The organism is Marinobacter sp. CP1 (assembly GCF_001266795.1).
Lineage (GTDB): Bacteria > Pseudomonadota > Gammaproteobacteria > Pseudomonadales > Oleiphilaceae > Marinobacter > Marinobacter flavimaris.
Genome location: NZ_CP011929.1, coordinates 2282197 through 2509895, shown reverse-complemented (window position 1 = coordinate 2509895; position 227699 = coordinate 2282197). Strand labels below are relative to the sequence as shown.

The window sequence follows — 227699 nt, the reverse complement described above, 5'->3', positions numbered from 1 at the left end:
GAGAATTTGTTGGACAGACGCAATCGGAGTTTTAACGCTGTGGGATAGGTTTGCCAGCGCATTCCTCGAGCGCTCCAATCGTTGATCAAGTGAGTCAAGCAGCTGGTTCAACTGTTCGACGAGAGGGTGGAACTCCTCGGGGACAGTCATATCTATACGCGAGACGCTCCCATCCTGGAGTCTTTTCAGTGACGCCTTGAGTCGTGTGACAGAATGCATGGACAAATTGACGCCGAGCCAGATTGCACAAACCATTAGCGAGATAAGTAAAAGAGATGCGATTGCCGTCCATGCATGTAGCTCTGCCTGGCTATTCTTCAATGCGCCGAGGTCTTCTGCAACGATAACAACAAACGGTTTTTCGTTTGCGATGAAGGAACTCCGATATGCCAATATGTCCGTTGGGGCCCCTGCTATTTCAGAATTTTCGACCCGAATCGTGCCCTCTTTTTCCGATTTGATGAGCGGCGATAGTAGCGGTTTCCATGATTCTGGCGAAATGATGGTCCTGGAATCGGAGTGTTGAACAAAAGCATGGTGGAATACGCGCTGAAAGTAATCGCCCGTCTTGAGTCCGTCGAAGGCTCCGTCACTGTCCCGAATCTGATGCTCTAAAAACGAAACCTCCTCTTTCAGCCTGTCCGTGACAAATTCACGGGACATTCTTTCGAGCAGAGCACCATGTGCAAACCAGGCTATTGCCATCAAGGCAACACCTGCGGGCAGCAGTATTACAAGCAGGGTGCCTTTTACAGAGGCAGGTTTCTTAAACGTTGTCATTGAACATATAGCCTTGGCCACGTCGGGTTGAGATTGTGGAATTTCCCACCAGTCTTCGCAGCCTCCGAATATATGCCTCGATAACGTTCGCGCTTGGGCTATCTTCGAGACTGTAAAGCTGCTCTAGCAGTTGGTCTTTTGAAAAGACATGGCCCGGCTTACTCATCAGGCAGCGCAGAAGACGAAACTCTGTGCCGGTAAGTGGATGTTCAGTTCCATCGTCCACCGACAAGCATTGACGATTTTCATCCAGCACAAAGCGGCCTGCCTTAACCAATGAATGTGTTCTCCCTTCGCTCCTGCGAACAATAGCATTCAGCCGTGCAATTAACTCTTCGGTCTGGAAAGGTTTTGCGAGGTAGTCGTCTGCCCCTGCCTTTAGTCCAGCCACTTTATCATGCCAGTCATCTCGCGCTGTCAGGATTAGTACGGGAAAGGCAATGTTCTTTGCGCGCCACTTTTTTAAAACATCTAAACCGTTGCCGTCGGGCAGCCCCAGATCCAAGATGCTGACCCGATAATCTTCCTGTTCACCCAGAGTTATTGCTTCTTTTGCCGTATACGCAGGGTCCACGCTGAACCCCGATTTTTCAAGTTGATGCAAAAGGCTGTTTGAGAGCATCTGATCGTCTTCAACCAGTAGTAAACGCATTTTTTTTCCTTTTTGCTGAGCGGCGACTGTGAATTCAACGTAATGTCTTTAGTAGTCCTGAATTCAGCCTAAATAAATTTTTTTGAATTTTCAGTAAGAATTCAGGTTGGTAAGCGATCTTATGTAACGATTCTGGACATTGATCAAGTGTCCTGAAAATACAATTAATTGTTGCTGAACGATTTCACAGGAGAAGATGGTATGAATGTATCAAAGTTGTTGGTAGCGGGTGTGGCCTTTTCAATGTCAGCGGGTGCTTTTGCCGCAGGAGTCCACGGTGGCGGGCACGGGGCTAGCAGCGGAGAGCCCGGAAAGGCTTCCGAGGTCGCTCGCACCATCACCGTGGAAATGTACGACAACTACTATGAGCCGGAAGAAATAACCGTGAAGCCTGGTGAAACCGTTCGCTTCGTGGTGGAGAACAAAGGAAACCTCGTGCATGAGTTCAATGTTGGCACTCCCGACATGCACAAAGCTCACCAAGAGGAAATGATGATGATGGTTGAGCATGGCGTGATCCAGGGCGGCAAGCTCAACCAGGACATGATGAACATGGATATGGGCAATGGCAAAGCCATGAAGCATGACGACCCGAACAGCGTGTTGCTGGAGCCCGGCCAAAGCAAAGAAGTGGTTTGGAAGTTCTCTGATAGAGGCAACATCGAATTTGCGTGCAACGTGCCAGGCCACTATCAAGCCGGGATGTACGGTGAGATCAGTTTCGAGTAACTCGCTTGACTGAAGTCCGCGAGCGCGGGGCTGAGACACATTTCTCGGCCCGGCTTTAATGATGTGTAGTAGTTTGGAGAAAAAAGGTGAAAACACTTCTTTTTACAGGACTTTTGAGCCTGCTGATGCCAGCCATGGTTATGGCCGGTGAGTACGACCTGACGGTCGACCGGGTAAAAATTGATACCGGCGATTTCGTGAAAGAAGGTATCGGCTACAATGGTGCATCTCCGGGACCGGTGATGCGCTTCAAGGAAGGTGAAAATGTCAGGATCAACGTAACCAACAACCTGGACGAGATGACCTCGATCCACTGGCACGGACTGATCCTTCCCTTCGACCAGGATGGTGTGCCAGGTATCAGTTTTCCAGGTATCAAGCCGGGTGAAACATTCACCTATGAATTTCCTATCCAGCAAGCAGGCACCTATTGGTTCCACAGCCACTCTGGTTTTCAGGAGCCAGACGGAGCCTATGGCGCCATTGTCATTGAGCCCGAGGGCCGTGAACCGTTCCGCTACGATCGTGAATACGTGGTGCAGCTGACCGATAAACACCCCCATTCCGGTGACCGCATCATGCGCAACCTGAAAATGATGTCGGATTATTACAACCGTGAGCAGCAAACTGTGGGCGAGTTTTTCTCGGACGTGTCCGAAAACGGCCTGATGAGTACTGTCCGAGATCGGATGGCATGGGGCGATATGCGCATGATGAAAGCGGACGTTGAGGATCTGCAGGGCTTTACGGGCCTGATCAACGGTAAAGGACCGGACCAAAACTGGACCGGAATCTTTGAGCCCGGCGAACGCATCCGGCTGCGCTTCATCAACTCCTCGGCGATGGCCTATTTTGACGTCCGGATCCCTGGCCTGGATATGACGGTCGTGCAGGCGGACGGCAACAACGTTCAGCCGGTTAACGTGGACGAATTCCGTATTGGTGTGGCGGAAACCTACGATGTGATTGTGCGCCCCAAAGATGAGCAGGCTTACACCATTTTCGCCGAATCCATGGGGCGTTCCGGTTATGCGAGGGCAACACTGGCCCCCGAAGAGGGTATGGAAGCGGCCGTGCCGCAACTGCGTGAAGCTGCCCGACTGACCATGGCGGATATGGGCGGTATGCCCGGTATGGACCATGGCAGCATGGCAGGCATGGATCATGGAAACATGGATATGGGCAGCTCAGAAGGTGTGTCCGGAATGGACCACTCAAACATGGGCAGCATGGACCATTCGAATATGAAAGGAATGGATCACTCCAACATGAAGGGAATGGATCACTCTGACATGTCCGGCATGGACCATGGTTCCATGGCGATGGGAAAAGGCGGTCCCAGCGATCCCTTCTATGCCAAGGGCAGTGGCGTTGTGCCGACGGCGGCCAATGGTGGCAAGTTCCTGTCCTATGCTGATCTGAAGGCTCAGGACCCGTTGTACGAAGACCGCGAACCGACTCGGGAGATCGAGCTTCGTTTGACCGGCAATATGGAGCGCTACACGTGGAGTATCAACGGTGTTAAATACGAAGACGCGGATCCCATTCGTCTCAAATATGGTGAACGGGTCCGTTTCAAGTTTGTGAACGAAACCATGATGACTCATCCCATGCACCTGCACGGTATGTGGTCCATCCTTGATGTTGGCGCAGGTCAGTGGAACCCGATCAAACACACCGTTAGCGTGAACCCGGGCACTACGGTGTACATGGAAACCGAGGTTGACGAGCCAGGCCAATGGGCGTTCCATTGCCATCTTTCTTACCATGCGGCTGCCGGGATGTTCCGCAAGGTGATTGTTGAGGGTGGCCCTGAGTCCACGCAGGCCAAGACAGGCGTTGTTGCTGAAGATGGAGGTGAGGCATGAGCTGTATTCGATCACTTGCCGCAGTCAGTTTCCTTGCCTCTATTGGTTTCTCAACGACGGTGATAGCTCAGGAAATGATTTCCGATACCACCGCTCGTAAACAACCGCTCAAAGCCTGGGGTGTTCAATTTGAGGAGTTTGAGTACCGATACAGCGATGATGATGAGGAACTGGGCGTCTGGGATGCGGATGCCTTCTATGGCACCGACGAGTTCAAAGTCCGGCTGCTCACAACCGGGGAATACGAGATAGAAGAACAGGCCTACGAAACACTGGAAAACCAGTTGGTCGGCCAGATCCCCATCTCCAAGTTCTTCGACGCCAAAGCGGGTGTTCGCTTCGACACCCCTGAAGGGCCGGATCGCACTTATGCCGTGCTGGGTGTCGCTGGGCTTGCCCCACAATGGTTTGAAGTCGATGCCAACCTGTATGCCAGCAAGGATGGTGATACGTCTGCCGAAATCGACGCGGAATACGAGCTGCTTTTCACCAATTACTGGATCCTGTCTGCAACCCTGGATGCGACGGTAGCATTCAGCGAGGATGAGGAAATTGGCGTGGGCAAAGGCTTGGTTTCCACCGAAACTGGCCTCCGGTTAAGCTATGACCTGATCGATCGCGCATTCTCGCCTTACGTGGGCGTGGTGCATGAGCGCATGTACGGTGATACCGCAGATCTCGCTAAAGCCGAAGGCGGTGGCACAGAAGACTGGTTCGCAGTCGTCGGTGCCCGCATCTCGTTCTGATCGGAATGAATAAGGAGCCAGGGGTTGCCCTGGCTCTATTTTATGATGTACGTCAATTTCATCGAAAACCTTCACTGATTTTCAGTCGCAGTTCAGGTCCGCATGTTGTCATTGAGGGGAAATGATAAGGCGAAGAGGGGCCCGCCATGACTAAAGCACATAAAGCATCGAACCAGGAACAGTTCCTGCTGCGACGGAAACTTGTCGTGGAAGGTTTTGAAGAGAGTGAATGGTCTGACTTTATTCACGAACTCAATCATCACCCCTGTGTTGATTTTGCCGAACGCAAGGCAAATAACCAACTGCAAGTCACCTTCGATGGAACCCATTGGTCCACCGATGAGTTGCTGGAGGCGATTGAAGCACATGGCGGTCGGTTGAAGGGGGGGTGGTGGACTAAACGGAAACTGGCGTGGTACCGGTTTACAGATGATAACGTACGTGCCAATGCCAAACTTGATCCGTTTTGCTGTTCAAAGATCCCGCCCATGAAACGAAAATAGCTGGAGGTTAGATGAGCACGGAGCAGGACAGAACTACTCGCTACAAGGAAGGCAGTCTCACCCTCACGGGAACCGTTATGCTGGGTACCGGCGTCATGATCGGCGCCGGTATCTTTGCCCTTACCGGGCAAATGGCGCAGATGACGGGGGTTCTTTTCCCGTTGGCGTTTCTGGCGGCCGCGGTGATCGTCAGCTTCAGTTCTTATTCCTACGTCAAGATTTCCAATGCCTGGCCGTCAGCCGGGGGCATTGGCATGTACCTTTACAAAGCCTATGGCAATCGGCTGCCGACCGCGTTCAACGCCTTGCTGATGTATTTCTCGATGGTGATCGCCCAGAGCTTCCTCGCGCGTACTTTCGGTTCCTACACCATGCAACTGTTCGGTGGTGATGAAAGTGGTCGCATGGTGTCCATTCTGGGTGTGTCGCTGATCCTGGCGGCGTTTCTGACCAATCTGCTCGGTAACCGGATGATTCAGGGCGTGGCTTCCTTTATCGGGTTTCTGAAAATCGGCGGTATACTGGTTTTCGGGCTGGTGGGCGTCTGGATTGCCGACAGCCTGGCGGTGGATTTCTCAAGCCCGGGCGAGGCCGGAACCGCAGGCAATTTCCTGGGTGCGACGGCACTTGGAATACTTGCCTTCAAAGGCTTCACCACTATCACTAACAGTGGTTCCGAAGTCATAGATCCTAAGCGGAATGTGGGGCGAGCAATCATTATTTCCATCGCGGCCTGCGTGGTGATCTACACCCTGGTCGGTTTTGCCGTGGCCAGCAACCTGTCCCTGGCGGAAATCATCAAGACCCAGGATTACTCCCTTGCGGCTGCCGCGCGTCCGGCGCTGGGGGATTATGGCCTCTGGTTCACGGTCGCCATTGCCATGACGGCCACCGCGGGTGGCATTCTGGCCAGCATTTTTGCTGTCTCGCGCATGCTTGCCATGCTGACTGAAATGAAACTGGTCCCTCACCGTCATTTTGGTATGCCGGGCAGCATCCAGAAGCACACGCTGGTCTACACTGTGGTCCTGGGGCTGGCTCTGACAGCCTTCTTTGACCTCTCCCGGATTGCCGCCCTGGGTATCGTGTTCTACCTGGTTATGGACATTGCCATCCATTGGGGCGTGCTTCGCTACCTGCGCGACGATGTGAAGGCCAGGGCGTGGGTGCCGGCAACGGCCATCGGTCTGGATTTGCTCGTGCTGGGCGGCTTTGTCTGGGTCAAACTGAATACCGACCCGTTTGTCATTGGCGTGGCGGTTGTCACGATGATCGTGATCGCGGTATCCGGGCAGCTTTTCCTGAAAAGGGCTGCAGCAGCCGAAAAAAACGGCCACGAGGAATCCCATGCTCACGGTCACCAGTAATCGGAATTCAACATGGAGGGCAGTATCACGATGGGGGAAAACATGTTTGGCAACACCATGTGGGCCGGGCACTGGCTGTGGATGCTGGTGATTGCCATCGTAGTCGTCATCCCGGCCTGGCGTATTTGCCAGCGCACGGGCTATCCGGGTTGGATGGGGGTCTTGATACTTATCCCCATCGTCAATCTGGTTTTGCTCTACTTCATCGCTTTTAGTGACTGGCCAGTTGAGCGGAGTGGAAAATAAGTGGACTGTTGTAATGCAATTGATACATTGAGCTTTCTTCACAATCCTACGATACGACTTAAGGCTGTTGTTCGTGTGATCACAATAATTGAAAGAAACTGGGAGATAACCAGATGAAAGCAATAAATTTTAAACTCTTCGTATTTTTGACTTTTTTGCAAGCGCCATTTTTGCACGCTGAAGAAGTTCTTTCTGGCGGAGATGTCGCAGATGTTGTCGTCGGAAACACGGTGCAAATGGAATTCCGAGATGCTCAGGACAATTTTCGCACTCGAACTTTTCATGAGTACTATGATCCTGATGGTTCGATCTATGGAATGACCAAATATCGCGAACAACAGGGAAACCTTACCCACTATATCGGAAGATGGGAGGTCAAAGACGGTAAATTTTGCACATCTGTCTATGGTCGCGACTATTCCTGTAACAAGATAAAGCCTTTGTCTGGAAATGATTTCGAATTGCTCAATGAGGGAGGCAAGATAAGGAACGTCAAGGTATATGAAGGGAAGCATCATGGACTGGAGTAAGGATATCTGAGGGTGAGTTTTTAGCCTCTGTTTGCTCGGGAAGTACGGTTCGCCCATGCGGAACCAAGAAGCGAGTTAAGGGCATATTGATCTTGTCTCTGGAGAACGCTATCGGAGTGCAGACTCCGCTGCGCGACTTGAGGATTGGATGATGAGTATTTTGGAGCAGTACGGTCTGCTGCTTGCCTTGGTGCTTGGCATCGCAGCTACGGTTTTGGCCCTGTTTGGGATTGCCCGTGCCATGGGCCCGACGCGTCGGGAGCCGGGCAAGGACGTGCCAGCGAGTTCCGGAGTGTTGTCACGGGACCCGGTCTGGGGCCGCTATCACGCACGGTACTACGGCTACGCGCTGCTCTTTCTGGCCTTCGACATGGAAATGGCATTTATGTACCCCTGGGCAGTTGTATACAGGGAAGTAGGGCTGGTTGCTTTGTATGACATGGGGGTGTTCCTTGCCATTCTCTTTCTTGGTTTGCTCTACGGCTGGAGTCAGGGGGCATTGAGGCGGCAATGACTTCTGACCCGACAATGAGCATTACGGGCGCGCGCCAGCGGCAGGAGCGGTTCACGGTACTTCAGAAGTGGGTTTCCCGGGCCCTCGCGGGCAACCTGAGCTGCCTGATCGTCCCGGGGCCTGAAGTGGCACTGTCCCATGGCCTGGATGTGACAGCGGCAGGTATGCGCATCACCGCGACACCTCGCGATGCGAGCGTGCTCCTGATTATCGGCGAGCTTTCAGAGAAAATGAACGAGGCCGTGGCGGTGCTCTATGCGCAGATGCCGAGGCCGCGAGCCATTGTCAATTTGGGCGGACAGACGCCGTCAACGCTACCGGACGCTGATTTTTCCGCGGGTGTTTCGCAAGCCGGCCTGATCGACGCGGTTGACTGGTTGAAGCGCGCGCTGGCCAAGGGCGCATTCTCAGACTCCCCCGAGGATTTCGACGCCCCTGTTCTGCACGCCAGAATCGAGTATGTCTGCCCCATGCACCCGGAAGTTGTCCAGAACGAGCCGGGTAGTTGCCCCAAGTGTGGCATGGACCTGGTCGCCCGGGAGGCAGGGGAGCCGGCCCCCGAGCATGACCATGGGCACGATCATCGCGAGCACCGGCACCATGAGCACGAACACCAGCATCATGAGCACGAACACCAGCATCATGAGCACGAACACCAGCATCATGATCATGCGCAGCAGCACGAACACCATGAACACGAACACGATCATGGTCACTGCCATGACCATCATGATTCGCATGAGCACGATCATGAGCAGCACGAGGGTCATCAGCACTCGCACGAAAACCATCATGATCACGGACACAAGCACCAGCACGATGAGTCCGACGGCGACGCGGAGGAGAAAAATTCGGGGCATGATCACAGTGAGCACGGTCATGATAGCCACGAACATGGTGGCCATGATCATGTAGGTCACGGTCATAGTGGTCATGATCATGGTGGGCATGACCACGGCGCCTCGGGATTCATGTCCATGATTGAAGTGACCAAGGACCTGCCTCGTAGCGCCGACGGGTTGGCGATGGACTGGATGGAGGTGCCGTTCGGTCCGGTTTTCCCCGGTCTGCCTGGTGGGCTCAAGTTGACGCTGACTCTTGACGGTGACGGCGTAACAGAAGGACAGGCCACATCCTTGGTGGGCATGATCAATGAGAGTGAAGAAGGCAAGGAGATCGACGCCGAGACCTTTATCGAGCGCCTGGCGTCGGCCATGCCACTGGCCAGCGTGAGCTACCGACTGCTGGCCTGCCTGGCAATCGAGCGGGCGGCTGGTCTGGAGAACGATTCGGCAACCGATCAGGCCCGGGCTGTGGCGCTTGAATGTGAGCGCATCGCCAGTCACCTGGGTTGGCTGGCGCAAACGGGGCGCCAGCTCGGCTTCGCCTGGTTGACGGATCGTGCCGCAACCCTGCAACTGGAGATCCGCCGCGCCAGTGGAAAACGGCTTGTGGAACTGACGCCCGCTCTGCAGGCATTGGCGGCTCGTCTTGGGCGAACGCCTTTGCTCAAATCGCGATTGAAGGGGATCGGCGTACTGCCATCGGGCACTGCGGGCCTGAGTGGCCCCGTGGCGCGCGCTGCTGACGACGCCGGAGATGCCTGGGCGCGCCTGTGGCAGCGCCTGGACGAAATCATCACGAGCCTCGACTACATCAAGGCAACCGGGGAGCCGGGGCTACCTGTTTTGCGAAACATCGGGCGTGGATCAGGCACCGGTGAGGCCACCGTGGAAACCCCGCGCGGCGAGGCTCAACTGAGCCTGATTCTGGAACACGGCCAGGTGAAATCCTACAGGTTGGACACCGCCTGCAGTCACCATATCGGCCTGGTCGCAAAGCTTGTCGAGGGCCGGGAACTGGGCGACGCACTGGTGGCGGTCGGATCACTTGACCTTTCGCCCTGGGAGGTGATCTCGTGAACTTCGTCATCGTGTTGCTTGCGTTGCTTGGTAGCGTCTGGCTGCTCGCCGTGGTCGAGGGCTGGACGACAACGGGCCGCCTGCGTCCGGCCGCGCCCCTACTCAGCGGCCTGGCGCACCTCGGTCGTGAATCCATTGTACCGCGCACGCCGGACCGGGTCTTTTTCGAGACGGCGCCGGTGCTACTGCTGATCGTCGCGGTGCTTGGCGCGGCGGTTCTGCCTCTGGCGCCGACCCTGGTGATCGCGGATCTGGCTACCGGTGCGCTGTTCATCAACGCGGCGCTTGCCTATGTGCTGGTGGCGCTCATCATGGCCGGCTGGGGCCCGAATGGCGCCTACGCCATGATCGGCGGCTGGCGATTCCTTGGCCAGCTCATCGCCTACGCCATGCTCATTGTCATGCCCATCACTGCGGTGGCGATGCGCGCCGAATCCCTGGTGACCACGGTGATCGTTGGCTCCCAAGACGGCTTGTGGAACATTGTCTATCAGCCGCTTGGTTTCGTGCTGTTTTTCATTGCCGCCATGGCGCTGGCGTTTCGTGCGCCTTTTGATCTGCCAACCGCACCCGGGGAACTGGGCGGGGGTGTGGACGCGGAATACACCGGCGTGCGCCTGGGAGTGTTGCGCCTGGCCAGGCTGACGCTGGTGATCACGCTGGCTTCCGCGACCACGGTGTTCTACCTCGGCGGCTGGCATGGGCCGCTGCTGCCTCCCTGGGCCTGGAGCCTGATCAAGACCCTGGCCGTGGCCGTGTCGATGCTCCTGGCCGGTCGCTATCTGCCGCGCATTCGCGAGGCGGATCTGATGCGGTGGTGCTGGACCCTGGGGATTCCCCTGGCACTGCTCAATATCATTGTTGTCGGTTTACTGGTTCTGGTGGTTCCATAATGTACGCTCAGGCTTTTTTTGTTGCCGTTTTCGGGCTGGCCGCCATCGGCTTCGGCGTGGTGGTGTTTCGCACATCGTCCATGGTGCGTTCCGCGCTGGCGCTGTTGTTTTCTCAGACTGCCGTCGGCTGCATGTTCCTGGCGATGCAGACCGAATTCCTGGGCGTGCTGCAGATCATGATGATGGCCACGGAGATGAGCATCATGGCGATTTTCATGGTGATGTTCATGATGGACCCGGGCGGGATGGGGGGCATGGATATGACCCACCAGAAGCGCTTTTCAATTGGCGCTGGCGTGGTCGCTGCCGGTGTTGCGATAGTGGTCGCGTTTTGGGCCGATTGGGGACCTGTAACGGCCGAGGCGCCGGATGCGGCGATGCAGACACGGGCGCTGGGCATCGAGTTGCTGGGACGTTCCATGCTGATCTTCGAAACCGCCGGCGTTACTATCCTGACCGCAATGATCGCGGCCACGGCGGTGGCGATACCGGTGCAAACGACGGCCAATAGTGCTGACAAGGAGGATACGGAATGACTCTCGTCCTGATCGTGGCGCTTGTAACCGGTGCAATCCTGTTCGGTATTGGTGTTTATGGCGCGTTGTCCCAGACCAATCTGGTTATGATCATGATGGGGGTGGAGCTGATTCTTGCGGGCGCGTTGGTGAACCTGGTCGCCTTCTGGCGTTTTCTGCACCCCGAAAGCTACTCCGGCCAGATGTTCGTGCTGGTGGTGATGACCGTCATGGCGGTCGAAATGGCGGTTGGCTTCGGTGTCGCGATTGCGCGTTTCCGGGCCAAGGGCTCGGTTGAAATGGAAGAAGCCGGGGACCTGAAAGGATGAGTGCAGTGCTTCTACCGATAATGCCACCGCTGATCGCGGCCATGGCGTTGCTGGTCCTGCGCCGGGGCTCCACGGCGCTGGTTCTCGGCGGGGCGACGTTGAGTCTGGGCGGCAGTCTATGGTTACTGACCCGGGTCGCCGGCGGGCAGGCCGAAACCCTGCTTCTGCCGGGGCTGCCAGACATGCCGCTTCGAATGGTTGCCGGACCTCTGGAAGCGCTGTTGACGGTGGCGGTGGCCACCGTAGGCACGTTCGTGCTGATTTATGCAGTTGGTTATATGAAGCGGGAGTCCGGCCTGTGCCGCTTCTACGCCGTAATGTCCCTGTTCCTGGCTGCCATGCAGGCGTTGGTGCTGTCCGGCGACTGGGTTCTGTTGCTGGCGGCCTGGGAATTGATCGGTTTGTGCAGTTACCTGCTGATTGGCTTCTGGTTCCAGCGACCCGAGGCCGCGGATGCCGCCGGTCGCGCCTTCCTCTACACTCGTAGCGCCGATCTGGGTTTGTACGTGGCGGTATTTATGCTGATTGGGTCGGCCGGTACCAGCGAGATTGCCGCCTCCCTGGAGGCCGGCGGCAGTGCCTCGACTGCCGCGGGGCTTTTGTTGCTGCTGGCCGCCATGGGTAAGTCGGCCCAAGTCCCCTTGCAGGACTGGCTTATGCGCGCGATGGCGGGGCCGACACCGGTTTCGGCGCTGCTGCACTCGGCCACCCTGGTGGCGGCGGGTGCCATCCTGCTGATCCGTTCGGCCCCGCTGCTGACACCGGAGGTGTTGCTCGTCGTCGGACTTGTCGGCGGCGTTACCACGGTGGCGGCCGGAGTTATTGCACTTGCCGAGCGTGATCTCAAACGCCTGCTTGCCGCTTCCACTGCTAGTCAATATGGCTTGATGCTGGTTGCGGTTGGAGCCGGCGTTCCGCTGGCGGCCCTCCTGCATTTGCTCGCCCACGCCGCCATCAAGAGCACCCTGTTTCTTGCCGCCGGAGACTTCCAGCATGCCCGCGGGGGTACCGGGTTCGATCAGTTGGAGGGTGTTGGTCGTGACAGACCCTGGACTTTTGCCGGCTTTGTGCTGGCAGCGCTGGCACTGGCCGGTATCCCGCCACTGAGTGGGTTCTTTTCCAAGGACGCGGTAATCGCCGCCGCCCTGTCTGCGCAGGGCACCGCCTGGCTCGGCCCCCTGGCGCTGGCCGGTGCCCTGCTGACCGGCGGCTATATGGCCCGGGCCTTGTGCCTGCTATGGCGAGGCTCCGGAGAAACCCGCCCGGTTGCCGGTAGTGCCTGGATGCGCGTGGGCATTTGGGGGTTGGCGGTCCCTGCCACGATTCTCGGCCTGGCCTTCGGCCCCATCGAGGCCGTTCTTGATCTGCCCGCCGTCACCGCAGGCACATTGGCCGTGCTCCTTGGGCTTCTTGCTGCCGCGTGCGGCCTCGGCCTGGGCTGGCTCGTGCCGGCTCCCCGCCTGCTAGGGCCGGTTTATCCGTGGGCGCGACGCGGACTTTCCGTTGGCGGTGGGCTTACAGTCTGGGTCGGTAGGCCCGCAATGGCTGTGGCCCGAGGATGTGAGCGTTTGGAAGGGCGTCTGTATGAAGCTGTGCTTTCTCTTGGGCGCGCCGGTCTCTTCCTTGCCTCTGCGAGCGAGCGAGCGGAGCGGGGCTTGTTCAAGATTGTGCTTTGCGTGGGCAGGGTGAGCCTGAGGGTCGCGACCTATGTGCGGTTTGGAGATGAACGCCGTATCGACGGCCTGATTTTCGCCCTGGTGGCGGCTGTGCGTGCACTGGGTGCGCTAGCCCGAAACCTCCAAAGCGGCTTTATCCATCATAGCCTGGCGATCAGTGCGGTCGCAATCGCCGTCACATTGGCTGTTCTGCTTTTTGCTTCATCGACGAGCTTTTAGAGGAAACCCATACCTGAATCAGTGACTTTGCAGGCCAGTATACTCCGCAAAGCGCCATCGGCGCTAACGGGAGCCATCACTTGGTCAAAAGCAGGTTGATAATGCCGGAACGTGCAGTCTGACGTCGATCAGCGGCCAAATTTGGGCGCGTTTTGATCAACTTCTGGTCGTCAGGCAATAGCGGGTTGCCCCGGGCTGGTTTTCCGGGTGGCTTTAAGGTAGCGGCTGTTGTCGGACTTGCTTAACCGGAGGCGGCAAGGCTTCCATAGAGGTCGCGGTAAACGGCAAAGCCCGGACAGTGCCGACCAAAGCGCAGAATCCACTGCCGGCCGCTGTGCACCAGGCGGCAGGCCATGGTCATCAGTTCCTGCATCACCGTTCTCAGGCGGCGGCGCTTGGCCGGATGGCGCACTGGCGCATCTGGGGCGGTCAGTCTCAGGCCCATCCAGCGCAGCACGTTGTAACCCATGGTGGCGAAGGCCATGACCAGGTTGTTGGTGTCGAACTTGCCGGAGGGCAGGCGCTCCAGGTCCAGGTCGGTCTTGAACTCGCTGTGAAATTGTTCACTGGTGGCATGGTCGCTGTACAGCGCCATGATGTGTTGCTCACTGGCCACGTCAGCGGGCAAGGAGGTAATCCAGCCTTCGATGCTAACTTCTGGCTCCAGGTACAGCTGACCGGAGGCATCGCTGGTGCGAACGGTGACCTTGACGATGCGACGCAGGCCGGGTTCATCGGGAAGGTCTTCTGACAGAACCGCTTCCATCTTGCCGTCGCGGTCCAGCGACCAGACTTCCTTGGCCTGGGCCTTGTTTGCCCAAGCCAAGGGATCCTGCTTGCGAGGGTTCCACTTGATCAGGAAGTCGATCTGGTCCTGCTCGCGCAGGAAGTCGCGATTGTCACGGGCATCGTGTGCACTGTCCAGACGCAGCAGGATGGGCTTGTCCGTCAGTGACCGGGCCCGGGGCAAAACCCGTTTGAGGGTATCCAGAAAACCGTTATTGGCGTGCTGGCTGCCAGGGCGTAGCTCGCAACCCAGGCACCAGCCTTCCTGGCCCAGATACGCGGCAATGGGTGCATAGCCGTCGTAACCCTTGTAGGTGTAGCTGACACCCTCTTTATGGGTCTGGCTGTTGTCCATGGGAAAGACATCCATATCCAGGGCAACATGGCCCATCGCCAGTGGTGACACCGGCGCTTCGACGGACTGAAGAAATTCAACGCTGGCATCCTCCAGCAATGGCGTCAGGGCTTGGGCATCTTCATCAAATCGCTGGCGCAAACGGGCTGAAGATGGCGACTGCTTGATGCCCATCGCCGATTTGAAGAACGGATCTGTTCGTACCGGCTCGGCCGCCTCGAAATCGCTCTTGCCCAGCGTGATCAGGCCCAGGTAGGTGCGGATCAGCTCAATGTTCGGAATACCGTGCCGCTTGACGACTGTGCGAGCGGTTTTGATCAGCGACGTGTGCCGGTTCAGGCAGTGGCCCACCAGGGCCAGTCCGCCGTGGGGTGTATAGACTTCGGTTCGGGATTGCTGGAGAGTGAAAGTACGCATGAGCTAAATGCACTGACTGGGTGAATGGATGTCAGGTGCTATTATATCGCCCAAGGCTTTGTTATTGCAGGCTTTGGATACAGTTTCAGCCGGTTGAACTCACGGATTCAGGAGTTTGCTAATGGCGGCGACCCCGAAGTCAGCGACAAAGTGGCAGGCTTTATCACCTTCTACGCCAGCAGCCTTGCAGTTCCCGCCCGTCGCGCCATGGAAAACCCGGAAGTGCAGCAAGGCGCCAGACTCGTTAGCAACACGGGGTGTGCCGCCTGCCACACACCAAAGCACACGACCGGTCTGGTCGCTGACCGGCCAGACCTCAGCGACCAGACGATCTGGCCCAGCCATTTTGTGGCACGGGGGCGAAGCCGAGATATCCAGGGAACAGTTCAAGGCACGATTCAGGACTGAACGTGCGGTGCTGATTGCCTTCCTGAAAGTGCCTGAAGAGGCTCCCGGTTGCACTAAAGTCTAATGTTAATTGGCTTCTCAGTCATCGGGCTTGTGCTACGATCAGTGTGGTTAATATTGTTGCTGTGCCCAGCGCTGACGCAAGACCTGAAGCCACTTGAGTTTCGGGACAAGAGGGCGCAGCACTTTATGATAATGGACGTAGTACGCATGACACGTTCAGTAATAAATCAATAATAATTAGGGGTTTATGATGCTAATGACAAATAGAAAAGCGGCACTGAGTTCAGCGCTCGCACTGGTGATGGCGGGGTTATCTTCGCCGGGTCACGCCATGGAGTTCAAGGTGTCCGGCCAGCTGGATCGTGCGTTCACCGTCGCGGATAACGGGAATGAGACTGATTACGCGAGTGTCGACAACATCGGTTCCAACTCACGTTTCCGGTTCACTGGCAATGAGAAGATGGCCAACGGCATGAACGTCGGTTTTATCTATGAAATGTCAGTTGTTCAGTTCGGATCCACGGAGTTCGATATCGGCAAAAATTCCGGGGGGGTGACGTTAACCTGGATACCCGGAAAATTGACATCTATCTCGAGGGTGACTTTGGTAAGGTGAGCTTCGGCAAAGGCGATGGTGCTGGCTACTACGCCAACATGATGGATTACTCCGGAACGCTCTACTACGGTGGCGGTGCCTGGTATACCCTTTATTCTTCCGGCATCAGTTTTGTCGATGATAACGGCAACCAACTTTACAAAATTGGTCAAACCAACAGCGTCTTCAATGCCGTTGGTCGACAAGAGCGTATCCGCTACGACAGCCCGTCGATCGGCGGTCTGGTGCTGTCGACCAGTCTCGACAACGGCAATGCCTATGAACTGGCGGCCCGCTACCACGTAGATTTGCCGGGAGCCAAACTGGCCACGGGGCTGAGCTGGGTTGATACTAATGATCTGAATATTGAGGCCTCGCCCACCAATGGTCAGCCACTCACCCCCGGTTCGGAATTCAAAGCCAAGCAAGTCCTTAGTGCTTCGGCGTCTTTGTTGCTGGACGGTGGCCTGAACTTTACCGTCTCCTACGGTAATGATAAAACCGACGCAATGGCCAATGCGGGGCAGGCTAATCAAGAAGGCTTTGATGCGACCAACCTATTCGGTCAGGTAGGCTACTTGACTGGCGCCCATCACTTTGCAGTCAACTATGGCGAGACCAAAGATCTGATTGTTGAGGGAACCAAGGGAAGCCAGATTGGTCTGGCATACGTGTACGACTGGTCGAGCGCGGTCCGCTTGTTCTCCTCGTATCACCTGTATTCGCTTGACCTGCCTTCGTCGGTCAAGACCGCTGAAGGATGGGGCGATGCCAACGATATCAGCCAGCTCTATGCCGGTATCCGGGTCGCCTTTTAACCAACGGGTCTGACCTGAATAACGGACAGGAATAAAATATGCACAAACTGCGGTTATGGATAATTCCCGTGCTGGTAGTGGCTCTGTCGGGCTGCGGACTTAATGTGGTCCGACCCGCTGACACGACGACGATGCCGGGAGAAGACCGCCTGCCTGATGGACCAGGCCTGTTTGCCAGCAGTCCCGATGACAGCGCCCGGGAGGGATATTCTATCCTGTCGGGTCGTTGCTCGGATTGTGCGACCAGTCAACGCGCCGGAGGGAAGGCGGCCCCGGACTCTGACACCTACAGAAGCTTCGAAGCCTTCAGGCGGATGGATCCAGACTCACAAGAATACAGGGAATTTCAGAAATGGCTGGAATGGAAACAGTTTCGCCAGTGGAAATCCCGGCAGCAATGAGGCTCGGGGGTGAAAAACTCTACCGTGCCCCGTGCCGACTGTTATGACCAAGCCCCGCTCAACTTTCCTTTATCTGGTAGATGCTTGTCGCTTTTCTGCCATCTCTGCTATAACTACTTGTCGCTGGATTGGCTTGGTCGACGATACCTACAAAAAATCTCAAATCAGAGACGTCGGAGGAATAATGAAAACAATACCAAAGTGCATTGGTTAGGGATGCCTGGGAGCGCTGATCGCTGTAAACGGCGTACCCGCCGCCATGGCTGTTGAGGTTACCACGGCATCGGGAGTGAGACTGGACATAATCACCCAGGGCAAGTTTCAGCCCACATACTTCGGAAACTTCGATCTGGACAGCAGCAAAGAAGACGCTGCCACCGGCGAGACTTCGTTCGGTAGCTACGATGTTTACTGGATGCCAATTAACGATGGGTTGATTTCAAACTCTACCGACCCGAGCCGGCCGACTGCGAACGTGGCAAACGGGGAACCCGACAGGGACGTTTACGCATCGAAATTTGATACTGACCTTGGCAACGACAGCCGGGTTTCCCCATCCTGACCTATAGCGATAACCAACAGCAGACCGCGCAGGCGACCTATTTCGGTGTCGAGTACATTGGAAACATTGGAGTTATGAACGTCCGGGCCCTGGACGGAGCCGGTTATGGTCCGATCTCCAACGCCGGTACCGGTAACAACCCGGGGCAGATCATGCTTTCGGTCGGAAGCTCCGGCAACCTTGCGTCAATCTCGCCATCTCCATGAAATCCGCTGACTCCCGGAAATACCTGTTTTCAACACTGGTTGATAAGGCCGGAGAGGTCGAGCGGGTTGCTGATACGAAGCCCGCGTTCGATACTGCTACATCCCCGCGAAGGATTCTGCCTCTGCCATCGGGTTTCAATCCGTAGAGGGTGTCGTCCTTGCCTACATCAGCGCAGGACAACCCCGGCCGGCTGGTTTTTCTCTTCGATGCAAAACTGGTGCTGGGCTCAGTCACCTCTGAAAGCATAAAGCTGATTGATGAGCTGCAGTCCGACATCAAGGGCTCAAAAGCGATTTACCTTACAGTTGGCCAGTCTTGGTATAAATTACATGGACGGCGAAGACGCGAATAACAATGGCGGCGACGAACTTCGCGGAAGAGTCCAGTATGTCTTTTGATGGTTAACCAGAGGCGACGGCAGAACACTCTGCCCCTTTTTTTGTGCGCCCGGCAGGGGCGCACTCCTGGAGGTGCAAGTCCTCCCGTAAGCTGGCCACAGCGAACGAAGTGAAGCGCAACTGCGGAAGGGCGAGCAACTGTTGAGAGGAAGCGTGGAGCGTAAACCGTGAGCCGATGAACAAGAATCGGATATGAGGCACTGCCGAGCAGGGCGAGCGGGCCAGAAGCCGCGAAGCTCTTGTGGCCAAGGCGATGCGGCGTAAATCCGGCGGTTGTGCGGTGAAGGAGTGTGTTCTTACCCGGGGATATCTCGCCTTATGCCTGAAAGGGCAACGTGGCAACACGGAGCGGAAAGGTGAAGCCTTGCCAGATGTGACCAGCGATGAAACAGGACTCCCGCGACGAGAATCGGAGGGCGCAGGGCGAGGCCTGCTTGAGCAGGTATTCGCACGAGAGAATATGCAACGGGCATGGAAGCGCGTGAAGGCCAACAAGGGAGCGGCGGGTAGGCATCCCGAAACCGGACGGAAGTGAACGGGAACTGCTGCGCCTTGGCGCGAGTCCCTGGGTTGTGGAATCCGTGGCGGCCCTGAGCCGTCGCTGGTGGCATAACAGTCGGTCTGCCATTCACAACGTGCTGACGATTGCCTACTTTGATCGGTTGGGCGTGCCGCGTCTCTCGTGATACCTCAACGTCGCGAACCGCCCGGTGCGGACCCGCTTGCCGGGTGGTGTGGGAGGGGCGGAGCCTAGTGGCTCCCCCCTATCCCGATTAGGGCTTTATGGTGTTAAAACCACCACCGGACGCCCGCCACGAAGCTGGAGGACTCGACGTCTTCCCCTCGCGCTCACGAAGGTCCTCTGTGTTGCCCAGAAAGCGGGTGTAAGAAACACCCACGTAGGGCGCAAACTCCCTCGAAAAGTGGTATCTCAGGCGGAGCCCCAGGCCCACATTGTTGATGCCACTACCGACGCCCCATTCCTCGACATCGCTGAAGGCGACGAGCGTTTCGCCGCGGCCCTGCAAAATGAGCCTTTGGGTCAGCAGCCAGTCGTACTCGGCTTCAAGATCGTATGACACGTCACCGTCGTCGGTCACTCTGAAGTTGGTGTCTACCTCAAACCAGTACGGGGCAAGTCCCTGCAATCCAACGATGGCAGAATAGCGTTCCTTATTAGGGCTGGGGCCAAACGTTGTCTGGGCACCCAATCCTGTCTGTATATCCCAGAAGCGATCGAAGCGATAGCTGTACTGCACATCAAAATTTTCGATGTCGCCGCTGTCGCTGGATAGATCGGTCTCACCTTCCGTTTCGACCCAGAGCCGATTGCGATCTTTGCCAATCCATCCCTGGGCATCCCACAGGGCCATTTCGTTGTTGCCGTCACGCTGGTATTCCAGCCGGTCAAACAGAACCTGGCCAAACACCTGGTTGTCATGTATTGGCAGTGTCCAGTCCGGTTCGGCCTGAACGCCAGTACCAGCGGCGCCGGCTCCCGAGGCAAGCGTTAAGGCTGAGGCACCCACAACCCACTTGATGCGATTCATCATAATGTTCATCCCCTATCCCGTTAAACGACCGACACGACACGAAACATGCCTGCGTCCATGTGGTACAGAAGGTGGCAATGGAAAGCCCAGTCACCCGGTGCATCCGCTGTGATCAGCGCGGATACACGCTCGCCGGGTTTGACGGAAATCGTGTGTTTGCGTGGACGATATTCACCTGCACCGGTTTCCAGTTCCATCCACATGCCATGCAGGTGAATGGGGTGATCCATCATCGAGTCGTTGACGAGGATCAATCGCAGGCGCTCGCCATGGTAGAACTTGACCGGGCCATCGACTTCAGAGAACTTTTTGCCGTCGAACGACCACATGTAACGTTCCATATTGCCGGTAAGGTGCAGTTCCACCTCGCGTTCGGCCGGGCGCTTGTCGGGCCAGCCCTCAATGCTCTGCAACTGGGAATAAGTCAGCACCCGATGGTTGGCTGTTTCAAAGCCTACACCAGGGTCATCCAGACGCGATTGCGGGCTGGAAGCCACCATGGCCGCCCCGGGACCGTGATTATCAGGGCCATGGGATATCGGCCGACCCGCCGTCGGGACCTCATTCATCGTTGCTTTGTCCGAGCTCATCTTGTTCATTCCCGAGTCGGCGCCATTCATCATCATTTGGCCATGGGCTTTGTCGTTGCTGCCTGACATCATTTCCATCTTGCCACCCATGTCCATGCCGCTGTCCATGTTCATATCGCCGTCCTTGCCCATGGCGCCCATGCTCATCGCGCCCATGCCCATGGCGGCCATACCGCGCTCGGTTCGCGGATACATGGGCGGTACTGGCGCCTCCATTCCCTTGCGGGTGGCTAACGTTCCGCGCACATACCCCGACCGATCCTGTGACTGGGCAAACACGGTGTGAGCCGTGTCGGTTGGCTGTACAATCACGTCGTAGGTTTCCGCCACGCCAATGCGGAATTCATCCGTTTCAACGGGTTGCACTGGTTGGCCGTCAGCGGAAATAACCGTCATCGGGAGGCCCGGGACACGGACATCAAAGAAGGTCATCGCCGAGGCATTGATGAATCTCAGGCGAATTTTCTCGCCGGGACGGAACAGCCCGGTCCAGTTGCTGGCGGAAGGCGATCCATTCATCAGGTAGGTATATTCAGAAGCGGTTACATCCAGAATATCCCGGGGGCTCATTCGCATTCTGCCCCACATGCCGGCTTTGCTCCACGCAGCATCCCAGCCCATGGTTTCAACATCCTTGAAGAAGTCGCTAACGGTGCGCTGGTTGTAGTTATAGTAGCCCTCTGCCACTTTCAGGTTGCGGAATACGTCCTCGGGAGAGTCAAAGGTCCAGTCAGATAGAACCACAACGTATTCGCGATCATAGGCCACCGATTCGGGCTCGGCAGGATCAATGATAATCGGCCCATAGTGGCCTAGCTGTTCCTGAAGGCCAGAGTGGCTGTGGTACCAGTAGGTGCCATGCTGTTCGACCGGGAAACGGTACTCAAACGTTTCGCCGGGCATGATGCCGGGAAAGCTGACGCCAGGAACGCCATCCATCTGGTACGGCAGAATCAGACCGTGCCAGTGAATGGATGTTGCCTCCGGTAGCGTATTGGTGACACGCAAGATTGCCTCGCGCCCCTGTTTGAGGCGCACCAGAGGCGCTGGCAGAGTGCCGTTGATGGTGATGGGCTGTTCCGAGACTCTGCCCCCTATCTTGAGAGGTGTTCTCGCGACGGTCAGGTCGTAAATGTCAGCGCCATTACGCACGGTGTGAAATGCATTCGTGTTGTCCAGTTGTCCTCTAGCATAGGCCGGTAACAAACTGTCGAAACCGGCAAGAAGTCCCATTGTGGCAGCTCCTTGTATAAGGCGGCGCCTGGACACACCTGCATAGAAATGTCTATCGCTCATAGGTTGCTCCTAAAACCATGTATATACAGCTTCTCGCGTTCGTGGCTCGATTGTTGACTCTACCCGGTGCAACTGAAATCAAACTGAAAAGTCGACCGGTAACCCCCCATTTTTAACGGGTTGCTGTTTTTCTGGGGAGTTGCCGTTACTGGTACAATCCATGGCAGACTGGCGAAACTTTCCCACCACGAAAAACGGCGCTTACAAATGAAAATTCTGATTGTTGAAGACAATGCTGTACTTGCCAAAAAAATATCGGGCTGGCTTGCGCAGGCGCACTACACAGTAGATATCGCCAAAACCGGCAAAGAAGCGGACTCGTTGATTGAAACAAGCTCCTACCAGGCCGTTATTCTCGATATCGGACTGCCCGATGAAAATGGACTGTCTTTAATGCAAAGATGGAGAAAAAACGGGAAAAAAGAGGCCATCCTTATTCTGACCGCACGCTCCAACTGGACTGAGAGAGTAGAAGGGTTGAATGCGGGAGCTGATGATTACCTTCCCAAACCGTTTGAGTTTGATGAACTGAAAGCCCGGCTCAGTGCGATTATCCGAAGAAAGGACGGCAGAACGACAGACCAGATCAGTGTTGACGGATTCAGTCTCAACGCCACCTACCGAACGCTTACCACGCCCGACCAGAAAGAGTTCAGACTGACAGCTACGGAATTCCGCCTTTTACAGTGTTTCCTCCGTTCACCGGACCGAGTGTTTTCCCAGGACGAACTGGTTGAATCCCTCTACAACATAGAAAGATGCCCCACCAGAAATGTCGTTCAGGTTTACATAACCCGGCTTAGAAAAATAATAGGGGTCAATAAAATAAAAACATTGCGTGGCCAGGGCTACTACTTTGAAAAAGATGCTACCCGCTGAACGCCCGAGTGAACCAACCAGGTTAAAATATGTCTGCTCCAAAAAGTATCCGCAGAACAGCCATTCAGTATGGTGCTGTTTTCAGCCTCGTATATTTTACTCTGATATTCTTTTCACACACCTACGTGATAAAGCAACTATCGGACGAGTCCAGGAAGCAACACCTGAACAAAGAGCTGGGAAACTTTCAGGCAATCATTGAGGCTGAATCCCCCACAACCGACGACCTCAGCAACATGATCAATCAGTTTGAAATGCTTCTGGGGCATGCCATCGTCATCGAAACGGCTAGCGGAAGCGTCCTGGCGAGCCCGAACTTTGACCAGAGCCAACTGCAGGGCGCTGCAGAGAAGCCCGAGGGTTTCATCCACATAGCGCAGGGTGCGAACACGCTTTTCGGGCTTAGACGTACGTTCACTGCTACTGGAAAGCTGGCCTCAATCACCGTTCTTGAAACCGAGGGGGCGCTCTCTGAACGACCGCTGAAGGCCCACCTGACATTGCTCGGTGCCTCGGCCGTTCTTCTGGCGATACTGCTGGCACTGATTGGAACCACCACACATCTGACGTTAAAGCCCATCAGTAGGATAAAAGAGGACCTGAGACGGCTCCAATCCGGGAAACAAAGTCGTCTGAACCCTCACGTGCCGGAAGAGTTTCGTCCGCTGATCCGGCAGCTCAATGATTTGCTCGAGCTGTCAAACCGGCGGCTGGACCGCCACCGCCGCCTGAATTCCGATCTCTCTCACCTGGTCAAAACCTCTATTTCTGCCAATCTTGCCATTTTGTCGGATATCGATACCTTGCCTCCGTCCCGGGAGGATGTTGTGTTTATGGCCTCTAACTTGCGGGAGCTTGACAAATCCCTGAAATACCGGATGAGCAAAGCAGACATATCAGGCAGACAGATGGGACGGACGTGCATGCCGGTTGAAATCACGGCAAGTGTCATCACCGTTATGGAAAAAATCTTCCCTGACACGGTTTTTCGCCTCCACACCAACTTACCTGAAAACTTCAGCTGGCCAATGGAACGGCAGGATCTTTCAGAGCTACTTGGCAATTTACTCGAAAATGGCGGGAAGTGGTGCCAGACAACCGTCGACGTTACAATCGTCCGCACGTCATCAGGGCTCTCCATAGAAGTAGCGGACGATGGCCCCGGAATTTCTCCCGAGGCGGCAGCCACTGTCATGAACAGGGGTGCCAGGCTGGATGAAACGGTCGCGGGTTTTGGGCTCGGATTGTCCATCGTGTCCGAGATTGTCGAAGACAACCTCGGACACCTGGAAATCGGATCCTCGAAAAACGGAGGAGCCAGGATTCTGATTTTACTGCCATTTCCGGACTAGATCACTGCCAAAAGGCCAGCCATCTTGAAAATCCGGCCTTCAAAGACTCAGTTTTAGCAGTAATCAGCTGCGTCATTAATCATTCTTCGAGTTTAATTCAGAATCAACGGGGTCATTCTGGCTGTCTGTTGGCGGAAGATCGATCGAGAATAGCTGGTACCGTTCGTTCTCCCCCAACTTCTGAGCGTCAGTGGCCCGCGGACCAAGAACCTTATCTACCGCATCGTTTGGAATTGCGGCAAAGACCCTGGCGTACCCGTCAGCGTCCAGCAGACTGTCGAATTCTGTGGAGGTGATTTCGACAGCGTCGCCCAACGAATAAAAACGTGCGGAAAATGGCATCTCGCCAATGTAAAAGATTGGACCGTCTCCCGCTTGCTGAATGCTCTCATACCGGCCTATCAATTGCTTCTCGGTTTTTAGTGGTTTTACTCCGCTCACACCTATGAACACAAAAAGGGTAATGAGAACGGGTGCAAGTAATACAGCACCCGACCTGATTCTGGACCAGGGACGTAAATTGAGCTGCGACACCCATCCGGCAATCAGAATGGCCGAGAACGGCAGAGAAGGAAGTATGTAAGTCCAGAGCGTGTTGCCTGCCAGGGTAAAGAACAGCATTGGCGTTATCGCACAAAACAACAGATACAGCGTTGAGGCGTCTTGAACAGCACCAGTGAATATATCCTTTGTTTTGCCTCGCGCCGCCGCAAGGCCAAAGCCAACCAAGCCAATGATACCCCAGGGGAATGAAGCCCAAAGCCAGAATATCCAGATCATGCCCTTGGGCCGGTCATGGGCACTACCGTACAAATCGCCGGCCCACCCGGGGTCCAGAAACCGGCTAAAGTGTTCGCCAATGATGAAATAGTTGAGGAACCCTGGCGTTTTCAATTCAGCGAGCACGTACCATGGCACGGCAATCGCCAGTGTCAGAAGTGAGCCAAGAAGCCAGGGTAATTTTTTCAACGGCTGTAACCGCTGCCTGAAAATAGCAGCCCATAGCACCAGGGGGATAACGGTCAGTACAACAGCCAACGGTCCCTTTGACAACAAACCGATGGCCAGGCCCATGAAAAACCACCAGCGCCAATAGTCAGAGCGCCCTGAAAGCACAAACCACACGCTCACCAAGGAGAGGGTCGTTCCAAATACCAGGAACGTATCCGTCATGACTGCGCCGGCACTGATATAAGTGAGTGCCATCGTGGAAAGCACAAGAGTAGACCACCGAGCGACCGCAGCACCTCGCGCATGATTTGCAAGGCACCACGTCAGCCATACGATTCCAATCGTGGCGAACCATGCCGGTAGCCGCAATGAGAATTCAGACAGTCCAAATATCTTTAGAGAGGCCGCTTGAGCCCAGAATGACAGGGGAGGCTTCCCCCAGAACGGAACGCCGGGTTCAAACCAGGGCGTTATCCAGTCCCCGGATTCAGCCATTAACCGAGCGATTTCAGCGTATCGGGGCTCCGTTGTATCCACGAAGGGAAACAGCGTCATTCCGATAAAGCGACTGAACAATACGGCAGCCAGTACCCAGAACCAGGGCTCAAATCGCTTTAGCATTCTTGACGCCTCTGAAGTTGCTGATTTGGTCTCGGCTTGATACCTCTTTGTTCTCGACCACTTCTTCGGTCAGATACAGTGGTCGCTGTTTCGATTCGATGTAGGTTTTGCCCACATACTCACCAACGATACCAACGCTCACCAGTTGTATGCCGCCCAGAAAACTGATGAGGGCGATTAACGATGGGTAGCCGTCAGTCGGATCGCCGAGCATTATTGCCTTCGCTACAATCCAGACACCGAACAATCCACCAACGGAGGCGGCCAGCAAGCCGACAAGCGTTGCCCATCTGAGAGGTGACACTGAGAAGGAAGTCAGGCCTTCAAGGGCCAGGCCGACCAGGCCCGGGTAGTCCCACTTACTCTCGCCAGCCACTCTCAATGCCCGGTCGTATTCGATGATCGTCGTTGGCATACCAACCCAGGCAAAGAGTCCCTTCATGTAGCGGTTGCGCTCTCCTAACCGGAGAAGGGCATCAACTGCCCGCCTGCTCATCAATCGGAAATCACCCGTGTCGACCGGGATTTCAGTGCGACTGGTCTTATTCAGCAAGCGATAGAAAAGGTGCGCACTCCAGCGCTTGAGAAAACTCTCGCCTACACGTGATCGACGTTGCATCAGAACGACATCAAAGCCGGACTTCCAACTCCTGACCATCTCGGGAATGTATTCAGGTGGATCCTGAAGGTCCGCATCCAGAACGATCACCGCATCCCCCTTGGCATGCTCCAGCCCTGCTGTTACCGCTGCCTCTTTGCCAAAGTTGCGGCTTAGCTTGACGAGACGGATGCTCGATTTCCTTTTAATGAAAGTCCTAACAAATTCGGCACTGCCATCCTCGCTACCATCGTCCACAACCACGATCTCCGAGCGAATATCGAGGCTCGCAAGGATCGGCAATACATGCTCAAAGAATAGGGGAAGCATCGAACGCTCATTGAACACCGGAACCACCAGGGAAAGCAGCTCTGATTCATTCGGCGCACGGGAAGTCTCAAGAGGTTTGTTCATGAAACACCAGCCTTTGGTAGACAACATAGTTAAATACAGCGACAGCCGCAGTGGTTAGAAGCTGAGCAGGCACAACAGAGATTTCAAACAGTTGATGCAGGACTAAAAAGATCAGAACGTTCAGGAGAGCTGCGAGTGAACAGGAAAAGGCATATCGCCAGATGGCCTGGATGTGTGGGCGTGCGTTTGGAAAGGCCAAAGTTCGCTGCAACCAGTAGTTGGTAACCGCTCCTACAACGCTTCCAGAAAAGGTGGCTGCTACGGGGGCCATGCCAAGCAGAACCAGGCCGGACATGGCCGCCCAATGGAAAAGGGTTGCCATTCCTCCGGCGGCAATAAATCCACTTATTCTTTTAAAGGGAACCTTCTTCATCCTGGCCGACACACCCGTGGCTAACCATCGTGCCCGATGTTTCAACAACAATTCCGGAAATGGTGAACATTGACTCTTCAGAAACATCGGGCACCAGAATCACAGTCACAGCCTTCTTTCTAGGAGCAAAGTTCAACAGCAAGACCCTCGTCTCCGTTAAAACGGGCGGAATTACACTTCCATGCATGTAACCGCAACTATGCATTTCCGCCTCACATCTACCGCTGAATATCACCCACCTTGGCTCTCGAAAAGCGACCGAACAGAACCGGCAAAACAAAGAGTGTCAGGAAAGTTGCAGTCACGAGACCACCAACAATCACGCTGGCCAGTGGCTTCTGGATTTCAGCACCCACGCCCGTCGACAACAGCATCGGTATCAAACCGAGTGCCGAGGTTATTGCTGTCATCAAGACAGGACGTAAACGGGAGACGGCACCTTCAAACACCGCGGCATCCACGCTCAACCCATCCTGTATTCGCTGATTGATGCTTTCAACCATAACGACCCCATTGAGCACTGCCACACCGAACAGCGTGATGAAACCGACCGAACTGGGCACCGAAAGATACTGGCCGGAGAGCCAGAGTGAAAAGACGCCACCAATAACGGCAAGCGGCACGTTGACCAGAATCAACAGCGCTTGACCAACCGAACTGAAAGCAAAGTAGAGCAACAGCGCGATCAGCCCCAGAGATACAGGTACCACAATGGTCAATCGTTTCTGAGCTCGCTGCTGGTTTTCGAACTGACCACCAATATCCACCGAATAGCCGGGGGGAAGGTTCACTTCTGACGCGATGGTATCCTGAATATCGGCAACCACACTGCCCATGTCACGACCCTGCACATTGGACTGAATGACCACACGGCGCTGAACGTCGTCGCGGCGCACCTGGGGCGGGCCAGACTCAATAGACACATCGGCCACATCACCGAGTCTCACCCAGGCTCCGGAAGGCGCCTGCAACCTGAGATCAGCAATGGCATCCCGGTCTTCCCGGAAACGTTTGGCCAGGCGCACATAGATATCGTACCGCTCATTTCCGTTGATGATCTGGCCCGCGGCGGCACCACCCAGTCCGTCCCGGACGACACTCATCACATCAGACACGGCGAGTCCGTACCGGGAAAGTGCCTGACGGTCTGGCTGAACCACCAACTGCGCTTCACCGGCAATCTGCTCCATGGCCACATCCCGTGTTCCCTGAACTGTTCGGACCGCCGCTTCAATCTGCTGGCCTTTCTCCGCCAGTACGTCGAGATCCGGGCCAAAGAGTTTGATGGCCAACTGCGCACGAACACCTGACAACAATTCATCAACCCGAGTCGCGATAGGCTGAGAAAAGTTAAACAGTAGTCCCGGGTGCTGTTCGAGCTTCTCCTCAAACAGAGCCTGCAATTCATAGCGATTACTGGCGCTGGTCCACTCCGAAGTTGGTTTTAAGCCAATATAGATCTCTATATTGTTAACGGGCTCCGGGTCGCCACCTATTTCTGCTCGGCCAGCCCGGGAGAGAGCGTAAGTCACTTCTGGAAACTCCATCAACATGGCTTCCAGTTTTGGCGCAACTTCAATCGCCGTATCAAGGCTTGATGAAGGGGCCAGCGTCACCCGGAGGTTGATCGTCCCTTCTTCCAGTTCAGGGACAAACTCCGTACCGAGTCGCGGCACAACAAGAGCCGCCAGCACGACAAGAACAGCCGCCGCGCCAACAACCACGCGGCTATGCTTCAGTGACCAGGCAAGCCCCATGCGATAGAGCTTTTCCAGGGGTTTTAGAATGAAGCTTTCCCGCTCCCGGATACCCTTACGGAACATGTATGACGCCAGCGCGGGTACAACCACCAGAGCGACGATCACCGCCGACACGATAGCCAGCATGATGCTGATTGCCATTGGCTGGAACAGCTTGGCTTCCACACCTTCGAAGCTGAACAGAGGCATGAAAACGACCAGGATAATCGCCGTCGCGAAAAAAATCGGCCGCGCCACTTCCCGGCCGGCTTCCTGGAGACGAAGGGCAATGCCATGATCATCGTGTGACGCGTCCAATGGATCGGGGTCATCTCCAGCCAACTCATCCCGATGGGCGTCATGCTCAGCATCAGGATGGGTCAGATGCTTGAACATGTTCTCAACCATAACAACAGAGCCATCCACCAGCATGCCGATTGCCACAGCAATGCCGCCCAGAGACATCAGGTTGGCCGAGAGACCGAACCAGGCCATGATCATCAGGGCAATCCCGATGGAAATCGGTATTGAAAGCAGCACCAGCGTTGTTGCCCGCAGATTCATCAGGAACAGGGCAAGCACAATCGCAATAAACACAAAAGCCAACAAAAGCGCATTGGTCACCGTCTCTACGGCCTTGGTCACCAGATCCGCCTGGTTGTAATAGGGCTCAAAACGAACCCCACTCGGAAGCGCCTGATTTATGCGATCAATGCGGGCCTCGATGCCGTCGATGGTGGCTTTTGTGTTGGCCCCCATTCGTTTGAGTACAATGCCAGAAACCACTTCACCCAGTTGTTCAACCTGACCGGCTTCATCCTTCCGGGTCATGGTTACCGCACCCTGGCGAATTTCAGTGCCCAGCGCTACCTCGGCGACATCGTTCACTGTCACTGTAATGCCATCACTGGTTTTAACGGGCACCTGACGGATCTGCTCGAGCCCCTGCTCGCCATTACCCAGCCAGCCCATACCGCGAATAACCAACTGCTCCTGCCCGCGGCCCATATACCAGCCCCCAACATTGGAGTTGTTGTTCTCCAGGGCTTCCATGACATCGTTCTGTGATAAGTCATAGGACAGCATTCGCGCCGGGTTCAGGTTAACCTGGTACTGGCGGACCTCTCCGCCAAACGACAGGATTTCCGTAACCCCTTCAGCCGGTATCAGCAACAGTTTGACCAGCCAGTCGTGCAAGCTGCGCAATTCCATTGCGTCGTACCCCGAATCCGGGTCCGCTATCAGCAGGTACTGGTAGACCTGGCCAAGACCGGACGTATTCGGCCCCATTTCAGGCACCCCGACCCCGTCCGGAATCAGCTCCCGCGCGGCCTGCAACCGCTCGAAAACCAGTTGGCGCGCGAAATAGATATCCGTGCCCTCTTTAAAGACCACGGTGACACCAGACAACCCGGTTTTGGAGATGGACCGAACCTCCTCAACATCCGGCAACGCATACATCACCGCTTCAATGGGATAGGTGATCAGCTGCTCGACTTCCTCAGCCGCAAGTCCGGGCGCCTCTGTATTAACAGCGACCTGGACGTTTGTAACGTCGGGGAAAGCATCAAGATTCAGTTTTGGTATCTGAAACGCGGCCGTGGCGATAAGCACTGCAAGCGCAATAAGAACCAACAGGCGGTTCTGAACCGCCAAGTCGACTACTCGGTTGAACATAATGGCTCCCGGAATCAGTGGTTGTGCGGATCAAAGCCGCCTTTGGCAATCTCAGAGGCCACAAAAAATGCGCCCCGCAAAACGACTCGTTGGCCCGCAGCCAGGCCGGAAACCTCACGGAGCCCGCCAATTGAGCGGCCCAGTTCCACTTCCACGGGTTCATACTCGCCTTCGGCCTCTTCCACATAGACCGTCCAGTCGCCGTCCGCGCCACGCATCAATGCAGTCTCCGGCACGGCAAGCACCGGCTCGCTGGTCTTAAAACGAAAATACACATCTGCGAACATTCCTGGATGAAAACGATCTTCAGGATTGTCCAGCTCCAGCCTGACAATCCGCGTGCGGGTCACAGGATCAATGGTGTGGGCTTCCTGGGACACCGTTGCCACGCCCACACGACCCGCTGCCCTGACTTCGGCTTCCGCGCCCTTCTCTAGAACAATGTCGGAGCTTGCTGGCAGATGGGCTTCTACCCAAAGCTCACTCTCATCAGCAAGAGTCACCAGCGGCTGGCCAGCCTCAACTCTTTGTCCTTGCTCAAACTCATCGGTCAGTACTGCACCATCCACGCGAGCCCTGAGCATGTATTCACCGAGGCTACCCACACCACTGGCCTTCAACGCACCAATGTCATCATCGTTCAGCCCGTAAGCAAGCAGAGTCGCCCTTGCTGCTTCAATGTTGGCTTTCGCTGTATTGAACCGCTGATCGCCAACCACGGAACGACCCAGCCCGCTGATTCGCTTCCATTCAGGAAAAGCTTTCCTGTAATCCGCCTGCGCCTGTGCCACCGTCTCACTGAACAGGGTTACCAGCGGCTGGCCCTTGGTTACGTGCTCACCCAGTTCCACGTGACGCCGCAGCACCACTGAGGCAACCCGGGGGGACACGTGATAGCTGGTATAGCCGTTGGTCAGCAGCTCACCGGGAGCGTAGATTTCATAGTCAACGTGCTTGCTTTCGAGGGTTGCTACTTCAATGCCGGCGAGCTCTTTCTGTTTGGCATTGATGCTTGCGGTAGTTGCTTCTTCATGGCCACCGTTCTCGTCTTCGTGGCCGTGCCCCCCTTCCTCTTCATGATCACCTTCCTCCTCATGCTCACCTTCCTCCTCATGCTCACCTTCTTCACCATGATCTTCCTTATACTCGCCCTCCTCACCGGTGACTTCCTGATGATCGTCGCCACTGGCAGCATGATCATGACCGGCTTCCTGATGAGCATCTTCCTCTGCCTGTACAAAAGAAAGTGGGGCTGTAAGCAACGTCAATGCGAATACAGAAATCAGAGTTTTTTTCATAATGAATATCCAGTTTCCAGACTATTATTGGAAGAGGGTGATCAGTTCGCCAGACTGGCTCAAGAGCTCAATCAGACCCAACTGCGCCTGCTTTTCCAGTTCAATACCGGTTTTCAGGCTCTCTGCGCGCTGGCCCAGCGCCTGGAGATACTCGGAGGTGGAGAGGTCGCCGACCTGCCACTGCTTCTCAAGCAAATCAGCACTTCGCTGTACACGCCCCTGGGAGAGTTCTGTCCATCGACGAAGTTGGGTGTCGTATCGCTTCCAGGCAGCTCGGGCGCCCGCCAGATCATACTGCTGCTTCCGATAAAGTGCCTGAAACCGAGCTTCGGCCTCTAATGATCGTCGGTTGGCAGCCTGGATTTCGGCACGGTAGTTATTACGGACATTCAGAGGGATCGAGAACGTCAGGCCAACCAGGTTCTCACCGCCATCACGCCCTCCGCTCAGCCCGACCGTGGGAGATGCCGCCGCTCTGCGACTGACCACCTCGGCTTCGCTCCGCAACACCTGCCACCTCGCGCGGGCAGCAGCAATTGACGGATGATCCAGCAAATTGTCGTTATCGACCCTGGAAGCAAGAGCCGGCCAAATGTGCCCGGGGATCCCCCCATCCTGAGGCCGCCAATCCGGCAGAAGCTCTCTGACCCGGGCTTGCGCCTGATCAACCGCAGCCTTTGCCTGGGCGAGTTCACTGAGCTGCTGAGAAAGGCTTAAAAAAAGCAGCTCTGCATCGGTACTCCCCAGGTCGCCCGCCTGCTGGCGTTGCTCAACCTGCTCCAGCAAGGCATCCAGACGGTGTTGCTGGGATTCCGCAATTTCTTCGGCACGCGTCGCCGCGCGCCACTCGACAAGCGCAAACAGCGACTCGGACGTTTGTGCCAAAACCGCCTCGTTCAAATCAGCTTCAGCGGAAAGCCTGATCAGCTTTGCCTTGTCCTTTAGCGCACCCTGTTGATCAGACCAATCGATCGTTTGTGATAGCCCTGCCTCAAAGTTGTTTTCACTGCCCGTTCTGTCTGCTCCAACAGACAGCTCCGGGTTATACAGCGGTTGTTCGCTTGCCTCAGCATCCGCATCCCGGGCTGCCGCCTGCTCTGTCGCCGCCATGACATCCGGATGCTTGCTTATCTGGCCAGTGAGCCAATTTGTCCAATTCACAGTCTCCGCTTGACCGAACAGAGGAATAGACAATAGTACTGAACACAGCAACGCCCTGGGCGAGTGCTTGCTTGCCTTCATCGACTTTCTCCCGAAGGGGTTGTTAGCCACAATTCATGGGGGCGAGACGCCCATGACAAGGTAGGTAGAGGTGGAGATAGTAAGTGAAAAGGTTGAAATGAACTTGAATTTGGAAGGCATTAGCTCAGGGAACTTGAAAGTGCTCCTCAATAAGGGCGGGGAGAAGCGGCAACGCGACTCATGGCCACGATGCCGCCATCCAATCTAGGAAAAGCGCTGGTTTGATGCCGGTTGAAGTGCGCTCTCGTCGGTCGCACCATCGTCGATACGAACAGCCCGAACCAGGCGGGATACAAGCACCTTGCCGTCACCCGGGTGCCCTTCCTGGGTTCTGCCCGTTCTGACAATGAGTTCCACAACTTCACCAGCGACATCATCGGTCGCTACGTCTATTTCCAGCTTGACCATCTTCACTTTCTCCAGAGGCGACTCATCGCCGACCAGATGACCAAATTCGCCGAGAGACACGACAGCAATACTTGCCACCCCCTTAACTTTGGCCAGAGCATCAACCACATGCTCTGCCATCACTTCTCTGACATACGCTTTTATTTCATACATAAACCGTCTCCTGACTATCAGACTGAAACGTCACGACGTTCAGATGCAAACCACTGGTACACACTGGGCAACACCACCAGCGTCAGCAGCGTTGAAGTGATCAGACCGCCAACCACAACCGTTGCCAGTGGCCGTTGGACATTAGCCCGGATTTCTCATGAGGGGATAAAAGAAAGCGGCTGAAAGTGCTATAGTTTCAGGACCTTACACCGTTCACCAAGCACCAACAGCCGCTATCCAAAATGGTACCTGAAAAACTGACCTTCTCGCCACTGTCTCGCCGTCAAATTGAAGCCGATTTCTCCGGTGGTCATATCACCTCCGATGCCGGCCTGCTTTTGCTTCGCGAAGTCGACAACCAACACCAGCTCACTCAGCGCCTGGCTACGGTGCTGGACGATGCCCGTAATCCGGTACTGGTTCGCCACAAGCTTCAAACCATGATCCGGCAACGGGTCTTTGGCGTAGCCGCCGGATACGAAGATCTGAACGATCACGAAACGTTACGCGCTGACCAGGCACTTCAGACCGCGACTGGCGAAGCGGCCATTCTAGCGGGCAAATCAACACTGTGCCGAATGGAGCAGCGCGTGGACCGGCAGGCCGTGGTCAAGGCCCACGAACTGATGTGGCATCACTTCATTGAGCAGCACGACGCCCCACCCAAGGAAATCGTGCTGGACTTCGATGGCACCGACGTTCCGGTGCATGGCGACCAGCCCGGCAAGTTCTTTAACGCCTACTACGATCACCATTGTTACTTCCCGCTGTACGTGTTCTGCGGCCGTCACCTGTTGGTGAGCTACCTGCGCACCAGCAATCGAAGCGACAGCCGCCATAGCTGGGCCATTCTGGCCCTGCTGGTGAAGTTCATCCGGCAGTACTGGCCGGATACCCGCATCGTGTTCCGGGGTGACAGCGGCTTTTACCGTCCCCGATTGCTGAGCTGGTGCGACCGGAACAACGTGGACTATCTGGTCGGCATCAGCAAGAACAGCCGGCTGCTCAAGGAGGTAGACGTACCCTCGATGCTGGTTCGCAAGGCTCACAACGAACTGGGTGAAAAAGTCTCCGCCACCTACCGGTTCCAGTACCAGGCCCGAACCTGGAAACACCCCCGCTGGGTGATCGCGCGTCTGGAGGAGTGCGAACTGGGTGCCAACCCCAGGTTCATTATCAGTTCCCGTTACGACGACGGCGTTAAACTCTACTACGAGCAATACTGTGCCCGGGGTGACATGGAAAACCGGATCAAGGATCAGCAGTTGTGTCTGTTCGCAGATCGCACCTCCAGCACGCGGTGGTGGACCAATCAGTGGCGGTTGCTCCTGTCGGGCTTTGCCTACACGCTGTTCGAGCGATTACGGGCCCACTTGAAGAAGACGCCCTTCGAGAGAATGAGCGCCAGTAACCTGCGGCTGAAGCTGATCAAGGTGGGCGCGGTCATCATTCGCAACACTCGGCGCATACGGGTGTTGATGAGCGATGCCTATCCTTACAAAGACGAACTCTCTGACCTGGTGCGTCAACTGGTTCCGGGATAGAAGCCCGGGCTCCCCCGGCCCGACTCAATGGGGGAAAGGGGGCCGTGTGTCCGGACAACAGGAATTGATCGATTATTGATCAGTCACGGCCGCCAATGAGCGGTAATGGCGGTAACCCGCACAGTCTGCGAGACTTGCTGGGGACCTATGAGAAATCCGGGCTAGAGTATCCAACTCCGTTTTGACCCTGAGCATTTCACTTTGCGAGCCGATGCCATAGTCAAGCCTCTGTTCCGTTACGGTGGCCAGTTGCTCGACCAAAGCGCGTGTCTCATGATGGAGATTGATCGCTTCATTGGTATACCACCAATATGCATACGCCTCCTTAACGCGAGCTGTCAGCTGCCTTATTAGCCACTGAGTCTCCTGCTGGGCGGCAAGCATTCCGGCCTCCGCTGCCTTGCGAGACGCCGACAGATGATCCGGCCAGGGCAGCTGCTGGCTTACCTCAAAGCGATGCCCAACTGTATTAGGTCCCTCTAGAGTTTCAGGCGCAATGCCATACTTGATGACCGGGTCGGCCCAAGTATCTGAGCCCTCCACTTTGGCTTCTGACATTTCGGCGACAGATCTTTGCGCGCCCAGAGTCGCGTTATTGGTCAGAGCCTCTTGAACCCAATCGTCAACGACCTCAATAGGTTCGGCGTTTATCGGCAAGGCCATTGTGATCAGCAGGATCAGAACGGTTTGGATGCCAATGGGTCTAATCATCGGAATGTTCCTTTTTTGGCGATTTTTTTCAGCCGTGCGCGCTGCCAGAGATAGAAAATCACCGGAATCAGCAGCAGGGTCAGGATCAACGTGGTGACCATGCCACCGATCATCGGGCCGGCGATGCGTTGCATGACTTCTGAGCCGGTGCCACTGCCCAGCATGATGGGCACCAGGCCAGCTACAATGGCCGCGAAGGTCATCATGATCGGACGCACCCGTTGCGCAGCACCGTCACTGATCGCCTTGCGCAGGGCATCTGCCGACAGCTGGCCTGATTGATGATCCACGGTTTCCAAAGCGTTATGCAGAGACTGGTTCAGGTACACCAGCATCAGGACTCCGATCTCCACCGCCACCCCGGCCAGGGCAATAAAACCGACGGCCACGGCCACGGAGAGGTTGTAACCCAGCAGATACATCAGCCAGATGCCACCGATCATGCCGAATGGCAGGGTGCCGAGAATAATGCCCACCTCGGTCAGGTTGCGGAAGTTCAGGTACAGCAGAATGATGATGGCCAGGGTCAGCGGCACCACCAGCGTCAGGCGTTCCTTGGCCCGCTGCATATACTCATATTGGCCAGACCAAGTCAGGGAGTAGCCAGCAGGTAGATCCACCTGTTCTTGCACCACGGACTGCGCCTCCCTTACCCAACTGCCCAGATCCCGGCCCTCGATATCCACCAGAGTCCAGCCATTGATACGGGCGTTTTCCGACTTGATCATGGGCGGCCCCTGGTCGATCCGGATATCCGCCACATCGGCCAACGCGATACGCTGGCCATTGGGTGTCACCATCGGCAGCAGGCGCATCTGCTCCACCGAATCCCGGTAACCCTGGGGATAGCGCAGATTGATGGGATAGCGCTCCAGACCCTCCACCGTGTTGGCCACGTTCATGCCGCCAATCGCGGTACGTACGACCGATTGAATGTCTGCGATATTCAGCCCGAAACGAGCGGCAGCCTCGCGCTGTATATCCACCTTGATGTAGCGTCCGCCGGCCACCCGCTCGGAAAACGCAGAGGCTGTGCCGGGTATGTCAGTCAACACCCGCTCGAGCTCTTCCCCTATACCCTGGATCACCGCCAGGTCAGGACCGGCCACCTTGATGCCGACTGGGGTCTTGATGCCCGTGGAGAGCATGTCGATGCGGGTTTTGATCGGCATGACCCAGGCGTTAGTAAGGCCCGGAAGTCTGACGGTCCTGTCCAGTTCCCGGCGCAGAGATTCCGGCGTCATGCCGGGTCGCCACTGGTCCCGTGGTTTGAACTGGATAAAGGTCTCAATCATGGTCAGCGGGGCAGGATCGGTGGCCGTATCGGCGCGGCCAATTTTTCCGAACACGGTCTCCACTTCCGGAATACTGGCAATCAGCTTGTCGGTCTGTTGCAGAATCTATCGGGCCTTGCCAATGGAGATACCAGGATAGGTGGTGGGCATGTACATCAGATCCCCCTCGTCCAGAGGCGGCATGAATTCACTGCCCAGCTTGTTGGCCGGCCAGAAGCCGATGATCAGCACCACCAGGCCTCCGGCAAGCATCAATGCCGGCCGTCGCAAAGCCCAGCCGATAATCGGTCGGTACAGGGCGATCAGCAGTCGGTTGATGGGATTGCGATGTTCTGGCAATACCTTGCCACGGATGAAATAGCCCATCAGCACTGGAACGAGAGTGATGGCCAGCCCGGCTGCCGCCGCCATGGCGTAGGTTTTGGTGAACGCCAGGGGGGCGAAGAGCTTGCCCTCCTGAGCCTCCAGGGTGAAGACCGGCAGAAAGCTCACGGTGATGATCATCAGTGAGAAAAACAGCGCGGGCCCCACCTCACCCGCGGCCCGCGACATCACGGCCCATCGGTTTTCCGGTGTCAGCGGGGTTCGCTCCATGTGTTTATGGACGTTCTCCACCATCACGATGGCCCCGTCCACCATGGCGCCGATGGCAATGGCAATACCCCCGAGGGACATGATATTGGCGTTGATGCCCTGGGCGTGCATCACCACGAACGCCGCAAGGATACCTACGGGCAGACTGACGATGACCACCAGCGACGACCGTAGATGGAACAGGAATACTGCGCAAATAAGGACGACCACCAGGAACTCTTTCAATAACTTGCCATACAGGTTGTCCACGGCGTTATTAATGAGTGTGGAGCGATCGTAGGTAGGAACCACTTCTACACCATCGGGGAGGCTGGTTTTGATGTCCTCCAAGCGTTGCTTGACCCCTTCGATGGTTTTCAAGGCGTTCTCACCGAAACGCATCACCACAATGCCTCCGGCCACTTCCCCTTCCCCATTCAGTTCGGCGATACCGCGACGGACCTGTGGGCCAAGCTGCACATCGGCCACGTCTTTCAGTAACAGGGGCTTGCCGTTGTCGTTGACCCCCAGGGGGACCTGTCGCAGATCGTCTTCGTTCTGCAGGTAGCCGGTGACCCGTACCATGTATTCCGCCTCGGCCATCTCCACCACCGAGGCGCCGGTTTCCTGGTTGGCGCTGTTGATGGCGGAATGGATGCGCTGCAGGGTAATGTCGTGGGCCCGCAGTCTGTCCGGGTTCACCACGACCTGATACTGTTTCACCATGCCGCCAACGCTGGCGACCTCGGATACACCGGGCACGGTTTGCAGTTCAAACTTCAGGAACCAGTCCTGAATAGCCCGCAGTTCCGACAGGTCATGCTGACCGGTGCGGTCCACCAGGGCGTAGGAGTATACCCAGCCAACGCCGGTTGCATCCGGCCCCAGCTCTGGTTTGGCGGCATCGGGCAATTGCCCGGCCACCTGGCTCAGGTACTCCAGTACCCGGGAGCGGGCCCAGTACAGATCGGTGTTGTCATCGAAAATGACATAGACAAAGGAATCACCAAAAAAGGGGTATCCGGATTTTTTGGTTGATTGGCTCATATCATGATGACGGAACCAACCATCAGCTCAGCGGATTACCTGGTTGATGACGACTCTTCTTCACGGCCCCTGCAAGTTTGCAGCAACGCCCAGGTTCGCATGCCGAGATACGCAGTGAGGCTTCGCGATCAACACACCATGCATTCACAATGTCACTGCAAGGTCCGGCATGTCTCTGCTCAGTCCTTACGGCCTGAGCTAGCCCTATACAGCTGTTGTTTGCTCTCCTCGCTGATCCCCGTCAGGATGCCGCAGGCATTGATCTCCCGACCCTCGTTGCAACTCGCCCTCAGTGAAACGAGTTGTTGCTCAAGCGCTTGCAGAGCAGTTATCTGCGACCGCACATGAGAGATGTGGTCATCGAGCATGGCGTTGACGGCGGTACAAGGCTGGCGAGGGTCGTCCTGATAGCTCTGTAGCTCGCGAATCTCTGTCAGTGACAGGTCCAGAATTCGGCAGCGGCGGATAAAGGCAAGCCACTCGCCATGCTTCTCGGTATAGACACGGTAACCATTCTCCTGCCGTTCTGGCGGCGGCAACAGGCCCTGCTGCTCATAGAAGCGGATCGTCTGCGTGTCGATACCCGCTATCTGGGCTAACTGACCAATGCGCATCAGGCTTACTCCTCAACGGATCATCTGTCCCATTGACCTTATAGTAGCTATATAGTTTTTAATACTAGCAATCTATGTTGGTTAACTGGAGCCGTATCGTGAGTAAAGCCTGTGGTGGCCCATGTAGCTGCGATGCAACGCCTGCAGCGGATACCGATATGCCGGTCTCCTCCGAAGCGTCAGGGGAATGGGTCAGCGTGTATGCTGTGCCGAAGATGGATTGTCCCTCAGAAGAACGGATGATCCGCTTGGCGCTGAACGGCTTTGATGAGATTCGAACGCTGTCCTTCGACTTGTCGAACCGCCGATTGGAGGTCGTGCATGACGGCGAGGCTGAGCCCATTACCGCGAAACTGGCGACCTTGGGGCTAGGCGCCTCTCTTCAGGAAACCGTCATTGCCGACCCAGAGACGATCAAGGCCGCTGAGAGCTCGGCGGTCTCTGCTACGCAGGAGTCAGGCACTCTGCGCGTGTTGCTCGGTATCAATGCGATCATGTTCGTGGTGGAAATGACTGCTGGCCTGATCGCCCAGTCTACCGGCCTGATCGCTGATTCCCTGGATATGTTTGCCGATGCAGCCGTCTATGGCCTGGCTCTCTATGCCGTAGGGCGCAGTGCGAAAATGCAGGTACGTGCCGCGCATCTGGCAGGGGTACTGCAACTGATTTTGGCTATCGGCGTACTCGTCGAGGTGGTGCGACGCTTTGTTTTCGGTAGTGAGCCTGAATCGCTGATGATGATGGCGATCGCCTTCGTCGCGTTGATCGCCAATACCGGTTGCCTGCTGTTGATATCCAAGCACCGCGAAGGCGGCGCGCATATGAAGGCAAGCTGGATATTTTCGGCCAACGACGTGGTCATCAATCTGGGGGTTATCCTTGCAGGGCTTCTTGTTGCCTGGACCGGCTCCAACTACCCGGATCTGGTTATTGGCGGTATTGTGGGAGGCATTGTACTCATTGGTGCCAAGCGAATTCTTGCGCTAAAAGGATAATTCGATGTCTGAAGACCGTTCTCGCTTTTTTACGCTCACCTTTCTCGGCTTTTCGGCACTTATAGCACTGGCCGACCAGCTTATTAAATGGCTCGTCCAGCAATCCATGGCTTACGGGCAATCGGTTGAGATCACTCCTTTCTTTAATTGGGTGCACGTATGGAATAAAGGCGCTGCCTTCAGTCTCTTTGCCGATGGCGATGGCTGGCAGCGATATTTTTTTATTGCGATAGCCATTGTCGTCTCGGCTGTTCTGGTCAAATTGATTCGGGACAGCCATAAGCGAACCGAAGCCCTAGCCTATTCGATGGTACTTGGCGGTGCATTCGGAAATGTCATCGACCGAGTTTTTCGAGGCTATGTTGTCGATTACCTGGATTTTCATTGGCAATCCTGGCACTGGCCGGCATTCAATATTGCCGACGCCTTCATAGTCCTGGGCGTGATCATGATTTTTGTCACGGGCTTCAGGGCCGAAAAAGTGTGGGAAACAACATGGAAAATCGCCAGAATGGCTAGTTTGCGCGATGTCGCCAACGCATAACCCTCTTAGTCAGGCTTAGCGAGTATTGCGACTACATTTAGTTGAACAGTAACCGAACAAGGAGAAAATAATGGGCCACGAGCATGCTCACATGTCGCCGGATACCAAGGACAAGCGAGTTGCAGTAGCCATCTGGGCGAATGGCGTCCTGACTGTCGCCCAGATCGCGGGCGGGATCTTCGCTGGCAGCCTGGCGCTGATCGCCGACGCTATACATAACTTTTCAGACATGGCATCGCTGGTTATCGCTTTTGCCGCCCGGAAAATTGCACGCCGCCCGGCCGACTCAAAGATGACCTTTGGCTATGGGAGAATTGAGATCGTTGCGGCACTCATAAACTACACCACCTTGATCATGATAGGCCTTTACCTGATCTACGAAGGTACCATGCGATTCATTGAGCCGACGGAAATCAAGGGATGGTGGGTAATCTGGCTTGGCATTGTCGCACTGGTAGTGGACGCGCTGACCGCGCTGCTGACCTACTCGATGCAGAAGGGCAGCGTTAATATTCGTGCGTTGTTTTTACACAACTTGTCTGATGCGTTTGCCTCAATAGCAGTCGTTATAGGCGGTGCCCTGATTCTGCTCTACGACATGCGCTGGGTTGATCCAGCGATCACAATTGGTATCGCCAGCTACATTCTCTACCTGGGCCTGACGGAAATCGGCGGAACCATCCGAACACTCATGCTGGGCAGTCCTGTGGATATCGACACAGATTCGGTCATTGAGGCTGTATCAAACGTAGAGGGCGTTATCGACCTTCACCACGTACATTTCTGGCAGATGGGTGAGCATGATGCCTCCCTTGACGCCCATGTGGTGGTCGAGATAAGTGCCTGGAATGAACTTGAAAAAGTCAAGGGTGGGATAAAACGAACTTTGGAAAACGAGTTCGGCATCACTCATTCAACATTGGAGTTTGAACATCCTGATCACAGTCACAAAGATGCCCATACTTATGGCCATGGCTAGCAGGGCTGCTGAAATGGGTGCCGTGTGGCAGATATGCTGCGAATGGCCGACATGCCTCACGGTTACGAGCACGCCATGCGAGACGTAATTGAACGCCATCAGGTCTGGGCCTACCTCATCGCGGTTATCCTCGGTCTTGTTGTCGGTTGGACAGGATCTCTCGGCGACAATGTGCCGGAATACCTGATCTGGGCCTTGCTTGGGGTTTTGCTCTACGCCACGTTTACTCAAACACCGTTGACTCACCTGTCTGATGTGTTCCGGGATCGTCGGTTCATGAGTGCCTTGCTCACCGGCAACTTCCTGGTGATGCCAGCGATCACTGCCTTGCTGGTGTTGGCACTGCCGGATAATGACGCGCTGAAGCTGGGTGTGCTTCTGGTATTGCTGATGCCCTGTACCGACTGGTTTGTCACCTTCACTCACCTAGGCAAGGGGGACAGCACCCGAGCCATTGCGGCAACACCGGTTCTGCTGATTGCTCAACTGGGTCTTCTTCCACTTTACCTCTGGCTTTTCATGGGTAATCAGTTCGACGTGAATCTTGAGCTTGGGCGGCACCTCCTGCCGGCCTTTGGCGGGCTGATTATTGTCCCGCTTATCCTGGCATTTCTGACTGAAAAATGGGCCGAAAACTCCAGAAAAGCCATCGGGTTCATTCGCTTCATGGGTCTGATGCCGGTCCCTCTGCTGACAGTCGTACTGTTCATCATCTCAATGACACAGGTCAGCCAGATCGACAGTACCGGCTCACTTATCTGGCCCTTGATGATTCTGTTTCCGGCCTATCTTCTAGCTGCGGCTCTGGTTGGAAAGGCTCTGCGCCGGGTCTTTCGATTACCGGTAGAAACCGGTCGCACCGTCATCTTCAGCCTAGGAACACGCAACTCCTTCGTGGTTTTACCTTTGGCACTGTCAATGCCAGAGGCCTGGGCTGTGGCCGTCGTGGTGATTGTCGTCCAGTCTTTGTTGGAACTGTTTGGAATGATGCTTTATCTGCGGTGGGTGCCTAGTCGGCTGCTACCGGACACCTGAATAATCTGAAACCCGTAAACTCATTTAAAATAGGAAAATCTCCCGTGCAAACCCGAACCCTGGTCATCAGTCTCCTTCTTTTTTGTCTGGTTGTCTTTGCTGGTGCTTTTGTTATTTACGATCGCTCCCAGGGCACTAATGAACCCGCCGTTGTTGAAAAAACGCCACTGGTGAGGGATTACTCTCCCGTTATTGGCCCTGAGGACGCGCCGGTAACCATTGTCGAGTTCTTCGACCCATCCTGCGAAGGTTGTCGCGCCATGAATCCCTATGTGAAACAGATTCAGGCTGCCTACCCGGACAACGTGCGTCTGGTACTGCGCTACGTATTGTTTCACAAAGGCTCGGAAGAGGCCGTCAGAATCCTGGAAACCGCCCGTGAACAGGGGGTCTATGAGCCGGTACTGGACGCTGTTATGGAAGCACAACCGAAATGGCACGATGATCCAAAGGTCGCCGCAGCATGGGATGCGGCGGAGTCAGCCGGACTTGATGTCGAAGCCGCTCGGGCCGGTATGAACTCACCCGAGATTGACGGCATTATTCAACAGGATGCTGCGGACGTTAAGGCGGTTGGAATTTCCGGAACCCCAACATTCTACGTTAACGGAGACACCTTGAGCCGCCTGGGGCCTCAGGAACTGTACGACCTGGTGACATCCAAGGTAGGGTCACTGAAATAACAACAAAACAACCGGCAACGCTATGTCACTGCTTGACTACCTTTTACCCTACGATTTCTCGCCGCTGACCATACTCAGCTACATGCTCGTGATGGGATTCTATGGCGTCGGGCTAATTCGGATGCCGGAACAGGACCGGCCAGGCTCACTGCGGATCTTTGCGTTCACCCTGGGGGTACTGATCTGTTATGCGGTGATGCAGACCCGCTTCGATTACTACGCACAATACATGTTCTTCGTCCATCGGGGCCAGCACCTGATTCTTCATCACATCGGGCCTATCCTGATCGCGCTTTCCAATCCCTTGCCAGTCATGCGGTTCTGGTTTGAAAAAATCAGCCCAGGCTGGAGGCGCACGCTCCGGCCTCTGAGTTGGGTTTATCAAGTCCTGCAACAACCCTTCATCGCCCTATTCCTGTTTGTCGGGCTCATTTATTTCTGGCTGTGGCCATCAATCCATTTCGACGCCATGCTCAGTCGAGATCTGTACTGGGTCATGAACTGGAGCATGTTACTGGATGGCCTGCTGTTCTGGTGGTTGATCTTCGACCCGCGACCGCCTGCGATCACCTCATCGTTGGGGTATGGCAGACGCATGTTGGTTCTGGCTGCCGCAGGTGTGCTTCAGATGTTTCTTGGGGCGTGGATCGTGTTCTCACGTGACATGGTCTATGACGTTTACGAAGTCTGTGGCAGGGCCTGGCCGCTGGACCCGGAAGTCGACCAGCTTCTGGGCGGCATGCTGACCTATATTCCTCCAGCCATGATGAGCATCCTTGGTATTCTTCTGATGCTCCGGCGAGCCATGCATCAGGACGGAAAATATACCAACCAATCCAAACAACTTGAGGAAACAGCGTCATGAGAACTCGCTTCTGGCGACAGCGCACCAAAATCATATCGGCGACCTTAACGCTGATAGCATCCCTATTGCTGACTGGTTGCTTTGGCAATGACGAGGAAGACTGGAACGGTAAAAACATCAGTGGCTTGATGCCTGAGCTGGAATTCGACCTGATCAATAGCCAGGGCAAGTCTGTATCTGGCGATGATTACAGTGGCCGCGTGAGAATGCTGTTTTTCGGGTTCACCTCGTGCCCCGATGTTTGCCCGACCGCCCTGCAAAAACTCAATCAGGCAACCAGTGGCCTGGACCCCGCGCTTCAGGATGAAGTACTCACTTTGTTCGTGAGTGTCGATCCGAAACGTGACACGCCTGAGCGTCTCGCAAAATACGTGGATTTCTTCGGCGACAATATTGTAGGACTCACTGGAAAAGAACCCCAGCTTCGTGAACTGGCAAAACGATATAGAACAACCTTCGGTTATGACGAACCTGCCGCTGATGGAAATTATGCGGTGTCACACAGCAGCGCGATTTATGTATTTGATCGCGAAGGTAACCCCCGCCTCTTAATGCGGCCCGATCTGAGTAGAGAAGAAATTCGGCATGACCTCGTTGCTCTTATTCAGGAGGATGCCTGACTGAATAGACTGTCCCAACTCGAATTGAGACAGTCCTGGTTGGCGGGCACATACAAAGTGGTTAAGCAGAGCCGGAGAGTGTCTCGATAATTCGGCAGTCCATAATAACTCCGCCGTCACAACACGCACTCAGTCTTTCCAACTCGTGTTCCATTGCATGTAGATCTTTCAGTCGAGAGCGCACTTGAACCAGTTGTTGTTCAACTTTGGCGTCCACACCCGCACAGGACTCCTGCTGACGATCCGCCAGTGAAAGCAGTTCACGAATATCGTCAAGGCTAAATCCGAGCCCGCGGCTTCGTCGAATAAACAGCAGCCGCGAATGATCCTCTTCGGAGTAGAGACGATAGCCCGACTCCGAGCGGGTCGCTTTCGGCAACAGTCCAATTTTTTCGTAATAACGGATGGTCACGGGCTTAACGCCCGTATCATCAGCTAGCCGACCGACCGTGTTCCTTTTTTCGCTCATCGCTATTGACCTTATAGTTACTATAACCACCAGTGTATCGATGTATTGCACGTTTTAGGAGGGTTCGTCGTGGACAGCTGCTGTGAAAACAAGGCCGGTGAACTGGCACAATTGCGAGCGAGCCAAAGCCGGGTGCTTTACATTGCGCTTGCCATCAACGCAGTGATGTTTGTGGTGGAATTCAGCGCCGGCTGGATTGCAAGCTCTACCGCGTTGCTGGGCGATTCGCTGGATATGTTTGGCGACGCGTCTGTCTATGCACTGACACTGTTCGTGCTGGACCGAAGCCGTCGCGCGCGTGCCGGAGCGGCTTTGTTCAAAGGCGGCTTTATGCTGTTGTTCGGGCTTGTTGTTGTCGCCGATGCCATCCGCAAGCTGGTGATACAGGAAGTGCCCGCCGCCGAGTGGATGGGCGCTGTCGGCGCTCTTGCCCTGTTTGCAAACGGCGTTTGTTTTGTGTTGCTCTACCGTCATCGTGCGGACGATCTCAATATGCGTTCCACCTGGATGTGTTCCAGGAACGATCTGTTCGCCAATAGCAGTGTAATCATTGCGGCAGGATTGGTCGCCCTCACCAATACCCTCTGGCCGGACATCATTGTGGGCCTCGCCATTGCTGCGCTATTCCTGCACTCCGCTTGGCAGGTCATCCGTGAGGGTATGGAGGAATGGCGTGCCGGTGGGGCTGAAACCGCCGATAAATCGAGCAAAGATGAAGGCGATACCGCTGGAAACAGCTGCTGCTCTTCTTCGCAAAGCACTTGTGCCAATGAATCCAGAGAGCCATCCCGGTGACCACCAATAACCGGGTGATTCCATGGGGGCTGCTGCTGTCAGCCTGGCTACTGGCGGCGGGGTCCTCGCTTTCAGCCATCTACATCGGGGAAGTTCTCGGGCAGGCTCCGTGCGTTCTGTGCTGGTTTCAGCGCGCCTTCATGTTTCCGTTGGCGGTGATTCTCGCAGTCGCCTGCTACTACTCGGATTTTAACGTTTGGCGCTACGCTATGCCGCTGTCTGTCATTGGCTCCCTGTTCGCTCTAGCCCACTCACTGCTTTATGTGGGGCTCATTCCACAACCCATTCAGCCCTGCACGGCCACTGGCCCGTCCTGCTCGGGTGACGGAATGACGATATTTGGTGGGCTGCCGCTTCCGTTTCTATCGCTGGCCATTTTTGTTGCCATCATCATTCTGCTCTTGCTTATCCGTCGGAGAGTTCATACATGAATCGTCGTGCCATCTTTGTTGTCGTGTGTCTCGTGCTGATCGCAGCCTTTTCAGCCGCCGTCCTATTCAAGCCACAGCCCCAGCAGCCTCAAAAAACGGCCACCACCGGCGAAAAGTCTGTTGCCGCTGCCGAACCGATCGCGAACCAACAAGCATTGGTACGCTTCCATTCGCCCACATTCGGGCCTGCCGACGCACCGGTGATCATCGTTGAGTTTTTCGACCCCTCCTGCGAAGCCTGCCGGGCGTTCTACCCGATCGTGAAACAGATACTTGCTGAGTATCCAGGCCAGGTGCGGCTTGTTTTGCGGTACACAATGTTCCATCAGGGTTCCGAGGAAGTCTCCAGAATTCTGGAAGCAGCTCGCCTGCAAGATGTCTATGAACCGGTGCTGGAAGCTGTGTTGGAGGTGCAGCCGGCCTGGCACGACGACCCGAAGGTTGCCAAGGCATGGGGAGCGGCCGAGGCAGCCGGTCTGGACCTGTCCCAAGCCCGTGAGGATATGCAATCCGAACGGATAAGCGCCATCCTTGATCAGGACATGCAGGACGTCAAAACCATCGGTGTTCGGGGCACCCCGACTTTTTTCGTGAATGGCCGCCAACTCACGGAGTTTGGTCCCAAACCGCTACTTCGTCTTGTTCAGGAGTCGCTCCCAGACGCACAGAAATAGTCGACCGGTGTCGAACAAAACACGGATGGGCTTGATGCCCTCCACCGTCAACTGAACTCAGAAAATTGAGGACTCACGGAAATGCCAGATCTTGCGACATGGGGAATGCTGGCTGCTTTTTTTGGCGGCCTGGTGTCATTTTTCTCACCCTGCACTCTGCCGCTGGTTCCGGGGTATCTATCGGTCGTTACGGGCGGCACTGTCACAGACCGTTCGAGTCGACTGCAATCTCTGTGGCTCAGTATCTGTTTTGTCCTTGGGTTCAGTGTAGTGTTCATCGCTTTTGGTGCCAGCGCTAGTCTGCTCGGTCAGTGGCTGATGGCCTACCGGCAGGAAGCCAATCTGGTGGCGGGCATTCTGATTGTGCTGATGGGGCTATTTATGCTGGGCTGGTGGAGCATGCCCGCGTTACAGCGCGACTGGCGCTTTGGGCAAACCCTTGAGGGTGGACGGCCCACGGCAGCGTTCCTTCTCGGCTTGGCCTTTGCCGTCGGGTGGACACCGTGTATTGGCCCGATATTGGGCGCTATCCTGGCTCTCAGTTCCACCCATGCGAATGCTGAAACCGGCATGCTGTACCTGGCCGTTTATTCGCTGGGGTTGGCAATTCCATTTTTGGCAACGGCTTTATTTATTAAGCACTTTCGGGCGCGAGTGCGCTGGATGAGCCGCTGGAGTCAGTCACTGAGAATCCTGGCAGGGCTGGTTCTGGTTGTTATGGGGGTAATGGTGCTGACGGGACAGATGACCCGGTTTGCATCATGGATGTTATCCGCATTTCCGGTACTCGGAAGACTCGGTTGATCCCGGGCAAATCTTTGCCCACAACTTAGCTGGCCGATAAGGCAGGAGAACTGAGCAGTGAACAGTGAACTCAAGACGTTCTATCTGACAGAACCGGCAGCAGCCGCTGATGCTGACAATCAGGGCGATGTCGCTACAGCGTTCAGACATCTTGAACGGGCTCATATTCTGAGCCAGAAGTTCGCGTTAGCGCACACGACAACACATTTGCGCATGCTCCGGCTTGGCTGGCACGCGCGCGATGCTCGCGAGGTTCTCGGTCAGCTGGCTCGGGCCTTCGCTGCGTTGCTGGTTTCACGAATCCGGGTTCCTGTCGGCAATACGGGACGTGCCAACGTCAGCGCATTTGAACCGATGGCGGTGCCGGAAGACTTGGCGATTGTTCTGGGACACCAGAATCCTTCCAACACGTAATTGAAGGACACCACTTGATGATCAAACCCTGCTTCCAACACCACGCAAAGCGCTTTGCATCCATTGCATTGATGATGCTGGCAATCCTCCTTGTTGGCTGCATGGGCGATGATCCGCCGGATTGGCACGGGACAGACATCAGCGGCGTGATGCCCAAGCTTGAATTCGATTTGATCGACAGTCAGGGAACACGGGTTTCAGGCGATGATTACAGTGGTCAGGTACGAATGCTGTTTTTCGGATTTACCTCTTGCCCTGATGTTTGCCCCACTGCTCTGCAAAAACTCAGCCAGGCCGTCAGCGGGCTGAGCACGGAAAATCAGGAGGAAGTACTTACGTTGTTCGTCAGTGTCGATCCTCAGCGCGACACACCCGAACGCCTGGCGGAGTACGTCAATTTTTTTGGTGACAAAATCATCGGGCTGACCGGCAACGCCTCTGACCTCCGCACGCTTACCCAGCGATACCGGACGACGTTCGGGCATGAAGAACCGGACGCAGAAGGTGACTATGCCGTTACTCACAGCGGTGCAGTCTATGTGTTTGATCGTGAGGGTAATCCTCGCCTGCTTATCCGGCCGGAAGATTTAAGCGCTCAATCCATTCGGCAGGACCTTGTTGGCCTGCTTGAAGAGGATTACTGAATGACTGGAGGCTCTGGAGGAAAGCTCTGACTCGAATGTTCGCTTTTGTTTTAAGCTGACAATCAGATATCGCAGCCCTCCGCCTTTTCGAGAATCATGTCAGCAGCCTTTTCGGCAATGGCAATCGTAGGCGCGTTGGTATTGCCGCTAATCAGCCGTGGCATGATGGACGCGTCCACCACACGGAGGCCTTCGAGTCCGTGCACCCTGAGTTGTGGGTCCACGACCGCCATCCTGTCAGTTCCCATTTTGCAGGTGCCCACCGGGTGGTATACCAGGCCCACCTTTTCCTTCACCTTTTCGATGATCTGCTCATCGGACTGGCGATCTGCACCCGGGTGGAGTTCCTCACCCCGATAATCGTCAAAGGCCTTCGCCGCGAGAATCCGGCGGGCCTGGCGGATACCATCGACCATGGCTTTGCAGTCATCGGGATCGGCAAAGAAGTTGTAGTCGATTTCCGGCGCCGCAAACGGATCGGCCGACGTTATGGTTACGTTGCCTGAGCTCTTCGGCCGCAGCACACAGACATGCACTGAATAACCGGGGTTGGACATGAGTTTCAGGTCCCGACCGCTATCATCAAACAGCAGCGGCAGCATGTGGAGCTGAACATCCGGGCGATTAACGCTGTCACTGGATTTGATAAAACCGCCAGCCTCGGTGATGGATTTAGCGAGCTTGCCCCGTTTACTGAGGAAGTATCGGATGGTATCCGGGAGCATTTTCAGCAGGCCACCGAACGAGGCAGTGAAGCCACTGTTCTTCCTGCTTGAGACCAGGACGCAGGCGTCCACATGCTCCTGAAGATTCTTACCCACTCCCGGTAATTCGTGCAGGCACCGAATACCCAGGTTTTCCAGGGTGTCGCGGTCTCCGATGCCGGAAAGCTGAAGCAACTGGGGCGAGTTGATCGCTCCACCGCTTAGAATGATTTCCCGGTTTGCCCGCAACACCCGATCTCTGCCCTTGTGGCGGAGCTCTACCGCAACAGACCGTTTGCCCTCGAACACCACTTTTTTCGCCTGTGCGTCGGTGAATACAGTCAGGTTCTGGCGAGTCATGGCCGGCTTCAAATAGGCGTCGGCGGCACCGAATCGACGGCCATTCTTGATGTTCAGGTGGAAATAGCCCACGCCTTCCTGGTTGGCGCCGTTAAAATCGCTGTTGCAGGGAAAACCGGCCTGCCGTGCCGCATCTACGAAAGCTTCGGACATCGGGTACTCCGCTGTTTCCGGTGCACTGATGTGAAGGTTGCCACCTTTGCCGTGATAAGGGGTTCCGGAAAGCGTCTCGTGGTGTTCCGATTTTATGAAGTAAGGCAACATCTCCCGATAGCCCCAGCCTTCATTACCGAGTGCCTCCCACTCGTCGTAGTCCTCTTTCTGACCGCGCACGTAGAGCATGCCGTTTATTGACGAACTACCACCAAGCCCTTTTCCCCTGGGGGTAAACAAGGGCTCACCATCTCGCAGTTTCTGGTCGGGCCTGGCGTTGAATGCCCAGTTGTACTTCTTGAGAAACATGTGGGCGGCAAAGGCGCCCGGCGTCCGGATCGTGAACGAATCCCCACCCGGCCCCGCCTCCAGTATGCAGACCGAGTATCTGCCATCGGCTGAAAGCCGATCCGCCAGTACGCTACCGGCAGAGCCGGCACCGACCACGATGTAATCAAAATTCTCGTTCACGGTTTTTCCCCCACCGGTTCAATGATGGAGAAGTTTGCTGGTGGTTTTTCCAGCATTTGCAGCAGGCCAAAGAAGGCATCCACTGCCCCCTCGACCTGGATCTCGCCAGACTCCACCGCCTCCGGGAAGCTGGTTTTTTGAAGAAGGATATTATCCAGTACCGCTCGGTGCATACTCACACTGGCGTGGGCACGCTCGTCCAGCTCCCCCGACCGATGGGTCAGCGTGGCGTTCTGAAGGTTCAGCCGATAATCCTCACCCTGGTCGGTAATAGACCAGTTGATCACCAGATGCTCTCCGGCGGCTTTTTCCGGGTCAATCCTTACTGCCATCGAATCAAAAAACATACTGATTTGCAGTGCCTGCATCAGGTCTGGCTGCAGCCCCACATGTTTCGGTGTAATCACGCCGTGGCGCAATTCGTGCGCACCAACGAGGTAGGCGCTACGCCAGGTGCCCGCCTCGGCCTGGTAACCAAGCTGCTCCAGAGCGTCCGCGCCCAGTTCGCGCGCTTCACGGTTTTCAGGGTTGGCATACACGAGATCTCGCATCACTGATGCAACCCAGCGATAGTCGCCGTCCGCAAAATCTTCGCGGGCCTTTCGGAGCACTTCTGCCTCACCGCCCATGTAGTCGATGGTGCGTCTCGATTCTTCACGAGGTGGCAAAGGGTTAAGGTTGGCGGGATTGGCGTCATACCAACCCATGTAGCGCTGATATACACCGCGGGCATTGTGGCTGACGGTTCCGTAATAACCGCGCGCTGACCATTCCTGGTTCAGGCTTTCAGGTAACTGCAGGTTTTCAGCAATATCGCCTGGCAACATGCCACGGTTCATCATACGAACCGTCTGATCATGGATATACTTGTACAGGTCCCTTTGAACTTCCAGAAAATGCGTGATGTCTTCCGGGTTCCAGATCGGCCAGTGATGCTGGGCCACCAGAATGTCCGTGCGATCAGCGAAGCGAACCAGTACCTTGTCGATAAACCTGGACCAGGAACTGGCGTCGCGAATGGCGGCTCCGCGGATGGTGTAGATGTTATGCAGGTGCTGACTTGTGATCTCGGCGGTGTTGAGCACACGGAACTGAGGGAAATACATCATCATCTCAGATTCGGCTTCGGTGCCGTGCGCCATCTGGAAGTCAATCTCGATACCATCGATGGTCAGGTTGGCGTTGTCAGGCACGGTATCGGTGGGAGCAATAAGGCTGAGCCCACCGCTACCCAGTGCCTTGCCAAGCCCGGTGTCGACATGACCTCTCACGCCCGGAGTCAAACCAGCGCCGAACTGGTAGGTGGCGCGACGGGTCATGGCGTTGCCGGCAATCACATTCTCTGCAATTGCATGCTCCATAAACCCCTCTGGAGCATAGATCCGAACCTTCCCGGCTCGAACATCCTCCTCATTAACGACACCCTTCACACCCCCGAAATGATCCGCATGGTTGTGTGTGTAAAGCACTGCCACCACGGGCTTTCTGCTTCGATGCTGGTAATAGAGTTCCAGACCGGCGCGCGCCGTCGCGGGCGTCAGAAGGGGGTCGATGATGATCAGGCCGCTGTCACCCTCAATGATGGTCATATTGGACAGATCCATGTTGCGGACCTGGTACATGCCTTCGACCACTTCGAACAGCCCATGGATCGCATTCAGTTGCGCCATGCGCCACAGGCTTGGATTGACTGAATCCGGAGCGGCATCGGCCTGCAGGAAGGCGTAGGGCGCCATGTCCCAGGCCACGTGACCTTCATTATCCAGCACCCTGCCATCAGGCAACGCACCCAAGAAGCCACGGCGAGCGTCCTCAAACGAACGGGTATCGGAAAACGGCAGCTCATTCAGTACCGCCTGGTTTAACTGTGCCGTCACGTCCGTTGCCGGCTTGGAGGTTTCGGCCTGAGCGATCATCGGGAACAGTAAACCGGCACCGAACGCTGTCAGCATGGCCTTCTTGAATAGGGGTAGCATGCGGAATCTCCTCTTTTTGGCGGCACCTGGGTTTTGTTGGTTTCGAATCGTGCGCCACGTAACTGCAGTTTGAAGCGAGGTGTTCCGTTCATCCAATGCAATGTTTCTTGACTTAATATGCGCAAAACGCATAGATATAGTGCCATGGACACACGACACATCCGGCATTTCATGGCGTTAGTTGAGTGCGGCAGTTTTGCCCGCGCCTCGGAAGTCGTGCACCTGTCTCAACCGGCTTTAAGTCGCAGCATCCAGGAACTGGAGCGCCAACTCGGGGCCAGACTGTTCGATCGGGGGCGCTTCGGGGTGGTTTTGACCGCGCACGGGCGAGCCGCTCTACCCCACGTCCGGGGCCTGCTGGCAGCGGCAGAATCTTTAAGACAGGAAGTCGAGGCCATCGACGAGCTTGAGACAGGCGAATTGAATATCGGAACCGGCCCCTACCCGGCGCTGGCACTGATGGATAAGGTCTGTGCCCGGTTTGTGGATCAGTATCCGGGAATCCGCCTCAACATTCGGACAGATAACTGGCAGGATTTACGCCTTGCGCTGTTGGACCATGAGATAGAGCTCTTTGTGGCCGATACCGGCGAGTTGTCTGGCGATCCCGATCTGGAAATAACCCACTTGCCGCAGCCCGAAGTTGTTGTGTTTTGTCGTCATGATCACCCGTTGGCTCAGGCGACGGGGGTGGTATGGGGAGATTTACTCGATTATCCAATAGCCATGACACGTGTTCCTGAAGATATGGAACGGAATATTCAGGCCATGAGCGCGCAACAAGGGGGGCTGAAACGAAGAATCGAGTGCGACAATATTGCCATGCTTGCGGCCATTGTTACTGGCAGCAAGGCCATCAGTATCGCACCCAGACCTATAGTGGCCGATTTGCTTGATAGCGGAAAGGTGACAACCGTTTCTGTATCCGGGATTGAGACTCTTCGGACCCGCTATGGTGTCTTGCAGCGTTGCGGGAGGCCGCTTTCACCGGCGGCAGCCAAGTTCCATTCCATGGTTCTGGAATTCGCAAAACTGAAATGAACCAGGAACATGGCATTTAAGGCGCATTCCAGAAAGCCAGGTTTGTGAAGCAGGGGCCAACATGATTCAGACCGGACCGTGATCAATGGCGGAAAGGGCCTCGTTCACCTGGAACACTTTGCCGTTGACCTTCGGCACACCGAATTCTTTCAGCCGGGCCGTATGCTTGTTCAGATAGGCCCTTGCACTGCTCTCATCTTCGAAGAGATAGATACCGCCCGCCTCGCAGGAGTCGGGATTTTCTGTCCAAATCTTCCAGAGAAACCCCGGCTCCCTGGCAATAGACTCGGCAAGCTCGGCCATCGCACTCGCCATCTCATCGCCAAACGGGCCGTCGTAAGGAAAATCCAACTGTAGCAGGGTTCTCATCGTTCACGTCCTCCTGAGTTCATCAATGCATCATAGCCCTAACCCACACTAGTGCAGGCAGGCGTCATTTTCTGGCCCACAAGCCATTTCCCGGAACTTCAACTCTCTCCCGACACCGTGGAATCCAGATCCGCAAGCACTCCCGGTATCTCCTCAGCTTCTGAACGTCGGTTCAGCAGCAACGCCTGCGCAATACCCGCCAGAATGATCAGGGCGCAGCCGGCCAGCTGGAGGCTATTCAGGCCCTGATCAAACAGTATCCACGCAAGCGCCACAACGGTAATGGGCTCCAGATAAGCCAGGGTGCCGAACGTGGCCGCGGGCAGAGACCTCAGAGCGATAACGGCCAACAGGATGGCCAGGAAACCCGGCAGAATACCGGCAGCAATCAACCACCCCCACTGCGCGCCGGAAATGACTTCGCTCTCCAGCAGCACCAGCGGCAACATGCACAAAGCACCAGCGAGCATCTGGTAACCACTGCGGCTGAACACATGAACACGGTCATCCATGGAACGATTGGTTAACATAAACGCCGAGTAACAGAGCATGGCGCAGAAAGCATAGGCCAGACCGATGGCTTCTTCTGCCCGTCCACTCAGGTTGAAGTTGAATTCCATCATCATGGCGAAGCCCAGCAGCGCGAATCCGACCAATCCAACACTGGCCGAGGTGAGGCGCTCTCCGAGAAAGAAATGAGCCGCCACAGAGGCCGTCACTGGTGCCAGATAAAGCACCATAACAGCGTTCGCCATACTGGTGTAATCCATTGCCAGGATGTAAAACATCACGAAACCCGCCAGGAAAGCACCGGTTACCAACACCTTCATACCGGGCCACATAAAGATCTTGCTGTGTTGCCTGGTTGCCAGCAGATAAACCGCCACCAAAACGGCCCCAATGAAGAGCCTATAGAAGGTAACCGTCTCGGCCCCCACCCCCGCATAGACCGAAATGGCACCGATCGTTCCCATAAAAACTGCGGAGAACGCTGCGGATAGTAAAAAGACTCCGGATCTCGATACTGAAGTCATGCTACCTCTGAACTAATGAATACCCCGTTTAGTCCCGCCTCGGCAAAGGGCAGGCCTGCGCTACACGAACAGAAGGCGCCTCCAGACTATTTAAATAACCCCAAACGCCAGCATCGCATCAGCAACCCGGCAAAAGCCTGTGGTATTGGCGCCAAATACGTAGTCTCCCGGCCGGCCGTATTCTTCAGCGGTTTCAAAACAGGAGCGGTGAATTTCGATCATGATGTCCTTAAGGCGGTGTTCGCTGTAATCGAAACTCCAGGAGTCCCGGGAGGCGTTCTGCTGCATTTCCAGCGCGCTGGTAGCCACGCCACCGGCATTAGCCGCTTTTGCAGGACCAAATAAAATGCCGGCGTCGCGGAACAACTTCACCGCGTCTGGAGTGCACGGCATATTGGCACCTTCAGCAACCGCCAGGACGCCATTGCGAATCAACGCCTTCGCGTCGCCCCCGGTCACCTCGTTCTGAGTGGCGCACGGCAGGGCTACCTGACAGGACAGTTCCCAAATGGACGCCCCGCGCACGTAATCGCTTCCATTCTGCCGCCGGGCGGCATAATCGCTGATTCGGCCGCGTTCCGTCTCTTTGATCTGGCGAACCAGCCCAACATCGATTCCGCCCGGGTCGTAAACGTAGCCACTGGAATCGGAGCAGGCGATCACCCTGCCCCCAAACTGCTGAACCTTCTCCATCGCATAAATTGCGACGTTCCCGGAGCCGGAAACTACCACGTCCTTGCCCTCCAGATCGGAACCTTGAGCCGCCAGCATCTCCCGGACAAAATAAACCGTTCCGTAACCTGTCGCTTCCTTGCGCACACGAGCACCGCCCCATCCGAGGCCCTTACCAGTCAGCACGCCAGATTCGTAACGGTTGGTGAGGCGCTTGTATTGCCCGAACAGAAAACCAATCTCCCTGGCTCCTACGCCGATGTCGCCTGCTGGCACGTCGGTGTACTCGCCAATATGCCGATACAGTTCGGTCATGAAGGATTGGCAAAACCGCATGATCTCATTGTCAGATCGGCCCTTGGGATCAAAGTCGGAACCACCCTTGCCTCCGCCGATCGGCATACCGCTCAGAGAGTTCTTGAAGATCTGCTCGAAACCCAGAAATTTCACCACGCCCAGATTGACGGAAGGATGGAACCGCAAGCCCCCCTTGTAGGGCCCAAGGGCCGAGTTGAATTCAACGCGAAACCCCCGGTTGATCTGCACGGTACCAGAGTCATCCACCCAGGGGACCCTGAAAATGATTTGCCGCTCTGGTTCGCAAATACGCTCAAGGAGCTTCGCTTCCTTATACTCGGGATGCTTGGCAATCACCGGCGCCAGCGAGTCGAGAACTTCCAGAACGGCCTGATGAAATTCAGGTTCCGCGGGATTTCTCAGGACGACCTGCTCATACAGCTGGTCAAGGGGGGCTTTCTGGTGCATGCATCTTCCTCGTTCAGTTTGCGTGAGTCACATGGATAATTTTCAGACGCAGCTGGTTCTTTCCAGCCAAAGGCCAATCAATACGATCGCCTACCCGAAGACCCAGCAAGGCTGCACCCGCCGGAGCCAGGACGGATACACACTCCTCGCTTCCGTCTCGCGGGGTCGAGTACACGAGTCTCTTCGTGTACTCGGCGTCGTTACTCTCATTTTTAAAATGGACCAGAGAATTCATGGTGACGGTGCCGGAAGGCAGCTTTTCGGCATCAACCAGAGTTGCTCTATCAAGCTCGAGCGCAAGCGCTTCGGCTGTTTCAGTGCCATGTAGCTGTTTCTCCAACATCGCAGATAAACGATCAAAATCCTGTTCTAAGACATAAATAGCTGGACGTTCGGACATACCGACTCCTATAGGCCCGCAAGGCAAGGTTCAGTTAGGGGATGTGTTCAGAGGGTTTCGCCGAATTCGACGAGGGATTCGACGAATTCAGCGAAAGGAATGGCAAATACGGCGAGGCCCGGCAGCCAGAAATGCCGCCGCTGATAAAACGGAATGGATGAAGTAAAAACCGGTTTTCATTTTGAAACTCAGCGACTCTGAAAAAGGAAAAATCTTAGCAAGCTACGTTAGCTCAGTTCACGAGGAAATGAAACGATGAAAAGGTCTGAGGCTAGACCATGCCCACAATTCGAGGGCTTTCTCAAACCCACATCGCGCTCATTCCCAGCGTGTCTGCGAATAGCTGAATACTGGCAACGACAACCCCCAGCGAATGGCCGCCATACGCAGAAGCAGCCCGAGACTGAAAGCGGCCAAAAGAGTGACATTCTCGCCCACCCCTTGGCGAAGCAAGGTCAGGTACAGGAAAGCCACCATCAGTGAAACGCTGGCGTAGAGTTCGTGGCGCAGCACCTGCGGGGTGCGGTTACATAAGATATCCCGGATGATACCGCCAAAGATCCCTGTTGTGATGCCGGCCATGACCACCACCACGGTGTCATAGCCCAGCTTGAGCGCGACATTGCAGCCAATAACCGTAAAAGCCACCAGACCTATGGCATCCAGAACCAGAAACAACTGATGCAGATGCCGCATGAAGCGCGCAATCACGATGGTGACAAGGCCACCGGTAATGGTCATGTAGATATAGCGAGGGTGCTGGGTCCAGGTGACTGGGAAATTACCCAGAAGAATGTCCCGGACAGTTCCGCCACCAAGGGCGGTAAAAAACGCAATTACAGCGACACCAAACAGATCCATGTTCCTCCGCCCGGCGGTGAGGGCTCCCGACATGGCTTCGGCGGTAATGGCAATCATATAGATAGAGGTCAGCACACAGGACTCCTGAGTTTCTGTGGCCTCTCCCCCTGTCCCTGATACCTGAGAGTTTACAGAGCCTGGCTCTGCTTGCCCCTTCGGTGGACTGCGGTGGCAGTCGCTCTCCAGACGGCGTTAGATGATGCTCGCAGTACCTGTGCCTGAGCGTTTATGGGAGTTTGCGCCTTCGGCGGGGCCAACGGCCCACTCTCCTGCGAGACCGGGCATTATAGAGAGATAGGAAGCTAACGTCGAGCGAGGCGGCGGGCTGATAGGCTCAGAATTTTTGACTAATTCTTACTGGTTACTCCGTTATCTTTTTGAAGAGGCGCCCTTTATGCTGCTTTTCCAAGCAGACATTCCTACACGGATTCACTAAGCAGCCTTCGACGGCTTGTGACCGCTATCTAAGGACACCCCATGAAACTACAAACCATCCTCGCATGCAGAAATATGAGCATGAGCACACCAAAGCCTGGTCAGCGAGCGTAAATAAGGCAGATGCCTACGTCTTCGTCATTCCCGAGTACAATTTTTGCCCGCCGCCATCGTTCACGAACGCGTTGAACTACGTATACAACGAGTGGAACTATAAGCCTTGCGGGTTTGTCAGCTACGGCGGTGTTTCCGGTGGACTCCGTTCAGCCCAGGTTGCCAAGCAGCTGGTTACTACGCTGAAAATGATGCCGATGGTGGAAGGAGTAATGGTGCAGATGCCGTGGGAGAAACTGGATGACCAGCGCAACTTCCTCCCTGCCGAGCATCACACCGGCTCTGCCAATGCCATGCTGGACGAAATGGCGAAATGGGCAACGGCCCTGAAGTCGCTACGCTGAACACCAGAGTAGTTGAGCAGATTCCCCGGTTAGCAAACCGGGGAATCTGTAGCTTCTACTTCAACGGGCATCAACCCTGCCGGTTTATCAGAACACGGCCATCACGAATAGACGCGGCAACCGGCAACTGGCCCAACAGCACCTCGTAGGGCGACTGCCCCTGCAGAACAACACAGCGAGCCGGAAGTCCCTCCTCGATGCCGTATTCGTCCAGATCCAATGCTGCAGCACCGTTGTCGGTGATCAGCTCCAGCGACCGATCAATCCAACCCATGCCCAGCATGTGGCAGGCGTGCAGGCCTACGTCCAGGGTACGGAGCATGTTGCCGTTGCCCAGTGGATACCAGGGATCGCGGATGGAATCCTGGCCGAAGGCCACCTTCAGTCCCGCATCCAGCAGTTCCGGAACCCGGGTCAGGCCACGACGTTTCGGATAACCATCGAAGCGGCCCTGCAGGTGCAGGCTTTCGGTGGGCATCGACAGGAAGCGCAGGCCGGATTTCTTCAACAGGCGGAACAGCCGGCTGCAGTAATGGTCGTTGTACGAGCCCATGGCACAGGTATGGCTGGCGGTGACCCGTGAGCCATAATCCAGCTTGAGCGCCTCGGCAGCGAGCACTTCCAGGAATCGGGATTCGGGATCGTCGATCTCGTCGCAATGCACGTCTACGAGAAGGTCGTTTTTGTGGGCCAACGCCACCAGCCATTGAACCGATTCAACGCCGTAATCTCGAGTGAATTCGAAATGGGGAATGCCACCGACCACATCGGCCCCCAGACGAACCGCCTCTTCCATCAGCTCCTTGCCCTGGGGAAATGACCAGAGACCTTCCTGGGGAAAAGCGACAATCTGCAGGTCTACTGTGTCAGCCATACGCTCACGCACTTCCAGCATGGCCTTCAGCCCTGTCAGCTTGGGGTCCGTCACGTCCACGTGGGTGCGGACGTGCTGAATGCCGTTATCGGCAAACAGCTTCAACGTCTGTTCGGCCCGACCGATCACGTCGTCGTGAGTCAGGCTGGCTTTGCGCTCAGACCAACACTCGATACCTTCAAACAAGGTACCACTCTGGTTCCAGCGTGGCTCGCCGGCGGTCATGGCCGCATCCAGGTGGATGTGCGGCTCCACGAAAGGAGGAGCGACCAGATTTCCGCCGGCGTCCAGCTGGTTCTCGGCAACGCTTTCAGTCGCATCCTGCGCCGTGACACTGCTGAATTTTCCATCGGTGATGGTCAGCCGGAATAACCCCTCACGGCCCTGCAACCGAGCATTGGTAATAGCGTTCAGATTTTCACTCATAACATCTCCACACAGATTTTCCGCTGGCTTGAATCATGGCCGCGACAACAGATGGGCCAGCACCAGGGTTTTGAAATATTCATTCGGTTCAGACTCCGGAGGCATCTCCGCGACCAACCGATTCATCCGGTTCCGGATGGTATTTCTATGGCAGCCAAGGGCTTCAGCCATGGCGCACTGGTTTCCACGCTCCTGAAGCCATACCTCCAGGAGATCTCGACTACTGTCCAGCAACCCGGCTTCCACCTCAGGCAGGTACTGCCGGATAAGTCCTTCGAGCTGATGACTGCCGATACCGGCTATCAGCGCCTCCGCCAGCCCGCCTTCCCGGGGCTCTTGCGACCGCTCCGATGCGACAATCGCCCGGGCGATGGTTTCGGTCACATCCACCATTGGCAGCGAGTAAGGCTGCTCAAACAACGGCATGGCCAGCTCATCCGCCAGACGACTTAACATGGCCGGTAGCTGCCCGATGTAGGCATCGCCGGTCAGCACAACCAGCCCCGATATACCGCAGTCCCGACCTTCATAGAGGCACTCGGCCAGATTGGCCGGGCTGCGGTGGCGGCTGATACCGGTGACAAATACCAGCTCGCCACCCCTGACCCAGTTGGTGAAAGACCGGTTCTCCGCCAGATAAGGCCAGCGCACCGTGTTGTCTGCGCCGGAACTCCCACCCCGCAGATGGATGGCCCCAAGGCCAGGGAGCTCCGGAATGTCACGGCACGTCAGGGCCATTTACACCGCTCCCAGAACCTGGGCCCGGCGATCACGAACGGCCTCACTGACCACAAGCACTACACCATAACTGGCCGCGGCAACCAGTACGCCAACAATCGGCGCGATCCATGGCGAGGTATAGGCCGCTGCCGAGCCTATGGCATAGGCCGCCAGCCCGGGAATATTGAACGCGGGCAAGGTCGCCGTTTCGAGTGACGGGTACTCGCGCTTATAGCCAATGAAATAGCTGGCCATGATGACGCCGCCAATGGGCGGAATGAAGGTTCCAAGCAACACCAGGAACGGGATAAGCCACTCATACATACCCAGAACAGCCAGCACTGTGCCGATGGCGGCACCGCCCACTGTCACCAGCTTGCGCCGGCGGGTTCGAATCATATTGCAGCCGGCCACGGCGAAGTTGTATACGGTATTATCCTGCGTTGTCCAAAGATTCAGGAAGAGCATGAGAATACCCAGGGTCGCCAGCCCCTGCGCCACCATGATATCGACGATATCCGCCTGCTGGTAAACCAGAGCACCAAAGGCGCCAATCAGCGTCATCAGTCCATTACCGAGGAAGAACGCCAGTAGGGTCGCAATCACCGCCGTTTTTCCGGATTTGGCAAAACGGGTCCAGTTGGTAGCCTGGGTGCCTCCACTGACGAAAGTGCCGAACACCATGGTAATGGCCGCAGCTACGGTCATTTCGTCTGAGGGGGTAATGGCGAGTAATCCCGAAAATCCACCGGCGTCCGAGGTGGCGATTGTCATACTCACCGCTACCAAAATAATCATCGCCGGCACCGCAAAGCGGGACAGCATTTCCAGCCCCTTGTAGCCAATGAACGCGGTGATACAGAAGCCGAAACCGAACACCACCATCAGCGGCGTGGTCCAGCTCTCGGGCAAGCCCGTCAGCTTGACCAGGAGAATGGCCATGGTCGCCGTGCCCCAGGCGTACCAGCCGATCTGGGTAAAGCCCAGGATGAAGTCGGAGAGTTTGCTACCCAGCTCACCGAAGGTAAAACGGGACATCAGGGCCGTATTCAGCCCCGATTTTGCAGCGATGTAGCCAAGAATGGCGGCGTAGGTACCCAGAAGAAGGTTACCGGCTGCCAGCACCAGCAGCATCGTTGAAAAATCGAATGCAACACCGATACTGCCGCCCGCCCACATGGTGGCGGTGAAAAAGGTGAAGCCAAGCAGAACCAGGCCCATGGACCAGATACTGCGGCGCTGGTCCATGGGCACCGGGCTGAGCGGGTAATCCTGTTCCTGTGGAGTTACTTGTGAGGTCATTGCCTTGTCTCTCTTTGATGAAAACACGAGAGAAAGATGGCAACGTCTGTGCCATGTGGTCCTCACGACCATGATTTGAGAGAGTGGATGACACCTGACCTGTGCACTTTGCACAATCACACCAGGTCGGGATGTCGTCGCATCCCGGGTTCGCCCTGACCTGGTGCAAAAAAGCAGGCCAACGCTCATTTCAGTGCAGGACTGCCCAAAGACCAGACCCTGCAATACCGGCAATCCTGGATGAGAATGATCAAAAGAACGCCTGAATACCGGTCTGGGCTCGACCCAGAATCAGAGCGTGCACATCGTGAGTGCCTTCATAGGTATTCACCACTTCCAGATTCACCAGATGTCGCGCCACCCCGAATTCATCACTGATGCCGTTCCCCCCGAGCATATCCCTGGCCAGGCGGGCAACATCCAGAGCCTTGCCGCAGGAATTGCGCTTCATGATGGAAGTGATCTCGACGGCAGCCGTGCCCTCATCCTTCATCCGACCAAGACGCAGGCAGCCTTGCAGGGCCAGGGTGATATCGGTCTGCATATCTGCCAGCTTTTTCTGGATCAGCTGGTTGGCCGCCAGCGGCCGACCGAACTGCTTACGGTCCAGCACATACTGGCGGGCGGTGTGCCAGCAATCCTCGGCGGCACCCAGAGCACCCCAGGAAATACCGTAGCGGGCGGAGTTCAGGCAGGTGAACGGCCCCTTCAGCCCTCGCACGTCCGGGAAGGCGTTTTCTTCCGGCACAAAGACGCCGTCCATCACGATCTCGCCAGTGATCGAGGCCCGCAGCCCTACCTTGCCGTGAATGGCCGGGGCACTCAGGCCCTCCCAGCCCTTCTCCAGAACAAAGCCGCGAATTGCGCCGTCATCGTCCTTGGCCCAGACCACGAACACGTCAGCGATTGGGCTGTTAGTGATCCACATCTTGCTGCCAGTCAGGCGGTAACCGCCGTCCACCTTGCGGGCGCGGGTCGCCATGTTGCCGGGATCGGAGCCATGGTCTGGTTCGGTCAACCCGAAACACCCGATCCATTCTCCGGAAGCGAGTTTGGGCAGATACTTCTGGCGTGTTTCCTCATTACCGAATTCGTAGATGGGCACCATCACCAGAGATGACTGCACACTCATCATGGACCGGTAACCGGAATCCACCCGCTCCACCTCGCGAGCGATCAGGCCATAACACACGTAATTCAGGCCGCTACCGCCGTATTGCTCGGGAATGGTACATCCCAGCAGGCCTGTCTCGCCCATCTCCCGGAAGATCTCCGGGTCGGTCTGTTCGTTGCGGAAGGCTTCCAGCACCCGGGGCCGGAGCTTACTTTCGGCAAACTGGCGAGCACTCTCGCGCACCATACGCTCGTCTTCGGTCAGTTGCTGGTCCAGCAACAGCGGGTCTTCCCAATTGAAACTTGCTTGGTTGGCCATGTCGGTTGTCTCCGATTGTTGATCTTGTCTTGATGGCGGGTGGTCAGGCCACCTGCTGTGAAGCCTGCCGGGGTATCTCCAGCAGGGCCGAATACTGTCCGAGGTGGAAGTCGTCATCCCCGAACTGATGAGTCAGCATCACCAGGCGCTTGGCGTGGTGGGCCAGTGAATATTCCCAGGTCATACCAATACCGCCGTGCAACTGGACAGACTGCTCGGCAATCAGCTGCGACGCCCGGGCCACGGTGAACTTGGCAGCAGCAAGCCGTCGGCTGCGACTTTCCGAATCCGGGTCGTCTGCCACACAGGCTGCAAGAATGGTCATGGAGCGCGCCAGCTCGAGTTCGCCGCGCATTTCCGCCATCCGGTGCTGAAGCGCCTGGAAGCGGCCAATCGGTGAGCCGAACTGCTGGCGCGTTTTCAGGTAGTCCAGAGTCAGCCGGAAGGCCTCCTCCATACTGCCTACCGCCTCGGCGCACTGCGCGGCAACCGCACGGCCACGCTGATAGGCCAGCGCCGGCGCGGCCTTACCCGCCGGTCCGAGCAGGCTGTCCGCCTCGACGTAGACATCCGCCAGTGCAAGATCACAGGCCCTTGGGCCGTCTATGCAGGGGTAGCTGGTGCGCGAAACACCCTCAGCCGCCGGGTCCAGCAGAAACAGGCTTACACCTTCACCATCACTCATCCGGGCAGTGACCAGGATGGTGTGGGCAAGCTCGCCGCCGATCACTACCCGTTTGCGGCCGCTCAGACGCCAGCCCCGTTCACAGGGCACCGCCTGGCATTCAATCGCCTCCGGATGGTAATGGCTACCTGCTTCCTCGTCGGCCACCGTCAACAGACGCTCGCCTGCCGCCACCGCTGGCAGAATCGACTGCCGCTGTTCGGCGGAACCCAGTTGCTCAACCAGGCCGGCAGCATAGATCTGGGAATGCAGGTACGGCTCAAGACACAGGCCCCGGCCGAGCTCCTTCATCACCAGCATGTTTTCCACGCCTGTGCCGCCGAAGCCTTCGTACTCGGCAGCGATTGGCACCGAGGTAATGCCCAGCTCTGACAACTGGCGCCAGAACTCCGGGCTGTAACCCCGGGGGCTCTGGTAGAATGCCTCCCGCTGCTCAAAACTGTAGGTGTTGCGGACCAGACGCTCGACCGTATCAGCCAGCATCTGTTGCTCTTCGTTCAGTTCAAAATTCATAGTCCCCTCCTACAGCTCCAGAACCAGCTTGGCGATGATGTTCTTCTGAATTTCGTTGGACCCGCCGTAGATAGACAGCTTGCGCAGATTGAAGTACTGGCTGGCCGGCGACGCGCCGTAATCCTGATACAAAGGCTCGCCATGGAAGTCGGGTTCCAGCTCCGGCTCCAGGAACGGCAGCGCGTTCGGCCCGAGCGCCTTGCGCATCAGATCGGTGATCGCCTGACGGATCTCCGAGCCCTGAATCTTCAGCAACGAGCTCTCCGCCCCTGGCACCCCACCATCGCGGGTGGCGGCCAGAATGCGAAGGGTGCTCATCTCCACCGCCAGCAGGCGCATTTCCAACTCGGCAATCCGGGCGCGGAACAGGGGATCGTCAATCAGTGATTGGCCGGCCACCGTCTCGGCACTGGCAATCTGCTTGAGGTGTGACAGCGCCGCTTTTGACTGGCCGATACCGGCCTGGCCAGTACGCTCGTGGGTGAGCAGATACTTGGCACAGGTCCAGCCCTTGTTCTCCTCACCAACCAGGTTTTCCACCGGCACCCGAACGTTGTCGAAGAACACCTCGTTGACCTCGTGTTCACCATCGAGGGTGATGATCGGGCGCACAGTAATGCCTGGCGTATCCATGTCGATCAGCAGGAAGGAGATGCCCTCCTGCTTCTTGGCGGAAGGATCGGTGCGAACCAGGCAGAAGATCCGGTTGGCATGTTGGCCCAGGGTGGTCCAGGTCTTTTGACCGTTGACCAGGTAATGATCGCCATCCCGCTCGGCGCGGGTTTTCAGGCTGGCCAGGTCGGAGCCGGCGCCGGGCTCGGAATAGCCCTGGCACCACCAGTCCTCGCTGCGCAGAATCCGCGGCAGGTAGTAATCCTTCTGGGTCTGGGTGCCGAACTTGATGATTACCGGTGCCACCATGTTGACGCCGAACGCCACCAATCTGGGCGCTCCAGCGGCGGCGCACTCCTCGTCAAAAATGTGCTTCTGCACCACGGACCAGTCGGTACCGCCATGCTCGACCGGCCAGTTGACGGCATACCAACCCTTCTGGTTAAGAATCTTCTGCCAGCGCTGATGATCCTCTTTGGCAAGTCGACGGCCCAGACGGACATTCTCTGCAAGGTCGGCCGGCAGATTCTGTCCCAGAAACGCCCGCACCTCACTGCGGAAAGCCAGCTCTTCGGGGGTGAAATGAATATCCATAATCGCTCCTGAGCTTGTAAAGGTTAACGGTGCTTCCACTGGGGCTGACGTTTCTCGAGAAAAGCAGTCATACCCTCGCTTCGATCCTCGCTGGAAAAACTGGACCACAGCAGCCGGCGTTCGTATTCAACGCCCGCTCTCAAAGGGGTCTCGAACGCCTGATTAACCGCATCCTTGTTGATCATGGTGGCCATCTGCGAATAGCCGGCGATTTCCCCTGCTACCGCCATGGCCGTATCAAGCAGATCGTCAGTTGGCACGACCCGGCTGACCAGACCACTGCGCTCAGCTTCCTGCGCATCCATCATTCGACCGGTCAGGCACAGGTCCATAGTCTTGGCCTTGCCAATGGCCCGGGCCAGCCGCTGGGTACCACCGGCTCCGGGCAGGGTGCCAATCTTCACTTCCGGCTGGCCGAAGCGGGCGTTATCGGCGGCAATCAGTAGGTCACACATCATCGCCAGTTCACAGCCACCGCCGAGTGCCAGGCCGGCCACCGCGGCAATCACCGGCTTTCGGCATCGGGTCACGGTTTCCCAATTGGCGGAGATGAAGCGCTCACGGTAGGCCCGGGAAAAGTCCAGGGCATGGACTTCGGCAATATCCGCGCCGGCGGCAAAGGCTTTCTCGTTGCCGGTAATGACAACGGCGCGGATGGCCTCATCCGCTTCCAGGACTTCCAGAGCGGAAGTCAGTTCGTTCATCAGCGCGTTGTTCAACGCGTTGTAGACCTCTGGTCGGTTGAGTCTGACCAGGGCCACAGCGTCGTGCTTTTCAAGCAATATATTGCTGTATTCCATAACCATCTCCGCTAACAGATTTTTTCTTATTACTTCTTCATGAAGCCCATGTAGGACTATTTGTCCGATTTCTAGAGGCTACACCCGAATATTTTTTAAGGCAACATATTGACATATTATTTTGAGAAGGCGTATGTTGAAACTGACAAGGCAACGACCTGCTTATGCGGGCTGGCCACCCAACAAAAACAAACCGGACACAACAGGTGAATCAGATGGATACAGGCATCACTCTCAATCCGGAACGCCGTGACGCCATGCTGGAAAGCGGCGCCTGGAACGACAAACTCATTACCGACTACCTGGATCAGGCAGTCGCCAGCACTCCAGACCGGGAAGCCATCGTCGGCTACCAGGTCACCAGCGACACCCGCACCGCCCTCACTTATCGGCAACTCAATAACAAAGTCACCCGCATGGCGGCCGGCCTGGCCGGCATGGGCATCGGTAAAGGCGACGTGGTGGCCTACCAGCTACCGAACTGGTGGCAGACCACCGCCCTGCATCTGGCCTGCATGCGCATCGGCGCGATTCTGAATCCGCTCATGCCTATTTTCCGGGAGCGGGAACTGCGCTTCATGCTCAAGCATGGCGAGGCCAAACTGCTGGTAATACCAAAGGTCTTTCGTGGCTTTGACTACGAGGCCATGATTGACGGTATTCGGGGGGAGCTGCCGGATCTCGAAACCCTGCTGGTCATCGGGGGAGAGGGCGAGCGTAGCTTTGAACAACGTCTCACGGAGACCCCCTGGGAAGAAAAGCAAGACACCAAGGCCCTGTTTGCCGAGCGCCAACTCACCGCCGACGACGCCATCCAGATCCTTTACACCTCCGGTACCACCGGCGAACCCAAGGGGGTCATGCACTCCTCCAACACCCTGTTTTCCAATGTGCGTCCTTACGCCGACCGCCTGCACCTGAGCTCGGACGACAAGGTGTTAATGGCCTCCCCGGTGGCCCACCAGACCGGCTTCATGTACGGCATCATGATGCCCATTTACCTGGGCACCACCGCCATCCTCCAGGACATCTGGGACGCAGACTACGTCTGCAAGGTGATTGCCGCCGAGAAGCCGGCCTTCACCATGGCCGCCACACCGTTCCTGGCGGATCTGGTGAAAACCGCACCCAAGCACGAGGGCGAACTGGATTCCCTGCGGATCTTTGTCTCAGCCGGCGCCCCCATCCCAAGTGCCGTGGTGGAACAGGCCGGCAAGGTTCTGAAGGCAAAGATTGTCTCGGCGTGGGGCATGACCGAAAACGGCGCGGTCACCATGACCTGCCCGGAAGATCCCGCCGAACGTGCCAGCCAGTCCGACGGCAAGGCCCTGCCCTTCATGGAAGTGAAAGTCACCGACTTCCAGGGCAACGAACTGCCTGCCGGTGAGGAAGGCAGCCTGCTGGTTCGGGGCTCCAGCCTGTTTGTCGGCTACCTCAAGCGCCCCGAACTCTATGGCGTGGACGAAGCCGGTTGGTTCAATACCGGGGACCTTGCACGCATAGACAAGGACGGCTACATCCGCATCACCGGCCGCACCAAGGATGTGGTCATCCGGGGCGGTGAGAACATTCCGGTCGTGGAGGTGGAGAACCTGCTCTACAAGTTCCCCGGTATTGTCGATGTCGCCCTGGTGGGCTGCCCGGACGAACGCCTGGGTGAGCGCCTGTGCGCCTACGTCACCCTCGACGAGAACGCCACCGATCTGACCCTGGACCAGGTCAAGGCCTATCTGACCGATCAGCAACTGTCCAAAAACTACCTGCCGGAATATCTGGAAGTGATCGAGGCCATGCCTCGCACCGCCTCCGGCAAGATCCAGAAATTCAAACTGCGGGAACAGGCGAAAGAAGTGCGCCTGGAGCCGGCCAAACGCGCCTGACCCGACCCATTACTCTGAGCAACAGGAGAACAACCGATGAAAGGTCTTAACGGAAAAACAGTCATTGTTACCGGTGGTGGTGGCGGCATCGGCCGCGCCGTATCCCTGCGCTTCGCCGAAGAAGGCAGCCTGGTTGCGGTTCTGGACCGTGACGAAGCCACAGCCCAGGCCACGGTGGACCTGATCACCGAAGCCGGTGGCAAGGCCCGCGCCTACGCCGCCGATATCACCAATTATGCGGCTATTACCGAGACGGTGGCGGCTATCGAAAGCGATCTGGGCGTGCCCACGGTGCTGGTCAACAACGCCGGTTTCGACCGCTTCATGCCGTTCCTGAAAACCGAGCCCAAGCTCTGGGACCAGCTGATTGCAGTGAACCTCACCGGCGCCCTCAACATGCACCACGTGGTGCTGCCGAAAATGATCGCTGCCGGTGGTGGCAAGGTCATCAACGTGGCCTCTGACGCCGCCCGGGTCGGCTCCTCCGGTGAATCCGTCTACGCCGCCTGCAAGGCCGGCCTGGTGGGCTTCAGCAAGACCGTGGCGCGGGAACTGGCCACCAAAAACATCTGCCTTAACGTGGTCTGCCCCGGCCCCACCGACACCGCGCTGCTCAAGGGCGTGGCGGAAACCGCTCCGAACCCCGAGAAACTCCTGGAAGCCTTCCGCAACGCCGTGCCGATGAAGCGCCTGGCCCAACCGGAAGACTACCCCGGCATCATCGCTCTGCTCGCCAGTGACGACGCCAATTTCATTACCGGTCAGGTGATCAGCGTGTCCGGTGGCCTGACCATGGCCGGCTAAGCGCCCCTTTCCACAAATCAAGACAACGAATCAGGAGCACGCACCATGAACTACGAAGACATTCTCTACGATGAATCCAACGGTGTCGCCACCATCACCATCAACCGCCCGGACCGTTACAACGCCTTCCGCGGCCAGACCTGCATGGAGCTGCTGGACGCCTTCAACCGCGCAGGCTGGAACAAGGACATCGGCGTCATCGTGTTCACCGGCGCTGGCGAAAAAGCCTTCTGCACCGGCGGCGACCAGGGCGCCCACGAAGGCCAGTACGACGGCCGCGGCCTGATCGGCCTGCCGGTGGAAGAGCTTCAGCGCACCATTCGCGAAGTGCCCAAGCCGGTGATCGCCCGGGTCAACGGCTTCGCCATCGGCGGCGGCCACGTGCTGCACGTGATCTGTGACCTGAGCATCGCCTCGGAAACCGCCATCTTCGGCCAGGTCGGCCCGAAAGTCGGCTCGGTCGATCCCGGTTTCGGCACCGCTTACCTGGCGCGGGTCGTCGGTGAGAAGCGCGCCCGGGAAATCTGGTACCTGTGCCGCAAGTACAATGCCCAGCAGGCGCTGGACTGGGGCCTGGTGAACGCCGTGGTGCCGCCGGAGCAACTGGACGAGGAAGTACAGAAGTGGTGTGAGGAAATCCTGGAGAAGAGCCCCACTGCTCTCACCATTGCCAAGCGCTCGTTCAACGCCGATAGCGACAACATTGCCGGTATTGGAGCCCTTGGGATGCAGGCCCTGAGCCTGTATTACGACACGGATGAGTCCAAGGAAGGTGTTAACGCTTTCAAGGAAAAGCGCAAACCGGACTTCCGGAAATTCTACAAGTAAGCGGACCGCTCCGGTGGTCTCAAAGGCCACCGGGTCACAAACAATGCCCGGAGAACACTATGAATTTCGGATTCAATGAAGAACAGAACGCGATTCGCGAGGTTGTGGCCCGCTTTAGCGCCGAGGTGCTGGCTCCGGGCTATCGCAAGCGGGACCAGCAAGGCGTCATCGAAAAGGATGTCATCCGCCAGCTCGGCGAAATGGGGCTGCTCGGTGGCGAACTGCCCGAAGAATTCGGCGGCAGTGGCATGGACTGTGTCACCAGCGGTCTGATCATCGAGGAAATCTCCAAGGGGGATTTCAACGTTGGCTACATTCCGCTGCTGACCTCCCTGAATGGTCAAATCATTGCCAGCCACGCTGCCCCGGACCTGGCGAAGGAGTGGCTGCATGGCATGACCAGCGGCCAGAAAGTGGCCTGCATCGCCCTGACCGAACCCCACGGCGGCTCCGACGCCGCCAACCTGCGCCTGAAGGCGGAGAAGAAGGGCGACGTTTACGTACTTAACGGTGAGAAAACGTCCATCTCCATGGCCGACCAGGCCGACGTGGCGGTGGTGTTCGCCCGCACGGGCACCGTGGAACAACGGGCCTCCGGCATTAGCGCTTTGCTGGTGCCCATGGACAGCCCGGGCATCACCACCACCCGATTTGAAGACAACGGCCAGCGCGCCATCGGCCGCGGCTCCATATTCTTCGACAACGTGGAAGTGCCGGCCCACAACATGATGGGAGACGAGGGCAAAGGCTTCAAACAGGTCATGCAGGGCTTCGATTACAGCCGCGCGCTGATCGGCCTGCAGTGCCTGGCGGTGGCCCAGCAGTCCCTGGATGAAACCTGGCAGTGGCTGACCGAGCGTACCGCCTTTGGCCAGCACCTGTCGGCGTTCCAGGGCCTCACCCATCCACTGGCGGAATACCAGACGTACGTTCATGCCGCCCGCATGCAGTGTTATCAATCGCTCTGGCTAAAAGATAACAACCTGCCTCACAACGCCGAGGCGGCGATGAACAAATGGTGGGGGCCAAAGCTGGCATTCGACGTAGTCAAGCAATGCCTGCTGGCTCACGGCCATACCGGCTGGGGTGAGGATCTGCCGTTTGCCCAGCGCCTGAGAGATGTCCTTGGCCTTCAGATTGGCGATGGCACAGCCCAGATCATGAAAAACATCATTGCGAAGGAATACCTACAGAAGTAAGCAAACCGATCAACCCAACAAAAGCAACAAGAACCGAAACCAGTATCGTAGCGGAGATAGAACAATGAAAAATACAAAAAAGCTTCTGCCCTCAGTCGTTGCCTCAGCTCTTATGGCAGGCAGTGCCCAGGCCGCCATATCTGGAGATACGGTTAAGCTGGGGTATCTCGCTGACATGTCCGGCACATACCGTGACCTTGCCGGCCCTAACGGTTTGACTGCGATGGAAATGGCGGTTGCTGATTTTGGTGGCAAGGTCAACAACGCCAGAATTGAAGTCGTCAGTGCTGACGACCGCAACAGCCCGGACGTTGCTTCCAGCACCGTGCGCCGCTGGGTAGAAAACGACGGAGTCGACATGGTTGGCGGTTTGGTGGCCTCTTCTGTGACAATCGCCACCACCAAGATCCTTGAAGAGAACAACAAACTGGCAATGATCTCCGGGTCCGCAGCCTCAAGCATCACCAACGAACATTGCACCCCAAATCATATTCAGTACGTCTATGACACCTACGCACTGTCCATTGGCACCCCAACCGCGATCGTTCAGGAAGGCGGCAAATCCTGGTACATACTGACCGCAGACTATGCCTTCGGTCATGCCATGGAAGCTGACGTCACACGGGTTGTAGAAGCCAATGGCGGTGAGATTCTGGGAAGCATCCGCCATCCATTCCCGACTCCTGACTTCTCTTCATTTATTTTGCAGGCCCAAGCTTCTGGCGCCGATGTCATCGCTCTGGCAAACGCCGGTGCAGATACCACCAATGCGATCTCCACTGCGGCAGAATTCGGTATTACCCAGTCAGGCCAAACCATTGCCGGTCTTGTCGTATTTATCAGTGACATTCACGCTCTGGGACCCGAAGCGGCCCAGGGACTGCAACTGACTACCGGTTGGTACTGGGATATGAACGACGAGACTCGTGCATGGTCTGATCGTTTCATGGAAGAAACCGGCACCCGTCCAACCATGGTGCATGCGGGCATCTACTCCAGCACGATGCAATACCTGAAGGCGGTAGAAGCTACTGGCTCGGATGACCCCCAAACTGTCCGCCAGCATCTGATAGAGACTCCGATCAACGACATGTTTGCCAAAAACGGTCGTATCCGTGAGGACGGCCGCATGGTTCATGACATGTTTCTGGCTCAGGTGAAAACTCCGGAAGAATCTACCGGCGAGTGGGATCTGTACAAGATCGTTCGAACTATTCCCGGCGACGAAGCGTTCCGACCGCTTTCCGAGAGCAAGTGCAAGCTGATCACCAACTGAGTGAAGACTGCGACTACGGAGTTTCCTGCGAGATCTCAGGAAACTCCGGATTCACAGTGCCCTGCTCCTCCGGCGTGACCCAAGAAAATGCGGAAGATCACCCCGGATCTATGTGAAGATATCGTTGATGAATAGACTCAAACGTCTTGCGAACCATTCTTTACCAACGGGATACGAAATGATCGTCAACGAATCCGGAGGCATCCCCAACCGCCTGTTTTTCCGTCTGTTCCAGACAGGAAACATCCTGCAACGCCAGGTTCAGAATGAAATGGGCATCAGCGCCGTGCAGTGGGCAGTACTGGGTGCATTATCTCGAGAAGGATTCGAAGATGGCACCTCATTCAACCAACTGAAAGAGTACCTCTACGTCAGTCGCCAAAACCTCGATGGCGTGCTCAAACGAATGGAACGAGACGGGCATGTTGTTCGGATACCGGATCCCCAGGATCGCCGAGCTCGACTCGTGGTTCTTACCGAATCTGGCCGCACTTTCTGGAATCGACTTCAGGACACTATTGCCGAATTTTACAGACAGGCCATGCAGGGGATGAGTTTTGATGACGGCGTCAGCCTGCTTCACCTTCTGAAAAAGCTTCAGCATGAACTCATCGACATATCCCTGGAATCGAACATCCCAGGGGAATGATCGTGACTAGCTAACGCCCTCTCCAAAAATCAGCAACGGCAATCAGGCCGGCTCAAACCGCTCCTGTAGCCACGCCTTGATCTCGTCAGACTCATACAGCCAACGATCACTGCCATCCTCCTGATGAATCTTCAGGCAGGGCACCTTGATTTGGCCGCCGCCGGCTTCCAGCGCCGCACGATGTTCCGGGTCATGCTGGGCGTCGCGGGTTTCAATGTTCAGACCGAGCCGTGCGATTTCCTTTCTTACCTTGATGCAGAACGGGCAGGCCTTGAACTGGTACAGGGCGAGGTTTTTGCTGGCCTCGTCGGCGCGGGCTTGCTCTTCAGCACTGCGGGTCACGCTTTCAGGCGTGCTGAGCTTTTCACTGAGCAGCATGAAGGGCGTCAGTACCAGACGCAGGGTGCGAAAAAAATAGCGAATAATAACTCTCATGAGTAAGACTCAAACTCCGGGTTTCTTGGTAAAAGTCGGCCTGAACGATGTCGGCATTCAGGATTGATTTGCGTACTTGATAGCGGTGTACGAGGATATCATTTCAACAGATGAAGTGTTCAGAGTAACGGGGGCAGACCCCTCATTGATGGAGAATCCGATGTCTGAGTCCGGCACCAAATCTCTGCGCAAACCCCTGCGATTCTGGGGTTGGGGCTATGCGGATGAGGATCTGCATCCCGAAGAACACGCCATGATCGAGACCGTTACGAAAATGTTGGTGCCGGAAGGCCTGGTGGAGATTGAGCCACCAAAGGTTGAAGACTTTGACCTCCCAGCATCCCGGTTGCTTTCTGTTCCCGAGCATCTCTCAGACATCATTTCCACTACGAACTACGACCGCCTGGTGCACAGCTACGGGAAGTCCTACGCCGACATGGCCAGGATGCTGATGCGAAAAGTGCCCAACCCGCCCGATGCCGTCGCCTTTCCCAAGACGGAAGACGATATCCAGCAACTGTTTCGCTATGCGGCCGAAGACAATATTGCACTGATCCCGTTCGGTGGCGGCACCAGTGTCTGCGGCGGCGTTGAGCCCGATGTTGGCGACACCTACCAGGCGACGATCAGTGTCGATATGGAAAACCTGAACCAGATTCTGGAGATTGATCCTATCAGTCGTCGCGCCCGGATCCAGGCAGGAATCAAAGGCCCGGATCTCGAGCGGCAACTGAAGCAACATGGTTTGACACTGCGCCATTACCCACAGAGCTTTCCGTTCGTGAGTCTGGGCGGCATGCTGGCAACCCGCGCTGGCGGCCATTTTGCGACCGTATACACGCACATCGAAGACATGGTGGAAGCAACCCGGCTGGTCACGCCAAAAGGCATCATCGAGACCCGCGCTCTGCCCGGCTCAGGCGCGGGCCCTTCGGCAGACCGCATGATCTGTGGCTCAGAAGGTACGCTGGGGATCATTACCAAAGCCACCATGCGATTACAGCATCGACCAAAGTGGCGGGCCACGGCGTCCGTCCGCTTTGATCGCTTCATGAACGGTGTCGATGCTGTCAGACAGATCGCGCAATCGGGTTTATTCCCGTCGAATTGCCGTCTACTGGATGAGGCCGAAGTGGTGATCAACCGGATCGCTGACAAACCCTGCGCCATTCTGGTTCTTGGTTTCGAATCCGCAGATCATCCGCAAGACCAGAAAATCGAGCGGGCCGTCGCCATTGCCGAAGAACATGGCGGTGTTCTGCAAAAAGATGGCATTAGCTATAACCCGGATCATGCAGAAAAAGGGTCCAGCGAAGCCGAGTCCTGGAGAAATGCCTTTATCCGAATGCCCTACTGGCGCAATCGATTAACCGCCATGGGCATGATTGCCGACACCTTCGAAACCGCGATCACCTGGGACAGGTTCCCGAGCCTTTACAAGGCAGTAAGATCAACCATGGAGTCCGCGCTTCGCGAGATCACGCAACGACCATTTTCATTCTCCTGCCGCTTTACCCATGTTTACCCGGACGGGCCTGCGCCCTATTTCACGTTTTATTGCGTGGGCGACACTACCGGCGATCTGGGCAAGGCCTTGGAAAAGTGGAAACAGCTCAAGCGCATCTCCATGGAAGTGCTGGCCGAGCAAGGCGCTACCGTCACACATCACCACGCCGTTGGCCGGGATCATCGCTTTGGCTATGAGCAGCAGACATCACCGCTGTTTCGTCAGACCCTGGCGGCGGGCAAGCACTTCCTGGATCCTCAGGGCATCCTGAATCCGGGCGCTTTGTTTGATCCGCAGGATAAAAACGTTGGCATTCGGGGGGTATTGGAAGACTGAGGCAACTCTCTCAGTCCTGATGCACACCGTTGAAACGTCCCCGCAACCAGGCAGTCCGGAACGTCTCCGCCGCCACCCCGGCCAGGAATCCGAAAAACGGGTCAGCCCAGAAGGTAATCAGTGCGGTGATTCCGATCACCGGCCAGCAGGATGGTTTCGCGGTCCAGAGACGCCTGGTGAGGCCAAGCTCGACAGCTGCGACCATGAGCAGGGCGCCGAGACCGGCCGCGGGTACAGCCGCGATAAACGACAGCCCGCCGGGTACGATTGCCACCAGAAGCAACCCCACGCCCAGCAGGACGGGCGCAACGCCCGTGCGGGCACCGAAGCGATAGTGTGCCGCAACACCCCCAGCGCCATGACACATGGGCAAGGCACCGAACGGAACCAGGCACAGGTTGGCCAGGCCGGTTGTAACGGAAAGACGCGCAGGCGAGACCCGGGACTGGTCGCCGAAATAATCCCCGACCACCAGGGCCGTCAGAACGATCGCGTTGGTGATGGTCAGCGCCAGTTGTGGCAGCACCAGGATGGAAAATCCCTGCTGCCAGTCATCCATTGAGGGCAGCTCCGGCATCGAGAAAATCGCCGGATCGGCCGGTAGCGGTAGCCCGGGGGAGCCCAGCAGCGCCCCGAGAACCATCGCAACGGCAAGACCAAGCAGTGCCGCAGGCCAACTGGGGAAAAGTTTCAGGGTGACGGCCAGCAACCCAAGGACCAGGAGCCCCAACGGCAAAGAGGTAGTCATCAGTTCCAGGCTCATGCTGGCCAACAACAACCCCAGCCCCAACTGCAGGCCGCTCAACACCGACCCCGGTACCAGGCGCGCAGCCCGGTTGATCCACCCGGTTGAACCGAGAATCAGAAGAATAGCACCGATCAGAACACCACTGGCAACGAGGCTTTGGGCGCTGACCTGGGTGGTAAGAAGAAGCGCGGCCACCGCTTTCATGGGTTGCACGGGCACCGGCAGTCGATAATACAGCCCGGTGGCGATATAGAAGAGAGCAAAGCCCAGCAGAACCGGTACCGGCGCCAGCCCGGCTACGCCAATGGCGCCGAGGCTCAGTGGCAGCAGGGTACCAATGTCACCCAAAGCGCCGCTGAACTCTTTGACCGTTCTGTTTCCGATTGACCCCATGCAGGCCCCTGCTTGATCTGCCTGTTTATTATTTTTGCTCAGGCGTTGTACACAACGTTTCCAAGCTCACTGATATTATAACCACCCAATGCCTCCGCTCGCTGAACAAATCGTTCACTGCGGGCAAAAGCCAGCAATCGCTGCATGGCGGGTTCGAAGTAATGACGCCGGCGCATGGCCAAGTCAAAATGCTCCTGCTGCAGCGGGATAAACGCCAGGCCCTGGCGCCTTGCCGCCGCTTCTATACCTATGCCCACGTCCGCCTCCCCCTGGCGAATGGCCAGGGCCAGATCATCCTCGCTGAGTGAAGGATGCTCGGCCCAGGTCAGCTGACTGCCCTCGATACGATGGCGGGCAAGCAGGCTCTGCAACAGATGACTGACACCGGCATTCGGCTGTCGATGGGCCAGGCGAAGACCGGGCCGCGCGATATCCTCCAGTTGTGTCAGTTTGTGGGGATTGCCCGGCGCCAGGAGCAGGCCCTGCTGTCGCTTGGCCCAACGAATCAGCACCAGGTCTCGCATCCCGGTCAAACCCAGGGTTGCCGGATCGTTATAACGCTCGCTCTCGGCGTGCCAGATATGCATACCCGCGAGCATGGCCCGACCATCGACCAGTCGCTGCACCCCATCACCGCTTCCCTGGCACAACATGGCCAGCTCTGCGTTGCTCTCCTTTACCGCCCATTCGAGCAGCGGGTCCTGACTGCCCACCAGCACCGGCGGGGTTGGCGCACTGATCGCGTCGTCCCCTTCCAGGTGGTTCATCAGCCACAAATCAATACGCTGGCGTGGGAACAATAGCTTTCCGGTAATTCGCACACAGGGAATGACACCCTGGCTGACCAGATCGTAGACCTTGCGTTCTTTCAGGCGCAGATACTCGGCGGCCTCGGCCGTAGTGAGATAGGCGGGAAGGGACATCGGTTTCTCCGGCGGATCGGGCAAAAGCACCAGACTGTTTTTGGCTGCATATTTTTCAGCAGGCTGTGCAAAGCGTAGTTAAAAACGCCACGATACTCAACAATAAGGAGACGCTGCTGTGGAAGATAATGCGTTTTACGTAGCGCTGTCGCTACTGGTGAATCTCGACGCCTCGCTGTACCAGATCGTGGTGCTTTCGCTGCAGGTTTCGCTTCTGGCAGTCCTGATAGCGGCAACGCTGGGTTTTCCGCTCGGTGCGGCAGTCGCGTTATGGCAGTTCCCCGGGCGCGGCGGGGTAATTGTGGCGTTGAACGCGCTCATGGGATTACCTCCGGTTGTGGCCGGGCTTGGCGTTTACCTGCTGCTGTCGCGGGCCGGGCCTCTCGGGGAGCTGGGGCTTCTGTTCACGCCCGGCGCCATGGTGATTGCGCAGGTGATTCTGGTATTGCCCATTCTCGCTGCGCTTTCCCGGCAAAAAGTGGAGGAGTTGCTTGGTGAATACCGGGAACAGTTTGTCTCTCTGGGCATGTCCAGGGCGCGCATGATGCCCACCCTGCTGTGGGATGCCCGCTTCGCCCTGCTGACCGTTCTGCTCGCAGGGTTCGGGCGGGCCAGCGCCGAAGTAGGCGCCGTGATGATGGTTGGCGGCAACATTGATGGTGTAACGCGGGTCATGACCACAGCCATCGTGCTGGAAACAAGCAAGGGCGCCCTGCCCCTGGCGTTGGGTCTGGGCATCGTGCTCCTGACCCTGGTTATGGCCATCAACGCAACGGCCTACATTCTGAGTGAAATGGCAAAAAGGCGCATGGGATGACTTCGTTGAACGTGCCTCTCAACAATTCGATCGAGCTCAGCGCACCCCCTTCGCTGCGTTTTGAAAACGTTGAGTTCAACCCTTTCGGGCACCGGCTCTTTGGTCCCTGCTCGTTCACGCTCGATGGCCCCGGCCCCACGCTGGTAATGGGCCCCAATGGCGCCGGCAAGAGCCTCATGCTGCGACTGGCGCACGGACTGCTCACACCGACGGAGGGCGCCGTGAGCTGGTCAGGCGCCAGCGCGCCCCGCCAGGCCATGGTTTTCCAGACGCCGATCCTTTTGCGCCGTTCGGCGCTGGCCAACCTCAGGCACGCACTGGCAGTCAACAACGTGCCACGCAGGCTGCGAACAGAACTGGCACTCGAAGCCCTGGCGCGGTTCGGTCTGTCCTCCTGCGCCGACACGCCCGCCCGGGTGCTGTCCGGTGGTGAAAAACAACGACTGGCACTGGCACGAGCCTGGTCGCTTTCACCGGCAGTGCTGTTTCTGGATGAACCCACCTCCGCACTGGATCCGGCTGCGATCAAGGCCGTGGAAGCCGCCGTGCAGGAATTTCACAAGCAGGGTACCCGCGTTGTAATGACCACGCACGATCTCCACCAGGCACGTCGACTGGCCGGCGACGTCCTGTTCCTTTCTGAAGGCAAAGTACAGGAGCACACATCCGCAGATATCTTTTTCCGAGCCCCTGTCTCGCGCCACGCACAAGCCTACCTCAACGGCGAGCTCGTAGCCTGATCCACCAATAAGAAACCGCATCGGACTACCGATTTCTTGATGAATGAATACCAAAAGGAGATAACAAGATGAAAAAGACACTTAACCTGGTTCTTGCAGCCGTCACTACCGTGGGCCTGGCCTTCAGCGCCCATGCCGAAGATTACATAACGCTGGCCTCGACAACCTCAACCGAGAACTCGGGCCTGTTTGATTCGATACTGCCAAAGTTCGAGGACACCACTGGCATCGAAGTGCGCGTTGTCGCCGTTGGTACCGGCCAGGCCTTCGAAATCGCCCGCCGTGGTGATGCCGACAGCCTTCTGGTACACGACACCGCCGGCGAGAAACGTTTTGTGGAGAACGGCTACGCCACAGAGCGGGCCGACGTGATGTACAACGACTTTGTATTAATTGGCCCTGCCGATGATCCGGCCAACATCAGCGAAGCGAAAACCGCCGCTGAAGCGCTGTCTGCCATTGCCGAAACAGAGGCACCGTTTGCCTCTCGTGGTGACGACAGTGGCACCAACCGTGCAGAACTTCGCCTGTGGGAAAGTGCCGGTGTTGAACCGGGCGGCAGCTGGTATCGCGAACTGGGCAGCGGCATGGGCCCGACCCTGAACACTGCCGCCGCCATGGATGCCTATGTGATGTCAGACCGCGCAACCTGGGTCGCGTTTGAAAACCGCCAGAACCTGAAGCTGCTCTTCGAAGGTGACAAAGTGCTGTTCAACCAGTACGGCAGCCTGCTGCTTTCTGAAGAGAAGCACCCGCACCTCAAGCATGAGATGGCCGCAAAATGGCATAACTGGCTGCTGTCCGACGACGGACAGAAGGCAATTGCCGACTTCAAAGTAGACGGGCAGCAACTGTTCTTCCCGAACGCCCAGTAGGACAAATCGGGCAAAGTTCTAAGGCCCCTGGCCTGACCCGGTTTTACCCAAAGCAAAAGCCCCGGCATGGCCGGGGCTTTTTATTGGCTGAAAGCAGCTGTTTTTCCCGAATGCCAAATAAGCTAATCTCTGCCAATCTCCGTACAACTTCCATTCTGCGGCATTCATGAAACGGCTATAACAAAAATGACGATTGATCCCATACTTCCCGATCCCACGGATCCCCGGCTTTCCCGGCCGGTAGAAGGTGTTGACGAAAACGGCGAGGCCAAATCGATCAGCGTGATCGAAGAGCGCCCACTGACCATCTATCTGAACAGCCAGGAGATCGTCACGGCGATGACCATTGGCGATCACCCCGAGTACCTGGCCCTCGGCTTCCTGCTCAACCAGGGCATGCTGAAAGAGACCGATGAGGTCACCGGGATCGATTTTGATGAAGAACTCGAGGTTGCCGTGGTTCGAACCTCCAGCGTTACTGATGTCGAGGACAAGCTGGAAAAGAAAACCCGTACCTCCGGATGCGCGGTGGGCACGGTCTTTGGCGACATGATGGCCGGACTGAAAGGGCTATCTTTGCCAGACACCCCGGTACACACCAGCACCTTTTACGACCTTTCCTACCAGATCAACCACACACCCAGCCTGTACATGGAGACCGGCGCCATCCACGGCACCGCGCTTTGCCAGGGCCAGAAAATCCTGGCCTATATGGAGGATGTCGGGCGCCACAATGCCGTGGACAAGATTGCTGGCTGGATGCACCTGAACAATATTTCTGCGGCCGATAAAGTGCTGTACACCACCGGGCGACTCACCTCGGAAATGGTGATCAAGACATCGCTCATGGGCATTCCCACTCTTATCAGCCGCTCCGGCTTCACCGCCTGGGGCGTCGATATTGCCCGGCAAGTCGGGCTGACCCTGATCGGGCGGATGCGAGGCAAGAAATTCACCTGCCTGAGCGGCCAACACCGCCTGGTGTTCGATCAGGACCTCTCGCAGGTTCCCGATGAAGACAAAAAGCTGCGTCGAAAAGGGGCTCGGCATGATTGACGGAGGCACGGCGTGACCGATTGCGCAGTCATCCTGGCCGGCGGCCAGGCAAACCGGATGGGCGGCGGCGACAAAGGCCGGCTTATGCTTGGCGACCAGTCATTGATCCAGCGGGTTATTGAGCGAATCACGCCGCAGGTTGACGCGGTGGTACTGAATGCCAACGGCGATATACATCGGTTTGACGATCTGGGTTTGCCAGTGGTCGCAGACTCCATCGAGGGCTTTCCCGGCCCGCTGGCCGGTGTACTGGCCGGCATGGACTGGGCGGCCGAGCAGGGCCATGACTGGCTGATCAGCGTTGCCGCGGACACGCCCTCCTTTCCCCGGGACCTGGCCGAAAGACTGGCCGGATATGATACCCCGGTGGTACTGGCAGCCACGCCGGACGCCGAGCGGGGCCGACTGCCACAGCCAACCTTTGGTCGCTGGCAGGTATCCTTGCGCCACAACCTTCGGGCGGCCCTGAACGATGGGGTTCGCAAGATCCGCCAGTGGACTCAGGCCCAGGGCGAAACCCTGGTGGTGTTCAACGAGGGCGACTTTTTCAACATCAATACGCCGGAAGATCTGGCCTGGGCGGAGCAGAACCTGAAGTGAACGTCATCGGCATTGTAGGTTGGAAAAACTCCGGAAAGACCACCCTGGCCTCGGCCCTGATTCGTGAGCTGTCCAGTCGGGGGTTAACGGTGAATTCGATCAAGCATGCCCACCACATGGTGGATGTGGATCAGCCCGGAACAGACAGCTACAAGCACCGGGACGCCGGTGCCCGTGAGGTCATACTGGCCGGTGGTCAGCGCTTCGCGATCATGCACGAACTCCGGGGGGCAACAGAGCCAACGCTGGACGAATTACTGTCCCGGCTGGGCCCCTGCGACTGGGTGGTGGTGGAGGGTTTCAAGACCCACTCCCACGCCAAGATCGAGGTGCACCGGCGGGAGGGTTCGCGGTCACCGCTGTTCACCGAGGATCCGAGCATTGTTGCCGTGGCGTCGGACTACGCTGCCGAGTTCTCGGGACCCGTGTTCGACATCAACGATATCCCCGCCATCGCTGATTTTATTCTCAACCGTCAGCCAGCCTGAACAGCCCAACCAGGAGCCGAAGATCCATGAAACCGCTTCGCAACGACTGCTTTGCCCTACCCCCCGGCGTCAACTGGACCCCGGTTGAAGAGGCCCTTGAGCGTTTGCGTTCACGGTTACATCCTGTGGTGGAGATTGAGCGCGCCGTTCCCCTCTCCCAGGTAAACGGCCGCATCCTGGCAAACGATGTCCATGCGCCCCGGGCTCATCCCCCAAGCAACAATTCCGCCGTCGACGGCTATGCCCTGGCCGGACCGGTGACGGACGTGCCCTGCACCCTACCCCTGGTCGAAGGTCGCAGTGCCGCCGGTGAGCCATACACAGGCCAGGTGCCCGAAGGCCACGCAATCCGGATTCTGACCGGAGCGGTCATTCCAGCCGGCACAGATACCGTGGTTCTGGAAGAAGACTGCGATGTCGCGGATGGCCATCTGCACCTGAACGGCACGCTAAAAGCAGGCGCCAATGCCCGCAAAGCCGGAGAAGACATAAAGGCAAAGGACAAGATCCTCACAACCGGAACCCGCCTGAGCCCGACCCAGATTTCGGTACTAGCCAGCGTGGGCGTGGAATCCGTCGACATCTATCAACGACTGCGAGTTGGTGTGCTGTCCACTGGTGATGAAGTGAAACCGGTCGGGGCAACTGTTACCGACTGGCAGATTTACGACGCCAACCGCCCTATGCTCAGCGCCCTGGTTTCGCAACTGGGCTACGAGCTCGTGGATCTAGGCCATGCGCTGGACCGGGCCGAAGAGGTGAAAGCAGCGCTTGAGCGCGGCGCGGAACACTGCGACCTGATCCTGACCAGCGGTGGCGTGTCTGCCGGCGACGAAGACCACGTGTCAAAAACACTGAAAGCCCATGGCGACATCAGCAACTGGCGCATCGCCATCAAACCCGGCCGGCCTCTGGCGCTCGCCATGTTCCAGGGCACGCCGGTCGTTGGGCTGCCGGGTAATCCGGTGGCCGCCTGGGTCTGTGCCCTGCGGTTTGGTGCTCCGGCCATGGCGTTGTTGGCAGGCGCGGAATGGTTTGAGCCACAGGCCTATGTGATGCCGGCCAATTTTTCCAAGAACAAAAAACCCGGGCGCAGCGAGATGCTGCGGGCACGGGTTCGGGATGGGCAGGTTGAGGTGTTCGGTTCGGAAGGCTCCGGCCGGGTGACCGGCCTGGCCTGGTCCGACGGACTGGTGGAACTGGATGAAAGCGCCCAGCAGATAGAGCCGGGCACCCCCGTGCGGTTTATTCCCTACGGCAGCTTCGGGCTGTAATCAGTCAACGCTGCCGTGCACCGCAAAGGCCTCCAGTGAAGCATCCTGCGGCCCCCGGGAACGGTAGGTTTCCTCGACACCCAGCTCGGTCAGCGTGCGGCTGACCATCAGCAAGGTGTTGTCCTCGAAGTCTTCACACATGTTGCGCATCTGATCGATTTCTGCACAGGCCACCGGATAGGCAGCATCAATACTCGGCGCGCCATAATGGTCAACAAATGTCTGGGCGAGGGTTCGTCGCACCTGCTCCAGTTCCGGCTCGGTGATATTGCATACACCCACGAAACTGGCGCGGCCGCCAGACTCAATGCTGTACCAGCCATTAGTGAACGCCTGGCGGGCTTTCCCTTTCAGGTCTGCTTCGGTCCAGTTGGAAAACTCGAAGCCACCGGAGATCGCCCATTCGCCGCTGGGCGCAGGCTTTTCAAATACGTTCTCGTCCGATATATCCAATTGCAGGGTTCGGGCCAGCTTCATACGTGCTCCGCGAATTCAATCAAGCTCAATGTCTCGGTCATCACATCCTGACGCAACAGCATCCGGCCTTTCTCATCCAGGCCAACAAAAAGTCCGGGCCGGGGCCGTTCGATTGTCTTGCCCAACGTGTCACAGCGGGGCCGCCATTCGTTGTGCACCCGCTCGAAGCCACTGTCCATAAAGTAGGTCAGCCACAACAGCGTGTGTTTGGACCAGCTTTCCAACAGGGCCATGGGCGTGATTTCAACGCAGCCTTCTTCGTACAGACAGGTTTCGTTCGGATTTTCTCCCGGCTCGTCGGTCATCGGGATAAAGGGCACCTCAACGCCAATGACCAACCAGTTAGGATGCGCTTTCGGATCAGACACGTCCGCAGCAAACCGGACGCTTCCGCAGACAGCTCCGTTGACCTTGATGCGGTCGGGCCATACAAAGTGTACGGGGACTTCGGGCGGGGCCAGAGCACCCAGACTCTCGGCCAGACCTATCTGGGCGACATAGACCGCCTGAATGGCCTCTTCCAGGGGTGTTTCCGGCGCCAGCACCAGGGCCGCACGCAGGCTGTCGCCTTGCTCGGAGTAGAACACCGTGCCGGAGTCAACGCCCGCAATGGCCCGGCTCACGGCCTTGTCAAAAGGGTCGGTGTGCCTGGGTACCACCTCCCCGGTCAGTAACGGTGGGAACTGGGGTGTATCGATCATTGGATGGCCCGGGCGTAGACGTCAGAGGCAACAATTTCATCGGCGATGCGCTGGAACGCTTGCGCCTGGGGACTATCCGGCTTGGATACCACAATCGGCACTCCGCCATCCGATCCCACCCGGATATCGAGATCCAGCGGAATCTCTCCCAGGAACGGCGAACCGAGTTTCTCGGCTTCCGCCCGCGCGCCACCGTGTCCGAACGGATGGTGCTCTTTGCCGCAGCCATCGCAGATAAACGAGGCCATGTTTTCAATCAACCCGAACAGCGGCACATCCATCCGCTTGAACATATCAATACCCTTGCGGGCATCCATCAGGGCGATGTCCTGGGGCGTCGAGACGATAACCGCTCCTGCAACAAAGAACTTCTGGCTCAGGGTCATCTGGACATCGCCCGTGCCCGGCGGCAGATCCACCAGCAGCACATCCAGCCGTCCCCATTCCACCTGGTTCATCATCTGTTGCAAGGCGCCCATCAGCATCGGCCCGCGCCAGACGATGGCTTCGTCTTCCGGGGCCATCAGGCCCAGGGACATCAGCGTTACGCCGTGGTTTCTCAGCGGCAGGATGGTGCTTCCATCCGGGCTGGACGGCCGACCGGAAACCCCCAGCATGCGGGGCTGGCTCGGGCCGTAGACGTCGGCGTCCAGCAGGCCGACCTTGAGACCTTTCGAGGCCAGGGCAACCGCCAGGTTGGACGACACGGTGGATTTGCCAACGCCACCCTTGCCCGAGGCGATGGCGATGATCCGATCAACGCCCCTGGGGTTTTTGTCCTGAGGCTGGGGAGCGTCGGTTCCGATCAGGTTCGGTTTTTTTCCTACTTCGGTGTACTCAACCATGATGTGTCCTGTTGTTTTTAGCTGTCCAGATAATCATCACTGGTGCGGACCCTGGGGCGTTCACCGGCCGCCATGGGTGCGTTGTCACCATGGAACTGGGATTTGACCCGACAGTCGTCGCACATCTTGATCAGCTGCACGTTATCAGAGTTCTTGTACATCCAGTGCTGGTTTTCCAGTTTCTCGACGATCCGGTTAATGGTGCTGGCAACGCCGAACGGGGTTCCGCACTTGATGCATTCGAATGGCTCCTCACCGTGCAATGCCCGGGCACTCAGCGCCGCCTTGGACACATCCAGCTGGGGCTTCAGGGTGATGGCGGTCTCAGGGCAGGTACTCTCGCAGATACCACACTGGACACAGGCGTTTTCCGTGAACTGGACCTCGGGGCGATCCGGGTGGTCACCAAGGGCGCCCGTCGGGCAGAGTGATACACAGGCAAGGCAGAGCGTGCATTTATCGGAATCAATTTCGATCGCACCGTATGGCGCGCCTACAGGGAGCGGAATCGGCTCTTCGATCTTGTCCGACATCGCAGCCACTGTCACCCGTGTGATATCCCGGCGACCGCCAACCAGCAGAACCGGATCGCTCACTCGCCCGGCATTGTCACCCGCATCGCAGAGTTCGATGGCGGAAATGACCCGCACCCGGCTCGGCGAGTTGTGGGTGCCTTTGAGCATGGCCTGGGCCAGTTCCACTTCCGCAGTCACCGCCCGGCGATCCAGCTCATTGTCCGCAAGGATCAGAACCTCGGCGTAGCCGGCGCCGAACGCCGCCATGATTTCAGCGTGCCCAATCCGGTCGACATGCTCGAGCCCCATCGGGATCAGATCATCCGCGAGGCCATTATCGTAGCGGGCCAGGTTGGCAATGGCCTCTGTGCCAGCCTCCAGGGTATGGAACACCAGGCGTGGCGATTCGTGAGTATGCTCGCGATAGACCTTGGCCATCACTTCAACAGCCTTGGTGATCGCCTCGAATGGCGTCTCATTCATGGTCACCGCAGAGGTGGGACAAACGGCGGCGCAGGAGCCACAGCCGGCGCAAATGTCCGAATCGATCTGAATATGGTCGCCAAAGGAGAAAATGGCTTCCGTCGGGCATACATCCAGGCAACGGGTACAACCGGGCTTGTTGGCCCGGGAGTGCGCGCAGAGCGACTCTTCGAGCCTGAAGTACACGGTTTTTTCGAACTCACCCACCATTTCCCTGGCCGTCAGGGCAATGCGCTCCAGCTCGCCGGTCTTCTTCGGGTCGGCCCAGAAGTAACCGTTGCGCTTCTCGTGGCTGGGAAATGCCGGGGCACCGCCACGCAGATCGATGAACACGTCGCATTCGCTGCGGGCGGTGGGCTTGGCTGCCTCATAATCCAGCTCACCGCGACCGGCCGGATGCAGGGGTTGCAGGTGCGCAAATTCCAGCTTGAAATTGCCCAGTGCGCCGTAGGCGCCCGTCAACTGCCCTTTGGCCACGTCGTAGGCAGCAGATGGCAGCTGGATCGGGCCGGCATCATTAACAATGCAGGTCACGCCCAGTTCGTCCTGCACCAGTCCGGCCATCCTTATGGCCTGTTCGGTGGGACCCACAATGCAGCACACGCCGCTGGACTGGATGGTTTTTGCCGGCGCCATTGGTGCCGGCAGCTGGGCAGCGGCAACCAGGGCGGCCTGCTTGGCGTGCAACCGTTCGGGCTTCGCGTCGGGGGCACTCCAGCCGGCGCGATCCCGGATATCAATGGATTGGAGCGGCGCTGAGTGCTGGGTCTCGGCGTAAACGTCCTCCGCAAGGCGCTCGAAAAAAGCCGCCTGCTGGCCACAGGCAATAAGCACGTCACTGCTGGCGCCCAGGTGCTCGGCGGCAATACTCATTTCGTTGCCGCACAGTTGATCCACTGCGATGACCTGATCCGCGGCCGCGGCTTTGCGCAGGGCCTCTGAATCGAAGGTCTGTGATTTGTCGCAGCTACATAGTAATAGGGTCTTGGATGCCGTCATCAGGAGTTTGACTCTTTCGTTGTTTTTATACGTGTACGTTTCCGTATCGCTTTTCGAGCATGCCACAGGCATTATCTTTTGGACAATTGGATAATCGTTTGTGCCCTGCTATTTTTACGCTATTACAAAAAATGAGAAGCACCATGAGTAGTCGTACAGATCAATGGCAACGCGAATTGAAGGTCGGCGCCGTCGTTCGCCGGTCTCCGGGGGTCACTCGTTGGGCAAAGGTTATCTGGAAGCCTGTTGCCGTCATACCGGGGGCGCCTGAGGCGTTCTGGAAAGAAATGGTTCGCGAGGGCGACGTGGTCGATTACCACGCGGGCACGGCTACGATGGAGCTGTTCCGGGCCGATGTTGAAGGCTATCTGGTCTCCCTGAACATGGCTGCCCCTTCGGTCTGGATCATCCTGGACAAAGATGTAACGAGCCAGTCGCCGTCCGGGTGGGTTGTCAGCACCGTCACAGCCAGCGCCCATGAGGCTCTGGATGCCCTCGACAGTGGCGAAAGCATTGTCGAGGCGGTTCCTATTCCTGAATCCCTTGCAGCCTGGATAAAAGAGTTTATCGATATGCACTATATCGAGGAGCCGTTCAAAAAACGTCGTCGCGACGAAGTCCGCGTGGATGGCGTTGAGGACGCCAAGGGCGACCCGCGCATTCGCCAGGAAAGCGACGTTTACCGTGCCCCTGCGAACATCAAAAAGCCGAGAATTCAGTAATGGCCGAATCAAGACTCCAGCGTTGGGCTCGCAAGAAGGCCGAAGCCGCCAAGCGCCCGGAACCATCCCCTCCTCCGGTTATCGAGACTGAGCCAGCCCCGGAGGAGCAGGAACTGGCAATCAATGAAGCATTGCCGGAACACGAGCTGCTAGAGAAGTATGGCCTGCCTGACCCGGAAAACATTGAACTGGGTACGGACATCACCGGTTTCATGCGCAAGGAAATTCCGGAGTTCCTCCGCCGCAAGGCCCTGAGGGGACTCTGGAAATCCAACCCGGTACTGGCCGTTCTGGACGGCCTCAATGATTACGATGAGGACTACACACTGGCCTCGACGGCCGGACAGACGGCGAAAACTTTATACAAGGTTGGAGAGGGGCTCGTCGACAAAGCCAAAAAAGCCGCGGACGTCGTGGACGATCAGTCGGAAAAGCAGGCAGTCTCATCGTTGGCAGAGCCTGATTCCACAACCGCCGAGGAACCGGATTCTGAGGACAGTCCCGAACTGGAAGATATGGCAACGCCGACGGAACTTCCCGAGCAGCAGCTTGCCCAAGAAGAGGCGACCTACTCGGAAGAGGAGCCGGAACCACGATTCCGTCCTCGTATGCGTTTTGACTATTAGCAGAATACGTTTCAGCTATTAGCAAATTAAAGGTCGGTCAGGCCAATATTCTGGATTGTGTACTAGAATAGCGTGACAGGCCGCACATAATAATTAGAAGGAACAGGAATTGAGTAACACTGCGGAAATCCAGTGCCCGCGTTCGATCTCTGAAGAAGATCGTGCCAGGGCCCAGATCTATCAGCTGCTTGGCGTCCTGCTTGTAGACCCGCCCTCCAGTGAATTGCTGAAGGGGCTGGCTTCATTACAAGGCGACGAGACGCCCCTCGGTTCGGCCTGCAAAAACTTGGCAGCCCTCGCCGAACGCACCAACCCATATGACGCCGAGAGAGAGTTCAACAATCTGTTTGTCGGACTCGGTCGCGGAGAACTGCTCCCCTATGCCAGCTACTACCTCACTGGCTTCCTGAATGAGAAGCCCCTGGCGGAGCTGCGTACGGATCTCATGACCCGCGGTATCAAATCCCGCAGCGACGTAAAGGAGCCGGAAGATCACATCGGCACCCTCTGCGAAATCATGGCGGGCATCATCACCGGGGAATTTCCATGCGACAGCGGACTGCCGTCGCAAAAAGCATTTTTTGATGCCCACCTGGCAAAGTGGGCAGCCTTGTTTTTTACCGACTTGGAAGAAGCGCAAAGCGCCATTTTTTACGCACCAGTGGGTTCGCTCGGTCGAGCCTTCATGGCGGTAGAAGCCGACGCCTTTGCAATTCAGTAACCGGGATCTCAAGGTCCCATAAACCCAGGGGGAGGTGTCCAATGGACAACCCGAAGCGTGAAAACAGCCGTCGCCGTTTCCTGCAAATGGCCGCTGCTGCAGCACCGGCTGCGGTGGCAATGACGGTTGCACCGAACGCCGCAGCGGAGGTCGTCAGACAAGACGCGCCGAAAAGCCGCGGTTTACGTGATACCGAACACACACGTAAGTATTTCGAATCGGCTCGCTTTTAACGGGGATTTGAGTTGATCGAGGTTGCGAAAGGCCCTTGAGAGATTCAGCTTTCCGAAAAAACGAGAATAATAAAGAGAGAGGTAAACGACATGTTAAGGAAGAAGACCAACGGGGTAGCGAAAGGCTCCCGTGCAGGCTCTTTGCTTTCTTCTCTCGCTGCCAAGACTCTGGACCGTCGTCAGTTCCTGACAACGTCTGGCGTGGCAGTGGGTGGTCTGGCCGCACTGTCGCTGTCATCGGGACGGGTTGAAGCTGCGGCCCCAACGACCGGGGGTGGCGAAGTCGTCGTCAAAAAATCCGTTTGTACGCACTGTTCGGTAGGCTGCACGGTCGAGGCTGAAGTGCAGAATGGAACATGGATCGGGCAGGAACCAGGCTGGGACAGCCCCTTCAATCTGGGTGCTCACTGCGCCAAAGGCGCTTCCGTACGGGAGCATGCCCACGGCGAGCGTCGTCTCAAGTCGCCCATGAAAATGGTCAACGGCCAGTGGCAGAAGATTTCCTGGGATACCGCCATCAACGAAATCGGCGACAAGATGCTCGAAATTCGTGAGCAAAGCGGTCCCGATTCGGTCTACTGGCTGGGCAGCGCAAAGTTCAACAACGAGCAGGCCTACCTGTTCCGTAAGTTTGCGGCCTACTGGGGCACCAACAACGTGGACCACCAGGCTCGTATCTGCCACTCCACCACCGTCGCCGGCGTAGCCAATACCTGGGGCTACGGCGCAATGACCAATTCCTACAACGACATCCACAACTCCAAAGCCATCTTCATCATCGGGGGTAACCCTGCCGAAGCGCACCCGGTCTCGCTGTTACATGTGCTTAAGGCGAAGGAAGAGAATAACGCACCTCTCATCGTCTGCGATCCGCGTTTCACACGCACTGCCGCGCACGCCGATGAGTTCGTCCGTTTTCGTCCGGGCTCCGACGTTGCGCTGGTCTGGGGCATACTTTGGCACATTTTCGAAAACGGTTGGGAAGACAAAGAGTTCATCCGCACCCGGGTGTGGGGCATGGATGAGATTCGTGAGGAAGTAAAACGCTGGAATCCGGAAGAAGTCGAGCGTGTAACCGGCGCTCCGGGCGCTCAACTCGAGCGTGTGGCCCGCACTCTGGTCAACAACCGCCCGGGTACCGTTATTTGGTGCATGGGTGGTACCCAGCACACCAATGGTAACAACAACACCCGGGCCTACTGCATTCTCCAACTGGCACTGGGCAACATGGGCGTTGCTGGCGGTGGCACCAACATCTTCCGGGGGCACGACAACGTTCAGGGTGCTACCGACTTGGGCGTGCTCGCCGACACTCTGCCCGGCTATTATGGTCTGTCCGCTGGCGCCTGGGCCCACTGGTCAAGAGTCTGGGAAGAGGATCTGGACTACCTGAAAGGCCGCTTTGCCGTGTGGGACAAGAACGGCAAATCCAAAGCCATGATGAACGAGAAAGGCATTCCGGTATCCCGATGGATTGACGGTGTCCTGGAAGCCAAAGAAAACCTGGAGCAGCCAGACAACACCCGGGCCATGGTGCTGTGGGGCCACGCGCCCAACTCCCAGACCCGTATGACGGAAATGAAGGAAGCGATGGAAAAGCTCGACCTGTTGGTTGTAGTGGATCCCTTCCCGACCGTTTCTGCCGTACTCCACGATCGCAAAGAGGGTGCCTACCTGCTGCCCACGACCACCCAGTTCGAAACCTACGGCTCGGTAACCGCGTCGAACCGTTCTCTGCAGTGGCGAGAAAAAGTAGTAGAGCCGCTGTTCGACTCCAAGGTCGATCATGAAATCATGAAGCTGTTTGCGGACAAGTTCGGCTTCACCGATCGCATGTTCCGCAACATTGCCATTGATGGAGACGAACCGTCGATTGAGGACATCACCCGCGAGTTCAACCGTGGCATGTGGACCATTGGCTACACCGGCCAGTCCCCTGAGCGCCTCAAGAAGCACATGAAATATCAGCACCACTTCGACAAGACTACGCTGCGTGCAGTCGGTGGACCTTGTGATGGTGATTTCTACGGCTTACCGTGGCCTTCATGGGGCACACCGGAGATGAACCATCCGGGCACTGCCAACCTGTACGACATGTCGTTGCCGGTTTCCGAAGGCGGCCTGACGTTCCGGGCCCGCTTCGGAGTCGAGCGTGATGGCGAAAGCCTGTTGGCAGATGGCGTCTACTCGAAGAACTCCGAGATCAAGGACGGCTACCCGGAATTCACCATGCAGATGCTAATGGATCTGGGCTGGGATGGCGATCTGACGGCTGAGGAGCGGGCCAGTATTGAAGCCGTGGCCGGCCCGGAAACCAACTGGAAGACAGACCTGTCTGGCGGCATTCAACGTGTGGCAATCAAGCACGAGTGCGCACCTTTCGGTAATGCCAAGGCCCGCACCGTGGTCTGGAACTTCCCGGATCCGATACCGCTGCATCGCGAACCGCTATATACCAACCGTCGTGATTTGGTTAAGGATTACCCGACATACGAAGACAAGACTTTCTGGCGGGTGCCTACCCTGTACGAGTCCATTCAGAAGAACGACTTCAGCAAGGAGTTCCCGATCATCCTTACCTCCGGCCGTCTGGTCGAATATGAGGGTGGTGGTGATGAGACTCGCTCAAACCCCTGGCTGGCTGAATTGCAACAGGAAATGTTCATCGAGGTTAACCCACGCGATGCCAACAACCTGAACATCCGTGACGGCAATGATGTCTGGGTTTCCGGCCCCGAAGGCGCGCGGATCAAGGTCAAGGCCATGGTGACCGAACGTGTCGGAGAGGGGGTGGCCTTCATGCCATTCCACTTTGGCGGGCACTATCAAGGCAAGGACCTGAGGGACAAGTATCCCAAGGGCGCAGACCCCATCGTTCTGGGCGAATCCACCAACACGGTTCAAACATACGGGTATGACTCGGTCACGCAGATGCAAGAGACCAAAGCCACCCTGTGTTCGATTATGCCGGCATAACAAGAGGTGTAAATCATGGCACTTGAGGGAAAAGCACGCGCAAAATTCCTGGTCGATGCCGAACGCTGCATCGAATGTAATGCTTGCGTAACGGCCTGTAAGAATGAGAATGAAGTCCCCTGGGGTATCAACCGCCGGCGCGTGGTGACCATCGGAGATGGTAAGCCTGGCGAACGCTCGATCTCGGTAGCTTGCATGCACTGTTCAGACGCGCCTTGTATGGCCGTTTGCCCTGTGGATGTCTTCTACCAGACCGAAGACGGTATCGTGTTGCACTCCAAGGATCTGTGTATTGGTTGTGGGTATTGTTTTTATGCCTGCCCCTTCGGTGCGCCTCAGTTCCCCCAGGCGGGCAACTTTGGCAGCCGGGGCAAGATGGACAAATGCACGTTCTGTGCAGGCGGCCCTGAAGAAGACAATTCAACAGCTGAGTTCACCAAGTACGGCCGCAACCGCATTGCCGAGGGCAAGCTGCCAATCTGTGCCGAAATGTGCTCGACCAAAGCGCTGCTGGCCGGTGATGGCAGCGAGGTGGCAGACATCTATCGCCAGCGTGTGGTGAGCCGTGGTTTCGGTTCCGGCGCCTGGGGATGGGGCACGGCCTATGGGAAGAAGGTCCCTTAAGCCCGCCATGAGTTTCGGGGCCCCCCGGGCCCCGCAAAACTCATGGCGGCAACGAACTCTTCTTCTTGATTCTTTTGGGGTGCTCGCATGAAGCGTAAGTTGTTAGGTGCTGTCGTCCTTGCACTGGCGACACTGGTGTTTAATCCTGTCTGGGCGCAAGAGGCCCCCGCGGTTGATCGCACGTCTACCGGGGGTGCTCAAACCCTGGAAGACATCCTGGCTCGTCAAAAACAGTTGGAAATTGACGAGTCTTTTCGCTCGGAAAACCTGGGTAATCCTGCCAATGCGGCACCGATCAGTGGTCGACTCGGCACCCTGGGAGGGCGCTCGGATTCCGACATCTATCGTGCCATTCGATACAACAAGATTGACCCCAGTACCCAGGCCCGGGGGCCTGCCGCTGACGTCCTGATCCAGGACGGAGGCATACCCTGGTACAAGTTACGAGAGGGGCCGGTCATCACTTACGGTGGCAGTGCAATCCTGGCTATCATTGCGCTACTGGCAGTGTTCTATTTTGTGCGCGGAAGAATCAAAATCAAAGGCGGCCCTGCGGGCACCACGGTTGAACGATTCAAAGCCATCGAACGATTTGGTCACTGGCTGTTGGCGGGCTCGTTTGTCGCATTAGCTATAACGGGGTTAATCACCTTGATGGGTCGCAGTTTCCTCATGCCAGTTATGGGGCCCGAGGCCTTTGCCACTCTGGCTGCCGGCTCCAAATGGCTTCACAACAACATTGCGTGGGCCTTTATGTTGGGGCTGGTGATGACCTTCTTCATGTGGGTGGCGCACAACATCCCCAACAAGCTCGATTGGCAGTGGCTCAAAGTGGGCGGCGGCATCTTCACCAACGCCCATCCGTCAGCGAGGAAGTTCAACGCCGGTCAGAAAATTGTTTTCTGGACCGTGATGTTGCTGGGTTTTTCAGTCTCGTTGTCGGGCCTGTCATTGTTGTTTCCGTTTGAAATTCCAATGTTTGCCAAGACGTTTGGCGTCGTGAACACTGTTTTGGGAACGGATTTGCCGACAGTGCTGACGCCGCACGAAGAGATGCAGTATGCCAACATCTGGCACTCTATCGTGGCGTTCGTGATGATGCTGGCCATCATTGCCCACATCTACATCGGCTCGGTCGGCATGGAAGGTGCCTTCGACGCTATGGGTAACGGCCAGGTTGATCTCGAATGGGCTCGTCAACACCACGACCTGTGGGTCGCTGAGGTTGAAGCCAAACAAGGCAAAGGAGGTTCGTCGTGAAGGTAATGATTTCGGCTTTTATCGCGGCCCTGCTCATTGCCACGGCTGCACCAATGGTGCTGAACCAATTTGGCTGGTCGTCGGCGGAACAAACCAGCGCAGAGAGCGTTCGCCTTGACTGATCAGTCCGAGGTATACCAGATCGACGCCGTCGGTCTGGTATGTCCTCTCCCCATCCTGCGCTTCAAAAAACGGACCAAAGACCTGCCCGGCGGAACACTGGTCGATTTCCTGGCAGATGACCCCACCGGCCGAAAGGACCTTCAGGCCCTCTGTGATATCACCGGCCACCGGATTGAATGGACCAGAGAAGAAGAAGCTGGCGTCACTCGTTACCGCATTTCCCTGGCATAAAACGGCATCGAAATCGTCAATCTTTTCCTACACTTCACCACGCCCTCTTGGAAAATCAGGCGCCAACCCCCTATCTTAAATTAGGACTCCTAATAATTGGAATTCCGATGAGTTCAGACCCACTGTGGGAAATGATGATGCCTGAAAATGTCGAGGGACTGGCCCGGTCGATTCCTGGTGCTGCGGAAACCATGACCTTCTGGAGGCACGAGTGGCGGATCAAGTCAGCATCCGGTGTTGTGAAATGACTGAGTGGTACCGGCACTCCCAAACAGCGTGAAAACGGAGACATATGCTGGAATAGCGTGATCATTGATGTAACACGGGAACGTCAGATCCATAGCAAGCAAACCACCGTAAGCCTACCCTCATTTCTATTTAATACAGACTAAAAGGCCAAACAATGAGCGACAACAGTCGACCGGTAATTCTGACTGCCCGGCAAATAAGATTCCTGCAGGACCTGATCCTCGAAAAGCAGTACCAGCTTGCCGCTCAGCAGTCAGAGAATCAGCAGAGCACTGATTACAGTCAACTCAGCGAGCAGATGAGCCACACAACAGATCTGCTGATGCAGCTGACCGACGCATTGCCGGAAGATTGCGCAATTCCCCTCCAGGAAACTCCGGAAATCCCGGCGAGCACCTGCCCCTAGTGACCACCTCGTGGATGCTTGCGGGCTTCCAGGTTACCCAGCGACATTTTCACGTCTCGATCCGAAAGTTCTGGAAGATCGTCAAAATTCGAAACTCGCGGAAATTTCGAATCGATCACAGTCGCCAGCGTATCGTCGATGCACAGGGTGTCTGCCACGGCCTGATGACAACCGGGCATCAGGATTGCCCTGATCTCGCCGATTTCTCTTGTTCCCGTCTCAACGTCTCCGGAGCGACTGGCGCTGATCACGGTGAGCTTTTCGGCCCAATCCACAGCGCGGCCATCAACAGGTTTCGCCTCAATCCGCTCACAGGCTGTCAGGGTTGCTTCAAGCAACGTTCGGAAGTTAGCTGATTCAGCCAGCCGCTCGGCCTTTTCGCGAGCACTGCGATCTTCGTCAGGCACCAATAGTATGTAGGGCGTATTATCAACAAAGACACCCCAGTAGTCGGCCGCAATGGCTTCGGGTTTCGGGTAATAAACCCCAGCGGTCAGGGTCGAATGCTTTTTCCTTCTAGCCAGGAAGGCGCCTTTTTTTTCACAATCCAATTCTTTGCCTCGGTCTTTTCCGGTTTTCACTTCTTGCACGGGTCGTCCAGCAATGGCCATTGAACGATAGGCTCGAGCCCCATCGGTGGATCATTTCGTGGACGCAGAAATATGGTGATTGCAAGAAGGTTTTACAAATCCGCAGCCAGGCCTGTGCCTGCCGAGCGACATTTCCGCTCTTTTGGCAGCACATATGCGTCGTAATCTCTGGAATGATTCACGAATGACGCAATAATGATTAAGGAAGCATCGATCCCGGCCGATATAAAAAAAGATCGCAGTAATTTGCGTGCTCCAATAGTCCGTAAAGCTTATAGATTCTGGGGAATCAGCATGTCTATCAGACAACTGTTCATCGTCTCGATTGCCGCTGTTCTGCTGGTCATCGCAATACTCGCAAGCGTTGTGATCGCTTTAAACACGCAGAAAACGATCACGGCAGATGTCGCTGAAAGGCAGAGTGATCTTGTCGAGGAGATCACCGGAATGCTCTCCATCACCGACGAGCTCATGTCAAAACGGGTGAAGAATTCGCTGAATCTGCTCATTGAACGCGGCCAGCAACTCGGAGCCGCCAGGATCCAGGGAACCGAACCGGTCGCAGGCAAACCCGTTCCGGCACTGTTTCTCGGCGACACCATGATCAACAACAACTTTGACCTGGTGGATGGCATAACCGGGATCATGGACGGCACAGCCACTCTATTCGTCAGGGATGGACAGGACTTTGTCAGGGTTTCCACAAACGTAAAGAAAGACGATGGATCCCGTGCCATCGGCACCAAACTGAATATGGCGGGCGCGGCCGGGCAGGCCATTAGCCGGGGCGAAGCCTACTTCGGACAGGTCGATATTCTCGGCAATCCCTACCTCACCGCTTACAGCCCTATCCGTAACGCCTCAAACCAGATTATCGGCATCTGGTATGTGGGCTATTCAGCGGACCTTGAAGAACTTGAAGCGGCCATCACCTCATCCAGCCTGCTGGAAAGAGGATTTCTCGCCCTGGTGGACGACAAGAATCGACTGCGCATGCACTCCAGCTCCATTGAGTCCGATCCACTGCAAAACCTGCTGGAATCTGAGCCGGAAGACTGGAACCTTGCACGTACTGCGTTCGATGCCTGGGGGTACCAGATTATCACCGGCTACTCGGAAGACGAAGTGGCAGCCATGGTTCGCAATCAGACCATCAAGACGGTCATGGCAATTCTGATCGGCGGACTGGTGCTGATCGGCTGCCTGAGTGCCCTGGCACAACTGGTTGTGGCTCGACCTCTCCAAAAAATGATCGATGCCATCAACGACATTGCCAGCGGCGAAGGCGACCTGACGGTGAGGTTCAATGCAACCGGCAAGAGCGAATTGGACGTCATGGCCCAAGGCTTCGATCGCTTGCTAGACCGGTTACAAACTACAATTTCAGAAACCAAAAGATCCTCGGAAAGCCTGCTTGAGGCCTCGTCGAGTCTAAGGGGCATAGCATCAGACTCCGCCACCGTCGTCTCGCAACAAACCGAGGAGACCGAGCAGGTTGCAACCGCCATGAATGAGATGACAGCAACCGCTCAAACTGTTGCCGAAAGCGCCTCCAGGGCTGAAAACATTGCCAAAGAGGCGGATGGTCTGGCCGAAAGTGGCCAATCGCTCATTGCCAAAACCACGGCGAAAATACAGAGCCAGCTCGACAACAACCAGAGCTCAGTGCAAACCAGTGCTTCGCTGAGAGCTGCATCGGATAACATCGGCAATATTCTTTCCGTCATAGAAAACATTTCGGAACAGACTAATCTCCTGGCGCTTAATGCAGCGATTGAGGCAGCGCGAGCCGGAGAACACGGCAGAGGTTTTGCGGTGGTGTCAGACGAAGTCAGAAACCTGGCCCGTCGGACCCAGGAGTCCATCAAAGAGATCCAGGACCAGATCAATCACCTGCAGGAAGGCGTTGCCGGTGTTACCGACGTTATTGAGGTGGGCAGTCAGCTAGCAACTGAAACCAACGACATGATCCGCGAAACCGGCAACGCGATCGAGGCACTGCGCGAGGGCGTTCGAACCATTCGGGACACCAACATTGAAATGGCAAGCGCCGCCGAGCAGCAGAGCCAGGTTTCTGAGGACATCAACCAGCGCCTTGAGCACATTCGGCAAATGGCTGGTAGCAGCCAGGAGAACGCCGCATCAACCAATGAGGCGGCAGAAACGTTGAAGCAACTAGCGGAAAAACTGAAGTCTCAATTGGACTCTTACAGGACCTGACCCAGTTTCCATACCCGGCAATCATTCTTAAATAACGAACGAATCGATCGGATATATATATTTTTGTTCACAGCAAAAGCCTCGGATACTACGCGTATTAAATACTCCTGATTCCGAGGCCCTCGCATGTTCGATGTTCAGGCGATCGAATCCTTGTTCTCACTGCTGGTACCGCTGCTTTTCGGTGCCGGAGCAGTCGCGACCGGATTGGCAACCAACCAGAGCAACCTTCTCGCACGGTCATTGACCTTCAAGCTTGCCTTTGTATCGGCTTTGGCCGCCGCAATCGGAAGTTGGTGGTGGCCGGTCGATGGCGTCTGGTTCAGTCACGCGCCTCTGGCCTCAATCATGTTGCTGCTTATCACTTTGCTGGGAATGGTGCTGGGACGCTTCTCGGAGAGGTATCTTGCGGGGGATCCCGGCCAGCGCCGATTTATGATCTGGCTTCAGGTGATCCTCGCCAGCGTGGCCATGATCGCCATCACCAATCATTTGCTGGTGTTCCTCGTCAGCTGGATTGCCATCAGCGTAAGCCTGCACCAGTTGCTGATGTTCTTTCCTGATCGCCCGCGCGCCGCCCTGGCGGCGCACAAAAAGTTCATTTTTGCCCGAATTGCGGAGCTCTGCCTGGCACTGGCGTTCCTCCTGCTTTATGTCCAGTACGACACGCCCTTTATTGATCGGATTCTGGTCCAGGTATCCGGTGCAACAGAGGTGCCCGCCGGCGCCCAGATCGCTGCGGTTTTGATGGCTGTGGCTGCTTTGCTCAAATGCGCACAGATGCCTTTCCACGGTTGGCTGATTCAGGTGGTGGAATCACCCACGCCGGTTTCCGCCCTGCTTCACGCCGGCGTTGTAAACCTTGGCGGTTTCCTGATGATTCTGATGGCACCGCTTATTTCAGAAGTAAGCGCAGCCCAGTGGCTTTTGCTGGCCGTGGCAGGCCCCACGGCGGTGTTTGCCAGCCTTGTTATGATGACCCGTATTTCCATCAAGGTAAGGCTGGCCTGGTCAACCTGCTCCCAGATGGGCTGGATGCTGGTTGAGTGCGCTCTGGGGCTGTACGAGCTGGCGCTCCTGCATCTGGTTGCGCATTCCGCTTACAAGGCACACACCTTCCTGAACGCCGGCAATACCGTTGAGTTGTCGATGAAAAAACGCCTGGTTGCCGTCAATGAGCCCGGGCCAAAACAGTGGCTGGCCGCTGCCGCCCTGGCGGGCCTGTTCATGCTGCCGACTGTTTTCCTGTCCAATGAGGCCGGCACGGCGCACATGTTTTCATGGATTGTGCCAGGCATCGCCCTGACGATTCTGCTCTCAGAGTTCCTGTCAGCCGGCGGCGGCGTTCTCACCGTTGCCCGTGGCCTGGTTATTGGTGCTGCCTTCTGGGCACTGTACTGGCTACAGAAAACCTTCTTCGGTTTGCTGCTTGCGCCACCGGAAAGCCAGGCAAGCCTGCTGGAAGTGGTTTTTGTCGCTGCCCTTATCGCAATACTGGTACGCGGCTACTACCAGATTCGCTACCACCGTTTCTCACCCGCAGGCGCCAGGCTTTATCGGTTCCTGTTCGCCGCGGGCTACCTCGATGAGTGGTCCACCCGTCTGACCCTGAAAATATGGCCTGCCAAACTGCCTGATGTCGTTCGGCCGCGAGCCGTGGTCAGCGTCTCTTCAACCTCTGGTTCCAGGGAGTCCGCATAATGTTAGCGTCGAGCCTTAATCCCACCACCGAAGCAACCACCCATACACCAGATTGGCAGGCGGCCGTCACCGATGCCTGCGCGCGAATCGCGCCCTCCTGGCCATTGGATCAGATGATCGCCGTGAATCCGTTCTGGGAAATGCGGGACCTGCCATTCACCAGGGTCGCTTCACGCATGGCGGCACTCAATGGCACCTGCTGCCAGAATCAGGCCGCGCTTGCCGGACAGGGCAACGGCCCGGCGGCCGCGGAGACCGCCAGCATGCCCGAACACTGGCAGAATCTGAGCGCCCAGCTAGATCGCAATCGCGACACCGCCCACCAGGTAGGCTGGCAGGATGAAGTTGTGCATCAGATAAGCCAGTTCTGCGGCGACTATTTCCAGCGTCTGGATGCCGGTGATTTCAAGGCGGATGCCCAGGACCTTTACCATAGCTGGCTGCAAATGACCCGGGCTGACCGCGGCATTGCCATTGTTATGGGCGAACCATCCCTGCCCTCGCAGTTTCAGGTGTTACCGGATCAGCATGAAAAACTGATTACCGATGCTCTCGACGCCCTGGCATCACAACCGGACTATGCGCCGGATTATGCCCATGCGCTCCTGCTGGATATCAACGGCTGGTCATCCTGGGCCGCTTACTTGCGGTGGCAAGCGCGACTCAGTGGCCACGAGGAAGACCTGCTGCCGGGCCTCCTGGCCATCCGACTGGCCTGGGAGCTCGCCATATGGCGGCACGTCCAACACGTTGGCGGGGCCATTTTTGCCGAACTGAAACAACGCTGGCTCAAACAGTGGGATGCCTGGCCAGAGATGCTGCAGACCCACGAGCAATCTCAAACCACAGGTTGGCGCCAGCAAACAGAGGCTGAGTCGGCCTACCAGTCACAGATGGCTGAAAAGCTTCTTACCAGGCCTGAAAATCCCTCGTCGGACGATCAGCCGCTCAAGTTACAGGCGGCCTTCTGCATCGATGTTCGGTCGGAGGTCTATCGTCGTGCGCTGGAAGCCCAGAATCCCGCTATTCAGACCCTCGGGTTTGCCGGGTTCTTCGGCCTCCCGATCTCCTATCGACCCAAGGGCACCGGGTTTTGCCGGCCACAATTGCCGGGCTTGCTGGCGCCGGCGCTCGAGGTTACTGAGGCCGAACCCGCCGACAGCTTCAGCCGGCAATCATTAGCCAACCACTCCCACTGGTCACAGTTTTCCAACGCCGGCCCGGCGAGCTTCAGCTTTATCGAGAGCATGGGCCTCGCAGGTCTGGGACGCATGGTTCGCAAAACCTTTTTTGGCAAGTCCTCGGATAACCCGGTCGATCAACTCCATAAGGGACAGACCGAGTTCGAGATCCGCCAGAACGGGACCCTGCTGGGCGCTGCGGAGAAAGCGGAGTTGGCCGGGGGTATTCTCCGGGCCATGACCCTGACTCATGATTTTGCGCCCACCGTTCTCCTTGTTGGGCACGGCAGTAGTACGCGTAACAATCCCCATGCAGCGGGCCTCGACTGCGGCGCCTGCGGCGGACAGACCGGTTCGGTAAATGTTCGCGTACTTGCCGGCATCCTGAACGACAAGGACGTGCGTGCGGCCCTGGCTGAGCAGGGGATTTTGATCCCCTCCGAAACCCGGTTCGTGGGGGCACTGCATAACACAACCACCGACGAGGTCGAGTGCTCAGGTGATGTTCCCGACGAGATCCGGGGTTTCCTGGCCAATGCCGGCGCCCAGGCACGTCGTGAACGCGCCCTGCGGCTTGGTATCGCAAACGAGAGCGATGTTGACAGCGCCATCAAAAAGCGCAGCCAGGACTGGTCCGAAGTTCGGCCGGAATGGGGTCTTGCCGGCAACGCAAGCTTTATCGTGGCGCCTCGTTCGGCCACGCGACACCTGGACCTGGGTGGCCGCAGTTTCCTCCACGACTATCGCTGGCGCGAGGATGAAGGCTTCAACATCCTCGAACTGATCATGACCGCGCCCATGGTGGTCACCCACTGGATCAACCTTCAGTACTTCATGTCTGTTACCGACAATCTGCATTACGGTAGCGGCAACAAGGTCCTGCACAACGTGGTTGGCGGCCACCTGGGGGTTTTCGAGGGCAACGGCGGCGATTTGCGAATCGGTTTGCCGCTGCAGTCGGTACACGATGGCCAGCGTTGGGTTCACGAGCCCCTGCGCCTGAGCGTTTACCTGGCCGCACCGAAAGAAGCGATTGCCGAGATCGCCCGGAAACACAAGGTCGTAAAGGATTTGATCGGTAACGACTGGCTGTATCTGTTCCGGATCAACGACGAGCACACCTCGATAGAGCGTTTTTATCAGAATCAATGGCAAACTGTTGCCTGTGACTCCAATCGGTAAACCCTGAGACCTTATGCCCGCAACCATCAAGTTAGACGCGACCCAATCCGCTGACGTTGAGAAAGCCGCCAGCCTGCTTCTTGCCGGCCATCTCGTTGCTGTGCCCACCGAGACTGTCTATGGCCTCGCGGCCGACGCCAGCAACGAACAGGCGGTCAGAAAAGTGTTTGAAGCAAAGCAGCGCCCGGTCGGACACCCTCTGATCGTGCACGTTGCGTCACCTGACAGGGTCAGACTCTGGGTCGACCACCTGCCGGAGACCGCCAGGCAGCTGATCAAGGCATTCTGGCCGGGGCCACTCACACTGCTACTGCCAAAGAAAAGCGGCGTCAGCGATTTCATTACCGGCGGCAACCCGGGCGTGGCGGTCAGGATGCCGGCGCACCCGGCCACGCTGGCAACCATGGAGCAGCTCGGCCGGGATCTGGTTGCCCCATCTGCGAACCCCTATGGCAGGATCAGCCCGACCACCGCAGAGCACGTGCTCGCGGGCCTGTCCGGAAAGATCGAGGCGGTTCTGGATGGCGGGGACTGTTCAGTGGGCATTGAATCCACCATTGTCGACCTCACCGGCGACACGCCAGTTATCGCCCGGCCCGGGCAGATCGCACAGAGCGATATCGAAGCCTGCTTGGGAATCACGCTCGCCCCGGGCAAAAGCGCCAGTCAGGCGGTGCCGGGGAGCGTAAAGCGCCACTACCAGCCTGTTACGCCTACGGTTGGAGTGGCCACGGATCAATTCGCCCGGCTTCTGCCCGAAGTTACATCGGCAGGCGAAAAGATTGGCGTGATCTGGTGGCAGTCGCCCCCAGACGAGCGGGCATCCGAGGCCATTATGCTCAGCGCCGATCCGAACGAATACGCTCGCATGCTCTACACCGCCATGCACTCGATGGACAAGGCAAACGTCGATCGGATCGTGATTGAGCTTCCGCCCAGGGAAAGCCAATGGCTGGCCGTCCACGATCGGCTGGGACGGGCCTGTACCGAACAATTCGCCTAAGCCGGCGTGCCCTGGCATGCAGGGCAGTAATACAGGCGCCGGCTGGCCATCATGGTTTTAACTAGCGGCGACGCGCAATCGTGGCAGCGTTGGCCATCGCGGTTGAACACCATGTGTCGGCGCTGCCCGAACGTCCATCCTTCTTTTTTGAGCCGCTCTGCCAGCTCGGGCGGATTGGTGATGCCCTTCAACCGATAGGTTCGCTGCACCAGGGTCAGGATGGCCTCGGCCAATTTCGACTGCTGATCGGCGTCCAGATCACGGGGCCGTGCCCGGGGTGAGACACCCGCTTCAAAGAGGATTTCCGAGCGGAGGTAATTACCGATTCCGGCAACGAACGCCTGGTCCAGCAGCAAACCACCCAGGTTCCGGCCCCGGAAACGCTTGTCGTCAAACACCGCCAGAAGCTGATCGACGCTGACATCCTGATTGAGAGGGTCCGGCCCGAGCCGTGACAGATAAGGAACCTCACTTAATTGATCAGGCCGAACCAGTTGGATGTCGGAGGCACTGTATAATCGGGCGGCTTTCTTCGGACCTATAATGGCAAATCTCAACTGCCGATTTGTGCTCGGCTCCCGATCGGGTGTGCCCATGCGCCACTTGCCATAGAGCTGGTTATGGCTGTAAACGCACCACGGCCCGTCTTCATCCGTGGCCTCAAAAAATACCAACACGGTTTTACTCCGCGCTTCCACCCTCTCAACTCTGCGTCCCCGAAGGGCACTCTCAAAGGGTTTCAGGTGTTCAAAGGCAAAGAACACCGATTGCGCTGTCTTGCCGCCAACGGCCTTATGGATGTCGTCGACCATGCGGCGTATTTCGGGACCCTCGGGCATGCTTGTTTACACTCCTGACCAGTCTCTCTGCATCACAGGTGAGCTAAACCGTACGTTGCTTGCAGCAATTCGGAGTTGTCGGGTCACAAAGTTTTGCCCGGATCCAGTTAACCTCTTTGCCTAACCTGCTCGTAGGTTTTAGTGTATTCAACGTACGAGCAAGGTGAGTCATGAAGGACACCAAGCTGGCTCTGTTCATCGCAGCAATCCTGATTGTACTGGCGGCCGCGACGCGGGAGGAACCGTCTGCCTCTGAAAGCTGGGCGACGACCCGGGTTGTTCCTCTGGCCTTTGCAGAGGAGCTCGGCGCCGATCAGTGGCCACCTTCGATGAAGAATCGGTTTCTGAACGACACGGAAAACCAGATCAGAATGAGTCAGCCTGACAGGGTAATGCGTGATGACCGCGGCCCTGATGAGTGGCTGCCGTCTTCAGGTCAATGCGATTACATGGGCAGGTTCATGGCGGTGATGGAGCGCTACCAGCTCCACCACCGCGAGCCCCATTGGCGGGACTGGCAAACGAAAAGGCAGCGCTGCTATACCCAGTTCCAGTAGAAGCAGCCTGACGTTCCGGAGCGGGATGCCTAGCGTTTGTCGCCTGGTCCGATGAGGTCAGACAACTGCTTGCGAAGGGAATCAACATTTTCTTCGCCGCTTTCCTTGAGCTCATCCAGTTTCTTGCGGCCATCCGAGATTTTATCTTCAACCGAACGCAACGTATCCGAGGCGCTCTGCTGGATATCCGCGCTGGCCTTCTCGTTTTCGGCTTCCGCTTCTTTGGCTTTGGCCTTGGCTTTCAGGGAATCGGCTTGTTTTTCCCATTCCTCAAGTTGCGCTTCTGCTTTTTTGATCAGTTCGTCTTTCAATGACATAAATGCTCTCCCTGACGGAGTCGATGAATTCCTTACAGTTACGTACTTGGGAGAGCAAACTGGAAAAACAACCCACACCGCCGGTAACCAACAGATTCAGCGGGCCTAATTTCGGAAAACCACGAGACGTTCGCATCTGCCCCCTGATTCGAATCGGTCAGGATACGGTTCAGGTAGCAGCATAAGCCACAATCTCGACCAACATTTCTTCCCGAGCAAACCCCGAGACGATGATAGCCGCCCGATTGGGGTAGGGCGCACTCACATACTCGGCATAAACCTGATTAACGGCGGCCAGATGGGCCCGGTCGGTCACGTAAATAAGTGCCTGGGTCAGGCTGGGCATACCGCCGCCGGCGCACTCAAGAGTGTGTTTGAGGTTCTCCAAGGTTTGCCGGGCCTGAGCTTCGATACCACCTGCCACCACCTGACCGCTGGCGTCGATTGGAATCTGGGCGGTAAAGAGAATGCCGTTCGCGCTTACCGCCCATTCAAGGGGCGCTTTTGATCGCGGGAGCTGGGTAGCTATGGCGGTAATCTTACTGGTTGCAGTCATGGTTGCTTCTCTGTTCAGTCGTTATCACTGGTACCTGCACCGGCACCGCTGCGGGAAGCATCGGTTGCCTCAACCAGCAGTCGGTCGGCCAGGGATTTCAGGTTGTGCCAAAGCTCGTCATCGACATCCATGCCTTCCACCAGCGCCCGGTCTCTCTGTCGTTCAAGGTCCTCCTCGGTCTGGCGCATCAGATTGGTCAGCTCGTATTCCGACCGCAGGCTCGGCAGTAAATCAACATGGTTCGCCATGATCAGCGTAATGCCATCGTTCTTCTCCGTGTCATCCGGCGTATTCTCGAGGCTGTAAAGACAGATCTCGGGCACCGGGTGACCAGCCTTGAATCCGACCACCAGCTCTGTGAGTGGGTCATGGGCATTGCGCCAGAATGCCGTGACATTCATGCCCCGGCGCGCAAGTCGCGAAAGATAGCCGATGATCAGGATTCGATTGTGACAGTGGCGAATCTTGGTAACCGACAGCCCTCGCCCCCGGGCTCGCGCATACCCCAGCTCCACAGCAAGGCTCGCGTTACCGAGAATACTGTGGTTGTGGGCATCAAGAACGCTGAAGTCTTCATCCTGGTAAACCAGGGTTGGCGATTCGTTATGATCCTCAGCCAGAAGAAACCTGAGCCCCTTTTTCAGCGCTTCGACCCCGCCCAGGCCGTGAGCCTCCATCCAGGCGACCATTTCAGCCGCGTCAATGGCATCACCCTCGGCAAAACCGATTCCGATAAACGCTTTCCTGCCAATGCCCTGCAGTTCGTTGAAGGAGACTTTCATGACAGGTCCAGCTCCGGTTCCACGGGAAAGCTCCAGTCGTCGAGTTCAGCAAGTCTCGCCTTGTCGGTGCCATGATCACTGAAGAGTTCGCAGAACAGGGGCGCCCCCTGGAACAGCGTTACCCTCACCCAACGGTCGGATTTGGGGTCAAACCGGCTGGCGCCGAAGAACGACAGTTTGGTTCGCAGCAGATGCATGGGCTTCATGTCCCGGTGCCAGAGGTTGGCCTGGATCTCACCGTAGGGTGTGGCGGCCATGGTCTGGATCCGGCGCACGCATTCCTTCTGTCGGGGATGGGCCATCAGGAACTCGACTACGGAACCTCGGGGGCTCCGGTCAAGAAACGCATCCAGCAATTGATGAGTACGATGAATCCGGGGCCCTATGGCAAGTGGCATTTCTTTGGCCGCCCCTGGTTCACAGGCGCGCACCCCGAGCCTCGGTTCTTCTTTCTCGACAGAGCGGTACCAGAACCAGTACTGGTGGTCCGGGTTTTTAGGGTCATAGTCCAGCGCCCAGGCAAACCGGGCTTCAATTTCCTGCTTCAGCGTTGCTGCCCGCATTTCCGGCTGCAGTTCCAGTATTTCCTCACAGCCGAGCTCATCCTCAACTGCATCGATCAGATCCGGATACAGCTCAATCAGCAGAGTATTGATCAGTTCCTGGGCCTCCAGTGAACACTGCTTGTCTGCCCAGGCCAGCAGATCGCTCCACAAGGTAGGAGTGGCCGGGGTTCTTTCCAGCCACTCGATAACCGAATCAATAGAGACAACGGTCGCCTCATTGCGCCGGGTCTGCTCGGCATCTTCAGTTACGGTCTCCCAGAAGTGCCTGTGTGCCCGATGCAACAGCGCCAGAAGTTCACGACGACTGGCCTCATTGGGCAGCTGTTCACGGGCATAGGCCAATGCCCTCTCACGGCAGTAAACCCATTGCTGAATCAGTTGGGGGTGATTGATCAGAAACGGTGCCATACCAAGCCCGGTGGAGTTACCGATCCCCAGATAACGCTGCAGGGCCGGGTGCAGGGCAACCGCCCGCTCCGGTGAGCGATTCCTGGCAAGATGCTCAACCTGTTGCACCGAAAAGTGGCGCAAGAGGTAAACCGCAAACATTTGCGCCGAGAAGGGCCGGTTAAAATCCGGATTGTTCTGCAAGCGTGCGTAATCCGCGATACCGAACTTGCCGTTACCGTAGACAGCGGTTGTGCGGTACAGGTAACCGACCCGTGTCAGCCAGGCCGGGTCGGGCTGCTGACCCGAGGCCAGCGCATCGACAAAGTGGCCAAAGTTCCTGAGGCTCTTGTTGGCACGCGACAGCACCAGCAATCGAGGATGTTGACGGCCCGCCTCCTGCAACGGCACGTTGGCCGCCATCTGCTCAAGAAGGCTGTCTTCCACTTCGCCTTCCAGCAGCGCAAAGGTGACATCCCAGGCCTCCGCGATCACACGGTCGGACCGGAGTTCCGGATCCAGATGCTGCGAGAACACCACACCATGATAGGTGTGGTTCGGGGTGTTCAGACGGTAGATCACAACCCCGTGACCATCGGCATCCAGGTCAAAACGAACCGTGGTAACTGTCCAGTCCTCCCGTGCCATCTGGCGAACCAGGCTGCGGCAAAAACTCAGACGACTGGCATGCAGACTCCCGAGCCGGACCAGGTTCATCACCTGGTCCGACGGGCGGAGCTGAAGTTCAGGCTTTGCATCTAACGGGGTTGCCATGTTTCAGACTCCTGAGCTCTCGGAGGAACCCGTTGTGGCACCGACCAGCGCCACTTCACCCTTGGGAGGAACAATGCCCTGCTCACGAGCCATGGCGTAGGCAGATTTGGGGCCGATATACAGCGATGGCAGCAGGATCAGTGACACCGGGATGGCCGTAATGACAATGAACTGCTGCAGCGCACTGATCTGCCCTGCTCCCATGTAAAGCAGTACTGCCGCCATCAGCGCCATGGCAACGCCCCAGAAGGCACGCACGATTGGCTCGGGCTCATCATGACCCGCACTTACCACGGCGATCGCGTAGCTCATGGAATCGCCGGTAGTAGCGACAAAGATAGTCGTCAGCAGCAGAATCGCCAGCGCCATCATGGCCCCGCCCGGCAGGGCTTCGGCAATGGTGAGTGTGGCAACATCGAACTGGAAGTTGTTGAGGGCCTCGGTCAGATCGATCGCGCCGGTGATCTGGTAGAAAATCCCGGAACCACCCAGCAGCGTGAACCAGATGGTGGTCGCGACCGGCGCCATGACACCAACCGCAAGAATCATTTGCCGGATGGTGCGTCCCCGGGAGATCCGCGCAACAAAAATGGCCATCAACGGTCCATAACCCAGGAACCAGGCAAAGAAGAACACCGTCCACCACTGCATCCACCAGCCTTCAGCGGTGCCCGCCGTCACGGTAGCCATGGCGAAAAAGGAAGTGATGTATTCGCCAAAGCCCTGAGTGTAAGCATTGGTCAGAAACAGCGTCGGACCAAAGATGAAGATAACGGCGGCAATGGCCAGGGCAAGAAACACGTTGAAACGGCTCAGCAGCTGAATTCCCCGGTGAATACCGGTCATCGCCGAGGTCACATACACACCGGCGAGGACCGCGAGAATGACCAGCTGGGTGCCATAGCCTTCGGAAAACCCGAACAGCTCATGCAGGCCAAAACTGACCTGGGTGGCAAGAAACCCGATCGGGCCGACGGTGCCAGCAACCACCGCAATTACGCAGGCAGCGTCAACGCAGCCGCCGAACCAGCCCTTCATTACCCGATCCCCGAACACCGGATACAACAGGGTTCGCGGTTGCAGAGGCTGCCCCTTTACGTAATGGGCGTGGGCCAGGACGATGGCAGACAGGGTTCCGAGGATTGCCCAGGCCAGAAAGCCCCAGTGCATGAAAGACTGGGCCAGCGCCGGCGCTACGGCCTCGGCCGTACCCGCTTCGGTGTTGAATACCGGAGGCGTGACAACGAAGTGGTAGACCGGCTCACCCGCCGCGAAGAAGACGCCACCGCCGGCAAGCAGGGTGCACATGATGATGGACAGCCATTTAAACGTACTGAGCTCCGGCGTATCGCGGTTGCCAACCTTGGCGCTGCCTGCCGGCGAGATTGCCACACCCATCCCGATCAGAAAGGTGAGTAGCAACAGAAGCTGGAAATAGGAGCCCAGGGACTTGGCAGTCCAGGCGAAGCCGTCGCTGATCAGCCCGGCTGTCCACTGAATGTCGTACAGTGAAAGACCCAGAAAGAGCAGTATGAAGCCTACACTCAGGCCTAATACGATTGGATCGCCGAAGCGCTTGATGCCCGTTTCCGGGATAGCTATGGAGCTGGCTGAGTTTGTCATTGCGATTACCTGTTGTTGTTTTTGGAACAGTGTGTAATCAGAACGCGGTGTTTACGGCAGGCCGCGTGCCTTCGGTTAATTGTCTGAGCCAGTTTCGGCCCATGATTTTGTCAATTTCCTCGTGGTTGAACCCCTTTTGACGGAGGCCCTCCACAATTGTCGGAAAGTGACGGTTGTCGCTGAACCAGGCCAGCGGAGAAGGCCAGCCCGCATTCGACTGGCTGCCCTCGCCGTAGTCCATGGCCTTGGTCCAGCGCCCATTTCGCATCCACGTCAGCACCGATTCCGGCTGGGCCTGGCAAAGATCCGTACCCATGCCGATGTGATCGATCCCCATCAGCTCGGCGGTATCGGCCACCATGCCGCAGAATTCGTCCAGCGTGCAGTCAGGCCCGTTCCTGAGGTGGAACGGATACACTGAAAAACCCAGAATGCCGCCGCTTTCGGCGATGGCACGCAACACCGTATCGGACTTGTTGCGCTTGGCAGGGTGAAAGCTGGCCGGATTGGCGTGGGAGATAATGACCGGCCGCTCTGACAGCTCAATCGCTTCCAGCGTGGAGCGCTCCGCGCTGTGAGACATATCGATCAGCATCCCCACCCGGTTCATCTCCCGGATCGCCTGCCGGCCAAACCGGGTAATGCCGCTGTCTTCTGCTTCGTAGCAGCCACAGGCCAGAAGACTCTGGTTGTTGTAGGTAAGCTGCATGATCAGCAAGCCCAACCGGCGCATGATGGCCACCAGGTCGATATCGTCCTCAATCGGCGAACAGTTCTGGGCCCCGAAGAAAATACCGACCCGGTTTGTTTCCCTGGCCAGTTCGATATCGCTGGCCTCAAAAACCGGCATGATCAGGTCGGAGTGCTCCTCGAAGCGACGCTGCCACTCGCCGAAACGCAGAAGGGTTTCCCGGCAATTTTCGTGGTATACGAGCGTGGCGTGCACTGCATCAACGCCGCCCTCCCGCATTTGTTCAAAAATGGCTCTCGACCAGTTGGAATACTGCAGGCCATCAATGGTTAGCACAGACTTTGACATGGCTGCAGACCTCAGGCCTTGGTGTAACAGGTTTTGATCACCGTATAGAACTCCCGCGCATACTGGCCCTGTTCGCGGGGCCCGAAGCTGGAGTCCTTTCTGCCACCGAACGGCACGTGATAATCGGTGCCAGCAGTCGCCAGGTTCACCATTACACAACCGGTCTCGGCCCGGGCCTTGAAGTCAGAGGCACGTTGCAGGGAGCGGGTAATCAGGCCGGCGGTGAGGCCGTAATTGGTATCGTTCAGAGTCGCCAATGCCGCGTCGTAATCCGGAACCCGAATGACACAGGCAACGGGACCGAACACTTCATCGCGGTTGATGCTCATGTTGTTGGTGGTGTTGGTGAACAGCACCGGCTGCATGTAATAACCGTCTGCATCCACGTTGACGTGGTCGCCACCGAAGGCCATGGTCGCGCCCTCTTCCAGCGCCACGCTGACCCAGCGTTGATTGGCTTCCAGCTGGCTCTTGCTGGCTATCGGGCCGATAGCGGTGCCGTCGGACAGAGCCGGGCCAACTTTTGCGCCGGCCAGCTTCGCCGTCAGCTTCTGCACGAACTGGTCGTGCACAGCATCCACAACAATCAGCCTGGAAGACGCCGTGCACTTCTGCCCGGACCCGGAGTAGGCGCCGGCAAAGGCCGCTTCCACCGCCAGATCCAGATCGGCATCGTCGAGCACGATCAGCGCATTCTTCGAACCCATCTCCAGTTGGCATTTCACCAGGTTGGCGGCAGTAGCCGACGCTACCCGCTGACCGACCTCAAGGGATCCGGTAAACGTAATTGCCTGCACATGGGGGCTGGTGATCAAGGCTTCGCCGGCTTCGCGTCCACTGCCGGTCACCAGATTGAAGGTGCCGGCTGGCAGATTCTGGCGGCTGATGATTTCTGTCAGCGCCCAGGCGCTGGCAGGCACCAGATTCGCGGGCTTGAACACCACGGCATTACCGAAGGCCAGGGCGGGTGCGATCTTCCAGACCGCAGTGGCCATGGGGAAGTTCCAGGGGCTGATAACGCCAACCACACCGAGCGGCTCACGACGGGTTTCGATTTCAACGCCGGGTCGCACCGAAGCGACCCGATCGTCGATCTGCCTGAGCACTTCCGCTGCGTAGTACTGGAAGAACTGTCCGGAGCGATAGACCTCACCCTTGCCTTCTGCCAGGGGTTTGCCCTCTTCTCTGGACAAAAGCTCGCCGAGTTCATCCTTGCGGGCGATCAGCTCATTGCCAATCGCCATCAAAACGCTGTAGCGGGCCTCAAGACCGGTTTCTGCCCAGATTTTCTGGCCAGCCTGTGCCGCATTGATGGCTTGCTTTACCTGCTCTGCGCTGGCCTGGTCATAGTGGCCGATAGTGTCGCTCAGGTCTGAGGGGTTCTGGTTGGGCTGGGCAGCATGGGCGCCCGCAACCCACTCTCCGCCGATGTAGAGTGCGTGTGAATTTGGCATGGGTTCCTCCTTATATGATCCCCCAAGCCTAGACGCTCCAGATAAATAAGGATAATCAAAAATATCGTGTTTTTAGTAAGTTTTTCTTATAGTTTAGTGGGGCGCGCAAATTGAAGCAGGTACGGCATGTCGATTGAACTCAAGATTCAGCCTTTACGTTACGTATTGGCGGTGCGGGAAGAGGGCAGCTTTCACGGCGCAGCACTGAAACTCCACCGGAGCCAGCCGGCGCTATCTATGGCCATTCGTGATCTGGAAGAAAAGCTGGGGCAGGCGCTGTTCGAGAAAACTCATAAAGGGCAGCTCACTCCGTTCGGCGAGTATTGCCTGCCAAGATTCCGGGAACTGATCAACCAGCACGACCGGCTGGCAAGTGAACTTCAACAGATGGCCAAGGGGCACCAGGGGCGGGTGACGCTGGCCACGGTACCCTCGGTTGCCAGCCGGCTGATGCCCGAATTTCTCGCAGCTTTCGTCGCCCAGTACCCCGAGATCAACATCAATCTTCATGATGAAAACGCGGAGTTTGTCTGTCGTCTGGTGGCCAATGGTGAGGTGGATCTGGGGATCAGCAGCATGTGGGTTCCGGACGAAAGCCTGGCATTCAACCCGCTGTTCGAAGACAACGTAGGCGTTGTCATGCGCAAGGACCATCCTCTGGCCAGTCGCAGCAGCCTGCAATGGCAGGAACTGACGGAAGAGCGTTTTATTGCCAACGGCACCTCCCGGCTTCTGAAGCACACGGCGGCTGCCAGTCTGGTCGACAACAACGACTTCTTTATCTCCAACATGATCTCCCTGCTCGCCATGCTGGAAGCCGGCAGCGGCATCACCACACTCCCTCGCCTCGCCTTCCCTGTAGCCAACGACAAGCTGTGCTTTGTTCCCCTGAGTGACCCAAAACTGGTGCGCCAGATTGGCATCATCAAGCAGGCCTCTCGCTCTCTGTCGCCCTCTGCCCAGGCTCTGGAAAAAATGATTCATGCCCAGCTGGCGGGCATGGCCATATCATGAACCCTCACCGCATCAGCAATACCCGACGAACCGGCATTCACTGGGACTGATCGGAATCATCCGATTCCGAACTGCCCTTGCGCTCGGGCTGCAATTCCTCTTCAACCCAGCGTCTCACCTGGTGTCGATCTTTCCGGCGCACCAGCTGCTCGCTGTGAATGTTGCGGGGAAAGATCTCGGGCCTTCCTTCATGACTCAGAGAAAAGCTGCGCCGTACACCCACCGGATACTTCGTGGGCCCGTGGATCACGGCGGCCCGGATTTCAACGCCGGTGATATCCTCGAACAGGTAATCGCTTTCGCTTTCTTCACTGCGACGTCCCAGGATGATGTTCCTGAACGAGCCCAGCACCAGATACCCACCGGGCTGTAACGGGCCCTGGCGCAGCACCTGGTGCACGTTGGCATCATCCGCGCCGACACGACGATACTCGGTCACCGTCATAATTTTCTCTTCGCCCGCGCGGGTGTAGAGAACCACCTGCACACACTGCACGTGCACCGTTTCCTTGCCCATGTTCACCAGCAGACACAGGGCATCCGGGTTTTCGTTCTGGGCGTGATGAATAATAAGGTATGGGCGATTATTTCGTTTGTACTGCAGGAAAAACAGCTGGAAGTAGACAATCCAGACGACCGCCATGATGGCGCTGCTGACAGGAGCGATGTAATCCATGTATCCGTTCCCTCTCATCCATATGCATCAACACGCTAGCTCGCTTTACCTGATTTTTACACCCCGTTGACGGAGCCTTCCCGAAAACCCTGCGATGATCCTGAATAACAGGATAGATTCGGAGTCGTTTATGGCAACCATCAAAGCCATGCTGATACTCGGTGTTCTCTTGCTCGCATTGACCGGGTGCAAGGTCACCACCTCTGACAGTCATCATTACCCGGATTCCGGGGGCTTCGTGTCCGGGCTTTTCTACGACGCACGGGATACTGGCAGGCTCTACCCTACGAGTTCCTGGTCACTCACCCGCTATACCGAAGCATGCCAAAATGAACCTCTGTATTTCGAAACCCATAGCGGTCGGGTGCGGGTCTATGGCTCGCCGGCCTACAGCGAGACCTCGTTCCGGGCCGCGGCTTCAGAGCTTGAGCGTCGAATCGACGGCGTACTGGCCCGGTTCCAGTTGCGCTGGTCCGAATTTGTCCAGGACCGCAGCGCCGCAGTTGCCTATCCCCGCCAGGTAATCGGTTGCCTCAGCCCGGAGGTGTCGCACAGCGAGTTTGTGTCTGCCTCGATGGCCGCCGTGGCGTTCAATCCTTACTACGGCCAGTGGCCCTACGAGACGGGAAACACCGTCGCCCACGAACTGGCCCATTTCGTACAGCAAAACCTGTCACGGTATGACGCCAGTTACAGTCTGCTGCCTTATTGGTTTGCAGAGGGACAGGCCGTTGTTGTGGCAGGAGAGCCAATTGCCGAGGTCTATCAGCACTATGACTACGATCCTCTCTGGGACGTGACTCCCGGTGACACTGCAAACTTCCCCTATCGGTTCGAGCATTACGGGCTAGCCTACCGCTACCTGGAAAAGGCCAATGGCGCCCTTGCGATGACGGTATTACTGGAAATGGTGCAGGTGCTTGACTGGGATGGCGGATCCTATGGTGAGATCAGCACCGGAGAGTCCCGGGCCTTTGTAGAAGCATTCAATTCGGCAAATCTGGTAGACCACAGGAATAACTATCTGAGTTTCCAGAGATTTCAGAGTGACTACCACGACCTTCTGAACGGCAGTTATTAACCGGCACGGGCCTGAACTGGATTAAATCTGTCCAATCAGGGATAATTTCGAAGGTTTTCAACCAGTACTGTTGTCGTTGGGTAGTCTCTGGTCATGACCATTTACAGTGTTCTTCAATTAGTTATTTTTTCTGTCCTGTTGTTTAACACCGTGCACCTGATGCCGGCCTTCGGCCGTCTGCTCAGGGGGGCAGAATCGGCTTTCCAGTCCGGGTATTTGTGCGCCATGCTCACCATGCGCCTGGCCCGCAACATTCTGGGCCTGATCCTGGTAACCGCCAGCACCGCGCCCAACCCGGAAATTCACGCCCTGGTGCCCAAGGGTATCCTGCTGTTCCTGGTTCTGGCACTCATTAACGCCGCCCTGACCCAGTACATGGAACGAATCCGGGTGGAAGAGGGCGCCCGTTTCTAGGCCGCCTCAATCTCAAGCGTACAGCGATTCGATCACGTCGGTGTATTTCTCGTAGATGTTGCTCCGGCGCACCTTCATGGTGGCCGTCACTTCATCGTCGTCGTGGTCCAGTTCCTTGGTCAGCAGGTGGAAGCGCTTGATCTGCGCTACCTGCGGCAACTGTTCATTACCCCGGTTCACCTCGTTCTGGATCAGTTCGTTCACCCGCTCCTGCTCGGTCAGGCTCCGGAACGTGGTGTAGGCAATTCGCTCCTGCTCCGCCCATTTGGCCACCGTGTCGAAATCAATCTGGATCAGCGCGGACACATATTTTCTGGCCTCCCCTATCACAATGCACTCCTTGATATAGGGACTGGCCTTGATGGTGTTCTCGATTTCCGTCGGTGACAGGTTCTTGCCGCCAGCCGTGATCATGATGTCTTTCAGGCGGTCGACGATCTTGAGCTGGCCATCCCGCCACTCGCCCACGTCCCCGGTATGCAGCCAGCCGTCTTTCAGGGTTGAGGCGGTAGCCTCGTCGTTCTTGTAGTAGCCTTTGAACATGCTGCCACCGCGCATGATGATCTCGTTGTGCTCCCCAAGCTTTACATCGACACCGGAAACAGCTTCCCCCACCGTTCCCAGATGCACGTCATCAAGCGGCTGGGCCGTGGCAACACCGGTGCTTTCCGTCTGGCCATAGACTTCCACCAGGGGAATGCCAATGGTGCGGAAGAATTCGAGAATACCCGTGGATATGGGGGCCGCCCCGGTAAGCGCTATGGTGCATCGGCGCAGGCCGATAAAGTTCTGCAGCGCGCGGAGCACCAGCCAATAGCTCACGCTGTACAGGAAACGCTCTTTCAGACTCCACTGCGGCCTGGGTTTCATGGCCATGGGTGAACAGGCACGGATGGCCCAGTTAAACAGGGCTTGCCGGAACCGCCCGGTCTCCTGGATCTTGATGTAAATGGAAGAATGCAGCTTCTCCCAGATCCTCGGTACCCCCAGGAAAAAGGTCGGTGCAATTTCCCGCAAATCTTCCTGAATGGTCCGCAGGCTCTCACCAAAGCTGACTGTACTGCCCACATACACCGGCGCAATATTGGTAAAGGCCTGCTCTGCAACGTGGCAAAGCGGCAGATAGGAAAGGCTCGAGCCGTGTTCGTCCGCCTGCAACAGCTCAATAAGCCCCGGCGCCGCGGCATGAAGGTTGTGCCAGCTGATCATTGCCCCCTTGGGTCGGCCGGTGGACCCGGAGGTATAGATCATCAGGGCGGTGTCATCCATTTGCTGGCTGTCCAGCAATTCATCCACCAGGTTGGGATGCTGCGTTTCGAATTCCCGGCCCCTCGCCTCGATATCCTCGAATGCCGACGGCGGCTCCGGGTAATAGCGCAGGCCCTTCATATCGATGGCAATGCAGTGTTTCAGCTTGGGCAAATCTGGCCAGGCCTCCAGCACCTTGTCGGTCTGTTCCTGATCTTCGCAGATCACAAATTCCGCGTCGCTGTGCTCCAGAACATAAGCCACTTCGTTCCAGGGGCTGGTGGGATAGACCCCGACACAGATGCCCTGCACCAGGCCGATGCCCATCTGGCCGATGACCCACTCCACCCGGTTTTCCGAGATAATGGCCACGTGGCCACCCGGTTCGAGCCCCATGGCACGCAGCCCTAGCCCGAAGTGCCGGGCCCGCCGGTAATAATCCTGCCAGGAATAGGCCTGCCAGATACCGAAGTCCTTCTGGCGAAGGGCCAGGGCGTCCGGCCGCTCCCGGGCGTGTGCCCGGAGCATCTGTGTCAGCGTGAGGTCAGGGATGGAAGGCATTGTCATGACAGCCACCGTTTACGGCGTTTGTAGTGCTTGATGTCTCGATAACTGCGGGCCTCACCTTCCTTGCCACCCACACCCAGATAGAATTCCTGAACATCTTCATTCGCAGTGAGTTTTTCTGCCGGGCCATCGATCACGATCTTGCCGTTTTCCATGATGTAACCGTAGGACGCAATCGCCAGTGACACCGCGGCATTCTGTTCCACCAGAAGAATGGCAGTCCCCTGCTCCCGGTTGATTCTGGCCACGATGGTAAAGATCTCTTCCACCAGCAGCGGCGCCAGGCCAAGGGACGGCTCATCCAGCATGATCAGGTCCGGCTGTGCAATCAGCGCCCGACCCAGGGCCAACATCTGCTGCTCGCCGCCGGAGAGGTAACCGGCCAACTGCTTGCGGCGCTCCTTCAGTCTCGGGAAATAGTTATAAACCAGCTCATAGCTGTCACTCAGGGACGGCTTACTGCCACTGAGCGCGTAGGTGGCGGCAATCAGGTTCTCCTCAACCGTGAGGTCCTCGAACACTCGTCGGCCTTCCATGACATGAAAGAGTCCGTCGCGCACAAGCCGCTCCGGCGGAACACCTTTTACATCCTTACTCCTGAAGCGTACTTCGCCGGCAGTGACCTCTCCGTCTTCCAGGGTCAGCAGCCCTGAGACGCTTTTGAGGGTGGTGGATTTACCAGCACCATTGGAGCCGAGGAGCGCTACAATGGCCCCCTTCGGAACCCGCAGTGACAGGCCCCGAAGGACCTGCACTGACTTGTTGTAGACTACCTCGATATTATCGATTTCCAGTAAGGCTTCCATACAGCCCCTCAGTCGAGGTGGATCCAGTCCGACACGGGCTCATAGCGGCCCTCGTCAGCGTTCACCCGCCAGATACGGCCTACCGGGAAAGACATGTCCCGCACGGTCACCGGAATCCCGATGATACCGCCGGTGTCCCAGTCCTCGATGGAGGCCAGGGCCTCTGCCATGTTGTCCGCGTTCAGCTCTTTGCCGGCATCCAGGGTGCGCTTGATCACTTCGGTCCAGACCATGGCGTTGAACCAGCCCTGGATATACCCGGTGGGACGGTAGCCGGCCTCCGGATCACTCTTCTCGGCCTGGGCCCTCAGGGCATCCAGCATCGGGCCACTTTCCTCACTGTCGTAGTAGTTATAGGGCATCACGCCCATGTAACCATCAGCATCTGCACCCATCTTGTCGATAATCAGCTTGTCCGAAGACCAGAAGGTACCCATGAATTGGGTATCCAGGCCCATCTGGCGCATCTGCACCATGAATTCGTTGATCGGTGACAGCACATAACCGTGGAAGACCACGTAATCGGGGCGCACCCGACGCAGTTTCAGCACCTCGGCAGAGACGTCGACACTGCCGGGCTTGGTGACAATTTCTTCCACCACTTCAATGCCCAACTCGGCAGCGCGGGCCTTGCCATTCTCGATCGGGTCCTTACCAAATTCGGTATCGCTATAGACAAACGCCACGTTCGGCATATCGCCGCCTTCACCCTGGGATGCGATGTACTCGAGGATGATGCCGAACATCTGGCTGTAGTTCGGCCCCGGAATGAACTGATACGGATAGGTTTCGTTGTCGGTCAGCACGGTAGCGAAGGACGCGCCGCTCATAAGCGTGTTGCCCTGGCTGTTGAGCTCCGAGGCGATGGCCTTCATGAAACCGGTGCTGTCGCCGTAATAGGTGGCCGGCGAGCTGCTGCCGGAGATCTTCTTGAAGGCCGCGACCGAACGGTCCACCTCATAGGCAGTGTCTTCCATGACGTATTCCACGGGATGACCATTGATGCCGCCCTGGCTGTTGATCCAATCGGTATAGTCGGTGAGACCGGCATGGAGATGAATACCGGCAAAGGCAAAGACACCGGAAAGCGGTATGGAGCCACCGAACACGATGGGCTCTTTATCCTGAGCCATCGCCGGGGCAGCAACTGTCAGTGCAGCGACCAGGCTACCAAGCCCGGCAAGCCGGCGACCTTTTTCGAGGATGTTTCTGAACATGTTTCTTCTCCTTGCTGCTTCTTGTTGTTGGTGGTGCATGGGTCCCAGGTAGCGAACCCGTTGAAACACGATTAATTTCTGAACGGCCACAGGCGGAAGAAGCGACGGATCCGGTGCCAGATCTCCGCCAGGCCGTGGGGCTCGAAGATCAGAAAGCCCACGATCAGGGCGCCAAAGATGATTTCCAGCATCGGCGACATGAACACCGGCGCATTCGGATAGAAAGGCGTCAGCGCGGCGGTCAGCAGCTTCAGGGCTTCCGGCACCAGGGTCATAAAGGCGGCGCCAAGAATGCCACCCAGCAGGTTCCCCATACCGCCGACGATCACGGCCGCCAGATAGAAAATGGACATGGAAAGCGGAAAGCTCTCTGGCGTGACCACCCGATAGAAATAGGCGAACAGGCCGCCGGCGATCCCGGCATAGAACGAGCTGAGCGCAAAGGACATCAGCTTGTAGCGCAACAAATTAATGCCCAGGATCTCCGCGGAGATATCCCGGTCGCGAATGGCGATAAAGGCCCGGCCAATTCTTGTCCGGAATACATTCCTGGCACCCGCTACCATCAGCACCGCCAGCGGCACAATGATGAAATACATCATGAAATCGCTCTGGAAGGTGAGGCCGAACAGGTGCGCCGGTTCCAGGCTCAAGCCACCCATCCCGCCGGTTACCGATTCCCACTCTGCGAAGATGAAATGCAGGAACACGCTGGCCGCCAGAGTCGCGATGGCCAGATACAGACCTTTGACGCGAAGCGAGGGCAGGCCTACGAGGATCCCGACGGCGGCTGCCATGAGGCCGGCCAGTACCAGGGTCACCGGGAAAGGCAATGCGGTGTTAATCGACAGCCAGGCAACGGTGTAGGCGCCCACACCCATAAACCCGGCCTGCCCCAGGGAAATCAGTCCGGTGAAACCGGTCAGGATGTTAAGGCCGGTAGTACTGATCACCGCTATGCCGACCAGGCACCCCAGGTAGAGAAGATAGGAGTCCACCACAAAAGGGAATACCAGCAAGATCAACAGGAAGAACCCCAGCCACAATTTCTGGGTCTGGCTTGTCCAGATTGCCTCATCGGCCTCGTAGCTCTGTTTTGCGTCACCGATGCGCATCTTAAACTCGCTCTATTTCGTGGGTGCCGAACAGGCCGTAGGGGCGGATCACCAGGATGATCGCCAGCACCAGGAAGGTTGCCGGCATCCGGTATTCACCGCCCAGATAGGCGCCAGCTACCGTCTCCAGCCAGCCGATGAACACGCCGGCCACCAGAGCGCCGAGAATACTGTCCAGGCCGCCTACGATCACCACCACAAGAACACTCAGGCCAATGATCCCGAACTGCGGGCTAAGGCCCCCGGTGGCCGCCACCAGCACACCTGCCAGGGATGCCGCAAGAGAGCCAAACACCCACGCCATGTTGAACACCCGGCGCACATTGATGCCCATGGAATAGGCTGCCGCCTGATCCGAGGCAGTGGCTCGCAGGGCCACCCCACCCCGGGAAAACCGGAAGTACAGCAGGTAGACGATCAGCAGGGCGGAAGCAATGAGAAAGCCGTAGGCAATTTTCGGGGCCAGATACAACTCGCCAATAAACACCGGCTCGCGAGGCAGGAAATTGGGTAGCAACTGCGGATCTGCCGTCCAGATGAACTCCACCAACCCCACCAGGATGCTCGCAATTCCTATGGTCACCATCACCACTGAAATCGGAGACTCGCCCAGCATCGGACGAATCATGGTCTTTTCAATGACGCCACCGAGAATACTGCCGCCGATGACAGCCAGCGGGAGGGCAATCCAGGGCGACATTTCCATGCCACCGGCAAACGCCAGGAACAGGTAGGCCGCGAACATCATGATCTCGCCGATGGCGAAATTGATCACCCTCGTCGCTTTATAGATGATCACAAAGCCCAGGGCGATGAGGGCGTAAAGGCCACCCATGGCAAGGCCTGCCAGGCTGATTTCGCCGAAGAACAACCAATCCATCAGGCGGCCTCCCCCTCGGCATTGAGCTTTTTGCGAAGGCTCTCGATATCACTGTTGCCCAGGTAAGCCTTGATAACCTCGGGGTTGTTCTGAACGTACGCAGGCAGGCCTTCGGTGATGACCTGACCAAAGTTGAGCACCGCGATGTGGTCGGAAATATCCATGACCATGCCCATGTCGTGCTCCACCATCAGCACGGTAACCCCCCACTCTTCCCGAATATCGAGAATAAAGCGGGCCATGTCTTCCTTTTCCTCCCGGTTCATACCCGCCACCGGCTCATCCAGCATCAATACTTTCGGCTGCATGGCCAGTGCCCGGGCAAGCTCGACCCGCTTCTGAAGGCCGTAGGAAAGGCTCGCAACCGGCTGGCGACGGATGTGGTCTATCTCGAGGAAATCAATGATGCGCTCTTCCACATCCTTACGGACGGCCATTTCCTCACGCCGGGCCGGGCCAAAATAGGCCAGCGCACTGAGCAGTCCGCTCTTCATGTGCACGTGGGCGCCCAGCTTGATATTGTCCAGGACGGTCATACCCCGGAACAGGGCAATGTTCTGGAAGGTTCGGGCAAGGCCCAATGCTGCCCGTTTCGGCGGCTTGATACTGCCCGGCAGCGGCTGCCCTTGATAGCGGATGGTGCCCTGCTGGGGTTTGTAGAAGCCGGAGATGCAGTTGAACAGCGATGTTTTTCCGGCGCCGTTCGGGCCGATAATGGTTGTTACCGTGTTTTCAGGCACCCGGAAACTCACGTCCTGCAGCGCCTTCACACCACCAAACGACAGAGACAGGTTACTGATCTCAAGGATGCTCACTATACCTCCCGGCACCCCTGGCGCCGGGTACTCAGGCACGTGAACACGCCTTGTCGATACCCATCTCACGCCCGAAGATGATTGTAATTTTTGTTTTTTCTTGTCGTCGGGGTTAGCCCCGATCCAGATTTAAAGTAGTCCATTCAGGCAACATTAGGCAAACCGCTCTATCCTGATACCTCATCATTACGCAGGTTTCTGATCTTCAGACCTGCCGAACAGGGAGGGCGATTCATCATGACAGACACGCTGGTAACCACCGCTTTTGATGCCGGAACAGGGGTAGCCAGGTTGACCTTTAATCGCCCCGAGGCCCTGAACGCCATTAATGTGCCCCTCGCAGAGGCCTTTCTTGCGGCAGTCGAGCATATTAATAGCCTTTCCGGCGTTCGGTGCATTGTCCTGGCAGGCGCAGGGCGAGCCTTCATGGCCGGAACGTCAGAGCAGGCAGGCAAAGCGATAGGCGCGATCCTGGATGCCGTCAATCCCGCCATCCTGCTACTTCGCAGCATGGACGCACCGGTTATCGCTGCGGTCAGGGGCGTCGCCGCCGGCGCAGGGCTCAGTCTCACGCTGATGGCCGATCTGGTGATCGCCGAGGAAGACGCGAAATTTCTGGTCGCGTACAACGGTATTGGCGCGGTTCCGGATTGCGGCGGCAGCTGGGCCCTGGCCCACAAGTTGGGCGCTGGTCGGGCGGCGGAGCTGATGTTGCTGGGACGCACCTTGAATGCCGGCGAAGCAAAAGACTGGGGAATGGTCAACGAGGTCGTCCCGGCCAGCGAATTCGAGAGCCGGGTGAACCGGATGATCGAAAAAGTCGCCAAGGGACCGACTCGGGCCTTCGGTGCCTTTCGCCAACTGATCGATCGTGCCAACGGTGACCGGTTGGCCGCCCACCTGGAGGCAGAGCGCGCGGCCTTCCTTGAAATGACCCGAACCGAGGATTTTGCCGAGGGCGTGTCGGCATTTCTGGCCAAACGGCCGTCAGGGTTTCGCGGCTGCTGACGCCGTTACGAATTCGGCCCGGTTGCGGCCATTGTGCTTGGCCTGATAAAGCGCCCTGTCCGCGGAAGCCATCACGTCTGAGAAGGCAGCATGTTCGAGAGCAAGAGAGGCGCCTCCGATGCTTGCCGACAGATGAACCGGAACACCGTCAACCTCGCGACCGGCCTCAACAATGCGCTGTAACAGCCGCCCGGTTACAGCTTCAATCGCCTCGCGGTTGTTATTACGAAGCACGGCCGCAAATTCTTCCCCGCCAACACGGCCAATGATGTCATCATCCCGGAGTTCCGCTTTCATCAGGTTCGCCACAATTCTCAGTACCTCGTCGCCAGTGGCGTGCCCCCAGCGGTCGTTGATCTGCTTGAAGTGATCGAGGTCGATCATGAGAACGGTGATCAGTGAGCGGTCTTCCCGCGCCTTTTCAAACGCCAGATTACCCTCCCGGTAAAAGGCCCGTCGATTGAACAGTTGAGTAAGGCCGTCTCGCTCTGCCAGCGCGACCAGGGCCTGTTCGGCACGGGTAAATGCCAGCAACGGAAGCGCCATGGCCGTCGCGCTCACCAGCAACAGGTGGTTCACCAGAATCAGTTTCAGCAGCCCGTGCAGATCCAGCGGGGCACTTCCTGTCACGGAGACCGCAATCACCAGTACCTGGGCCATCATGAGGGTACCGTGGATGCCGAACAGCGTTTGCAGGATCCGCAGCGGCAGCCGCGGTTTGCGTTCAATGGAAGCCAGACGATAGATCGCCAGGCTAAAGGCCAGTGCCGAGAACAGTGCCGTGAGGAATCTGGCAGCCACCGGATCCCATCCTGTGCTCACAACCAAACCGAACAGATAGAGTAGAGACGCTCCGTACAAAAAACGGGAGGAACCTCGGGTGCCTGCCATGGGCAACTGCATCAGGGCATGTATCCCTGCGAGGAGCAACAAGGGAGACCCGCCAAGCGCCAGATGAACCGTAAACTGCATGAGCGCGGGCGCTTCGGTTATCTCATTAACTACCGCTAACGCCGTGCCCGCCACAAAAGTGAGACAGGCCAGTGCCCAGAGCAGGAAACAACGTTCACGGTGGCGAAGATGGTAGATTGCCCAGAGCATGCCGCCGATCAGGAGGTTAATCATGATCGAAGTGACCAGCAGCGTTGGCAGGTGCATGTTCAGATCCATAAAGACACAGCGTTCCAGGCTATACAACGGGATACGTCAGGGTATCAGCTTCCCGCCCAGGCCTGCGCACGTGTCGTGTAGCGTTTGGTATGATAATTGTCACAGATTGACTCGACATCCATGCACTCACTGCGAGACCCCATGAATCCGACCATAGACCTTCTGAAATCCCATCGTTCGATACGCAAATTTACCGGCAAGAAAATTCCCGAGGATCTGCTCCGGGAGCTGATCCGCGCCGGCCAGTGCGCCGCCACCTCGAACCATGTGCAGGCGTATTCAATCATTCACGTGATTGATCCGGATAACCGCCGGAAAATCGCCGAACTCGCGGGCGGACAGGACTACATCGCCGACTGCTCGGACTTTCTGGTGTTCTGTGCCGACATGCGGCGCTCTACCGATGCCGCCGGACGGGCCGGGGCAGACGTGGTGCGGGGGATGACTGAGCAGCTTCTGGTTGCCACCATCGACACCAGCCTGATGGCCCAGAACGTGGCCATCGCCGCGGAATCAGAGGGGCTGGGTCTGTGCTATATCGGGGGCATACGCAACAACCCCGCGGACATTAGCGAAATTCTCCGGCTTCCCGAACATGTCTATCCGGTGTTCGGTATGTGCCTGGGCTACCCGGACCAGAACCCGGAGGTGAAGCCACGTCTGCCGGTGGAGGCGATTCTCAGGGAAGATTACTATTCCGATGCACGGGACGAGGAGCTGGTCGCCGGGTTCGATCGCACCATGAACGAGTACTATCGGGAACGCACCGGTGGCAACAAGGACACTACCTGGTCCGAGCAGCTCAAGCCGCTGTTCACCTCAAAACTGCGACCGCACATGCGCGACTTCCTGCGCAAATGCGGCTTCGAGATGAAATAACCGCTAGGCAGTTGCTCGCGGCCTCGTGACCCGGTCAACCAGATACACGAGGCCGTGATAGTCGATACCGCTGTGCCGGCTGAGCCCGATTTCGCAGGTTCGGCTGGTGGATATTCCTTCCTCGCAGCCGGCCGTCTGCTCTGCCAGTGTCTTAAGAGAATGAGCATTCAGCTCGGGCACATTGAAGCCCTTGTCGCCGGCAAAGCCACAGCAGTGGATACCCTCGGGCACCACCACCTGGGTGCTGCACCGCCGGGCGATATCGATCAGTCCCTGCGACTCCCCAAGGTGCTGGGTGCTGCAGGTGACGTGCACCGCCAGCGGGGTCTGCTCCGGCTCGAAGTCCAGACGCTCGTAAAGATGATCCCGAATGAACCGGACAGGATCAAACAGCGTCAGGCCGGCTTCTTCGGCGGCTTCGCGGATCTGCAGTGAGCAGGGGCTGGTGTCGCAGTAGATCGGATCAACACCATTCCGGCTGGCCCGCAACAGCGCCGAAATCAGCTCATCTTTCTTGGTCGCCGCCTGGTCCGGATAGCCCTTGGAGGCAAATGGCTGGCCACAACACAAGCTGTCCAGGGCCTCCGGATACACCACCTGGTAACCGCCCTTCTCCAGCAGCCGCCGGGTCACTTCGATCAGCGGTTCCTGCGCCTTATCGCCCCGCGCCGGGCCCATGGTCCGGGACACACAGGCCGCCAGATACACCACCCGGGGCCGGCCATCGGACGGTTCCGGCGCGTTCGGTGAAACAAACCGCACCGGCTGGGGCAGACTCGGATCCCACTGGGCGACCCGACCACCAGACACCTTGCGAACGCCGCCACTGAGTCGGGTCAGCAGTGGCGCACCCAGCAGTCTTTCGGCCATTGATGCGCTGGCCAGCACAAAACGGGTGGCTGTCAAGGCGCCGGCAAAATGCTTTGCCAACTGATTGGCCACGGATTGACCGGTGGCCTTTTCACTGCGCAGCTTGCGCACCAGATCGCCGGTATTGATACCCACCGGGCAGCGCTGAGCGCAGAGACCGGTCGCGGCACAGGTATCCAGACCGTGATACTGGTAGGCCTTCTCCAGTTCAGCCGTGTCTTCACCGGCACGGCGGCGAGCCTGGATGTCCCGCCAGATCACGATGCGCTGACGGGGCGACAGAGTCAGCCCTTCAGACGGACACACCGGCTCACAGAAGCCACATTCGATGCACTTGTCCACCAGCGGATCCGCCTCCGGAAGAGGCTTCAGATTCTTGAGGTGGATCTGCGGATCTTCCGAGAGCACCACGTCCGGATTAAGCAGGTTCTCAGGGTCCAGCAGCCGCTTGATCTGCCACATCAACTGCCAGGCATCATGCCCCCATTCCAGTTCCACGAAGGGCGCCATGTTACGACCGGTGCCATGTTCCGCTTTCAGAGAACCGCCGAATTCCACGGCAACGAGTTGTGCCACATCCTGCATGAAAGCTTCGTAGCGAGCGACTTCCGCAGGGTCGTCGAAGCCCTGGGGGAACACAAAGTGCAGGTTGCCCTCCAGGGCGTGGCCAAAGATGATCGCATCGTCACAACCATGCTTGACGAACAGCGACTGGAGGCGGGTGACCCCCTCGGATAGCTGATCAATCGGGAAGGTCACATCCTCGATGATCACGGTGGTGCCGTTCGGTCTGACTGCCCCCACGGCAGGGAAGGTACCCTTACGAATGGCCCACAGCTGATCAGACACTTTGGCGTCGCGGGTGAAATCCACCCGCTGCTCCAGCGGGAATTCAGCGAGGCACGCCCTGATCCGGGTCAGCTGCTCATCCAGAACCTGCGAAGACGACGCCCGGGTCTCCACCAGCAACGCGCAGGCGCTTTCCGACAGATCATGAATCCAGTCCGGCAGGCCCGGCTTGTCCTGCACCGAACGAAGGCTGCGTCGATCCAGCAGTTCCACCGCCGCCACAGGCTGAGAGCGCAGTGCCGACGCTGCCCGGCAGCAGCTCTCCGCATCCCGGAACACCAACAGGGCCGTGGCTTTGTCAGGGTATTCGGGAACGGTGTTGTAGGTTACCGCGCTGACGAAACCCAGCGTGCCTTCGGAGCCCACCATCAGGTGCGTCAGGATGTCGAGTGGACAGGTAAAATCCACCAGGGCGTTCAGGGACAGGCCGGTGGTGTTTTTCAGGCGGTATTTATGTCGAATACGCTCCGCCAGGTCGGGATTCTCCCGGGTATTGATGGCCAGCTTTTTCAGGGCCGCCAACAGATCACCGTGGCTGTCGCGAAACGCCGAAACGCTTGCCGGATCCTCGGTATCCAGCACTGCCCCGTCGGCCAGCACCAGCCGCATTCCGGCCAGCGTATGGTAGCTGTTCTGGGCCGTACCACAGCACATACCGCTGGCATTGTTCGCAACAATGCCGCCAATCTTGCAGGCGTTGATGGACGCAGGATCCGGTCCGATCTTGAAGCCCTTGGGTGCCAACCAGGCATTCGCCTGAGCGCCGATCACACCCGGTTGCAGACGAATCTGGCGGCCTTCTTCCCGGATGTCGTGGCCGTTCCAATGATCGCCCAGAACAATCAGGATCGAATCACTGATCGCCTGTCCGGAAAGGCTGGTACCGGCGGCCCGGAAGGTCACCGGGACCTTGTGGCGGCGGGCGATGGCCAGGAGATCGACAACCTCTGCTTCATCCTGAACCCGCACCACCACCTTTGGGATCAGGCGGTAGAAACTGGCGTCGGTTCCGAACGCAAGGGTGGACACCGGATCGTTAAAGACCCGGTTTTCGGGAATCCGTTGCCGGATATCGGCCAACACTTCCGGGGTAAAAGTCATGCATCCTCCAGAACCAGCACAATGAGCTCACGGGGGCCGTGGGCGCCATAGGCCAGCACCTGTTCGATGTCCGCGGTCTTGGACGGGCCAGACACCAGCAGAACATTTGTTGGCAGCCCGGCCGCCCAGTCCTGAGCCACCATCATGTCATACAGATTGTCGTGAATCTCGCTGGCCTTGAGCAGGGCAATATGTACCGGCGGCACCAGGCTCATCAGCCGCGGTTCATTGCGGTCCGGCCAGAGCACGAGCGTGCCGGTGGCGGCAATACCGCCAAGGGTGCCGGTCAGGCTGGCCTCCACATTCCAGAACAGCTCTTCTTTCCAGTCTTCCACCGGCTGATCGTAGGCCAATAACTCGACCTTCTGCTCCGTGGCCTCGAAGTATGCCTGCAGCGCCCGGCCATGTTCTCTCGACGGGGCGCACAACAGGTTGGTGAGGTTGCGTTTGTTCAGAAGTTCGGCCACCAATTCCGGCCAGTTGTCAGACCGGCACGGATGCACTTCAGTGTGGACCGCTTCCATCAGGCTACGCAACCGGTCGATCCGGTCTTCCGGCGCGTACCGCCAGGGGGCCGTAACCAGCCGCTCGTCGAACTCGTCGGGGCGGGGCGTCGTGCCGGCGAGGCTGTTTCTCAATTTGCCAAGGATGTTCGCGCGGGCGCTCATGATGGCCGACCTCCGTTCTGGTCAAGATGCCGGGCCGCCAGATCATGCAAGGAGCGGCGGGCGGGCACCGGCGCACTGTGATTCTCGGTCCAGGGGCCGGCCTTTTTCGGAGCCAGCGCCCGGAAGCGGGTCGCGGCCCAGAGAAAACTGCGATACAGCGCCGGCCGGGTATTCAGCATCTGCCAACCACGCCAGATCCACCGTTCCGTCCGGGAATATTTGGCGCCGCCACCTTTCACCTGCTGCGGTTGCTCCGGGTTTTTCACGTTCTCCTGACGTAGGCGCTGCAGAAGTTCAGGAATGGGAATCTTGACCGGACAGACCTCGCCGCAGGCTCCGCACAGAGAGGAAGCACTGGGATGGTCCGGCACCTTGTCCAGTCCTGCCATGTGCGGCGTGATGATCTTGCCAATAGGGCCTGGGTAGACCTCACCGTAGGTGTGGCCGCCCACCCGGGTATACACCGGGCAGTGATTCATGCAGGCGCCGCAGCGGATGCAGTTCAGGGTCTGGCGCATCTGGGCATCGGCAAAAGCGCCGGTGCGGCCGTTATCCAGCAGCACCAGGTGCACCTCTTCCGGACCATCCAGCTCGTCGGGCTTGCGGGGGCCGGAAATCAGGTTCACGTAGGTGGTAATGGGCTGGCCAAGGGCCGAGCGGGTCAGCAGGGACACCAGGGGCACCACGTCCCTCAGGTTCGGAACCACTTTTTCAATGCCTGTTACCGCAATGTGCACGGGCGGCGCCGTCGTGCTCATGCGCCCATTGCCTTCGTTTTCCACCAGCAGCAGGGTGCCGGTTTCGGCGATGGCGAAGTTCACGCCGGAAACACCCACATCCGCTTCCATGAATTTCCGACGCAGGGTCCGGCGACCAATCTGGATCAGTTGGTTAACGTCTTCGGTCTCCGGCTCGCCCAGTTTGTCGTGGAACAGCTTGGACACCTGCCGCGCGTTCTTGTGGATCGCTGGCATAATGATGTGGGAGGGCTTTTCGTTGTCGAGCTGAACAATGTATTCCCCCATGTCGGATTCCAGGCATTCGACGCCCCGCTCCGCCAGGTAGTCGTTCATCTCCATTTCTTCGCTGACCATGGACTTGCCTTTCACCACCTGGCTGCCCTTGCGGGCTTCGATGATGCCATGCACCAGGCTGTTGGCTTCCTCGACGGTCTCCGCCCAGTGAACCTTGACGCCGTTCTCCGTCAGCTTCTGTTCAAGCTGCTCCAGCAAATCCGGCAGACGGGAAAGGGCACCGGCCTTGATCCGGTTACCCAGTTCCCTCAGGCCTTCACGCTCGTCGGCATCTGGAAAGGCGTTGGCCCGCTTGGTCATCAGCGAGTCCATGGCCACACGGAAATTGTTGCGCAGCTGACCGTCCGCAAGGGCCTCTTCGGCGCGGCCCCGGAAGTCCGGGGTCAGCTCGGTAACCGGAATACGCTGACTCATGCCACCTCCCCTGCGTTGTCGCCGTTGGTGCGCTCCCAGAGGAAACTGGCCAGGTGCCGGCCCCGGAAGCTCTCTTTCTGTTTCTCCAGCGACCCGTTGATGTTCATCAGGCAGCCGCCGTCGGCGGTCACCATTTCAACCGCGCCGGAGTCGATCAGCGAACGGGTCTTGTCTTTAACCATGGCCCCTGAAACTTCCGGCATTCGCACCGAGAAGGTGCCGCCAAACCCACAGCATTCGCTTTCATGGTCGTGATCGATACGTTCGACACCTTCAAGCTGCTGCAAGAGCTCGCGGGCGTGCAGGTGGGTGTTCATTTCCCGGCGGGCCGAACAGGAGGTGTGCAGTGCAATCTTGCTGGGCGCGCCCCGGTCCGCCAGCTGCACCCGGCAGACTTTCAGCAGGAACTCGGTCAGCTCGAAGGTGCGCTCGGCGAGCGCTTCTACCCGCTTGAGCGTGTCCGGCTCATCGGCAAACAACGCCGGGTAATGGTGCCGGAACATCCCGGCACAGGAGCCGGACGGCACCACGACCGGCAGACCCGATCGATCGAGGATATCCAGCTGGGCGCGGGCCACTGCCTTGGCCTCATCCCGATATCCGGAAGTCCAGGCGGGCTGCCCGCAACAGCTCTGCTCCTGGGGGAAATGCACGCGAACACCTTCCCGCTCCAGCAGGCGAATGGCATCCAGCCCGGCCTCAGGAAAGAACAGATCCACCACGCAGGTACCGAACAGAGTGACCGCTTCCGGCTTCTCCGGGTAATGCCGGTCGGCTTCCCGCTCGGGCGATACCCGGGTGGCATTGGGAGCGGCATCGTAAAACAGCTGACTCATTGATTGCGCCTCAAGACAGTCTCAGACAGACAAACTGACAATTGGTAATACCAATTGACATACAATAATAACCAAGGTATTCGAGACCGCTTGCTGATGTCAAAGTTTTCCGCAGCAGACTTCAGTCTATCGATCGCAGATACACCGGGGCTTGGCCTGAATCGCGCCCTGTGGTATTGGTATTACCAATAAATTCTTGGACAGGAAATTCGTTCTTATGGACGTCGGACAGATCGCCCCACGCAGACTCGCGGACACCATCGTGGAACAGCTGGAAACGATGATTCTGGAAGGCACCCTGCAACCGGGCGAGCGGCTGCCCCCGGAACGGGTATTGTCGGAGCAGTTCGGCGTGTCCCGCCCTTCCCTGCGGGAGGCCATTCAGCGGCTGACCGCCAAAGGCCTGCTGATCAGCCGCCAGGGCGGAGGAAACTATGTCACTGAGTCCCTCGGCGGCAGTTTCAGCGATCCGCTGATTCCTCTGCTTGAAAACCGGCCAGACGCACAACGGGATCTGCTGGAATTTCGCCGCACACTGGAGGCGGACTGCGCCTATTACGCAGCCTTGCGAGCGACAGAGGTCGACAGGGCTCACCTGAAAACCGCTTACGAGGCACTGCAAGCCTGCTATTGCAGCGACAGGAACCGGGACCTGGAAGCCGAAGGGGCAGCCGATGCCCGGTTCCACCTGGCGATTGCCGAGGCGAGCCATAACGTGATTCTCCTGCACACCATTCGAAACCTGTTCAACATGCTGAAAAGCAACGTGGTTACCAACATCGGCGGCATGTATCGAAGAGAGGCGGAGACCCGGCAGGGTCTGGTGGAACAGCACCGGATGCTGTACGAAGCCATCACTGAAGGCAGGGCCGAGGAAGCCCGGGAACTGGCCGGCAAGCACATCCAGTACGTTCAGCAAGTACTCTCAGAACGCAGTGAGAGCCACCGCCGACTGGAGCGCTCCCTGCGGAGGGACAAGCTCGCCCGATCCTGAGCCCATGCGGTGAGGGCCTCAGAGCAGGCGATTGATCTCCTTCCACAACCGGCGGTAGGCGTCGGCGGCCACCGAGCCGGGCGCCAGCAGTTCCACCGGCCTGCCCTCCTCACCCATCTTTTCCACCACGCTGGCGTTCGGAATGATGGTTTTCAGGCCTTTGGGTAAAATCTCATCCTGCGCGTTGATCAGCTCCCGGTGCAGCCCTTTGCGCCGGTCGGCCATGGAATAGAACGGGTGCAGCTTACCCGGCTTCAACTTCTTATCCTTGGCAAACTCCAGCAATTGCTTCCAGCTGTTGAGAGACAGCCAGGTGGGAATCACCGGCACGAACACCTCGTCTGCCGCCTTCAGCACCTGCTCGGAAAGCCTGGAAAGCGACGGCGGGCAATCCAGTACCACGAGACTGGTTTCTTCAGACAGCGGCGCCAGCCACTGTTTGATCAGGTTGCTGCCATCCTCCTGATCCAGCTTTACATCCAGGTTGCGGAAACTGGTGTGAGACGGGATGAAATCCAGGTTTTCATAGTCACTTTCGTGAATGAATTCGGCGATGGGCGTCTTGCCCTTGAGCAGCTGCGATAACTTGTGCCCTTTGATTTTGTCGGCCCCGGCCAGATACCAGCTGGAGGCGCCCTGGGGGTCAAGATCCCAGAGCAGTGTGGGATAGCCGGCCTGGCTGGCCAGATAGGCGATATTCACGGCGGCGGCGGTTTTGCCAACACCGCCCTTCAGACTGTAAAACGCAATGGTCCTCATCCTGTCAGATCCCTTAATCCAGGCATAAAAAAACCGGGGAAGTCCCCGGTTAAAGCATTCACACGATGCACAACACAATGCATGTCGTCCTGATGAGTTTTCAGGCTATGCTTTCCCGGTGACAGTTTGATGACAGCCTTCAGGCCATCCTCAAAATTCCCGCATCCTTACTGGCTTACTTTCTCCCAGACGGTCAGCTCGGAGAAGCTGTGCTGGAACTTGTTTCTCGTTTCCCTGATGACAAACGGCAGGCTCCAGGGTTCGAACAACAGCCGGAAATGGGGCGCCAACATCTCCTTGAGGCCGTCGAATGTCGAGAAATCTTCTCCGTTCTTCTTGAACCCGCCCACCCAGTGTTCCTTCGGCGTGTACTCTTCCAGCCAGGTATAGGGTGAGGCAATCACCAGAAGCCCGAGTTCGTTAATCCGCTCATGAATGGTCTCCAGAAACAGAGATGGCTGGTACAACCGGTCGATCAGGTTGCCTGCGAGTACCAGATCATACCCGGTGAACTGCGATGGCAGATCGCAGGCGTCGCCCTGATGAAAAGACACGCGCTCAGCGGCCTCCTCCAGCCCGAGGGACGCAAGAGACTGGTCCTGAAAGGTTACCAGCTCCCCCTCCTCCGGGCGCGCATAACGCACCCTTCTGTCGCGAGCGACTTCCTGGCATTTGTTGACGAACGCCCTGGAAAAATCAATGCCGTCCACGTGCCGGAAATGGCGGGCCAACTCAAGGCTGGTGCGGCCCACGGCACAACCAATATCCAGCGCACGATCCAGGGGCCTGCCATCCATCGCATGCATGGCAGCATCCGCCAGCGCCTTGGGGAAGTTGGCCTCTCCGTGCCACCGCTCGCCAAAGTGAAATTCCAGGTATTGGGCGAGTGTGGTGTCGTTTTCATAGTACTCGGCTTGCTGCAAGAGAATTCTCCTACCCTGAATGGTTCAACGGCTTCATCTAGCGTAACAGGAAGTTGCCAATACCCTGATCAATAACCGTCTCTTCCGAGCGATCCTTGAGAGGTACGCCGGAAACCTCCTGACGGCGAGCCTCCCTGAGCAAATACCCGAGCCGCCGGCTCGCCTCTTCGAACGACAACCCAGCCGGGCGGATATTGGATATGCAGTTTCGGCTGGCGTCAGTCAGTCCGGGCTCCGGCGCCCAGGTCAGGTAAAGCCCGAGGCTGTCTGGAGAACTCAGGCCGGGGCGCTCACCAATCAGCACCACAACACATCGGGCGTTAAGCCGGTTACCGACATCATCACCAATCGCAACCCGTCCCTGAGAGACAACGATCAGGGGCGCCAGTTCCCAGGTCTGATCATCGGCCTCAAGATTCGCCAGCAGCGCCTCGAGAAACCCCACGGCGTTTTCCTGTACGCCATAGGAGGACAAGCCGTCTGCGACCACGAGAGCCAGGTCGACCGGTGAATCACCGGTGTGGCCCTGGCGGTCCAGCGCCTCACAGGATTTCTGGCTGAGCCTGCGCCCGAGATCCGGGCGTTGCAGGTAGGTTATCCGGTCGCTGGCCTGACTTTGCAGATGAACCGGCTCATGGGGCAATAACGCTTTTCTCCGCTCGGTCAGTTCGGCCAGGTCCTTCATCAACGCTGAGGTATCCAGTGGCAGATGGACCGCATCCCTTGCCTGGGCATGGGCGAGCTGAAACGCCAGCATCTCATGCGTGGGCAGGCTGATACCGGCCCGGCCAAGACCAATCCGTGCATCGGTCCAGGCTGAGAGCCGGCGCCAGGGGTTGGCGATTACTGAGGGCTTTTGGCCAGTCATGATCCGACCCCTCCGGGCAAACTGGCCAGGCTTTTCCGGAAGGCTTCTGGTAACCCGTCTGCGGGCACCTTGCCCGCGCCATCCTGGAAAATCTGCATGCGGGTGAGCCACTGTTCGAATTCCGGCGCCGGCCGTTTGTCGAGCACCCGGCGAACGTAAAGGGCATCGTGAAACGAGGTGGTCTGATAGTTCAGCATGATGTCGTCGGAGCCGGGTATACCCATGATGAAGTTACAGCCGGCCACGCCCAATAAAGTCAGCAGGTTGTCCATGTCGTTCTGATCGGCCTCGGCATGATTGGTGTAGCAGATATCACACCCCATTGGCAGGCCCAGCAACTTGCCACAAAAATGGTCCTCCAGGCCGGCCCGCGTGATCTCCTTGCCGTCATACAGGTATTCCGGCCCGATAAACCCGACCACGGTATTCACCAGAAGCGGCTCGAATTTGCGGGCCACGGCGTACGCCCTGGCCTCGCAGGTCTGCTGATCGACACCGTGATGGGCATCGGCCGACAGCGAGCTGCCCTGGCCGGTTTCGAAATACATCACGTTCTTACCCACTGTGCCGCGGTTTAGAGACAGCGCTGCGTCCCGGGCCTCGGCAAGGGTGGCCAGATCAAATCCGAAACTCCTGTTCGTGGCTTCGGTGCCGCCAATGGACTGGAACACCAGATCCACCGGAGCCCGATTCTCGATGGCTTCCAGGGTATTGGTTACATGGGTCAGTACGCAGGACTGGGTGGGAATCTCGTACTTGCGGATCACCTCATCCATCAACTGCAGCAGCCGGACACTCTGGGCCACGTTGTCCGTGGCAGGATTGATTCCGATCACCGCATCGCCGCTGCCATACAGCAACCCGTCCAGGATGCTGGCGGCAATGCCTGTTATATCATCCGTGGGATGATTGGGCTGGAGCCGCGTCGACATCCGCCCCGGCAGGCCGACGGTGCTTCGGAAAGCGGTTTGCACCCGGCATTTCTGCGCGACCAGGATCAGGTCCTGGTTGCGCATGATCTTGCACACAGCCGCCGCCATCTCCGGAGTTATCCCGGCGCGGATGCGCACCAGCATCTCGGGCGTGGCCAGATCGCTCAGCAACCAGTTCCGGAAGTCGCCCACGGTCAGGTGGGAAACCGGCTCAAAGGCCCCGACATCGTGGTCGTCGAGAATCAACCGGGTAACCTCATCCTGCTCGTAGGGGACGAGGGCTTCAGTCAGAAAGGTCTTCAGGGGCAACTCGGCCAGAGCCATCTGGGCCACCACCCTTTCCTCGGCGGTATGGGCGATGACGCCGGCCAGCCGGTCACCTGAGCGCGCGGGCGTTGCCTTCGCCATTAACTCTGCCAGCGTTGCAAACTGCCATCGCCGGTTTCCCAGACTGTACCGATACATTGCCCTCTCCCTGAGGTTCAAACTCCTACTATCTTAGGTGAATATCACCCGGGCAGATCAATAGCACGGTTAGTTTTCGGTGGGCGACCCTGTTCTGAGCAATCCCGTGAGCCAGTCCGTCAGCTCGGGATAAGCGTCGAGATCGAGCACGAATTCCTGCCCCCTGGCAGCACAAGACAGATAGCACCAGGGCGGTTCCAGGCACCACCTGTCCGGCCTGGTGTGATAGCTCAGGGGAGGCCGTTTATCGCCGGGATAAAACCCGGCGGGCAGGCGCCACCGCGTGGGCAGGCGGCTCTGCGGGGCGGTCAGGACCAGGTCCTCGCGAAGCTTCGGAAACACGCCACTGCCGGACCAAACCTCTGCGCCGCCTGCCAATGGAAACGACAGTGAGGACGTGTAGAGCGTATTGCCTGGATCCGGCTCGCCGTGGAGGTGCGGATGATACCGGGCCCATGGCAGGGCATCCGGACCCAGTTCGTCAACAGTATGAACCTGGTCAATATGGAGCCAACCCCAAAGGGCATGGAACGGACGGGATCCGGGTACAAACCGCCAGCGCCGGTTATGCATTTCGGCGTGGCGAAAAACGCCGAAGAACAGAAACAGATCTCCCGGCTCAACTCCCTGATTGCGAAGGTGTCCCTGGGCTGAGCCAGTCTGACCCAGCAGAGGTCGCCAGCCTTCTCCACGGGGGTAGGCACCCGCTATCAGATCCGGATCCAGGTGGGCACCGTGACTACCCCGGATTCGGCCACCGGTGAGATCCCGGGCAATCTTGCCGAGCCTGCGTTTGTCGAAAACCACATCGTCATAGCGGATTCGGGACCGGGTATCAGGAATAGGCAAAACGCACAGCGAGCCATCCGGCAGGACCGGGCTGGGACATCCACCGGCAGAAGAATCAAATCCTTTTCGGCTGAGTATCAATCGCATGGCATTACTCGAAAAGCATGAAGGCTGAACGGGCGGTAAATGCTATCTTAGACAAAACAAAAATGCGCGAATGTCACTGACCGGAACCGCCAACACCATGAGAATTGTCTGCATCTCCGACACCCACAGCATGCACCGCCAGATCCAGGTTCCGGACGGCGACCTGCTGATTCACGCCGGGGATTCCCTCGGGGTTGGCACACTGGACGAACTCGAGGATCTGGACCAGTGGTTCTCGGAGCTGCCCCATACCAACAAGATACTGATTGCCGGAAACCACGACTGGTGTTTCCAGGACGAACCGGCAGAGGCCCGGGAACTGGTGCGTAACGCTCATTATTTGCAGGACAGCCCGTTGGAGCTTGCCGGCCTGAAGTTCTGGGGCAGCCCATGGACGCCAGTGTTCTTCAACTGGGCATTCAATCTGGAACGGGGCGATGCCATTGCCGAGCGCTGGGCCCGCATCCCCGGAGACACCGATGTCCTTATCACCCACGGGCCTCCCGCGGGTATTCTCGACCGAATCGAGTCTCCCTCTGGCATCGTGCGCCCTGGCTGTGAGGCCCTGGCCGAGCGAATCGCCAGACTGTCCCTGAAACTCCATATCTTTGGCCATATTCACGAAGGCCACGGCGAAGAACAGATTGGCGATTGCCTGTGCGTAAACGCCAGCACCTGTAACGGCAGTTTCAAACCGCTGAACCCGCCGATTGTGATCGATCTGTAGCACCGTTCGCGGCTTATCTTGAAACAGGCGCCGGCAGACACCATGTTTTCTATCTCTCGAATTCCACTTTTACTGCGGGAGCTCCATGCCTGACTGTCCTGATTACTCGCTGCTCGAACTGGCCTCCGTCCGCGAAGGCGACTCGGTAGGCACCACGCTTGCCAACAGCGTGGCCTATGCCCAACGGGCCGAGAAACTCGGTTTCAAGCGCTTCTGGCTGGCCGAGCATCACAACATGGAAGGCATCAGCAGCTCCGCGACGTCTGTCCTGATCGGACACATCGCAGGCAAAACGAAGTCTATTCGGGTCGGTTCCGGTGGTGTCATGCTGCCCAACCACCCGCCACTGGTCATTGCCGAGCAATTCGGAACACTCGAGAGTCTGTACCCGGGGCGGATTGACCTTGGACTGGGCCGCGCGCCGGGCACTGACCCGGTGACCGCGCGGGCCCTGAGGCGCGACGGCCTGGGTGCTGAACAGTTTCCTGAGGATGTCGCCCGGCTTCAGTCCCTGCTTGGCCCCCTGCAGCCAGGGCAGCCCGTGAGGGCCATTCCCGGCGCGGGCACCAATGTGCCGCTCTGGCTGCTGGGATCAAGCCTTTACAGCGCCCAGCTGGCCGCCATGCGCGGTCTGCCCTATGCCTTCGCCGGACATTTCGCACCCCGGCTCTACAGGGAAGCGCTCAGAGTCTACCGCGACAACTTCCAGCCCTCGGAAACGCTTGAACAGCCCTATGCCATGCTTGCCCTGCCAGCCGTTCCGGCCGATTCCGTTCAGGAGGCAGAGTTTCTGGCTACCACCAGCTATCAGCGCATTCTCGCCCTCTTCCGCGGACAACCGCTGTGGATGAAACCGCCTGTAAACAGCATGGACGGGCTCTGGAACGCGGGCGAGAAAGCCAGTGTGAAGGATTTTCTGGGTCTGCAACTGCTTGGCGATGCCGAAACCATCGGGAGACAGCTGCGACACATTCTCTCGGACATTGAGGTCGAGGAACTGATGTTCACGGTGGATATCTACGACCCAGAGACGCGCCGGCATGCGCTCGACATCCTGGCCCAAACCAGAAATGCCGGGCTGGCATTGTCCTAAAGCACAGATTCCACCGCGTCGATCAGCTCCGGATCCTGTGGGCGCACCCGGCTCGGAAAGGAGTCGACGACCGTGCCGGAACGATCAATCACATACTTGGTGAAGTTCCAGCGCGGGGGTTGGCTCTGCTCATTGATGGCCCGGAACACCGGGTTGGCCTCGGCTCCGGTCACCGCTCCTGGTGCGATCATGGTGAAGGTCACTCCGAAGTTCTTGAAACAGACGGTGGCCGCCTCGGCTTCGGAATCTGCCTCCTGCCGGAAATCGTCGCTGGCGAAGCCGACCACAACCAGCCCTTTCTCCGAATACTGTTTGTGCAGGGCCTCGAGCCCCTCGAACTGCCCTGTGTATCCGCAACGGCTGGCGGTGTTGACCACCAGCATGGGTTTGCCAGCCGCGAGATCACACAGGTTTACCGTGTCTGTTGAGTGAAGCTTGCGTTGTTCATGATCGAGAAACGCCGGACAACTGTCCGCCATGGCTACCTGCGCTCCTGATAGACCGAAAATCAAAGCGGTGATTATCAGACCTCGTTTTACCTGTTTCATGGATCCGGATTCCCTGTTCAACTAAGTTTCATTTATACGCCGCAACCGGACCGATGGCTCAGCCAGCACGGTGGACAGAGCAGGCCCTGCTGCTCATCATTCAGGTGATTAAAGCGTTCAGCACCGGAGCAACATTCATCATGACAGACACCCCGATCCACGTCTTCCTTTCCCACGGCCTGGAGAGCGGCCCTGGCAGCACCAAGATCCAGGCCATGAAAGCCGAGTCGGAAACCTTTCCGGGCATTCAGGCCCACGCGATTGATCACAGCAGCACCCGGGATCCAGCGACACGGCTGGCCCAGATGCGCGAGGCAATGGCTGAATGCAATGCCAAGCCGGAAAACACCATCCTTGCCGGTTCGAGCATGGGGGGCTGGGTCTGCGCCCAGACATCCTCGGAAACGCCTGTTCTGGGATGCTTCATGCTGGCGCCAGCCCTGGCGATGGCCCGGTATCCCCAATCCAGCCCGCTGATCCAGGCGGACCACCGTCAGATCATTCATGGTTGGGATGACGACGTGGTACCGGTAGCGCCGGTGCTTGATCTGGCCCGTGATCAGGGCCTTCCGATTCTGGTCCTGCCGGATGGGCACCGACTGGAAAACAGTCTTGATCGGGTCGTCAGTGAGTTCCGCGAATTCCTTCAAACCTGCCTTTCAGATATGAATCGACCGTGATTTCATGAACTTGCGAAACGATCAAAACCATCTCTGCTGAAACGATTGTTTTGGCCATTTTCTTGCGAAAACCACTTTGTTTTGCCAGTCTTTATTAATGTAACAATAAATTTCAGCAAAAAAACGAACGGAGAAAACCCGATGAGCAGCATGAGTAAGTTCAAGAAACTGGCCGGAATTTCAGCGTTCGCATTCGCTGCGATGACCATGGCGAACTCTGTAAACGCCGCTAACTGGCGCTATGCGCACGAAGAGTACGAAGGCGACGTTCAGGACGTATTCGCCTACAAGTTCAAGGAATACATTGAGGATAACTCTGACCACACCCTGCAGGTATACCGTTTCGGCGAGCTGGGTGAGTCTGACGACATCATGGAGCAAACCCAGGCAGGTATTCTGAACTTTGTTAACCAGTCGCCCGGCTTTACAGGCTCGCTGATTCCGGAAGCGCAGATCTTCTTTATTCCTTACCTGATGCCGACCGACATGGATACGGTGATCGAATTCTTCCGCACCAGTAAAGCCATCAATGAAGACTTCCCGGAGCTTTACGCAGAGAAGGGTCTGGAGCTTCTCAAGATGTATCCGGAAGGGGAAATGGTTGTAACGGTTGATGAGCCGGTCACCCAGCCCGAGGACTTCAACAACAAGAAGATCCGGGTCATGACCAACCCGCTTCTGTCAGAAACCTATTCTGCCTTCGGCGCGACACCGACCCCGCTGCCCTGGGGTGAAGTCTATGGTGCGCTGCAGACCAACATGATCCAGGGGCAGGAAAACCCGATCTTCTGGATCGAGTCCGGCGGTCTTTATGAAGTGTCCCCGAACCTGGTCTTCACCAAGCACGGCTGGTTCACCACTGCCATGATGGCCAACCAGGATTTCTATAATGGCCTGTCTGACGCCGACAAGAAACTGGTTCAGGACGCTGCAGACTTTGCCTTTGAAGAAATCATTGTGCACATCGACGGTCTGGCAGACGAAGCCCTGGCCAAGATCCAGAAAGCCAGCGATGAAGTCACCGTCACCCGTCTGAACGACGAACAGATCGAAGCCTTCAAGGCCCGTGCGCCCCAGGTGGAAGAGAAGTTCATCGAAATGACTGGCGACAGTGGCAAAGAACTGCTGAACCAGTTCAAAGCAGACCTGGAAGCAGTTCAGAACAACTAAGACTAGTGGAACCACTCCCGCCGGCTCCGGCCGGCGGGCAGCTTTGCTAACCCCGCCCCGCCGGGGATTCCCTACCGGCAGGGAGCGACATGCTCTGGAGCAGACCCCATGTCCGAGAATTCCCCGGATCTTGAAGACGACACCGGCACCTACGAGTCCGGCCTGCCCGGTTTTCTGGGGACGATTGATGAAATCATTGCCAAGGTCGAGGCGTTCATGCTGGCCGCTGGCGTCATCCTGATGGCAATCAATACCTGTGTGAACGTCATTGCGCGGTATGTATTCGGTGAAGGCCTCTTTTTCTCAGGTGAAATCAACCGGATCCTGATTATACTCATTACCTTTGCAGGCATCGGTTATGCAGCCCGTCACGGCAGGCACATCCGGATGTCCGCAATCTACGACGCACTGCCAGTCAAGGGCCGCAAGGTTTTGATGATCATCATCGCCCTGTTCACGTCTCTTGTGATGTTCTTTCTTTGCTACCACTCGTTCGGATACATCGAAACCCTTTACAGTCGTGGGCGAATTCTGCCCGCCCTGGGCTTTGAGATCTGGTGGATTTACATCTGGGTCCCGATCGGTTTTGCCATTACAGGTATTCAGTACCTCCTGACGGCCATAAAGAACTTCACCAGCAAAGATGTTTATCTTTCCACTGGGGTTGTCGACGGCTACGCGGACACAGAATCGGAAGTATGAACCCTGCAGCTGACGTTAAGGAAGGATAGGAAATCATGGCAACTATAATGATGTTGATCATGATCGGGTTGCTGCTGCTGGGCTTCCCGATGATGGTACCGCTGATCACAGGTGCGGTGGTCGGTTTTGTAATGATGTTTGATGGCTTCGGCCAGATGGGCACCTTCGTCCAGCAGATGATGGGCGGTATCCGGCCCGCCTCGCTGATTGCGGTCCCAATGTTCATTCTGGCAGCGGACATCATGACCCGCGGTCAATCCGCTGACCGGCTGATCAACATGGTCATGGCGTTCATCGGCCACGTAAAAGGCGGCCTTGCCATCAGCACCGCCACGTCCTGCACGCTTTTTGGTGCCGTGTCCGGATCGACCCAGGCTACGGTGGTAGCCGTTGGTTCGCCTCTGCGGCCCAAATTGCTCAAAGCGGGCTATTCAGACTCGTTTTCGCTGGCACTGATCATCAATTCCAGTGACATTGCCTTTTTGATACCCCCGAGTATTGGCTTCATCATCTACGGGGTTATCTCCGAGACGTCCATTGCCGAGCTGTTCATTGCCGGTATCGGGCCAGGCTTGATGATTCTGGTCATGTTTTCCATCTACTGCCTGATTTATGCTCGCGTCAACAACCTCCCGACCGAGGAGAAGTCCACCTGGCGCCAGCGGGTCATATCCATGCGCGAGGCTCTATGGCCGCTGTTTTTCCCAGTTATTATCGTCGGCGGGATCTACGGGGGTATCTTCAGCCCGACAGAAGCGGCGGCCGTTTGCGTGCTCTACGCCTTCCTGCTGGAATTCGTAGTGTTCCGCTCACTCAAGCTTGCTGACATCTATCGTATTGCAAAGTCCACCGGCCTGATCACTGCTGTCGTCTTTATTCTTGTAGCCGTGGGCACCGGCTTCTCCTGGATCATTTCCTTTGCCCAGATTCCCCAGGCCATTCTGGACGCAGTCGGAATTAGCGATATGGGCCCCGTTGGCGTGCTGATTACCATCTGTATCGCTTTCTTTATTGCCTGCATGTTCGTTGACCCGATCGTGGTGATTCTGGTGCTGACGCCGATCTTTGCACCGGCTATCGAAGCTTCTGGCATCGACCCGGTTCTGGTGGGCGTGCTGATTACCCTTCAGGTAGCCATCGGCTCGGCAACGCCACCGTTCGGCTGTGATATTTTCACCGCCATAGCGATATTCAAGCGCCCTTATCTCGAGGTTATTCGCGGCACGCCGCCATTCGTAATCATGCTGATATCCGCTGCCGGGTTACTGATTGCGTTCCCGCAAATTGCGTTGTTCCTGCGCGACCTGGCCTTCAGGTGATCTGATCATCCTGAAGAGTGAATACAAAGGAGTACGACATGTTCAAACGGATTCTGGTGGCGGTAGACGGCTCGATGACCTCGTTCGAGGCCTTGAGCAAGGCTATTGAGCTACAAGAACTGACTGATGCGGAGATCTACCTGCTGTGTGTGTACAAGCATCACAGCCTGTTTGAGGCATCTCTGTCGATCGGACGACCGGCTGAAATGGACATCCCGGATAAAGTGCTTTCGGAATATGCCAAGGATGTGGTCAATCACGCGAAACAACTGGCGGCGGAACGCGGCGGCAAAAATGTCCGCGGCTTCGTCAAAGCCGGTAAACCCTCAAAAGTCATTGTAGAGTTTGCCAAAGAAAAAGGTGCGGACCTGATCGTCATCGGCACCAAGGGTACGCACAGTGACAAAGATGGCCTGTTTCTGGGCAGTGTTTCACACCGGGTTGCATCTCACGCCAAATGCCCGGTTCTGGTGGTGTGACCGTTCAACCAGAGACTTCGACCCGATTACGACCGGCTGACTTGGCGCGATAGAGCGCCTTGTCTGCCAGGGTCAGAAGCTGCAACGGCTTCGCACAGCTGGTTTGCCTTGTCCCTGGCGGCTTCCGATGTTGCCCCCGGCATGACCACCACAAACTCCTCACCGCCATACCGGCAAACAATATCACTCTCCCGGAACTGGTTCTGGAGGATGCCTGCAACTATCTTCAGGGCGTTGTCCCCGGCTTCGTGGCCGTGGGTATCATTAAATCTCTTGAAGTGGTCAATATCGACAATCAGCAGACTGGCCTGGCTTTCCGAGACCAGCATCGGGGCGGAAGCCAGGGTAAACAGCGAGATACCTGCAAAGGTTTTCTTTTCTGTTTGCGGCAGCGCAAAAATGATGGCCAGCAATGCGATCAACGTGGCAAAGCCTGCGATCACCAGAGCTTCGAGGGAATTCTTGAGGATGTATAACACCAGATCCGGGTGGTCCATGATGGAGACTTCACCCCACAGACCGATATCCGTCTAGTTGGAGAAGATCCGGAAGTACACCGGTTTGCCTTCGTAATTCTCGGGCAGCACGATTTCATGCCAGGGCCTGCCTTCGAAGCGGCCACGCCCGTCAGCGTTGAACTCTCCGTACTGGTAGATTTTTTCACCCTCGAGCCAGACCTGAACAATGAGATCGACACTGAAGATGTAGAGGACGGGCTCCTGCCACTCGCCGGTTGGCAGGGTGACCCGGAACCAGACGTTTTCACGTCCTTCACGGCCGGGTGGATTGGAGGGGAAACCAATGCTGTTCCATTTTTCGGGTGCATCCTGCAACACCCACTTCGGGATACCATCGTTGGTGAAAGGTGAGTCACCCCAGCGGTATTCCCAACCCTGAGTTTTGTAACGATTAGCCCAGATTATAGCCCAGTCCCTGCGAAATCCGGAGCCCTCTGTCAGGGCATCCGACCGGTGCGCTCAAGACGGTTCGTCACCATACGATGATAAAGCCGGCTGAGCAGGGGCCGGATCACCGGCAGGCTGATAATCCATGCCAGAGGTTTGAGCAACGGCACGCGCGACATCAGCAGGATGTAGGCATCCAGCTCACTGTGGATATGGCCGTTCTGGTCCTCCACGTGCAGCTCCTTGAGCGCCATATCCGGGTCGATACCCCGGGCTTTCAGTTCTTCATCCCGACCCGTAATATCCACCCACTCAACCTGATCGGCAGCCCGGCCCGCCAGGCGTTCGTACTGGCGCCGGTCCCGCCGACAGCTGGGGCAGGCTCCATCGTAGAAAACACGAAGGGTATTGCCGCTCTCTGTCATTGCGGCCTCACCACCCATTCCGGGTCCTCAAACTCACCAATGGGTTTGATATCCACAAACGGCGCAGCACTGCGAATGATAGCGGCCACCTCAGGGTTATGCTGCCCTTCCATGGCATCCCGCTGTTCCTTGCTCTCCCAGGAGGCGATGGCAATCAGGGTGTTGGGGTCGCCAATCTTGCGGTGCAGCTCTGTACCCCGGGCTCCGGGCGCCTGCTGGATAATTTCGCTCGCTCTTACCCAGGCATCCGCGTATTCCTCCGCCGTGTGGCCTTCCCGGATATGCACTTCGAAAATAAACTTCATGAGACCTCCCGGCGACTGCCAGTCCAATCCGGTCGCGTTATCCCGTGATTGCGGCGAACACCGTTAACGTGAGGAGCGGCCCATCACCAGCAGCGCCAATAGCGCAGAGCCCACCATCAGCAACAGTGCCACCGCATTGAGCACGGGCGTCGACCCTTCCCGAAGGCGATTGAACAGGGCCACCGTCAACGGTGTATCACTACCTGTCAGCATAACGGTGGTATTGAAGTTTTCAAATGACATCAGGAAGGCCATGGCGGCGGCTCCGAAAATAGACGGCAAAAGCCAGGGCAGAGTCACGGTAAACCAGGCCACCAAAGGCGTGGCGCCCAGATTCAGGGCGGCTTCTTCCAGCTGGGGGTCGAACTTGCGCAGGCGGGCGGGAATCACCAGCGGCAGCAGCATGAGCAGGTACAGGACTTCCTTGCCCCGAAACTGTACCCGTTCAAACAACACGGCATTAACACACCCCAGGGCACAACGATTTCGCGCAGCACCGTGCCGTGGCCGCCACCCAGGTCGTAGCCGGCTTCGACCAGGTTCTCATCCATGCCATCGAGGGTTGTCACCAGTGGCACCGCCATGAACAGAAGGCCGTTGTACACCAGGCCGATGATGACCGCAACGTCGTTGTGGAGCATTTCCACCGGACCATCGACCCAGCCCAGTGCCTGTAGCCAGGGACTGAACAGGCCGCTTTCACGCAGCAGAATCATCCAACCGTAAGTACGCACCAACTCACTGGCCCAGAACGGAATCAGGCAGGCCAGAAACAGAATGCCTTTCGAACAGCCTCTGGCAAGACGGGCAATGTACCAGGCAATGGTGTCCCAGCTTTCCCGGACCTGGAACGATACCCGGAGCATCTGGAGATGGGGCAAGATCACCAGCAATACGATCCAGAGCAGGAACGGAGTGAGCAGCAACCAGAGGGATAATCGACTGACCGACGACCTCACAGACTCTCGGCTCCAAAAACCCTGGCCAGGGCCGGATTCCAGGCCAGCCGGATTGAACTGTCGGCAGACAGCCTGGGTGCCGAGCCATCCTGAGGCAGGCGGGCGTATACCGGTTGCCCACAGTTCTCTGCCTCGACCCGGCTGTTGGCCCCATCGAACAGGGTGGTGCGCACTTTCGCCTGCATCGATGAGAAGCCGGCACTGAGCGCATCCCCAGACAGCACCAGGGATTCGGGCCGGATATACAGTTCGGCCCGATGGCCGGTTCGAAGATTGTCCGATGCCACCCTGCCCTGAACCAGCACACCATCATCCAGACGGATTTCGGCCAGATCAAACCCCGCCCCGCCTGTGGCGCGGAGCTTGGAAATCATGTCTTCATTGTTGGAGAGGGTCACCTGTACATCGATGCCGGTCTCCTCCTCAAACTGGGCGACCACATCATCCGGGGCGTAGCCACCTCAGGTGATCAGGCGCAGATCTTCGGCCAGCGTGGTGCCGGAAAAACTGGCGGTGGCAAGGGCTGCAGACAGCAAAAAAAAGCACGGTTCAGTGTCGAACGAGAGGGCATGATCATAACGTGTCCTTACTGGTGGCAATTCCAGAAGTTTGCTAACCATTTGTTATCAGGAAGTAATAGACCATGTATTGCAGTTTTGTGAAACCCGGCGCAAAAAAACGGAGGCCGCAGCCTCCGTTTTCAGTGGTGCCATGAAGTATCGACGCGCTCAACGCCCGGACTTCAACATCTCCCAGTACTTGGCATAGACCTGCAGGGCGTCGTCACCGATGTCGGTCTGGAACTCGGCATTGATCATGTCGGTGGCGTTCGGATAGCTTGCCCGGTTATTCGCAACTTCGTCCGGCAACAGGTCCCTCGCCGCCAGATTTGGTGTCGCATAACCAATCTCCTCGCTGATCAGGGCGGAGATTTCAGGCTGCAGTACGAAACTGATGAACTGGTGGGCCGCTTCCGGATTCTTGGCGTTCTTCGGAATCACGAAGCTGTCCAACCAGGCAATGATGCCTTCTTCCGGATACACGTATTCCAGCGACTCCATGGTGTCCTTGCCCATCACGGCTTCGCCGTTCCAGATCATGCCAACATCGGTCTCGCCCTCCAGATACGGCATGCGGGGCGCATCGGAATTGAAAGTACGAACCGAGGGCATCAGCTCGGAAAGCTTTTCATAGGCCGCCTCGATCTCCTCCGGGTCGGTACTGTTACCGGAGTAACCCAGTACCCGCAGACCAACATGGAAAACCTCCCGCATGTCGTTGGTGAGCATCACGCGCCCCTCGAAACGGTCTTCCCACAGGTCTTCCCAGGCGGTGACAGGCTCCCCTTCGATGTCTGCGGTGTCCACGGCCAGCCCTGTGGTACCCCAGAGGTAGGGCACGGAGAATTTGTTCGCCGGATCGATATCCAGGTTCACCAGCTCGGGATCCAGATTATCAAACCCTTCGATCTTGCTGCGATCGATCGGCATCAGCAGGTCTTCCTGGCGCATCTTGCTGACGTAGTAGGTAGACGGCACCGCCAGGTCATAGGCTGCGCTGTCATCCAGCAGCTTCAGACGGGCATACATGGCCTCGTTACTGTCGTAGGTCGTGTAGACCACCTGAATGCCCGTTTCCTCGGTAAAACGGTCGAGGACTTCCTGAGGCATGTATTCGGACCAGTTATAGAGGTTGAGAACCCGGGGATCCTCGGAACTGCACCCCGTCAATCCCACTGCCAGCAAGCCGGCCAGTGCCAGTTTCTTCATCGTTTGCTCCTTACCAGAATCCATTGAGACAACATCAGCATAACCAGTGAAAACACCAGCAACAGTGTGCCCAGGGCATTCACCTCGGGTTTCAGGCCCACACGCACCATGGAATAGATGCGCAGGGGCAGAATTTCATAGCTCGGGCCACTGACAAACGTACTGACCACCACATCATCGAGAGACAGTGTAAACCCTAGCAGCCAGCCTGCCAGTAACGCCGGCATGATCACCGGGATCAGCACGGTGCGGGTCATCGTAAAATCAGAAGCGCCCAGATCCCGGGCGGCCTCGGGCAGGCTCTCGTCGAAACCACTCAACCGGGCCATGACCGTGATCACCACAAACGGGAGGCAGAAGGTGACGTGAGCCAGTAGCAGCGATACATAGCCGAGCTGCAATCCCACCAACAGGAACAGGGCCAGCAACGAAATAGCCAGGACAATCTCCGGCGACATCATCACCACAAACAGCATGCCGTTGAGCAGCTTCTTGCCCCGGAACCGGTACCGGTGCAGGGCCAGGGCCGTCAGGGCACCGATAACCGTGGACACCGTGGCGGCAGACAGCGCCAGCCAGAGGGAATTCCACATGGCATTGACCATGGCCCGGTTATTGAAAAGCGCCTCGTACCAGCGCAGGCTGAGCCCGCCCCAGGCATAACCGGTTCGGGATTCATTGAACGAGAACACCACCAGCACCACGATGGGCACATAGAGAAGGATGTAGACCAGAGTCAGATAGGTTCGGGGCAGCCACCGTGTCATCAGGCACCCTCCTCGCCAATTCGCCGCTTACTCAGGCGATGGGCGAACATGAGGAACGCCATGGTCACGGTAAGCACGATGCTGGCGGCAGCCCCGAAAGGCCAGTTGCGGGCATCGAGGAACTGGTTCTTGATCACGTTGCCTACCAGCAGGTTTCTTGAACCGCCCAGAATATCCGGAACGAAGAACAGGCCCATGGCCGGCAGCAAGACCAGCATCACGCCGGCCAGCACTCCGGGCAATGTGAGCGGAACTATTACGTGCACAAAGGTGGAAAGCCGACCCGCGCCCAGATCATGAGAAGCCAGCAGCAGCTCCTGCTTCAGATCCTCAAACACCGAATACAGTGGCAGGATCATGAACGGCAACAGCAGATACACCAGGCCAATGATCACTGCGCCCTCGGTGTAAAGCAGCTGCAGCGGCTCATCGATAAGCCCGACCGACATCAAGGCGCTGTTCAGCAGCCCATTGGTGGCGAGGATCAGCTTCAGTGCGTATGTGCGCACCAGAGAGTTGGTCCAGAACGGCACGATCAGAAGGAAGATCAGGACCAGCTGACGTTGCTTGCCCACTTTGGACAGGGCCCAGGCAAACGGATAGCCAATCAGCAAACACACCAGCGTGGTCATCGCCGCCATGTACAGGGAATGCAGGAAGACGTCCAGATACAGGGGATCAAACAGCTGGCGATAGGCATCCAGATTCAGGGGCAGAGACAGGAACGAGACCGGGTCACGGGTCATGACACTGGCGCCTACCACCAGCAGATTCGGCGCCAGTACCAGGAACAGGAGCCAGCCCCAGACCAGAATCAGGACAGCGTTTTTGAACGGCTGCTGCATAATGCTATGCATCGGCCGGCAGTTCCTCTTCGCTCCTCTGGCTGGCTTCTTCTGGAAGCAGCCATTCCCAACCATCAACCCAGCTGACTTTTACGGGCTCTCCAAGCCGGTAATCAAACGCCGGGTCATCTTCATCAAAGAATTCACTGGCCAGAACTTCGGTGCCATCGGCGAGATGGATGACCGAATCCAGCGTGCTGCCCTTGTAATTGCGCTCGACAATCTTGCCTGCGACGCCGTTCTCGTCGTCAGGGTCGAGAACCCGGATATCTTCCGGTCGAAGCAAAACGTGCAGGCGCTGGCTTTCGCGAACCGGGAAATCCGGACGGCGCAGGGTTCGTTTGAGGCCGAAGACATCCACGGTAATGGAACCGTTCTGAACCGACTCAACGGTGCCCGGAAAAAAGTTCGTCTCACCCACAAACCGCGCGGTGAAGAGATTCGCCGGTCGCTCATAGACTTCCCGGGGCGTTCCCAATTGCTGAACGAGGCCATCCTTGAGCACCACCACCCGATCCGACATCGACAGCGCCTCTTCCTGATCGTGGGTCACAAAGACAAAGGTGATGCCGAGCTCCCGCTGCAGGCGCTTCAGCTCCACCTGCATGGTGCGACGCAGTTTGTAATCGAGGGCCGAAAGGGGTTCATCCAGCAGCAGCAGGCGTGGGCGTTTGACCACCGCGCGGGCAATGGCGACCCTCTGCTGCTGTCCGCCGGACAACTGATGGGGCTTGCGCCGGGCAAAATCCTGCAACTGCACCATGGCCAGGGCTTCATCGACACGCTGGCGAATCTCGTCCTTGGGACGTTTTTCCATCTTCAGGCCGTAGGCCACGTTGTCGAACACTGACATGTGGGGGAACAGCGCGTAGTGCTGGAAAACGGTATTCAGCGGCCGGTTTTCCGGGGCGGTGTGAGTGAGATTTTCTCCCGCCAGGGTAATGGTGCCCTCGTCAGGATGCTCAAAGCCCGCCATCAGGCGCAGCAGCGTAGTCTTACCGCAGCCGGAAGGCCCCAACAGGGTAATGAACTCGCCGTCGTAGATCTCAAGATCCAGACCGTCGAGCACCGTTTTGCCACCGAATTGCTTGGAAAGATTGCTCAGGGATAGCAGTGTCTGTTTCATCGGCGCTGCCCAAAGAATGAGCGGCCTATTTTTCCAGAAACCGACGCAAACAAAAAGGGGCGCCGGGGTATTACAGCCCCGGCGCCCCTTTGACTGACAAAGCCCTCAAGCCTTCGACGGGCTCTCAGGTATTGTCAGGCTTCAGTCTTCAGCCACACTATTCAGATAGGCCTTGTCGGAAATGTTGGTCCACTGACGAACCTGCTTGAGGTAGTCACGCTGTGAATCGATAATTTCTTTCGCAAGCGGATCCTTCTCAGCGGCTTCGGCCAGCAAACGGTTAGTGGTGCTGCGCAGGGCATCAATGACTTCCGGCGGGAATACCTTGTGAGTTACATCCGGGTAGTCTTCTTTCATGCGATCCCAGGCCACGCCACTCTGGTGGGTGCTCTGGATGTACATGTCATAGGCAGCGGTGCGCATGGCAACCCGCAGGATCTCCTGAAGATCCTTTGGCAGCTCTTCCCAGGTCTTCTTGTTGATCAGGAACTGAACTTCCGCGCCCGGCTCCTGCCAGCCCGAATAGTAGTACTTGGCGATCTGGTGGAAACCCATCTGGAAATCCAGGGCAGGACCGACCCATTCAACGGCATCCACGGTGCCACGCTCGAGTGCGGTGTACAGCTCACCCGGCGGCAGGTTGGTCACGGCAACACCCAATTCCGACATAACCTCGCCAGCGAACCCCGGGGTGCGCATCTTCAGGCCCTGAAGATCCTCAAGTGAATTGATCTCCTCGCGGAACCAGCCACCCATCTGGTTACCGGTATTACCACCCGGGAAGGACAGCATGCCATAGGGTTCATACACCTTCTGCATCAGCTCCATGCCCTCACCGTGGTAGAACCAGGCGTACATCTCGGGCGCGATCAGCCCGAACGGAATGGTGGTGAAGTACATAGCGTTCGGGATTGAGCCCTTGTAGTAATAGGACGCGGTATGGCCCATGTCGTACTGGCCATTGCGCACCAGATCAAAAATCCCGAAAGGCGCCTTGTGCTTGTTGGACGGATCTATGCGAATCTGCAAGCGGCCGTCTGACATGGTTTCTGCCATGTCCGCCATATGCTGAACTGTCTCTCCCAGTACCGGAGAGTTGGGCCCCCAGGTTTGCGCAAGGCGCAAGGTATAGTTTTCCTCGGCCACCGAGGACACGCTGAACGCAGTAGCCGCAGCGGCCACGGCCGCAAGCAGTGTTTTCCGGATTGTCATTGTGTTGGCTTCCATTATTGTTGGTATGAAAACAGGTATTTCTTTCGCGTGACCATCATAGCTTCCTCATGGTGTTCCGCCAATCGGCAGAACACCCTGAGCCGCGCTCAGACTTTGAACTGCCCTACCAGATCCCGCAAGCTCTCACCCAGACGCGCCAGTTCATGACTGGCCTCGTTGGTTTGGGTTACGCCGGTATCGCTACGCTGGGCAGCGTCGACAATGCGGACCACGTTCTGATTGACCTCTTCAGCCACCTGGCTTTGTTGCTCTGAGGCGGTTGCGATCTGGGTTACCTGATCATGAATCTTGCCAATCGAGGTCTCGATGGTTCGCAGCGCGCTGGTTGCATGATTGATCCTTTCGACCGTTTCCGTTGAACGGTTGCGTGATTTGTTCATCCGCTCCACCGATGCCTTGGATTCAGTCACAAAGCCGTCAATCATGGTACGAATCTGATCAGCGGACTCGGCGCTGCGTTTTGCAAGCTGGCGTACTTCATCAGCAACCACCGAGAAGCCTCGGCCATGCTCACCAGCCCGTGCAGCTTCGATGGCCGCATTGAGAGCCAGCAGGTTGGTCTGTTCGGTCACCGCGTGGATGACGTCCAGTACCTGCTGGATCTCATCGGATTTTTCCGCAAGGGCGTTGATACTGCGGGCCGTGTCCTCGATCTCCTCGGACAGCTTGTTCACCGCGCCCTGGGCACTGCTAATGGTTTCACCACCCTCACGGGCCATGCGGTCGGCGTCCGAGGCCGAGCTCTCAACCTCATTGGCATTGCCGGAAATCTGCTGGATGGTCGCGGCCATTTCATTGATCGCAGAGGCAATCTGGTCAGTCTCTGAGCCCTGTTCCTGAACCGAGGCCCGGGTTTCATTCGCGACCCGGCTGAGCTCTTCCGCCGCGGACGCCACCTGATCCGTGGTGGCGCCAACTTCTCGCATGGTGTCCTGAATCTTCACAACAAAGGCATTGAAACGACGACCGAGCTCGGCCAGCTCGTCGGTACCCTCATCCGGCAACCGCTGGCGGAGATCGCCCTCACCATCAGCAATTTCCTGCATCATGTTGCTGACGTTCTTCAGCGGCCGGGTCACGCTACGGCCAACGAATACGCCGATCACCAAAGCAATTACGACAACCACAACCGTCACCAGGAGGATAAAGCCCAAGGCCTCCGCCATACCCGCTTCAATGTCCTCGCGAGCAGCAGCGACCTGCCGGTCAATATCGGTAATGTAGACACCAGCACCGATCATCCAGTCCCAGTCCGGGATAAGGGTGGAATAGGACATCTTGGGTTCTTCATTGCCGGAGGCAGGGTTCATCCAGTCATAGCCGTAGAAGCCCTCACCGCGGGCAGCGGCGAACAGATCGGCCACCAACCCCCTGACAACCGGATTCTTGGTCGGTCCTTCTTTGGAAGGGTCCGGGGCATAGGCCAGGTTGTATACATCCCTGGTATAGGCGAACACGTAGTTCGTCTCATCAAAACGGATCGAGCGCAGGCGCGCCGCTGCCGCCTCCTTCGCTTCCGCCTCCGTCATCGATGGGTCATTCTTGGCCTCCAGAACCACGGCCTCTGCGGCATCAATGAGATTCTGTAAACCAGCCTTCCGTGCTTCGAGGAGGCTGTTCTCAAGACGCTTGAGCTCATCTTCACCATTGGCCTGAATCTGACTGGCGGTGATCCACGCCAATGTTGCCGCCGTAACGAGTACCGGCACAAGTACTGCCACCAGCAAGCGCGAGCGTATTTTCACTTTACTCAAGACATTCATTTTTCCGAACTCTCCAGGGAATTTCCGTTGGTGAGGATTATCCACGGACCACTTGGCGTGATCTGTTCCAGTTTGTTAAGGCAGGTTTCAGCAGGCGCACTGATTCGCCGAGCCGCCTGCCATCGGACAAACCTTCCACCATTATTTTCAGCTAGGTACAGTAACGGCAGTAACCCGATTGTCTTGAGCGGGAATCAGACTGAAGGACCACTACGAAGGTAGGCCAATGAAGCACCTGTTTCTGGTACGCCACGCCAAGTCCAGCTGGGCCGATGAAACACTTTCTGACCGGGAACGCCCCCTCAGTGCTCGGGGCGTCAGCCAATTGGCCCCATTGGGAAATGCCCTGAAATCTGTCGGCGCGTTCGAAGGCGAGGTTTACAGCAGCAACGCCAGGCGGGCCGTCGCGACACTTCAATGCATACTGCCCGACACAGTCGCAGCCGAGAGCTGCCATACCCTGAGCGAGCTATATACCTTCGACTATCGGCGACTACTCGCATGGCTCGAAGAGCAGGCAGACGCCCCACAGATTACCCTGGTCGGCCACAACCCGGCGTTACTGGAACTGGCCCAGTCCCTACTGAAGCACCCCCCGGGACAGCTACCCACCGCCAGCGTTATTCACATCCGGCTTTCGATCAAACACTGGCGCCAGATTGGTCGCGGCAAGGGCAAACTGGTGACTCTGATAACGCCAAAGGATTACAGCTACGCCCACTTCGAACGAAAGCTTAAAAAGAGAGCCAGAACCGCGGGGGACGATCCTGCAAGCGACATTCCCAAGGCCCTTCACCATCAACTTGATCGGCTAAGGCAACTGGAACGGGGCGTCGCCCTTGGCCTGGATGACGAATTTCTGCACCAGTACCGGATTGCGATTCGACGCAGCCGGGCCATCGCCGAATCGGTTCAGGACGTGACTGGTGACAAGTCGCTGGCCAAGGGGGTTAAAACCCTGAAGCGCCATGCAAGGGCAACGGGCCCACTGCGCGACCTTCACGTGTTTCTTCAGGACCTGCCGGAACTTTGCGCAGATGACGCGGAAATTCGGGCAGCCTTGCAGATCTGGTTCGAGCGCGAAGCCGCCAGCCATCATAAAAAGCTGGCAAAGCGACTGAAAAGCAAGCGCTACCAGGACAGCCTGGAACACTGGCGCAATCTGATTGATTCGCGAAAGTTTCAGAAATTGGCCGCAACACTCCGGCCGAAAGACATCCGAAGGGCCGTGGAACGTCGTATCAAGGAGTTCAATAAACGCACTGCCGAGCTGATGCATACTTCACCGGATGAAGATATCCATCGGCTGCGCAAGCAACTCAAACGAATCCGTTACCTGATGGAACTGGATGCAAAAACCTGGAAGCGCAACCTGAAAACGTTAAAGGAGCGGCAAGAGCTCTATGGCCGGTTCCAGGATCTGCACGTTCAGATTTTGCTTCTCGACCAGTTCCGCCAGGCGGCGCCAGAGGTACTGCCAGCCGCGCTCAATGGAATCGTGGAAACGCTGGGAAACCACAAAGCGAACGCCCGGAAACAGATTCTGACCCTTGGAGGACTCGATGGAGCCCCGTTATGACACCCTGTTTTACGACGGACAATGCCCACTTTGCGCCAAAGAGATCCGCACCCTGCGCAAACTCCAGCGTGGCAATCTGATCTTTGCAGACATCCATGAACAGCGCGACGGCAGCGCCAACCTGCCAAGTCACGAAGCTCTGCTCAGACGCCTGCACCTGATGACCTGGACCGGCGAATGGGTCATCGGCCTGCCCGCAAATGTTCGCGCCTGGTCCCACACGCCCTTTGGTTTTCTGTTCAAACCCCTGCTGTGGCCAGGTATCTTCCAGATTGCCTCGCGCATCTACGGGAAATGGGCAGACAAACGCTATGAGCGCAAATACGCCTGCGCCATCGGAGATAACGAAACCGCTTAATCATGCATGTACGGGGTGTCGCCTGGCGCCCCAAACCCTTATCCTGAGGTATAACCTTATTCCATCAGTATGAGGAGCTTAACCATGAAAACTGCCCATGATCTGGTAGAAGCCGCCAGGAAAGAGATTCAGGAAGTACCTCTTGATCAGGCGGAAGACGCCATCAAGAACGCTGACTTACTCCTCGATGTGCGTGATGCGGATGAGTACCGGGCCGGCCACATACCCGGCGCGGTCAACATTTCCCGTGGTTTGCTGGAGTTCAAGTTCACCAATGATCCGGCGTTCGAGAGCCGCAACATGAACATCGTGTGTTACTGCAAGACATCCGGGCGCGCTGCGCTGAGTGCCAAAGCCCTGAAAGAAATGGGCTACATGCACGTGCAGTCCATCGCCGGAGGATTCGATGCCTGGCAGGAAGCCAACAAACCCGTTGCCAAACCCGAACTGCCGTCCTTCGAGTAACGGGCGTTTACAGGCAGCAGGCCTTGTGCTTTCGGCCACTCCCGCAGGGGCAGGGTTCGTTGCGACCGGGCTTCAACTGGCCCTCGCTGGTGTCACCACGAAGGTAATACCAGCGGCCCTGCTCACGGACAAAATCGGAGTTTTCTTCGAGAAACCCCCAGCCCTTGCCCAGGCGGTAGACCGCACGAAAAAGCACCGTGCCACGATCGCCGGACTGGTTGGTGTCCAGGATCTGCAAGGAGGTCCAGTCTGGTGAGTCTTCCAGGCTAAGCGTCTCTGGCCGTGAACTCTCGTGCCAGGTGGCCCTCAGATAATCCGGCAGCTTCAGAACGAAGGCCGCATACCGGGATCGCATCAGCGCTTCCGGATTAGACGCTGCTTCGCCCTGATGGAGAGGCTGGCAGCATTCGCTGTAGGATTTACCGCTTCCGCAGGGGCAGTTTCGATTTTCAGTCTGTAGAATCATCGGGCTTCGATCGTTTCGGCTATGCTCGTAATCCGGCAGTGTATCAATATCAAACCGGCGTTGCTCCGGCCTACTCTCCTGACCTTTTTGGTGATTTCCTTTGACAGATGTGTCGCTGTTACAGATTCTTCTGGCCAACCTTGCCATTCTTGCCGGAGCCTGCCTGCAAGGCGTGGCCGGCTATGGCATTGGCACACTGGCCGCGCCATTGCTATTCCTGATCAGCCCGGTGTTAGTGCCCGGCCCCCTGATTCTGAATGCCACTCTGCTCACTGTATTCATGCTGATCCGCAATCGCGGCGCATTGCAGGTCAGGGAAGTGCGTTTTGCCATCGGTGGCGGCGTTGCAGGGGCAGTCCTGGCAGCACTGACGTTGCTGGTAATTTCGACCAAAGGCTTCGAACTGACCTTCGGCATTCTTATCCTTGCCGGCGTAGCGCTCAGTGTTGGCGGTCTCAAGCCGGCGCTCAACGCAAGGAACAGCGTGCTGGCCGGAGCCGCTTCCACCTATATGGGCACGATTACCGCCGTGGGTGGACCGCCAATTGCGCTGATTTACCAGAATGAAAAGGGACCGTTGGTCAGGGCCAACATGTCGGCCTTCTTCCTGGCTGCCAGCGTGCTGAGCCTGTCAGGCCTGCTCGCCTCTGGCTACCTGGGAACCCGAGAGCTTTTCCTGTTCGCCGTTACTTTTCCTGGAGTATTCCTGGGCTTCTGGCTGTCAGGCAAGCTGGTTCACCGTATGCCCTTCGAGGGGCTTCGCCCGGTGATTCTAGGTATCGCTGCCATCGCCGGAACGGCGGCGCTGATTCGCGGGCTGATCTCACTCTAGGAATCGGCCCAGAGGCGCACGCGAAATCGGTTTTTCTTCCACAGCAAAGCCAGCCAGAGCGCGTGAGCATTGATCAGGAACGCCAGAATCCACTCGAATGCATCGTCCTTGCGGCTGTAGAACTCGGGCGCCACGCCATTCAGGATGACTGAAAGAATGCCTACCGCCAGAACAAGCTGGCAAAGATTCAGCAGCCTCATGCCCGTGTTCTTCCACAACGGATGGCTGCGCAATCCGGAACTGACCAGCAGCTCACAGATGAACGTGAGCGAGAAATACAGAACCACGCCAATACGGCGGATCAGGTTGAAGCCGTCCCCGGCGTGTCCCAGAGCCAGGGTATAGGCGCCGAGCGAGACGCTGGCCACCAGGCCCAGCCAGGGAATCCAGGCGACCCCCGACGAATGGACGCCGAGCTGGCGCAGCCACCGGCCGTTTAGCCACCAGAACAGAATGCCCAGCAGGGCCGCGGGCAGCATGGTACCTTTAAAGATGAAGTAGGAGGTGCCGTGACGACCAGTCCGGCTGATGCTGGTGCAGCTGTCCCAGTAGGGATTGCATAGCTCCACATGCCCTTCCAGCACTGAAACTGTAAACGTGATATGGATGGTTAACAGCGGGATAAGAGCCGCAGCCAGTGCAAGCCACCAGAGATGGAAAAAGCGGTGATCCGACATGACGGACGATTCCCGTTCAAGTATCGAAAAGCGAATGTCGACTGTGCTTCAGGCGCTTGACCCGCGCATGATAAGCGAACACTATTTGACCAGATTTTGCAATTCAGCCTCCGCTTTTATGTTCTTCTTCCGTCAAAATGGCAGCAGCGGGTGATAGGATCTAGTCATGAATAAAAGCCATCAGGAAATTGTCGAAACCCAATTAGACGTCGCCGAACTTGCGATCGGCATGCATGTGGTTCGGCTGGACCGCCCTTGGGAGGAGACCGATTTTCTGATTCAGGGCTTTGTGATCAAAGACCAGTCAGACATTGAGGCGCTACGCGCTCAATGCGGGTTTGTTTTCATTGAGGGACGGGTTCAGAAAACGAATACCGTTCATGAGGGAACCAACCGCAATCAGAAACCATCAGGATTGCGCCGGCTTTTCAAGCGCAAATCAGCATCAGAACCGGCACCCCAAAAACCTTCCGTACCTCGTAAGCGAGTCACCTACATCAATAAGGTCGACGCTGGCACTGAGATGGCTACGGCCAGGATCCGATTCGAGGACGCGCAAGAGACCGCCAAAGCGATCATGTCAGGATTGCGGGTCGGTCGCACCCTGGACATCAACAATGCGCGCAAAGTCGTCAAAGGATGCGTTGAAAGCGTGCTTAGAAACGAGAACGCACTGATGCTACTTACCAAGATCAAGCATCAGGACGCGTATACGGCCGAGCACTGCATCAACGTCTCGATTCTTTGCGCAGCGTTTGGAAAACATCTCGGTTTGTTACAGGGCGAAATCGAGACCCTTGCGCTCTGCGGTCTGTTGCACGATGTTGGCAAAACAAAAATCCCGGACGAAATCCTGAACAAACCGGGCGCTCTGACTCCGAAAGAGTTTGAGTTGATGAGGCACCACACGACTCACGGCAGAACGATTCTCATGGGCACCAGCCATTCGCTCAACACCGCGGTCGATGTTGCGTTCAGTCATCATGAAAGGATGGATGGCTCAGGCTACCCCAGAGGCCTCGAAGCACATCAAATTCCCTACTTTGCAAAGATCGTGGGCCTTGTCGACACCTACGACGCCATTACCAGTGACCGTGTCTATGATAAAGGCAGGGCGTCCATGCAGGCGCTGGATATCATCCACAAACACCGGGGTACCCAGTTTGACGCCGAACTTGCGGATGAGTTTATCCAACTCATCGGCATCTACCCGCCGGGCTCCATCGTGGAAATGATCAACGGAGAGGTGGGCATCGTTGTGGAGAGCCGGCCGGAGCATAAACTCAAGCCTTGCGTTCTGCTGGTCAGGGAGTCTGACAAAAGCGTGATGACACCTTACCGAACGGTCGATCTGAAGGTCAGCTCGGAGGATGCCGCAGGCGAAATCTATCGAATCGCCCGCGAGGTTCCGGACGGTACCCACAACATCGTACTTCAGGAGTTTGTAGATCAGGGGCTGATCGTAACCAGACCAAGAGCGCCCGCCGAGCAGCCCTGAAACCCAACCAACCTCTCTCAGCCTGGCCGTTTTGTTACCGCCATGGTCAGCCGCGAAACACAGGTAGTTTTCCCCTCTTCGTTCTCCAGAAGGATTTCCCAGACCTGAGTCGCACTACCAATGTGAATAGGCCTGGCTGTGCCATACACCCAGCCCTTGGTAACCGGGCGGATGTGATTGGCGTTGATATCCAGTCCAACAGCGACAGTTTTCGGGTTTTTCAGGCAGCAATTGGCCGCCATACTGCCAAGGGTTTCCGCCAGCAGCACCGATGCGCCGCCATGCAGAATGCCAAAAGGCTGTACGGTGCGTTCATCAACAGGCATACGGCCTTTGACATAGTCGTCGCCAATTTCAAGGTACTCGATACCCATGTAGCTGACCGCGGTGTTTTCGCTGGATTTTGCCAGGTGTTCAAGGTTCGGGGTTCTGGTCCAGATTGCCATAGGGGACTGGTCTCGATGTTGTTTGAAACGGATTAGAAGCAAGGTACCAGTTTATACAGATAGGATGCGAACTACCAAGCCCTCCGCTTTCGATCACCGATTGCTTGCTCAATCAACTTCTCGAACTCCAGCGCTGGGAGCGGGCGGCTGAAATGGTAGCCCTGGAAACGGTTGCACCCCATGCCAACAAGGCGTTCCAGTTGCCCTTTGGTTTCCACACCTTCGGCCACTGCTGACAGTTTGAGCGCAGAGGCCAAGGCCAGGATGGTCTCTGCGATAGCCGCATCATTAGGATCATCCAGGATGTCTCGCACAAACCCCTGATCAATTTTCAACTCATCCAGAGATAGGCGCTTCAAGTAGCCGAGGGACGAGTAACCCGTGCCGAAATCATCGAGGGAGATCCGTATTCCCATGCTTCTCAGGGTTCGAAGTGTTTCCTCCACCAACTCGAGATCGTAGGCAAGAGCGCTTTCGGTGATTTCTACTTTCAGGTTTCTTGGGGAGGCACCGGTTTTTCTCAGCAGTGCCATCACCGTCGAGCAGAACGAAGGCAGGTGAAACTGCCTTGCACTCACGTTGATCGAGACCTGGAGCTGCGACAACGCACCGCCTCGCTTCTTCCAGCTGGCCACCCGGGAGAAAACATCCTCCAGCACCCAGTAGCCGACCGATTCAATGAGGCCGGTTTCCTCGGCCAGAGGAATGAACTCGGCGGGAGAAACCATACCGCGCCCCGGACAGTGCCAGCGAAGCAATGCCTCAGCACCAACAGGATCACCTTTTTCGTTAACCATGACCTGATAGTGGACTGCCAGCTGCTTCCTCCGTATCGCCATCCTGAGGTCCGACTCAAGAGCCAGCCGCTCAGATACTTTCTTCTGCATCATGGAGTCGTAGAAGCGGATGCAATTGCGGCCGTCCTCCTTGGCCCGAAACATGGCCATATCGGCCTGGCTCAGAAGCTCTTCAAGGGACGTTTCGTGATCGTAAAACAGTGTGATGCCGATGCTTGGAGTGCCCGTATATTCTATGCCGTTGAGATTATAGGGCTCGTTGAGGGCATCGCGGATTTTCTCGCAGACTTTCTCAACCTTGGCAGCAGCATCGGCCGGCTCGGCGGGAAATCCCTTCAGAATGAGAACAAACTCGTCCCCACCGAGCCGGGCAACGGTATCCCAGTCCCGGACCGTGTTTTTCAACCTCTCCCCCACTTGGACCAGAAGCTCATCGCCGGTCAGATGACCCGCGGAATCATTGATATTCTTGAAGTTGTCAAGATCAATAAATACCAGAGCACCATGATTATGATCCCGATTGCTCCCGGTTAACGCCTGCGCCAGGCGATCCCTGAGCAGGCGCCGGTTTGGCAGGCCGGTCAGTGGGTCGTAAAAGGCGAGCTTCTCGATTTCGGATTCCGATTGCTTACGGTCCGTAACATCGAAAAAATAGCCGTGCCAGGTCATGCTGTCGTCCGCTAATCGGGCTGGCACCGACCTGGCTTCCACCCAGGCCATCGTGCCATCGCATTTGTAGGCTCGAAAGTCGGTTTCAAAGGGGGTCATGCGCTGGCGAGACTCATTAACCTTTTCAAAAAAGGATGGCTTGTCTTCATCCTCGATCAGGTCGAGCAGAGGCTGGGCATCGACACCAAGCAGATCAGCCGCAAACCCGAAAAGATTTTCAACTTTCTCGCTGATGAAAGGAAAAGTTACATGTCCGTCGGGATACATCCTGAACTGGAAGATAACGCCCGGGAACTGGTCGGAATAACGATAAAGGCTATTCTCGAACCTGACGTTCCGGCCTGCCAGTATCTGTCTGTGAACAGATGCCCCCAAAACCTCACCAACCTGAAGCACGAACTCTTCTGTTTCTGAATCCAACACTCGAGACTGGTCAAGATAATCGAAACCCAGGATGCCCCGGACCTGACCTTCCAGCCTCAAACCAACCAGCACGAGACTGCGGATACTCTCCCGCTGGAACTCCAATTTCTCCTCTTCCGCATCAGGGGGCAGTTCTTGGACTTCGGGGATGACAAGCATCGATAGGGTTTGCAACTGATCCATTAGCCAGGGAAAACGGGCCATCGGTACGTTCTGAACTGCATCTCTCTGGGGTATAACGCCACTTCTGCAGGCTTCATGCGTGATGGAAATGGTCTGGGTAGCTTCGTCGAACATGATCAAATAGGAGCGATCAGCATCAAGCCGATCTCCAAGCTCAGCGATGAAGCTATGGATGCTGCCATCAAGCTCGTCGACAGTGGATCTCGACAGGCCAAGAGATAGCCTGTAAACGAACTCACGTTGATCTTGGGTCACTGCCTTCACCATCGCCATGGACTCCTTCCCAGCAATTCTTCCTGTTTGTTTTCTACCTGCTCGGAGTGTCTCTCTCAAGTTACGACAGGCGCCACATTAAAGTTCACGCCCATCTGAAAGAGACCTCCACTTAACCTGCTCCTGTGTAAAGGTCTTTATACCGCCGGATTAACTCATCGACCCGGCCAGTATTCACAAGCTCGTATAGGCTCTCCGCAATACGCTCCCTTAGCTCAAAGGAGTTACAAGGAGAGGCTTTGGAAAAAGTAAAGAACAGGCCCTCACGACTCACCGGGGGCGACAGGGAAACGAATTGATCAGCAATGCCCAGATATTCGAGTTTTACCCCGCCCTGCAACACTTCATAGAGGACATAATCCACCCGGTCAACCAGCGCCATCTGGAAGGATTGCTCAATCGACCTGACTCCCTCAATGAGGAGATTTTCTTCTGCATACCGGTCGAAATTCTGGCCAAAACTGTTGTTGATCAGTGTGCTGCCCCGCTTACCCATCAGGTCTGGCCAGTGGCGATAGACAAACTCCCGGCCTTTGGGGACCCAGACAGCGGTCGGCAGGTGCGTTATTGGCGGCAGCAAATAGTCCATATAGCCAATGCGTTCCGAGGTAATGAACGCGCCCGCCACCATGTCGATATCGCCCTGGCGTGCCATGCGCTGGACCCGGGCCCAAGAGCCTATGTCCCTCACTTCCACATTCACGCCCAATGGCTCCGTAATTTCCTTGAGCAAAGCAGGCACCGCGCCAATCAGATAGCCCGGGCGCTGCTGGTCGCGCCAGAGCAGGGGCGGATACTCCGGATTCCCGCTCACGATGTGCGTATTGCAGGAAGGGTCTGGCAATGCGTGAACCGGGGCCAGAAACACGGAAGCCACTGCGAATACAAGCGACCTACCGACAACAGAAGTAAATGACTTATTCAACTCTGACAAGACCCTCTTTGTGCCAGCCCAGACGGCCAGTTTCAACAACCTGGCGACGAATTCCCGGCACCGGCCGGATCATGAAAAGATCGCCGTTTCGGCCCACCATGGCACGGGGTACACCAGTTGCTTTGGCAATGTCAGCGTGCGCTTCCATGTGTTCAGCCTCACCATGGACCGGAATGGCAATGGCAGGCTTTACCCACTTATACATTAACTCCAGTTCTTCCTGCGCGGGATGACCTGAAGCATGAATTGGCAAATCAGCATCCTCGGCGGTGATTACCCTGACCCCCAACTCTTTCAATCTGGCCACCAGCGCCTCGATGGATTCCTCGTTGCCGGGGATGGCGCGAGCGCTGAAGATTACCGTGTCGCCCGCCTCCAGCTCAAAATCCGGATGGGTACCAGAGGCCAGTCTGCGCAGAGCCGTTCGCGGCTCGCCCTGACTGCCCGTGGCCACAGCCAGTACTTCGTCGCGCGGGAGGTACCCCAGATGTGCCGGATTGATCAAGTGGTCAGCCGAATCCCACAGCCCTGCAGCCCTGGCGGCGCCACTCATGTTGATCAAAGAGCGTCCCAATAAACCCATATAACGGCCGGTTTCCCTGGCGATTGAGGCCAGAGTATGTAATCGGGCGATATTACTGCCAAAACAGGTCACTACAACGCGGCCCTCGGCAGAGCGGATCGCCCTGAGCAATCCTTCATGCAAGGCCGCCTCGGACACCGAGTGACCCGAGACTGTGGCGTTGGTGGAGTCACATACCATGGCATTCACGCCCTCGTTTGCCAGATCGGTGAAGGTTTTTGGCGAATAGCCATGGCCCACCAGCGGCTGCTCATCCAGTTTCCAGTCTCCGCTGTGGAAGATGTTACCGGCGGTAGTTCGAATCATCAGGGCGTTAGGGTCCGGGATGGAGTGAGTCAGCGCCAGCCACTGCACGGTGAATGGCCCGATCTGTTTGCTCTGGCCGGTCTCCACTTCGATGATCGGCACACGGTGCAGCAGGTCAAACTCCGACAGCTTGCGACGCAGAATTTCGGCCGTGAACCGACTGGTGTATATCGGACACTGCAGCAGCGGCCAAAGGTAGGGTACAGCTCCGACATGATCTTCGTGGGCGTGGGTAATTACCAGGCCCGCCAACCGGTCACGGCGGTCAGCGATGAACGCAGGATCCGCCATTTGAACTGGCGGCTCTCCACGATGATGCACCGTGCCATCAGCAGCAATGCGACCAGGCTTCGGAAAGGTAACACCACAATCCACCATCAACCAGGCACCATCGTGGCCATAGAGGTTGAGGTTCATACCAATTTCACCGGTTCCACCCAAAGGCAGAAACCAGAGATCAGACTGTTCGGGAATCATTCAGCAACTCGGTCCATGTACTTCAACACCAGGTCCTCGTGTATGCCTTCCAGTTCAATCAGTTTCAGCGCCGCCCGAATGTCATCGGCATACTTCAGCACGGGAGAGTTCTTCGCAACAGCAATGTAAGAGCGCTCTCCCGGCACAAAGAACGGTGAAACCTTAACATCCAGCCCCAACTCTTCGACCGTGTATAAACCCACGAGCTCTGGGGCGATCACGACATCTACCCGACCTTTCTGCATCATCAGCATCAGGTTTTCGTAACGGGGCGCAGGCTCCTTGAGAAGTCTGTCATCACTATCAAAACGGGAGAAATACGACGCCCCTTCCAAAGTGCCAATGGCTCGTCCATACAGATCAGCGTAGCGCTCAATGCGATTTTCTGCGTTAAGGTAAAAAAACAATCGCCGCTCCGGAGGAAATGCCGGCGCCACGAACTCCATGAGTTCGGTCCGTCCGGCGGTCTCCAGGGGCCCCAGCATGACATCTACCTCACCCTGCTGCACCATTCTCAAGACCCGCCGGAAAGGCGCCTCACGATAATGCACTTTCCAGCCCAGTCGATCAGAAATTTCCTGGAAGATATCTACATAGAGGCCCGTTGGCCTCCCACCCTGGATAATCCGATAGGGGGGCGCATGATTGGCCCCCACGGTTACGGTCAGCGCTTCGACGGTTTCTGTGCCCTGCTGGGCCGAAACAGGAAACACTAACGCCATCAGCACGGCGGTGAAGAGCACTCGCATTCCAGTCGTCCTTGCTTGTGAGGTTTTCAGATCCTTATGAGGTCTGGCCAACTGTCTCCAGTATAGACGGTTCAAGATCCGGGATAGTCGGATTTACGTACTGACGGTTGAATTCTGTCACTGATGGCACAACTTCAATATCACAGCAATCACGAAGCGCCATTCATTCGTCAATGAAAAGGACGGACACCATGAAGATTCTGATGATTCTCACCTCACACGACCAGATGGGCGACACCGGCCACAAGACCGGCTTCTGGCTCGAAGAATTCACCGCCCCTTACTACGTGTTCCGGGATGCCGGCGCAGACATCACCATTGCGTCACCGAAGGGTGGCCAGCCGCCAGTTGATCCCAACAGTGAGAGCGAGGAAGCGCTGACCGAGACCACGCGTCGGTTCCAGCAGGATGCCCACGCCAAGGAATCCCTCGCCAGCACTAAAAAGCTGAGCGACGTGGACATGAATGAATACGACGCGATTTTCTATCCAGGTGGCCACGGCCCGCTCTGGGATCTGGTTAACGACGACAAGTCCATTGCCCTGATCAAGACGGCCTACGAGCAGGACAAGGTGATCGGTGCAGTTTGCCACGCACCCGCCGTGTTCAAAAACGTGGAAGTGAAACCGGGCCAGAACATCGTTGGCGGCCGGGAAGTAACGGGCTTCACCAACAGCGAGGAAGAGGCGGTTGGCCTTAGCGGCGTAGTGCCTTTCCTGCTGGAGGACATGCTGAAGGAAAACACCGCCACCTACACCCGCGGTGACGACTGGGCACCGCACATCGTGGTGGACGGCAAGCTGATTACCGGGCAAAACCCGGCCTCTTCCGAGGGGGCAGCGAAGGCCGTTGTGCAGGCTCTTCAAGAGGCCTGATCCGGCAGTAACTGCAGGATGAATCCAGGGCCAGATGAATCTCATCTGGCCTTCTTTTTTGCTCCCAGCTTACTCCCCTGCGTGACTAATCAACTCGCCCGGAGCGCCCAGCTCCAGCAATTGACGAATGTGATCAGGTATCGCCACCTTGCCCATCACCGAAGGCTGAATCAGCACATAGGTGACGTCCGCATCGGCAATAAATCCGTCATCCCCATACCGGAAAAACTCCAGATGCAGGGTAAATGAGGTGTTTCCGATTCGCCCGGCGCGAATGCGGGTTTCCAGAACATCGTCAAACTTCGCCGGAGCCTTCCAGTTCACCGTCAGGCTCACCACCTGGATATCCAGGTCCTGATCCAGCAGGTGCTGATAATCGCCAAACAGGGTGCGAATGTATTCGTTGACAGCAATATCAACGAAATCCGCATAACGTGCGTTGAACACCACGCCCTGGGCATCGCATTCACCATAGCGAACCCGGAAGCGAAAACGGAAAGGCAACTCACCAGCCATGACGCGCTCCGATTAAAGTTCAGTTACTGTCGCCAACAGCTTCTCATATCTGTGCTAACGTTTTGAGGAATATCTCAAAAAAGCTGGCCATCGCTATGAGCAACCCCAAGCACACCCTTTTCTGGATGACGCTGTTCCTCGGCGTGGTCGTCATCGTCGGCGCCCTGATCCACAAGCCCCTGATTTCGGCCTTTATGGCCAACTGGGTTTTCAATCTGCTGATTCTCGGGGTTCTGATCATCGGCATCGCCCTCACCTACCGGCAGGTGTTCGTGCTGTTTCCGGAACTGAAGTGGATCGCTCAGTTCAGAACCGGACACGCCGGCCTTTCGGTGGTTCAGGAGCCCAAGTTGCTGAAGCCGCTGGCAAGACAGCTCGGCGAGGATGCAACCAAGGACCGGTTCACACTGTCTACCCTTTCCCTTCGAACCGTGCTCGATGGTATCCACTCCCGCATGGACGAACAGCGGGAAATCACGCGCTATTTCATCAGCCTGCTGGTCTTCCTCGGCCTGCTGGGTACTTTCTGGGGCCTGCTGGGCACCATCAACTCGGTCGGCCAGGTCATCACCGGACTGGATATGAGCCAGGAAGACTTCGGCAAGGTGTTTGCGGAGCTTCAGGAAGGCCTGCTTACGCCGCTTGAGGGCATGGGCACCGCGTTCAGTTCCTCTCTGCTGGGATTGGGCGGCTCACTGATACTGGGCTTCCTGGATATCCAGGCCGGCCATGCCCAGAACCGCTTTTATGACGGCCTCGAGGAGTGGCTGACCGGTGTGACCAACCTCGTGGACCGGATAGACGACGAGAAAGACCTGTCATGATCGGTTCCAGGCGCCGAAGCCGAAGCACCACCAACGTCTGGCCGGGATATGTGGATGCCCTTTCGGCCTTGTTGATGCTGGTCATATTCATGCTGCTGGTCTACGTGGTCAGCCAGCTCTACCTCTCCCAGACACTCTCTGACCGGGATACCCAGCTCGCCCGACTCAATGCCCAGTTGAACGAGCTCTCGGAATTGCTCGGCCTGGAAGAAAATAGAAGCGAGGCACTGGAAAATCAGTTAACCAGCCTTCAGGACCGGAACAGCAGCCTGGTCGGTCAGCTGGAATCCACCCGTGAACAACTGATGCGGCAAACCGCCATGGCCGATGCGCAATCGGAGCGACTGGCCAGCATGGAAGAGTCGATTGACGAGAAAGACGATGTATCGGCCAGCCAGCAGGCGATGATCCTGAGGCTGTCGAATCAGATAGCCTCCTTGCGAGAGCAACTCAGGCAGATTGCCTCGGCGCTGGAGCTCCAGGAACAGATGACCGCCGACAAGGAGCAGGAACTGGAACAGGTCAGCCGACGGCTGAATACTCTGCTGGCCGAGCGCGTCAATCAGCTCGAACAGTATCAGTCCGAGTTCTTTGCCCGGCTGCGGGATATTCTGGCCGGCAACGAAAATGTCCGGATCGTCGGCGACCGTTTCTTGCTGCCGTCCGAACTTTTGTTTGCTTCCGCCTCGGCGGAACTGGGCGAGGAAGGCCGGCAGGAGCTCGACAAGCTTGCCAAACTACTGCTGGATGTTTCCGCCAAGATTCCCGAGGACGTAGACTGGATCCTGAGGATTGATGGTCATACCGATGTCATACCTATCAATACCCCGAGATTCCCCTCGAACTGGGAGCTGTCCACCGCCCGTGCCGTGGCAGTCGTGCGCTACCTTGCAGCGCAGGGTGTACCGGAACGGCGCATGGCGGCGGCTGGATTTGGCGAGTTCTTCCCGGTAGCGGAAGGCACCTCTCCGGAGGCGTTGCAGAGAAACCGGAGGATTGAGCTGAAGCTCACGGATCGTTGATCGGGCGCAGCATAGTACTGCGCCCGATCAGTCGGCGATCAGAAATGAATAACCGTCCGAATGCTCTTACCCTCATGCATCAGGTCAAACGCCTTGTTGATGTCTTCCAACGGCATTTCATGGGTAATGAACACATCCAGCGGGATCTCACCCTTTTCGGCTTTTTCCACATAGCCCGGCAGCTCGGTACGACCTTTCACACCGCCAAAGGCTGAACCACGCCAGACCCGGCCCGTAACCAACTGGAACGGACGGGTGCTGATTTCCTCGCCGGCACCGGCAACACCGATGATAGTGGATTCACCCCAGCCTTTGTGGCAGGCCTCAAGCGCTGCGCGCATCAGTTTCACGTTGCCTACGCATTCGAAGGTGTAGTCGGCGCCGCCGTCGGTCATGTCGACAATCACTTCCTGAATCGGCTTGTCGTAGTCGTTGGGATTAACCACATCGGTGGCACCCAGCTGTTTGGCGATGTCGAATTTGCCCGGATTGATGTCGACGCCGATAATCCGGCCCGCCTTGGCCATCTTGGCTCCGATGATCGCCGCCAGGCCGATGCCACCCAGGCCGAAGATGGCAACAGTGGCGCCTTCCTCAACCTTGGCAGTGTTCAGTACCGCGCCGATGCCGGTGGTGACGCCGCAGCCAAGCAGGCATACCTTGTCCAGGGGCGCTTCCTTGGGAATTTTGGCCAGGGAGATTTCCGGCAGTACCGTGTATTCGGAAAACGTGGAGCAGCCCATGTAATGATAAAGTGGCTGACCGTTGTATGAGAAACGGGAGGTACCGTCGGGCATCACGCCCTTGCCCTGGGTCGCACGCACGGCACCACACAGATTGGTCTTGCCAGAGGTGCAGAACTTGCACTCGCCGCATTCGGCCGTGTAGAGCGGAATCACGTGGTCACCCACTTCCAGGTTTTTGACGCCGGGTCCGACCGCCTCGACAATACCGCCACCTTCGTGGCCCAGAATGGTCGGGAACAGGCCTTCAGGGTCAGCACCAGACAGAGTGTAGGCGTCGGTATGACAAACACCGGTGGCAACGATGCGCACCAGAACCTCGCCCTCCTGGGGCGGCGCCACATCGACTTCGACAATTTCTAGCGGCTTGTTGGCCTCAAAAGCCACCGCTGCACGGGATTTAATCACTGTCGGACTCCTGTTGAATTCGGATCTGTGTTTTGGATTTCACGCCACGATGTGCCGGCTGTTCGTTCATTCTAGACGAAGTGCGCAACCAGATGGGCGGCGAAATCTTTTTCGGAACTGGCTCGTATCTTCTCACAGCTGACAGATACCGAGAGAGGAGCTCTTACGTTGCGCACGCTTTACTGGTTTACGCGGGATCTTCGCCTGCACGATAACGCTTCGTTGCTGGCGGCCTCGAAGTCCGACATGCTGCTCTGCCTCTATGTGGTCGATCCGCGCTGGTTTGCGCCCGGTCCCATGCAGAGCAAGGCCATGGGGGATCATCGGTGGCGCTTTCTTTGGCAGAGCCTGATGGCGTTGGAACGCAGCCTTCGACCATTGGGCCAGCGGCTCCACATCGCCTTTGGTGAGCCGGAAACGGTCATTCCGCAACTTGCGCACGCCCACAGCATTGAACGGGTTGTCCGCTCCCGGCTTCCGGGCACCCAGGAGGCCGGTCAGTGGCAAGCCATCAAGGACAGGCTGCCCAAGGCAGTATTCCAGCAATTCGAGACTCTGAGCCTGTTCACCGAGGGTTCCCTGCCGATGGCGCTCGAGGAGTTGCCGGATACCTTCTCCCAGTTCCGCAAGCAAGTTGAGAAAACCGGAGATCGCTGTTCAGAGCGCTTGCGAATCCGCACCCTGACGGCCCTGCCGCCACCGCCGGGATTCCCGGAGGACAATCGCGGCGACTGCCCGCCGATACCGGAACCGGTGCATCCGTTACAGTTTATGGGCGGTGAAGCCGCCGGCCTGGCGCGGCTGCAGGAATTCCTTTATGGCAACCACAGCATTGACCGCTACAAGGAAACCCGGAACGCCCTGGACAACTGGGATGCCTCCTCCAAGTTCTCACCCTGGCTGGCCAACGGCTGTCTCTCGGTCCGGGAAGTAGCAGAAACCATCACCGAATACGAAGCCAGCGAGACTAAAAACGAATCCACCTACTGGCTCTGGTTCGAGCTCCTCTGGCGCGAATACTTCTACTGGTACGCCCTGAAACATGGCGCCAACCTGTTCCGCCGGGACGGCGTCCAGCGCAAACGTCGGCATGGCACCTTCTACGGCCATCGTTTCAAGGCCTGGTGCCAGGGCAACACCGAATATCCGATCGTGAACGCCGCCATGAATCAGCTGCGGGAAACCGGTTACATGAGCAACCGGGCCAGACAACTGGTCGCCAGTTGCTTCATCAACGAACTCGGGTTGGACTGGCGCTACGGAGCGGCATGGTTTGAGGAGCAGTTGATCGACTATGATGTAGGGAGCAACTACGGCAACTGGCAGTACCTGGCTGGCGTAGGGGCGGACCCGAGAGGCCTGCGGCAGTTCAACCTCGAAAAACAGACGCAGCAGTACGATCCCACCGGCACCTTTATTGACCGCTGGGGCGGGCATGCGGATCAGCCCGTAGGCTTACACACAGTGGATGCGGCAGACTGGCCCCTGTAGTAAAAGGCGAATCGCCATGGCGGAAATAACGGACAACAGCAACTCGGATGTAGCACGGGAGACACTGGCCCGCATCATCGAAACCAGCTCACCGGCAACCCTGCTGAGTTGTGGCAGCCTCGCAACCGAAATGTCGCGGATGTGGCAGAAGCACCAGGAAGGTGTCGATGTTCGAACTCTCGACACCATAGACCCCAACGCCAGGCTGCACATCGACCGGGTTGCAGATCTGGCGCTGATAACCGGCACCCTGGAACACCTGCCTCATGATGAAGGCGCCTTGCTGCTAGGCCAGCTAAGAAACTATGGCACCCATCAGATCGCGGTGCTGGTTGGCGAAGCGCCAGGCTGGGCCTTTACTGATTTCATCGGCCTTGGCTTCCGTCGCCATGCCGAACTGGAAAATGATAACGGCGCACTCACGCTGTACACCTACAATCTGGATACTTACAACCACAAACGGGCCTGGAACAATCCAGAGAACTGGGCCAATCCGGAAATGTGGGGTAAGGCATGGTGGTAAAAAGCACAGAAGTGAACAGTCCGTCTTCTCAGAAACTGAAGCCCAGTACGATCAGGATCGGTACCCGTTACCGGGCCAGTCGCCTGAAAGGCCCCTACGACGCCATCGTAATTGGCTCCGGCATCGGCGGCCTGACCACCGCAGCCTGCCTGGCCAAGGCCGGCAAGAAAGTCCTCGTGCTTGAGCAGCATTACACGGCCGGCGGCTACACCCACAGTTACGCTCGCAACGGCTACGAATGGGACGTAGGCGTCCATTACATCGGCGACATGGGCTCTCCCCACACCCTGGGCCGCAGGCTGTTCGATTACATCACCGACGGCAAGCTGGAATGGGCCCCCATGGACGAGAACTACGACCGCTTCTTCCTGGGCGAAAGGGTCGTGAATCTGCGCGCCGGCAAGGAAGGGCTGCGTCTCTCCCTGCTCGATGCCTTTCCCGATGAACAAGAAGCCATCGACCAGTATGTAAAGCTGCTGGGCAAGGTGGCAGACGGCATGCAGTGGTACACACTCTCCAAGCTCGCCCCCGGCATATTGAGCCCGGTTATCAACAAAGGGCTGGATGTCGCCCTGCCTGACTGTTTCAACAAGACCACGTGGGAGGTGCTGAGCGAGCTCACCGACAATAAGGAACTGATCGGCGCTATCACCGGCCAGTGGGGCGACTGCGGCGTCACGCCGATGCAGTCCAGCTTTATGGTCCATGCGCTGATTGCCAAACATTACCTCTACGGTGGCTTTTACCCCGTCGGCGGCGCGTCGGAAATTGCCAAAACCATTATCCCTGTTATTCAGCAGCCCGGCGGTGAAGTCTTTACCTACGCCGACGTCACCGACATCCTGGTGGAGAAAGGCAGGGCAACCGGCGTTCGCATGGCCGATGGCGAGGAAATCCGGGCACCGCTGGTCATCAGCAACGCCGGAGTTATCAACACTTTCGAAAAACTGCTGCCCGCCGAGTCCGCGGAGAAGATCGGCTACAAAAGCAAACGCCAGCACATCATTCCCTCCATGCCCCACATCGGCCTCTACATTGGCCTGAAGGGCACACCGGAGGCACTGGGCCTGCCGCGGACCAATTTCTGGATCTATCCCAGCGCGGACCACGATGGCAACGTGCAACAGTTTCTGGATGACCCGGACAACACCGAGTTCCCGGTGGTCTACATCTCCTTTCCGGCAGCCAAGGATCCGGATTACCAGAACCGCTGGCCAGGCACCTCCACCATCGAGATCGTCGCCCCGACGACCTGGGAGATGTTCGAGCCCTGGCAGGACACCATCTGGGGCAAGCGGGGCGACGACTATGAGGCCCTGAAGCAGAAAATCACCGACCAGTTGCTGGAAGTGATGTACGAGAAACTGCCCCAGCTGCGCGGAAAAGTGGATTACGTGGAAACCTCAACGCCGCTTTCCACCGCCTGGTTCTGCCGTTACGGCCGGGGCGAGCTCTACGGCCTGGACCACAACCCCGAGCGCTTCGAACAGGAGTGGCTGAAACCCAAGACCGACATCCCCGGGCTCTACCTTACCGGCCAGGATATCCTCACCTGCGGTGTCGTGGGCGCAATGATCGGTGGACTGGTCAGCACCCTGGCCATTCAGGGCTGGCGCGGGGCCGGTCTGGCGAAGCGTATTTTCGTGGGGTAACAGGGGTTGCCCAGACCGATTTGCGCCGATTGCGGCATGCATCCGAATATCTGTGTTTGCGAAGCGTGTGCCCCCGTGCGAAACCGCACGGGGGTGACGATACTGCAGCACCCGACCGAAGTCGGCCATGCCAAGGGCACCGTTCGTATCCTCACCCGGTGCCTCGCAAATCTCAGGCTCTTCACAGGCGAAATGCCGGGCGATTTCCATCAGGCCGGGTTTGATTCCGTCGCCGGCAGTCATCACCCGGCCCTGCTGTTTCCGGGGCCCGGCAGTGAGGCGCTCGAAACCTCAGACGTACGCCAGTTCGATCACTGGATCATTCTCGACGGCACCTGGCGCAAGGCCGCCAAAATCCTTCACCAGAACCCGGAACTCTCTGCATTGCCGCGTTTCCATTTCGCCAGTCCGCCGGCCTCCGCCTACGCCATCCGAAAGGCGCCCGGAGAAGACCGCCTGGCCACGGCAGAGGCCGTCGCCTATCTGCTCAATGTGCTTGAGCCAGAGCTGGATACCCGACCAATCGCCCACGCCATGCGCACATTGGTCGACAAACAGCTGGCCCAGATCCCGGCCCGGCTGCACAGGCACTACCAATAGACCAGGCGGGTGAGACGACTGGCCAGCTCAAACGTACTCTGGGAACACGTAAGTCAAACAGAGAAACCCCATGTCAGAGCAGTTTGGACCGGCGGACCTCTCCCGCATCATCGAGATGGCGTGGGAGGACCGCACACCCTTCGAGGCCATCGAAGCCCTCTATGGCCTTCGCGAAAAAGATGTTATTCGCCTGATGCGTCGTGAGCTCAAACCCGGTAGCTTCCGGCTATGGCGCAAGCGGGTAACCGGGCGCAACACCAAACATCGCCAGCTACGACCTGAGGGTGTAGACCGCGGCTATTGTCCGACCCAGTACAAGCACCGATAAACGCCTTGTCATTGGCATTGACGGCGAAGCTGCGCGATCATGAGCACTCAGGCATCAAGCAAGTGAGGAACCCTCTCGATGGCATTGTTCAACCAGAAAAACGCCCGGAAACAGCTGGACGCCGAAGCGGGCAAGGTGCATCGGGCGGATCTGGAAACGCTGCTCGACCGCCAGCGCAGTATTGAAGAAAAAGTGAAAGAAAGCGGCAAACTGTCTCGCTTCAGCGCCGACATCAAGCTGATGTTTTCGATGATCCGCGATTACTGGTACGGCAATTACCGGAGCGTTCCGTGGAAAACGATCGCAGCGGTGGCCGGTGCGCTGATCTACGTGATGAACCCCCTCGATGTCATTCCCGACCTGATTTTCGGCTTCGGTCTGGTGGACGACGCCGGCGTTGTTGCGCTGTGCCTGAAGCTGGTGGAGTCCGATATTCACCGCTATGCTGCCTGGAAAGAACAGCAGGAAGAACTGGAAAGAACCCATCAGACGAATTGATTAAATTCTGATCTGAAGGTAATCTCACACCCCTTCTCAGCCTTGCTCAAACCAAATCTGGAGATACCGTGGATTTCGCCACTCTTATCGGTCTTGTTGGCGCTAGTTTACTCATTGCTTCGGCAGTTATTCTTGGCACCTCTCCGTTGGTATTTATCAATCCCGCATCCCTGCTGATCGTTGTCGGCGGTACCCTGCTGGTTGTTCTCGCCAAGTTCAGCTTTGCCCAGTTCCTGGGTGCCTTCAAAGCCGCTGCCCGCGCCTTCAAGTTCAAGTTGCCGGAAACCCAGGCGAGCATTGAGGAGCTGGTGGATATCGCCAATGTGGCCCGGAAAGAAGGGGTTCTGGGGCTGGAAGACAGAGAGATCAGCAGCCCGTTCCTTGGACAGGGTATCCAGATGCTGGTGGACGGGCAGGACGGGAAAACCATCAAGGAGCTTCTGAACAAGGAGCGCCTGATGACTCTCGACCACAACCGCTCCGGCGCCAAGGTCTTCACGGCCATGGCGGACGTGGCGCCGGCCATGGGCATGATCGGCACGCTGATAGGTCTGGTTCAGATGCTGTCGAACATGGAAGACCCGAAATCCATCGGCCCGGCCATGGCAGTTGCCCTGCTGACCACGCTTTATGGCGCCATGATTGCCACCATGATTGCCACCCCGATTGCCGACAAGCTCTCTCTGCGCATGACCGAGGAAGCGCGCATGCAGTCGCTTTATATTGATGCCCTGGTTGCCATCCAGGAGGGTACCAACCCGCGCATCATCGAGCAGATGCTCTCCAGCTACCTGCCGCCCAAGGAACGTGAAAAAGTGGCTGAACCGGAAGGCGTGTAATCATGGACGAGTTGCCAGAAGAGGAAAAACCGGGAATTCCCGCCTGGGTTGTCACCTTCGCCGATCTCATGTCCCTGCTGATGTGCTTCTTTGTTCTGCTGCTGTCCTTTTCCGAGATCGACGCCCAGAAGTTCAAGCAGATTGCCGGTGAACTCTCCAAAGCCTTTGGCGTCCAGCGGGATGTGCCGGCTCTGGAGATCCCGAAGGGTACCAGCCCCATTTTTGACAAGTTTTCCCCGGCGCCGCCAGAGCCCACCGTGGTCAACGAAGTCAAACAGACCACCACGGACGAAGCGCCGGAGCTCCAGACCCTGAAAAGCCCCACCGACATGGCCGTTGAAGCCGCCATGGAGGAACAGATGCAGGAAACCATGGACGATATCCTGAAAGTCCTCGAGCCGGCGATCGCCGATGGGCGCATCAATGTGAGCGAGGATCAGCGGCGAATCGTGATTCGGGTTGAGGAAAAAGGTTCTTTCCCTTCCGGCTCGGCTCAGTTGACCTGGGAGTTCGAGGGCCTGCTTCTGGATATGGCAGAGGTGATTGAAGGCATTCCCGGTGACCTGACGATCGAGGGGCACACCGACAACGTGCCTATTCGGACCGACCGTTTTTACAGTAATTGGGACCTCTCCGCCGCCCGCTCAGCCGCCGTTGCCAACGTTCTGGTCGCCCGGGACCAGGTGGAACCCACCCGTCTGTCCGTCACCGGTCTGGCGGATACCGAGCCGCGGGTACCCAACACCTCTGCGGAAAACCGGGCCAAGAACCGGCGCGTGGAAATCATCATTGATCTCTCCGGCCCGATGCAGGAACAGGAGGTTCGCCTCCGGGAACTGATCCAGTCCGAATCGGACGATGACCAGTCCGCCCTCGGGATCGAATCCGACAGCTCGACATCAAACGAAATCAGCTGGTAAGCGCACTCTATTTTGGTGCGCCCGACACCAAAACGCACAATGCTAGTGCACTTTGGCTCTAAAACACGTCTCTCACATCTTTCCAGAACCACCCAACTGCCCTTCCGCGCTTGAAATGCATTATTTTGGAACAGCTCTTGCTTTAGCTGCACCTCATCAATGCACATTTCAACGTAAAGCGGCCCGCTAGAGGCCGGACACACAACATCAGGAGCGAAAACCCGTGGACATCACGAGTGCAGTACACACCCTGACTGAAAGCGCCAACACGCTGTTCATCCTCATCGGCGCCATTATGGTGCTGGCCATGCATGCCGGCTTTGCTTTTCTGGAAGTAGGCACCGTTCGCCACAAGAACCAGGTCAACGCCCTGGTAAAGATCATGACCGACTTTGGCATCTCTGCCGTGGCCTATTTCTTCATCGGCTACTACATTGCCTACGGCAGCCATTTCATGAGCGGTGCCGCCGAGCTCACCGCCGCCAACGGCTATGATCTGGTGAAGTTTTTCTTCCTGATGACGTTCGCCGCGGCCATTCCCGCCATCGTGTCCGGCGGTATTGCCGAACGCGCCAGGTTCTACCCGATGCTGATTGCCTCAGGCCTGATTGTCGCCTTTATCTATCCCTTCTTTGAGGGGCTGATCTGGAACGGCAACTATGGTTTCCAGGGCTGGCTGGAGAACCAGTTTGGTGCATCCTTCCACGACTTTGCCGGCTCCGTTGTAGTGCACGCGGTGGGCGGCTGGATCGCCCTGGCGGCCGTACTGGTTCTGGGTGCACGAAATGGGCGCTACCGCAACGGCAAGGTGGTGGCCTTTGCCCCCTCCAATATCCCCTTCCTCGCCCTGGGCGCCTGGATTCTGACCGTTGGCTGGTTTGGCTTCAACGTCATGTCGGCCCAGACCCTGGACGGCATCAGCGGCCTGGTGGCCGTGAACAGCCTGATGGCCATGGTCGGCGGCATCCTCGTCTCCATGCTGCTGGGCCGTAAGGACCCGGGCTTTATCCACAACGGTCCGCTAGCGGGACTGGTGGCGGTATGTGCCGGCTCTGACCTGATGCATCCGGTGGGTGCTCTGGTGACTGGCGGCGTAGCAGGCGCCATCTTCGTTTACCTGTTTGAATGGGCGCAGGCCAAGATCGAACGGCTGGACGATGTTCTGGGTGTCTGGCCCCTGCACGGAGTCTGTGGTGTCTGGGGAGCGATTGCCTGCGGCATTTTCGGCCAGGAAGCGCTGGGAGGCCTTGGCGGCGTCAGCCTGATGTCGCAGATCATCGGCTCAGTGGCCGGCGTTGTGGTGGCCTTTGTCGGCGGTCTGATTGTCTATGGCGCAATCAACGCCATCTCCGGCCTGCGCCTGACCGAAGAGGAAGAGTTCAACGGGGCGGATCTGAGCATCCACCGGATTGGGGCGACCGCGGTCGAGTAACACCGGTCACGGTGCAGTTCACTCGCCGTATCCGGTCAGTTCCATGTAGCCCACGCCACCATGGCTGCCGGATACTGACACCGGGCTCTCCCAGTACGGGTAGAGCCCGGTGTTTCGATAGTCCCCCGCCGGCGCAGCCACCTCCAGGTTCAGGCCAAAGTCTGGCACTTCCAGACGCCATGCACGGGGATAACCGTCGCCCTGGGTTAATGGTTTGAGGTTGAGCTGATCGGCACCAAGAGCGGTGGGCTCGCCATCAGCTGGAATCCAGGTTCCGGCACGAAAGCCACCGTCTTCTTCCCTGAGCTGGAAAGCCATCAGTTTGTCGCCCGAATCCAGGTGCAACGCAAACCAGTCCCAGCCCTGCTGGCCGGATTTCAGAAACTGGCTGCTCCACTCCCGGTCAAACCAACCCTTCCCACTGACGTCCAACGTCTGATCGCCCAGGGTGATCCTGCCGTCGATCTGAAGGTCCACCAGACTGAAATACATGGAACCCTCGCCATCGGCGGATTTGGCGCTGAAACCCTGATCGCCATGGGCAACGGGCTTTCCGGTGACCCTCAGGGTCAAATCGTAGGACCAGCCATCCGCCGCGACCTGCAACCGCCATGAACTCTGCCCGGGTTCAGCCTCAAGCTGCCAGTCGTCCAGCCACACGGCGATCGGCTCTGCCCGGGCTCCGGCGTGGCCAACGTCTCCCCGGGCCAGCTTCTCTGCGAAGTAGTGCCGGGTATCAAAGCTTACTGCGGCGTGAGCCATCCAGGCGGCTTCCAAAGGCCAGTTATTTGCATCCGGAGGCTCAGCGTCTGCCGGCCTCGGCTCGATTGCCTGGCGGAACTGGGTCCATTGCAGGCCAAGGGGCTCGCCATCCTCTGTCTTCAAATTGGCGGTCAGGTACCACCATTCGATCCGGTGCTGCGGGTGGGGGCCATAATCCTCGGGAAACGACAGCCGGTCTCCCGGCCCGGGCTGCAGAAAGGGCACACCGGATTCGTTATCCGCGATGCCGGCCAGTCCGGCAAAGCCTGTCTCTTGCTGTGGCTCCGAACAGCCAGCCAGAACCACGGCGAACCAGAGGAAGATCCAGCGCCTCATCGTTCACCTCCTGCCAGGGCATTGGCGTTTACGGGTGCGACCGTCGGCGATTTCAACTGGCGGCTCATCAGTAAGGCGATGCTGAGACCGATCAGCATGCTGAGCACACCAAGCTCCAGCCAGAACCCCGGATAGACGGCCATGGGCAGGGACCAGCCAAACGCGATGGGATTGATCCGATGCACCAGCACCCAGGTCAACCAGACACCCAATGGCAGGGCCAGCAGGGCAATGGCACCGGTCAACGACACTGACAACCGGACCAGTTGGGCCGAAGCCTGCCTTCGTGACAGCCCCCACACCACAAGCAGCCGGAAATACCAGGCACGGGTCGAGAAGAACACCCAACCCATCATCAGCAGGGCGATGGCCGACAGGATGAGTGTCAGGGTGGTCATGGCCCGGGTCAGCAGAAAGGTCTGGTCGAAAATGGCGGAGGCAAGCTCCTCAATCGCCCGGTTGTCCCGGACCGTCAACGAATCAACCTGCCAGACCTGCTTTAGCCCATTGGTCACCTCCTCGATGGAGAGATTGCCTGGCGATACCGACAGGCTCTGAAAGCCGGTGGTGAAATCCGCCGGCAGAACCGAAGGATGAATCAGGATCTCGCCGGCAGGACGCCCATAATCCGGATAGATAGCCAGCACGGGAAATTCGAAGGACTGGCTTCCGAAAAGTACCGTCAATGTCTGGCCGACCGCTATATCCTGCCGGCGCGCCAGCTGTTCATTCACCATCACGCCCTGGCCCTGTTGCAGTCGCTGCCAGGGCTGCGGCGCTGATTCAAACAACTCCCAACCGGTCACCAGTGGGCCAACGGGACCGATGGCAAAGACGTCTACCCTCGTTTCTTCCTCATCCTCGCCGCCCGGCAGGGTTGCCCGGCCACGAATGACCCGGTGCCACAGCCCGGAAGCAGAGAGCCCCGGCTGTTCAGCGAGCCAGTCGAGAGCCAGGGCAGCATCTGCTGATTCCGGGACTTCGACGTAATAGTCCGCTTCCAGTCTCTGCGCCAGCCACCGGTCAAACGTACTTTCAAAAGTCGTAACCAGTGCCTGCACCGCAAGGACCATCGCCATGGCGAACTGCAGGGCTACCAATGGCAAGGCCAGGCGACGAGCCAGCACGGCAAGCTCTTGATGGCGCCAGCGTGCCTGCAGATCCCTGTCGTGGCCGGACCGCCAGTCTGCAAGCGAGGCAATCAGCCTGGGCGCGAGAATTCCCGCCGCCACGAAAACCATGGCCACGGCAATGAAAAGCCAGAGCAGATCGGTGACCCACACCGTCAAGGCGAGGCCTGCGATCAGAACCAACAACACCAGGCAGCCGTATCGGCGGTTGCCTCCCATAAGCCCCCGGAAAATTGGCCGGAGGAAATCCGCCAGGCAAGCTACCAGAATCACGGCCATCATGGTGACAAGCGGCACCAGCCAGCTCCCGCCCTGGCCTGCGTATAACGGCTGATCGAAGAGCCCTTCAAGCGCCTGCCCGAAGCCGCTGCCCAGACCAGCCGCCAACCAGCGGCCAAGCCAGATTCCGGGCAGGACACAAACCGCAGCCAGCAAGAGGATCTCGACAACCAGCAAGCGGTTCACCCGGCCATGGGGAACGCCAAACCGATGCAACAGGGCAAAGCTGTCGCGACGTTGGGCCAGGCCGAGCAGGTAAACACTTCGCACCAGCAAAGCGGTAATGAGGAGAACCAGGATCCCGAGGGCATCCAGATTCAACAGGAAACTGTCACCCAATTCACCGGTAGCCGGGCCAACGCTGAACGGCACCAGCTGATAGCCGGGTGGTAGATCGCCCTTGCTGTGGTCATCAGATACCAGCAGCGACAATTCGCTGCCCTGCTCACGGGCCAGTTCCGCCGCTTCACTGATATCGACAAAAGGCCGGCCATTCAGCTCCCCACCCCAGGGCGACTCCTGCCCTCCGGGGGTCTGGAAGCAGCCCGCTGCCAGAGGGTCGACACCCACGACTCGACCGCCTTCCGGCTCGGAGACCTCCAGCCAGGGCATGACACAAAGCCCGGCTCGACGCAGCTCCACGAAGTCGTCCACAGTTACGGGGCTACCATCTGTGCGAGCCACCTGCTGGCGCTCGGCCACCGCCGACTCGCTCTGGTCGAGACTGGCCCGGGCCTGGCTGGTGAGATGATGGACGCCCGTCCAGAGCATAGTGGCAAGCACAATCATGGCGGCCAGGGCCAGCAACTGGAGAGGATGGCGACGGTAGTGGCTGAACAGGGCGGCCGGGAGAGTCATCGCGGGCTCAGGTTTGCGGCAGATGGCCCAGATCCAGGTGCTGGCTGCAGCGGGTCGCCAGTTCGGGATCGTGGGTGGCGAGGATCAGTCCGCAATCGTGACGGGCCTGCAGCTCGAAAAGCTGCCCGATCACGGCCTCAGCGGTATGCCGGTCAAGACTGCCGGTTGGTTCATCGGCAAGAATCAGGGCCGGCTTCATGGCAAAGACCATGGCAAGCGAGGCACGCTGGCGCTGCCCGCCTGACACCTGATCCGGAAAGCGGTCCGCAAGCTCGCCAATGCCCAGTCGCTCCAGCCAGTCCCGGCAATCGTCCTCGGATTGACCAGCAAGCCGGGCCCGAAAACGCACATTGTCCAGCAGCGACAGGGCGGGCATCAGATTGGCTTCCTGGAACACCACACCGATCTGTTGTCGGCGTAGACCGCCCCAGCGCGCGTCGGCCTTGCTTGCGGCCTCCGTTGACCGGGCATCAAATGTTTCTCCGAGCACCTGAACGGTACCTGAATCAGGCTTTTCCAGGCCACACAGGATGTTCAACAGGGTGCTTTTGCCAGACCCCGATCGGCCTGTCAGCGCCAGCGATTCACCCGCACCGAGTTGCAACGAGAAATCGGTAAGCACCGGCACCGGCTCATCGCCGCTGCGAAACTGCTTGTTCAGGCCTCGGGCCGATAGCAAAGAATCCACCATGCTTGTCCTGTCACTCGGGCGCCCCGATCGGCTCTGCCATCTCGCCATGCCGCCGTGCGCGCCATTCCCGGAATTGCTCCAGCCAAGAAAGCAAGGCAGGAACCACCAGCAACACCAGAAGGGTCGAAAGCCCCAGACCAAACGCGATGGACGTGGCCATGGGAATCAGGAACTGGGCCTGCAGGGACGTCTCGAACAACAGGGGCAGAAGACCACCGATCGTTGTCAGCGATGTCAGCATCACTGCCCGAACCCGCTGTACCGCCGCTTCGTTGAGCGCATCGGTGATGTCCAGCCCTTTTTTCCGCTGCTGGTTATAGAAGGCTACGAGGATGATCGCGTTATTGACCACAATCCCGGACAGACCGAACAGGCCAAACAGGGAGAGAATGGTCAGCTGCAGCCCCATCAGCCAGTGGCCCAACAATGCGCCCACCAGGGCAAAGGGAATGATGGCCATGACAATCAGCGGCAGGCTCCAGGACGCAAACACCCAGGCCAGCACCACGTACATAAGCGCCAGTCCGATAACCAGGCCGGTTTGCATATCACCCAGGGTTTCCCGCTGGTCGGCCGCCCGGCCCTCGAAGCTGTAACGCACGTTATAACGACTGGCGATGTCGGGGAGGGCCTCGGCCTCAAGGCTGGTGAGGATCTGATCGGTGGTGCTGACCCGGGTGTTCAGCCCAGACGTCACCTCAACAGCCAGTCGCCCTTCGGCGTGTCGCAGGGCCTGGAAACCCTGCCGGTGATCCAGGTTCATAACCTGGGTCAGGGGCACAAAACGACCGTCCGGAACCCGGATCGTGATACGAGACAGGGTCGAAAGCCGCTCGCGCTGATCTTGTGGCAGCTGTACACGAACTTCCACTTCATCCCGGCCATCCTGGTAGATCTGGGCAATGCGACCATCAAAGGCCGCCCGGAGCTGGCGACCCAGATCCGACGTGGTCAGCCCCAACGCCTCACCATAGGCACTCACCTGGTAAATCAGCTGCTCCCGCCCCCAGGGCATGTCATCTTCCACATCAAGTACGCCAGGCAGCGTCGACAGCGCCTGCCCCAGTTCGTCGGCGGCCTGCTTTAGGCGTTCAGCGTTCTCACCGGTCAGCCGCACGTTGACGTCGCGGCCAGGAGGCCCGGCCTGGCGCTCGGAAATCGTCAGGTTGTCCAGCCCGGCGGGGGTCTCCAGCCGGCTGCGCCACTCGGTGATGAATTCCGGGTTGCGCACCGAACGGCGGTCGGAAGGCACCAGTTCGATCATCATTGAGCCCAGTTCGTCACCACTTCGGGAGCTGCCCTCGGCGCCCTGGGTTGCACCCCGTGTCGTTACGGCGTGAAGGATGAAATCGCCACCCAGGGCTTCTTCCGTCTCATTGAGCGTCGTCTGCATCTGGGTCAGGAAATCATCCACCGTGCCGCGATCGGTGCCGGCCACAAAGCTTGCGTTGGCATAGAAAACCGAGGGCTCCGGGGTCGGGAAGAAGTTGAAACCCAGCCGACCGCCGGCCAGCAGGCCGATGGTCACGATGGCCAGGGCCAGGGCACTGGCGACCGTGGCGCCCCGATGCTGAAGACTGTATCGGGAGAAGCGCCGGAACCGGCCTTCCCGGAACCGGTCGAACCGCTGTTCAAAGCCCTGCCGGAAACGTTCAATCGGGCCCGGCTTTTTCGGCTCCGACGCCGGAGATTTTTTCTTGCGCCGGGGTACAAAGGCATGGCGCAGGTGCGCGGGCAACACGATAAAACACTCAAGCAGCGAGGCGACCAGAACACAGATCATCACCAGTGGGATATCACCCAGGATATTGCCGATGACTCCGCCCACCACCAACAGGGGCATGAAGGCCGCAACGGTGGTTAACGACGAGGCCAGTACCGGCCAGACCATGCGCTTGGCCGCACCTTCCGAGGCATAAATGGACTCCTCCCCCATCCGCGCATGCGCATCGGCATCCTCGCCCACCACAATGGCATCGTCGACGATCACCCCCAGTGCCATGATCAGTGCAAACAGGGAAATCATGTTAATGGAACCACCGATCAGCCAGAGCACTGCCATGGCCGCCAGAAAGGCAGTGGGTATCCCGACGGCCACCCACAGGGCCACCCGACCCGGCAAAAACAGGTACAACAGACAGATCACCAGCACCAGACCGCCCAGACCGTTTTTCACCAGCAGGGAAATACGATCATCCAGCAGTTGCCAGGTCTCATCGTACACCTCCAGTTCCACCGTTGGCGGCAGCACCGGCCGAGTATCCGTCAGCCAGTTTTCCAGGACTTTGGCCGCTTCCAGCGAATTGCCGTTTTCCGATCGCTGCAACTGCAGCTCAACCGCCGGCTTGCCGTCCTTTTCCAGCGTTACCTGGCTCTCACGGGCCTCCTGACGAATGATGGCGACATCGCCAAGATGGAGCTGAACCCGCTCACCACTGAGCACCGGAATGTTCTCAAATTCCTGCGGGCTGCGTCGCTGCTCAACCGCGCGCAATTCCCGGGTGGCATCCTGCTGCGCCATCATGCCCGCTGGCAGGTCGCGGGAAATGGCCGCCACACGTTCGGCTATCTGTTCCAGTGAAAGCCCCAGTGTCTCGAGCCGCTCCACCGGTACATCAATGCTGATCTGCTGTTCCGGCAGGCCGCGGATCGACACCCGGTCAATGCCGCGCTGGAGCAGTTCATCTTCAAACCGGTAAGCCATCTGCCGCAACTCACTGCGATCGACATCCCCATAAACCAGCAACCGGGCCACCGGTTCATAACGTTCAATGCGGGTGACCTGGGGCTCCTCCGCCTCGGCCGGGAAGTTGGTGAACTCGTCCACCTGCTGGCGCACGTCATCCAGGGCCTGGATCGGGTTGGTGCCCTCCTCGAACTCAAGCGTGATGGACGAGACACTCTGGGCCGAGGTGGAGGTCATTTTCTTCAGACCATCGACGCTTCGCAGTCGCTGCTCAAGGGGGTTGGTGATGCCCTGCTCGACGTCCTCGGCGGAGGCCCCACTCCAGACCACGCGGACACTGACCACGTCCAGGGCAAAAGTCGGGAAAAACTGGATATTCATGCGGGTGAGTGCCAGTACGCCACCCAGCAGCATGACCAGCATCACCAGGTTGGCAGCGACCCGATGGTGAACAAAAAAAACCGATGACGCCCTTTTTCCGCCTCATTGTGCCGAAGCTCCGGAATCCGCGACATCCACCTTGAGGCCGGTCACCGCATTGGGCAGGTGTGTGGTGATCAGTTGCGCGCCAGACACCAGGGCTTCGCCAGACACCAGAAGGCGACGCTCGCCATTGCTACCCCGGGCTTCGCCAATGCGCTCGATCCGGGCGCGCTCCATCCGGCCATCAGAGGACATCAGGTAGACGCTGTCGGCACCGTAGAGGGCGCTGAACGGAATCGACACGGTATTGTTGCGTGCCGCCCGCTCCAGGGTAACGGGAATCAGACCACCCGGTCGTATCCCCCGGGCTTCACCTTCCAGCTCAAGAATGGCTTCGGTACCGGAGGGGTCGCTGGTGCCAGCGAAGCGGGTGAGCCGGAACCGGTGCTGATCCCCCTCGCTGGTGGCCGTCAGGGTTTCCCCGCGGGCCAGCGCATCCAGCAGCTCGCCACGGAACATCTCCGGGACCCGGGCCCTGAGTTCAAGACCATCCACGGGATAGAGCGACAGCAGCGGTTCGTTTCGGCTTACCTGATCTCCCTCGGCAACCCGGATATCGGTCACCATGCCGTCGAAAGGCGCAACCATACGGGCTCGTTCGGCATCCCGCCGCGTGCTGAGCAGGTTTGCCTCGGCCTGGGCCAATTTTGCTTCGAGGCTCTGCAGCCGAGCCGGGTGCTCTTCAATCGCGCGCTGCCGGGTATTCACCGTCAGCTCGGCTCGTGCGGCAGCATCGGTGGCCGCCTCCAGCGCTTCGCGGGAGGCCAGGTTCCGGCTAACCAGCGATCGGGTTCGCTCCAGCTGTCGGCGGGCGTTCTCGAGAATCGCCTGCTCGCTGGCCAGCGCTGCCTGGTCATTCCGATAGCGCACCTGCTCCGATCGGATCTGGGCTTTCAGATCGTTTACCTGAGCCTCGGCCTGAGCCAGGGCGGGTTGGATATCGGCCTCATCCAGAGCCACCAGAAGCTCTCCCTCACTGACACGCTGCCCCTCCGTTACCGGTCTGGCACCGATACGGCCCGCCAGGGTAGCGGTTACCGTCAGTTGCTCAGGCGCAAGAACCTCTCCGTAAAGGGGCAAAACCGGCGTGTGGGTTCCCGGCTCAACCTGCTGAACCTGAACACGCCAACTCCGCTCGGTGGCACTGACCTCTGCAGGCTCCGGGCGTGTCATCTTGAGAATCATGAAACCGGCGATACCGACGGCGAGAATCAATACGGGAATGAGTCGTTTGGACATTACTTGCTGGCCAGCTAAGGTAAAAAAAGCCCGTCGGGCTGTTAGGTTCAGACTACTATACAATCAAGGCTCGTTTTCGGATCGGACAAGCCTGGGTCCTGCGTCAATTTTACGCGGTGTATCCTCCATTCATGGCAACGGAGAGTATCTGTCTTGGCAGTAGAACATCATGTCAATCTCCTGAACGCAACGCTGATCAACGGGTTGATCGTTGCCGTCGTGGTCCTGATCCACCACGAAGTACTGATTAATTTGAGTGGACTCCTGTCGAAAATGCGGCAGAGTCATCGCTTCCGGCTTATTTCCGCCGTGTTCGGCGTTCTCGCAGCCCACACCCTGCAAGTCTGGATCTTTGCCGGTGCTTTTTACCTCATGCACCATGCCGAGGGCTGGGGCGAACTTGGCGGCAATTTCAGCGGCAGTATCCTGGACTGCGTCTACTTCTCCTTCACCACATTTACCACCGTCGGCTACGGGGATGTCGAACCCTTCGGAGTCCTGCGCTTCCTCACCGGCATAGAAGCACTGTGCGGGCTGGTTCTGATCACCTGGAGTGCCTCCTTCCTGTTCGTGGAAATGCAGCGCTACTGGCCCACCCGCTAGACTTTAGTCTAAGATCGACGGTTACTTTGCATTGATTCTGATCTAATACCCGGATCTTGCGGCATGTGCACTATCTTTGTACATATCGCCCCAGAGCGCCGGACATTCAGACCAGACCCATGGAAAGCTACAGGGAATCACAGAAGCACCTTGCCCGTCCTTACCGCAAAGCGGTACTGAAGACGCTGCTGATCTTTACCGCCATCAGCGGCCTGCTGTTTTTTACCCTCAACGTCCAGAGAGAGAATTACCCCCTGGCCTTTGCCGAGCTTGGCATGGCCTGCTACTCGGTTTTCATCCTCTGGGCCATTGGCAACACGAGACACCTGGAACGCTGGATTCTCGCCTTTATCCTGCCGTTCTGCATCACCATGATGTTCGCACTCACATCACCCCGGGCAACCACCACGGTCTTCGCCTGGGTCCTGTTGATTCCCATCCTTTCCCACCTTCTGATGGGCCGGCGCCTGGGCCTGCTGGTATCTGCCGTGTTCATGGGCACGGCAGCCGTGATCTTCTTTTTCAAATACCAGGATGCTCCGGACATGATACAGCCCCTTCCTATTGCCAATATGGGGCTGATGTCACTGACCATCCTCGCGTTCTCTCACATTTACGAGATCACTCGGGAGCAATCCGAATCACGCCTGCTTAAAATGGCCCAAACTGACGCACTGACCGGCCTCGCCAACCGGGCGCGCCTCAGCGATGTGTTTGAACAGGAGCGCAAACGCAGCCTCCGTAACGGAACCCCACTATCCGTGCTGGTACTGGATCTGGACCATTTCAAACAGGTCAATGATCAGCATGGTCATGAGGCCGGCGACCTTGCGCTCCGGCATGTCGCCAGCACCCTGCGCGCTTCGCTCAGAGCAACCGATCTGGCCACCCGGCTGGGTGGCGAGGAGTTCGCCATTCTGCTCACCAACACCACCGCAGACCAGGCTCATCGGGTGGCAGACAAGATCCGGGGTGCGATTGAATCTCACCCCGTGCCCTATCAGGATCAATCCATTGGCCTGACTATCAGCGGCGGCATTGCCCAGTTTGGTCCGGACGGTGGCGATCTGCGCAGCCTGATCGGCCGAGCCGACCAGTACCTCTATCACGCCAAGGATTCCGGACGTAACCGCATCATCAGCTCCGACAGCGCTCTGGTTCCCTGCCAGGCGTAACCAATCTAGCTCACACCCACTTGCAACGCGCCAGTGTGTAATAAAGCAATGGCACCACCAGAACGGTCAACAAGGTGGACATGGCCAGGCCAAATACCAGCGATATCGCCAGGCCGTTAAAAATCGGATCGTTCAGAATAAAGTAAGCACCCACCATCGCCGAGATCGCCGTCAACGCGATGGGTTTGATGCGCACCGCGCCCGCCAGAACCACCGCCTCATCAAGCTCGACACCCTCCTCAATCAGCTGCCGGATAAACACCACCAGCAGGATCGAGTTGCGCACGATGATCCCGGCCAGGGCAATCATGCCAATCATGCTGGTGGCCGTGAACTCGCGCCCCAGCAGCGCATGGCCGGGCATGATGCCGATCAGGGTCAGCGGGATGGGCGCCATGATCACCAGCGGCAGAATATAGGAACGGAACTGCGCCACCAGCAGAACGAAGATCATGAACACACCCACGCTGTAAGCCGCGCCCATGTCCCTGAAGGTTTCGTAGGTGATCTGCCATTCGCCGTCCCATTTGAGCGTGCCCTTTTCCGGCAATGGGGGCTGGTCGATGAAATACTGCTCCGGGGCCCCCGCTTGCTGGTTCAGGCGCTCGACCATGGCAAACATGCCGTACAGCGGCGAATCGATCTCCCCCGCCATGTCTGCCGTCACGTAGGTTACCGGTAGCAGATCCTTGTGGTAGATCGCCCCCATCCAGTCGGCTTCGCGTACGTCCGCAATGCTTGCCAGAGGAACCAGTGCGCCGCTGCGGCTCCGCACCTTCAGCGATAACAGCACCGATGGCTGGGCCTTGTCGCCTTCACCCAGAATCACCCGTATCGGAACAGGGTATTTGGCATGATCATCATGCAGGAAGCTGACCCCGGTTCCCCCCAGGGCGGTCTGCAGGGCACCAACCACCTGGGCCTGGGAAACACCAAGCCGTGCCGCACGGTCCCGATCCACCACCACTTCCCACTGCCGTGTGGGTGCCTCCAGGGTGGTGTCGATATCCACCAGGCCATCGACGCTGGTCATGCCTTCGGCCACTTGCCGGGCCAGCTCTGCCCGGCGGGTTTCATCCACCGCATAAATCTCGGCCACCACGGGTGACAGTACCGGCGGCCCGGGCGGCACTTCGACAATCTTCACACTGGCTCCGTACCGGTCACCGATTTCGGTCAGTGGGTCCCGGAGGGATTGTGCAATCGTATGGGACGACCGGTCCCGACTCTCTTCATCCATGAGATTGATCTGTATATCCCCGTGGTAGGGATCGCCGCGCAGGTAATACTGACGAACCAGGCCATTGAAATTGATGGGTGAGGCGGTGCCGGCGTAGGTTTGCCAGTTGGTTACTTCGTCCACCGTTTCCAGGTAGCTGCCCATATCCAGCAACACTCGCTGGGTCTGTTCCATGGGCGTGCGCTCGGGCATGTCGACCACAACCTGCAGTTCCGACTTGTTGTCGAAGGGCAGCATCTTCAGGATCACCGCCTGAAACACCGGCAATGACGAAGCCACGAGGGTAAGACCCACCACCCCCAGTGCCAGCAAACGGCGCCGCCAGGGATGGTCCCCCAGGAATGGCCCGAGCACGGTCCGGAAAATTCGCAGGGATAACGGGCTGACGCCATCCGCAGAGCTGGACGCCTCCTCGGCTTCGGCAGCCTGCTGCCCCTTCTTGTGTTTGAGAAGCCTGAAAGCCAGCCAGGGGGCCACCACGAAGGCGACAATCTGGGACAGCACCATACCCGCGGAGGCATTGATCGGAATCGGGCTCATGTAGGGGCCCATCAGGCCACTGACAAACGCCATCGGAATCAGCGCCGCCATGATGGTGAGACTGGCCATGATGGTAGGCGTGCCCACTTCATCCACGGCCACCGGGATGATGTCCTTGACCGCACGACGGGAGTTCTGGATCCGGCGATTGATGTTCTCGGTGATGACGATGCCGTCGTCCACCAGGATGCCGATGGAGAATATCAGCGCGAACAGGGACACCCGGTTCAGGGTAAATCCCCATGCCCAGGAGAACACCAGGGTCAGCAGCAGGGTAATCAGAACCGCGATGCCGACAATCAGGGCCTGGCGCCAGCCCATGGCCGCCAGCACCAGCAGCACAACGCACAAAGTGGCGGAGATCAGATCGGTAATCAGTTTGCGGGCTTTCTGGGAGGCGGTTACGCCATAGTTCCGGGTGACCAGCACCTCCACGGATTCCGGCAAGGCCCGGTTACGCAACTGCGCCAGGCGTTCTTCAATAGCCGTGGTGATATTGATGGCGTTCTCGCCAGGCTTCTTGGCGATGGCCAGGGTAACCGCCGGGTAAACCTGGCCGGGCTGGCCAGCCTTGCCGTCCCCATGGGCCGGTCCGAATCCGGTCATCAAACTCTGATCCGCCACGGTGCCACCACGGCTGACATCCGTCACGTCCTCCAGGTAAACGGCAGCGCCGTTGTGCATACCCACCACCAGACGCCGGACATCCGCCACCGTTTCCAGAAGCGTTCCGGCCTGGACCGGTATCGACAGATTGTCCCGGGTAATCCGGGCCTCCTGGCTGCTGGTGTTGGCCGCGGCCAAGGCGTTACGAATATCCTCGATGGTCAGGTTGAAGCCAGCCAGCAACGCCGGATCGAAACGGATATCCACGCGATCCGGAATGCCGCCGGTGGTATAGACATCCCGGGTGCCCGGAACCCGCTTCAGGGCAACTTCCAGCATGTGCGCCAGGCGGGTCAGTTCCTCACCCGTGTGGCCGTTGACCGGATCGTAGAGGGTCAGGGTCATCACCGGAACATCATCGATGCCTCTGGGTTTGATCACCGGCTGGGTCGCACCCAGATTGGCCGGCAGCCAGTCCTGGTTCGAATACACCTGGTTGTAGAGCCGCACCAGGGCCTCCTGACGTGGAATGCCCACCTCAAACTGAACCGTGATAACCGCCTGGCCCTGGCGAGACACCGAGTAGACGTGTTCCACGCCCTGGATCTCGCTCATCACCTGTTCGGCTGGCGTGGCGATGGCACTTTCCACTTCGCGGGTGCTGGCGCCAGGGAACGCCACCATGATGTCGGCCATGGTGACGTCAATCTGGGGTTCTTCCTCTTTCGGGGTGACCACCATCGCCAGCACACCAAGAATGATCGCCAGAATGGCCAGCAACGGGGTGAGGTGGTTGTTCTGAAAAACCCGGGCAATGGCCCCGGATGGGCCAACGGGCGGCAAATCACGGCTCACGGATTCGACTCCTCGACCGCGCCTTCAGCCGGATTCAAACGATCGCTGCCCACCAGTTCGGAGGGGTTCGTGACCACACGCTCGCCTTCACTGAGGCCGGCCAGGATCTCGAGCCTGCCGTTATCCCGCACCCCCGTGCGTACCTGGCGCAACCGGGGCTGATCCTGCTGGTCCAGCACGAACACGGCTCTGAGCTCGCTGCGTTGAATCAGACTGCTGGCCGGCACCCACAGAGCCTCCCGGCTGTTAACCGGCACGCTGACTTTAACCAGCATGCCGGGAAACAGGGAGCCGTTGGGTTCACTCAGGCGCATCCGCAGACGGAAGGTGTGAGTTTGCGGATTTGCATAGGGGTAGAAGGTCATCTCACCGGTTTCCAGCACCCGGCCATCGGCCAGGGTAACCTGCGCCTGACGCTCCGTGCGGGCCAGTTTGGCGTATTTCTGGGGAAGGTCAACCACAACCCGAAGCTGTTCCAGGGATAACCCACTGAGCAACGGCTGACCGGGATTGACGGATTCGCCAACCTCGACATGGCGCTCGGTGAGAATGCCACCGTAAGGAGCCAGCACGCGGGTATAGGAGAGTTGCTCCTGCGCCTCGGAAACCGCACCTTTGGCTCGCTCCACCCTTGCCCGGGCGGCGGCGAGGTTGTTACGGGCCTGATCGAACTCTTGCCGGGACACCAGACCCCGTTCGTGCACCGCTTCAATACGCTCAAACCGCTGCCTCGCATCCGCCAATGCGGCTTCAGCCTCTTCCAACCCGGCCTGGGCCTGACGCAAACGGGATCGCTGCTCACTGTCCTCCAGCTGGACAATCAGATCACCGGCCGCAACGGAATCATCCACGTCGTAAGGCAGGCTCTGGACCGTGCCACTGGTCTGGGCCGAGACGGTACTCTGCTGTACGGCTTCAATGACGCCATCGAGGTGCACGGTCTCCTGCAGCTCGCTGAGCTCGACGACCGCTGTCGTCGCCGGTCGGGAAGGCGACGCCTGCTGTCCGAGCGCCGCCTGGGCCAGCAGGCCGAGAGTTACAAGCAATCCTGCGGCAGCCATTCGCCCCATAAGGCACCTCCGGAAAATTCTGGTTATTACCTAATAACAAAATATTATCAGAATCTGGACCCGGAAAACACGGAAGGAACAGCTAGCCGGCCGATACGCGGGTGCCCGCCGAGCCGTCAAGGATAGCCACGGCATCCTGCAACCGGCCGATGCCGCTTATCCCACCAGCCTCGGCAAAATCGCAGGCGGCCTGCAGTTTCGGGCCCATGGACCCGGCCGGCATCTCCAGTGCCCGTGCCTCGGCCACGGTCAGTTCGGAAAGCGGCGTCGACTGGTCGGTACCGAAATCCCGGTAGACCGCATCCACATCGGTAAGCAAGAGCAGCGCGTCCGCTCCCAGTTGGCTGGCCAACAATGCACTGGCGGCGTCCTTGTCGATAACCGCTTCAATGCCCACCATGCTGCCGTCTTCACGTCGCAGCACCGGTATTCCGCCACCACCGGCACACACCACAACCACGCCCTGGTCGAGCAGTAACTTCAGTACGCGCATGTCCGGTATTTCCAGGGGTTTGGGCGAAGGCACTACCCGGCGCCACTTGTCGCCATCCGGCGCAATGCTCCAGCCCGCACCGGCGGCCCGGCGCTCGGCCTCTTCACGATCGTAGACCGGCCCGACAAACTTGGTCGGCTTTTCAAAAGCCGGGTCTCTGGGATCCACCACTACCTGGGTCAGCAGGGTTGCGACAGGCCGGTCATGTTCCAGGGCGTTCTCCAGCTCCTGTTCGATCATGTAGCCGATCATGCCCTCGGTTTCCGCTCCCAGGACATCCAGCGGGTAGGCCTCATCCGGTTTGTAGGAGGCACCCTGTAAAGCCAGCAGCCCGACCTGTGGCCCATTCCCATGGGTGACCACCAGGTCGTGGCCCGCCCGGACAACCGCGGCCAGCGATCGGGCCGCAATCTGCACATTTTTACGCTGGACCCCTGCCGTCAGCGGTTCTCCGCGTTTCAGCAGGGCATTCCCCCCCAACGCTGCCACAACCAACATGTCAGCCTCCCAGGGTCGCCACGAGGACGGCCTTGATGGTGTGCATGCGGTTCTCGGCCTGATCGAAAACAATCGAGGCGGGGCTTTCGAAGACCTCTTCAGTCACCTCCATGGCGTCGATGCCATAGGTCTCCTGAATCTCCTTCCCCACCACCGTCTCGGTGTTGTGAAAGGCCGGCAGACAGTGCATAAACCGAACCCGCGGATTGCCGGTTTTGGCCATCAGGGCCGCATTCACCTGGTAAGGCATCAGCAATTTGATCCGTTCGGCCCACTTTTCTTTCGGTTCGCCCATCGAGACCCAGACATCGGTATACACGAAATCGACGCCGGAAACGGCGGCGTCAACATCCTCCGTGATGGTAATGCGCGCTCCGGTTTCGGCCGCCAGCGCCCGGGCCTCCTCCTGAACGGTCTGGCCAGGCCAGCAGGCTTTTGGTGCGCACAAGCGCACGTCCATGCCCATCTTGGCGCCACCGATCAGCAGGCTGTCGCCCATATTGTTGGCGGCATCGCCGATGAACACGTAGGCCACATCCCGCAACGGCTTTTCCACATGCTCCTGCATGGTCAGAAAATCCGCCAGGATCTGGGTGGGGTGAAATTCATTGGTGAGCCCGTTGTAGACCGGCACGCCGGCGTACTGTGCCAGCTCTTCCACAACCGATTGTCCGAATCCCCGATACTCAATGGCATCGTAAACCCGGCCAAGAACCCGGGCAGTGTCTTTCACTGATTCCTTGTGGCCAATGTGGGTTCCGGTCGGCCCCAGGTAAGTTACCCGCGCCCCCTGGTCGAAGGCAGCAACTTCAAACCCGACCCGGGTCCGCGTGGAATTCTTCTCGAAGATCAGAGCGATATCCTTGCCTTCGAGCTTGGGCACTTCGGTGCCCGCGTACTTGGCCGTCTTCAGATCCGCAGACAGCTTCAGTAAAAAAGCGATTTCCCTGGGGCTGAAATGCCGCAGGGTAAGAAAATGTCGGTTCTTGAGATTGAATGCCATAACGTTTCTCCCTGGCTCTCAGATCGCGTCCCGGATGGTCGGGCAACTCATGCACCGACCCCCGCCCCGGCCACGTCCCAGCTCGGCACCGGGTATGGCCAGAACCTCGATACCCGCGGCCGAAAGCGCCGCGTTGGTATCGTCGTTGCGGTCGTAGCCGACAACCACACCAGGGCTCAGGGCCAGCACATTGTTGCCGTCGTTCCACTGTTCCCGCTCGCGTTCTTCCGGCGTGTCGCCGCCGGTTGCCACGACTTCCAGGGCCGGGTAGCCGAGAATTTCAGCAACCACCTCGAACAGATGCCGGGAATCCTGGTTGAAGGCCAGCGTCTTCGCTCCCTCACCGGGGCGCAGGTCGTAGCAGATCACGGCATCGGCCACCTCCTTGAAGGCAGTAACCACATTGCCGCCACAGAAGGTAAACACGGTATCCAGATGCATGGCCGAACGGGTTTTGGGCAACTGGCAGGCAATCACCCGGTCCACCATGCCGCCATCAAACAAGGCTTTCGACAGCTGACCGATGGCCTGGGGAGAGGATCGCTCGCCCATGCCTACCAGAACCGTTCTATTCCCCAGCGGCATGATGTCCCCACCCTCCAGGGTGGCCAGGCCATGGTCTTCCAGTGGGTCGCCCCAGTGCACGTTCACCTTGCCGGCGAATTTCGGGTGGAATCGGTAGATAGCGGCCATCAGAAGGGTTTCAGGCTTACGGGCAACCCAGTACATGGGGTTAAGGGTGACCCCGCCATATACCCAGGCGCTGTTGTCACGGGTGAACAGGAAGTTGGGCAGTGGCGGCAGAACAAAGCCGAAACGCCCGAGGTGGTTGCCAAACAGACCGACGGGATCGAATGGCAGATCCCCCACCTCCAGGCCACCGATCAGGAATTCGGCGAGTGCCTTTTCGGGGAGCTCGTCCATCCAGGCCCGCAGATCCGACACCATGCCCACGCCGATGTGGTTCCAGTTGATCCGGTGGTCCAGAATCCAGGCCCGGCCCTCAGGAATCGCCAGCGTTTCCGCCAGCAACTCGTTGACATCGAGCACCTCCACGCCCCGACCACGCATCACGCTGGCAAACACGTCATGATCTTTCTGGGCCTGCTTGACCCAGAACACATCATCGAACAACAGGGCATTGCAGTTGGACGGCGTCAACCGCCGGTGAGCCAGGCCCGGCCGGCAGATGATGACCTGGCGCAGGGTCCCGGTTTCAGAGTGCACTCCAAGTGTTTGTTCAGACATGACAAAACTCCTTTTGCCGGATGCTTAAAGCGAGGTTCACAAGAGTGTGCCGACGCTGATGACCACGGTGATAAACACCGTCAGAATAAGCAGCAAGGGCCAGATGAAGGCGAGCCATCGATCGTAGGACACCCGCCCGATGGCAAGCCCGCCAACCACAACCGCGAAGGTGGGATTGATCAGGTTCACCAGGCCGTTGGCGGACTGGTAGGCGGTCACCACCAGGTCCCGCCCGACGTTGGCAAAATCCGCCAGCGGCGCAAGGATCGGCATGGACAGCACAGCCAGCCCGGAGGACGAGGGCACGAAGAAACTCATGCCCACCTCGATCCAGAACATCAGGTTGATAAAAGCCAGCTCCGGCAAACCACCCAGGGAGGTTTCGGCGCTGTGCAGGATGGTATCGGCAATCATGCCCTGCTCCATGATCACCACGATGCCGCGGGCAAGGCCAACCACCAGGGCGACACCTAGAAGATCCCGGGCGCCATCCACAAAGCTGCCGGTCAGTTTCTTTTCGCCCAGGCGGGCAATAAGGCCAATCACAATCGCGGCGCCGAAGAACAGGGCCCCCATTCGTGCCATCCACCAACCCTGGGAGGACACGCCCCAGATCATCACCGCAAAGGTCAGCCCGAAGATAATCAGGGAAATGATCTGAATGGTGGTGAGGCTTGCGCTGTGAATCTCTTCATCATGCCCCTGCAGGAACAGCTTACGGTGGGCTGCCCACTGCTTTGACACCACCGAACGTGACGGGTCTGCCTTGACCCGGTGGGCATACCGCATGACATAGGCAATGCAGATCAGCAGGCCACCGATCAGCAGAATGAAACGCAGCACGATGCCGTCGGTAAACGGTATGCCGGCTGCATTGGCGGCGATCACGGTGGCGAAGGGATTGATGGTGGAGCCAAGCACGCCAACCCCGGCACCGACCAGGATAATGGCAACACCGGTCACTGCGTCGTAGCCGGCCGCGAGTATGACGGGAACCAGAATCGCGTAGAAGGCCAGGGTTTCCTCGGCCATCCCGTAGGTGGTGCCACCCAGGGCAAACAGGGTCATCAGGATAGGAATCATCCAGATTTCATGGCCTTCCAGGTGTCGCATGGCGCTGCGAATGCCGGTATCTATGGCACCGGTTGCATTCATCACCCCGAGAAAGCCCCCGAGAAACAGCACGAACAGGGCAACATCAATGGCGTTGGCCGCGTAACTGTCGGGATCGTAGAACCCGGCAGTCGGTGCCAGCATGACATCAACAAAGCCCTGGGGGTTGGGGTCCACCGTTTGGTAGGTGCCAGGCACAGCAACCTCTCGCCCGACCTCTTCATTCATCGCCCGTTCATATTGCCCTGCCGGGATAATCCAGGTCAGAGCAGCGACCAGGGCAATCAGACAGAACAGAATGGTGTAAGCTGTGGGGAATCGCGAAGCAAGATCGTTTTCGGCATTTTCGGGCGGCGTTTCGTCTTCAGTCACGATGCGGTCTCCTGTCCTTAATCGCATTGTGCAGACAGCTCCTTTCCGGGAACCTCGGGGAGGGGCTGAACACATCCTCACGTGGCTGCGCGCCACTGGTTCAGATCTGCATGGCAACAGCATAGTTCATCAAGTCATTTCCGAAGTTGAGGTAGAGCAAGTTTTAACAGACCCCGAAAAAGCCCCGGTGGCCCAGCTGGCAACCGTGAACACCGACAACAATCTGGCAAAAAACTGACACCCATCAATTCCCTTCGACCAACAACCAATAGTTTTCCAGCGCCGTTCCGGCATCCTATCCTGCCCTATTGGACCCTGATTGGAGAATCCAGACACAGCCAGCCCCATACCCCGACCCGTTGCCTAAACTATGGACGTTGAATGTTTGCTCAACTGCTACACTTACAAAAGTGTCTCAAAGGCAAGGGAGTTCGTAACATTTACCAGCCCAGAAACCGGAATCCGCTCTTATGGCCAGACGCCCGACTGCGATCAATCCGCCCTCAGACATCGACCCCGGTCGGCTCGCCCTGATTGCCTCGGTAACGCCCAACTTTCTGGTCATGCTGGACAACGCGGGGCGTATCGAGTGGGTCAATCCCAGCTTTGAAAAGCACACGGGTTACCGCCTTCATGAGGTTAAGGGGCGCTTCCCGGGAGACGTGTTGTACGGGCCCGGCACGAACCCGGAGACTGCGAAACGCATCAACCAGAAGCTGCGCCAGGCGGAGGTTATTGAAGAGGATATCCTTCACTACACCAAGGCCGGTTCTCCCTACTGGGTGCATACCTATTGTGTTCCGATCAGTGCCGATCAGGACGTTGGCCAAGGCTTTATCGCTATCCACAACAATATTTCAGACCGCAAACACAGTGAACGCAGTCTGCGCATTGCCGCCAGCGTCTTTGACCACAGCCACGAAGCCATTCTGATTACCGATCAGTCGAACCAGATTCTGGATGTGAATCCCGCGTTTTCCCGGATCACGGGCTACAGCCGCAACGAGGTTCTGGGGCTCAACCCCGCCATTCTCAGTTCCGGGCGCCATTCGGCGGGCTATTACCAGTCCATGTGGCGATCAATCGAGAAAACCGGTCACTGGTGTGGTGAAATCTGGAATCGCCGGAAAAACGGGGAAGAATACATTGAGCTGCTCGCCATCAGCCGCGTACACCTGGACGAACCCGCCCAGCACTACCATGTTGCGGCGTTTTCAGACATTACGGCGATCAAGAACCACGCCAGGGAACTGGTCCGGGCGGCCAACTACGATGACCTGACCGGCTTGCCGAATCGCCAGCTGCTTGAGGAGCGGCTGCGCACCGCCCGGGATCATGCTGACCGGCAAGGCCGCAGCCTGTCGGTATGCTACCTCGATTTGGACGGCTTCAAGGCCATCAATGACCAGCTTGGGCAACGGGCGGGCGATCAGACCTTGCGGACCCTTTCCGAGCGGCTGACACGATCAATGCGCAGTGGCGACACGGTGGCCAGGATCGGTGGCGACGAGTTTGTGCTCCTGCTACAGGGCGACGACAATCACGACGCGGTCTATCAGCGCCTTCTTGCCACCGTTGGCGAACCCGTGCCAGTAGGCGACCAGAGCGTTACCCTGACGGCAAGCCTCGGCATTACCCGCTACCCGGAAGACGGGGCAGACGCCGAAGGTCTGATCCGTCACGCCGACCAGGCCATGTATTCAGCAAAAGAAAAGGGCCGTAACCAGTATCACTTCTTCGACCCCGGCCTGGATGAGCATCGCCGGAACCGTCGCAACCAGCTGATGGAAATCAGCCGGGCGCTCGAAAATGAGGAATTCGAGCTCTTTTTCCAGCCCCAGGTCCGGGTTACCGACTGCCAGTTGCTTGGTTTCGAGGCGCTGATCCGCTGGAACCACCCGGAAAAGGGCCTGGTTTCTCCGGGTGAGTTTCTGCCCGTTGTGGAAAACAGCCACCTGGAGGCTCCCCTGGGCCAGTGGGTGCTGAAAGAGGCCATCCACCGGATGAACGTCTGGAGGGAAGCCGGCGAGAACCTCGCCATCAGTATCAACATCAGCGCACCACACCTGATGGACAGAAGCTTTATCGACTATCTGGAAAGCTACCTTCACAGCCACCCTGATCTCGATCCGGCGCAGATTACCCTGGAAGTACTGGAAACAACGGCCCTTGAGGATACCAAACGGGCCAGCAATGTCCTCACTCGGTGCCGGAAACTCGGCCTGCAGGTGGCCCTGGATGACTTCGGCACGGGATTTTCATCGCTCACCTACCTGCGCACGCTGCCGGTGGATATCATCAAGATTGATCAGAGTTTCGTGCGGAACATGCTTGAGGATGCCAGCGACCACGCCATTGTGGAGAGCGTGATCTTCCTGGCCCAGCGGTTTGCCCACCCGGTACTCGCTGAAGGGGTGGAAACCGCGGAACACGCCCGGGCGCTGCGGCAGATGGGCTGTAACTTTGTTCAAGGTTATGGTATCGCCCGCCCGATGCCCGCAGGGGAGGTTCTGGACTGGGCACGCCAGTGGCAGGAACGGGTGGCGTCTGGCAAACACGGGGATGCGTTCAATCCGGTTCTGGCTTCCGGCGAAGGCCTCTGAGCCGGGATGGGCTTATCGGTAACGCCTCTGATCGAGTGTTGTCAGCCGGTCCGGGTGAAACACCATCAGCCCGGTCACCAGGGTGCCATTCACAAAGCCCTCCGGAATCATGAACAGAGGCAGATAGCGCAGGTATTCATGCACCAGCTCATCAAAGGTATAGACGCCGCTGGTCCATAGCATCAGGCACATGACGATGCCCGCAGCGGCCACCGAAATGCCCGCGCCGAAAAAGCCGCAGAAAAAGATGTAGGCGAAAAAATTCTGGAAATCCCGCCGACGCTCCCAGAGCATGATCCAGTGACTGACAAGTGCCGGCGCCATCACCGTAACCAGGCCGTTGGCGGCAAACATCAGCAACGGCTCGCGGCCGGTAATCACGGTAATCACCAGGGCCAGCAGCCCCGAAAGAACCGCCAGAGCCCAACCCAGCATCAACGTTAAAGCTGTGATACCGAAAATATGGATGGCCAGGCCCGGAGAAATCCCCGCCCGCAACTGCCAGACAAACCCCAGCACCACGGCTGCCCCGAAAAACGAATGCTGGAGTGCGCTATCCTTTCGGAACGCCTGCCAGTCAATCGAACGCACTGCCCGGACCAGAATGACCAGGAAAAGCAGAAGGGTGGTGATCCACTGGCTGGTCGATAGCAGGTTTTCAGTCATGCCCATAGCGAAAATACCGCAGAAACCAGGTCGGGAATGACATCATAACGGCCGGCCCCACCCCCGGCGCAAGCGGATCCTGATTAATCAGGCGACCTGTTTTTCGAGCTTGCCAGGGTCGGTCAGGCGCTGCCAGGCTTCGTAGGTGCTCAAATACACCTCGCCGCCCAGGTGGGAAAGCAGTTCCGTACCCTTCAGCCTGTCCATCACCGGCCCTTTCACCTCGGAAAGATGCAACCGGACCCCGGCATCCTTCAGGCGCTCGTTGATAGTTTCAAGGCTTTCCAGCGCAGAGGCATCCACCAGGTTGACCGCCGGACACACCAGCACCAGGTCTTTCAGTTCCGGTTCCCGGGTCAACAGATCCATCACGGTTTCCTCGAGGAAACGGGCGTTGGCGAAGTAGAGGCTTTCATCCACTCTCAGGAAGGTGACCTTGGGGCACAGCTCCACGTCGTGGCGGAGCACATTGCGGAAGTGCTCAGTGCCGGGCACCCGGCCAACCACCGCGCTGTGAGGACGGCTGGTACGATACAGGAACAGCCCGATGGACAAGGCCACACCCGCGATGAGGCCCGCCTCCACACTGTGCACCAGTGTCAGCACGATAGTGGCGAGCATGGCACCGAAATCCGTCCGGGAATAACGCCAGGTGCGGCCCAGGGCCGGAAAGTCGATCAGGGTGGCGACGGCAACAATGATGGTTGCCGCCAGAGTCGCCTGGGGCAGATACGCAATCGCCGGCGTCAGGAACAGCGTTGCCAGGGCAATGCCCACCGCCGCATAGGCGCCCGCGGCCGGCGTTTCGGCACCGGCATCAAAGTTGACCACCGAGCGGGAGAAACCGCCGGTTACCGGCATCCCGCCGGAAAAGCCGGCACCCAGGTTGGCGGTGCCCAGGCCAATCAGTTCCTGGTCCGGATCGATTCGCTGGCGCCGCTTGGCGGCCAGAGTCTGGCCGACGGATACCGATTCCACGAAACCGACCACGCTGATCAGCAGGGCGCTAACCGCCAGTTGCTGCCAAAGCCCCATATCCAGACTGGGCAAAGCCAGCTCCGGCAATCCCCGGGGAACATCGCCCACCAGGCGCACACCCCGGGCATCAAGCTGGAACTGCCAGGCCACCAGGGTGGTGGCCAGAACCGCCAGAATGGGAGCGGTTTTGGTCAGGATATCCGCCCTTCCCGGCGCCAGCCCCACAGCCATCAGAAGCGGCTTCAGGCGCTTGCGTGCCAGCACCAGAAACAGCAGCGCGCCGATGCCAACGGCCAGGGTCGCCGGATTGGTATCGCCGATCGACCGGATCAGGGACTGGCCAATCGCCAACAGGTTGTGGCCGGAGGCCTGAATCCCGAAAATATGCTTGAGCTGGCTGGCCGCAATGACAATACCGGAGGCGGTAATAAAGCCGGAAATGACCGGGTGACTGAGGAAATTGGCGAGGAAGCCAAGCCTGAAAACACCCATTAGGGTCAGCATCAGGCCTGACATGACCGCCAGCAGAATCGCTCCGGAAACGTATTCCGGAGTACCCGCTTCCGCCAGCGGCGCCAGCGCGGCCGCGGTCATCAGGGAAGCCACCGCCACCGGTCCTACGGACAAGGTGCGGCTGGTACCGAACACGGCATAGATCACCAGCGGCAGGATACTGGCGTACAGCCCCACCTGGGCGGGCAGGCCTGCCAGCAAGGCGTAAGCCAGGGACTGGGGAATCAGCATCACGGTCACGATAACCGCGGCCACCAGATCACTGGTGGCCTGATTGCGCCTGTACTGTGGCGCCCAGTCAAGAATGGGCAGATAGCGTTTAAGATTCATCGTGAATCTCAGAACAGGTTAACTGGCACTTTCAGGTAAACCTGCCCATTGTCTTCGGCAGGCGGCATGTGCCCTGCCCGCATGTTGACCTGAACCGACGGCAGAATCAGCCGTGGCATGTCCAGGGTCGCATCCCGCTCGGTGCGCATTTTCACGAACTCTTCTTCGGAAACGCCTTCATGGACATGAATGTTCGCTTCCCTCTGCTCCGCCACCGTAGTCATGTGCTGGTACTCGTCGCGGCCCGGTGCCTTGTAATCGTGGCACAGGAAAATCCGGGTTTCCGCCGGCAGCGACAGTACCTTCTGGATGGACTGGTACAGGGTGCGGGCATCACCACCTGGGAAATCACAACGGGCAGTGCCGAAATCGGGCATAAACAGGGTGTCGCCAACAAACGCGGCATCACCAACCACATAGGTCAGGCACGCGGGAGTATGGCCCGGGGTGTGCAGAACACGCCCCTCAAGACCACCAATGGCAAAGGTGTCGCCTTCCTTGAACAGCTTGTCGAACTGGCTGCCGTCGCGCTGGAACTCGGTGCCGGCATTAAACGCCTTGCCAAATATCTCCTGAACGTCGCGAATGTGCGCACCGATACCGGTTTTGCCGCCCAGTTTCTCATGCAGGTAGGGCGCCGCAGACAGGTGATCTGCGTGGACGTGGGTTTCCAGGATCCACTCTACTTTCAGGTCATTGCTGCGAATGTACTCGATAATCTCATCGGCAGAGCGCACATCGGTGGTACCCGCGGCGTAATCAAAATCCAGGACCGAATCAAGAATGGCGCAGGCCTGGCTGTCCGGGTCACGCACCACGTAGCTGAACGTATTGGTGGGTTCATCAAAAAAATGCTGAACGATCGGGTTGCTCATGACAGTCACCTCTGAGTGATCCAAATATCAATTTTAATCTAAGGATATACTATTTGGTAATATGAGGTAAAATGATCTTTTTTTATATGCGCAGTGTTCCTGATACATCAACAAGGCAGTCCCGCCCTGCCTGTTTGGCCAGATAAAGCCGGTAATCCGCTCCGGCGATGAGGGCGTCCGGCGTTGCGGGGCGGTCAACGAATTCCTCTATGCCGGCCACCCCGGCACTCACGGTCACCGGTATATCCTCGTCATCGAAGACAAAACTTTCTTCATGCACGGCTTCCAGAATTCGCTGCACAAGCTGTCGCACGTCACCGTGTTCCACGGCGCTGAAGACAACAATGAATTCTTCCCCTCCGAAGCGGGCAACCACATCCATGGAGCGGGTCTGGCTTACCAGAATATCGGCAAACCGCTGCAGGATATAATCGCCCCCGAGGTGTCCGATGGAGTCATTGATGTTTTTGAAGTGATCAATGTCGAACATGGCCAGCGCGAAGCGTTCCCCCCGGCGGTTGCTCCGGCCCAGCATCTCATCCAGCCTTGGCATCAGGTAACGGCGGTTGTGCAGTCCGGTCAGCGGGTCCCGAATGGACTGGTTCAGCAACTCTTCTTCCAGACGGTTGCGTTCCAGGACACCGGACAAAAGGCCGGAGACGATAATCAACAGATCGGCCTGGTCCAGACGCCAGGTTCTTCGGCGAAGGGAGTCGACGCCAAAAAAACCCGTCACCCGTCCGCGCACCCGTATTGGCACGCAGAACATGGACGACACCCCCTGTTCCTGAAGCAGCGCCCGCTCGGGTGCAGCTTCCCGGGGCAGCCGGTCGACATCTTCAATAAACACCACCCGGCTGCCACTGACCATCCCCTCGATCTGTTCCTGCCACCAGTGAAAATTCTCGATCGACACCTGCTGCTGGGTATCGAGCAGCGCCGGCACACCGTCCCTGCACCACTCATGGGTATTGGTCATCACGGCGTAGTCGTCGGAAAAGCAATAAAGATAGGCCCGATCTACCTTGAAAAACATGCCGATGGATCTCAGAAGTTCATCAATGCACTGATCAATGGTGCCAAAACCAAGGTTGATGAATTCGGTGGATAGACGGGCAATCAGCCGCTGGAAACCGGCCTGGAAGGAAAACTCCGCCTCGCTCTCGCGCAGGCTCTGCTCCAGGTCCTTGTAGTGCTGAATGTTATGGAACTGGCCGTACCAGAGAGTGCCGCCATCGGGCTGGCGCTCGGGCTCCGCGTTAACCTCAAACCACTCGTAACCGCCATTCTCCAGCCTGAGCCGGGCCCGATAGCTCCAGGTACTCAACGTATCCGCCGAGGCACGGATACTCTCCATGACGGCTTCAACGTCTTCCGGGTGGATCATTGAAAAAATCGGATCCGCGTTATCACTCAAATCCGCGGGATCAATGCCAAAGAGCGACTGCACATGTTCGCTAATGAAGGGACAGCGATGGGAATCGCCTTCCGAACTCACCCAATAAACGAAGAGGACTCCAGGAACCCCTGAGGCCAGTTTCTGGAAAAAACGGGCAGACAAACCGGTTTGCTGCCCGTTACCGGACCTTGACGCCTTGGACACCATGTCCTCCCAACGGACGAATCACCCCTGCTCATAACAGAGTGTAGCCCACGCTGACAGGAAGCAAACCGGTTCCGGAGACGACGAATCATAGCGAGTCCAGGCGATTCCTGGCTTCTTCCCGCCGACCAGCATCGGCGACCTCCCGTCCTGCCCTGCCGGGTGCTTCGAGGGCTTTCTGCAGATATCTCCGGGCCCGTTCCGGCTCGCCCTGGTCCAGCAGAAAATCCCCAAAGAAGAAATTGGCATCCATGCCATCAGGATTGATAGCCAATGCTTTCTGCAGATACTGACGGGCCTTGTCGTCATCACCAAAGCCCAGCGGCCAGCCAGGGACCTGATAATAGAGGCTGCCCAGTGACGTGTAGGCCGAGCCATCCAGTGCATCTGGGTCAATCGCCAGGGCCGCCTCCAGTGATTTACGGGCATCCTTGACCAACCCCAACGCTCCCAGACCGCCCTTGGCGCCAGCATAGGTGCTGAGCACAATACCCTGCCAGATCAGTGGCTCTGCCCGGTCCGGATAATGGGCGACAAACTGTTCTGCCTCGCTGGCCAGACCTTCAAAGGCTTTCTCTTTCAGGTCCTCTGGCACCTGATACTGAATCTCCGCCCAGCGATGCTGGATATCGGCCAGTTCGGTCTCCAGAGCCGCCGCCCAGAGTGGCTGGGCCGCCAGACACAGGATCAGCAATAACACGCGTTTCATGACAACACTCCCGGATTCAGAAACCGCCGGATGACCGGTAATTGCTTCAGCATCGCCTTGTCGACAATTCTGGGCAGGATGCCGTTGATCACCACAAACAGCTTTTCCGGCCAGCCCAGGAAACGCCGGCGAACGTCATTTTCCATGGCGGCAAGAATCTGCGAAGCCACGGCTTCCGGCGCGTCCATGGCATTGCCGAGGGCCCGGTTAAGCTCGTTTACCGCCTCTGGATTCATGTCTGTGGCGGTGGCCCGGGGCGCTACATAGATCACCTGGACCGGGGTATCGGCCAGTTCCCGTCGAAGCGCTTCGGTAAAGCCACGCAGACCGAACTTGCTGGCGCAATAGGCGGTGTAACCGGGGAAGCCGATGCTGCCAAAGGTGGACCCCACGAACACCAGGGCACCCTGGCCGGCTTTTTCAAACCTGGGTGTAAAGTGCCTGGCCACAATCATCGCTGACCGGAGATTGACGGCGATCTGGGCGTCCAGTTCGCTGACTGCCATATTCTCCAGGCTTGCAAAGCGATTCTGGCCGGCACAGTGGATCACACCATCGATACCCGGATAGGCGTCACTGAGACGAACCAGCTGTTGGTCGAGATCTGGCGCCGCCAGGTCCAGGTGAACGAGCGAGACACCTTCACGGTGCTCAAGCTTTTCCGGATGCCTGGAGGCCACAATCACCCGGGCGCCAGCTCTCACCAGGGGTTCAACCAGCGCCTTGCCGATACCGCCGGTGCCACCCAGCAGAAGAAACGCCCGATCATGCAGCCTCATGACGCTGCTCCTTGCGGTTCGACGGCCCAGGAACAGAAACGAGAGGAATGCTGTGCAGCATATCGCCATAGAGCCGATAGACCATGCGCGCGGCTTCGATGATCGCCTGCTGGTCATCGGGGTCGGTGATCTCGTTCATCAGGTTACGGAAAAATTCGAAATGCTCCTGATCCAGAGCACCATGGGAGTATAGATAGCTGAAGGCCTCATCCGGCAGCCCGAGCTGTTTCTGGATCGCCTCACCGAGCGGCGTCGCCAGCTCAATCGACGTGCCTTCCAGCACCTGAACCATACCGAAGAACGCCGCCGGGTTACCGCGGTTAATGCGGTCATAAAGGTAAGCGACCATCAGCTCGATAGAGGTATCCGGGCTGCCATGACGAATGGTTTCCTTGTCCTCTCCGCAGGCCGCAAGATCGTTGAGGATCCACTCATGGTGGCCATACTCCTCCTCGATGTACTCCACCAACGCCTTTCGCACAAATTCCAGACGCTCGGGTAAGCGGCCACCGCAGGCCATCATCAGGGGCACGGTGTGTTTCACGTGGTGATACGCCTGGGTGAGAAACCAGGTATAGCCATTGAGGTCAAACCGGCCCTCGCGGATGGCCTCAATAACAGGCGCACCGGTTACGTGGGCGCGGGCTTGTGCAGTTTCGGACTGCAGTCGATCGAAAAATGCCATGAAAGATCCTCCTGGCGGGTTTGAAAGTTCAGAATTGGAAATCGAAAGGTTCATGAAAATCGGAAATGCGCCGGCCAGCAGCGTTGGCAGATCCGCCTGAATCTGTTGGCGAACAGGCCGGCCGTTTGCAGTCAGGTAGCCCTCAGCCTGGCTCAATGGTTGACGGCGGATATAGACACCGGACAAACGGGCGTAGTCCGGCAAATTGTTGTTCAGGGCGTCCAGCTGGGAGCGCAACGCATCGGGTGAGCGGCCATCCTGCACCACCACTAGAGCAGAAGGGCGGGGGTCGCCATCACCAAACACCACCGCCTGTCGGGCACCAATCGCCTGGATGAGTTCACTCTCCAGCCATTCCGGGCTGATGTTGCGACCAAAGCTGGTAATCAGAAGATTCTTCGCGCGACCACTCACCGACAGGAAACCCCCGGCATCCCGGGAACCCAGGTCACCGGTATCCAGCCACTCATCCCCTGCCGGTTCATCCCCCAGGTAACCCAGGTGGGTGTTCCCGGCCACCAGAATGTGTCCGCGGTCATCCACCCGTACCCGAACATGGGAGAGCGGTTTACCCACCGCACCTTCGCGTTCGGTTCCAGGCACGTTCAATGCAACCACGGAACTGCACTCGGAAAGCCCATAACCCTCGTAAAGCGGCAGGCCGACCGCGCGCCCCCTGGCAAGCAGGTCGGACGAAACCCGTCCTCCACCAACCGCCAGAAACCGGAAAGAATGACTGTCCAGCTGTTTCTGTTCGGCCGCAGACACCAGCGTCAGAGCCAGTTCCGGCACCAGAATCAGGGACTGCGGCTGGTGTTCGTTGATGCCCTGCACCAGCCGGCCGATGTCCAGCCCACTGCTTCCGGTCATGCCCAGATCCTGCAAGGGTGCGACCATTACCGTACTGCCCATAAGCAATGGCAGATAAACCCCGGCAATGTTCTCCAGCAATGTGGCCAGTGGCAGGATGCACAGGTGCCGCTCAAGGTCGACGCCCTCAAGACGCTCCTGCAAGGCCAGCGTGGTGGCCGTCATCTGGGCCACCGACAGGCAGACGCCCTTCGGGTTGCCTGTACTGCCAGACGTAAAGGTTATCTTCGCGGTCTGCTCCGGCATCCAGGCGGCTGCCGCTGTTACCGGCAAATGCCTAAGCCAGACACCATGGCCAATATGCTCACCGCCATTGCTTGCGCCCCCTGACAACAGGCAATCAAGGCCAGCTCGTTCAGTCAGGTGTTTCGTCTGAGTCCGTGAAAAAAACACCGGCACGGGGACACACACCACGCCGGCAAGCAAACAGGCCAGATCGGCAAGAATCCACGCCACGGAGTTGTCGCCACACAGGCCGGCCCGGCGCACACCAAGGCGGGTCAACTGGTCGGCGAGAGCCTCGGCCGCCTGCATCATCTGAGCATAAGTGAAGGCCGACTCCGGCCCCTGAAGCGCCGTTTGTGAGGGTTGGACGGCCGCCTGGCGTTGCAGAAGTTCAGGCAATGTGGCCATAGGAACCTCCTGCCATCGCTTCTTCCCCGGGGGCTTCGGACTCAACCGGCTGAATCAACCGGAGCAAACCGGCGGTCCGCAGTGCCGACATACCATCGGCGACACGAATGGCCATCACCACCGGATGATGGTCGTAATAACGCCCCCAGCCGGCACCGCCATCGGGCAACATGGCGGGATCGGCAGTCGCCAGGACCTGAGTGGCAATGCCCAGGCGATGAAAACTGTTGCGTAGCTGATCCGTGCCGGTGCACACCACCCAGTCATAACCGGCCCCATCCAGCCACACCGACAACGAGGCAAACAGAAAACGGCTAACGCCGGCTTCAACGCCCGCCAGATGGGCAATCTCCGCGATCCGATGTCGCTCGATGCCCGCAACCGGCATCACCGACTCCACAGGCACCGACAGATAATCTTCCAGGAACAGTTTTTCCAGCGCAGCATTACGAACACCGACCGCGGCAAGAAGACTGCCCTGAGCCGTTGTCAGGGCAAGCAATGCCGGTATGCGCAGAGAAGGCTCGGCGCCATAGGCATGCAGGAAGCGCCGACGGATAAAATCCGCGACCGTCCCGGCCATTGCCGTCTCGGGACGGATCTCGTTAAACCAGCGACCGGCACAACGGATGACCGGAACCACCTCCCCGGAGTCCGGGGGACAACATGTGGACATCATCAGCGGGTCTGTCATATGGGCTCTCCAGTTTCGCTCCCCGTGGGCGCTTTGATCACGGGTACCAGATTAGGAGCAAAGCCTTAAACCAGGCTTAAGGACGGCCGGGAGAAACCTTAAGGCCGGCTTAAGGTTTTTCAAAGGTCGCGGTTAAGGCTTGCTTAAGGATGGCCCGGTAACGTGCCGGCCATCATTCGGATTCTTCCGATAACGCCCGGGTTCTTAAGTGAGGCTGTATGAGATTCCCGTTATTGCGGTCAAATGGCTGGGGCAGATTGCCACGATTCCTGCTGGCCGGTGGCGTCGCCACCCTGCTGCATTGGCTGACCATGCTGGTCTTGATCGGTTGGGGACTGAACGCCGTTCTCGCAACCGCCACCGGTGCCACGGCTGGATTGCTGGCAAATTATGTTGGCCAGCATCGCTACGCTTTTTGTTCCAACCTGCCTCATAGAATTGCGTTCCCGCGATATCTCACGGGGGCTGCATTGGGCTGGGCCCTCAATTTAGCGGGCTTTTCGCTACTCCTGGTTACGGGTCTCAGCGTCGCCCCCTCGCAACTAATCACGACCGGCCTGGTTGCCTTTGCCAATTATCTCTTTGCACAGAGGTTTGTTTTCCATGAAGAACAGACAATCAACGTTCAGTAATCCGATGCTGAGCATCATTATCCCGGTTCACAACGAAGCCGATGTGATTCCAACCCTGTTGAAACGGCTGGATCTGGTCTGCCGCCAACTGCCGGGCCAGGTTGAGCTGTTGTTCGTGGACGATGGCAGCCGGGACGATTCTGTTGCACAGCTGCTACGGGCCAGGGACCGTTACTCCGGAATCCGTGTCGTTCAGCTCTCCCGGAACTTTGGCAAGGAAGCGGCCGTTACCGCGGGCCTTGAGAGTGCCCGTGGCGATGCCGTGGTACTGATGGACGCCGATCTCCAGGATCCCCCGGAGTTGATCCCGAGGATGGTTCAGGCATGGCAGCAGGGGGCAGACGTCGTTCTGATGAAACGGCGATCGAGGGCCGGTGAAAGCTGGCTGAAACGCACCACTGCGAGCATTTTCTATCGCCTGATCAACCATATAAGTGACGCATCGATACCGGTGGATACTGGCGACTTCCGACTGATGAGCCGGCGCACCGTAGATGCCCTCAACCGGTTACCCGAACGCAACCGCTACCTGAAAGGCATGTTCGCGTGGGTTGGCATGCCAACGGTCACTCTCGAATTTGACCGCGATCCACGCCTGGCAGGCAAAACCAAGTGGAACTATCTGAAGCTCATGCATCTGGCGATGGAAGGGATTACCTCGTTCTCCACGCGCCCACTGCGGATTGCCCTGATCCTCGGCCTCTTTGCCGCCGGCGCCGGAGGCCTTTTCGGCACATGGGAAGTTATCCGGGCAATGGTTTTCGGCATATCCACACCGGGTTACGCCTCCATGATTGCCATGATCACGTTCCTCTCAGGGGTTCAGCTGCTATGCGTTGGCCTGTTGGGGGAGTACGTCGGTCGGATCTATATGGAGACCAAACAGCGCCCGGTGTTTATTGTTGCGGAAGACAGCGACGACATTGCTCAGCCGGTTCTCACCCAACTGCGAGTAGCCGGTAATGACCAGAAACATTAACACCCTGCTCTGGCTCCTGTTTGCCGTGCTTGCCGCACGGCTCGGACTGGCGGCGATACTGCCGCTGGCGGACACTACCGAACCGCGCTATGCCGAAATTGCCCGCATAATGGCCCACACCGGAGATTGGATAACCCCATGGTTCGACTACGGAGTGCCGTTCTGGGGCAAGCCACCACTGTCGTTCTGGGCGCAGGCACTGTCGTTCAAATTGCTGGGTGTTTCTGAATTCGCGGGCAGGCTGCCATCCTGGCTGGCCAATGTCATTATCGTCTATCTGGTCTTCACCCTGCGTCGTTACCTGCATCCCGAACGCGACAGCCAAGCGGCAACGTCGGCCGGCCTCTGGGCCGCCCTGATTTACGCCACCACGGCCCTGGGCTTCCTGACGGCGGGCACGGTGATGACCGATTCGTTCCTTGCCCTCGGCTCAACGCTGGTACTGACCAGCCTTGTGGTTCGTCTTCAGGGCGGCCCCATGGTGTGGGGCTGGCTCTTCTTTATCGGTCTTGCCATCGGCCTGCTCGCCAAGGGCCCGCTGATTCTGGTTCTGACCGGGCTGCCGGTTTTTCTCTGGGTTGCGACGACCCGACGCTGGCTGGTCCTGTGGCAGCAACTGCCCTGGCTACGCGGTTCACTTTTGATGATGGCCATTGCAGCCCCCTGGTACGTTCTCGCCGAGCTCAAGACACCCGGTTTTCTCGATTACTTCATCGTGGGAGAACACATCAAGCGATTCCTTGTCAGTAGCTGGCAGGGTGATCTTTATGGCAACGCACACGAGTTTACCCGGGGCACCATCTGGCTGTACCTGGTTGCCGCCAGTTTCCCCTGGGGTCTGATCGCGATTGTTGCTTTTGGCGTTAGCCGCTGGCGCCGTCAACCTGCACCACAACAGTGGCAGCCCGTTGAAAAAGGCGTGGGCGGGCTGGTTCTGGCATCCGCGCTGAGTCCTGCCGTCTTTTTCACCCTCTCCGGTAACATTCTCTGGACCTACGTGCTTCCAGGTTTGCCGTTTCTTGCCGTGCTGGCATCCAGCCTCTGGCCGAGGGAACTTTCCGGTCGAATGCCGGCCTCCAGTCTGGCTGCAGTGCTGACAATCCCCATGATGGGGATCGCCGCCGCAGGCTGGCTTGCCCTGCACCCGGAGCAACTGAAAACCGAGCGGGATCTGGTCGCGCAAGTCGAACAACTCCCCCACATGAGCGCAGACAATCTGTTTTACCTGGGCAAGGCCCCGTTCTCGGCACGCTTCTACAGCCGTGGCGATGCTCATGCCATTGCCCAGGAAGACGTTATCGATCGCATTGAATCGGGCAACCTACATGAACCCATGGCTCTGGCTGTAGAGAAGGGCAACACCGCAATGATCAGGCGCCTTGAAGACCTCACCAGACCGATTGAGGAAAACCGTCGCTACCGGCTTTTCCTGTTGAAGCCATCCTCGGGAAATACCGCGACCAGCTTTCAGGAAAAAAGCAAAACCGGCGGTATCGATTACAATGCATCCAACGATCACCCGCTTAGCTGAAAACCAACCGGATTCCTGCTGTATGCGAATATTGCTGATTGAAGACGATCATCTTTTGGCCAACACCATGCTGGGTATGTTGCGTGACGAGCAGAACACCGTTGACTGGCTGGATGACGGCCAGCAGGCGCTCAATGCACTCCTGAACGATAGCTTCGATCTGGCCATCCTGGATCTGACGCTGCCCCGCGTGGACGGGCTGGATATAGTGAAAAAGGTACGCAGCCAGGGTATCGAGACGCCGGTCATCATCCTCACCGCCCGCGGCGATCTGGACGAAAAACTTCAGGGCCTCAATGCGGGCGCTGACGACTACCTGACGAAGCCCTTCGCCATGGCGGAACTGAAAGCTCGAATTCGGGCCGTTACGCGGCGCGGAGCCGGTGTCCGGACAGGCGGTCTGCAGGTGGGCAGGCTGATTCTGGACCCCGATTCAGGCCAGCTCAAGCTGGGGACCGAAACGGCGGCTCTTCCGCGCAGCGAATTCCAGATTCTGCACTACCTGATGCGCCACCCCGACCAGGTGGCAACCCGCCGTCGGCTGGAAGAGCAGCTGTATGGTTGGGAGCAGGGCGCAGAGAGTAATGCCCTTGAGGTGCATGTCCATCATTTGCGCCGGCGCGTTGGCAAACAGACCATCCGCACCGTCCGTGGCGTTGGCTACATGCTGGACAGCAAGGCCGCTGCGGAGGTTTCTCCCGAATGAGCCTGACCCGAAAACTGATCCTTCTGATCACCAGCACGGTGTTCTTCATCACTCTGATTGCTGCCGGCTGGGGCTTCTACGTCAGCGACCATCAACTGGAAGAGCTTTTCGACGCGGAGCTGGCCCAGAGCACCCGCATTGTCCAGGGCCTGGTTGAGCATCTCTCTTCCACGCAGTCGATGGAGCAGATTAGTCATACCCTGGAGAAGACGCTCCAACTGCCAGACGGCGTGTACCAGGGCGACGAGGAGGAGAATGAAATCCTGCCCGGCGGCGCGGGCCACAAATACGAACGGAAGCTGGCCTTTGAGGTCTGGTCGCCGGACCGGGAGCCGATTCTGGACACCCTGCGCGCCAACGATTCGCAGGGCCTGGAGCGTGGTTTCGGATGGCAGGAAGTAGCCGGATATCAATGGCGAACCTTCACCCTTGAAGATCCGGCGACCGGTTTCTGGATCCGCACGGCCCAGCGTGAAGATGTCCGGGATGAACTCAGCCAGGAAATCGCTCTCGGCAACGTACTGCCTTTCCTGATCGTGCTGCCCGTGCTGGCTCTGGCAGTGCTGGTGTCGATCCAGGTGGGCTTCCAGCCACTTAGAAAGCTCGAGAAGCCCGTACGCAACATGGCCCCGGAAAATATACACCCACTGGACGACCGGCAGGCGCCCAAGGAAGTCGCCGGTCTGGTGCAGGCGGTGAATGGTCTGCTCCGGCGCCTCAACCAGGCCCTGGAACGGGAGAGGCGGTTTTCTGCCGATGCCGCCCACGAACTGAGGACACCGCTCACGGCCCTGCGCCTGAATCTGGAAAAAGTCTACGAGAACGACCCGGAGCAATACGGCGATCTGATCCAGTCCGTGGACCGCATGGTGCACCTGGTCGAGCAGATGCTGCTGCTCAACCGCGTCGACTCTGGTGCCGATTTCACCCCGGAATACCACAACCTGTCTGCCATCGTGGAACAGAGCATTGCCGATGTGGCACCGCTGGCCCTGAAAAAGGACATCGACCCCGTGCTGCAGGACGATGCCGGTCAGGCCCTGGTCTCCTGCCACAGTGCCTTGATCAACACCCTAATGCGCTCCCTGCTGGCGAACGCCATCCAGTACAGCCCCGAACACACAAGCATCGAAACACACCTCACGCCTGCCGGTGAGGGATACCATATAACCGTGTGCGACCAGGGCCCCGGCATCCCAGCCGAGGCACGTGAGCGGGCTTTGAGCCGTTTTGTCCGGCTGGACCAGCGACTCGGTGGTGGCGCGGGTCTCGGGCTGGCCATCGCCAGGCGCATCGCTGAACTTCATGGTGGCCAGCTCACCCTGGGCGACCGGGCGGATGGCAACTCGGGCCTGTGCGTCAGCATCTGGCTCCCGGCCCGTGCCACCTCTCGTCTCAAGAAGGTTTAAGGTTGTTTTAAGGTTTGAGGAGGATACTCCGGCCCAATTGAACAGGGCCGACAGACGGCCCGGTTGAGATTCCGTTTTCGAGGATGTCTTTACATGGGTCAGGAAAGAACTCTCTCGCTGGTTATACCGGCCAAGGATGAAGAAGCCAACATCGCTACCCTGCTGACCGAGGCCTATGGGGTAATGCGTGACTATCACGGCTTTGAGGTGGTGCTGGTGGATGATGGCAGCACAGACAGAACGCTGGACACAGCCGTTCGGACAGCCCGGGCCCTCGGCGGCCGGTTGTTGACCATTCGCCACGAGCGCAGCATCGGCCAGAGCGGTGCTCTGGCATCGGGTATCCGACAGGCCCGGAGTAAGTTGATTGTTACCATGGATGGCGATGGCCAGAATGATCCGGCCGACATTCCCGCCATGCTGCAGAAAGCCAACACCATGCGGAACCCGGACTTCTGTATTGCCGGCTATCGCAAGAATCGCAAGGACACCGCCTGGAAGCGATTCCAGTCACGCCTGGCCAATCGAGTGCGGGATGCACTGCTTCATGATGGCGTGCCCGATACCGGTTGCGGCCTGAAGCTGTTTCCCCGGGAAACCTTCCTCAAACTCCCCTGGTTCGATCACGGACACCGATTCATCCCGGCGCTGGTACGAGGGATCGGCGGTGACATTGCCATCGTGGAGGTAAACCACCGCCCACGCACCGCAGGGATTTCCAAATACAACGCCTGGAACCGGACCTGGGCCGGCATCCTGGATCTGCTCGGTGTACTCTGGTTGCTGCACCGCACCCGGGTTCCTGTTATCAGCAGTGCCGGTCAGGCCGATCCACAGGGATCGGTGGCGGAGCGCTCCTGACATGATCAACAGTTCCCGCTGGCTGGCCTTCGCAGCCCTGGTGCTGGTTGGCTATCTGACCATCCACAACGGCTGGCTCGACTTCATTGCCGACCAGAATGAAGTGGCGAACTATCTCCACAGTCATGGTGTCGGCGGATTGGTGGTGATTACCCTCGCCGGCGCATTGTTTACCGGCCTCGGCGCTCCACGCCAGTTGCTCGCCTTCGTGCTGGGTTTTGCACTGGGCGGGCTCAACGGGACACTGCTGTCGACCCTGGCCGCCGCCATCGGGGCCACCGGCTGTTTCCTGACCGCCCGCTGGCTGCTGCGAACGCCATTGAGCCGGCGGTTCAGCCATCGCATGCAGCAGTTTGATCGCCTGTTCCGGGAGCAGACGCTGTTGAAGGTTCTCATGGTGCGTTTGCTGCCGGTGGGCAGTAACCTGGTGACCAACCTTGTCGCAGGCTGCTCCGGGATCCGTTTCTCACCGTTCCTGTTCGGCAGCACCCTGGGCTATCTGCCCCAGATGCTGGTGTTTGCCCTGGCCGGTGCCGGTATCGGCAATGCCAATGCCTATCAGCTTGCCGTGAGCATCGGGTTTTTTATTCTCGCCTCGCTGATTGGTGCTTTTCTCTATCACAACCAGAGGGCCAGGACGCTGGCCGATTCCGTTTCCGACTCTCTCTGAGACCGAACCATGCCTGCATCACCCTTCGTCCGCCACCTGCCGGATACCGTGTTTAACCTGTCCCGCAATCAACTCCTGCTGTTACTGCTGGCCTTTGCCGCAGTCGTGATTTTTACCGGGATCGGACTACGTTCCCCCTGGCCTGCCGACGAACCGAGGTTCGCGGAAGTGGCCCGCGAAATGGTCGCCTCCGGGCAATGGCTGATCCCCATGCGGGGTGGTGAGTTCTACCCGGACAAGCCACCGGTGTTCATGTGGAGTATTGCCTTCTTTTACTGGCTGACCGGCAACCTGAAGATTGCATTCCTGCTGCCCAATGCGCTGTGTAGCCTGCTGACACTGGGACTGGTCTTTGATCTGGGCACCCGCCTGTGGAACCAGCGAACCGGTGCCATCGCGGTGATGTTGCTGATGCTCGCGCCACAGTTCGTGATCCAGGCCCAGAAAGCCCAGATCGATGCCATGGTTGCCTGCTGGATTGCCGTCGCCTGCTACGGTCTGATCCGACACTTTTTCACCGGGCCCGCCTGGGGCTGGTACTTTGTCGGCTGGGCGTTTATGGGGCTTGGAATCATCACCAAAGGGGTCGGATTTCTGCCGGCCCTGATGCTCATTCCCATTTTGGTCATGAAGCTTCGCGATCGCGCACTGTTCAGGGGTACACTAACCTGGCGCTGCGCACTGGGCCCGCTGGCCATGCTGGCAGTGGTTGCCGCCTGGCTGATTCCCATGGTGCTTTACGTTAACAATCTCGGCACCGAAGAGGCCCTGGCTTATCGGAACAATATCCTGTTCAAGCAGACCGGCGAGCGCTATGCCGACTCATGGGGCCATATCCAGCCCTGGTACTATTACCTCACCAGCGTCATCCCCTCGCTCTGGTTTCCTCTTCCGCTGTTGCTCCTGGCCTTGATCCGGCCCTTGTCTGAAACCGCCCGGTACCGGCCGATTATTCCTGTACTTCTGGGCTGGATTGCCCTGGTCATCGTGTTTTTCAGCCTCAGCCCCGGCAAGCGCGGTGTTTACCTGTTGCCAGCATTGCCCATGCTGGCCCTGATTCTCGCCCCGCTGCTCAGCAGCCAGAAACCGGCGGGGTGGTTTCCGCCGCTCCTGACAGGTGTGCAGTTCCTGCTCGGTATCGCGTTGATGGCGGTTGGCGTCCTGGCCTGGAACGACCACCCCAGGCTGGTTGAAAAAGTGGCCGACTACAGCACCGACCCGGCCAAACTGCACGAGGCGGGGACGTTCGTCTTCGTCATAGGACTGGCCTGGCTGATCACCCTGTTCGGGTTCTGGCGCTCCCGTGCGTTGGGGCGTCTGTTCCTGGCCATGATGATCACCTGGCTGCTGCTGGGCACCTGGGGCTATCGAATTCTTGAGCCGCTTCGAACTCCTCGCAACGTTCTGGCCGCCGCAGAACAGCATATCCCGCCCGGCGGGCAGCTCGGCATGATCGACTTCCGGGAACAGTTCCTGCTGTTTTCCAAACGCGACTTTACCCATTTCAGCTTCTTTACCGGTCGGGAACAGGAAAATCGCAATGCCTGGTTGTGGATGAGCGAAACCGAGGACAGCTATCTCCTCGTCGCCGATCAGATTGAGTTACCCTGCTTCACCAAAGAGGGTGCCATTCCCGTGGGCACGGCCCACCGGGACAGCTACCTATTATTGACTGATGAACAAATGAACCCCAGCTGCGCACCACCAGACAAGGTCAAACGGTTTACCACGCCTGAGCCCGGCAGTTGGCAGGATTGAGCTGGCGAGGGATTAAGAGAAGAAGAAACGATGAAAAAGCATGAAATTAAAGCCCGTCGGGAAGAAAACCGTGTTGATTCCGTGAAAATCGTACGATCCCCCTCGAATGCGCACGAATGGGTCATACTTTTTAAGGATATTGAAGGAAAGACCTTTTTCCTGATATCCGACGACGATCATGTTTGCAGCTACGCAAACCTGGATGCGACCGTCGAGGCACTCGACGCTCTGGGATTTGCCCGTGCCGAAGTGCTGTTCTGATAGGCCCTACCTGGTTTTGGGCAAAGTCACAGAAACCTGCAGGCCCTGACCTCCCGGGCCAGCATCCAGCCGGATATCGCCACCCATCCCCCGAATCAGGGTACGGGCAATAGCCAGGCCCAGGCCTGCGCCACCGGTTTCGCGGCTGCGTGAGTGTTCCAGCCGATAGAAGGGTTCAAAAACCCGTTCCCGGTCCGCCTCCAGAATACCCGGCCCCTGATCAACAATCGTGACAACCGCTTCTGTGTCTGTGGTTGCCAGTGTTACTTCCGCCTGCTCGCCATAATTAACCGCGTTCTCAATCAAATTACGCAGGGCACGTTTGACGGCTTCGGGCTGCCCCTGGAGTACACATCTCGGGCTGTCATCGCAGTGCACCGCCAAGCCCATTTCCTGGAGATCACCACACAGGCTGTCCAGCAGGGTCGCCAGATCATAGCGACGGTGCTGTTCGGTGGTGGTGCCCCGGATGAAATCGAGGGTGGCTTCGGCAAGATGCTGCATTTCCCTGAGGGAATCGAGAAGACGGTCCCTGTCCTCACCTTCCGGCAGCATTTCCACCCGCAGCCGCATGGAGGTAATGGGTGTCCTGAGGTCGTGAGCGAGAGCCGCCAGCAGCCTTGCCCGGTCTTCCTGGGCGCGGCCAACCTGATCCTGCATCTGGTTGAAGGCGCGGGTAACCTCACGAACATCCTCCGGTCCCTTTTCAGGAATCCGGACTTTCTCCCCCCGCCCGAACGCGTGGGCCGCCTGGCTCAACTCGTTTATTGGCCGCAGGATTCGACGAACCGCCAGCAACAAGGTCAGCGTGAGCAGCACTGCGGTAATGCCAACGCTGGTGAGCGTCGCCTTTAACCACAGCCAGGAGGGCGCCGGTGGCAGTGCCCGGGCATTGAACCACTGGCCGGAAGACAACGCCAGGGAAACACCCAGCACCGGCGGGCATTCCTGCCGTTCATCGTGATGGTCGTCATCATCACGGTGTTCTTCATACTCGTGGTGTTCATCATCCTCATCGTCATGCCGCTCACGGTCCCGATGATCATCGCGATCCCGCAGGCAGTCGTCTCCATCAGCCTCCATGGCCGTTCGAACCTGCGCCACGGGCAGACCCAGCTCCTCGGCCAGCCGGCGCCTCATGTCGGAGGACTGATCCTCGGTCAGATAGGGCGCGGGATCAATGGAAAGCCGCAGGGTCGGGCTGGAGAGTGCCCGGAGGATGCGCTCCTGCCGTTCCGGATCGGTAGTATCGGCCAGGGTATAGCCATCGGCCACCCGCTGGAGGACGTGTTCCAGACTGGCACTGCGCAACGCTCCCTGGCGCTCACCCGCCAGAATAACGATGGTGATAACCTGGGCCACCAGCAGCACCAGAATCAATAACAGCGCCAGCTGCCCACCGGCGCGCCGTGGCCACAGTCTCATGGTTCAGCCCCTTCGACCGCAGCAATCCACTGGTAGCCACCGCCCCAGATTGTCTTGATCAGCCTGGGGCTGCGGGCATCCGGGTCGATCTTTCGGCGCAGGCGGCTGACATGATTATCAATGCTGCGATCGAAAGCATCCGCCTCTCTGCCGAGGGTCAGGTCCATCAGCTGATCACGGGACAACACGCGGCCGGCGTGCTCAAGGAAGGCGAGCAGAAGCTTGTACTCGGCGGTACTCAACGACACCTCGACACCTTCCGGATCGATGAGTTGATGGCGGTCGACGTCCAGTGTCCAGCCCTCGAACGTCAGGGACTGCCCGGCCATGGGGCTGCGTTGCGGTGGCAGCGCCGTGGTACGGCGCAGAACTGCTTTTATGCGGGCCAACAACTCCCGGGGGTTAAAGGGTTTAGTGAGATAGTCGTCGGCGCCCATCTCGAGGCCGACAATGCGATCGGTTTCCTCGCTCATGGCTGTAAGCAGAATAACAGGCAACTCGGTGTGCTCACGAAGGTAACGGCAGAGCGTGAGGCCATCGTCCCCGGGCATCATGATGTCCAGCACAACCAGGTCGACGGAGTGCTGTCGCAACTGTCGTTTCATGGCATCGCCGCCATCTGCCAGCAGCACGCGCAGGCCATGCTCCTGAAGATAGCGGCCGACCAGATCTCGAATGTCCCGGTGGTCATCGACGACCAGGATGGTGGGAGAGTCGCTCACTCGTTACTCCGTTGAATTACCGTCTGCCCCGATTATAGGGGAGTCGACTTCCCGCTTGGGCGCGATCTTGTCAAAAACCGTCGCAAATCCCTGCCTTGCGACAAGTTGCGACAAAGTCGGTGGGTCACCGAGACAATTCTGCGACGTTTCCTTGGTGCAATAGATCCTGACAAACGAGGGCATTCCCGATAAGCACTAAACCAACCAAGGAGTTCAACCATGAAGAAAACCACCACAATTGCCGCCATCTCTGCCGCTGCTCTGCTCAGCACGGCGCCCCTGCTGGCATCGGCCGATGACGACTACTGGGAAGAAGACCGCTATGAACATCGCGGTGACGGCAAGCACATGCGCGCCAGCCTCAAGCAGTACAGCACCGACGAGATGCGCATTATGGCCTATGGCCAGGCACTCCGGCGCTTTGGTCCGGGCGTGAAGGTGTCCGTTGACGAAACTCCGGATGGCACCTACCGGGTACAACTGCGGGATGCCGAGCAGAACCTGATCCGGGAGCAGGAATTCAACCAGTACGGCGCTCCGGTTCGCGGCGGCCGCCGGGACTGATTGCCAGCTGACAGCGCGGGGCCCGGAATGTGCCCCGCCACCCCCTGATCAAGGAGAATCGCGATGACATTGATGGACGCTGACAACCGCTATGGTGCCGTTTCCCGGGCTGTGCACTGGATAATGGCGGTTCTGCTGCTGGTAATGCTTGCCAGCGAAGTCTGGTTTGAAGCCCTGGAACACACACTCTCTGATGCGTCGCTTATGGCCTGGCACCAGACCCTGGGCCTGACCATTTTCGGGCTGGTTATCTTTCGCGGTCTCTGGCGCTGGCTTAACCGCGCACGTGTAACACCACCGGCTCAATGGGCGACCATGGCCAAGCTCGGGCACATTGCGCTCTATGCCCTGATGATCCTGATGCCGCTGTCAGGGCTCGCATCCTCCCTCGGTGAAGGCGATCCTGTTACCTTTTTCGGCTGGACAGTCTTTGGCTACGGCCCGGAAATCGAGTGGCTGGAAGACAGCGGGGAAGAGGTTCATGAAGTGCTGGCCAACGTGTTGTGGCTCATGATCGGCATACACGTGGCTGCTGCCCTGGCACACCAGTACCTGCTGGGAGACCGGATCATGAAGCGCATGGCCTGACGGCCCGGGATACAGGAAAACCCTCGGGCTCAAGCCACCGGCAGCGAATCGTCGCTGCCCCAGTCCGCCCAGGAACCATCGTAAAGAGAAAGCTGGTCATACCCGGCCAGCTCCGCCGCCAGCAGAATGATGCAGGCGGTGATACCGGAACCGCAGGAAAACACCAGTTGATGCCCGTCTCCGGGCTGGAGGCTCGGAGCAAGCCGTTTGAACGTTGATTCCAGCTCACTAACTGGCTTGAACCGGTAACCATCGAGTACCTCGGTAAACGGAAGATTGAGTGAGTTCGGAATATGGCCGCCGCGCACACCCGGGCGGGGTTCCGGGGCCTGAGCCAGGAACCGCGCCCGGGATCTCGCATCAATCACCGAAACTCGCTCGTCGTCCAGATGCTGTAAAACGAAGGCGGAATCCCGAACCCGTCGGCGGTCCAGACGGCCCGCCATGTTCCCGAGGGAAGCCGCACTATTAATCGGAGCCGAAACCGCCTCACGCCCCTCTGCCAACCACTGTGGCAGGCCACCATCGAGCACGAAAACCTGTTCGAGGCCCATCGACCGCAGAATCCACCAGGCCCGGGGAGCGGAATAGATTCCCTGGTTGTCGTAAAGCACCACCCGGCTTTCAGGCGTTATACCCAGCCTGCGAACTTCCTGCGTGAACTGCTCCTCGGTGGGAAACGCATGGAGCTGGGAGGATTCCGTATTGCAGAGCGTTCCCTCGAGATCAATCTGGAAGCTCCCCGGTATCCACACCGGGTGATCATAAACGATCGGCTCCTTGCCAATAACCGTGGCCATACTCGCGTCGATAAGAACCAAACGTTCGTTATCGAGGTTTTCCTGCAACCAGTCGGTGGTTACGAGTGGGGACGCCATGGTGTGCTCCTGTTCCTACCAGAAATAAACGGCCGACTTCTCAGACAGACAAATCGCCAGACCTTCCCGGCTGCCGTCAGGAGGTTGCGGCAATCACCGAGATTTCCACCAGCAACTCCGGCGACGCCATTTGAGCCTGAACGCAGGCCCGGGCCGGCGCCGTACCTTCAGGCACCCAGTTGTCCCACACCTCGTTCAGGGCTTTGAAATCGGCCATGTCTGCCAGGTAAATGGTTGCAGAAAGGATTCGATCGCGGCTGGAGCCGGCGGTCTCGAGCAGCTCGTCGACTTTCTCCAGCATCCCGGTTACCTGGGTATGAATGTCACCGTTACGGTCCTTGGCAACCTGACCGCAAAGGTAAGCGGTGCCGTTGTGTTTTACGATCTTGCTCATTCGGCTGTTGGTGGAGATACGTTCAATGGTCATGGTGATGGCCTTGTTGGGGATTTGAGTGACTATATAACCAATAACGGGCTCGAGGATAAAGCCTCACACTTCAGCCCGGCACGAACACCGGGAAACCATCCAGTTCGGCAGATAGCAAACGCTGGCCAAACAGGCTTTCGAGGGCAGAAGTCACCAGCATGTCGCGGGCCGGGCCCCAGCAGGCCTGGCCGTCGGGGTACAGAAGGAGGATCTGGTCGCACCATCGCGCAGCCAGGTTGAGGTCGTGGAGGCACATGAACACGCCCCGGTCGCACGCTGCCTGCTGGCGCAGCAGCTTCATAACGGCGGTCTGGTGCTGTAAATCCAGGTGATTGGTGGGTTCGTCCAGGAGCCAGATTTCGGGGCTTTGGGTCATGAGGGTGGCAATGGCTACCCGCTGGCGTTCACCGCCGGAGAGGGTGTTCACCAGACGATCTTTCAGGTGGATCACGTCCAGCTCTATCAGAGCCCTTTCCGCAATCGCGAGGTCATCACCACTCTCCATCTGCCAAGGCGATAACCAGGGGTGGCGGCCGATCAGGGCGGTTTCCAGTGCCGTTGCCGGGAATCCATCCTGCCGGTCCTGAAATACCAGGCCCATGCGTTGCGATACGGTCTTGCGGCGGATGCCGTCCAACGGCGTTCCATCAAGCAGCAGCTTTCCGCTTCTGGGCTCCCGCAATCCTGCGAGAGTATGGAGCAAGGTGGTTTTACCCACACCGTTAGGGCCCAGCACGCCCCAGACCTGTCCCGGTTCGATGGCCAGATTCAGGGGAACGCCTGAGCTGCGGCCCGGAATGTCGATAATCAGCGCTTCGGTTGCCAGGCGTGTCATCATCGGCTCCTATACAGCAGGTACAGGAAGGTCGGGACGCCGATCAGCGCGGTGATCACCCCAACCGGCAACTGCTCCGGCGCAATCACCACCCGCGCCAGGGTATCCGCCAGCACCAGCAGCGTACCGCCCGCCAGTGCGCAGGCCGGCAGAATCAGGCGCTGGTCGTTGCCCAGCACCAGCCGCAACATGTGCGGTACCACCAGGCCAACGAAACCAACCGAACCGGCCATGGTGACGGCGGCTGCGGTCAGCAGGCTGGCCATCAGGTAGATCGACCATTCCAGTGGCCGCACCGAAACGCCCAGCGCCGCCGCCTGCAGGGAGCCCCGTGCCAGCACGTTCAGGGCCCGGCCGAGCGGAAACACCATCAGGCATACGAGCACAAGAATGATCAGTCCCGGCCACGGAGTGGCGGCGTGGGAAAGATCGCCCATCAACCAATACAGCATGCCCGGCAATCGGCTGGCCGGGGTCATCGAGAGGATCAGGGTAATCATGGCGCCCCAGCCGGCGGCGACCACCACACCGGTAAGCAACAGCCGCGATGGGGTCCAGCTGCCACTGCCGTGAGCCAAACCAAACACCAGCAGGGTGGCCAGCATGGCACCTGCAAACGCGGAGCCGGATATCAGAAAACCGGCAGCGCCGGCCAGCATGGCCAATAACGCACCCACTGCCGCGCCACCAGAAAGCCCCAACACATAAGGATCGGCCAGGGGATTTCGCAACAATACCTGCATCAGTGCCCCGGCCACGGCCAGCAATCCGCCAGTTGCGAACGCGCTCAGGGTGCGAGGCAGGCGCAGCTCCAGAATCAGCGTTTGCTGCAACTCGGTGCCACTGCCGGTGATCACCCTCAGAGTGTCACCAAAACCGATGGACGTACTGCCAATGCTGACGGAGAGCAGTGCCGCCAGAAAGCCCGCCAGCAGCAGAATCAGGAGGGGCTTGGAAGGGCTAGAGATTGGCACGGGCCTGCTCCAGGGTCTGACACAGGTGCATGGCACCCTCTGCCATACGTAGCGTCGGGCGTGCCAGCAGGTCAGGTGGTTCAAGGAAGAGGTTGCCCGCGGCTACCGCTGCCAGGCCCGGAAACTCACGCCAGGCCTCCAGCCACTGCCTGTCGTCTGACGATCCGGCGGTAATAATGGCCTCGGGGTTGGCTTCCAGAACCGCCTCCCGACTGATCCGGGGCACCAGCCGTGGCAACTCGCCGAACACATTAACGCCGCCGCACAGGCTTATGGCCTTGCTGATCAGCTCTTCCCGGTTCACGGTCATCAGTGGCTGATCCCATATCTGGTAGAACACCTTAACTGGTCTGGCATCGGCATACTGAGATTCAAGCGCGGCCATATCTGCACGAAACGCTTCGGCCCGCTCATTGCCCAGATCCGGTGAACCCGTCAGCAACGCCAGATCCGATACCGCCGCGGCAATGTCGTCAAACGTTCGCGGGGCTAGCCAGAATACGGAAATACCAAGGTCAGACAGCCGTTCCAATTGGCTGCGGGAATTGCCATCCACCCAGGCCACCACCAGGTCCGGTGCCAGCGAAACAATGGCTTCCAGGTCCAGGCGATTGCTGTCGCCCACCTGCGGTAAGTTCTCCGCCTCTGGCGGGTAGTCGCTCCAGGCACTCACCGCAACGACCTTTTCGCCGGCACCGGCGGAGAACAACAGCTCAGTGGCACCCGGTGACAAAGAAACAATACGCTGCGCTGGCTCGGCCAGGCATACCTTCTGGTTCAGTGCATCGCGTACGCAGGGTCCCTGGGCCTGCGCCAACGAGGGCGCAAGCAGAGACAGTACACACAGTGCAGCGAGCCATAGGTGCCTCATAGAGGGCGGGAGCCTCTCAGATCAATGAATTTACTGTTGGAAATCATAGCGCACCGAGGCCATGAAGGTTCGTCCGGCGGCCAGATAATCAAAGGGCGCGAAGGTCGCACTGTCATATCCGATGCTGGTGGCATACCGACGATCCAGCATGTTATCGACCTTGAATGAGGCCGACCAGCCAGGCTGGAAATTCCAGGCCGCTCTCAGGTCTACCGTGCCATAGCCCGGCAGCAGACTGGTATTTGCCGCATCGTTATAGCGGTCACTCTCGGCAATAAAGCTGGCGCCCACCGACCACTGGGAGAACAGGCGATCAATATCCAGACGCACGTTTTTTTCCGCGCGGCGTGGTAAACGGGCGCCGGTATCGCGATTCTCGGTATCCGCGTAGGTTACTGCTGCCGCCAGATTCCAGTCAGCCGTCTCGATACCGGAAGAAACCTCAACGCCACGGATTCTGGCCGTCTCGACGTTTTCCATGGTGCCCTCAAAGGTCACCGGGTCCGACACGTAGGTAATCAGGTCTTTCACGTCGTTCTGATAAAGCGCAATGTCCCAGTACCACCGGTCATATCGCCCGGAGAAACCGGCTTCGACCATCTGCCCCTCTTCCGCATCGAGGTCAGGATTACCGGTGTAGAACGGCACCGTCAGGTAAAGGTCATTAAAGGTGGGTGCCCGGAACGATGTCGCATAGCTGAGGCGAAAGCGATGGGCGCGGTCCAGCTGGTGACCGAAGGCCACACCGCCAGTCTCCTCTTTGCCATAGGCCTCGTTGTCATCCAGACGCAGACTGAGCATCAGATCGGTGGCATCAAAGTTCAAACGGCCCTGACCGAAAACCGCGCTGTTGGTCCGGCTGTCTTCTGTGAAATTGCTGGTGCCATCCACTTCGTCAAGCATGACCTCCGTACCCAGAACCAGCTCATGAACACCGGCCGTCAGGGTGTTTTCCCAGCGCGCGGAGCGAGACAGGGTGTCGAACGTGCTGGGATTGGCTCCGAAGGTATCCTGTTCGTCGCGAGCTTCCGAGAACTGGATACGTGTACGCCAGTAGTCACTGGCAACCGCTTCCAGATGCAGCCCCATGGCACGAATCAGGAAATCGGTATCACCGCCTTCAAACTCGGTATTACCTTCAGACTGGAAAACCGTCAGTCCTGCGCCGCCGCCCTGGTCAAAACTGTGGCTCAGTTTGGCCAGGCCACCAGCGTTCCGGAATCCTTTGTCCTCGCCGCCAGCACGCAGGTTCGTGCCATCGGTATCCGAATAAACGCCACCGGCCAGGAACGACGAACGGCCTTCCCGGCCAGCCAGCCCGGCCGTTGCCTCACGGGTTTCATGGGAACCGCCTTTCAGCTCGCCCCAACCCTGGCGCCCGGCCTCCGGTTCCAGGGTGAACGCCTGGATGACACCACCCACCGCATCGGCACCGTAGAGGGAACTCTTCGCACCTCGCACCAGCTCAACCCGTTCCATCAATTCGGGAGGCAAAAACTGCCAGGGTGGGATACCCGCAGAGGCCGAGCGCAGGCGGATACCATCGAGAAGCAGCACGGTACCTGAGCTGCCAGCGCCACGCAGGAATACGCTGGTAGTCTTGCCGTAACTGCCGTCCGACACCACGTTGATCCCCGGCTGGGCGCGCAGCAGGTCGCGGAATTCCGCGGGCTGTTGCCGATCAATATCCTCCTTCTCGATGACCGTAACCGAAGACAGGCTCTCCCCAACGGTCTTCGGCCCCAGTGTCGCGGTAACCACGATGGGATCCAGGGCATCGGATTCAGGGGCAGACTGGGCCGAAACGGCCAGAGGCAGGGCGGCCATGGCAACGCCGGCCAGTAAAACAGGGCTTTGAATTCTGAACATGAAACTTGCTCCGCA

General features: G+C 57.9%; 224 protein-coding genes, 4 pseudogenes and 2 riboswitches (1 of these 230 running past the window's edge). Of the genes and pseudogenes, 112 read left to right on the top strand and 116 right to left on the bottom strand.

The genetic code is table 11. The features are described 5' to 3' along the window. Both ACP86_RS11620 and ACP86_RS11615 read right to left on the bottom strand, forming a co-directional pair. Positions 1 to 780 carry the 5' portion of an ATP-binding protein gene (locus ACP86_RS11620; protein ID WP_008169418.1) on the bottom strand. The gene continues 549 nt to the left of window position 1, outside the view, so 780 of the gene's 1329 nt are visible here — the first part of the coding sequence; the start codon lies at positions 778 to 780; its stop codon lies beyond the left edge, outside the window. Next, entirely contained in the window at positions 767 to 1432 is a 666-nt protein-coding gene (locus ACP86_RS11615; RefSeq protein WP_053113967.1) for a response regulator transcription factor, read from the bottom strand. Before ACP86_RS11615 ends, ACP86_RS11620 begins: the two co-directional genes overlap by 14 nt. Before the next feature lie 201 nt (positions 1433 to 1633). Between ACP86_RS11615 and ACP86_RS11610 the strand changes: the two genes are divergently transcribed. The 9 genes and pseudogenes from ACP86_RS11610 to ACP86_RS23700 form a co-directional block, all read left to right on the top strand. Further along, the gene (locus ACP86_RS11610) at positions 1634 to 2161 is read left to right on the top strand and encodes a cupredoxin domain-containing protein (protein ID WP_053113965.1); all 528 of its coding nucleotides are present in this window, start codon (positions 1634 to 1636) and stop codon (positions 2159 to 2161) included. 86 nt (positions 2162 to 2247) lie between these two features. Continuing rightward, positions 2248 to 4029, top strand: coding sequence for a copper resistance system multicopper oxidase (locus ACP86_RS11605; RefSeq protein ID WP_200905063.1), 1782 nt, complete (start codon positions 2248 to 2250; stop codon positions 4027 to 4029). Further along, complete coding sequence (locus ACP86_RS11600) at positions 4026 to 4775, top strand: copper resistance protein B (RefSeq protein ID WP_053113961.1); 750 nt, start codon at positions 4026 to 4028, stop codon at positions 4773 to 4775. Before ACP86_RS11605 ends, ACP86_RS11600 begins: the two co-directional genes overlap by 4 nt. A gap of 146 nt (positions 4776 to 4921) precedes the next feature. Then, positions 4922 to 5278 (top strand): hypothetical protein, encoded by a 357-nt coding sequence (locus ACP86_RS11595; RefSeq protein ID WP_053113960.1) that lies wholly within the window; start codon positions 4922 to 4924, stop codon positions 5276 to 5278. 11 nt (positions 5279 to 5289) lie between these two features. Beyond that, positions 5290 to 6645: an APC family permease gene (locus ACP86_RS11590; protein WP_075267639.1), complete on the top strand. Its 1356-nt coding sequence runs from the start codon at positions 5290 to 5292 to the stop codon at positions 6643 to 6645. 12 nt (positions 6646 to 6657) lie between these two features. Further along, positions 6658 to 6891: a hypothetical protein gene (locus ACP86_RS11585; protein ID WP_008169431.1), complete on the top strand. Its 234-nt coding sequence runs from the start codon at positions 6658 to 6660 to the stop codon at positions 6889 to 6891. Positions 6892 to 7004: 113 nt separating this feature from the next. Next, positions 7005 to 7421: a hypothetical protein gene (locus ACP86_RS22665; RefSeq protein ID WP_139216027.1), complete on the top strand. Its 417-nt coding sequence runs from the start codon at positions 7005 to 7007 to the stop codon at positions 7419 to 7421. Positions 7422 to 7569: 148 nt separating this feature from the next. Then, positions 7570 to 7935 carry an NADH-quinone oxidoreductase subunit A gene (locus ACP86_RS11575; RefSeq protein ID WP_199452674.1) on the top strand — a complete coding sequence of 122 codons (366 nt, stop codon included), beginning with the start codon at positions 7570 to 7572 and terminating at the stop codon, positions 7933 to 7935. Next, positions 7932 to 8435: pseudogene (locus ACP86_RS23700) on the top strand (hypothetical protein); the annotation flags it as partial. The gene ACP86_RS11575 and the pseudogene ACP86_RS23700, both read left to right, overlap by 4 nt. Here ACP86_RS23700 and ACP86_RS23480 read toward each other — a convergent pair. Then, positions 8343 to 8885: a hypothetical protein gene (locus ACP86_RS23480; RefSeq protein ID WP_053113955.1), complete on the bottom strand. Its 543-nt coding sequence runs from the start codon at positions 8883 to 8885 to the stop codon at positions 8343 to 8345. The pseudogene ACP86_RS23700 and the gene ACP86_RS23480 sit on opposite strands and share 93 nt — an antisense overlap. A gap of 27 nt (positions 8886 to 8912) precedes the next feature. Here ACP86_RS23480 and ACP86_RS11565 point away from each other — a divergent pair, with 27 nt between their 5' ends. The 5 genes from ACP86_RS11565 to ACP86_RS11545 are packed head-to-tail and all read left to right on the top strand — an operon-like array spanning position 8913 to position 13489. Then, entirely contained in the window at positions 8913 to 9857 is a 945-nt protein-coding gene (locus ACP86_RS11565; protein ID WP_053115522.1) for a Ni Fe-hydrogenase III large subunit, read from the top strand. Beyond that, positions 9854 to 10750 carry a complex I subunit 1/NuoH family protein gene (locus ACP86_RS11560; protein ID WP_008169443.1) on the top strand — a complete coding sequence of 299 codons (897 nt, stop codon included), beginning with the start codon at positions 9854 to 9856 and terminating at the stop codon, positions 10748 to 10750. The genes ACP86_RS11565 and ACP86_RS11560 overlap by 4 nt, the downstream gene beginning before the upstream one ends. Next, on the top strand, positions 10750 to 11286 hold the full coding sequence (locus ACP86_RS11555) for an NADH-quinone oxidoreductase subunit J (RefSeq protein WP_053113952.1): 537 nt from the start codon (positions 10750 to 10752) through the stop codon (positions 11284 to 11286). Before ACP86_RS11560 ends, ACP86_RS11555 begins: the two co-directional genes overlap by 1 nt. Then, complete coding sequence (nuoK, locus tag ACP86_RS11550) at positions 11283 to 11594, top strand: NADH-quinone oxidoreductase subunit NuoK (RefSeq protein ID WP_053113951.1); 312 nt, start codon at positions 11283 to 11285, stop codon at positions 11592 to 11594. Before ACP86_RS11555 ends, nuoK begins: the two co-directional genes overlap by 4 nt. Then, complete coding sequence (locus ACP86_RS11545; RefSeq protein ID WP_053113949.1) at positions 11591 to 13489, top strand: NADH-quinone oxidoreductase subunit L; 1899 nt, start codon at positions 11591 to 11593, stop codon at positions 13487 to 13489. Before nuoK ends, ACP86_RS11545 begins: the two co-directional genes overlap by 4 nt. A gap of 241 nt (positions 13490 to 13730) precedes the next feature. On the opposite strand, the gene ACP86_RS11540 is transcribed toward ACP86_RS11545, so the two are convergent. Then, entirely contained in the window at positions 13731 to 15047 is a 1317-nt protein-coding gene (locus ACP86_RS11540) for an IS1380 family transposase (protein ID WP_053113071.1), read from the bottom strand. A 93-nt stretch (positions 15048 to 15140) separates the two neighbouring features. On the opposite strand from ACP86_RS11540, the gene ACP86_RS11535 reads away from it, so the two are divergent. The 6 genes from ACP86_RS11535 (at position 15141) to ACP86_RS23470 (ending at position 18040) form a co-directional block, all read left to right on the top strand. After that, a complete protein-coding gene (locus tag ACP86_RS11535; RefSeq protein ID WP_227507699.1) occupies positions 15141 to 15455 on the top strand; it encodes a di-heme oxidoredictase family protein in 315 nt (104 codons plus the stop codon). Then, entirely contained in the window at positions 15418 to 15519 is a 102-nt protein-coding gene (locus ACP86_RS23695; RefSeq protein WP_227507882.1) for a hypothetical protein, read from the top strand. Before ACP86_RS11535 ends, ACP86_RS23695 begins: the two co-directional genes overlap by 38 nt. A 195-nt stretch (positions 15520 to 15714) precedes the next feature. Next, positions 15715 to 16074: a porin gene (locus tag ACP86_RS23475; protein ID WP_158499463.1), complete on the top strand. Its 360-nt coding sequence runs from the start codon at positions 15715 to 15717 to the stop codon at positions 16072 to 16074. Continuing rightward, positions 15975 to 16871, top strand: coding sequence for a porin (locus ACP86_RS11525; RefSeq protein ID WP_082220561.1), 897 nt, complete (start codon positions 15975 to 15977; stop codon positions 16869 to 16871). Before ACP86_RS23475 ends, ACP86_RS11525 begins: the two co-directional genes overlap by 100 nt. Before the next feature lie 660 nt (positions 16872 to 17531). Then, complete coding sequence (locus ACP86_RS11515) at positions 17532 to 17834, top strand: hypothetical protein (RefSeq protein ID WP_053113939.1); 303 nt, start codon at positions 17532 to 17534, stop codon at positions 17832 to 17834. Positions 17835 to 17908: 74 nt separating this feature from the next. Further along, complete coding sequence (locus tag ACP86_RS23470; protein WP_264752385.1) at positions 17909 to 18040, top strand: hypothetical protein; 132 nt, start codon at positions 17909 to 17911, stop codon at positions 18038 to 18040. Between the two features lie 1172 nt (positions 18041 to 19212). On the opposite strand, the gene ACP86_RS11510 is transcribed toward ACP86_RS23470, so the two are convergent. Continuing rightward, a complete protein-coding gene (locus ACP86_RS11510) occupies positions 19213 to 20001 on the bottom strand; it encodes a copper resistance protein B (protein WP_053113937.1) in 789 nt (262 codons plus the stop codon). A gap of 11 nt (positions 20002 to 20012) precedes the next feature. Next, on the bottom strand, positions 20013 to 21878 hold the full coding sequence (locus ACP86_RS11505) for a copper resistance system multicopper oxidase (RefSeq protein ID WP_075267635.1): 1866 nt from the start codon (positions 21876 to 21878) through the stop codon (positions 20013 to 20015). Positions 21879 to 22085: 207 nt separating this feature from the next. Here ACP86_RS11505 and ACP86_RS11500 point away from each other — a divergent pair, with 207 nt between their 5' ends. Together ACP86_RS11500 and ACP86_RS11495 are read left to right on the top strand one after the other, a co-directional pair. Next, the gene (locus ACP86_RS11500; RefSeq protein WP_053113933.1) at positions 22086 to 22757 is read left to right on the top strand and encodes a response regulator transcription factor; all 672 of its coding nucleotides are present in this window, start codon (positions 22086 to 22088) and stop codon (positions 22755 to 22757) included. A 125-nt stretch (positions 22758 to 22882) separates the two neighbouring features. Beyond that, complete coding sequence (locus ACP86_RS11495; RefSeq protein WP_227507698.1) at positions 22883 to 24109, top strand: ATP-binding protein; 1227 nt, start codon at positions 22883 to 22885, stop codon at positions 24107 to 24109. A gap of 75 nt (positions 24110 to 24184) precedes the next feature. Here the strand turns inward: ACP86_RS11495 and ACP86_RS11490 are convergent, their stop codons facing one another. The 8 genes and pseudogenes from ACP86_RS11490 to ACP86_RS23690 all read right to left on the bottom strand — a co-directional run. After that, positions 24185 to 25681 (bottom strand): ArnT family glycosyltransferase, encoded by a 1497-nt coding sequence (locus tag ACP86_RS11490; RefSeq protein WP_053113928.1) that lies wholly within the window; start codon positions 25679 to 25681, stop codon positions 24185 to 24187. Further along, positions 25665 to 26693 (bottom strand): glycosyltransferase family 2 protein, encoded by a 1029-nt coding sequence (locus ACP86_RS11485; RefSeq protein WP_008169859.1) that lies wholly within the window; start codon positions 26691 to 26693, stop codon positions 25665 to 25667. Before ACP86_RS11485 ends, ACP86_RS11490 begins: the two co-directional genes overlap by 17 nt. Further along, a complete protein-coding gene (locus ACP86_RS11480; RefSeq protein WP_039881780.1) occupies positions 26677 to 27066 on the bottom strand; it encodes a GtrA family protein in 390 nt (129 codons plus the stop codon). Before ACP86_RS11480 ends, ACP86_RS11485 begins: the two co-directional genes overlap by 17 nt. Positions 27067 to 27284: 218 nt before the next feature. After that, positions 27285 to 30482 (bottom strand): efflux RND transporter permease subunit, encoded by a 3198-nt coding sequence (locus tag ACP86_RS11475; RefSeq protein ID WP_053113926.1) that lies wholly within the window; start codon positions 30480 to 30482, stop codon positions 27285 to 27287. A gap of 14 nt (positions 30483 to 30496) precedes the next feature. Beyond that, positions 30497 to 31780 (bottom strand): efflux RND transporter periplasmic adaptor subunit, encoded by a 1284-nt coding sequence (locus ACP86_RS11470; RefSeq protein ID WP_053113924.1) that lies wholly within the window; start codon positions 31778 to 31780, stop codon positions 30497 to 30499. A gap of 24 nt (positions 31781 to 31804) precedes the next feature. Continuing rightward, positions 31805 to 32941, bottom strand: coding sequence for a TolC family protein (locus tag ACP86_RS11465; RefSeq protein ID WP_227507697.1), 1137 nt, complete (start codon positions 32939 to 32941; stop codon positions 31805 to 31807). A 285-nt stretch (positions 32942 to 33226) separates the two neighbouring features. Further along, complete coding sequence (locus tag ACP86_RS11460; protein WP_035561679.1) at positions 33227 to 33583, bottom strand: P-II family nitrogen regulator; 357 nt, start codon at positions 33581 to 33583, stop codon at positions 33227 to 33229. A gap of 17 nt (positions 33584 to 33600) precedes the next feature. After that, a pseudogene (locus ACP86_RS23690) lies at positions 33601 to 33729 on the bottom strand (efflux RND transporter permease subunit); the annotation flags it as partial. Between the two features lie 96 nt (positions 33730 to 33825). On the opposite strand from ACP86_RS23690, the gene ACP86_RS11455 reads away from it, so the two are divergent. After that, positions 33826 to 35127: an IS1380 family transposase gene (locus ACP86_RS11455; RefSeq protein WP_053113920.1), complete on the top strand. Its 1302-nt coding sequence runs from the start codon at positions 33826 to 33828 to the stop codon at positions 35125 to 35127. Between the two features lie 72 nt (positions 35128 to 35199). Here ACP86_RS11455 and ACP86_RS11450 read toward each other — a convergent pair whose 3' ends face one another. The 3 genes and pseudogenes from ACP86_RS11450 to cadR form a co-directional block, all read right to left on the bottom strand. Then, positions 35200 to 35838, bottom strand: a complete 639-nt coding sequence (locus tag ACP86_RS11450) for a TolC family protein (protein ID WP_008175810.1) — start codon at positions 35836 to 35838, stop codon at positions 35200 to 35202. Then, positions 35835 to 38729, bottom strand: a pseudogene (locus tag ACP86_RS11445) (efflux RND transporter permease subunit); the annotation flags it as partial. The gene ACP86_RS11450 and the pseudogene ACP86_RS11445, both read right to left, overlap by 4 nt. Before the next feature lie 203 nt (positions 38730 to 38932). Next, positions 38933 to 39367 carry a Cd(II)/Pb(II)-responsive transcriptional regulator gene (gene cadR, locus ACP86_RS11440; protein WP_008175821.1) on the bottom strand — a complete coding sequence of 145 codons (435 nt, stop codon included), beginning with the start codon at positions 39365 to 39367 and terminating at the stop codon, positions 38933 to 38935. Positions 39368 to 39465: 98 nt separating this feature from the next. On the opposite strand from cadR, the gene ACP86_RS11435 reads away from it, so the two are divergent. The 7 genes from ACP86_RS11435 (at position 39466) to ACP86_RS11405 (ending at position 45088) form a co-directional block, all read left to right on the top strand. Further along, complete coding sequence (locus ACP86_RS11435) at positions 39466 to 40362, top strand: cation transporter (protein WP_008175823.1); 897 nt, start codon at positions 39466 to 39468, stop codon at positions 40360 to 40362. Between the two features lie 4 nt (positions 40363 to 40366). Beyond that, a complete protein-coding gene (gene lspA / locus ACP86_RS11430) occupies positions 40367 to 40906 on the top strand; it encodes a signal peptidase II (RefSeq protein WP_008175825.1) in 540 nt (179 codons plus the stop codon). 70 nt (positions 40907 to 40976) lie between these two features. After that, complete coding sequence (locus ACP86_RS11425) at positions 40977 to 41885, top strand: cation diffusion facilitator family transporter (RefSeq protein ID WP_053113918.1); 909 nt, start codon at positions 40977 to 40979, stop codon at positions 41883 to 41885. A gap of 33 nt (positions 41886 to 41918) precedes the next feature. After that, on the top strand, positions 41919 to 42920 hold the full coding sequence (locus tag ACP86_RS11420; protein ID WP_227507881.1) for an arsenic resistance protein: 1002 nt from the start codon (positions 41919 to 41921) through the stop codon (positions 42918 to 42920). Between the two features lie 44 nt (positions 42921 to 42964). Further along, positions 42965 to 43603 (top strand): DsbA family protein, encoded by a 639-nt coding sequence (locus ACP86_RS11415; RefSeq protein ID WP_053113381.1) that lies wholly within the window; start codon positions 42965 to 42967, stop codon positions 43601 to 43603. Between the two features lie 22 nt (positions 43604 to 43625). Then, positions 43626 to 44468, top strand: coding sequence for a cytochrome c oxidase assembly protein (locus ACP86_RS11410; RefSeq protein ID WP_053113382.1), 843 nt, complete (start codon positions 43626 to 43628; stop codon positions 44466 to 44468). Further along, complete coding sequence (locus tag ACP86_RS11405; RefSeq protein ID WP_053113383.1) at positions 44465 to 45088, top strand: SCO family protein; 624 nt, start codon at positions 44465 to 44467, stop codon at positions 45086 to 45088. The genes ACP86_RS11410 and ACP86_RS11405 overlap by 4 nt, the downstream gene beginning before the upstream one ends. A gap of 61 nt (positions 45089 to 45149) precedes the next feature. Here the strand turns inward: ACP86_RS11405 and ACP86_RS11400 are convergent, their stop codons facing one another. After that, a complete protein-coding gene (locus ACP86_RS11400) occupies positions 45150 to 45557 on the bottom strand; it encodes a MerR family transcriptional regulator (protein ID WP_008173636.1) in 408 nt (135 codons plus the stop codon). 69 nt (positions 45558 to 45626) lie between these two features. Here ACP86_RS11400 and ACP86_RS11395 point away from each other — a divergent pair, with 69 nt between their 5' ends. The 6 genes from ACP86_RS11395 (at position 45627) to ACP86_RS11370 (ending at position 49319) form a co-directional block, all read left to right on the top strand. Beyond that, positions 45627 to 46352, top strand: a complete 726-nt coding sequence (locus ACP86_RS11395) for a cation diffusion facilitator family transporter (protein WP_008173639.1) — start codon at positions 45627 to 45629, stop codon at positions 46350 to 46352. Continuing rightward, positions 46349 to 46783, top strand: coding sequence for a disulfide bond formation protein B (locus ACP86_RS11390; RefSeq protein ID WP_008173641.1), 435 nt, complete (start codon positions 46349 to 46351; stop codon positions 46781 to 46783). The genes ACP86_RS11395 and ACP86_RS11390 overlap by 4 nt, the downstream gene beginning before the upstream one ends. Beyond that, the gene (locus ACP86_RS11385) at positions 46780 to 47457 is read left to right on the top strand and encodes a DsbA family protein (RefSeq protein ID WP_008173644.1); all 678 of its coding nucleotides are present in this window, start codon (positions 46780 to 46782) and stop codon (positions 47455 to 47457) included. The genes ACP86_RS11390 and ACP86_RS11385 overlap by 4 nt, the downstream gene beginning before the upstream one ends. Positions 47458 to 47538: 81 nt before the next feature. Next, the gene (locus tag ACP86_RS11380; RefSeq protein ID WP_008173647.1) at positions 47539 to 48261 is read left to right on the top strand and encodes a cytochrome c biogenesis CcdA family protein; all 723 of its coding nucleotides are present in this window, start codon (positions 47539 to 47541) and stop codon (positions 48259 to 48261) included. Positions 48262 to 48318: 57 nt separating this feature from the next. Continuing rightward, positions 48319 to 48675, top strand: a complete 357-nt coding sequence (locus ACP86_RS11375; RefSeq protein ID WP_008173648.1) for a DUF3703 domain-containing protein — start codon at positions 48319 to 48321, stop codon at positions 48673 to 48675. Between the two features lie 17 nt (positions 48676 to 48692). Next, on the top strand, positions 48693 to 49319 hold the full coding sequence (locus ACP86_RS11370) for an SCO family protein (RefSeq protein ID WP_053113916.1): 627 nt from the start codon (positions 48693 to 48695) through the stop codon (positions 49317 to 49319). 62 nt (positions 49320 to 49381) lie between these two features. Here ACP86_RS11370 and ACP86_RS11365 read toward each other — a convergent pair whose 3' ends face one another. Both ACP86_RS11365 and ACP86_RS11360 read right to left on the bottom strand, forming a co-directional pair. Next, positions 49382 to 51007, bottom strand: coding sequence for a GMC family oxidoreductase (locus ACP86_RS11365; protein WP_053113913.1), 1626 nt, complete (start codon positions 51005 to 51007; stop codon positions 49382 to 49384). After that, positions 51004 to 52983, bottom strand: a complete 1980-nt coding sequence (locus ACP86_RS11360; protein ID WP_053113911.1) for an alkyl/aryl-sulfatase — start codon at positions 52981 to 52983, stop codon at positions 51004 to 51006. Before ACP86_RS11360 ends, ACP86_RS11365 begins: the two co-directional genes overlap by 4 nt. A 144-nt stretch (positions 52984 to 53127) precedes the next feature. On the opposite strand from ACP86_RS11360, the gene ACP86_RS11355 reads away from it, so the two are divergent. Continuing rightward, on the top strand, positions 53128 to 54024 hold the full coding sequence (locus ACP86_RS11355; protein ID WP_008177359.1) for a LysR family transcriptional regulator: 897 nt from the start codon (positions 53128 to 53130) through the stop codon (positions 54022 to 54024). Positions 54025 to 54090: 66 nt separating this feature from the next. Here ACP86_RS11355 and ACP86_RS11350 read toward each other — a convergent pair whose 3' ends face one another. From ACP86_RS11350 to ACP86_RS11330, 5 genes are all read right to left on the bottom strand, one after another. Continuing rightward, on the bottom strand, positions 54091 to 54393 hold the full coding sequence (locus tag ACP86_RS11350; protein ID WP_008177357.1) for a monooxygenase: 303 nt from the start codon (positions 54391 to 54393) through the stop codon (positions 54091 to 54093). Positions 54394 to 54491: 98 nt separating this feature from the next. Continuing rightward, on the bottom strand, positions 54492 to 55427 hold the full coding sequence (locus ACP86_RS11345) for a DMT family transporter (RefSeq protein ID WP_053113909.1): 936 nt from the start codon (positions 55425 to 55427) through the stop codon (positions 54492 to 54494). A gap of 90 nt (positions 55428 to 55517) precedes the next feature. Continuing rightward, positions 55518 to 56864, bottom strand: coding sequence for an NADP-specific glutamate dehydrogenase (gene gdhA, locus ACP86_RS11340; protein ID WP_053113907.1), 1347 nt, complete (start codon positions 56862 to 56864; stop codon positions 55518 to 55520). A gap of 13 nt (positions 56865 to 56877) precedes the next feature. Continuing rightward, complete coding sequence (gene rnk / locus ACP86_RS11335; RefSeq protein ID WP_008177352.1) at positions 56878 to 57264, bottom strand: nucleoside diphosphate kinase regulator; 387 nt, start codon at positions 57262 to 57264, stop codon at positions 56878 to 56880. Positions 57265 to 57582: 318 nt separating this feature from the next. Then, positions 57583 to 58182 (bottom strand): trimeric intracellular cation channel family protein, encoded by a 600-nt coding sequence (locus ACP86_RS11330; RefSeq protein WP_227497903.1) that lies wholly within the window; start codon positions 58180 to 58182, stop codon positions 57583 to 57585. Positions 58183 to 58222: 40 nt separating this feature from the next. After that, positions 58223 to 58321: riboswitch (glycine riboswitch) on the bottom strand. Beyond that, positions 58322 to 58407, bottom strand: a riboswitch (glycine riboswitch). Between the two features lie 218 nt (positions 58408 to 58625). Here ACP86_RS11330 and ACP86_RS11325 point away from each other — a divergent pair. Further along, entirely contained in the window at positions 58626 to 59018 is a 393-nt protein-coding gene (locus ACP86_RS11325) for an NADPH-dependent FMN reductase (RefSeq protein WP_094182574.1), read from the top strand. 70 nt (positions 59019 to 59088) lie between these two features. On the opposite strand, the gene codA is transcribed toward ACP86_RS11325, so the two are convergent. The 7 genes from codA to ACP86_RS11290 all read right to left on the bottom strand — a co-directional run bounded on the left by codA (position 59089) and on the right by ACP86_RS11290 (position 66976). Beyond that, positions 59089 to 60318: a cytosine deaminase gene (gene codA / locus ACP86_RS11320; protein WP_008177348.1), complete on the bottom strand. Its 1230-nt coding sequence runs from the start codon at positions 60316 to 60318 to the stop codon at positions 59089 to 59091. A gap of 33 nt (positions 60319 to 60351) precedes the next feature. Further along, entirely contained in the window at positions 60352 to 61056 is a 705-nt protein-coding gene (locus tag ACP86_RS11315) for a PucR family transcriptional regulator (protein ID WP_008177347.1), read from the bottom strand. Further along, a complete protein-coding gene (gene codB / locus ACP86_RS11310) occupies positions 61057 to 62340 on the bottom strand; it encodes a cytosine permease (RefSeq protein ID WP_008177335.1) in 1284 nt (427 codons plus the stop codon). Positions 62341 to 62590: 250 nt separating this feature from the next. Beyond that, complete coding sequence (locus ACP86_RS11305) at positions 62591 to 63772, bottom strand: acyl-CoA dehydrogenase (RefSeq protein WP_053113905.1); 1182 nt, start codon at positions 63770 to 63772, stop codon at positions 62591 to 62593. A gap of 43 nt (positions 63773 to 63815) precedes the next feature. After that, entirely contained in the window at positions 63816 to 64970 is a 1155-nt protein-coding gene (locus ACP86_RS11300; protein WP_053113903.1) for an acyl-CoA dehydrogenase family protein, read from the bottom strand. Between the two features lie 9 nt (positions 64971 to 64979). Beyond that, the gene (locus ACP86_RS11295; protein WP_053113901.1) at positions 64980 to 66176 is read right to left on the bottom strand and encodes an acyl-CoA dehydrogenase family protein; all 1197 of its coding nucleotides are present in this window, start codon (positions 66174 to 66176) and stop codon (positions 64980 to 64982) included. Positions 66177 to 66199: 23 nt separating this feature from the next. After that, positions 66200 to 66976: an enoyl-CoA hydratase gene (locus ACP86_RS11290; protein WP_008177331.1), complete on the bottom strand. Its 777-nt coding sequence runs from the start codon at positions 66974 to 66976 to the stop codon at positions 66200 to 66202. Positions 66977 to 67191: 215 nt separating this feature from the next. Here ACP86_RS11290 and ACP86_RS11285 point away from each other — a divergent pair, with 215 nt between their 5' ends. The 6 genes from ACP86_RS11285 (at position 67192) to ACP86_RS11260 (ending at position 73612) form a co-directional block, all read left to right on the top strand. Then, positions 67192 to 68856 (top strand): AMP-binding protein, encoded by a 1665-nt coding sequence (locus ACP86_RS11285; protein ID WP_053113900.1) that lies wholly within the window; start codon positions 67192 to 67194, stop codon positions 68854 to 68856. A 36-nt stretch (positions 68857 to 68892) separates the two neighbouring features. After that, positions 68893 to 69660: an SDR family NAD(P)-dependent oxidoreductase gene (locus ACP86_RS11280; protein ID WP_053113897.1), complete on the top strand. Its 768-nt coding sequence runs from the start codon at positions 68893 to 68895 to the stop codon at positions 69658 to 69660. 45 nt (positions 69661 to 69705) lie between these two features. After that, entirely contained in the window at positions 69706 to 70488 is a 783-nt protein-coding gene (locus ACP86_RS11275; protein WP_053113894.1) for an enoyl-CoA hydratase-related protein, read from the top strand. Between the two features lie 59 nt (positions 70489 to 70547). After that, positions 70548 to 71687 (top strand): cyclohexanecarboxyl-CoA dehydrogenase, encoded by a 1140-nt coding sequence (aliB, locus tag ACP86_RS11270; protein WP_053113891.1) that lies wholly within the window; start codon positions 70548 to 70550, stop codon positions 71685 to 71687. Positions 71688 to 71751: 64 nt separating this feature from the next. Next, positions 71752 to 72963, top strand: a complete 1212-nt coding sequence (locus ACP86_RS11265) for an ABC transporter substrate-binding protein (RefSeq protein WP_053113889.1) — start codon at positions 71752 to 71754, stop codon at positions 72961 to 72963. A 178-nt stretch (positions 72964 to 73141) separates the two neighbouring features. Then, a complete protein-coding gene (locus ACP86_RS11260) occupies positions 73142 to 73612 on the top strand; it encodes a MarR family winged helix-turn-helix transcriptional regulator (RefSeq protein WP_008177322.1) in 471 nt (156 codons plus the stop codon). Between the two features lie 42 nt (positions 73613 to 73654). Here ACP86_RS11260 and ACP86_RS11255 read toward each other — a convergent pair whose 3' ends face one another. Beyond that, a complete protein-coding gene (locus ACP86_RS11255) occupies positions 73655 to 74047 on the bottom strand; it encodes a glutaredoxin family protein (protein WP_053113887.1) in 393 nt (130 codons plus the stop codon). Positions 74048 to 74207: 160 nt separating this feature from the next. Here ACP86_RS11255 and ACP86_RS11250 point away from each other — a divergent pair, with 160 nt between their 5' ends. Next, positions 74208 to 75890 carry an FAD-binding oxidoreductase gene (locus ACP86_RS11250; RefSeq protein ID WP_227507696.1) on the top strand — a complete coding sequence of 561 codons (1683 nt, stop codon included), beginning with the start codon at positions 74208 to 74210 and terminating at the stop codon, positions 75888 to 75890. Positions 75891 to 75900: 10 nt separating this feature from the next. On the opposite strand, the gene ACP86_RS11245 is transcribed toward ACP86_RS11250, so the two are convergent. Then, positions 75901 to 77031: a putative sulfate/molybdate transporter gene (locus ACP86_RS11245; RefSeq protein ID WP_053113885.1), complete on the bottom strand. Its 1131-nt coding sequence runs from the start codon at positions 77029 to 77031 to the stop codon at positions 75901 to 75903. A 38-nt stretch (positions 77032 to 77069) separates the two neighbouring features. Then, on the bottom strand, positions 77070 to 77954 hold the full coding sequence (locus ACP86_RS11240; protein WP_053113883.1) for a helix-turn-helix transcriptional regulator: 885 nt from the start codon (positions 77952 to 77954) through the stop codon (positions 77070 to 77072). 118 nt (positions 77955 to 78072) lie between these two features. Between ACP86_RS11240 and ACP86_RS11235 the strand changes: the two genes are divergently transcribed. The 7 genes from ACP86_RS11235 to glp all read left to right on the top strand — a co-directional run bounded on the left by ACP86_RS11235 (position 78073) and on the right by glp (position 83804). Further along, positions 78073 to 78771, top strand: coding sequence for an ABC transporter permease (locus tag ACP86_RS11235; RefSeq protein ID WP_053113881.1), 699 nt, complete (start codon positions 78073 to 78075; stop codon positions 78769 to 78771). Continuing rightward, positions 78768 to 79511, top strand: a complete 744-nt coding sequence (locus ACP86_RS11230) for an ATP-binding cassette domain-containing protein (RefSeq protein WP_053113880.1) — start codon at positions 78768 to 78770, stop codon at positions 79509 to 79511. The genes ACP86_RS11235 and ACP86_RS11230 overlap by 4 nt, the downstream gene beginning before the upstream one ends. Before the next feature lie 68 nt (positions 79512 to 79579). Further along, complete coding sequence (locus ACP86_RS11225) at positions 79580 to 80386, top strand: substrate-binding domain-containing protein (protein WP_053113878.1); 807 nt, start codon at positions 79580 to 79582, stop codon at positions 80384 to 80386. 186 nt (positions 80387 to 80572) lie between these two features. After that, positions 80573 to 81442, top strand: coding sequence for a formate dehydrogenase accessory sulfurtransferase FdhD (gene fdhD, locus ACP86_RS11220; RefSeq protein ID WP_053113876.1), 870 nt, complete (start codon positions 80573 to 80575; stop codon positions 81440 to 81442). Between the two features lie 12 nt (positions 81443 to 81454). Then, positions 81455 to 82042 carry a molybdenum cofactor guanylyltransferase MobA gene (mobA, locus tag ACP86_RS11215; protein ID WP_053113874.1) on the top strand — a complete coding sequence of 196 codons (588 nt, stop codon included), beginning with the start codon at positions 81455 to 81457 and terminating at the stop codon, positions 82040 to 82042. Continuing rightward, on the top strand, positions 82039 to 82530 hold the full coding sequence (mobB, locus tag ACP86_RS11210) for a molybdopterin-guanine dinucleotide biosynthesis protein B (RefSeq protein ID WP_053113873.1): 492 nt from the start codon (positions 82039 to 82041) through the stop codon (positions 82528 to 82530). Before mobA ends, mobB begins: the two co-directional genes overlap by 4 nt. A 26-nt stretch (positions 82531 to 82556) precedes the next feature. Next, positions 82557 to 83804: a gephyrin-like molybdotransferase Glp gene (gene glp, locus ACP86_RS11205; RefSeq protein ID WP_053113871.1), complete on the top strand. Its 1248-nt coding sequence runs from the start codon at positions 82557 to 82559 to the stop codon at positions 83802 to 83804. Here the strand turns inward: glp and ACP86_RS11200 are convergent, their stop codons facing one another. The 4 genes from ACP86_RS11200 to ACP86_RS11185 are packed head-to-tail and all read right to left on the bottom strand — an operon-like array spanning position 83805 to position 87824. Continuing rightward, positions 83805 to 84281: a DUF6505 family protein gene (locus ACP86_RS11200; protein ID WP_008177294.1), complete on the bottom strand. Its 477-nt coding sequence runs from the start codon at positions 84279 to 84281 to the stop codon at positions 83805 to 83807. It abuts the gene before it with no gap. Further along, positions 84278 to 84982 carry a biotin/lipoate--protein ligase family protein gene (locus ACP86_RS11195; RefSeq protein ID WP_008177292.1) on the bottom strand — a complete coding sequence of 235 codons (705 nt, stop codon included), beginning with the start codon at positions 84980 to 84982 and terminating at the stop codon, positions 84278 to 84280. The genes ACP86_RS11200 and ACP86_RS11195 overlap by 4 nt, the downstream gene beginning before the upstream one ends. Continuing rightward, positions 84979 to 85827: an Mrp/NBP35 family ATP-binding protein gene (locus ACP86_RS11190; RefSeq protein ID WP_075267633.1), complete on the bottom strand. Its 849-nt coding sequence runs from the start codon at positions 85825 to 85827 to the stop codon at positions 84979 to 84981. Before ACP86_RS11190 ends, ACP86_RS11195 begins: the two co-directional genes overlap by 4 nt. 17 nt (positions 85828 to 85844) lie before the next feature. Further along, positions 85845 to 87824: a 4Fe-4S binding protein gene (locus ACP86_RS11185; RefSeq protein WP_053113870.1), complete on the bottom strand. Its 1980-nt coding sequence runs from the start codon at positions 87822 to 87824 to the stop codon at positions 85845 to 85847. A 143-nt stretch (positions 87825 to 87967) separates the two neighbouring features. Here ACP86_RS11185 and ACP86_RS11180 point away from each other — a divergent pair, with 143 nt between their 5' ends. The 11 genes from ACP86_RS11180 to ACP86_RS11140 all read left to right on the top strand — a co-directional run bounded on the left by ACP86_RS11180 (position 87968) and on the right by ACP86_RS11140 (position 95995). Then, positions 87968 to 88546, top strand: a complete 579-nt coding sequence (locus ACP86_RS11180; protein WP_053113869.1) for a DUF3305 domain-containing protein — start codon at positions 87968 to 87970, stop codon at positions 88544 to 88546. Next, entirely contained in the window at positions 88546 to 89172 is a 627-nt protein-coding gene (locus ACP86_RS11175; RefSeq protein WP_053113867.1) for a DUF3306 domain-containing protein, read from the top strand. Before ACP86_RS11180 ends, ACP86_RS11175 begins: the two co-directional genes overlap by 1 nt. A gap of 109 nt (positions 89173 to 89281) precedes the next feature. Beyond that, a complete protein-coding gene (locus ACP86_RS11170) occupies positions 89282 to 89893 on the top strand; it encodes a molecular chaperone (protein WP_008177286.1) in 612 nt (203 codons plus the stop codon). 41 nt (positions 89894 to 89934) lie between these two features. Then, complete coding sequence (locus tag ACP86_RS11165; protein WP_008177284.1) at positions 89935 to 90126, top strand: twin-arginine translocation signal domain-containing protein; 192 nt, start codon at positions 89935 to 89937, stop codon at positions 90124 to 90126. 90 nt (positions 90127 to 90216) lie between these two features. Next, positions 90217 to 93102 (top strand): formate dehydrogenase subunit alpha, encoded by a 2886-nt coding sequence (locus ACP86_RS11160; RefSeq protein WP_053113865.1) that lies wholly within the window; start codon positions 90217 to 90219, stop codon positions 93100 to 93102. A gap of 15 nt (positions 93103 to 93117) precedes the next feature. Continuing rightward, positions 93118 to 93726, top strand: coding sequence for a formate dehydrogenase FDH3 subunit beta (fdh3B, locus tag ACP86_RS11155; RefSeq protein WP_008177277.1), 609 nt, complete (start codon positions 93118 to 93120; stop codon positions 93724 to 93726). Positions 93727 to 93813: 87 nt separating this feature from the next. After that, positions 93814 to 94986, top strand: coding sequence for a formate dehydrogenase subunit gamma (locus ACP86_RS11150; RefSeq protein WP_053113863.1), 1173 nt, complete (start codon positions 93814 to 93816; stop codon positions 94984 to 94986). Next, a complete protein-coding gene (locus ACP86_RS23465) occupies positions 94983 to 95108 on the top strand; it encodes a hypothetical protein (RefSeq protein WP_264752631.1) in 126 nt (41 codons plus the stop codon). Before ACP86_RS11150 ends, ACP86_RS23465 begins: the two co-directional genes overlap by 4 nt. Beyond that, a complete protein-coding gene (locus ACP86_RS11145; RefSeq protein WP_053113861.1) occupies positions 95101 to 95340 on the top strand; it encodes a sulfurtransferase TusA family protein in 240 nt (79 codons plus the stop codon). Before ACP86_RS23465 ends, ACP86_RS11145 begins: the two co-directional genes overlap by 8 nt. Before the next feature lie 107 nt (positions 95341 to 95447). After that, entirely contained in the window at positions 95448 to 95588 is a 141-nt protein-coding gene (locus ACP86_RS22865; RefSeq protein ID WP_008177269.1) for a hypothetical protein, read from the top strand. A 155-nt stretch (positions 95589 to 95743) separates the two neighbouring features. Next, positions 95744 to 95995, top strand: a complete 252-nt coding sequence (locus ACP86_RS11140; RefSeq protein WP_008177267.1) for a hypothetical protein — start codon at positions 95744 to 95746, stop codon at positions 95993 to 95995. Here the strand turns inward: ACP86_RS11140 and ACP86_RS11135 are convergent. Next, positions 95992 to 96606: a hypothetical protein gene (locus tag ACP86_RS11135; RefSeq protein ID WP_008177265.1), complete on the bottom strand. Its 615-nt coding sequence runs from the start codon at positions 96604 to 96606 to the stop codon at positions 95992 to 95994. The two genes, ACP86_RS11140 and ACP86_RS11135, sit on opposite strands and share 4 nt — an antisense overlap. Before the next feature lie 273 nt (positions 96607 to 96879). Between ACP86_RS11135 and ACP86_RS11130 the strand changes: the two genes are divergently transcribed. The 4 genes from ACP86_RS11130 to ACP86_RS11115 all read left to right on the top strand — a co-directional run bounded on the left by ACP86_RS11130 (position 96880) and on the right by ACP86_RS11115 (position 103872). Next, positions 96880 to 98805 carry a methyl-accepting chemotaxis protein gene (locus ACP86_RS11130; RefSeq protein WP_053113860.1) on the top strand — a complete coding sequence of 642 codons (1926 nt, stop codon included), beginning with the start codon at positions 96880 to 96882 and terminating at the stop codon, positions 98803 to 98805. 126 nt (positions 98806 to 98931) lie between these two features. Next, complete coding sequence (locus ACP86_RS11125; protein ID WP_053113858.1) at positions 98932 to 100506, top strand: NADH-quinone oxidoreductase subunit L; 1575 nt, start codon at positions 98932 to 98934, stop codon at positions 100504 to 100506. After that, complete coding sequence (locus ACP86_RS11120; protein WP_053113856.1) at positions 100506 to 102869, top strand: YbcC family protein; 2364 nt, start codon at positions 100506 to 100508, stop codon at positions 102867 to 102869. The genes ACP86_RS11125 and ACP86_RS11120 overlap by 1 nt, the downstream gene beginning before the upstream one ends. 13 nt (positions 102870 to 102882) lie before the next feature. Beyond that, positions 102883 to 103872, top strand: a complete 990-nt coding sequence (locus ACP86_RS11115; protein WP_008177259.1) for an L-threonylcarbamoyladenylate synthase — start codon at positions 102883 to 102885, stop codon at positions 103870 to 103872. On the opposite strand, the gene nei is transcribed toward ACP86_RS11115, so the two are convergent. Next, positions 103869 to 104711: an endonuclease VIII gene (gene nei, locus ACP86_RS11110; protein WP_053113854.1), complete on the bottom strand. Its 843-nt coding sequence runs from the start codon at positions 104709 to 104711 to the stop codon at positions 103869 to 103871. The two genes, ACP86_RS11115 and nei, sit on opposite strands and share 4 nt — an antisense overlap. A 170-nt stretch (positions 104712 to 104881) precedes the next feature. On the opposite strand from nei, the gene ACP86_RS11105 reads away from it, so the two are divergent. After that, complete coding sequence (locus ACP86_RS11105; RefSeq protein ID WP_053113852.1) at positions 104882 to 105268, top strand: hypothetical protein; 387 nt, start codon at positions 104882 to 104884, stop codon at positions 105266 to 105268. 29 nt (positions 105269 to 105297) lie between these two features. Here ACP86_RS11105 and ACP86_RS11100 read toward each other — a convergent pair whose 3' ends face one another. From ACP86_RS11100 to ACP86_RS11070, 7 genes are all read right to left on the bottom strand, one after another. Beyond that, positions 105298 to 105585, bottom strand: a complete 288-nt coding sequence (locus ACP86_RS11100; protein ID WP_053113850.1) for a hypothetical protein — start codon at positions 105583 to 105585, stop codon at positions 105298 to 105300. A gap of 169 nt (positions 105586 to 105754) precedes the next feature. After that, entirely contained in the window at positions 105755 to 106141 is a 387-nt protein-coding gene (locus ACP86_RS11095; protein WP_053113848.1) for a RidA family protein, read from the bottom strand. A gap of 14 nt (positions 106142 to 106155) precedes the next feature. Continuing rightward, positions 106156 to 106923: a DUF3726 domain-containing protein gene (locus tag ACP86_RS11090; RefSeq protein WP_053113846.1), complete on the bottom strand. Its 768-nt coding sequence runs from the start codon at positions 106921 to 106923 to the stop codon at positions 106156 to 106158. After that, positions 106920 to 108650, bottom strand: coding sequence for a hypothetical protein (locus tag ACP86_RS11085; RefSeq protein WP_053113844.1), 1731 nt, complete (start codon positions 108648 to 108650; stop codon positions 106920 to 106922). The genes ACP86_RS11090 and ACP86_RS11085 overlap by 4 nt, the downstream gene beginning before the upstream one ends. A gap of 3 nt (positions 108651 to 108653) precedes the next feature. Then, positions 108654 to 110273 carry a BCCT family transporter gene (locus tag ACP86_RS11080; protein ID WP_053113842.1) on the bottom strand — a complete coding sequence of 540 codons (1620 nt, stop codon included), beginning with the start codon at positions 110271 to 110273 and terminating at the stop codon, positions 108654 to 108656. Positions 110274 to 110310: 37 nt separating this feature from the next. Beyond that, complete coding sequence (locus tag ACP86_RS11075; RefSeq protein WP_176443099.1) at positions 110311 to 111312, bottom strand: membrane dipeptidase; 1002 nt, start codon at positions 111310 to 111312, stop codon at positions 110311 to 110313. Positions 111313 to 111323: 11 nt separating this feature from the next. Next, complete coding sequence (locus ACP86_RS11070; protein ID WP_053113841.1) at positions 111324 to 112766, bottom strand: aldehyde dehydrogenase family protein; 1443 nt, start codon at positions 112764 to 112766, stop codon at positions 111324 to 111326. Positions 112767 to 112892: 126 nt separating this feature from the next. Here ACP86_RS11070 and ACP86_RS11065 point away from each other — a divergent pair, with 126 nt between their 5' ends. Further along, on the top strand, positions 112893 to 113780 hold the full coding sequence (locus tag ACP86_RS11065; RefSeq protein WP_053113839.1) for a LysR family transcriptional regulator: 888 nt from the start codon (positions 112893 to 112895) through the stop codon (positions 113778 to 113780). A gap of 37 nt (positions 113781 to 113817) precedes the next feature. Here the strand turns inward: ACP86_RS11065 and ACP86_RS11060 are convergent, their stop codons facing one another. Continuing rightward, entirely contained in the window at positions 113818 to 114456 is a 639-nt protein-coding gene (locus ACP86_RS11060) for a hypothetical protein (RefSeq protein ID WP_053113837.1), read from the bottom strand. Positions 114457 to 114586: 130 nt separating this feature from the next. On the opposite strand from ACP86_RS11060, the gene ACP86_RS11055 reads away from it, so the two are divergent. Further along, positions 114587 to 115537, top strand: a complete 951-nt coding sequence (locus tag ACP86_RS11055; protein WP_141201903.1) for a hypothetical protein — start codon at positions 114587 to 114589, stop codon at positions 115535 to 115537. 93 nt (positions 115538 to 115630) lie between these two features. Next, positions 115631 to 115951: a hypothetical protein gene (locus ACP86_RS11050; protein ID WP_014579209.1), complete on the top strand. Its 321-nt coding sequence runs from the start codon at positions 115631 to 115633 to the stop codon at positions 115949 to 115951. A 12-nt stretch (positions 115952 to 115963) separates the two neighbouring features. Here the strand turns inward: ACP86_RS11050 and ACP86_RS11045 are convergent, their stop codons facing one another. From ACP86_RS11045 to ACP86_RS11020, 6 genes are all read right to left on the bottom strand, one after another. Continuing rightward, a complete protein-coding gene (locus ACP86_RS11045) occupies positions 115964 to 117766 on the bottom strand; it encodes an AMP-dependent synthetase/ligase (RefSeq protein ID WP_053113833.1) in 1803 nt (600 codons plus the stop codon). Beyond that, positions 117763 to 118572, bottom strand: a complete 810-nt coding sequence (locus ACP86_RS11040; protein WP_053113832.1) for an ABC transporter ATP-binding protein — start codon at positions 118570 to 118572, stop codon at positions 117763 to 117765. Before ACP86_RS11040 ends, ACP86_RS11045 begins: the two co-directional genes overlap by 4 nt. Before the next feature lie 8 nt (positions 118573 to 118580). Next, positions 118581 to 119789: an ABC transporter substrate-binding protein gene (locus ACP86_RS11035; RefSeq protein ID WP_008177251.1), complete on the bottom strand. Its 1209-nt coding sequence runs from the start codon at positions 119787 to 119789 to the stop codon at positions 118581 to 118583. Positions 119790 to 119860: 71 nt separating this feature from the next. Next, positions 119861 to 120904, bottom strand: a complete 1044-nt coding sequence (locus ACP86_RS11030; protein WP_008177250.1) for a branched-chain amino acid ABC transporter permease — start codon at positions 120902 to 120904, stop codon at positions 119861 to 119863. 1 nt (position 120905) lies between these two features. Next, entirely contained in the window at positions 120906 to 121784 is an 879-nt protein-coding gene (locus ACP86_RS11025; protein WP_053113830.1) for a branched-chain amino acid ABC transporter permease, read from the bottom strand. Beyond that, a complete protein-coding gene (locus ACP86_RS11020; protein WP_053113828.1) occupies positions 121784 to 122599 on the bottom strand; it encodes an ABC transporter ATP-binding protein in 816 nt (271 codons plus the stop codon). Before ACP86_RS11020 ends, ACP86_RS11025 begins: the two co-directional genes overlap by 1 nt. Before the next feature lie 237 nt (positions 122600 to 122836). On the opposite strand from ACP86_RS11020, the gene ACP86_RS11015 reads away from it, so the two are divergent. Beyond that, entirely contained in the window at positions 122837 to 123607 is a 771-nt protein-coding gene (locus ACP86_RS11015; protein WP_053113826.1) for an enoyl-CoA hydratase/isomerase family protein, read from the top strand. Here the strand turns inward: ACP86_RS11015 and ACP86_RS11010 are convergent. Continuing rightward, positions 123587 to 124777: a sensor domain-containing diguanylate cyclase gene (locus ACP86_RS11010; RefSeq protein ID WP_053113824.1), complete on the bottom strand. Its 1191-nt coding sequence runs from the start codon at positions 124775 to 124777 to the stop codon at positions 123587 to 123589. The genes ACP86_RS11015 and ACP86_RS11010 overlap by 21 nt on opposite strands. Before the next feature lie 141 nt (positions 124778 to 124918). On the opposite strand from ACP86_RS11010, the gene nfsA reads away from it, so the two are divergent. Then, positions 124919 to 125656 carry an oxygen-insensitive NADPH nitroreductase gene (gene nfsA / locus ACP86_RS11005; RefSeq protein ID WP_053113821.1) on the top strand — a complete coding sequence of 246 codons (738 nt, stop codon included), beginning with the start codon at positions 124919 to 124921 and terminating at the stop codon, positions 125654 to 125656. 3 nt (positions 125657 to 125659) lie between these two features. Here the strand turns inward: nfsA and ACP86_RS11000 are convergent, their stop codons facing one another. The 4 genes from ACP86_RS11000 to ACP86_RS10985 are packed head-to-tail and all read right to left on the bottom strand — an operon-like array spanning position 125660 to position 131428. Continuing rightward, the gene (locus ACP86_RS11000; RefSeq protein WP_053113820.1) at positions 125660 to 128476 is read right to left on the bottom strand and encodes an FAD-binding and (Fe-S)-binding domain-containing protein; all 2817 of its coding nucleotides are present in this window, start codon (positions 128474 to 128476) and stop codon (positions 125660 to 125662) included. After that, positions 128473 to 129144, bottom strand: coding sequence for a LutC/YkgG family protein (locus tag ACP86_RS10995; RefSeq protein ID WP_053113818.1), 672 nt, complete (start codon positions 129142 to 129144; stop codon positions 128473 to 128475). The genes ACP86_RS11000 and ACP86_RS10995 overlap by 4 nt, the downstream gene beginning before the upstream one ends. Then, positions 129141 to 130592: a LutB/LldF family L-lactate oxidation iron-sulfur protein gene (locus ACP86_RS10990; RefSeq protein ID WP_014579197.1), complete on the bottom strand. Its 1452-nt coding sequence runs from the start codon at positions 130590 to 130592 to the stop codon at positions 129141 to 129143. The genes ACP86_RS10995 and ACP86_RS10990 overlap by 4 nt, the downstream gene beginning before the upstream one ends. Then, a complete protein-coding gene (locus ACP86_RS10985) occupies positions 130589 to 131428 on the bottom strand; it encodes a (Fe-S)-binding protein (protein ID WP_053113816.1) in 840 nt (279 codons plus the stop codon). The genes ACP86_RS10990 and ACP86_RS10985 overlap by 4 nt, the downstream gene beginning before the upstream one ends. A gap of 217 nt (positions 131429 to 131645) precedes the next feature. Between ACP86_RS10985 and ACP86_RS10980 the strand changes: the two genes are divergently transcribed. Further along, the gene (locus tag ACP86_RS10980) at positions 131646 to 132422 is read left to right on the top strand and encodes a GntR family transcriptional regulator (protein ID WP_053113814.1); all 777 of its coding nucleotides are present in this window, start codon (positions 131646 to 131648) and stop codon (positions 132420 to 132422) included. A gap of 18 nt (positions 132423 to 132440) precedes the next feature. Here ACP86_RS10980 and ACP86_RS10975 read toward each other — a convergent pair whose 3' ends face one another. The 5 genes from ACP86_RS10975 to ACP86_RS22860 all read right to left on the bottom strand — a co-directional run bounded on the left by ACP86_RS10975 (position 132441) and on the right by ACP86_RS22860 (position 137305). After that, entirely contained in the window at positions 132441 to 133181 is a 741-nt protein-coding gene (locus tag ACP86_RS10975) for a ParA family protein (protein ID WP_053113811.1), read from the bottom strand. Between the two features lie 167 nt (positions 133182 to 133348). Beyond that, positions 133349 to 134104 (bottom strand): putative 4-mercaptohistidine N1-methyltransferase, encoded by a 756-nt coding sequence (locus ACP86_RS10970; protein ID WP_014579194.1) that lies wholly within the window; start codon positions 134102 to 134104, stop codon positions 133349 to 133351. A gap of 37 nt (positions 134105 to 134141) precedes the next feature. Beyond that, positions 134142 to 134972, bottom strand: coding sequence for an ethanolamine ammonia-lyase subunit EutC (gene eutC / locus ACP86_RS10965; RefSeq protein WP_053113810.1), 831 nt, complete (start codon positions 134970 to 134972; stop codon positions 134142 to 134144). Next, entirely contained in the window at positions 134969 to 136369 is a 1401-nt protein-coding gene (locus ACP86_RS10960; protein WP_053113809.1) for an ethanolamine ammonia-lyase subunit EutB, read from the bottom strand. The genes eutC and ACP86_RS10960 overlap by 4 nt, the downstream gene beginning before the upstream one ends. Before the next feature lie 69 nt (positions 136370 to 136438). Beyond that, complete coding sequence (locus tag ACP86_RS22860) at positions 136439 to 137305, bottom strand: hypothetical protein (RefSeq protein ID WP_039882166.1); 867 nt, start codon at positions 137303 to 137305, stop codon at positions 136439 to 136441. A 70-nt stretch (positions 137306 to 137375) separates the two neighbouring features. On the opposite strand from ACP86_RS22860, the gene ACP86_RS10950 reads away from it, so the two are divergent. Continuing rightward, entirely contained in the window at positions 137376 to 138032 is a 657-nt protein-coding gene (locus ACP86_RS10950) for a metallophosphatase domain-containing protein (protein WP_008177220.1), read from the top strand. 85 nt (positions 138033 to 138117) lie between these two features. After that, entirely contained in the window at positions 138118 to 139125 is a 1008-nt protein-coding gene (locus tag ACP86_RS10945) for an LLM class flavin-dependent oxidoreductase (protein ID WP_008177218.1), read from the top strand. On the opposite strand, the gene ACP86_RS10940 is transcribed toward ACP86_RS10945, so the two are convergent. Further along, positions 139122 to 139673 carry a glutathione peroxidase gene (locus ACP86_RS10940; RefSeq protein WP_053113807.1) on the bottom strand — a complete coding sequence of 184 codons (552 nt, stop codon included), beginning with the start codon at positions 139671 to 139673 and terminating at the stop codon, positions 139122 to 139124. The genes ACP86_RS10945 and ACP86_RS10940 overlap by 4 nt on opposite strands. Positions 139674 to 139726: 53 nt before the next feature. On the opposite strand from ACP86_RS10940, the gene ACP86_RS10935 reads away from it, so the two are divergent. From ACP86_RS10935 to ACP86_RS10915, 5 genes are all read left to right on the top strand, one after another. Further along, entirely contained in the window at positions 139727 to 140353 is a 627-nt protein-coding gene (locus tag ACP86_RS10935; protein ID WP_014579187.1) for a YqiA/YcfP family alpha/beta fold hydrolase, read from the top strand. A 141-nt stretch (positions 140354 to 140494) separates the two neighbouring features. After that, on the top strand, positions 140495 to 141523 hold the full coding sequence (gene dctP / locus ACP86_RS10930) for a TRAP transporter substrate-binding protein DctP (protein ID WP_053113805.1): 1029 nt from the start codon (positions 140495 to 140497) through the stop codon (positions 141521 to 141523). Between the two features lie 108 nt (positions 141524 to 141631). Beyond that, positions 141632 to 142225, top strand: a complete 594-nt coding sequence (locus ACP86_RS10925; protein WP_008177210.1) for a TRAP transporter small permease — start codon at positions 141632 to 141634, stop codon at positions 142223 to 142225. Between the two features lie 35 nt (positions 142226 to 142260). Beyond that, positions 142261 to 143544, top strand: a complete 1284-nt coding sequence (locus tag ACP86_RS10920; protein ID WP_053113803.1) for a TRAP transporter large permease — start codon at positions 142261 to 142263, stop codon at positions 143542 to 143544. 38 nt (positions 143545 to 143582) lie between these two features. Further along, positions 143583 to 144023 (top strand): universal stress protein, encoded by a 441-nt coding sequence (locus tag ACP86_RS10915; RefSeq protein ID WP_053113801.1) that lies wholly within the window; start codon positions 143583 to 143585, stop codon positions 144021 to 144023. 26 nt (positions 144024 to 144049) lie between these two features. Here the strand turns inward: ACP86_RS10915 and ACP86_RS23215 are convergent, their stop codons facing one another. The 14 genes from ACP86_RS23215 to ACP86_RS10850 all read right to left on the bottom strand — a co-directional run bounded on the left by ACP86_RS23215 (position 144050) and on the right by ACP86_RS10850 (position 154120). Then, on the bottom strand, positions 144050 to 144520 hold the full coding sequence (locus ACP86_RS23215) for a GGDEF domain-containing protein (protein ID WP_053113800.1): 471 nt from the start codon (positions 144518 to 144520) through the stop codon (positions 144050 to 144052). Positions 144521 to 144553: 33 nt separating this feature from the next. Next, positions 144554 to 144856: a hypothetical protein gene (locus tag ACP86_RS23210; protein ID WP_053113798.1), complete on the bottom strand. Its 303-nt coding sequence runs from the start codon at positions 144854 to 144856 to the stop codon at positions 144554 to 144556. A 122-nt stretch (positions 144857 to 144978) separates the two neighbouring features. Then, positions 144979 to 145371, bottom strand: a complete 393-nt coding sequence (locus ACP86_RS10900) for a thiol-disulfide oxidoreductase DCC family protein (RefSeq protein ID WP_227507868.1) — start codon at positions 145369 to 145371, stop codon at positions 144979 to 144981. Continuing rightward, a complete protein-coding gene (locus ACP86_RS10895) occupies positions 145350 to 145658 on the bottom strand; it encodes an antibiotic biosynthesis monooxygenase family protein (protein ID WP_053113794.1) in 309 nt (102 codons plus the stop codon). Before ACP86_RS10895 ends, ACP86_RS10900 begins: the two co-directional genes overlap by 22 nt. A gap of 63 nt (positions 145659 to 145721) precedes the next feature. Then, positions 145722 to 146063, bottom strand: coding sequence for an ABC transporter permease (locus tag ACP86_RS10890; RefSeq protein WP_227507867.1), 342 nt, complete (start codon positions 146061 to 146063; stop codon positions 145722 to 145724). Beyond that, the gene (locus ACP86_RS10885; protein ID WP_227507866.1) at positions 146045 to 146617 is read right to left on the bottom strand and encodes an ABC transporter permease; all 573 of its coding nucleotides are present in this window, start codon (positions 146615 to 146617) and stop codon (positions 146045 to 146047) included. The genes ACP86_RS10890 and ACP86_RS10885 overlap by 19 nt, the downstream gene beginning before the upstream one ends. Then, positions 146614 to 147057 (bottom strand): TOBE domain-containing protein, encoded by a 444-nt coding sequence (locus ACP86_RS10880; protein ID WP_053113792.1) that lies wholly within the window; start codon positions 147055 to 147057, stop codon positions 146614 to 146616. Before ACP86_RS10880 ends, ACP86_RS10885 begins: the two co-directional genes overlap by 4 nt. A gap of 21 nt (positions 147058 to 147078) precedes the next feature. Beyond that, entirely contained in the window at positions 147079 to 147237 is a 159-nt protein-coding gene (locus ACP86_RS23205; protein WP_162490507.1) for a hypothetical protein, read from the bottom strand. Between the two features lie 108 nt (positions 147238 to 147345). Beyond that, complete coding sequence (locus tag ACP86_RS10875) at positions 147346 to 148386, bottom strand: extracellular solute-binding protein (RefSeq protein WP_053113790.1); 1041 nt, start codon at positions 148384 to 148386, stop codon at positions 147346 to 147348. Continuing rightward, positions 148383 to 149153, bottom strand: coding sequence for a spermidine/putrescine ABC transporter permease PotC (gene potC / locus ACP86_RS10870; RefSeq protein WP_053113787.1), 771 nt, complete (start codon positions 149151 to 149153; stop codon positions 148383 to 148385). Before potC ends, ACP86_RS10875 begins: the two co-directional genes overlap by 4 nt. Further along, positions 149153 to 150010: a spermidine/putrescine ABC transporter permease PotB gene (potB, locus tag ACP86_RS10865; protein WP_053113782.1), complete on the bottom strand. Its 858-nt coding sequence runs from the start codon at positions 150008 to 150010 to the stop codon at positions 149153 to 149155. Before potB ends, potC begins: the two co-directional genes overlap by 1 nt. After that, entirely contained in the window at positions 150003 to 151124 is a 1122-nt protein-coding gene (gene potA / locus ACP86_RS10860) for a spermidine/putrescine ABC transporter ATP-binding protein PotA (protein ID WP_053113780.1), read from the bottom strand. Before potA ends, potB begins: the two co-directional genes overlap by 8 nt. 141 nt (positions 151125 to 151265) lie before the next feature. Then, a complete protein-coding gene (locus ACP86_RS10855; protein ID WP_176443100.1) occupies positions 151266 to 152336 on the bottom strand; it encodes a TRAP transporter substrate-binding protein in 1071 nt (356 codons plus the stop codon). A 107-nt stretch (positions 152337 to 152443) separates the two neighbouring features. Next, positions 152444 to 154120, bottom strand: coding sequence for a methyl-accepting chemotaxis protein (locus ACP86_RS10850; RefSeq protein ID WP_053113776.1), 1677 nt, complete (start codon positions 154118 to 154120; stop codon positions 152444 to 152446). Positions 154121 to 154346: 226 nt separating this feature from the next. Between ACP86_RS10850 and ACP86_RS10845 the strand changes: the two genes are divergently transcribed. The 3 genes from ACP86_RS10845 to ACP86_RS10835 all read left to right on the top strand — a co-directional run bounded on the left by ACP86_RS10845 (position 154347) and on the right by ACP86_RS10835 (position 156522). After that, positions 154347 to 155699: a CHAD domain-containing protein gene (locus tag ACP86_RS10845; protein WP_053113774.1), complete on the top strand. Its 1353-nt coding sequence runs from the start codon at positions 154347 to 154349 to the stop codon at positions 155697 to 155699. Further along, positions 155683 to 156057 (top strand): thiol-disulfide oxidoreductase DCC family protein, encoded by a 375-nt coding sequence (locus ACP86_RS10840; RefSeq protein ID WP_008177187.1) that lies wholly within the window; start codon positions 155683 to 155685, stop codon positions 156055 to 156057. The genes ACP86_RS10845 and ACP86_RS10840 overlap by 17 nt, the downstream gene beginning before the upstream one ends. A gap of 84 nt (positions 156058 to 156141) precedes the next feature. Continuing rightward, on the top strand, positions 156142 to 156522 hold the full coding sequence (locus ACP86_RS10835; protein ID WP_053113772.1) for a rhodanese-like domain-containing protein: 381 nt from the start codon (positions 156142 to 156144) through the stop codon (positions 156520 to 156522). Positions 156523 to 156529: 7 nt separating this feature from the next. On the opposite strand, the gene ACP86_RS10830 is transcribed toward ACP86_RS10835, so the two are convergent. Then, complete coding sequence (locus ACP86_RS10830) at positions 156530 to 156988, bottom strand: YchJ family protein (RefSeq protein ID WP_075267631.1); 459 nt, start codon at positions 156986 to 156988, stop codon at positions 156530 to 156532. A gap of 109 nt (positions 156989 to 157097) precedes the next feature. On the opposite strand from ACP86_RS10830, the gene ACP86_RS10825 reads away from it, so the two are divergent. After that, complete coding sequence (locus ACP86_RS10825; protein ID WP_014579169.1) at positions 157098 to 157820, top strand: sulfite exporter TauE/SafE family protein; 723 nt, start codon at positions 157098 to 157100, stop codon at positions 157818 to 157820. Here the strand turns inward: ACP86_RS10825 and ACP86_RS10820 are convergent. Then, on the bottom strand, positions 157817 to 158497 hold the full coding sequence (locus tag ACP86_RS10820) for a hypothetical protein (RefSeq protein ID WP_053113767.1): 681 nt from the start codon (positions 158495 to 158497) through the stop codon (positions 157817 to 157819). The two genes, ACP86_RS10825 and ACP86_RS10820, sit on opposite strands and share 4 nt — an antisense overlap. Positions 158498 to 158663: 166 nt before the next feature. On the opposite strand from ACP86_RS10820, the gene ACP86_RS10815 reads away from it, so the two are divergent. Beyond that, positions 158664 to 159995 carry an HD-GYP domain-containing protein gene (locus ACP86_RS10815; protein WP_053113765.1) on the top strand — a complete coding sequence of 444 codons (1332 nt, stop codon included), beginning with the start codon at positions 158664 to 158666 and terminating at the stop codon, positions 159993 to 159995. A gap of 17 nt (positions 159996 to 160012) precedes the next feature. On the opposite strand, the gene ACP86_RS10810 is transcribed toward ACP86_RS10815, so the two are convergent. From ACP86_RS10810 to ACP86_RS10790, 5 genes are all read right to left on the bottom strand, one after another. After that, on the bottom strand, positions 160013 to 160441 hold the full coding sequence (locus ACP86_RS10810) for a hotdog fold thioesterase (protein ID WP_008177177.1): 429 nt from the start codon (positions 160439 to 160441) through the stop codon (positions 160013 to 160015). A 71-nt stretch (positions 160442 to 160512) separates the two neighbouring features. Next, positions 160513 to 162786, bottom strand: coding sequence for a putative bifunctional diguanylate cyclase/phosphodiesterase (locus tag ACP86_RS10805; protein ID WP_227497893.1), 2274 nt, complete (start codon positions 162784 to 162786; stop codon positions 160513 to 160515). A 112-nt stretch (positions 162787 to 162898) separates the two neighbouring features. After that, positions 162899 to 163654: a substrate-binding periplasmic protein gene (locus tag ACP86_RS10800; RefSeq protein ID WP_008177172.1), complete on the bottom strand. Its 756-nt coding sequence runs from the start codon at positions 163652 to 163654 to the stop codon at positions 162899 to 162901. Positions 163655 to 163703: 49 nt separating this feature from the next. Then, positions 163704 to 165086 (bottom strand): ribonuclease J, encoded by a 1383-nt coding sequence (locus ACP86_RS10795; protein ID WP_053113763.1) that lies wholly within the window; start codon positions 165084 to 165086, stop codon positions 163704 to 163706. Further along, positions 165083 to 165835, bottom strand: a complete 753-nt coding sequence (locus tag ACP86_RS10790; RefSeq protein ID WP_053113761.1) for a substrate-binding periplasmic protein — start codon at positions 165833 to 165835, stop codon at positions 165083 to 165085. The genes ACP86_RS10795 and ACP86_RS10790 overlap by 4 nt, the downstream gene beginning before the upstream one ends. A gap of 191 nt (positions 165836 to 166026) precedes the next feature. On the opposite strand from ACP86_RS10790, the gene ACP86_RS10785 reads away from it, so the two are divergent. After that, complete coding sequence (locus ACP86_RS10785; protein WP_053113759.1) at positions 166027 to 166710, top strand: type 1 glutamine amidotransferase domain-containing protein; 684 nt, start codon at positions 166027 to 166029, stop codon at positions 166708 to 166710. Positions 166711 to 166779: 69 nt separating this feature from the next. On the opposite strand, the gene ACP86_RS10780 is transcribed toward ACP86_RS10785, so the two are convergent. Then, entirely contained in the window at positions 166780 to 167226 is a 447-nt protein-coding gene (locus ACP86_RS10780; RefSeq protein WP_053113757.1) for an acyl-CoA thioesterase, read from the bottom strand. Positions 167227 to 167321: 95 nt separating this feature from the next. On the opposite strand from ACP86_RS10780, the gene ACP86_RS10775 reads away from it, so the two are divergent. Both ACP86_RS10775 and ACP86_RS10770 read left to right on the top strand, forming a co-directional pair. Further along, entirely contained in the window at positions 167322 to 168050 is a 729-nt protein-coding gene (locus ACP86_RS10775) for a MotA/TolQ/ExbB proton channel family protein (RefSeq protein ID WP_014579156.1), read from the top strand. Beyond that, positions 168047 to 169072, top strand: coding sequence for a peptidoglycan -binding protein (locus ACP86_RS10770; protein ID WP_053113755.1), 1026 nt, complete (start codon positions 168047 to 168049; stop codon positions 169070 to 169072). The genes ACP86_RS10775 and ACP86_RS10770 overlap by 4 nt, the downstream gene beginning before the upstream one ends. A gap of 38 nt (positions 169073 to 169110) precedes the next feature. Here the strand turns inward: ACP86_RS10770 and ACP86_RS10765 are convergent, their stop codons facing one another. Then, complete coding sequence (locus tag ACP86_RS10765) at positions 169111 to 170223, bottom strand: S-(hydroxymethyl)glutathione dehydrogenase/class III alcohol dehydrogenase (RefSeq protein ID WP_053113753.1); 1113 nt, start codon at positions 170221 to 170223, stop codon at positions 169111 to 169113. A gap of 168 nt (positions 170224 to 170391) precedes the next feature. On the opposite strand from ACP86_RS10765, the gene ACP86_RS10760 reads away from it, so the two are divergent. From ACP86_RS10760 to ACP86_RS10720, 9 genes are all read left to right on the top strand, one after another. Then, complete coding sequence (locus tag ACP86_RS10760) at positions 170392 to 171714, top strand: DASH family cryptochrome (protein ID WP_053113751.1); 1323 nt, start codon at positions 170392 to 170394, stop codon at positions 171712 to 171714. Between the two features lie 16 nt (positions 171715 to 171730). Continuing rightward, positions 171731 to 172237 (top strand): DUF6231 family protein, encoded by a 507-nt coding sequence (locus ACP86_RS10755; RefSeq protein ID WP_053113749.1) that lies wholly within the window; start codon positions 171731 to 171733, stop codon positions 172235 to 172237. Further along, positions 172228 to 173889: a phytoene desaturase family protein gene (locus ACP86_RS10750; RefSeq protein WP_053113747.1), complete on the top strand. Its 1662-nt coding sequence runs from the start codon at positions 172228 to 172230 to the stop codon at positions 173887 to 173889. The genes ACP86_RS10755 and ACP86_RS10750 overlap by 10 nt, the downstream gene beginning before the upstream one ends. A 6-nt stretch (positions 173890 to 173895) precedes the next feature. Continuing rightward, positions 173896 to 174489, top strand: a complete 594-nt coding sequence (locus tag ACP86_RS10745) for a tRNA-uridine aminocarboxypropyltransferase (RefSeq protein ID WP_075267629.1) — start codon at positions 173896 to 173898, stop codon at positions 174487 to 174489. Positions 174490 to 174559: 70 nt separating this feature from the next. Further along, a complete protein-coding gene (locus tag ACP86_RS10740) occupies positions 174560 to 174817 on the top strand; it encodes a TIGR03643 family protein (protein WP_053113745.1) in 258 nt (85 codons plus the stop codon). A 78-nt stretch (positions 174818 to 174895) separates the two neighbouring features. Next, positions 174896 to 175315 (top strand): YkvA family protein, encoded by a 420-nt coding sequence (locus tag ACP86_RS10735; RefSeq protein WP_053113743.1) that lies wholly within the window; start codon positions 174896 to 174898, stop codon positions 175313 to 175315. Between the two features lie 68 nt (positions 175316 to 175383). After that, positions 175384 to 176154 carry a flagellar motor protein PomA gene (gene pomA / locus ACP86_RS10730; RefSeq protein WP_053113741.1) on the top strand — a complete coding sequence of 257 codons (771 nt, stop codon included), beginning with the start codon at positions 175384 to 175386 and terminating at the stop codon, positions 176152 to 176154. 2 nt (positions 176155 to 176156) lie between these two features. Further along, a complete protein-coding gene (locus ACP86_RS10725; protein ID WP_053113740.1) occupies positions 176157 to 177074 on the top strand; it encodes a flagellar motor protein MotB in 918 nt (305 codons plus the stop codon). 223 nt (positions 177075 to 177297) lie between these two features. Further along, a complete protein-coding gene (locus ACP86_RS10720) occupies positions 177298 to 178506 on the top strand; it encodes an ammonium transporter (RefSeq protein WP_008177148.1) in 1209 nt (402 codons plus the stop codon). A gap of 18 nt (positions 178507 to 178524) precedes the next feature. Here ACP86_RS10720 and ACP86_RS10715 read toward each other — a convergent pair whose 3' ends face one another. The 5 genes and pseudogenes from ACP86_RS10715 to ACP86_RS10695 all read right to left on the bottom strand — a co-directional run bounded on the left by ACP86_RS10715 (position 178525) and on the right by ACP86_RS10695 (position 186970). Further along, positions 178525 to 179604, bottom strand: a complete 1080-nt coding sequence (locus tag ACP86_RS10715; protein WP_053113739.1) for a lipocalin-like domain-containing protein — start codon at positions 179602 to 179604, stop codon at positions 178525 to 178527. Continuing rightward, positions 179601 to 181871 carry an FtsX-like permease family protein gene (locus ACP86_RS10710; protein WP_053113736.1) on the bottom strand — a complete coding sequence of 757 codons (2271 nt, stop codon included), beginning with the start codon at positions 181869 to 181871 and terminating at the stop codon, positions 179601 to 179603. Before ACP86_RS10710 ends, ACP86_RS10715 begins: the two co-directional genes overlap by 4 nt. Before the next feature lie 7 nt (positions 181872 to 181878). Then, on the bottom strand, positions 181879 to 182562 hold the full coding sequence (locus tag ACP86_RS10705) for an ABC transporter ATP-binding protein (protein ID WP_008177145.1): 684 nt from the start codon (positions 182560 to 182562) through the stop codon (positions 181879 to 181881). A 10-nt stretch (positions 182563 to 182572) separates the two neighbouring features. After that, positions 182573 to 185735: pseudogene (locus ACP86_RS10700) on the bottom strand (efflux RND transporter permease subunit). Continuing rightward, positions 185732 to 186970: an efflux RND transporter periplasmic adaptor subunit gene (locus tag ACP86_RS10695; protein ID WP_053113732.1), complete on the bottom strand. Its 1239-nt coding sequence runs from the start codon at positions 186968 to 186970 to the stop codon at positions 185732 to 185734. The pseudogene ACP86_RS10700 and the gene ACP86_RS10695 overlap by 4 nt, the downstream one beginning before the upstream one ends. 153 nt (positions 186971 to 187123) lie before the next feature. On the opposite strand from ACP86_RS10695, the gene ACP86_RS10690 reads away from it, so the two are divergent. Further along, positions 187124 to 187573, top strand: a complete 450-nt coding sequence (locus ACP86_RS10690) for a potassium channel family protein (protein WP_053113731.1) — start codon at positions 187124 to 187126, stop codon at positions 187571 to 187573. Between the two features lie 119 nt (positions 187574 to 187692). Continuing rightward, positions 187693 to 188748: a GGDEF domain-containing protein gene (locus ACP86_RS10685; protein ID WP_014579116.1), complete on the top strand. Its 1056-nt coding sequence runs from the start codon at positions 187693 to 187695 to the stop codon at positions 188746 to 188748. Between the two features lie 10 nt (positions 188749 to 188758). Here ACP86_RS10685 and ACP86_RS10680 read toward each other — a convergent pair whose 3' ends face one another. The 6 genes from ACP86_RS10680 to ACP86_RS10655 all read right to left on the bottom strand — a co-directional run bounded on the left by ACP86_RS10680 (position 188759) and on the right by ACP86_RS10655 (position 197786). Continuing rightward, positions 188759 to 191989, bottom strand: coding sequence for an efflux RND transporter permease subunit (locus tag ACP86_RS10680; RefSeq protein WP_053113729.1), 3231 nt, complete (start codon positions 191987 to 191989; stop codon positions 188759 to 188761). Further along, positions 191986 to 193059: an efflux RND transporter periplasmic adaptor subunit gene (locus tag ACP86_RS10675; RefSeq protein ID WP_082220559.1), complete on the bottom strand. Its 1074-nt coding sequence runs from the start codon at positions 193057 to 193059 to the stop codon at positions 191986 to 191988. The genes ACP86_RS10680 and ACP86_RS10675 overlap by 4 nt, the downstream gene beginning before the upstream one ends. An 82-nt stretch (positions 193060 to 193141) precedes the next feature. Further along, the gene (arcC, locus tag ACP86_RS10670) at positions 193142 to 194050 is read right to left on the bottom strand and encodes a carbamate kinase (RefSeq protein WP_053113727.1); all 909 of its coding nucleotides are present in this window, start codon (positions 194048 to 194050) and stop codon (positions 193142 to 193144) included. Between the two features lies 1 nt (position 194051). Beyond that, complete coding sequence (locus ACP86_RS10665; protein WP_008177136.1) at positions 194052 to 195053, bottom strand: ornithine carbamoyltransferase; 1002 nt, start codon at positions 195051 to 195053, stop codon at positions 194052 to 194054. Positions 195054 to 195071: 18 nt separating this feature from the next. Next, positions 195072 to 196301 carry an arginine deiminase gene (locus ACP86_RS10660; RefSeq protein ID WP_053113725.1) on the bottom strand — a complete coding sequence of 410 codons (1230 nt, stop codon included), beginning with the start codon at positions 196299 to 196301 and terminating at the stop codon, positions 195072 to 195074. A gap of 36 nt (positions 196302 to 196337) precedes the next feature. Then, on the bottom strand, positions 196338 to 197786 hold the full coding sequence (locus ACP86_RS10655) for a YfcC family protein (protein ID WP_082220558.1): 1449 nt from the start codon (positions 197784 to 197786) through the stop codon (positions 196338 to 196340). 470 nt (positions 197787 to 198256) lie between these two features. On the opposite strand from ACP86_RS10655, the gene ACP86_RS10645 reads away from it, so the two are divergent. Further along, positions 198257 to 200389 (top strand): GGDEF and EAL domain-containing protein, encoded by a 2133-nt coding sequence (locus tag ACP86_RS10645; RefSeq protein WP_053113719.1) that lies wholly within the window; start codon positions 198257 to 198259, stop codon positions 200387 to 200389. Positions 200390 to 200401: 12 nt separating this feature from the next. On the opposite strand, the gene ACP86_RS10640 is transcribed toward ACP86_RS10645, so the two are convergent. The 8 genes from ACP86_RS10640 to ACP86_RS10605 form a co-directional block, all read right to left on the bottom strand. Next, positions 200402 to 201061 carry an energy-coupling factor ABC transporter permease gene (locus tag ACP86_RS10640; RefSeq protein ID WP_053113716.1) on the bottom strand — a complete coding sequence of 220 codons (660 nt, stop codon included), beginning with the start codon at positions 201059 to 201061 and terminating at the stop codon, positions 200402 to 200404. An 81-nt stretch (positions 201062 to 201142) separates the two neighbouring features. Continuing rightward, positions 201143 to 202876 carry a SulP family inorganic anion transporter gene (locus ACP86_RS10635; protein WP_053113714.1) on the bottom strand — a complete coding sequence of 578 codons (1734 nt, stop codon included), beginning with the start codon at positions 202874 to 202876 and terminating at the stop codon, positions 201143 to 201145. Positions 202877 to 202884: 8 nt separating this feature from the next. Further along, positions 202885 to 203751: an MBL fold metallo-hydrolase gene (locus ACP86_RS10630; RefSeq protein WP_053113712.1), complete on the bottom strand. Its 867-nt coding sequence runs from the start codon at positions 203749 to 203751 to the stop codon at positions 202885 to 202887. An 82-nt stretch (positions 203752 to 203833) separates the two neighbouring features. Beyond that, the gene (locus ACP86_RS10625; RefSeq protein WP_053113710.1) at positions 203834 to 205357 is read right to left on the bottom strand and encodes a diguanylate cyclase; all 1524 of its coding nucleotides are present in this window, start codon (positions 205355 to 205357) and stop codon (positions 203834 to 203836) included. Positions 205358 to 205442: 85 nt separating this feature from the next. Continuing rightward, complete coding sequence (locus tag ACP86_RS10620) at positions 205443 to 206063, bottom strand: tetratricopeptide repeat protein (protein WP_053113708.1); 621 nt, start codon at positions 206061 to 206063, stop codon at positions 205443 to 205445. Beyond that, entirely contained in the window at positions 206060 to 206842 is a 783-nt protein-coding gene (locus tag ACP86_RS10615) for an SDR family oxidoreductase (protein ID WP_053113706.1), read from the bottom strand. The genes ACP86_RS10620 and ACP86_RS10615 overlap by 4 nt, the downstream gene beginning before the upstream one ends. Continuing rightward, on the bottom strand, positions 206829 to 209030 hold the full coding sequence (locus tag ACP86_RS10610) for an AMP-binding protein (RefSeq protein WP_053113704.1): 2202 nt from the start codon (positions 209028 to 209030) through the stop codon (positions 206829 to 206831). Before ACP86_RS10610 ends, ACP86_RS10615 begins: the two co-directional genes overlap by 14 nt. After that, the gene (locus ACP86_RS10605) at positions 209014 to 209724 is read right to left on the bottom strand and encodes a thermostable hemolysin (protein ID WP_172835829.1); all 711 of its coding nucleotides are present in this window, start codon (positions 209722 to 209724) and stop codon (positions 209014 to 209016) included. The genes ACP86_RS10610 and ACP86_RS10605 overlap by 17 nt, the downstream gene beginning before the upstream one ends. 218 nt (positions 209725 to 209942) lie before the next feature. Between ACP86_RS10605 and ACP86_RS10600 the strand changes: the two genes are divergently transcribed. From ACP86_RS10600 to ACP86_RS10560, 9 genes are all read left to right on the top strand, one after another. After that, on the top strand, positions 209943 to 210356 hold the full coding sequence (locus ACP86_RS10600) for a GtrA family protein (RefSeq protein WP_053113702.1): 414 nt from the start codon (positions 209943 to 209945) through the stop codon (positions 210354 to 210356). After that, positions 210328 to 211335 (top strand): glycosyltransferase family 2 protein, encoded by a 1008-nt coding sequence (locus ACP86_RS10595; protein WP_053113700.1) that lies wholly within the window; start codon positions 210328 to 210330, stop codon positions 211333 to 211335. Before ACP86_RS10600 ends, ACP86_RS10595 begins: the two co-directional genes overlap by 29 nt. Continuing rightward, positions 211319 to 212866 (top strand): ArnT family glycosyltransferase, encoded by a 1548-nt coding sequence (locus ACP86_RS10590; protein WP_053113698.1) that lies wholly within the window; start codon positions 211319 to 211321, stop codon positions 212864 to 212866. The genes ACP86_RS10595 and ACP86_RS10590 overlap by 17 nt, the downstream gene beginning before the upstream one ends. 22 nt (positions 212867 to 212888) lie before the next feature. Further along, positions 212889 to 213572, top strand: coding sequence for a response regulator transcription factor (locus ACP86_RS10585; RefSeq protein ID WP_053113696.1), 684 nt, complete (start codon positions 212889 to 212891; stop codon positions 213570 to 213572). Further along, the gene (locus tag ACP86_RS10580; RefSeq protein ID WP_053113694.1) at positions 213569 to 214981 is read left to right on the top strand and encodes an ATP-binding protein; all 1413 of its coding nucleotides are present in this window, start codon (positions 213569 to 213571) and stop codon (positions 214979 to 214981) included. The genes ACP86_RS10585 and ACP86_RS10580 overlap by 4 nt, the downstream gene beginning before the upstream one ends. Before the next feature lie 93 nt (positions 214982 to 215074). Further along, positions 215075 to 215842, top strand: coding sequence for a glycosyltransferase family 2 protein (locus ACP86_RS10575; protein ID WP_053113692.1), 768 nt, complete (start codon positions 215075 to 215077; stop codon positions 215840 to 215842). Position 215843: 1 nt separating this feature from the next. Further along, the gene (locus ACP86_RS10570) at positions 215844 to 216512 is read left to right on the top strand and encodes a TVP38/TMEM64 family protein (protein WP_053113691.1); all 669 of its coding nucleotides are present in this window, start codon (positions 215844 to 215846) and stop codon (positions 216510 to 216512) included. Positions 216513 to 216521: 9 nt separating this feature from the next. Beyond that, positions 216522 to 218270 carry an ArnT family glycosyltransferase gene (locus ACP86_RS10565; RefSeq protein WP_053113689.1) on the top strand — a complete coding sequence of 583 codons (1749 nt, stop codon included), beginning with the start codon at positions 216522 to 216524 and terminating at the stop codon, positions 218268 to 218270. Positions 218271 to 218300: 30 nt separating this feature from the next. Next, the gene (locus ACP86_RS10560; RefSeq protein WP_014579080.1) at positions 218301 to 218531 is read left to right on the top strand and encodes a hypothetical protein; all 231 of its coding nucleotides are present in this window, start codon (positions 218301 to 218303) and stop codon (positions 218529 to 218531) included. A 6-nt stretch (positions 218532 to 218537) separates the two neighbouring features. Here the strand turns inward: ACP86_RS10560 and ACP86_RS10555 are convergent, their stop codons facing one another. Together ACP86_RS10555 and ACP86_RS10550 are read right to left on the bottom strand one after the other, a co-directional pair. Next, on the bottom strand, positions 218538 to 219956 hold the full coding sequence (locus ACP86_RS10555) for a sensor histidine kinase (protein WP_053113686.1): 1419 nt from the start codon (positions 219954 to 219956) through the stop codon (positions 218538 to 218540). Then, positions 219953 to 220678 (bottom strand): response regulator, encoded by a 726-nt coding sequence (locus ACP86_RS10550; RefSeq protein ID WP_053113683.1) that lies wholly within the window; start codon positions 220676 to 220678, stop codon positions 219953 to 219955. The genes ACP86_RS10555 and ACP86_RS10550 overlap by 4 nt, the downstream gene beginning before the upstream one ends. Positions 220679 to 220897: 219 nt before the next feature. Between ACP86_RS10550 and ACP86_RS10545 the strand changes: the two genes are divergently transcribed. Further along, positions 220898 to 221242, top strand: a complete 345-nt coding sequence (locus ACP86_RS10545) for a hypothetical protein (RefSeq protein ID WP_053113681.1) — start codon at positions 220898 to 220900, stop codon at positions 221240 to 221242. 63 nt (positions 221243 to 221305) lie between these two features. After that, a complete protein-coding gene (locus ACP86_RS10540; RefSeq protein ID WP_053113680.1) occupies positions 221306 to 221830 on the top strand; it encodes a cytochrome b in 525 nt (174 codons plus the stop codon). A 29-nt stretch (positions 221831 to 221859) separates the two neighbouring features. Here the strand turns inward: ACP86_RS10540 and ACP86_RS10535 are convergent, their stop codons facing one another. The 6 genes from ACP86_RS10535 to ACP86_RS10510 form a co-directional block, all read right to left on the bottom strand. Beyond that, positions 221860 to 222708, bottom strand: coding sequence for a sulfurtransferase (locus tag ACP86_RS10535; protein ID WP_053113678.1), 849 nt, complete (start codon positions 222706 to 222708; stop codon positions 221860 to 221862). A gap of 76 nt (positions 222709 to 222784) precedes the next feature. Further along, complete coding sequence (locus ACP86_RS10530) at positions 222785 to 223135, bottom strand: RidA family protein (protein WP_053113676.1); 351 nt, start codon at positions 223133 to 223135, stop codon at positions 222785 to 222787. Positions 223136 to 223205: 70 nt separating this feature from the next. Beyond that, positions 223206 to 223970, bottom strand: a complete 765-nt coding sequence (locus tag ACP86_RS10525; protein ID WP_041645928.1) for an ABC transporter ATP-binding protein — start codon at positions 223968 to 223970, stop codon at positions 223206 to 223208. Next, positions 223970 to 224944, bottom strand: coding sequence for a FecCD family ABC transporter permease (locus ACP86_RS10520; protein ID WP_053113674.1), 975 nt, complete (start codon positions 224942 to 224944; stop codon positions 223970 to 223972). Before ACP86_RS10520 ends, ACP86_RS10525 begins: the two co-directional genes overlap by 1 nt. Further along, positions 224931 to 225815 carry a cobalamin-binding protein gene (locus tag ACP86_RS10515; protein WP_053113673.1) on the bottom strand — a complete coding sequence of 295 codons (885 nt, stop codon included), beginning with the start codon at positions 225813 to 225815 and terminating at the stop codon, positions 224931 to 224933. Before ACP86_RS10515 ends, ACP86_RS10520 begins: the two co-directional genes overlap by 14 nt. Before the next feature lie 30 nt (positions 225816 to 225845). After that, positions 225846 to 227684, bottom strand: coding sequence for a TonB-dependent receptor plug domain-containing protein (locus tag ACP86_RS10510; RefSeq protein ID WP_053113671.1), 1839 nt, complete (start codon positions 227682 to 227684; stop codon positions 225846 to 225848). Between the last annotated feature and the right edge of the window lie 15 nt (positions 227685 to 227699).

Excerpts from the sequence above, each read along its gene's own strand:
- ACP86_RS11190 (WP_075267633.1), bottom strand. The coding sequence starts at position 85,827 with ATGGTTGAGTACACCGAAGTAGGAAAAAAACCGAACCTGATCGGAACC.
- potC (WP_053113787.1), bottom strand. The coding sequence starts at position 149,153 with ATGACACGGTGGCTGCCCCGAACCTATCTGACTCTGGTCTACATCCTT.
- ACP86_RS11260 (WP_008177322.1), top strand. The coding sequence starts at position 73,142 with ATGATCGTCAACGAATCCGGAGGCATCCCCAACCGCCTGTTTTTCCGT.
- ACP86_RS11140 (WP_008177267.1), top strand. The coding sequence starts at position 95,744 with ATGAGCGACAACAGTCGACCGGTAATTCTGACTGCCCGGCAAATAAGA.
- ACP86_RS11280 (WP_053113897.1), top strand. The coding sequence starts at position 68,893 with ATGAAAGGTCTTAACGGAAAAACAGTCATTGTTACCGGTGGTGGTGGC.
- ACP86_RS10710 (WP_053113736.1), bottom strand. The coding sequence starts at position 181,871 with ATGACTCTCCCGGCCGCCCTGTTCAGCCACTACCGTCGCCATCCTCTC.
- ACP86_RS11175 (WP_053113867.1), top strand. The coding sequence starts at position 88,546 with ATGGCCGAATCAAGACTCCAGCGTTGGGCTCGCAAGAAGGCCGAAGCC.
- ACP86_RS10560 (WP_014579080.1), top strand. The coding sequence starts at position 218,301 with ATGAAAAAGCATGAAATTAAAGCCCGTCGGGAAGAAAACCGTGTTGAT.
- ACP86_RS11425 (WP_053113918.1), top strand. The coding sequence starts at position 40,977 with ATGGGCCACGAGCATGCTCACATGTCGCCGGATACCAAGGACAAGCGA.
- ACP86_RS10590 (WP_053113698.1), top strand. The coding sequence starts at position 211,319 with ATGACCAGAAACATTAACACCCTGCTCTGGCTCCTGTTTGCCGTGCTT.
- ACP86_RS11080 (WP_053113842.1), bottom strand. The coding sequence starts at position 110,273 with ATGACAAACTCAGCCAGCTCCATAGCTATCCCGGAAACGGGCATCAAG.
- ACP86_RS10555 (WP_053113686.1), bottom strand. The coding sequence starts at position 219,956 with ATGAGACTGTGGCCACGGCGCGCCGGTGGGCAGCTGGCGCTGTTATTG.
- ACP86_RS10940 (WP_053113807.1), bottom strand. The coding sequence starts at position 139,673 with ATGAAACAGGTAAAACGAGGTCTGATAATCACCGCTTTGATTTTCGGT.
- ACP86_RS10920 (WP_053113803.1), top strand. The coding sequence starts at position 142,261 with ATGGCAACTATAATGATGTTGATCATGATCGGGTTGCTGCTGCTGGGC.
- ACP86_RS11275 (WP_053113894.1), top strand. The coding sequence starts at position 69,706 with ATGAACTACGAAGACATTCTCTACGATGAATCCAACGGTGTCGCCACC.
- ACP86_RS10635 (WP_053113714.1), bottom strand. The coding sequence starts at position 202,876 with ATGAATCTTAAACGCTATCTGCCCATTCTTGACTGGGCGCCACAGTAC.
- ACP86_RS11500 (WP_053113933.1), top strand. The coding sequence starts at position 22,086 with ATGAAAATTCTGATTGTTGAAGACAATGCTGTACTTGCCAAAAAAATA.
- ACP86_RS11185 (WP_053113870.1), bottom strand. The coding sequence starts at position 87,824 with ATGACGGCATCCAAGACCCTATTACTATGTAGCTGCGACAAATCACAG.
- ACP86_RS11290 (WP_008177331.1), bottom strand. The coding sequence starts at position 66,976 with ATGGAATACAGCAATATATTGCTTGAAAAGCACGACGCTGTGGCCCTG.
- ACP86_RS10915 (WP_053113801.1), top strand. The coding sequence starts at position 143,583 with ATGTTCAAACGGATTCTGGTGGCGGTAGACGGCTCGATGACCTCGTTC.
- ACP86_RS11070 (WP_053113841.1), bottom strand. The coding sequence starts at position 112,766 with ATGCCAAATTCACACGCACTCTACATCGGCGGAGAGTGGGTTGCGGGC.
- ACP86_RS10855 (WP_176443100.1), bottom strand. The coding sequence starts at position 152,336 with ATGACAATCCGGAAAACACTGCTTGCGGCCGTGGCCGCTGCGGCTACT.
- ACP86_RS10750 (WP_053113747.1), top strand. The coding sequence starts at position 172,228 with ATGGTGGTAAAAAGCACAGAAGTGAACAGTCCGTCTTCTCAGAAACTG.
- ACP86_RS11420 (WP_227507881.1), top strand. The coding sequence starts at position 41,919 with ATGCTGCGAATGGCCGACATGCCTCACGGTTACGAGCACGCCATGCGA.
- ACP86_RS11510 (WP_053113937.1), bottom strand. The coding sequence starts at position 20,001 with ATGAACATTATGATGAATCGCATCAAGTGGGTTGTGGGTGCCTCAGCC.
- ACP86_RS11565 (WP_053115522.1), top strand. The coding sequence starts at position 8,913 with ATGATTGAAGTGACCAAGGACCTGCCTCGTAGCGCCGACGGGTTGGCG.
- ACP86_RS10665 (WP_008177136.1), bottom strand. The coding sequence starts at position 195,053 with ATGGCATTCAATCTCAAGAACCGACATTTTCTTACCCTGCGGCATTTC.
- ACP86_RS10755 (WP_053113749.1), top strand. The coding sequence starts at position 171,731 with ATGGCGGAAATAACGGACAACAGCAACTCGGATGTAGCACGGGAGACA.
- ACP86_RS10540 (WP_053113680.1), top strand. The coding sequence starts at position 221,306 with ATGACATTGATGGACGCTGACAACCGCTATGGTGCCGTTTCCCGGGCT.
- ACP86_RS10975 (WP_053113811.1), bottom strand. The coding sequence starts at position 133,181 with ATGAGGACCATTGCGTTTTACAGTCTGAAGGGCGGTGTTGGCAAAACC.
- ACP86_RS10875 (WP_053113790.1), bottom strand. The coding sequence starts at position 148,386 with ATGAAGAAACTGGCACTGGCCGGCTTGCTGGCAGTGGGATTGACGGGG.
- dctP (WP_053113805.1), top strand. The coding sequence starts at position 140,495 with ATGAGCAGCATGAGTAAGTTCAAGAAACTGGCCGGAATTTCAGCGTTC.
- ACP86_RS22860 (WP_039882166.1), bottom strand. The coding sequence starts at position 137,305 with ATGCGATTGATACTCAGCCGAAAAGGATTTGATTCTTCTGCCGGTGGA.
- ACP86_RS10625 (WP_053113710.1), bottom strand. The coding sequence starts at position 205,357 with ATGGTGTCCAAGGCGTCAAGGTCCGGTAACGGGCAGCAAACCGGTTTG.
- ACP86_RS11045 (WP_053113833.1), bottom strand. The coding sequence starts at position 117,766 with ATGACAATGCCTTCCATCCCTGACCTCACGCTGACACAGATGCTCCGG.
- ACP86_RS11485 (WP_008169859.1), bottom strand. The coding sequence starts at position 26,693 with ATGAACAAACCTCTTGAGACTTCCCGTGCGCCGAATGAATCAGAGCTG.
- ACP86_RS10675 (WP_082220559.1), bottom strand. The coding sequence starts at position 193,059 with ATGGGGCGAATGGCTGCCGCAGGATTGCTTGTAACTCTCGGCCTGCTG.
- ACP86_RS11360 (WP_053113911.1), bottom strand. The coding sequence starts at position 52,983 with ATGCTACCCCTATTCAAGAAGGCCATGCTGACAGCGTTCGGTGCCGGT.
- ACP86_RS10925 (WP_008177210.1), top strand. The coding sequence starts at position 141,632 with ATGTCCGAGAATTCCCCGGATCTTGAAGACGACACCGGCACCTACGAG.
- eutC (WP_053113810.1), bottom strand. The coding sequence starts at position 134,972 with ATGACTGGCCAAAAGCCCTCAGTAATCGCCAACCCCTGGCGCCGGCTC.
- ACP86_RS11165 (WP_008177284.1), top strand. The coding sequence starts at position 89,935 with ATGGACAACCCGAAGCGTGAAAACAGCCGTCGCCGTTTCCTGCAAATG.
- ACP86_RS11195 (WP_008177292.1), bottom strand. The coding sequence starts at position 84,982 with ATGATCGATACACCCCAGTTCCCACCGTTACTGACCGGGGAGGTGGTA.
- ACP86_RS11330 (WP_227497903.1), bottom strand. The coding sequence starts at position 58,182 with ATGATTGCCATTACCGCCGAAGCCATGTCGGGAGCCCTCACCGCCGGG.
- ACP86_RS11370 (WP_053113916.1), top strand. The coding sequence starts at position 48,693 with ATGATCAAACCCTGCTTCCAACACCACGCAAAGCGCTTTGCATCCATT.
- ACP86_RS10610 (WP_053113704.1), bottom strand. The coding sequence starts at position 209,030 with ATGGCCACATTGCCTGAACTTCTGCAACGCCAGGCGGCCGTCCAACCC.
- nfsA (WP_053113821.1), top strand. The coding sequence starts at position 124,919 with ATGAATCCGACCATAGACCTTCTGAAATCCCATCGTTCGATACGCAAA.
- ACP86_RS10605 (WP_172835829.1), bottom strand. The coding sequence starts at position 209,724 with ATGACAGACCCGCTGATGATGTCCACATGTTGTCCCCCGGACTCCGGG.
- ACP86_RS11025 (WP_053113830.1), bottom strand. The coding sequence starts at position 121,784 with ATGGATTGGTTGTTCTTCGGCGAAATCAGCCTGGCAGGCCTTGCCATG.
- ACP86_RS10545 (WP_053113681.1), top strand. The coding sequence starts at position 220,898 with ATGAAGAAAACCACCACAATTGCCGCCATCTCTGCCGCTGCTCTGCTC.
- ACP86_RS11355 (WP_008177359.1), top strand. The coding sequence starts at position 53,128 with ATGGACACACGACACATCCGGCATTTCATGGCGTTAGTTGAGTGCGGC.
- ACP86_RS11505 (WP_075267635.1), bottom strand. The coding sequence starts at position 21,878 with ATGAGCGATAGACATTTCTATGCAGGTGTGTCCAGGCGCCGCCTTATA.
- ACP86_RS11575 (WP_199452674.1), top strand. The coding sequence starts at position 7,570 with ATGATGAGTATTTTGGAGCAGTACGGTCTGCTGCTTGCCTTGGTGCTT.
- ACP86_RS10850 (WP_053113776.1), bottom strand. The coding sequence starts at position 154,120 with ATGAATGTCTTGAGTAAAGTGAAAATACGCTCGCGCTTGCTGGTGGCA.
- ACP86_RS11240 (WP_053113883.1), bottom strand. The coding sequence starts at position 77,954 with ATGTCCCTTCCCGCCTATCTCACTACGGCCGAGGCCGCCGAGTATCTG.
- ACP86_RS11295 (WP_053113901.1), bottom strand. The coding sequence starts at position 66,176 with ATGGATATTCATTTCACCCCCGAAGAGCTGGCTTTCCGCAGTGAGGTG.
- ACP86_RS11035 (WP_008177251.1), bottom strand. The coding sequence starts at position 119,789 with ATGTTCAGAAACATCCTCGAAAAAGGTCGCCGGCTTGCCGGGCTTGGT.
- ACP86_RS11225 (WP_053113878.1), top strand. The coding sequence starts at position 79,580 with ATGAAAAAGACACTTAACCTGGTTCTTGCAGCCGTCACTACCGTGGGC.
- ACP86_RS11595 (WP_053113960.1), top strand. The coding sequence starts at position 4,922 with ATGACTAAAGCACATAAAGCATCGAACCAGGAACAGTTCCTGCTGCGA.
- ACP86_RS11000 (WP_053113820.1), bottom strand. The coding sequence starts at position 128,476 with ATGACTTTTACCCCGGAAGTGTTGGCCGATATCCGGCAACGGATTCCC.
- ACP86_RS10525 (WP_041645928.1), bottom strand. The coding sequence starts at position 223,970 with ATGACACGCCTGGCAACCGAAGCGCTGATTATCGACATTCCGGGCCGC.
- ACP86_RS10705 (WP_008177145.1), bottom strand. The coding sequence starts at position 182,562 with ATGGTGGATTCTTTGCTATCGGCCCGAGGCCTGAACAAGCAGTTTCGC.
- ACP86_RS11200 (WP_008177294.1), bottom strand. The coding sequence starts at position 84,281 with ATGAAGCTGGCCCGAACCCTGCAATTGGATATATCGGACGAGAACGTA.
- ACP86_RS10645 (WP_053113719.1), top strand. The coding sequence starts at position 198,257 with ATGGCCAGACGCCCGACTGCGATCAATCCGCCCTCAGACATCGACCCC.
- ACP86_RS10600 (WP_053113702.1), top strand. The coding sequence starts at position 209,943 with ATGAGATTCCCGTTATTGCGGTCAAATGGCTGGGGCAGATTGCCACGA.
- ACP86_RS11135 (WP_008177265.1), bottom strand. The coding sequence starts at position 96,606 with ATGGCCATTGCTGGACGACCCGTGCAAGAAGTGAAAACCGGAAAAGAC.
- ACP86_RS11285 (WP_053113900.1), top strand. The coding sequence starts at position 67,192 with ATGGATACAGGCATCACTCTCAATCCGGAACGCCGTGACGCCATGCTG.
- ACP86_RS10900 (WP_227507868.1), bottom strand. The coding sequence starts at position 145,371 with ATGGGTGGTGAGGCCGCAATGACAGAGAGCGGCAATACCCTTCGTGTT.
- ACP86_RS10735 (WP_053113743.1), top strand. The coding sequence starts at position 174,896 with ATGGCATTGTTCAACCAGAAAAACGCCCGGAAACAGCTGGACGCCGAA.
- ACP86_RS11600 (WP_053113961.1), top strand. The coding sequence starts at position 4,026 with ATGAGCTGTATTCGATCACTTGCCGCAGTCAGTTTCCTTGCCTCTATT.
- ACP86_RS11450 (WP_008175810.1), bottom strand. The coding sequence starts at position 35,838 with ATGATTAGACCCATTGGCATCCAAACCGTTCTGATCCTGCTGATCACA.
- ACP86_RS10805 (WP_227497893.1), bottom strand. The coding sequence starts at position 162,786 with ATGGCGATGGTGAAGGCAGTGACCCAAGATCAACGTGAGTTCGTTTAC.
- ACP86_RS10780 (WP_053113757.1), bottom strand. The coding sequence starts at position 167,226 with ATGGCTGGTGAGTTGCCTTTCCGTTTTCGCTTCCGGGTTCGCTATGGT.
- ACP86_RS11615 (WP_053113967.1), bottom strand. The coding sequence starts at position 1,432 with ATGCGTTTACTACTGGTTGAAGACGATCAGATGCTCTCAAACAGCCTT.
- codA (WP_008177348.1), bottom strand. The coding sequence starts at position 60,318 with ATGAGTGAAAATCTGAACGCTATTACCAATGCTCGGTTGCAGGGCCGT.
- nei (WP_053113854.1), bottom strand. The coding sequence starts at position 104,711 with ATGCCCGAGGGTCCCGAAATACGCCGCATGGTCGACGACATCCATAAG.
- ACP86_RS11515 (WP_053113939.1), top strand. The coding sequence starts at position 17,532 with ATGGCTGTTGAGGTTACCACGGCATCGGGAGTGAGACTGGACATAATC.
- ACP86_RS11490 (WP_053113928.1), bottom strand. The coding sequence starts at position 25,681 with ATGCTAAAGCGATTTGAGCCCTGGTTCTGGGTACTGGCTGCCGTATTG.
- ACP86_RS23470 (WP_264752385.1), top strand. The coding sequence starts at position 17,909 with ATGAACGTCCGGGCCCTGGACGGAGCCGGTTATGGTCCGATCTCCAAC.
- ACP86_RS23475 (WP_158499463.1), top strand. The coding sequence starts at position 15,715 with ATGACAAATAGAAAAGCGGCACTGAGTTCAGCGCTCGCACTGGTGATG.
- ACP86_RS11160 (WP_053113865.1), top strand. The coding sequence starts at position 90,217 with ATGTTAAGGAAGAAGACCAACGGGGTAGCGAAAGGCTCCCGTGCAGGC.
- ACP86_RS11015 (WP_053113826.1), top strand. The coding sequence starts at position 122,837 with ATGACAGACACGCTGGTAACCACCGCTTTTGATGCCGGAACAGGGGTA.
- ACP86_RS11400 (WP_008173636.1), bottom strand. The coding sequence starts at position 45,557 with ATGAGCGAAAAAAGGAACACGGTCGGTCGGCTAGCTGATGATACGGGC.
- ACP86_RS11030 (WP_008177250.1), bottom strand. The coding sequence starts at position 120,904 with ATGCGCATCGGTGACGCAAAACAGAGCTACGAGGCCGATGAGGCAATC.
- ACP86_RS23215 (WP_053113800.1), bottom strand. The coding sequence starts at position 144,520 with ATGGACCACCCGGATCTGGTGTTATACATCCTCAAGAATTCCCTCGAA.
- ACP86_RS10950 (WP_008177220.1), top strand. The coding sequence starts at position 137,376 with ATGTCACTGACCGGAACCGCCAACACCATGAGAATTGTCTGCATCTCC.
- ACP86_RS10785 (WP_053113759.1), top strand. The coding sequence starts at position 166,027 with ATGAAGATTCTGATGATTCTCACCTCACACGACCAGATGGGCGACACC.
- ACP86_RS11380 (WP_008173647.1), top strand. The coding sequence starts at position 47,539 with ATGCCAGATCTTGCGACATGGGGAATGCTGGCTGCTTTTTTTGGCGGC.
- ACP86_RS11610 (WP_053113965.1), top strand. The coding sequence starts at position 1,634 with ATGAATGTATCAAAGTTGTTGGTAGCGGGTGTGGCCTTTTCAATGTCA.
- ACP86_RS11300 (WP_053113903.1), bottom strand. The coding sequence starts at position 64,970 with ATGAATTTTGAACTGAACGAAGAGCAACAGATGCTGGCTGATACGGTC.
- ACP86_RS10810 (WP_008177177.1), bottom strand. The coding sequence starts at position 160,441 with ATGGCAATCTGGACCAGAACCCCGAACCTTGAACACCTGGCAAAATCC.
- ACP86_RS11345 (WP_053113909.1), bottom strand. The coding sequence starts at position 55,427 with ATGACTTCAGTATCGAGATCCGGAGTCTTTTTACTATCCGCAGCGTTC.
- arcC (WP_053113727.1), bottom strand. The coding sequence starts at position 194,050 with ATGTTGGTTGTGGCAGCGTTGGGGGGGAATGCCCTGCTGAAACGCGGA.
- nuoK (WP_053113951.1), top strand. The coding sequence starts at position 11,283 with ATGACTCTCGTCCTGATCGTGGCGCTTGTAACCGGTGCAATCCTGTTC.
- ACP86_RS11475 (WP_053113926.1), bottom strand. The coding sequence starts at position 30,482 with ATGTTCAACCGAGTAGTCGACTTGGCGGTTCAGAACCGCCTGTTGGTT.
- ACP86_RS11115 (WP_008177259.1), top strand. The coding sequence starts at position 102,883 with ATGCCCGCAACCATCAAGTTAGACGCGACCCAATCCGCTGACGTTGAG.
- ACP86_RS10840 (WP_008177187.1), top strand. The coding sequence starts at position 155,683 with ATGGAGCCCCGTTATGACACCCTGTTTTACGACGGACAATGCCCACTT.
- ACP86_RS10660 (WP_053113725.1), bottom strand. The coding sequence starts at position 196,301 with ATGTCTGAACAAACACTTGGAGTGCACTCTGAAACCGGGACCCTGCGC.
- potB (WP_053113782.1), bottom strand. The coding sequence starts at position 150,010 with ATGCATAGCATTATGCAGCAGCCGTTCAAAAACGCTGTCCTGATTCTG.
- gdhA (WP_053113907.1), bottom strand. The coding sequence starts at position 56,864 with ATGCACCAGAAAGCCCCCCTTGACCAGCTGTATGAGCAGGTCGTCCTG.
- ACP86_RS10585 (WP_053113696.1), top strand. The coding sequence starts at position 212,889 with ATGCGAATATTGCTGATTGAAGACGATCATCTTTTGGCCAACACCATG.
- ACP86_RS10515 (WP_053113673.1), bottom strand. The coding sequence starts at position 225,815 with ATGAGGCACCTATGGCTCGCTGCACTGTGTGTACTGTCTCTGCTTGCG.
- ACP86_RS11105 (WP_053113852.1), top strand. The coding sequence starts at position 104,882 with ATGAAGGACACCAAGCTGGCTCTGTTCATCGCAGCAATCCTGATTGTA.
- ACP86_RS11555 (WP_053113952.1), top strand. The coding sequence starts at position 10,750 with ATGTACGCTCAGGCTTTTTTTGTTGCCGTTTTCGGGCTGGCCGCCATC.
- ACP86_RS10845 (WP_053113774.1), top strand. The coding sequence starts at position 154,347 with ATGAAGCACCTGTTTCTGGTACGCCACGCCAAGTCCAGCTGGGCCGAT.
- ACP86_RS10580 (WP_053113694.1), top strand. The coding sequence starts at position 213,569 with ATGAGCCTGACCCGAAAACTGATCCTTCTGATCACCAGCACGGTGTTC.
- ACP86_RS11315 (WP_008177347.1), bottom strand. The coding sequence starts at position 61,056 with ATGGCCCTGACGTGCCGTGACATTCCGGAGCTCCCTGGCCTTGGGGCC.
- ACP86_RS10570 (WP_053113691.1), top strand. The coding sequence starts at position 215,844 with ATGATCAACAGTTCCCGCTGGCTGGCCTTCGCAGCCCTGGTGCTGGTT.
- ACP86_RS10620 (WP_053113708.1), bottom strand. The coding sequence starts at position 206,063 with ATGAAACGCGTGTTATTGCTGATCCTGTGTCTGGCGGCCCAGCCACTC.
- ACP86_RS10630 (WP_053113712.1), bottom strand. The coding sequence starts at position 203,751 with ATGAGCAACCCGATCGTTCAGCATTTTTTTGATGAACCCACCAATACG.
- ACP86_RS11460 (WP_035561679.1), bottom strand. The coding sequence starts at position 33,583 with ATGTATGAAATAAAAGCGTATGTCAGAGAAGTGATGGCAGAGCATGTG.
- ACP86_RS11545 (WP_053113949.1), top strand. The coding sequence starts at position 11,591 with ATGAGTGCAGTGCTTCTACCGATAATGCCACCGCTGATCGCGGCCATG.
- ACP86_RS11060 (WP_053113837.1), bottom strand. The coding sequence starts at position 114,456 with ATGGATTACATCGCTCCTGTCAGCAGCGCCATCATGGCGGTCGTCTGG.
- codB (WP_008177335.1), bottom strand. The coding sequence starts at position 62,340 with ATGACCTCACAAGTAACTCCACAGGAACAGGATTACCCGCTCAGCCCG.
- ACP86_RS23205 (WP_162490507.1), bottom strand. The coding sequence starts at position 147,237 with ATGGTTAGCAAACTTCTGGAATTGCCACCAGTAAGGACACGTTATGAT.
- ACP86_RS11305 (WP_053113905.1), bottom strand. The coding sequence starts at position 63,772 with ATGGCCAACCAAGCAAGTTTCAATTGGGAAGACCCGCTGTTGCTGGAC.
- ACP86_RS10815 (WP_053113765.1), top strand. The coding sequence starts at position 158,664 with ATGAATAAAAGCCATCAGGAAATTGTCGAAACCCAATTAGACGTCGCC.
- ACP86_RS23480 (WP_053113955.1), bottom strand. The coding sequence starts at position 8,885 with ATGCCCACCATGATCATGACCACTATGACCGTGACCTACATGATCATG.
- rnk (WP_008177352.1), bottom strand. The coding sequence starts at position 57,264 with ATGTCCGAACGTCCAGCTATTTATGTCTTAGAACAGGATTTTGATCGT.
- ACP86_RS11455 (WP_053113920.1), top strand. The coding sequence starts at position 33,826 with ATGGTACCTGAAAAACTGACCTTCTCGCCACTGTCTCGCCGTCAAATT.
- ACP86_RS11125 (WP_053113858.1), top strand. The coding sequence starts at position 98,932 with ATGTTCGATGTTCAGGCGATCGAATCCTTGTTCTCACTGCTGGTACCG.
- ACP86_RS11100 (WP_053113850.1), bottom strand. The coding sequence starts at position 105,585 with ATGTCATTGAAAGACGAACTGATCAAAAAAGCAGAAGCGCAACTTGAG.
- ACP86_RS10775 (WP_014579156.1), top strand. The coding sequence starts at position 167,322 with ATGAGCAACCCCAAGCACACCCTTTTCTGGATGACGCTGTTCCTCGGC.
- ACP86_RS10595 (WP_053113700.1), top strand. The coding sequence starts at position 210,328 with ATGAAGAACAGACAATCAACGTTCAGTAATCCGATGCTGAGCATCATT.
- ACP86_RS11410 (WP_053113382.1), top strand. The coding sequence starts at position 43,626 with ATGTCACTGCTTGACTACCTTTTACCCTACGATTTCTCGCCGCTGACC.
- ACP86_RS11055 (WP_141201903.1), top strand. The coding sequence starts at position 114,587 with ATGGCAACCATCAAAGCCATGCTGATACTCGGTGTTCTCTTGCTCGCA.
- ACP86_RS10830 (WP_075267631.1), bottom strand. The coding sequence starts at position 156,988 with ATGATTCTACAGACTGAAAATCGAAACTGCCCCTGCGGAAGCGGTAAA.
- ACP86_RS10985 (WP_053113816.1), bottom strand. The coding sequence starts at position 131,428 with ATGAGTCAGCTGTTTTACGATGCCGCTCCCAATGCCACCCGGGTATCG.
- fdhD (WP_053113876.1), top strand. The coding sequence starts at position 80,573 with ATGACGATTGATCCCATACTTCCCGATCCCACGGATCCCCGGCTTTCC.
- ACP86_RS11325 (WP_094182574.1), top strand. The coding sequence starts at position 58,626 with ATGCAGAAATATGAGCATGAGCACACCAAAGCCTGGTCAGCGAGCGTA.
- ACP86_RS11245 (WP_053113885.1), bottom strand. The coding sequence starts at position 77,031 with ATGGGGTCAATCGGAAACAGAACGGTCAAAGAGTTCAGCGGCGCTTTG.
- ACP86_RS10740 (WP_053113745.1), top strand. The coding sequence starts at position 174,560 with ATGTCAGAGCAGTTTGGACCGGCGGACCTCTCCCGCATCATCGAGATG.
- ACP86_RS11050 (WP_014579209.1), top strand. The coding sequence starts at position 115,631 with ATGACCATTTACAGTGTTCTTCAATTAGTTATTTTTTCTGTCCTGTTG.
- ACP86_RS10640 (WP_053113716.1), bottom strand. The coding sequence starts at position 201,061 with ATGGGCATGACTGAAAACCTGCTATCGACCAGCCAGTGGATCACCACC.
- ACP86_RS11085 (WP_053113844.1), bottom strand. The coding sequence starts at position 108,650 with ATGGCAACCCCGTTAGATGCAAAGCCTGAACTTCAGCTCCGCCCGTCG.
- ACP86_RS11040 (WP_053113832.1), bottom strand. The coding sequence starts at position 118,572 with ATGGAAGCCTTACTGGAAATCGATAATATCGAGGTAGTCTACAACAAG.
- ACP86_RS10725 (WP_053113740.1), top strand. The coding sequence starts at position 176,157 with ATGGACGAGTTGCCAGAAGAGGAAAAACCGGGAATTCCCGCCTGGGTT.
- ACP86_RS11075 (WP_176443099.1), bottom strand. The coding sequence starts at position 111,312 with ATGTCAAAGTCTGTGCTAACCATTGATGGCCTGCAGTATTCCAACTGG.
- ACP86_RS10615 (WP_053113706.1), bottom strand. The coding sequence starts at position 206,842 with ATGAGGCTGCATGATCGGGCGTTTCTTCTGCTGGGTGGCACCGGCGGT.
- ACP86_RS10715 (WP_053113739.1), bottom strand. The coding sequence starts at position 179,604 with ATGAGGCGCTGGATCTTCCTCTGGTTCGCCGTGGTTCTGGCTGGCTGT.
- ACP86_RS22865 (WP_008177269.1), top strand. The coding sequence starts at position 95,448 with ATGAGTTCAGACCCACTGTGGGAAATGATGATGCCTGAAAATGTCGAG.
- lspA (WP_008175825.1), top strand. The coding sequence starts at position 40,367 with ATGTCTGAAGACCGTTCTCGCTTTTTTACGCTCACCTTTCTCGGCTTT.
- ACP86_RS10895 (WP_053113794.1), bottom strand. The coding sequence starts at position 145,658 with ATGAAGTTTATTTTCGAAGTGCATATCCGGGAAGGCCACACGGCGGAG.
- ACP86_RS10575 (WP_053113692.1), top strand. The coding sequence starts at position 215,075 with ATGGGTCAGGAAAGAACTCTCTCGCTGGTTATACCGGCCAAGGATGAA.
- ACP86_RS11350 (WP_008177357.1), bottom strand. The coding sequence starts at position 54,393 with ATGAGAACCCTGCTACAGTTGGATTTTCCTTACGACGGCCCGTTTGGC.
- ACP86_RS22665 (WP_139216027.1), top strand. The coding sequence starts at position 7,005 with ATGAAAGCAATAAATTTTAAACTCTTCGTATTTTTGACTTTTTTGCAA.
- ACP86_RS10980 (WP_053113814.1), top strand. The coding sequence starts at position 131,646 with ATGGACGTCGGACAGATCGCCCCACGCAGACTCGCGGACACCATCGTG.
- ACP86_RS10535 (WP_053113678.1), bottom strand. The coding sequence starts at position 222,708 with ATGGCGTCCCCACTCGTAACCACCGACTGGTTGCAGGAAAACCTCGAT.
- ACP86_RS10935 (WP_014579187.1), top strand. The coding sequence starts at position 139,727 with ATGGCTCAGCCAGCACGGTGGACAGAGCAGGCCCTGCTGCTCATCATT.
- ACP86_RS11095 (WP_053113848.1), bottom strand. The coding sequence starts at position 106,141 with ATGACTGCAACCAGTAAGATTACCGCCATAGCTACCCAGCTCCCGCGA.
- ACP86_RS11230 (WP_053113880.1), top strand. The coding sequence starts at position 78,768 with ATGACTTCGTTGAACGTGCCTCTCAACAATTCGATCGAGCTCAGCGCA.
- ACP86_RS11250 (WP_227507696.1), top strand. The coding sequence starts at position 74,208 with ATGTCTGAGTCCGGCACCAAATCTCTGCGCAAACCCCTGCGATTCTGG.
- ACP86_RS11010 (WP_053113824.1), bottom strand. The coding sequence starts at position 124,777 with ATGGATCTGAACATGCACCTGCCAACGCTGCTGGTCACTTCGATCATG.
- ACP86_RS11265 (WP_053113889.1), top strand. The coding sequence starts at position 71,752 with ATGAAAAATACAAAAAAGCTTCTGCCCTCAGTCGTTGCCTCAGCTCTT.
- ACP86_RS10510 (WP_053113671.1), bottom strand. The coding sequence starts at position 227,684 with ATGTTCAGAATTCAAAGCCCTGTTTTACTGGCCGGCGTTGCCATGGCC.
- ACP86_RS10960 (WP_053113809.1), bottom strand. The coding sequence starts at position 136,369 with ATGTATCGGTACAGTCTGGGAAACCGGCGATGGCAGTTTGCAACGCTG.
- aliB (WP_053113891.1), top strand. The coding sequence starts at position 70,548 with ATGAATTTCGGATTCAATGAAGAACAGAACGCGATTCGCGAGGTTGTG.
- ACP86_RS10790 (WP_053113761.1), bottom strand. The coding sequence starts at position 165,835 with ATGCGAGTGCTCTTCACCGCCGTGCTGATGGCGTTAGTGTTTCCTGTT.
- ACP86_RS10995 (WP_053113818.1), bottom strand. The coding sequence starts at position 129,144 with ATGAGCGCCCGCGCGAACATCCTTGGCAAATTGAGAAACAGCCTCGCC.
- ACP86_RS10685 (WP_014579116.1), top strand. The coding sequence starts at position 187,693 with ATGGAAAGCTACAGGGAATCACAGAAGCACCTTGCCCGTCCTTACCGC.
- ACP86_RS11120 (WP_053113856.1), top strand. The coding sequence starts at position 100,506 with ATGTTAGCGTCGAGCCTTAATCCCACCACCGAAGCAACCACCCATACA.
- ACP86_RS11470 (WP_053113924.1), bottom strand. The coding sequence starts at position 31,780 with ATGAAAAAAACTCTGATTTCTGTATTCGCATTGACGTTGCTTACAGCC.
- ACP86_RS10820 (WP_053113767.1), bottom strand. The coding sequence starts at position 158,497 with ATGTCGGATCACCGCTTTTTCCATCTCTGGTGGCTTGCACTGGCTGCG.
- ACP86_RS11180 (WP_053113869.1), top strand. The coding sequence starts at position 87,968 with ATGAGTAGTCGTACAGATCAATGGCAACGCGAATTGAAGGTCGGCGCC.
- ACP86_RS10695 (WP_053113732.1), bottom strand. The coding sequence starts at position 186,970 with ATGTCCAAACGACTCATTCCCGTATTGATTCTCGCCGTCGGTATCGCC.
- fdh3B (WP_008177277.1), top strand. The coding sequence starts at position 93,118 with ATGGCACTTGAGGGAAAAGCACGCGCAAAATTCCTGGTCGATGCCGAA.
- ACP86_RS11090 (WP_053113846.1), bottom strand. The coding sequence starts at position 106,923 with ATGAAAGTCTCCTTCAACGAACTGCAGGGCATTGGCAGGAAAGCGTTT.
- ACP86_RS11405 (WP_053113383.1), top strand. The coding sequence starts at position 44,465 with ATGAGAACTCGCTTCTGGCGACAGCGCACCAAAATCATATCGGCGACC.
- ACP86_RS11585 (WP_008169431.1), top strand. The coding sequence starts at position 6,658 with ATGGAGGGCAGTATCACGATGGGGGAAAACATGTTTGGCAACACCATG.
- ACP86_RS11150 (WP_053113863.1), top strand. The coding sequence starts at position 93,814 with ATGAAGCGTAAGTTGTTAGGTGCTGTCGTCCTTGCACTGGCGACACTG.
- ACP86_RS11385 (WP_008173644.1), top strand. The coding sequence starts at position 46,780 with ATGAATCGTCGTGCCATCTTTGTTGTCGTGTGTCTCGTGCTGATCGCA.
- ACP86_RS10530 (WP_053113676.1), bottom strand. The coding sequence starts at position 223,135 with ATGACCATTGAACGTATCTCCACCAACAGCCGAATGAGCAAGATCGTA.
- ACP86_RS11065 (WP_053113839.1), top strand. The coding sequence starts at position 112,893 with ATGTCGATTGAACTCAAGATTCAGCCTTTACGTTACGTATTGGCGGTG.
- ACP86_RS10795 (WP_053113763.1), bottom strand. The coding sequence starts at position 165,086 with ATGATTCCCGAACAGTCTGATCTCTGGTTTCTGCCTTTGGGTGGAACC.
- ACP86_RS10770 (WP_053113755.1), top strand. The coding sequence starts at position 168,047 with ATGATCGGTTCCAGGCGCCGAAGCCGAAGCACCACCAACGTCTGGCCG.
- ACP86_RS11480 (WP_039881780.1), bottom strand. The coding sequence starts at position 27,066 with ATGAAGAAGGTTCCCTTTAAAAGAATAAGTGGATTTATTGCCGCCGGA.
- ACP86_RS10835 (WP_053113772.1), top strand. The coding sequence starts at position 156,142 with ATGAAAACTGCCCATGATCTGGTAGAAGCCGCCAGGAAAGAGATTCAG.
- ACP86_RS11590 (WP_075267639.1), top strand. The coding sequence starts at position 5,290 with ATGAGCACGGAGCAGGACAGAACTACTCGCTACAAGGAAGGCAGTCTC.
- ACP86_RS10565 (WP_053113689.1), top strand. The coding sequence starts at position 216,522 with ATGCCTGCATCACCCTTCGTCCGCCACCTGCCGGATACCGTGTTTAAC.
- ACP86_RS11255 (WP_053113887.1), bottom strand. The coding sequence starts at position 74,047 with ATGAGAGTTATTATTCGCTATTTTTTTCGCACCCTGCGTCTGGTACTG.
- ACP86_RS10990 (WP_014579197.1), bottom strand. The coding sequence starts at position 130,592 with ATGAGTCAGCGTATTCCGGTTACCGAGCTGACCCCGGACTTCCGGGGC.
- potA (WP_053113780.1), bottom strand. The coding sequence starts at position 151,124 with ATGAAACAGACACTGCTATCCCTGAGCAATCTTTCCAAGCAATTCGGT.
- ACP86_RS11540 (WP_053113071.1), bottom strand. The coding sequence starts at position 15,047 with ATGCGTACTTTCACTCTCCAGCAATCCCGAACCGAAGTCTATACACCC.
- ACP86_RS10890 (WP_227507867.1), bottom strand. The coding sequence starts at position 146,063 with ATGCTGCTGCCGCTGGTGATTCCCGCCCGCCTGCGCAAGTTCGACCCC.
- glp (WP_053113871.1), top strand. The coding sequence starts at position 82,557 with ATGAAACCGCTTCGCAACGACTGCTTTGCCCTACCCCCCGGCGTCAAC.
- ACP86_RS11130 (WP_053113860.1), top strand. The coding sequence starts at position 96,880 with ATGTCTATCAGACAACTGTTCATCGTCTCGATTGCCGCTGTTCTGCTG.
- cadR (WP_008175821.1), bottom strand. The coding sequence starts at position 39,367 with ATGCGCATTGGTCAGTTAGCCCAGATAGCGGGTATCGACACGCAGACG.
- ACP86_RS10945 (WP_008177218.1), top strand. The coding sequence starts at position 138,118 with ATGCCTGACTGTCCTGATTACTCGCTGCTCGAACTGGCCTCCGTCCGC.